The organism is Agromyces sp. Y558, from assembly GCF_059445415.1.
This window is the reverse complement of record NZ_JCAIUH010000001.1, coordinates 113,590-342,987: the sequence shown is the minus strand read 5'-3', so window position 1 is coordinate 342,987 and position 229,398 is coordinate 113,590. Positions and strand designations below refer to the sequence as shown.

The following is a 229,398-nucleotide window of genomic DNA, read 5'->3' as shown; positions in this document are numbered from 1 at the left end:
GTGAACTGACCAGAACGGCGACCGTGGCCACCGCGAGCACAACCCTCTGATTCCGAGCGCCTGGCGCTCGGACTGGGTGCTTCGGGCCAGCGACGAATCTCGACATAGGGTTCCGTTCGATCCGGCTCCGGAGCCGGACTCCCCTCAGTCTTTCACCGCCCTGAGGGCGGCACAACCGCCTCTTGGGGGTTCAGACGAGCTCGCCGGCGACGGATTCCACCGCCACCAGCATTTCTCCGCTCGCCACCATCTTCGAGATCGCCTCGATCTCGGGGGAGAGGTACCGGTCGGGCCCTGGCACAGCGCCGACCTCCGCCACGAGCGACACGACCGCGCCGGTCGCGGCGCCCGGCTCGAGCGGCGCCCGCAGCGCGAGACCTCGCGCCGCCGTCATGACCTCGATCGCGAGCACGCGCGCGAGCCCGTCGATCGCGCGGCACAGCTTGCGGCCCGCGGCCCAGCCCATCGAGACATGGTCCTCTTGCATCGCCGAGGAGGGGATCGAGTCGACCGATGCCGGCACCGCGAGTCGCTTCAGCTCGCTCACGATGCCCGCGGCCGTGTACTGCGCGATCATGAGCCCCGAGTCGACGCCCACCTCGTGGGCGAGGAACGGAGGCAGGCCTTGGTTGCGCGCACGGTCGAGGAACCGGTCGGTGCGCCGCTCGCTCATCGACGCGACATCCGCCACCGCGATCGCGAGGAAGTCGAGCACGTACCCGACGGGCGCCCCATGGAAGTTGCCGTTCGACTCGACACGCCCGTCGAGCGTGAGCACCGGGTTGTCGATCGCGCTCGCGAGTTCGGCGTGGGCGACGGATGCCGCGTGCGCGAGCGTGTCACGGGCGGCGCCGTGCACCTGTGGGGCGCAGCGCAGCGAGTACGCGTCTTGCACCCGGGTGCACTCGGGGCCTTTGTGGCTCGCGACGATCGGCGATCCGGCGAGCAGGCGTCGCAGGTTCGCAGCGGATGCCGCCTGGCCGGCGTGCGGCCGCAGCCGGTGCAGGTCTTCGGCGAACACGGCGTCGGTGCCCATGAGTCCTTCGACGCTCATCGCCGCGGCGATGTCGGCGGTGGTCAGGAGCATCCGCAGGTCGTCGATCGCGAGGGCGAGCATGCCGAGCATTCCGTCGGTGCCGTTGATGAGGGCGAGGCCCTCTTTCTCGCCGAGGCGAAGGGGCGTGATGCCGGCGGCGGCGAGGGCCTCTGCCGCGGGCATGGTGGTGGTCGGGTTGGTGGTTGGGGGCGGGGCCTGCGTTTCCGAGTCTTCCGAGGCACGCGGCTCGGCGCTGCGCGCCTCGCTCGCTCCGGCTGCCGCCTTTCGAGGGAGAAGCGCGCTGGCGCGCACTTCTCCCTCGCCCATCGCGACGAGCGCGCAGTGCGCGAGCGGCGCGAGGTCGCCGGAACAGCCGAGCGAGCCGTATTCGCGCACGACCGGGGTGATGCCCGCGTTCAGGATCGCCGCGTACGTTTCGGCGGTCTCGCGGCGCACGCCCGTGCGGCCGGTCATGAGCGTCGAGAGGCGCAGCAGCATGAGCGCGCGAACGACCTCGGTCTCGACCTCGGCGCCCGAGCCGGCGGCGTGCGAGCGCACGAGGCTCGCCTGCAGTTGAGCACGGCGGTCCTCGGCGATGAAGGTCGTGGCGAGGGCGCCGAATCCGGTCGAGATGCCGTAGTGCGGCTCGGGGTCGGCGGCGAGGCCCTCGATGATCGAGCGACTCGCGGCGACGCCGTCGAGCGCGGTGGGCTCGAGCACGACGGATGCCCCGTGGCGGGCGACGGCCGCCACCTCGTCGATGCCGAGCGGGCCGGTGCCGACGGTAACGGAGACGGCGGCGACGCCTGTGACGTCGGCGACGCCTGTGTCGGCGTTGGTGCGGCCGGTTGCGGGGTCGATGCTGCTCATGCATCCGATTCCACACCGCCGTCGCACGCGCGGGAACGCCACACGCCACGTCGCCGTCCGGTATCCCAGACCGGCGTACGCTGGGCGCATCCCCTCGTGTCCGTTGGCCCGTCCGGGTCCACCCCCGCACTCACCCATCGAAAGTGCAGCTGATGTCGGAATCCTCGTCGCGAAGCGACGTTTCGAGCACTCTGGATGCATCCGATGGCCCGTCATCGAAGACCGGCGGGGTGTCCAAGGTGCCGGCGGCCGACCAGACGCTCGCGATCCTCGCGCATCTCGCGACCCAGCGCGGGCCGGTGCCCGCCGCGACGATCGCGCACGCGCTGGAGCTTCCCCGATCGACGGTGTACCACTTGCTCGCCGTCATGCAGGAGCGCGGCTTCGTCGTGCACCTGCCAGAGGAGCGCCGGTACGGTCTCGGCATCGCCGCGTTCGAACTCTCGAGCGGGTTCTCTCGGCAGCAGCCGCTTGCCCGGCTCGGCCGTCCGCTCGTCGCGGCCCTCGTCGACCGTCTCGGAGAGAGCGGGCACCTCGCCGTGCTGCACGGACGCGACGTGCTCTACCTCGTCGAAGAACGTGCCCCGCGGCGCCCGTCGCTCGTCACCGACGTCGGCGTGCGCCTGCCCGCCCATCTCACCGCCACGGGCCGGGCCATGCTCGCCGAGCTGCCGCCCGCGCAGCTCCGCGCGCTGTATCCCGATTCGGCGGCGTTCGCGTCACGCGAGAGCGAGGGTGCTCCGGATGCCGCGGCGTGGAGCTACGGCCGGCTGAAACGCGTGCTCGCGAGCGTGCGCGAAGCGGGGTTCGCCGCCGAAGACGGCGAGGTCACCGGCGGCCTCGCCTCGGTCGGCGTCGCCGTCGTCGACCATCTCGGATGGCCCGCCGCCGCGATCGCCGTCACCTTCCCCGACGATGCGCGGCCGGAGCTCGAAGCGCAAGCGGTCACGGGAGTGCGAGAGGCGGCGGCGCTGCTGTCACGGCGCATCAGCGGCATCCGCTGAACGTGTCGTGTGCTCGTGTGCTCGTGTGCGCGCTGAGCCTGTCGAAGCGGGTGGCCCTTCGACAGGCTCAGGGCGCAGAGGGTGGCCCTTCGACAGGCTCAGGGCGCAGGGGCGGGCTCAGGGCGCAGGGGCGGGCTCAGGGCGCAGGGGCGGGCTCAGGGCGCAGGGGCGGGCTCAGGGCGCAGGGGCGGGCTCAGGGCGCAGGGGCGGGCTCAGGGCGCAGCGACGGGCTCAGGGCGCAGGGGGGTGGTCAGCGCGCGTGCGGGGCGAGCCAGCGCCGCAGCATGCGCGTGACGAAGGGCAACGCCCAGAACGTCATGACCGGTGTGAGCAGGAGCGTCGTGATGAGCACCTTCCAGACCACGGCGAGGTCATCCCAACCGGGCACGAACGAGGTGACGAGCAGGGTGAAGGCGAGGTTCACCGGGAAGAAGCCGAGCCAGATGGTCACCGCCTGCTTCCATCGCGGCGGTGCGGGCGGCAGTTCATCGAGGGCATCGGATGCCGCGGCATCCGCCACCGGAACCGAACCCGTTGCCGGATCGTCGAACCAGCCCTCGATGCCAGTGCGCCGCTTGCTGCGCTCCGAGCGCACGAAGCCCTCGCCCATCGAGAGCCACCACGTGCGCTCGGTCGAGCGTTCCCATGCTTCGAGGGTCTCTTCGCTCGCGAAGCGGTAGAGCATGTGCCACACCTGCGAGCCCTCGCCGGCGCGCACCCAGCCCGAGCCGAGGAAGCCCGGGTACTTGGCGGCGAGGTTCACGCCGGTCTGCACCCACTCGGTCGCCTCGGCGATGCGCTCGGGGTCGACCTCGCGTCGGATCGAGACGGTGATCGGTTCGCCAGTCATGACTCCATTCCCGGGGTGGGCTGCAGGATGCGTTCCAGGATCGACTTCAAGGTTTCCATGTCGTGTGGGCCGACGGCTCCGAACAGCTCATCGGCCACGCGCTGCGTGTGCTGCTGCGCCGCACGAAGGGCTCGGTCCCCATCGTCTGTCAACCCGAGAATGGTGACCCTGCGGTCGAGGGTGGATTGCGTCCGGGAGACGTATCCGAGTCGTTCGAGATCGTCGACCATGCGCACCATGCCGGTCTTGTCGGTGATCAGGCGCGCAACGAGGTCGCGCTGAGTCTGCACGCCGTCGCGGATCAGGAACATCACCGTGACGTGCCGATTCGTCAGGCTCGTCGGTCGAAGCGCGGTGTTCAACTGCTGGGTGGCCAGTGTGTAGACCCGGTGGAGCAGGAGACCCACCTCGATCGACACTCGCCCGCCGTCATCGCTCATGGTTTCCATTCTCTCGCACATTGATCCAGTTGCGATTGTTCCAAATGGATCTAATTCGATAGGCTTCCGATCATGTCTTCTCCCGATGACGCGCCCCGCAGTGGGCGCCGGTGGCCTGTGTGGTTCCTGCGTTTCACGACGGCTGTGACGGCTGTGCTGATGTTCGATCAGGCTGTGCTGGCTGGTCAGTTCATGGCGGGGGTGTACCCGGCGCTCGCGACGCATCGCGACATGGCGATCGTCACGGGAGTGGCGACGCTGGTCTGCGTCATCGCGGCCGTGCTGGTGCGCTGGCCCGGGGGCGGACCGTGGTGGCCGATTGCGGCGACGGTCGGTCTGGTCGGATTGATGTCGCTGCAGGCGTTCGCCGGGTTCCGCTCAGTGCTCGCGCTCCACATCCCGCTCGGCGTGACCGTGATCATGCTGACGGCGGCGTTGACGGTGTGGGCCTGGTGGAGGCGGTGACTCGACCGATCAACCGGCGGCTGTTCATCGGCGGCGTCTTCGGCGGGGTCGTCGCGGTCGGGGTGGGGGTGCCCATCGCACTGAGCCTCGGCGGCGCACCGACCTCGACCGGGAACCTGCTGACCAGTCAGCTGCCTCTCCCGAAGCCGTTCCAGCGCCGTCTGACGATTCCGCCGGTGCTCGCGCCGGTGCGGAGCGATGCAGACACCGACTACTACCGGGTCACGCAGCAGATCACGTCCGCGGAGATCATCCCGGGCCTGCAGACCGAGCTGTGGACCTACGGCGGTTCGTTCCCAGGGCCGACGATCGAGAGCCGTCGCGGGCGCACGGCCGTCGTGACGCACGTCAACGAACTGCCGTTGCCGACAGTCGTGCACTTGCACGGGGGTCGCACGCCGATGGCCAGCGACGGTTATCCGATCGACTTCGTCTACCCGGTCGACCGCAGCGGCTACGACCGACAGCTCGGCAGTCGTGATCACATCTCCTCCGGGCACGACTCGGCGATGACGATGGTCGGCGATACCAGCGACGGCGAGCGTGACTACACCTTTCCACTCGACCAGCGAGCGGCGACCCTCTGGTATCACGATCACCGCATGGACTTCACCGGCCCGAGCGTGTGGCGGGGCCTCACCGGGTTCCATCTCCACCGTGACGACGAGGAGGAGGCCCTCGAGCTCCCCGCGGGGGAGCGCGAGTTGCCGCTGATGATCCTCGACCGGAGCTTCTCCGCCGACGGTTCGCTGAAGTATCCGAGCAGCGACCCGACGCTCGTGCACACACCCGGCGTCGTCGGTGACTACATCGCCGGGGTGCTCGGTGACGTCATGCTCGTCAACGGCACGCCTTGGCCCGTAGCGGAAGTCGACGGCGCACACCACCGACTGCGACTACTGAACGCCTCGAACGCCCGGCGCCTCTCGCTTCGACTCGACCCGCCGCCCCCCGGCGGCTTCATCGAGATCGGTACCGACGGCGGCCTGCTGGATTCCCCGCAGGCGCACGACCACCTCGTCCTCGCGCCCGCTCAGCGCTTCGACGTGATCGTCGACTTCGGCGCCTACGCACCGGGCACCGTCGTCACTCTCCGCAACGACTTCGACAGCGGCCGCATGGGCGAGGTGATGCAGTTCGTCGTCGGTGACCGCGTCGATGACGCATTCGTCGTGCCCGACCGGCTCTCCACGATCGAGCCGTTGCGCGCTGAAGACGCGGTGGTCAGGCGCTCGTTCCAGTTCCGTGAAGGAGAGGTCGGCGACATGCACGGCTGGCTCATCGGCGGCAAGCCGTTCAGCCCCGACGACATCGCCGCGACCGCAGTGCTCGGCACCGTGGAGGTGTGGGAGTTGTTCGCCGATTTCCACCACCCCGTGCACCTGCACCTGAACCCCTTCCAGGTGCTCGAGCGCGGCGCCGAAGGGCCGGGGCAATTCGACTCCGGATGGAAGGACACGATCGACCTCAACCCGGGCGAACAGGCCAAGATCGCCATCCGATTCGACGGATACCCCGGGAAGTACGTCTTCCACTGCCACAACCTCGAGCACGAGGACATGGCCATGATGGCGAACTTCGAGGTCAGATAGCCGGTTCCGCAGCGGCGTCCCCCGAGCATCGGAGGGCGATTCAACCCGGAGATGCTGCGCCGTCGGTCGGCATCAGGGCGGTGGCGAGGATGACAGTGCGCCGGCCGTCGCCGTCGGCCGCGAGGTACGGCGAGAGCAGCTCGCCGAGCCCTGCTTGGATCACGGCGAGATCGTCGCGTGTGACGTGCAGCCGCATCTCACCGAAGCCGAGGAACTCGCGAAAGTCGGGGTCGTCGGCGACGCTCGCGCGGTCGAAGCCCTCGCCGAGGTGAGCGAGGAACGTGAGGAAGGCCTGTTGCAGCTCGCGGCTGCCCATCTCGCGCAACTCGTCGTGATCGACGTGGGCCATGCGCTCGCCCAGGGCGAAAGTGCGCTCGACGGCGCCGCGCACCCGACGCTCATCGACGACCGTGAGAATGTCGGCGTCGATGAGTGCGGCGACGTGGCGGTAGAGCGTCGCCTGCGGGATGTCGGGCAAAGCGCTGCGCAGGTCAGCGGTTGTGACCTCGCGCGCGCCGAGCTGCTGGATGATGCGCAGCCGTACGGGGTGCATGACGACGTCGGCGATCGGCGACGGTTTGCGCATCGGTCCTCCAGCTCACTATTCTCAACATGAGAACATTCTCATTCCTCTCGTTCGAGTATGCCAGTGAAGGGACCGGTTCCCATGACCGCCATCCGCGTCGACGCCTCGACTCTGTACATCGAATTCCCTGGTTGGGAGGCGATCATGACCGGCAGCAGTCGCTTCGCGGTGCACCGAGTCGCGGTCACCCACGTCGGCCTGCTCTCGGGTTGGACCTCCGAAGTTCTGGGCATCCGCTCGGGGCTCGTCGTGTCGGGCCGCAAAAGCTCGGCACGTTCCTGCACCCGACCGGCCTTCGGAGGCTCGTCGCCATGCGACGAGGCCTTCCCCTCGGCATCGTGCTCGGATACTTCTACTTCCTCGAGCACGTGCTGATGATCATCCCGGGGGTGAACATCATCCACCCGTTCCTCCCGGGCGGGGCGACCGCATCGCTGACGGACTTCACGTTCCTCAGCGACGCGATCGCCGACCAGCTCCCGATGGCGGCGACGACCACGATGTCGCCGCTCGTCGGGGCGCTCGTACTCCTTGCTTACGCTGTCGCCGGTGCCGTCGTCGCGATCGCGATTCCGCTGCGGCGCGACCTGCGCTGAACCGACGCCCGCAGCCTCGCGCTGCCGCGCAACGCGACCCCGAGCAGCGCGAGCGAGATGACGGCTTGCAGCGGGCCGAACCCGGTCACGAGCACGACGGCGACTCCCGCGCCACCGCAGACGGCATCGATCGTGGTCGACCACGCCGTCGGCGCCGTCGGCGCGGGCGTCGAAGCGGCGGATGTCCCGGCTGACGGCGCGCGCCCCGCCGCCCTCGACCGCTCGAATCGTGCGAACACCAGGGTGACGGGCACCACGACCGCCGCGGCGACGCTCAGCCAGAGCCCCCGGCTCGCCCACCACTCGAAGCTCAGCGGTTCGGGAAGGGGGAGCCCGAATCCGGCGTTCGCGACGAGCAGTGCGCCGGCGAGCAGGATGAGCACGGGCAGGTGCCAGAGGTAGACGGTCATCGCGCGCTCGCCGACGGCTGAGACGAGCCTCGAGGCATCCGCTCGCTCGACCCAGGCGCGGATGACCGGGCGTGCCATCTGGAAGAGCGCGAGTTGGGCGATACCGAGCACCACGAGGCACACGGTCGGCGGGTTGAGGTTCTCGTACATGTCGAGGGAGTAGGGCCCGGCGATGGTCAGCACGGCGAGCAGCGCGAGGGATGCCGCGGCCACGCCCCAGAGCGTGGTGCGTGCGAGCCGGTCCAGACCGCCATCGGCGAGGTGGAAGCCGAGCTGTTGCACGAGCAGCCACACCAGCAGCAGGTTGAGGAACCCGATCCCCTCGACGCCGGTCGAGATGCGCAGCACGTCGACGGCGACGACTCCTGCGAGCAGAGCGATCGGGGTGAGCACCCGTGCCCGTTCATGCGCGCGCACCATCACGGGCACGAGCGCCGAGGTGAGCACGTACACGCCGAGGAACCACAACGGCTGGCCGATGCGGAACCCTGCGGTCGCCACGAGTTCGGGCGCGAGCCCGGCGAGACTGAGGGCGACGAGCGCGCCGGCGACCACGGTGACGAGTGCGATCGCGGGCCGCACGAGCCGCTCGAGACGTGCCCGCACGTAGTCGGCTTCGCTCGCCCCTCGTGCGCGCATCGAACGCCAGTGGTGGAAGCTCGAGAACCCGCCGGCGATGAAGAAGAGCGGCATGATCTGAACCACCCAGCTCACGGGGCCGAACCACGCCTGCCCCTCGAGCGCGTTCTGCAGCACTGGGCCGTCGGGGCCGACGCTCACGCCGACCATCATCGCGTGCAGGGCGAAGACCACCACGAGCAGCATCGCCCGGATCGCGTCGACGCTCGAGTCGCGGGCGACCCCTGAAGAATGGCGGGCGGATGCTCCGGCGGGATCGACTGCACCACGGCGGGCGAGCCCGGGCGAACGTGCGAGCGTGTCGGTCATGATCAGCTCCATCCGGGCGGCCCATCCGCCCACGCAGGCAGGTTAGGAACGCGGCGGCCGGATGATCATCACCCCCTGGAGCCGTTCAGCACCCCTACCGGGGTACGGGGTGCAGGTGCCATAGTCGGATCAGTCACTGACGCTCAGGGGGAGTCCATGGACCAGAAGCCCGCATCCGCCTCGATCGAGGCTGCACATCACGCGTTGCGCAGCTCATTGCCGTTCTCGGATACGCAGGACTTCGACGACGCCGATCGCGGGTTCCTCGGCGCGCTCGATCCCGGGGTGGTGCACGCGGCCGACGGCAGGGTTGTGTGGGACAACGACAGCTACGCGTTCATCTCGGGCGACGCCCCCACAACGGTGAACCCCAGCCTCTGGCGGCAGTCGTCGCTCGTCGCCAAGCAGGGTCTCTACGAAGTCGTCGAGGGCATCTACCAGGTGCGCGGGCTCGACCTCTCGAACATCACCTTCGTCGAGGGCGACACCGGCGTCATCGTCATCGACCCGCTGATCTCCACGGAGACGGCCGCCGCTGCCCTCGGGCTCTACCGCACGCACCGGGGCGACCGGAAGGTGGTCGCGGTCATCTACTCGCACAGCCACGTCGACCACTTCGGCGGCGTCTTCGGCGTCGCGACCCAGGCGGAGGTCGACGCGGGCACGATCGCGGTGCTCGCCCCCGAGGGGTTCGTGGGGCATGCTGTGGCCGAGAACGTCTACGCAGGCACCGCCATGGCACGCCGGGCCGGATACATGTACGGCGCAGTGCTCGATCGCGGTCCGCAGGGTCAGGTCGGGGCAGGGCTCGGCCAGACCGCCTCGAGTGGAGAGGTGGGCCTGATCGTGCCGACGCTCGAGGTGACGACCACCGGCGAGACGCACACCATCGACGGCATCGAGATCGAGTTCCAGATGGCGCCCGGCACCGAGGCGCCGGCCGAGATGCACTTCTACTTCCCGCGGTACCGGGCGCTGTGCATGGCCGAGAACGCGACGCACACCCTGCACAACCTGGTGACCCTCCGCGGTGCGCTCGTGCGCGACCCGCACGTGTGGTCGGCGTATCTGACCGAGGCGATCGAGACGTTCGGCGGCAAGACCGATGCGGTCTTCGCCTCCCACCACTGGCCGACCTGGGGTGGCGAGCGCATCGTGGAGTTCATCGGCACTCAGCGCGACCTCTACGCCTACCTGCACGATCAGACCCTGCGTCTCTTGAACCAGGGATGCACCGGCGCCGAGATCGCCGAGATGTTCGAGCTGCCGCCGGCGCTCGAGAACGCGTGGAACGCTCGTGGCTATTACGGATCGGTCAGCCATAACGTCAAGGCGATCTACCAGCGCTACATGGGCTGGTTCGACGGCAACCCAGCGCGGCTCTGGGCGCACACGCCGTCGAACCTCGCGACTCGCTACGTCGACGCGATCGGCGGCATCGACCGCGTCGTCGACGTTGCGCAAGCGGCGTTCGACTCGGGCGACTTCCGATGGGCGGCCACGCTGCTCGACCACGCAGTCTTCGCCGACGAATCGCACGCGGCGGCGCGGGCGCTGTACGCCGACACGCTCGAGCAGCTCGCGTACGGCGCCGAGAACGGCACGTGGCGAAACTTCTTCCTCTCTGGTGCGACCGAGCTGCGGGTCGGCAACTTCGGAACCCCGACGGCGACGAGCGCCCCCGCGATCCTCGGGCAGTTGAGTCCCGAGCAGATCTTCGACGCGATTGCCATCTCGGTGAACGGGCCGAAAGCGTGGGAACTGACCCTCGCGTTGGACGTCACGTTCACCGACCTCGACACGAACTACCGCGCGTCGCTGCACAACGGCGTCTTCATCGCCGTCGAGAAGCCGGCCGACGCCGAGTCGGCGGATGCCACGCTCACGCTGACGAAGGCGCGCATGATCCGCCTCGTCGGCGGTGATCTGACGTCGCCGGGCCTCGAGGTCTCGGGCGACACCGGAGCGATGCCGACGCTGCTCGGCGTGCTCGATGCCGGCGACCCGTCGTTCGACATCGTGACCCCGTAGGGCGAGAGTCGTTGGTCGAGTAGCGACGAAGCTGGTGGGATCGGGCTGGCACGCAGGAGATCTCTCACGCCTACGAGACCGCGACCGTGTGGAGCTCGCACGACGAGGATGCGCGCCGCGCAAGCGACCGCATCCGCGAAGAGGTGCAGGCCCGGTACGGCATCGACGTCGGCAACCCTGGCGCCGACCCTGCGGCGGTTCGTGAAGCCCTCGCCGGCGTCGAGGCTGACCGGCAGCTCGCCGACGTCGAGCTGTCAGCGTGAGGCCGAGGAAGAGGCCGATGCACACCGGCTGCTCGAGCACGCTGATCGCGTCGACGAGCGCGCCGAGCGTGAGCACGGCGAGGCTACGCCGACCGTCGAGGCATCCGAGCTGCGCGAGGGTGGAGCGGGGGAGTGGGACTCTGCCGAGCGCCGCGAAGCGCACGCGAACTCACTCGAGGGGAACGCGACCAAGGATTGAATCGACGCATGGAAGCAGGCCGGCGTTGTCTACGTCTCCGCTGGGGTTCACCCTGCCTCAAGCGAGAGGTCAGGGTCGACGCAGCTTCGTGAGGCCGGCCGCGGTAGAGAGAACTGAGGGTGTGCAGCCGACGAGCAGCAGCGCAAAGCTCATCCCGAAGCCACCATCGTGGCTATACGTTGCAGCGGTCTGAGGTAAGCAATCATGCATGACCCTCAACTCCCTATGAATGAGAGCGACGGCTGAATGAGAGCGACGGCCATCCGAGTACGACCACCCCGCTCGACTCTCAGACCGCGTAGCCAAGAGTTCGCGCTCGGTTGACCGCGTCCATGCGAGACGTCGCGAGCAAACTGCGGAAAGCGTCGAATAGATGCCGCTTCACCGTACCTTCGGCGATGCACAGGGACGCGGCGATTTGATGGTTCGTTCTTCCTGTTGCGGCCAGGTTGAGGACTTGCACTTGCCGAGCGGACAACTCACCCGCCCGCGTCCTCGAATGTGGAGACCGATTGCCGCTACGAGCGTCGTGAAGGAGACTCTCAACGGTGTAAATCAGTTGGCGCGGGTCCGCCGAAAACGGCAACAGAACCGCCTCGTAGAAAGCGGCCCCGGCGCGTGAGTGGACGCTCGGTCGAGCCCCGCCAATCGCGATGACCGGTATACGCCGCCGTGACCCTGTCATCACGAAGAGCTCGTCGGGCAGGACCCTGTCCCCATCGGTATCCATGATCAGGTCCGTATCCAGGATCAGTAGGTCTGCCTCCGCGCCCGCAAGCGCGGATGCGGCTTGCCAGACGTTTCGCGCGGTGGCGGCGACGAGTGCGTTATCGCAACTCTGGACTGCCTGCACAACACCAGTGATGAGGAGCGGACGCGGAGACGCGACCACCACTCGATGTGGGCAGCAAGCTTGCTTAATCACCGGCACCGTCCTTCGCGATCTAGCTCGACGCTTCGATGCCCAGATGATACACAAAAAACCGGTCCACAAGTATGTTTCAACCGAAAAGCGCGGGCCGATGCTGTCGGAGCCGACTATCAACTCGAGAAATCGGGCACATTTAAGACCCCTGCTCGCCGTCAACCACTCCACCCGCAGTAGTGCCCCGAAGCGTGGTGTAGCGCTCGGCGGCCGGCCTCGTCGCTTGGACGTGGACGCGGTCGTCGGTGCCGAGTGGGGCAAGCCCAGCCCTGACCGGACGGCGCAGCCCAACGGTTACGCACCCGTGAGCTGGGCACCAAGGTCGGCACGATCGACGTCGCCATCTCGAAGCTGCGGTCCGGGACATACTTCCCGGAATGGCTCCTCCAACGCCGCAAATGCGCCGAAGCCGCCCTGATCGCAATCGTGGCGGACTGCTACCTCGCCGGGGTCAGCACCCGCGGATGGACAAGCTCGTCAAGACTTTGGGCATCCACGCTGTCCAAGTCACAGGTATCCCGCATGGCGGGCGAGCCCGACAAGCACGTCAACCAGTTTCGACACCGCCCGCTGGGCGACGCGGGCCCGTTCACGTTCGTCGCGGCCGATGCGCTCACGATGAAAGTCCGCGAAGGCGGGCGGGTCATCAATGATGTCGTCCTGGCCGCCACGGGCGCCAGCGCTGAGGGGGCGCCGTGAGGTCCTCGGCCTGCGCGTGGCCACGTCGGAAACCGGGCCAGCGTGGAACTCGTTCTTCGCTGACCTCGTCGCCCGCGGCCTCACCCGAGTCCGTTTGGTGACTTCCGACGCGCACGCCGGCCTCGTCGCGGCGATCGCAGCGAACCTGCCCGGAGCCGCCTGGCAGCGCTGCCGCACCCACTACGCCGCGAACCTCATGTCCGTGACACCGAAGAGCATGTGGCCGGCCGTGAAAGCGATGCTGCACGCCGTCTACGACCAGCCCGACGCCAAGAGCGTGCGCGCCCAGTTCGACCGGCTCTTGGACTACGTCGAGGGGGAAGCTGCCCGACGCGTTCGAGCACCTCGATGCCGCCCACGCCGACATCATCGCGAGATCCGCCGCGTACAGACAGTGTCGGGATCTTCCCCAACCGCGACGCGATCACTCGGCTCGTCGGTGCCGTCCTGGCCGTGCAGACAGGTGAATGGCCGAAGGCCGCCGCTACCTCGGACTCGACACCCTCGCCAAGAGCCGCCTCACCCTCGTCGCCGACACCGGAGCCGAGGTGACCGCCGACCCAGTCCTCGCACTCAGGGCCTGACCATCAGATCGAAGCACACCGCGCTACACCACCATCAGGGACTTGACCTCACCCGCCCAACGCGTGATCGCTTCAGTGCTGTTGTGCAGGGTGGACCTACGGGCCAAACCGCAAGCCGTCGGGCCTCCAGCGAGCGCTCAGCACCGAGCTGTTACCCGCCCGTTGTGGCAAATGTGGAAATCTCCGACAGGTTGGAGGCACAGGCTGCACGAATTGGTTCGAGGACATTTCGGTACTCCGACACGGTCGGGTCGAAGCGAGCACCGTCGGCCGACGTGGGAGCTGAACCGATGTATGCCACAACCGCTTGGACGTCTTCACGGAGTCCTCGTTGCGCTTCAGGCAGGGCGAGCAGCGAGTCGAACCCGGTGGCAGAAGCCTCTATGAGCGAGATGTATTGTTCGGGGCTGATCGCGCCCCGCTCGAGGTCCGTTCGAGCATTGTCCTCGGTCGTGCCAATGAGTGAGACGGCTGCGCACGTAGCCGCGATTGATGCGTCGACAGCCGTACCAGCGGCGGCTGCCGGTGTGTCATCTGTCGGCATCGCAGAATTCGTCGCCGTCGGCGGGTCGCCTGCACCATCGGCCTCACCGGCTGCACAGCCGGTCAACAACAGCACCCCCAACACTGCTAGAACCAAGAGCGAAGGCGCCCGACCCTGCCTAGACCTCATCATTGCGTTTCCCCTGCTCGTGTCGACAGCCATGTGTTGTCTAGTGTCAAGATCCATGCGTCTCGGCATCCACCCTCGAGATCCGAGGGCGCCGGCCTGGTGTCAACCAGGGCGCGACCCCGATTGTGGTCCAAGCACCCGGCAGTTGGATCCAATTGCTCCACATGGGGCTCCAAGCGCACCCCAGTAGACCCAGGGGAGCGCTCTCGAGCTTATGCACGGGAGCGCTCCTCAGTGTTAATTGCTCATGTCCACTTGATGTTCCACTGGAAGTTCGCTGTCCAGCCGACTAGGCCACAACCGCTACCTCCGCAGGCTCCGGTCATTTCACTGTTGATGTAGAAGGTTCCGGACGGCTGGTACGGATTGCCGTTGTCGTTGTAGATAGTGGTCCAAGCACCCGCCGACTGCCCTCGGGCGAATGTTGTACCCGAAGTGTTCCTGAGAGCGAGCCAAAGAGAGCCGGCCGCGCCGTTTCCAGTCTGTTGGAACGCGACGTAACTCTGCGCAAAGGTGTTCGTCCGCGGCGTGTCCCACGCCTTGACGACGCCGACATAGCCGTCGCCACTCAATGGGATCTGATTGGCACTGGCAGGTTGAGCAATCAGAACGGTGAGCGCTAGAGCAGCCATCCCCGAGGCTGCAACGCGCCAGATCGAACGGCGAGTAGATGTTCTTCGCATCGGCTACTTCCCCTCTTCCTGAGCGCTGTAGACACCGCACTCGATCTCGTATTCAGCCACCAGCGCTCGCTGTCCACGCGACGACGCGAGCTCAGCAAGGCCGGTTTCGTACTCCTTCACGTTGACCTTCTTTTTGACGCCCGGCAGCTCTTGATACTTTCGAAGTTGCCCCTGCGCCGCTGCCTTTGTCGCCTGAGCACTTGCGGAGGAAGCTGCGATCTCCTCGTCGATCCAGGCGCACCGCCAGTAGCGTGCAGCGATGAGGTTCGGCAGCTCTTCCTGGAAGAGGTACTCCTTGCCATCAGTCGGATGGAAGAACGCCGGAGCTTTTGTTGGAAACTCCACCTGGTCAGGAAGTGGTTCTGGCCACGCAGCCGTCACCGAGGCCCAGACCTGATCTATCTGGTCCTCGGAATAGAAGGAGCCCGTCGCATCTGTCACCGCAGGCGAAAGGTCATCGGCCGCCACCGCGGTCAGCGCTCCACCGACGACCGTTACGCCGACAGCAACCGAGGCCACACCGATTGCGGCAATCGTCTGCCAGGCCCGCTTGGGAGTTGACCGAAAGATGTTTGATCTCATTCACGCTCCTAACCCATTGCCGCTCGATGTGGGCGGCTCTTTCGCAAGGCTATGGTGGCAACGTCCGACGACGAATGTGTCGGAAGACACAACATTTGTCTCCGCCGAAGACGTGAATTGGTCTCGCCGCCGACGTAAAGTTGCCGCGCTTTGAGCCCCGATCAGAGGACGGCTTGACCCATGTCCAAAACGCTTCCCGCCGCGTCCAGCCGGCTCGGCCAGCTGGACGCGGCGGGAAGCAACGCACGGAACCCTAGATCGATGGGATTTCGAGCCACACAGGAATGATCTCTGTGGCCCCGAATGCGGGCTTGCCCATGCATTTCGAGCGGCGTACAAAACCGGTCGAACGGCATGCTATTCTTCGCGGGAGGCGAGGGGGTTTCGCTCCTGATCCGTTTGAAGGGCGGCCCAGATGCAGCGTCCCCGACTGAGTTTCGACCAACCCGTTCCTCGCGCCGAGGTGCACCGATGGTCGACCTCGGAGGTACTGCCCACCGATTTTCGCTCCGCTGAAGACGGGATCTTTTGGGCCGGTCTTCAATGGCCTCGCTCCCACTCGTTTTACACGGCTCGGCACGTGGATTCTGTGCTGGTGGCGGAAACGATTCGGCAGCTGACGATACTCACTTGCCATCGGGCATTCCAGGTCGAGTTCGGGACCCGCTTTCTCATGACGGGACTGGCGTTCGAACTCGAGACGGGTTTGCTCCCGGCCGAGGCTGAGGCCGAATCTTTGGAGCTGGTCGCTCGCATTGAGTGCCAGTCGATCCACCGAACCGGCCGCGGTGGTCTGCGGAGTCTCGAAGCGCATGTTGAGCTCAGCTGCAATGACGTCCTCATCGCAAGGGGTCGTGGCGATGCAATCCTTGCGTCGGAGAGCGCCTACGCGAGAATGAGGGCCGGGCGCGAGCGCCGCCTTGAACCCCGCACGATGGAGGACCTCGTTGAACCCCGACGGGTAGGCGAGATCGACCTGCTGCATGTGCTTCTATCGGAGATCGGCGAGGATGCTTGGTCCGTCAGCACAGATGCTCGCGACGCGGTGCTCTTCGACCATCCGCTCGATCATTTCCCGGGCATCGGTGTCGTGATCGCCGCGCGCCAGATGGTCCGGCTTCGGGCCTCCGATGCGACTGCCGAGCTAGCACGATTCGAAGGTTCGTTCACCTCCGTAATCGAGCATCAGCCCTGTGCGACACTCGAGGCCAAGGGCCCGGACACCCTGACCTTGTCACAGGCCGGCCGAGTGGCCGTCACCGCACATTATGAGATCAAGCGGGCACCGACTTTGGGTCGGCTCCAAAAACATCGTCAACCGTCGATAGGGCGGCGGGCCGCTGCTCGACAGCCACAATTGCGTGCACGAGGATCGTCCACATCCGATTCAACCGAAGATTCAAGTCATGGCGTTCGTTAAACGCATCCGAGACAAGCTGAACACCAGTGAAGGCCGGAATGATGAACTCCCCCAGCACGGTGGGCGAGATCTCCTCCGTGATGTCACCTGCCCGACGTGCCAGCTCGGCGAGCTCCGAGAACGTCTCGATCCAGTCGAGATACGGATCCCTCAGTGGGTGCTCGAACGTCGACGCATCAGTCGTCAGCCGGATACCAGCCCGAACGACTACATCGTCAATCAGACGCTCCGCAAGGTCTGCGCAAAGACGCATCATCTGCTCGAGCGGGGTTGCTGGTGCCTGCAAGATCTCCGCAGCCGCCTCACGCGTGATCCGGTGTTGCTCCTCGACAATCGCTCGGGCGACATCCTCCTTGGATTGGAAATGGAAGTACAGCGCTCCCTTCGTCACACCCGAAGCGACGGTGATCTCACCGAGCGTCGCGCTCGCATAGCCGATCTGGTAGATCACCTCCGCCGCACCGAGAATGATGCGTGCTCTCGTCGCTTTACCCCGTTCTTGTCGCGTCATGACCCTCCCGTGGCGCACATCCAGCGAATGCCGGCTCCCGCAATCGTAGTGAGGAGACCATGAAGGAAGCGCAGAAACTCACGCGCAGCCGCATCGTTCTACTCGGGGCGACGGGGTTCATCGGCACAGCAATTTACCGTCGATTGCTGCAGGACCCGGAAATCGCTGTTGCTGCAGCGTCCCGGCAAGGATCAGAGGCTGGGGTCAGCTGCGTTGATGTACGGAATCTCTCCGAAGTTTGGCGTGTCACCGAGGGTGCCGATGTCGTAATCAACGCGACGTCGTACGTGGGATCAGATGCCGGCCTCAGCGACCAGGTGAACCGGATCGGTAGCGAGAACATTGCAAAGGCCGTCGCGCATCACCGTGTCCCTCGATTGATCTATTTGAGCACTGCGGCAGTGTACGGTCCTGGGCCTCACGGCAGATCAGATGGAAAGCTCCCAACAATCAACCCGCGGTCAGCTCGAAGCACGGCTCGGGCTGCGGCCGAACGCTCGACGGTCGAGGCCGGCGGGCATGTCCTCCGACCTCACCTGGTAGTCGGCGTCGGCGACCGGTGGGTCGGACCGGGCGTCTGGGCGTTTCAGGAGGCGCTCGGCGGCGTCGTCGACGACGGGGCAGCACGGCATTCGGTCATCGATGTTGAGTCTCTCGCCGGAATCGTCGAGACGATGGCCCGTATACCCGAGCTTCGACGCCCCCACTACGACGCCGTGGCCTCGGAGCCAATCACCGTGAGAGAACTGGTGAACTGGTTGGCTTCTCGCCTTCAACGGTCTCCCGGAGATCGATCATTCAGTCGAAAAGAAGCGTTGCTTGCGTTGCATGGTGTTCCCTCTCTCGTGCATGCCGCCGAGCTCCTAATGGAGGACCATGTCTTTGATGGCAAAGAGATTCAATCGGAGCTTGGCATCAAACTTTCCGTGCGCCTCCCGCATTCGTGCGCGATATCTGCCTGGTACCGGAAGGCCATCGCTTCGTAGCGCGTGCAGCTTCCCGTCTGAGTATTGCTCACGATGTGCCGGGACTGGGTGCGGCCGTCGACAGCGCACTTCTCCGCAACTCATGTAAACGATCCGACCGTCACTATGGCGGTGAGCGGGCATGCGCGACCAGGCGTCGTCGCGTTGCAGCTCGGAGTTTCCCGGGCAGTGGCCATCCCGACTGGCTGGGAAGTCGTCCAGGATTCAATCCGTGTATCGCGCTCGCGTAGGAGCCAGACGCCGAACCGCCAGCATCACCAATTGACGTGCAACTTTGGGGGGAAGCGCTGGACTCGGGGTTCCCTTGGGCTGTTCCGCCCTTCTTGCGGAATTCGGGCGGACCAGGGGCGCCCGACGTGGTCTCTGCGAGGCTACTTCGGGGCGGATGAGAAGGACCTAACGCAGGGACTGAAGGTACCGACCGCGGCATCGTCGTGGGCGGGTACATCCGAGTGGTGATCACGGCGAACTTCGACAGTTTGATCTAGCCTGCACCGGAGCACGACGGCGTCTCATAGTGCGATTCGTCGAGACGAATGCTTGTCGCTCGTTCCTGAGGATGAGCAACGGCAGATCCGGGCTTCACTCCCACAAAGGCCCCGTTACTCACAACTTCAACACGAACCAGTTCAGGGTCATCGGTACAACCCCAATGACCAGAATCACGGCCCCGGCCACAGGAAATCGTTTGTGGGCCATCTCGAATACCGCCATGGCCGCAAGGAGCGTCACCGCCGCCGCAAGGATGAAGGCGGTCACCCACAGGGTAAGGTCCTGCGAGGGGTCGACTGGATGGGCCGGCGCCTGCCCGAAAAAGGCACTGTTCGACAATCCAATTCCGAACAAGCGGAGGGCCGCAACGACAGTGGGCAGAAGCACACCAACAACGAACACCCCGACCATCGACCGCCAGGTGAACCTGTAGCCGCCGTCGAGCACCTCGTCAGGCATATTTTGATTCTCCGTACGGGTGATCCATCGCCTCAGATCAGTACACGCCCTGCAATGCGTTCTCAACCGCATCCGAGTAGAGCGACGTGCCGAGATCGTTCGGGTGAACTGACTGTTGTGACGCAAAGGTACCGTCCCCAATGGAGAACGGCTTATCTCCAGGTGTGAACTCGAACTCGATGCCACGAAGTCCCGACGGGCCGTAGTCGTTTGCGTTCCAGTCAGAACACAGGGTGTGGTTGGCGAATGTTGATTGAGCGTCGACAAAGACGACACGTTGTCCGGGAGAATCCGCTGCGTTCGCCGCCGCCTGCATGACCGAAGCGAGCTCGTCCGCCACCTCGTTGAGCCAAGCTTGGTTGGGTTGGTCGATGTTGATGCAGTTCGTGTCAAGATCAAACAATCGCGGGTAGCCGACGAGAGCGATGGTCGCGTTCGGTGCCCGACTCTTGATCTGGGCGAGCACCGTGGTCAAGCTATCGGGGAGTTCATTGTCGAGGCGGTTCATACTTGCGGCGTGGGCACCGACCGAGTCGCCTTCGAGGACGTTGTCGTCACACATGAGCGCTCCTGGAGGGACGCATGTCGCGATGACCGGTCCGAATCGCATGTCGTTGCCCCCGATGGAAAGGGTCACGAGTGTTGTGTTCTCATCGAGGTAGCCGGCGTCAAGCTGACTCACCATGCCCCACTGCCCCTTCCCTGTCTGGCCCTCACCATTCTCGGGAAGGTTCGATGTAAGCGTCTTGTTGGGGAGCAGGTTCTCAGTTTCCGCCCCTGAGCATGCGAGGAGGTGGAAATCGAGCAAGGCGGACGCGCTGCTCTCACGAGCACCGATAGATTGCGGTTGTCCGGGCAGCGTGGTCTTGCGAATCCATGCGTTCGCTGACTGATGACAGGCGTTCTGGATTTCCGCATCATCGCCGTCGTGATCTGACCACGCTGTGTAGGCGCCAGCGCCCTCGCCGGACGAGAACGAATCGCCTAGCGCAACCACGAAGTCGGTCGGTTTTGCAGCGAGCGGCTGGAACCCAACCGCGTCCCATGCGACATCATCGGTGTCCGTGCCGCGCCCCACGGTCACCTTGTTGGAGAGCGAGACCGCTGGAGCGCCATTCATCTCGAACACCCCGAGCGGCACCCATTCGTTTTGATAGCGCCTTTGGGGAAGATAGCGCGTCTTGGTCTGCCCGTTTCCGAGTTCGACCGTATAGGCGGCTTGGTCAGTCCAGGCAGCATGGTCAGGGAGGTGCACCCAAACGCGAGTCCATTGATTCAATGGCTGCCCAAGCGCCCATCGACCAGTGATCTTCAACCGGTCATTGATATTGTCGATGCCGTCCGGGCTCGTGCGCATGTGACTCCAATAGAAATGCGCGTTGAATCCGCCACCCTGTTGATGAAGATCGACTTTGGACGAATAGCTGCCGTTGCCAAGCGGGCTGACGAACTGCAATTGGAAGGAACCCCGGGTTGCTTGCTGTGGACAATCGGACCGAACGGGAGGATGCGTGACATCGTCCACCACGAGAACCCCCGTGGGCGGCGCCTGACAGTTGGGCGGAAAGCTCAGTTGCAAGGTGGTCGCGGGCAGATGGGATCCCATCGCGGATGCTTCCGTACTATAGGAGGAGTCGAACCGTTCCTCCCCATAACCGCAAGTGCTCGGGCAGTCCGCTTTCCAAATGGCGTCCGTATGCCACCAGCACTCTGGTTCTCCCGCGAGTGTGCACGGGTAGAACGCCGTCGTGTCGCAGTCATTGACGCTCATGTTGCAGAACGTTGCGATGGGTGGTTTGACCTGGTACCTGTTTTCCTCGGCTTCAACATCATTTGCCCCTGGCCACCACGCAGTTGTGAAAGCCGTCACATACTCGGTTGGGTAGGTCCGGGTTTCCGGGTCGGCCAGCGACGTAAGGGGGAGGTCCAATGAGTGAGCAGCGAATCCGAGTACCTTCTCGGGGTAGGGCCAGGACTGAGGTGTCGCTGCATCGGAAGGATCTCCGTCGAGGAATGGGCCACGGTTCGGCGGGTAGATGGGGTTGATCGGGTTGTTGAACCAGCCCACCCCCCATGGTTCGCCGGCCCCGGCTTGTGGGTAGAACCCGCTGTTGTACGCCCACACCGCGAAGAACCAATTCTCGACATAGGCAGGATCGCCGTTGTTGATGTCCATCCCGGCTGCTTCTACTTCGTTCCATTTCTGGGCGAGCATGCGGACGGCCATGGCTACGTTTGCGGTGTAGTCGAGTGCGATCGCGCGCTGCTGCTGGTATGGCAAGGCAACCTCACCGGGACGCTCACGACCGGCCAGCCGCATTCCGTCAGTAATCTGACCGACGCCGTAGCCGCAGTCCGCGTCCGCGAAGTCAATCTCCCAGATGGCGCTCTCCGGTTCGAGGCCTTCAGGTCGCGATCCGTAGAAGTCGCCGATGAGCGGGTTCCCAGTGCTACCCGGACTCGTGTATCGGGACGCTTGCCAAAGGTTGGACTCTTGCGCAAGTACGCCAAGCACGATTTGGGGTGGGATAGTGCCGCCGCCCGCGAGGCCGACACGGGGGATCAACCCCTGTGGCGTGTAGGCCGGCATGCCGAGGCCCCGCCAATTCGAGAGGCGCTGCTCGGTGAGTTGACCGCTCACCGCCCGATCGACCGCCCACTGTACCTGCCTGGGTTTTGGTTGATACGCCTGATTGTGTGGATCGTTCCGTGGGACAGAGCACGAGCGTTCATCCTCAACTGGGTTGGTTGGTGACCCCGTGGCGACGATCGAGAACAAGGGTCGCACATTGAGGGCTGCTGGAGCCGATGGCTGTTCCGGAGGTGCGACACGGAGCTCATCCATGGATGATGTCTCCAAGTCTGCGTCAACAGATGGGTCGACGTCGAACGTAAGGCCGCGCTTCGTGGAGGGCACCCAGGCTCTGACGTGAGCTCGGACGCTCGAATCCTCAGCGCTGTCTGGCTTCCCCATGCCTGCTGGTGAGACCGAGTTGATGACAAGCGAACCGTTTACCGAGACCTTTGCATCCACAGCCGCCTCTGCGATGTAGTCGGTTCGGGACGGCTTATCCTTCGGCGGGGCCACCTCGCCCAGGACGTAGAACGTGTCACGCGTGCGTTCGAGACCGGTAGAAGTGAGATCGCCGCGAGCTAGCACCGTCTCGCGTCCCGGTCCATTCAGTTCATGCATCCGGACGGTCGAGCTTCCCCTGTCCTCCATGGTGATGAATGCAAGGCGCTCGGAGGAATCGATTTTCAACCCGAACGGAGCACCCTTAGTGTCGAACAGTCTGGTGGCTCCGGACTCATCGAGGCGGACGATGCCAGTACCGTTGGCAGCGACCACTCCGCCCTCGCGGGTGGTCACCGGTGACGTGAACGCCCCCTCCAAGGCGAGCTTGGATTTCACGGTTCCGTCGCGCATGTCGATTGACGCGACCTGAGTGTCGCCTTCGTCGGTGTAACGAACGAACGCGGCGAATCCCCCAGCACCGCATCCAGGGTTGAAGTACGAGAGTGTATGCCCACGACCGAGATCTGTGACCTCTCCCGATTCGAGTGCCACGATTGCCCCCCAGGCGCCGCCAAGATAGTTCGATTCGGAGTTTGCGAACGAACGCGGCGCGTAGACCACCGCCATATAGTCACCACCCGGATCGAGGCAACTGTTGGCCACCCAAAGGTCGGTCCCCGACGCATGCGAGGGCAGGATTGCGAGCTTCTGCCATGCGTATCCGTCAGCCGCCCGCGCCCTAAGAATCACTACCCCGTCTGGACCTCCCAATGTGGAGTACACAACGTCATCTTGGGTTCCCACGGCCTCGCCGATCAACGCAGCTCGATCTTCAGACGAGATCCCATCTGCCGGGATCTCATCGTCGCCTGCCGCGTCCTCTGCCGCACGATCTGCGGGCTTTTCCTCGGCCGACAGCGGCACTGCCTGACGCGCCAGCGAGGCTGCGTTTGCGGCAGAGGTAGTACCAGCGAGCATGCTGGACACCACCACTAACGCCGCGAGTTGAACTAGAACTTGCGATCCTGAGCGACCCATTCGTGCCACCATTTCCCCGACGATGTTCGACTACGGCGAAAGTAGCCCTTGTCTGTGGGTCCAAGGAATGTGTCGTTCGGCACAGTGCTCAGAACGGATATGGGAGCCCGTGGCACCGGGACCTTCGTGCCCGGGACAAGCCGGCTGAACTGGCAGAGCGAAGCCCACGCACATCCGCTGCTGCGCAGCGGATGCAGTAACGGATTCAGGACGGTGCGGCGGTGTCCCACAGCGGCGCCCCGCTCTTTTGGGACTGCTGAGGGTTGAGTTGACTCGTGTCCTTATGCCGCCAGAGCGACGGCCGTTCTCACTATGGTCTCGAACTCGATCGGTGTGAGCTTGCCGAGGCGACGTTGAAGCTGCAGCAGTCCCTTTTTCACACACGTATCGCCGCGAACGGGATTTCCACAGAACTTCTGGGCGGGCGCTTGAAGCGCATAGGGCTCCGTGACCGGCCAACGATCCGGCGGAGAGAGGAGGTTATTCGGGATAGATCCCGGTCAGTGGTAAATTCCGTCAGTCTCTGGTTCTTAGCGAACCTTCCCCATTCTGCAACAGGGTGATCACGCTAACGATTCGAACCCGCCGCGTTCAGTCGACCGGATCCGCGCAACGATCTTCTTCTTCGCCCACAGCGCGACTTCAAGGACCACCTTCAGCAGGATCCCCGTCAAGAGCGCCAACAGGAATGTTTCGGAGATGAGGTCGGAAACAGCTGGATAAACACTCCCAGCACCACGAGATAGGAGCGTATCGAGACCCGGTGCGTGGTCTCGATACGCTCGCTGGCGCTCGCTACTCCACCAACAGAAAAGGTGATCAGGAACCGGGCTGCACGAGCCCCGTGTCGTATGCGAACACGACCGCGTGCACGCGATCGCGGAGCCGCAGCTTCTGCAGGATCTTGCTGACGTGGGTCTTCACCGTCTGCTCGGCGATGAAGAGGGCGGCGGCGATCTCCGAGTTCGACAGCCCGCGGCCGACGAGGGTGAGCACCTCGCGCTCGCGATCGGTGAGCTCGGCGAGACGTGTGCCCGAGGGGCGGGGCGGCGGGCCCGACCGGGCGAAGTCCTCGATGAGGCGCCGGGTCACGCTCGGCGCGAGCAGCGCATCGCCTGCGGCGACGATCCGTACGGCAGCCACGAGTTCCTCAGGCGTCGCGTCCTTCAGCAGGAACCCGCTCGCCCCGGCGCGGAGCGCCTCGTAGACGTAGTCGTCGATGTCGAACGTGGTGAGCATGAGCACGCGCGGCACGTAGTCGGTGGAGCGCGGCGGAGTCTGCAGGGCCCGGGTCGCCTCGAGGCCGTTCTGGCCAGGCATCCGCACGTCCATCACGACCACATCGGGTCGCAGTTCGTGCGCCATCGCGACGGCTTCGTCGCCGTCTGACGCCTGCCCGACGACCTCGATGCCCGGTTGCGCGCCGAGCACGGCGGCGAAGCCGGCACGCACCATCGCCTGGTCGTCAGCGATCAGCACCGAGATCGTCACACCGTTTCTCCATTCGCGCCGAGTGGCAGGGTCGTCAGAACACGGTAGCCGCCGCCGGGCAGGGCCCCGTACTCGGCGCGCCCGCCGAGCAGGGCAGCGCGCTCGCCGATGCCGATGAGGCCGTGGCCGCCGCCTTTCGCATCGGGCCCCGGGGTATCCGTCGCCGCCTCGTTCTCGATGCACACGACGAGGTCGTCGGCGAGCACCTCGACCGAGACGAAAGTCGGTGCGCCCGGCGCATGCCGCACAACGTTGCTGAGCGCCTCCTGCACGATGCGGTACACGGCCGTCGAGGCGAGCCCGGCGTCGGGCAGCGTTTCGGCGACGGTGAGCGTCACCGGCACGCCGGCGCGTTCGACGGATGCCGCGAGCTCGGGCAACTCGGCGAGCCCTGGCTGCGGCGTGGTCTCCGCCGCGGCGTCGGCACTGCGCAGCACTCCGAGCAGTTGCCGCATCTCGGTCATCGCGGTGCGGGCGGAGACCGCGATCTCGGCGAACTCGGTCTTCGCTCCCTCGCTCAGGCCCTCGACACGGTACGGCGCACTGGTCGCCTGCACGTGAATGATCGAGAGCCCGTGGGCGACGACGTCGTGCAGTTCGCGGGCGATGCGGTTGCGTTCTTCGACGAGCAGGCGCCGCTGCTGCTCAGCGGCCGAGTGCTCGCGCTCGCGGAAGAGCTCGACACCGATGAGTCGCCACTGGGCGAGGAGCACGGCAACGACGAGCGCGAGCGCCGTGACGGCGGCGCCCGTCACCATGCTTGCTGCGGCGCCCGCATCGACGAACGCGAACGGCATGGTGACGACCACTCCGGCGAACCAGGTTGCGAGCCCGACCCACCACGGTCGCATGAGGCCGAGCACGATGAGCAGGGCCCCCTGCCCGATGATCGTCGTGACCGGCCACGGCCACGGGGCGCCGTCGGAACCGGCGGAGAGCAGCGCGAAGGCGAGCAGGCCGATCGTCGCGACCCCCGCGGCCACCCATGGCAGGCGCACGGCGAGCGGGATGGAACCGGCGAGCAAGAGACTCGTCGCGAACGCGGCGAGCAAGTGCACCCCGTAGACGGTCGCCGCGAGCGGAACCGCCACCGACAGGAGCAGCACGGCGAGGAGGGAGGTCGCCACCCACATCCACGCGCGGAACTGCCGCTCATCAGGGCCGGCGACGCGCGGCGGCATCGGCGGGGCGGGCGGGCGAGGGGCCGGGGCATCCGCTGGTCGAGGGCTGGTCTGGTGGATCTGGTCCATGATGCCAGTACTCTGTCACGCACCGTTCGGGCGCCGCATCCCTCTTGGGAGCCATTCGGCGCCCCTACCGCGGTAGGGTTTCCGGCCGGTCACCCGTGCGGACGACGCCCTGCAGGAGGCGTCACACCGTCTGTCACGACGTCGGGCCGCATGCCGGCGGAGGCGCGCACATCGCGTTGCCGTTGCTCGCGGTTCTTCGCGATGAGCCGGTCGTCGCGGAGCGGCAGGTGCACGTGCTCCTCTGCTGCGACGCCCGCCCGCAGCTGGCGAGCCCGCTCGACCTCGGTGTCGAGCACGGCGCCGAAGAGCATCGCGAGATTCGAGAGCCAGATCCACAGGAGGAAGACGATGACCCCACCGAGCACGCCGTAGACGCGCTGGTACGTGCCGAATCCGAGCACATACAGTGCGAAGAGGCCGGTCGTGATCACCCAGGCGAGCAGCGCGCCGACGGCGCCGACGCTCAGCCAGCGGAAGTTGCGGCGCTTCACGTTCGGCGCGGCCGAATACAGCAACGCCAACACGAGGATGCCGATCGCGGCGAGCACGGGAAGCTTGCCGAGGTCCCACCAGAACGCAGCACCCTCGTCGAGGCCGAGCACTCCCACGGCCACCTCGGCGACCGGCCCGGTCAGCGCGAGGGCGACGGCTGCGACGGCAGCGAGCACCACCAGGACCGCCGAGATAGCGAGTGTCATGGGCCGCATCGCCCAGAACGGCCGGCCCTCCTCGACCTCGTAGATGCGGTTCATGCCGCGGCCGAACGCGCTGACGAAGCCCGACGTCGCCCACAATGTGCCGAGCAGTCCGGTGGCGAAGGCGAGGCCGGCATGCGACGCGTTCAGCAACTGGTCGATGGGTTCGTCGAGTGCATCGACGACGGATGCCCCGCCGAGCTCCCGCACGACCTCGAGCACGTCGGCCACCACAGCCTCGGCGCTGCCGAAGATGCCGAGCAGCGCGAGCGTCGCGAGCAACGCGGGGAACACCGCGAGCAGCGTATAGAAGGTGAGCGCGGCGGCGATGTCCTGCACCTGGTTGATGCGGTACTCGTGAACCGTGCGCGTGAAGATGAGGCGCCAGTCGCTCCGCGAGAGCTGCGCGGGCGAATCGTCGGCGCCGTCGTGCTCGGGTGCGTCGTGCTCGGGTGAATCGTGCGCGGACATGTCATCTCCGATCGGAACGCTCCGAGCCTACGGTGGTGGCGGCGGCCGTCGGCGCAGGGGCTTGCCCAGCAATGTGCTCAGGGGTAGGCGCCGGTCGACCTCCGCCGCCTTCAACCGACAGGAGGCGCGCGGCCCCACAGGGGTCGGCCGGCTCTGACAGGATCATGGTCATGACTGACGCGAACGCCCCAGCTGGCTGGTACGACGACGGATCCGGCCGCCTGCGCTACTGGGATGGCGCAGCATGGACGGTGCACTTCGCGCCGGCCGTGGCGGCACCGGCTCCGGCACAGGCACCGGCACAGCCCGTGGCATTCGTCGAACCGGCGACCGCTGCCGTACCGCCCGCCGTCGCCGTCGCCGCGGTCCCAGCCGTTGGCTCGCCCGGTGCCACGCACGTCGGCTCGACGCTCAACGTGCTCGGCCTCATCGCGCTCGGTGCCGCCGTGCTCGGGTTCGTGGTCGCGTGCATTCCGGTCGTTCGGTTCGTGGGATGGTTCCTCCTGCTGGCCGCCGTCGCGTTGGCGATCGTCGCCCTCTTCCAGAAGGGCGCGAAGTGGCCCGCCTTGACTGCGCTCGGCGTCGCAGTGGTGGGCGGCGTCGTGAGTCTCGTCGTGTTCGTCGTGAGTGTGGCGATGGCCACCGGCGCGTTCTTCGGTGCTGTCGCCTCTTCCGCTCCCGAGACGACGCCGCCCGCGGCGACCTGGCCCTCGCCCGCGGTCCCGTCGGGTGAGACCACGGTCGCGTTCGGCGGGACCTTGGTCTGGGAGGACGGTGTCGAGTTGTCCGTGTCACCGGCCGAGCCGTACACGACGAGCGAATACGCGATAGATCTGCCGTACGCCGACAACGTCTACTTCACCGTGATCGTCGAGAACAACTCAGACGAGATCATCGAATTGTCGTACATGACCCTCTCCCTCTACTCCGCGGAGAAGGGGGCGGGCGAGATCTTCGACTTCGGTGGTGTTCCCGACGACGTCGCCACGGAGCCGACCGAGGTGCTCCCGGGGGAATCAGTGACGTGGAACTCGGCATGGTCGGTCGCCGATCCCGATTCCCTGACGCTCGCGATCTCCCGCGACTTCAACAGCGAGGAGGTCTTCTTCACCAACGAGTAGGTGCGCCAGCGCCAGCGCTACCCGAGGTGAGCGTGCAGGAACGCCGCGACCCGTGCGCGCAGAGCCTCGTCGAGGATCCCGATCGAGTGCTCGGCGCCGGCCACCACCGCGAGTTCGACGGGCACGCCCGCTGCCTCCAACGTCGAGGCGAACCGCCGCGACTGCCCGAGGGGCACGATCTCGCCCTCGGCATGGGCGATGAAGAACGGCGGATCGCTCGGGTCGGCGTGGGGGCCCGCCGAGGCATCCGTCGCCTGACTGCACTGCTCATCGCTCGCGCCGGGTTCGCAATCGAGGTATTCGCCGATGATGCGGCGAAGCCAGTCGGATGCCCCGTCGGCCTCGAGCTCGGACGCGCCGAGTCCCACCGGCCCCGAGAGCTCGGCGACCGCCGCGACCCGCGAGCCCTCGTCGAGCGGGCCGTCGCCGGTGGTGCCGAGCAGGGCGGCGAGGTTGCCGCCGGCCGAGCCGCCGAACGCGCCGAGGCGGGCGGGGTCGATGCCGAACCGTTCGGCCTGCTCGGGCGCGCGCAGCCACTCCACGGCGAGCGCGACGTCGTCGATCGCGGCTGGGAACCGGGCGTCGGGCACGAGTCGATAGTTGACGGATGCCGCGACGAAGCCCTCGCTCGCGAGCCACAGGCAGACGTTGCGCCAGTCGCTGTTGGCCTTGTCGCCCCGGGCCCAACTGCCGCCGTGGATCGCGACGACCGCCGGCAGGAGCTCGGCAGCGGGGCCGGTGCCCGTGACTTCGGTGCCCGTGACTCCGGTGTCTGCGAGGCCGGTGTCTGCGGGCACGCAGACGTCGAGCGTCAGCAGCGTGCCGTCTTCTCGGGTGCCGTATTCGAGATCGGCGTCGACCGTGATGCCCTCGGGCGCCGTGAACGTGCGGATGCCGATGATCTCGGTGCTCGTGAGCTCGCTCGCGGCATCCGATCCTTTCGGGTCGATCTCGCGCAGCTGCACGTGGAAGCCCGAGAGCGCGCTGACGCTCGCGATGGCGGCTGCAGCTGCTGTGACGGCCCACACGACCCGCCGGGCGCGGGTGCCTGAACCGCCTGTGCGTCGGGTCGAGTTCACACCGGGCTCCGGGTTCAGGGGTGCAGTGATGTTAGCTCACTTCTCCTGCGGTTGGAAACGCTTCCGGTCGCCCGATGTGCGGCCGGTCAGGCGAGCGGCTTCGCGAAGCAGACCGAGTGCGGTTCGCCGACGTACTGGCCGAACTGCGGGATCTTGCGGTAGCCGTGGCGTGTGTAGAGCGTCTGGGCGGCGTCATGCAGGTCGCCGGTCTCGAGCACGATCTCACGGATGCCGAGCGCGGACGCGTCGGCCTCGATTCGGGTCAGTAGCGCGCCCGCGACCCCGCGGCCCCGCGCCGACGGGTCGACGAACATGCGCTTGAGTTCGCCGTGCGTGGGCTCAGAGGCATCCGTCGCCGTTGCCGTGGTGTCGATGACGAGGGCGGCGATTCCGACGGCGCGTTCGCCGTCGCGCGCGACGTAGAAGGTCACCCCCGGCTGTTCGAGCGTGGCGATGTCGAGCAGGAAGTTGCTCTCGGGCGGATACAGGCTCTGCGCGTAGGCGGAGCTGCCATCGAGCAGCCGCTCGACCTCGGGCTGCCGCGGTGGCTCGACGGCGACGGTCACGGGAGGGAGTTGGTGGTCCACCCGGGGAGCGTACGTCGGCGATGTTTCGTCACGGTTTCGGCGTGTCGTGCCCCAAACGGTCGTGAATGCTCCGCGCCGGCTCAGGACGATGAGCGCGACGCAGCCCGTACAGCCGGTGGCGAACCGGAGCGCGTTACCTGGGGGTATCCATGAGCGACGACACGAATCCGCCGAGCACGACTCCAGCCGAAGCCGCCGCCACCGTTCCGCCACCGGGAGCCAGTCGCGCGATGCTGATCTGGGTGGGCGTCGCGGTCCGGATGCCGCGCAAGGCGCTTTCTCAGCCGATTTCCGGTATCGTAGCCGAGTCGGTTCTGGACACTGCGCTGTGCGCGGATGGGTTTGTGAGTCCAAAGGGCCGGTTTCGGGGCAAGGGCCTCGGATAGTCACCGTATGTGAACGGCCCCGGTCGACGATGCTCCGGGTTCTCAGACCTGCTGTGCGCCAACGCGCGCCCGGCAGGCCTGCCATGTACTTCAAGTACAACCCAGGAAGACATCAGCATGCCCAAGAACAAGAAGCCCCAAGGCGGCAGGCCCGCCAAGAACTTCGATCCCTCGTACGCGAAGGGCGGCTCGAAGGGCGGCCCGGCGCGCGCCGGATCGTCCAAGCCCGGCTCACGCAGCGAAGGCCACCGCGGCTACCGCGCCGAGCCGACCGAGGCTCCGAAGAAGGAACGCTGGTCGCGTGACGAGCGCGTCTCCACCGGCCGTGCTCCGCACCGTTCGGAGCGCGACAGCCGCGACGAGCGCCCGGCCCGTTCGTCCGACCGCAACGATCGCTCGGCTCGACCCGCGTACCGCGAGGACCGCCCCACGCGCTCGTACGATCGTGACGATCGTGCGCCCCGCTCGGGTGACCGCAATGATCGCGCCCCTCGTTCCTTCGATCGCAACGATCGCCCTGCGCGCTCGTTCGACCGTGATGACCGCGCGCCCCGTACCTCTTCCGATCGCAACGATCGCCCTGCGCGTTCGTTCGATCGCAACGATCGTGCACCTCGCTCGTACGACCGCGATGACCGTGCGCCCCGCTCGGGTGACCGCAACGATCGCGCCCCTCGTTCCTTCGATCGCAACGATCGCCCTGCGCGCTCGTACGACCGTGATGACCGCGCGCCCCGTACCTCTTCCGACCGCAGCGAGCGCCCTGCGCGTTCGTACGACCGTGATGACCGCGCGCCCCGTACCTCTTCCGACCGCAACGATCGCCCTGCGCGCTCGTTCGATCGCAACGATCGTGCACCTCGTTCGTACGACCGCAACGACCGCCCTGAGCGCCCCGCGCGTTCGTACGATCGTGACGATCGTGCGCCGCGCTCCAACGACCGCAGCGACCGCCCGGCTCGCCCTGCGTACCGCGAGGACCGCCCCGCGCGTTCGTTCGATCGCGACGATCGTGCACCCCGCAACGACCGCAACGATCGCCCCGCGCGTTCGTTCGACCGCAACGACCGCCCGGCCCGCTCGTACGACCGTGACGATGCTTCGACAGGCTCAGCACAGCGCCGGGCTCCCCACCGCGATGTCGATCGCCCCGGCTTCAAGGACTCGGGTCGACGCGAGTCGAGCTTCTACCCGGCGAAGGAGAAGGGCCACGGCTTCTCGACGAACGACGACGTCGTGCTCGAGCGCCTCGAGGCCGAGGCCATCCAGGCCACCGACACCGACGGTGTGAGCTTCGCCGACCTCGGCCTCGGCGGCAACGTCGTGCGCGCACTCAAGGAGCTCGGCGCGGACGCGCCGTTCCCGATCCAGGCCGCGACCATCCCGGTCGTGCTCGAAGGTCGCGACGTGCTCGGCCGTGGCAAGACCGGCTCGGGCAAGACCATCGCCTTCGGCGCACCCACCGTCGAGCGCCTCATGGCCATGTGGGCCGAGTCCGGCAAGTCCGGCGGCAAGCGTCAGATGGGCCGCAAGCCCCGCGCGCTCATCCTCGCGCCGACCCGTGAGCTCGCCCTGCAGATCGACCGCACGGTGCAGCCCATCGCGCAGAGCGTCGGTCTCTTCACCACGCAGATCTACGGCGGCGTGCCCCAGCAGCGTCAGGTCGGTGCGCTGCAGCGCGGCGTCGACATCGTGATCGGCACCCCCGGCCGCATCGAAGACCTCATCGAGCAGCGTCGACTCGACCTCTCCGAGGTCGTCATCACCGTCATCGACGAAGCCGACCACATGTGCGACCTCGGCTTCCTCGAGCCGGTGCAGCGGATCCTCCGCCACACCGCCGCCGGCGGCCAGAAGTTGCTCTTCTCGGCGACCCTCGACAAGGGCGTCGCCACGCTCGTCGACGAGTTCCTCGTCGAGCCGGCCGTGCACGAGGTCGCCGGTGAAGACCAGGCCTCGTCGACGATCGAGCACCGCGTGTTCGTCATCGGCAACCACGAGAAGCGCGACATCGTCGCCGAGCTCGCGAACCGCGAGGGCAAGACGCTCGTCTTCAGCCGCACCCGCGCATTCGCCGAAGACCTTGCCGGGCACCTCGAGGACTACGGCATCCGCGCCGTCGCCCTGCACGGTGACCTCAACCAGTCGCGTCGCACGCGCAACCTGCAGCAGCTGACCTCGGGCCGTGTCAATGTGCTGGTGGCAACGGATGTCGCAGCACGCGGCATCCACGTCGATGACATCGACCTCGTGATCCAGGCCGACGCGCCCGACGAGTACAAGACGTACCTGCACCGCTCGGGCCGCACCGGACGTGCGGGCAAGACCGGCCAGGTCGTCACGCTCATCCCGCGCAACCGCCAGCGTCGCATGGTCGAGCTGCTCGACCGAGCCGAGATCGATGTCGACTTCGTCGACATGCGTCTCGGCGACGACTTCGCCGGCGAGCTCGAGCGCGGCACGGCCGCTGCAGAGGCCGTCGAGTCGCTCGACGCGGCCACTGAGGCCGCCGAGGTCATCGACGCCGTCGAGACCGTCGAGACCCTCGAGACCGTCGAGACCGAGTCGGCTGCCGCCGATGAGGAACTCGCCGGCTGAAGCATCCGCCCGTGGAAAATCGGGGGCCCGCGTCCAGACGGATGCGGGCCCCTCGTGCGTTCACGCGGTCCCGATCGGGTTGCCATCGGCCACCATCGACCCGCTCCAGCGGCGCGGAAAGTGGAGCTGGAAGCGCAGTTGTTCTTCGAGCGCGTCGAGTCGGGCGAGCACGTCGAGTTCGCGCTCGTCGTGGGCGGGCGTGCTCGCCGGCCGAAGTTTCCCGGGCCGAGCCTCGTGGGCGGGTGGCGCGCAGGGGATCCGTTTGCCATACTTACTTCCTGAACGTTCGGTCGGGAAATGCGACCGGTGATGACAGTGCAGTCAGGAGTGGACCATGGCTGAGGCCTACCTCGTCGATGGCGTGCGCACGCCCGTCGGTCGTTACGGAGGCGCGCTCGCGGGAGTTCGTCCCGACGATCTCGCGGCGCTCGTCGTCGGCGAGATCGTACGGCGCACCCGGCTCGACGTCGCGGGCGAGCTCGGCGCGATCGACGAAGTCATCCTCGGCGCCGCGAACCAGGCGGGCGAAGACAACCGCAACGTCGCCCGCATGGCGGTGCTGCTCGCCGGGCTTCCCGACGAGATTCCCGGCATCACGGTCAATCGCCTCTGCGCCTCGGGCATGTCGGCGATCACGATGGCCGCGCAGGCGATCCGTGCCGGAGACTCCGACCTCATCGTCGCGGGCGGCGTCGAGTCGATGACGCGTGCGCCGTGGGTGCAGGCCAAGCCCGAGAAGGCCTGGGCGCGGCCCGGTGCGATGCACGACACGTCGATCGGCTGGCGGTTCCCGAATCCAGAGCTCTTGGCACGCGACAAGGCGACGTACTCGATGCCCGAGACGGCTGAAGAGGTCGCGCGCATCGACGGCATCACGCGCGAAGAGGCCGACGCGTTCGCCCTTCGCTCCCAGCAGCGGGCCGTGGCGGCGATCGCTGCGGGGCGCTTCGAGGCCGAGATCGTCGGTGTGCCGACCGCGCGCGGCGAGGTGCTCGTCGACGAGGGGCCACGCCCCGAGAGCACGCTCGAGGCGCTCGCCCGACTCCGGACGGTCGTGAACGGCGGCTCGGTCGTGACGGCGGGCAATTCGAGCGCGCTGAACGACGGGGCATCCGCGATTCTGGTCGCGAGCGGTGCGGCGGTCGAACGCTACGGGCTCACGCCCAGGGCGCGGGTCGTCGTCGGTGCGAGCTCGGGCATCGCCCCCGAGATCATGGGGCTCGGTCCTGTTCCCGCGACCGAGAAGGCACTCGAGCGCGCCGGCATCGATCTCGACGAGATCGGCTCGATCGAACTCAACGAGGCGTTCGCCACGCAATCGATCGCAGTCATGCGCCGCCTCGGGCTCGACGAATCGCGGGTCAACGCCGACGGTGGGGCGATCGCCCTGGGGCATCCGCTCGGCTCGTCGGGCTCGCGTCTCGTCGTGACGCTGCTCGGTCGCATGGAGCGAGAGGGCTCGCGCTACGGCCTCGCGACGATGTGCGTCGGCGTCGGCCAGGGCACGGCGCTCATCGTGGAGCGCGTCTGATGCGCGAGGGTCATGAGCTTGCCGAAGGAAGCAGCGTGCGCGGCAGGCCCGATTCGACCCTTCGACAGGCTCAGGGTGCCCCCCTTCGGCGAGCGCAGGGCACCGCAGGCTCAGCGAACGAGAGCCCGCTGCTCGTCGAACGGCTCGACGACCGCGTCGTGGCCACACTCAACCGACCCGACAAGCGCAACGCGATCGACCAGGCCACGATCGACGATCTGCACGTGCTCTGCGCCGAGCTCGAGGCGGTGCCGCGCACGCTCATCCTCACGGGCGCGCGCGGCGTCTTCGCCTCGGGCGCCGACATCGCAGAGCTCCGCGAACGGCGGGCGGATGACGCGCGCGCGGGCATCAACGCGAACGCGTTCGTTCGACTCGCGCTGCTGCCGATGCCCGTCATCGCAGCTCTCGACGGGTACGCGCTCGGCGGCGGCGCGGAGCTCGCCTACGCGGCCGACATCCGCGTCGCAACCCCCGCGCTCAAGATCGGCAACCCGGAGACCGGGCTCGGCATCATCGCCGCCGCCGGGGCGAGCTGGCGGCTGAAGGAGATCGTCGGCGACGCTCGGGCGATCGAACTGCTGCTCACAGGCCGCACCGTCGGCGCGGCCGAGGCGCTCGAGATCGGGCTCGTGAGCGAGCTGCACCCTGCCGACGAACTGCTGGCCGCTGCGCACGCGATCGCCGACCGAATCGCTCGCAACGACCGGGCTGCGACGATCGCCACGAAGCGAGTGTTCCGAGCACCGCGCGATGCGCACCCCGCCGCCGACCTCGAGGAACAGGCCGCGCTCTTCGAGAGCCCGGAGAAGCAGCGCCGCATGACCGAGTTCCTCGAGAGGAAGCGCACGTGACCGAGACCGCAACGGGGGCCCCCGAAGACGTCGGCGTACTCGGCGGCGGGCGCATGGGCGCCGGCATCGCGCACGCGTTCCTGCTCGCCGGCTCGCGAGTCACCGTCGTCGAGCGCGATGCGGATGCCGCGGGCGCGGCGTCGGCCCGTGTGCTCGAGTCCGTCGCGGCATCTGTCGCCCGAGGCACCGCCGACGATGACGAGAGCGCCATCGCCGCTCGCTTCGCCGCGTCGACCGATGTCGGGGACTTCGCCCGTTGCGACCTCGTCGTCGAGGCGGTGCCCGAAGACCTCGAACTGAAGATCGACGCGCTCACGCGCGTCGAGTCGGTGCTCGCGCCCGGCGCGGCGCTCGCGTCGAACACTTCGTCGATCTCAATCGACCAGCTCGCGGCGTTGCTCGATCGGCCCGAGCGGTTCCTCGGCCTGCACTTCTTCAACCCCGTGCCCGCGTCGACGCTCGTCGAGGTCGTGCGAGGCCGCGCAACCGAAGGGCCGCTCGTGGAGGAGGCGAGGGGTTGGGTGCACGCCATCGGCAAGACCCCGATCGTCGTCTCGGATGCCCCGGGCTTCGCCTCGTCTCGGCTGGGCGTCGCGCTGGGGCTGGAAGCGATCCGCATGCTCGAAGACGGCGTCGCGTCGGCCGAAGACATCGATGCCGCGATGAGCCTCGGCTACAAGCATCCGATCGGGCCGCTGCGGCTCACCGACATCGTGGGCCTCGACGTGCGGCTCGGCATCGCCGAGTACCTCTCGGCGACGCTCGGCGAACGCTTCGCGCCGCCCGCGCTGCTGCGCCGCATGGTCGCCGAGGGCAAGCTCGGGCGCAAGACCGGCGAGGGCTTCTACCTGTGGGACGCCCCATGATGATCAACAGTGGGTCGAGGAGGAGCGAAGCGAGGTCTCGAAACCTGCCTGCTCGATCCGTTTGGTTTCGAGACGCTCGCTTCGCTCGCTCCTCAACCCACGAGGGGGACGGCGCTGGTGCGCCTCCTCAACCCACGAGGGGGACGGCGCTGGTGCGCCTCCTCAACCCACGAGGGGGACGGCGCTGGTGCGCCTCCTCAACCCACGAGCATCAATAAGGAGAACCCCCGATGGTGACGATTCTGCCGAGCTATGTGAACGGCGAATGGTGGACGCCGCCGGCGTCGTCCGGTGGTGGCACGGCGGCGGACTCTGGTGTTGATGCGCCGGGCGCATCAACAGGTGAGGTGGCGGGTGCCGCCGGTGTTGAGGTGCGGGACGCATCAACAGGTGAGGTCGTCACACGCGTCTCGACCGAGGGACTCGACCTCGGCAGCGCGCTCGAGTACGCGCGCACCGTCGGGCAGGCCTCGCTCGGCGAGATGACCTTCCACCAGCGCGCGGTGCTGCTGAAGCAGATGGCGCTCGCGCTCACCGAGCGCAAGGGCGAGCTCTACGAGCTGTCGTCGCGAACGGGTGCGACGAAGCAGGACTCGTGGGTCGACATCGATGGTGGCATCGGCGTGCTCTTCGCGTACTCGTCGAAGGGCCGGCGCGAGATGCCGAACTCGAAGGTCTACATCGACGGTGCCGTCGAGAACCTCTCGAAAGACGGCTCATTCCTCGGACGGCATATCTACACCCGCCTGCCGGGCGTTGCCGTGCAGATCAACGCGTTCAACTTTCCGGTCTGGGGCTCGCTCGAGAAGTTCGCCCCGGCGTTCCTCGCCGGTGTGCCCACCCTCGTGAAGCCCGCGACGCCGACCGGATACCTCGCCGAGGCGTTCGTGCGCATCCTCGTCGAGTCGGGGCTGCTGCCTGAAGGGTCGCTGCAAATCGTGTCGGGCAGCGTGCCCGGGCTCTTCGATCACTTGCGGCTCGGCGACCTCGTAGCCTTCACCGGATCGGCATCGACCGCCGAGAAGCTGCGCGCGCATGACTCGGTGCAGACCGGCGGCGTGCGATTCACGAGCGAGACCGACTCGATCAACGCGAGCGTCCTCGGCACCGATGCCGTCGCCGGCACCCCCGAGTTCGACGCGTACGTCAAGCAACTCGTCGCAGAGATGACGACGAAGGCGGGTCAGAAGTGCACGGCGATCCGCCGGGCGATCGTGCCCGAGGCATCCGTCGACGCCGTCATCGACGCTGTGCGTGCGCGCATCGACGAGCGCGTCGTCGTCGGCGACCCGCGCGCTGAGGGGGTCACGATGGGGCCGCTCGCCTCGCTCGCGCAGCGCGACGAGGTGCTGCGTCAGGTCGGCAGGCTCGAAGCCGGCGGCGGCGAGCTCGTCATCGGGTCGACGGATGCTCCGAGCGTCAGCCTGTCCGACGACGTGAGCAGCGCGGCATCCGAGGGCGCTTTCGTCGCGCCGATGCTGTTGCGATTCGCGGATGCCGCGAGCCCGGCGCTGCACGAAGTGGAGGCGTTCGGTCCGGTGGCGTCGATCGTCGGCTACGACTCGGTCGCCGAGGCCGTCGCCCTCGTGGCGCGGGGCGGTGGATCGCTCGTGACGAGCGTCGCCACGCACGACCCCGAGATCGCTGTGGCGCTTGCAGGCGGCATCTCCGCGTACAACGGGCGCGTGTTGTTCCTCGACCGCGACGACGCGCGCTCGTCGACGGGCCACGGCTCGCCGCTGCCGAACCTCGTGCACGGCGGGCCCGGGCGCGCCGGCGGTGGCGAAGAGCTCGGCGGCATCCGTGCGGTGCTGCACCACATGCAGCGCACCGCAGTGCAGGGCTCACCAGCGATGCTCACCGCGCTCACCGGTGTGTGGCACGCGGGAGCCGCATCGCAGCCCGACGGCGGGCACCCGTTCCGCAAGTCGCTCGCCGAACTCCGCATCGGCGACCAGGTCGTGTCGGGTTCGCGCATGGTGACCCTCGACGACATCGAGACGTTCGCGGCGTTCACGGGCGACACGTTCTACGCGCACATGGACGAGGCCGCGGCATCCGCCAACCCGTTCTTCCCCGGCCGTGTCGCGCACGGCTACCTGCTCGTCTCCTGGGCGGCAGGCCTCTTCGTCGACGCGGCGCCGGGGCCGGTGCTCGCGAACTCGGGCCTCGAGAATCTGCGCTTCGTCACGCCGGTGTCGCCCGGCGACTCGATCCGCGTCGAGCTCACGGCGAAGCAGATCACACCGCGGGAGACAGACGAGTACGGCGAGGTGCGGTGGGACGCGGTGCTGCGCAACCAGAACGACGAGCTCGTTGCGTCGTACGACGTGCTGACCCTCGTCGCGAAGGAGCTCGCGCCGATCGCGTGACATGGCGGCTTGACGCGCGGCCGCTCGACCTCCACGCTGAACGCATGAGCGAATCGACGCAGATCGCCGCCCGCGGCGCTGCTTTCTGGATCTGTTACGCCGTGGTCATCGTCAGTGCGGGGGTCAGCGTGACCTACGCCATGCTGGCCGTGATCGACGGCGGCGTCGGCGCGGCGAACGCGAATGCGCTCTACGCCGCCGCGTGCAGCACGGCACTCGTCGTGCTCGCGCTCATCGCACCGCTGTTCCGATCGGATGACGCGCTACTCGCCATCGCTGTCGCGATGACGATCGTGCAGGGCATCGATGCGTTCATCGGGGCGATCCAGGGTGATGCGGCCAGGACGATCGTCTCCGCCGTGCTCTGCCTCGTGACGATCGTCGCGGCGACGTTCCTCGCGCGGAGCGATCACGCGCGCGGACGTGGTTGAGCCCCGCTCGTCTCAGCCGCGGAGCGCGAGCATGAACGGCAGCACCGAGGTCGCGCCCGCCTGACGGAGGACGCGAGCGGCGATCGTCAGCGTCCAGCGGCTGTCGGCCTGGTCGTCGACGAGGAGCACCCCGCCGGCCGGCACGTCGAGGCCCTCGGCGGTGAAGCGATCCCAGAGGCCGGCGAGCCGGAACGCACTGTTGCCGCCCGGCTGGCCCGTCGGACCGCCGCCCGAGTGCGCGAGCGCGCCGAGGTACGGCAACCGCCCGGCCTCGGCGATGCCTCGAGCAAGCGAGTCGACGAGGAGCGGCCGGGAGCGCGAGGGCATCGCGACGACCGCGACCGGGCGCTCGGCCCAGCCCCAGTCGGCGAGCACGCGCACACAGGCGGCGAGCACCTGCGGTGAGACGGGCTCGTCGGGAGCGCCCGCCGCGAACAGCTCGCGCAGCGTGCCGCCCCAGCCGAGGTCGGTGAGGCGGGCGAGCGCCCGGCCCTCCGCCGTCTGCTCGGCGGGCGCGATGCGGCCCTTCACGGGTACGCCGAGTCGGTCGGCGCCCGTGGGCCATGCACGTCGCGGTTCGATCGGCACGCCGACGCGGTCGAGCGATTCGGCCGCCGTCGCGCTCGCGGATGCCGCGATCTCACGTGGGAACCAGACGCCGGCGCAGTTGTCGCACCGCCCGCAGGGCGCTGCCGTGTCGTCGTCGAGGGAGCGCTGGAGGAACTCCATGCGACATCCGTCGGTCTGCTCGTACTCGATCATGTGTTGCTGCTCGGCGAGCCGCTCGGCGGCGATTCGTTCGTAGCGTTCGGCGTCGTAGACCCACGGCTCGCCGGTGGCGACCCAGCCGCCCTGCACACGGCGCACAGCACCGTCGACGTCGAGCACCTTGAGCAGCAGCTCGAGCGGCGTGCGACGGATGTCAACCATCGCCTCGAGCGCCGGCGTCGAGACCGGCACGTCGGAGAGTGCGCTGATGACGCGCTCGGCGCGATCCTGATCGGGCATCGAGGCCGTCGCGAAGTAATGCCAGATCGCCCCGTCTTCGGTGCCGGGGAGCAACAGCACGTCGGCGCTCTCGCTCGCACGGCCGGCGCGGCCGACCTGCTGGTAGTAGGCGACGGGTGACGACGGGGCGCCGAGGTGCAGCACGAAGCCGAGGTCGGGCTTGTCGAAGCCCATGCCGAGCGCGCTCGTGGCGACGAGCGCCTTCACCTCGTTGCGCTTGAGCATGCCCTCGGACTCGGTGCGCTCGTCCGTATCGGTCTGCCCGGTGTAAGCGCGCACCTCGTGCCCGCGGTCGCGCAACAGGCGCGCGGTGTCGTTGGCGGCCGCGACGGTCAGTGTGTAGATGATGCCCGAACCCGGAAGATCGTCGAGATGGCTGAGCAGCCACGCGAGCCGGCTCGGTGAATCGGGCAGCCGCAGCACCCCCAGCCGCAGGGACGCGCGGGCGAGCGGCCCACGGATCGTCAGCACCTCAGCGACTGCGCCGGTCGCGCCGGTTACCTCGGTGCCCAGTTGCTCCGCCACATCCGCCACCACTCGGCTGTTCGCCGTGGCGGTCGTGGCGAGTACCGGCACTTCAGCCGGCATCTGCCCGATGAGGTCGCGCAGCCGCCGGTAGTCGGGCCGGAAGTCATGCCCCCAGTCGCTGATGCAGTGTGCCTCGTCGACGACGAGCATGCCGATGCGCCGCACGAGTGCGGGCAGCTGCTGCTCACGGAAGGAAGGGTTGTTGAGCCGCTCGGGCGAGACCAGCAGCACGTCGACCTCGTCGCGGTCGAGTTGCGCGAGCACGTCGCTCCACTCGTGCGCGTTCGTCGAGTTGATCGCCACCGCACGCACGCCGGCGCGCTCGGCGGCGGCGATCTGGTCGCGCATGAGAGCGAGCAGCGGTGAGACGAGCACCGTCGGTCCTGCGCCCTGTCGGCGCAGCAGCAGCGTCGCGACGAAGTACACCGCCGACTTGCCCCAACCGGTGCGCTGCACGACGAGCGCTCGCCGCCGCCCCTCGACGAGCGCCTCGATCGCTTCGAACTGCCCCTCGTGGAACTCGGCGTCGGAGCGTCCCACGAGTTCGCGCAGCGCCTCGAGGGCAGCATCGCGGGTGTCGGCGGGCGATGCGGCGAGAGTCATGCCCCCACTCTGGCCCACTCGACCGACAAGCGGCTGGGCGTCGAGCTGACTCAACGCTCGGCGGGCTCCCACCCGATCGCGGGCCCCACGTGCTCGGCGATCGCCGTGAGCAGTCGCGTGTTGTAGTCGACGCCGAGCTGGTTCGGCACGGTGACGAGCAAGGTGTCGGATGCCGCGACGGCAGCGTCGTTCGCCAGGTCGGCGGCGATCTTGTCGGGCTCGCCGATGTAGCTCTTGCCGAATCGGGCGAGGCCGCCGTCGAGGAATCCGACCTGGTCTTCGGAGTCCGACGACTCGCGCTCGCCGAAGTACATCCGGTCTTCGTCGTTCATGATCGGCAGGATGCTGCGCGACACCGACACTCGCGGGGTGCGCTCCCACCCGGCATTCCCCCATGCATCGCGGAAGATCTGGATCTGCTCGGCCTGCAGCTCGTCGAACGGCACCCCGGTGTCTTCCGTGAGCAAGGTCGAGCTCATGAGGTTCATGCCCTGCTCGGCGGTCCACTTCGCCGTGGCTCGTGTACCCGAGCCCCACCAGATGCGGTCGGGCAGGCCCGGCGACTGCGGCTGAATCGGGAGCAGGCCGGTCGAGCCGGTCATCTGCGGGTTCGCCGGAGCGACGCCCGCGCCCGCGATGGCCGCTCGGAACAGCTCGGTCTTCGCGCGGGCGAGATCCGCATCGGTCTCACCCTCGGGCGGCACGAAGCCGAACGTCTGCGAGCCGTCGAGCGCCGTCTCGGGTGATCCCCGGCTGACGCCGAGCTGCAGGCGGCCCTCGCCGCCGCCGTGGGCGCTGATGAGGTCGGCCGCGGCGGCCTCCTCGGCCATGTAGAGCGGGTTCTCGTAGCGCATGTCGATGACGCCGGTGCCGATCTCGATGCGGCTCGTGCGTGCGCCGATCGCGGCGAGCAGCGGGAACGGCGAGGCGAGCTGCCGGGCGAAGTGGTGGACGCGGAAGAACGCGCCGTCGATGCCGAGCTCTTCGGCCGCGACGGCGAGTTCGATCGCCTGCACGAGTGCGTCACCGCCGGTGCGCGTGCCCGATTGCGGCGAGGGATGCCAGTGGCCGAACGAGAGGAACCCGATGCGTTGCTTCACCTTGACTACAGCGCTCCGAGGCATCCGACCATTCCCGGCTCTTCAGCCGGCTGATCTCGAGGGCGTCACCGCCAGAATTCGGTGAGCTTCCCGGCGAGGGTTCTGCCCCGGTCGTAGCCGGCCCGAGCAGCGGGCGGACGCAGCGACCCGTCCATCGCGTTGGCGCCGACCATGTGCTCGGAGTCGCTGTCGGGGAATATCGTCTCGACTCTGCACGATCGCCAAGACGGTAGCACAGCGGCCGCGCGAGTGCGCATCTGCGAGGGGCCTCAGGCCCTACCTCAGACCGGCGAGCGGGTCGTGTCGAGGAATATGGCGATCAGCGGATGCCGCGTGCCCCCCTTAGAGAGGAATCTCGAGACATACACACAGGAGTCGACATGATCATCTCGGAAATCACCTTCCCTCACCTGCAGGCAGCGAACGACGCACAGCTGACGCGTGACCTCGAGCGGCGGCGCGTGGCCGCCGAACGGCGGGAGGAGGAGCGCGCGAGCCGACTCGCCGGACCGAGCACGTCGGCCGCTGCAGCGCCCGCGCGCAAGGCGAACTTGGCCGGCACCACCGGCGCATCGGCGCTCCGCTGAACGCGCGAGCGATTCACGACCCGGACGTTTGTCGTCAATAATGTGAGCGACTAACATTATGGAATGAACATCGCGAAGAACACGCCGACGCCGCGCCCGTCGAAACGCGAGCGCACGCGCGCTGCCCTCATCGAGGCCGGACTCGAACTCTTCGAACGGCAGGGCTACGAGTCGACCACCGTCGACGAGATCGCCCGCACTGCGGGCGTGACCGAGATGACGTTCTTCCGGCATTTCCCGGCGAAGGATCACCTGCTCCTCGACGACCCGTACGACCCGCTGCTCATCGCCGCGATCGGCACGCAACCGCTGGCGGATGCCCCGTTCCTCCGCGCCGCTCGTGGGGTACGGGCGGCATGGCGCGCCGTGCCCGAGCCAGAGACGCCACTGATCCGGCGCCGGGTGCGCATCGCCGCGCAGACCTCGTCGTTGCGTGGGGCGATGTGGCGCTCGACGGGCAACACCGAGCGGGCGATCGTCGACCAGCTGGTGGCGGATGGCGCGTCGGCCGAGGTCGCGCGGGTCGCCGCGGCATCCGTGCTCGCCGCCCTCGTAGCCGGATTGTTCTCGTGGGCCGAGCGCGAGACCGACACCCTCGCAGACTCGATCGAACATGCGCTCGACGTGATCGACGTGCGCCATGACTGACCCTCGGCTCGACGCGCGAGGGCTCGTGCGCGAGTTCGCAGGCTGCGCCGGAGTGCACGGCATCGATCTGACGATCGCGCCCGGCGAGATCCACGCGATCGTCGGCCTCAACGGCGCAGGCAAGACCACCCTCATGCGACTCGTGCTCGGGATGCTTCGGCCGCAGGCGGGCACGGTGCGCATCGACGGCAGCGAGCTGAGTGATGCGCCCGCGTCCGTGTGGGCGCGAGTGGGCCAGCTGGTGGAGCATCCGCTCGCCTACGCCGAGCTCGACGGCAGGTCGAATCTGATCGCGGCTGCACGCCTTCACGGCATCGGGCGTCGGCACGCCGGTGAGCTGGTTGATCGGGCCATCGAGGAGTTCGACCTCGCGCGATACGCGAGCGTGCGGGCGAGCCGCCTGTCGCTCGGCAACCGACAGCGAGTGGGCCTCGCCGCGGCTCTGCAGCACGAGCCGAACCTCATCGTGCTCGACGAGCCGACGAACGCGCTCGACCCGCGCGGCGTGATCCTGCTCCGTGAGGCGCTGTTGCGCCGGGCGGCGGCGGGCGCCGGCGTCCTCGTGTCGAGTCACCATCTCGACGAGGTCGCTCGCATCGCCGACCGCATCACGGTCATCAACGCCGGCCGTGCGATCGGCGCGCTCGACCCGGCCGGTGTCGACCTCGAGCGGGCGTTCTTCGCGATGCTGCACGCCGACGACCTCGACCTGGAGGCCGGCGCATGAGCGCACTCTTCGGCACGGCGGTGGCGGTCGAGGCTCGCAAGGCGCGGGCGTCGCGCGTCATGAGCTCGATCACCGTCATCCTCATCGGCGGCGTCACGGTGCTCACGCTCGGCATGCTGGTCGGGGCGGCATCCGGCGACGGCCAGATCTTGGCGAAGCTCGGGCCGCTCGCCGGCGCCGGCGGCTGGGCCGGACTCGTCGGGGTCGTGGCGCAGATCACCGCCGCCGGCGGACTGCTCGCGTTCGGCGTCGCACTCAGCTGGATGTTCGGCCGCGAGTTCGCCGACGGCACCGTGGGCGGCCTCTTCGCGCTCCCCGTGCGCCGATCGACGATCGCACTCGCCAAGCTCGCCGTGTACCTCGCGTGGGCCGTCGGCGTGGCCGTGGTGCTGACCGTCGCCGTTGCTGCCGTCGGGCTGGCGCTCGACTACGGGCGCACGGATGCCGCGGGCGCCGGCGAGCTCGCGCGCGTTCCCTTGCTCGTGGTGCTCACTGCGCTCATCGCCGTGCCGGCCGCGTGGGTCGCGACCCTCGGGCGCGGGCTGTTGCCTGGCATCGCAGCGACCGTCGGTCTCATCGTCGTCGCGCAGGTCATGGCCGTGATCGGCATCGGCGAGTGGGTGCCGCTCGTGGCGCCGGCGCTCTGGGCGATCACGCCCGACTCCGTGCCGCTCGCGAGCCTCGCCATGGTGCCGTCGGTGCCGATCGTGTTCGGCGCGCTGTGCGCGCTCGCATGGACACGTCTGCAGCTCGATCGCTGAGGCGCCGCGGGTGCTGCCACTCGACTGGCGCTGCTCGTCAGCCGAGCAGCTCCTGGACGCGGTTCGAGGTGGGCATGCGCAGGCCGTCGAGCGCGACGGCGATGACGTCGTCGGCGAGCTTGTCGGCGTCTTCACGCCCGCCCGGGCGGTACCACTCGACGATCGAGTTGATCATGCCGAACAGCAGTCGTGAGACGACGCTCGCGTCGATGTCGCTGCGCAGCGTGCCCTCGGTCTGCGCCTCCTCGACGAGCGCGGTGACCGCCTTGTCGAACGCACGGCGACGTGCGAGGGCACGGCGTTCGACCTCGGTGTTGCCGCGCACCCTGAGCAGCAGCGTCACGGAGGCGAGTTTCGACACGAGCACGTGTACGGCGCCGCGCAGCACACGGTCGACACGGTCGGTCGCACGGCCGCCCGAGGCATCCGCTTCGCTCAGGACGGATTCGAGCGCGCTCAGCGCTTCATCGAGTGCCTGCTCGAGGATCTCGTCCTTCGACGCGAAATGGTGGTAGATCGCCGATTTCGAGAGGCCGAGTCGGTCGGCGAGCATGCCCATCGAGGTCGCGTCGTAGCCGTACTGGTTGAAGGCGGCGACGGCGACCTCGAGGATGCCCTGCCGGTCGTAACCGGGTCGCCCTCGTCGAAGTGATCCGTTCTCAGACATCGCCCTCATCTTCGCATCCTCTTCGCCGAGTTCTGCGGGTTGAGCCTGTCGAAACCCATTCCGGGTGAGGGTTTCGACAAGCTCAACCCGCTCGAGGGTTTCGACAAGCTCAACCCGCTCGGGGGTTTCGACAAGCTCAACCCGCAGACGCACCGCACCCTCAACTCGCAGTCGTGCGCAGGTCGTAGACGCGCTTGTATTTGCCCTCGCTGCGGGGGAGTGCCCCCGGCTCTTCGAGCTTCACGGCGACGGATGACCCGATGCCCTCCTTGATGCGCTTGGCGAGCACGATCGTGGCGGCCTGGCAGACGTCGACGTCGAGGTCGGGGTGACGTTCGATGCGCACGGTCAGGTCGTCCATCGTGCCCGTGCGGGTGAGCTCGAGGATGAAGTGCGGCGTCAGCTGCTCGATGCCGAGCACGATCTCCTCGATCTGGGTCGGGAAGAGGTTCACGCCGCGCAGGATGATCATGTCGTCGTTGCGGCCGGTGATCTTCTCGATCCGGCGCATGCCGGGCCGCGCCGTGCCGGGCAGCAGTCGGGTGAGGTCGCGCGTGCGGTACCGGATGACCGGGAACGCTTCTTTCGTGAGCGAGGTGAAGACGAGTTCGCCCATCGCGCCGTCGGCCAGCTGTGCGCCGGTCTCACCGTCGATGATCTCGGGCAGGAAGTGATCCTCCCAGAGGTGCGGCCCGTCTTTCGTCTCGAGGCACTCGCTACCGACGCCGGGCCCCATGACCTCGCTGAGCCCGTAGATGTCGAGCGCATCGATGCCGAGGCGCTGCTCGAGGTCGCGCCGCATCTCGTTCGTCCACGGCTCGGCGCCGAGCACGGCGACCTTGAGGCTCGTCGAGCGCGGGTCGATGCCCTGCTCGACCATGCAGTCGGCGATCGTGAGCAGGTAGCTCGGCGTGCAGAGGATCGCATCGGGCTCGAAATCGACGATGAGCTGCACCTGCCGTGCAGTCTGCCCACCCGACATCGGGATGACGGTCGCGCCGAGCTTCTCGATGCCGGCGTGCGCGCCGAGGCCGCCCGTGAAGAGGCCGTACCCATAGGCGTTGTGCACCTTCATGCCCGGCCGGATGCCGCTCGCCCGCAGCGACCGCGCGATGAGCGTCGCCCAGCGGTCGAGGTCGCCCTTCGTGTAGCCGACGACGGTGGGCCGGCCGGTGGTGCCGCTCGAGGCGTGGATGCGCGCGACCTGCTCCATCGGCACGGCGAACATGCCGAAGGGGTAGGTCTGGCGCAGGTCCTCCTTCGTCGTGAAGGGCAGCTTGGCGAGGTCGTCGAGCGAGCGGATGTCGCGGGGGTGCACGCCCGCATCGTCGAACTTCTTCGTATAGAGGGGCACGTGCTCGTAGGCGTGCTGCACGGTCTGCTGGAGGCGCTCGAGCTGCAGCACCTCGATCTCGGCCCGGGACATCCGCTCTTCGGGGTCGAGTTCTTGGGGCGCGGCGGGGGCGAGGCCCGAGACGCTGGGGGTGATGGTCGTCGTCGACACGGGGTGCTCCTCGGGGTCGGGTGGAATTCGGTGCCCTGAGCCGGTCGAGCTCCCTGAGCCTGTCGAGCTCCTTGAGCCTGTCGAGCTCCTTGAGCCTGTCGAAGGGCGAAGCGAACGGTGCGGCTGGCTCCCTTCGACAGGCTCAGGGAACGGGACGGGTCAGATGGTGCGATTGGTGGAGATCGAACGGCCGCGGAACTCGGCGACCGGGTCGCCGTGCTCGTCGGTGACCGAGACGTCGTAGAGGCCCGTGCGGCCGCTGCGGGTGCGGCGCACCGCGGTCGCCGTGAGCGTCTGCCCGGTGACCGTGGACTTCAGGAAGGTGATGTCGGCGCCGGCTGCGACGGTGACGGTGTCGTCTTCGTTGCAGGCGATCGCGAAGGCCGTGTCGGCCAGGGTGAAGACGAGCCCGCCGTGGGTGATGTGGAACCCGTTCGTCATGTCGTCGCGCACACGCATCGAGACGATCGCGATGCCGGGCTCATCTCGCTCGACGACCATACCGAGGGCGGCGGAGGCGCGGTCGCGCTGCATCATGGCACGGTTCGAGGCCGGGCCGGTTGTCGTGGCAGTGGTCGCGGCATCCAAATCTGAAGCTCCTCATCGAGTTCACGCGTTCACGCGTTCGCGCGCCGTTGCTGCGGCGCTCGACTTGACTATATACTAACTGAACGATCGGTTAGTAATGTCGGATGCCACGAGCGCCCGCATGCCAGGCGAAAGCCGCAGAACACACAGGAGTCGACGATGACCTCTCCCGCAGACCTCAGCGTGGTCGAACGAGACCTCTCCCCCGAGGAGGAGCAGTTCAACGACCTCATCACCGCGGACTCCCGCATCGAGCCGCGCGACTGGATGCCCGATGCGTACCGCAAGACGCTCATCCGCCAGATCAGCCAGCACGCGCACTCCGAGATCATCGGCATGCAGCCCGAGTCGAACTGGATCACGCGCGCGCCGAGCCTCAAGCGCAAGGCGATCCTGATGGCGAAGGTGCAAGACGAGGCGGGCCACGGGCTCTACCTCTACTCGGCCGCGCAGACGCTCGGCATCACCCGCGAAGAGATGATGGACCAACTCATCACCGGGCGGGCGCGCTACTCTTCGATCTTCAACTACCTCACCCCGACCTGGGCGGACATGGGCGCGATCGGCTGGCTCGTCGACGGTGCCGCGATCTGCAACCAGGTGCCGCTCTGCCGCGCGTCGTACGGCCCGTACGGACGCGCAATGGTGCGCATCTGCAAAGAGGAGTCGTTCCACCAGCGGCAGGGCTTCGAGATCCTGCTCGAACTCATGCAGGGCAGCGAGGCGCAGCGCGAGATGGCGCAAGACTCCGTGAACCGCTGGTACTGGCCCTCGCTCATGATGTTCGGGCCGCCCGACGACGAGTCGCCGAACTCGGCGCAGTCGATGGCGTGGAACATCAAGCGCTTCTCGAACGACGAACTGCGCCAGCGCTTCGTCGGCATGCTCGTACCGCAGGCAGCGGTGCTCGGCGTCACGCTGCCCGACCCGAACCTCGCGTGGAACGACGAGACCGGGCAGTACGACATGAGCGAGATCGACTGGGACGAGTTCAACGAGGTGCTCGCCGGCCGCGGACCCGCGAATGCCGAGCGCCTGCGCCGTCGGCGCGAGGCGCACGAAGACGGCGCCTGGGTGCGCGAGGCCGCGGCGGCGTACGCCGAGAAGCGCTCCCTGAGCCTGTCGAAGGGTGCAGCATGAGTGGGTTGAGGAGCGAGCGCAGCGAGCCACCGAAACCCGGGCTGTCCGAACGTGGGGTTTCGAGACGGCGCTGGCGCGCCTCCTCAACCGGCGTGAGCGAGAGGAACAGCTGATGTCGACTCCCGGCGAAATCGGCACCGAGGCCTGGCCCCTGTGGGAGGTCTTCGTGCGCGCCAATCGCGGGCTCTCCCACGTACACGTGGGCTCGCTGCACGCGCCCGACTCCGACATGGCGGTGCGCAACGCGCGCGACCTGTACACGCGCCGGGGCGAGGGCATCTCGATCTGGGTGGTACCCGCCGACGCGATCACGACGAGCGACCCCGACGCGAAGGGCGCGTTCTTCGAGAGCCCCGCCGGCAAGAACTACCGGCACGCGGTCTACTACACGAAGAGCGAAGGGGTGAAGCACCTGTGAGCGATGTGCGCCCTGAGCCAGTCGAAGGGTTTCGACAGGCTCAACCCGCAGTGGACGTCCACGGCGACGTCTCCGTCGATCGGCTCGCGCTCGCCGAAGAGCTCGCGGGCACCGCCGCCGACGGCACCATGACGGTCGCGTCGACGGATGCCGCGCAGTACGCGCTGCGCCTCGGCGACGACGCCCTCGTGCTCGCCCAGCAGCTCGGCATGTGGATCGCCAGCGCTCCCGAACTCGAAGAGGACGTCGCCCTCGGCAACATCGCCCTCGACCTCATCGGCCACGCGCGCTCCCTCCTGCACTATGCGGGCACCGCGAGCGGCCGCAGCGAAGACGACCTCGCCTACTGGCGCGACGAGCCCGAGTGGACGAACGCCTGGCTCTTCGAACAGCCGAACGGCGACTTCGCCCACACGATCGCGCGTCAGCTCGCGGCATCCGTGTACCTGTACGAGCTGTACTCGCGGCTCGTCGACTCGGCCGACCCGACGCTCGCGGCGATCGCTGCGAAGTCGGTGAAGGAGATCGACTACCACCGCGACCATGCCACCCAGTGGGTGCTGCGGCTCGCGGGCGGCACCGAGGAGTCGCGTCGCCGCATGATCGCCGCGATCACCGACACCTGGCCGTACATCGACGAGCTCTTCGTCGACGATGCGCTCGTCGAACGCCTTGCCGCCGACGGGGTTGCGGTGCTTCCCTCGACGCTGCTCGCTGCCTTCGACGCCGTCATCGACGAGGTGTTCCTCGAGGCGGGTCTCGAGCGACCGGCCGGTCGCACCGCGTTCGTCGCGTCGGGCGGCGGCCGCGAAGGCCGGCACACCGAGCACCTCGGCCCGCTGCTCGCAGAGATGCAGGTGCTCGCCCGTGCGCACCCGGGGACATCGTGGTGAGCGCGGCCGCGATCGCCCGTCGAGTAGCGCCGCCGGAGGCGACGCGTATCGAGACGCAGACGGGTCTCGATACGACGGCTGCGCCGCCTGCTCGACCAGCGGCTTCCGTCGCACGACCGGTGCCGACGAACCCGGCCGCCCGGCGCGCGTGGGAGGTCGCGGCGACCGTGACCGACCCCGAGATTCCGGTGCTCACGATCGAAGACCTCGGCGTGCTGCGCTCGGTCGACATCGGTGAGAACGGCACCGTGCGCGTCGCGTTGACGCCCACGTACAGCGGATGCCCCGCGCTCGACGCGATGCGTGACGATGTGCTGCTCGCGCTGACGCACGCCGGCTACGACGAGGTGCGGGTCGAAATCGTGCTCGCGCCCGCGTGGACCACCGACTGGATGAGCGAGGGCGGCAAGGAGAAGCTCCGCCGCTACGGCATCCAGGCGCCGACGGGCAACGCCGCCGCGCGCGGCTCCGGGCCCGTGCGGCTGCAGCTCGCCGTGAAATGCCCGCGCTGCGACTCGCTGAACACGCGCGAGCTCGCCCGCTTCGGCTCGACCTCGTGCAAAGCGCTCTACGAGTGCCGTGACTGCCTCGAGCCCTTCGACTACTTCAAGGTGCTCTGATGGCGGCGAAGAACCTGGGCTCCACCTCCTCGCGGGTTGAGGAGCGCCCGGCGCAGGAGGACGCGTCTCGAAACCCGCCCCTCGGTGGCGGAGGTTTCGAGACGGGCGCTGCGCACCCTCCTCAACCCACGGAGGCTGTCGCCTCGGCGTTCCTCGCGAGCACGGTCGGCGGCGAGACGGCGACCAACGAAGACGGTCCGAGCCCGAGCCGACGGCGAGCCCGGTTCCACGCGCTCGAGGTCGCCGAGGTGCGCCCGCTCACTGCCGACGCGGTCGAGGTCACCTTCGCCGTGCCCGATGCCCTCGCCGACGAGTACACCTACCTGCCCGGCCAGTACGTCGCCCTCCGTAAGGACTTCGACGGCCACGAGCTGCGACGCAGCTACTCGATCTGCCGGCCGCCGGAGCGGGGCAGCGTCTCGGTGGCGATCAAACGCGACCTCGGCGGACTCTTCTCGACGTGGGCGAACACCGAGCTCGCCGCGGGCGACACGCTCGAGGTGATGAGCCCGCAGGGCACGTTCACCTCGACCCTCGACGCACTCGACGGCAAGCATGTCGTCGGCATCGCCGCGGGCTCGGGCATCACCCCGCTCATGGCGCTCGCCCACACGGTGCTGGCCCGCTCCGAGACATCCGAGTTCGAACTCGTCTACACGAACCGGTCGACGCTCGACGTGATGTTCCTCGAAGAGCTCGCCGAACTGAAGGACCGCTACCCCTCGCGCCTCGCGCTGCACCACGTGCTCTCGCGCGAGCAGCGCACCGCGCCACTGCTGTCGGGGCGCATCGACGGCGAGAAGCTCGAGCGCATGCTCGACGTGCTGATCCGCCCCGAGACGATCGACGAGTGGTTCCTCTGCGGGCCGTTCGAGCTCGTGCAGCTCGCTCGCGACACGCTCGAGGCGCGCGGTGTGCCCACCAAGCATGTCCGCTACGAACTCTTCACGACGGACGCCGACCGGGTCGAACCGCGACACGGACGGCCTGTCGTCGTCGAGCGCGGCGAGCCGACCGTCGCAATCGAGTTCACCCTCGACGGGCAGTCGACGACCGTCGACAGCCCGGTGAGCGCGAACGAGTCCATCCTCAATGCGGCGCTGCGAGTGCGGCCAGACGTACCGTTCGCGTGCGCTGGCGGTGTCTGCGGTACGTGTCGCGCGCGCCTCGTCGAAGGCAGCGTGGCGATGACCGAGAACTACGCGCTCGAACCCGACGAACTCGAACGCGGCTACGTGCTCACCTGCCAGTCGCACCCGAAGTCCGACCGCGTCGTCGTCGACTACGACGTGTGATGTCCCACCGCGGCGCCACAGCCTCCCTTCTCAGGAACGACCCTCCCAAAACGTACTGTTTTCAGGAGAATCTGACGGGAATCTGCGGTATCGGGCAAGAATCTCCTGAGAAAAGCAATAGGCGAGCGGAAGAGAGAGCAGCACGATGATCGAACTGAGCGTGCACGACGGCGTTGCCGAGATCGTGCTGAACGCGCCCGAGAAGCTGAACGCGCTCGATGAGGCAGCGATCGGCGAGCTCTCGGCGGCCTACACCGAGGCCGAGCGGATGTCGCAGCTCGGTGAGGTGCGTGCACTCGTGCTGCGCGGCGAAGGGCGCGCGTTCTGCGCCGGCCGCGACATCTCGGGCGTCGACCCGCGCGACGACGACGTGCTCGGCTATCTCGGCGGACTCGTCGAGCCATTGCTGCAGCGCATGGCGGGATTCCCCGCGCCGACCTTCGCCGTCGCCCACGGCGCGTGCCTCGGCGTCGGACTCGGCCTGCTCATCGCGTCGGACATCGTCTACGTCGCCGACACCGCGAAGATCGGCTCGCCATTCGCGAACCTCGGCGCGACCCTCGACTCGGGCGGCCACGCCCTGTTCTTCGAGCGTCTCGGCGCGCACAGGACGATGGACCTCATCGTCACGGGCCGGCTCATGTCGGGGTCGGAAGCGGTCGCCGCCGGGCTGTTCTCGCAGGTCTTCGTCGCCGACGAGGTGACGGATGCCACCCGCGCCGCGGCCCGCGCCGCGGCATCCGGGGCGACCCAGGCGTTCGTCGCCTCGAAGCGACTCATCGCCGCGCTCCGCGACGACCGGCTCGGACTCTGGGCGTCGATGGCGGAGGAGAACCGTGCGCAGGCCGCGCTCTGCGACACGGTCGACTACCGTGAGGGCTTCGCCGCGTTCCAGGAGAAGCGCAAGCCGGTCTTCACCGGCTCACGTTGATCTCGAGCAGCATGCAGTGGGGACGTCGGGTCGCCCTGCCACGCACAGTGCATCGAGGATGAGCGGCGTGCCGACGAACCCGGGCACGGTGCCCGGCCGTGCAAGCCCGGCAAGCCGGCGCGGTTGAAGGCCGCGCAGCTCGCGCACTGAGACGCTCGCAGCGGTTGAGTGCCTTGCCTCACCGTCGACTACCGTGCGGGCCGGGGCAGCTTCGGCCTCCCGATCGGCTTGCCGGAACCGATTCGCTCGAGATTGTACTCGAGCCGGTTCCGAAGGCCGATACTGCCGCCTGGGATCTCGGCGACGGCGTCGAGGGCGGCGCCGAACTGTTCGATGGTGCCCGTCATCACTTGTTGAGCGCGACGGGACCCGATCGCCCCCCAGCTCGATGCTTCCTCTCGAAAGTGGTCGAGGGTGATGGAGTGGTGGCTGAATTCTCCGCCGATCGCGAGGGAGAGCTCGTCGTTGATCCTCTTCGACCCGAGGCGCGACGGGTCGTCATTGATATGCAGAATCGGGACGGCGTCGTAGAGGTCGGAGATTCGGGGTCCATCGTCGGTGTGGAGGATCGAGACATTCTTCGCGTGGGCGTCATGGTTGCCGACAAGGACGTTGTACAGCAGATACCGAAGCCAGGTTTCCACGTCGCTGCCATCGCCGAACGAGCCGAACAACTCGGCAATTCTCTTCGCGCTCGGTCGGCCGGGCATGGTTGGGGATGCAGAGTCTTGGAACTTCGCGGTGGACGCCACCCAGTCGAGTCCGAGCGCTTGGGCGGCGTCTTCCTGATGGAGGAGCTGAACATCGCCGTTCTCGATACGCCGGTCGTAGCGTTCGATTGCGAGGAATGTGTGCCCGTTGTAAGTGAGGAGGTCGCTGTCGAACGAGGAGAGTCCCATGTGGCGTGCCAGCTGGTGAGAGTAGAACTCGTCGTAGACCGTCGCAGGCCTGCGGGTCGGTGCGGGCTTCAGGATGTGCGTGGAGTGCGCCCGCCGTTCCGGCTGGTACCAAACGTCGTCGAATCGGGCGATCAGCACCTTGGGTTGGAATCCGGGCAGCATCGATCTGCCGGAGTCGGGCTCGTTCCCGAGGTCGTGGTCGCGCTGTGCCTTCTGGAGCTTCTTGATGAGGTCGCGTTCGGTGAGCTTCCGGTAGGTTCCCGGCGCATCGTCGGTGTGGCCGGAGCTTCGAACCGAGACTGCGCCTGCCATGGTCAGCCCGTAGTGTCGGAGCAATGAGTACAGATCCGACTGGTCGATACGCTTCTTCGCGGCGAGGGCGGTGCGTTGCAGACCTTCGGGGGCGTATCCACCGAGGAACGCGGAGATCTGTTTCGGGGTCGGCGGGATGGACGGCAGCAGGGCGAATCCTTCGGACATCGCGCCGGGATCACCGACGTTTCGCGGTTCCAGGCTCAGTTTGACCTGGTCGATCCGCTCGCCCCGGGTGACCGTGCCGATGAGATTGTCGTATAGGTAGACGTTCAGAGTTTCGGGGTCAGTCACGATCGTCATCCGCCTTCCCGTATGAGACGGTGACCGTGATGTTGAGCTTGCGAAGAATCCGGAACACCCGAGTGATCCACATGGGGTGTTTCCCCGCCTCGATCTCGTACAGGTACTGCGGCGTGATGCCGAGGTCGTCTGCAATGTCGGCGACGGTCACGCCGGACTGTCGCCGGGCGTCGCGGATCGCATTGGCGAGCATCTTGGGATTGCGTACGTCGTAGGTGGGCATTCGGCCTCTTTCCTGATCATCAAGAACGAGCGGGTTCAAGGATATTCTGAATGCCGGGTGTTTAAGAATATCACGAATTCAGCCAGTTCAAGAATATCCTGAAGAGCGTCACTTCAAGAATATCGTTCTCTCGGCGCCGGGCCAGGGAAGGACCGCAACCAGGACGGTTGCGAACCCGCCGCTCTGCGCGAACTCTGATGCCCAGCGGCCCTCGGTAGAGTTCGTCACATGGCAACGGACGTCACTCTCTATATCGGCAGCATCGCACCCAACTACGCGAAGTTCCGCTTCACGGATGGCCCCACGTGGGAGGGTGTTCGGTCCCAGATCATCAATGCGATGAACATGGGCAAGGGAACTATCGAGATCGACCGCAAGGGAGACAAGGTCGTCTATGTGTACAGCCCGTTCCTTCCGGTGAGTTGGGTCGAGACAGGCGTCTAGCGACAGATTCTTGCCGCGCGGATCGACCGGTCTTCGGGCAAACGATGAAAGCCGTGACATCAATCGGTGATGCTGGCAAGATGACGGCATGGCACGCGCGTGGCGAGTGATCCTCCGACACCTGAACACCACGGCATCGACATCGCCGCGTTGGACCGACACGTGGGGCCGGTGAGATGGGCGTGACGACTTCGCACGTGATCAGGCCGCTCACTCCCGAGACCTTCCCGGCGTGGCTGGCACTTGCACAGAAGCACAACGGGGTCTGGGGCGGGTGCTACTGCTCGTACTTCCACACCGACTCGGAGCACACCGTCAAGGACGAGTACGACCGGCCGACGTTCAAGCAGCGACTTGTGGCGGAGGGCATCGCCCACGCCGCGCTCGTATTCGACGGCGACGACGCGATCGCGTGGTGCGAGTATGGCAGTCCGGTCGAACTGCCGAACATCTACCACCGCAAGCAGTACGACGCGGGCGAGACCATGCCCGCACCGTGGCGCATCACCTGCTTCTTCGTCGACCGCGACCACCGACGTTCGGGAGTGGCACGGGAGGCGCTGGACGGCGCGCTGGAGCTGATCGCGCAGGCCGGCGGGGGCGAGGTGGTCTCGTTCCCCAACGAGCTCACCCCGGGCAAGAAGACGTCGTCCTCGTTCCTTCACAACGGCACGAGGGCCATGTTCGAGAAGGCGGGATTCACGTTCGAGCGGCACATCGGCAAGAGCAAGACCGTGATGCGCAAGACGGTCTCACCGACCCGCGGCTGACGCCGGGTTCGCATGGGCCGGCCTCACCGTCGACAGCGGCACGGGCAGCACCTCGGTCGGAACGGACATCCCGTTCCCCGATTGCTCGACGCACCGAAGCGGACCCTGGGCAATGCGCTCGGACCCGCTCGCGCCCCTCACTGTTGGATTCCGGCGACGGCTTCACCTTCCTCGGGTTCCGAGACGCGCCACGGCGTCCGTCGAGCCCGGAGCTGCTGCTTACTCCGCGAGAGCGGATACTTCTCTTCGAGCCGCGGTTCGAGGTAGATCCTGCGGATCGCGACCAGAATCAGATAGCCACCCGTCCAGTACGCGAGGAACAATACGAACCAGTACTGCCCGAGCGTGAAGCTGACCAGGCTCAGCACGATGCCGATCCCGATGTACAGCCATCTCCATGCGCCGGTGAGCCGGTCGCGCGCAGCCTGCTGTTCCTCCGTGCGGGCCTGCAGAGCTTCGACGCGGCTGCCGAGCTCCGCATCATCGATCGTGGCGAAGAGGTCCCGCACTGCAACTCGCAGGGCGTCGGCCACCAAGGACAGCGTCTCGAGGCTGGCGTCGTGTCCCGCTTCCAGCCGTTGAATGGTTCTGAGGCCGACTCCACTCTCGGTCGCGAGTCGCTCCTGGGTCCAGCCGTACTCCTGACGGAGGTCGACGATGCGTGTCGTATTCATGGGTCTCATGCTCGCGCCACCTCTTCCATCGGCACCACGTCAGGGCACCGCCGGTGAGCCGCCGGTGAGCCGCCACCATCCCGCCACTCCATTCTCGTCGGACTTCGGTGACGTGCTGGGTGATGCGTCACGGGGCCCCGAGCCGTCACGAAAGTGGCCGCGACGTCGACTCACCGTCGACTATCAGGCCCAGTCTGATCGTGCTCGGCGATGTCGCGGTCGAGGTCGTCCTCGATGAGGAGGTCGCGGCGAACGTGGTCGCTGCGGTAGGCCGAGCGCCCGAGCATGTGCGCGGTCATCGGCTGGGTGAGCAACTGGAACGTCATCACGAGCACGACCGTGGTGAGCACACCCCACGTCGGAACCTGCACGACGATCGCGACGAGCACGGTCGCGAGCCCGAGCACCTGCGGTTTCGTCGCGGCGTGCAGCCGGGTCAGCACGTCGGGGAACCGCACGATGCCGATGCCCGCGGCCATCGAGAGGAAGCCGCTCACGAGGATGAGCAGACCGGCGGTGATCTCGGCGGCGCTCATTGCATTCTCCCGACATGAGCAGGCAGTGACGTGAGGCGGATCTCGGCGGTGCTCATGAGGCATCCTGCTTCGCCATGAACCGTGCGATCGAGATCGAACCGACGACCGCGAACATCGCGAGCACGAGCATGACCACGAGAGTGTCGGTGTGCTTGTTGAGCGCCATCTCGGCGCCGAGCGCGCAGATCGCGATGGCGAGCAGCACGTCGGTCGCGAGCGCACGGTCGAGGATCGACGGCCCCTTGATGATGCGGTAGATCGAGGCGATCGCGCCGATGCCGAACATGACTCCGGCGATGATGCTGACGATCTCGAGGAAGGTCATGTGCCTGCTCCCTTCGTTCGTGCGGCCTGCTCGCGACGCTCACGACGGGCAGCGTGAACGGATGCCGCCTGCGCACGTGTGCCGATGGCGAGCACGATGCGCTCCTCCGTGCCGAGCACAGCGCTGCGCACCCGATCGATGTCGGCGACCGTGCGAGTGCCGAGGGCGTGCAGGTACAGCAGCCCCCGCTCGCGGTCGATATCGACGACGACGGTGCCCGGCACGACCGAGATCGCCTCGGCCGTGAGCGTGGTCACGAGGTCGGAACGGGTGAGCAGCTGCACGGCGATGATCGAGTTCAGCGGCTTCCACCGCGGATCCAGCGCCAGCCATGCGACCTGCAGTGAGGCACTCGAGACGTCGTACATCATGCGCAGACCGAGCAGCAGGCCGCGCCACACGTTGAAGCGACCACTGAGCAGCACCGGCGGCAGGTACAGCACGCGGGTCACCCCGATCGCGAGCAGCACCCCCGTGACCACCGTGAGCACGGTGACCTGGTCCCAGAGGAACACCCACACGAGCACGAGGGCGACGAGGAGCGGCAGCTGGCGCCAGACGGAACGCCAGCGCGAGACATCCGCTGCTGAATGCGTCATCGGATGCCTCCGGGGAACACGAGGGAGATGTACGCGGCGGGGTCGAGGAGGTCGGCGGCCGCGCGCCCGGCGAGGTCGAACATCGGGCCGGCGAAGACGGTGAGGCAGATCGTGACCATCACGAGAGCGCTCGTTGCGACCACCATGAGCACGGGCGTGGTGCGGGTCGCGGTGACCGTTGCTCCCTCGGGCGCCTCGAGCACCGAGCCGAGCAGCACCGACTCGTACCCGTCGAGCTCGGAGCGCCGACGCCAGAACGCCATGTTCCAGAAGCGTGTCAGGGCGTAGAGCGTGATGAGCGAGGTGAGGGCGCCGACCCCGATGACCACCCAGATGAGCCACGCCATGCCCGGGTCGACGGCGGCGCCTTCGGCGCCCGCGAGGAACAGTCCGGTCTTGCCGAGGAACCCGGAGAACGGCGGAATGCCGCCGAGGTTCAGCGCGGGAATGAAGAACAGCACGCCGAGGAGCGGCGAGGCCTTGAGCAGCCCGGCGAGCCGGTTGATCGACGTTGCACCGCCGAAGCGCTCGATGAGACCCGTCGTGAGGAACAGGGTCGTCTGCACCGTGATGTGGTGCACGACGTAGTAGATCGTCGCAGCGAGACCGAGCTGACTCGCGAGGGCGATGCCGAAGATCATGTACCCGATATGGCTCACGAGCGTGAACGAGAGCAATCGCTTGATGTCGGCTTGCGTGAGCGCGCCGAGGATGCCGATGAGCATGGTGAGACCGCCGACCACCATGAGCAGCACCGTCACATCGGTCTCGACGAACATCACCGTCTCCGTGCGGATGATCGCGTACACGCCGACCTTCGTCAGCAAGCCCGCGAACACCGCAGTGACGGGTGCGGGCGCCGTCGGGTATGAGTCGGGCAGCCAGAACGACAGCGGGAAGACCGCCGCCTTGATGCCGAAGGCGATGAGCAGGAGCAGGTGCAGCATGAGCTGCACGTCGCCGGGCAGCTCGGCGAGGCGCACCGAGAGCTGGGCGATGTTCACTGTGCCCGTCGCGCCGTAGATGAGCGCGATCGCGCTCAGGAAGAAGAGTGACGAGACGAGGCTCACGATGATGTACGTGACGCCCGCTCGGATGCGCTCGCCGGTGCCGCCGAGGGTGAGCAGCACGTAACTCGCCGACAGCAAGATCTCGAAGCCGACGTAGAGGTTGAAGAGGTCGCCCGCGATGAACGCGTTGAAGACGCCCGCCGACAGGATCAGGTAGCTCGGGTGGAAGATCGACACCGGCGTCTCGCGATGCTGGTCGGCGATGCCCTGCCCCACTGAGTACACGAGCACGACGAGCAGCATGATCGCCGAAATCACGAGCATGATCGCCGAGAGTCGGTCGACGACGAGGGTGATGCCCCACGGGGCATCCCACCCGCCGATGTAGACGACGGCCGGTCCGGTCGTGTCGACCGCGACGAGCAGCACCGCGGCGATCACGGTGACCGCGGCGAGCACGCCGAGGCTCACGGCCATCTGCGCGCGGCGGTGACGACCGAGAATCAGCGCTGTGGCCGCCCCGAGCAGGGGAAGCAGCACGACGAGGGGTACGAGTACGGCGGTCACGGCTTGGCCCCCGGGTCCGTTGGTCGAGTAGCCGACGAAGGAGGCGTATCGAGACCGCCACCATCGAGATCGTCGCGAGCGGATGCCTCGAGCTCGAGCTCATCGTCGAGCCCTTCATCGGGCTCTTCGTCGCTCGCGTCGATGAGGTCTTGGATCGCCCGGTCGTCGGCCGCGGAGCTGCGGATGAGGTCGGCCGTCTCTTCGGCGTCTTCGGCGACGTCGGCGTCATCGTCGACGAGGTCGCCCTTCGCGCCGAGCTGGGCGAGCCACCACGAGCGGTAGATCAGCGCGAGCATGAACGCCGTGATGCCGAGGTTGATGACGATCGCCGTGAGCACGAACGCCTGGGGGAGCGGATCGGAGATCTCGTCGGCATCGACGCCCTCGCCGAGGATGGGCGCGAGCCCCGGCGCCCCGCTCATGAGGAAGATCAAGATGTTCACGGCGTTGCCGACGAGCAGGAACCCGATGAGCACTCGCGTGAGGCTGCGTTCGAGCATGATCGAGACGCCCGCGCCGAAGAGTACGGCCATGAGCACGACGAGCGTGAGGGATGCGGTCATGTGCGGCGCCCCTCTTCAGTTGGTCGCGTATCGAGACCCGCTTCCGTTGGTCGAGGACCGACCGACGCAGGAGGCCGCGTATCGAGACCCCCCGTTGAGTCTCGATTCGGCGCCGGCGCGCCCACTCGACCGACGGAATCCTCGTCGTACTCGGCGCCGTCGGCGAACTCCTGTCCTTCGTTGTGCCCAGCTGAGTCGTCGCCGTCGCCCGTCGTGAATCCGCTGTCGTCGTCTGACTGACGCTCCTCTTGACGGTCGACCTCACCGCCGAGCGATCGCAGGATGTCGAGCACGAGCCCGACGACCACGAGGTACACGCCGATGTCGAAGAGCGTCGAGGTGCCGATCGAGATCGTGCCGAGCAACGGCACCGCGGTCTCGAACCAGGCGGATTCGAACACCGGGCCGCCGAAGAGCAGGGATCCCGCGGCGGTGCCGGCGGCGAGCAACAGCCCTGTGCCGAGCAGGCGCCCCGCGTCGACCGGGGCCGCTTCGCCGAGCTCGTAGCGCCCGCCCGCGAGGTAGCGCGCGACGAGGGCGAGGCCCGCGAGCAGCCCGCCGGCGAAGCCGCCGCCCGGGGCGTTGTGCCCGACGAAGAGGAGGAAGACCGACACGATGATCGCCGGGTGGAAGAGGAGCCGCACGAGCACCTCGATGAGGATCGAGCGGTTGCGCGGCGAGATCGTGCGACCCGCCAGCAGCCACGTCTGCCTCGTCTCGGCGGCCTCGCTCGCGGCATCCGTCTCGCCTTCGGTGTCGGCGAGGCTCGTGCGGGGGGCGCGGATCGACCATGCGGGCTCGGGCACCGGGCGCAGCCGGTCGCGGCGGTTCACGCCCTCGTCGCCCGCGTCGAGGCGCGGGGCGCCGCCCGTGCGACCAGACACGAAGATCAGGCTCGCGACACCCGTCGCGACCGCGACGAGCACCGAGATCTCGCCGAGGGTGTCCCACGCGCGGACGTCGACGAGCATGACGTTCACGATGTTCGTGCCGTGGGCTTCGAGCGCCAGGGCGGGCAGGCCATCGGCGATCGTCGGTCGGATGCGCGCGCCGAGGGCGACGAGTCCGAGCACGCCCATGACGGTGCCGGCGAGGGCTCCGATGATGCCGCGTGCCAGCTTGTGCACCGGAGGGTTGCGCTGCGCGATCTGCTTCGGCAGGCGCCTCAGCACGAGCACGAAGACCACGAGCACGATGGTTTCGACGAGCGCCTGCGTGAGCGCGAGGTCGGGTGCTCCCGCCATGCCGAAGAGCAGCACGAGGCCGTAGCCGGTGACGCTCACGAGCAGCACCGCGGTGACCCGCTGGCGCACCGTGGCGGCGGCGACAGCGGCGATGCCCATGACGAGGGCGAGGAACGGCTGCGCCGGATAGTCCCAAAGACGGATGTCATCGGGCCACGAGGTGTTCAGGATCGACACAGTGCCGAGGCCGCCGATGAAGACCACGATGATGATCGCGAGGTAACCCGGGAGTCCTCGATGCTGGATGGCCGTCGTGATCGATGCCGCAACGCGGTCGACGACCGACACGATGCCGAGATAACCGCGCGCCGAGTCGAGCATCGGCGCCACCGACGCCTGCACGCGCGCGACCCGCTGCCTGCCCCAGACGAGCAGGGCGCCGAGCGCGAACACGACGGCCGAGATCGCGAGGGCCGGTTCGAAGCCGTGCCAGAGTGCGAGGTGGTACTCCTGACCACCGGGCAGCTCATCGGCGTAGCCCGCGAGCAGCGGCTCGATGAACGGAATGGCGAATGCCGCTACGACGCTCGCCGCCGCGAGGATGCCGGGTGCCACGTTGATGGCACGGCTCTCGGCGTGCAGTGGTGTCGCTGCGACATCCGTCTTGGTGAAGAAGGCGCCCCAGATGAAACGCACCGTGTAGGCGACCGTCAGCACCGACCCGACGAAGGCGCCGACGAGCGCGATCCACGCCCATGGGTCGCCTGCGACGACGGAATCGAGGAACGAGGTGAACACGGCCTCTTTCGCAACGAAGCCGAGCAGCGGCGGCACTCCGGCCATCGACGCGGCCGCGATGAACGCGATCGTCGCGATGACCGGCATGCGACGGCCGAGCCCCGAGAGCTTGCGCCAGTCGCGCGTGCCCGCCGCGTGGTCGACGATGCCGACGACGAGGAACAGGGTCGCCTTGAAGAGCGCGTGTGCGAGGAGCAGGGCGACGCCGGCGAGCGCTGCGTCGCGGGTGCCGAATCCCGTGACCATGATGAGGAAGCCGAGCTGGCTCACCGTGCCGTAGGCGAGCAGCAGTTTCAGGTCGTACTGGCGGAGGGCTCGCCAACCGCCGACGAGCATGGTGAGCGCACCGAGTCCGATGACGATCGGATGCCAGACCTCGAGGTCTGCATAACCGGGCGCGAGGCGTGCGACGAGGTAGACGCCGGCCTTCACCATCGCGGCGGCGTGCAGGTATGCGCTGACGGGCGTGGGGGCGGCCATCGCGGCGGGCAGCCAGAAGTGGAACGGCACGAGCGCGCTCTTGGAGATCGCGCCGAGGAGCACGAGGGCGATCGCCCACTCGCCTGCTGCGCCAGTGACGGGGTGGGCGACGAGCTCGGCGAGCGAGGTCGTGCCACCGTCGACGGCGAGGATGACGAGGCCGACGAGCATCGCGAGCCCGCCGAACGTCGTGACGGTGAGCGCCTGCAGCGCGGCACCGCGGCTCTCTTTTCGGCCTGTGTAGTGGCCGATGAGGAGGTAGGAGAGCACGCTCGTGGCTTCCCAGAACGTGAACAGGATGAACACGTCATCGGCCGCGACGAGACCGAACATGACGCCGGCGAAGGCGAGGAGGAGGGCCGCGAAGCGCCCGAGTGCCGGCTCGTCGTCGGTGAAGTAGTGCATGCAGTAGAGCAGCACGAGGGCGCCGACGCCCGTGACGATGAGCGCGAGGAGGAGTGCGAGTGCGTCGAGCCGGAAGCTGAGCGCGATGTCGAGGGCGGGGATCCACGGCACGATCTCGACGACGGGCGTGCCCGCGAGTACGCCGGGCAGCCACGTGAGGAGCAGCACGAAGACCGCCGCGGGCAGCAGGGCGATGATCGCGAAGATGCGCCGGCCGAGCCAGCGCGTGAGCAAGGGCGTGACGAGCGCGACGGCCGCGAAGGCAGCGAGGCTGGCGATCAATTCACCCTCCTCGCGCTCGCACCGTGCTGCCATTCTATCTACAGGCTGATGACTCTTTAGCTGGTTTTATGAGTCCTCGATAAAGTTTGGTAAAGGTTCTAAGATCTGGGTCATGGACAGCATCTGCAACCCCTACACGCCGAATGCCGGTGCTGCCCCCGAGATCGTCGTCGGCCGAGACGATCAACTCGACGCGTTCCGGGTGCTCCTGCGCCGGCTGGAACGTGGGCGAACCGAGCAGTCCATGATCATCACGGGGTTGCGCGGCGTCGGCAAGACCGTCTTGCTCGGCGAGTTCATGGACATCGCGAGCGCGGCGCACTGGGAAGTCGTCGAGATCGAGGCGTCGAAGCACGACGACGCTCGTTTCCGGCAATCGATGTTCTCGCAGCTGAAGGCCGCCCTCCTGCGCCTCTCGCCGCGTGCTCGGTGGACCGAGCGGGGCCGACGCGCCGCCGAGGTGCTGAGCGCCTTCGCGGTCTCCGTCGACCAGCAGGGCGCGTTCAGCGTGTCGTGGGATATCCCGCCCGCTGAGGGCCTGGGCGATCACGGCGATCTGTCGATGGATCTCACCGACGTCTTCGTCGCACTCGGGGAAGCGGCCGCTGAGCAGGGCCGCGGCGTCGCGCTGCTCATCGACGAAGTGCAGTTCCTCGGGCGCTCGCAGCTCGAAGCGCTGATCCAGGCCGTGCACAAGACCGTGCAGCGCAAGCTCCCGATCACGTTCGTCGGGGCGGGCCTGCCGCAAATCGCCGAGCTCGCCGGTGACGCGAAGTCATACGCCGAGCGCTTGTTCAAGTTCCCCCGCATCGGGTCGCTCACGGGCGACGACGCTCGCACGGCACTCGTTGAGCCCGCTCTCGTCGAGGGCGTCGTCTACGACGCCGACGCCGTCGACCTCGCCATCGAGATCACGCAGGGCTATCCCTATTTCATCCAGGAGCTCGGCTATCAGGTCTGGGGTGTCGCCGCCGACGGGCGCGTGCACCGCGACGACGTCGAGATCGCGAAAGACGCCTACGAGGCGAAGCTCGACGGATCGTTCTTCAGGGTGCGACTCGATCGGGCGACTCCGCTGCAGACGGCGTACATGCGCGCGATGGCGGAGCTGGGTTCAGAGCCGCAGAAGGCATCGGATGTCGCGAGGGTCATGGGGCGCGAATCGACGCAGGTCGGCCCGACTCGCGCAGAGCTCATCGACATGGGCCTGCTCTACACGCCCGAGCACGGCTACGCCGCGTTCACGGTGCCCGACTTCGACCGGTTCATGCTGCGCGCGGTGCCCGAGCTGACGGTGCCCGAGGTGCAGAAGCGCAGGCTGCGCGGGTAACGAGCGCACGAACTCGTTTCTACTCGGGGCGAGAGTCGATGATGCGCTTGGGAAGGCGGCCCGCCATCGACGTTATACTTTCGCCAAGGTATAACATCGATAGGAGTGACCGTGGCATACAGTCCGTACACGCCGGGCACCGTCTCACCGACTGTGCCAGGCCGAACGGCCAAGCTGAGCGGCTTCCGGGAAGCTGCGCAGCGGATGTCCCAGCTGGATCAGTTCGTCCCCCGCATCCACGTCGACCACGGCCCTCGCGGCATCGGCAAGACCTCCCTGCTCCGCGAGGGCGAGCGAATCTTCTCGTCGCAGCACATCCGAAGCGTGTGGATCACTGCAGACAGCAACGAGTCCCTCTTGCGTTCACTCCTCAGCGAGCTCGCCAAGCAAGTGGGAATCACCGGCAAGATCCAACAAGCCGCCCGGAAACGGATCCAGGAGATCTCCCTCGAGGTCGGAGTGCCAGCCGTGGGCCATATCGCCGCCACCGTGAAGTCGGGCAAGTCTCAGATCGCGGTCGCGTCCGCGAAGAAGCTGATCGAAGCTCTCGAATTCGTGCTGAAAGCTGCGGAGTCCGACGGTGACTCCGGGCTGGTGATCCTGATCGACGAGATCCAAGAAGCCGACCAGGCGAGCCTTCGCACCATCTCGTACGCATGGCAGGAGATGGCCAGCAGCACGGTCCAGCCTCGCGCGGCACTGTTCGCCGTCGGGCTGCCCGGTGCCTCGGCACACATCAACAAGGCCGTGAGCTTCAGCGAGCGGTTCGAGTTCGAGCCACTCCCAGGCCTCGACGACGGCAGCGTGAGCGAAGCCCTCATCGAGCCGGCACGCAGTCAGGGTGTGACATGGGCGAAGGATGCACTGCGCTTGGCTGTCGAGGAGGCGGAAGGCTACCCGTACAAAGTCCAGTTGATCGGCGACTCAGCTTGGCGGGCTGGATCTGACCGGGTCGGCGGTGATGGCCTCGAGCCCGAGCATGTCATCACGAAGGACGACGTGCTGAATGGTCGAGACAGGGTGGACAAGCAGATGGATGCGCTCTTCCGTGCCAGGTGGAGCAACGCCTCTCCGAAGCAGCGCCAGATGCTCATCGCGATCGCCGAGCTCGGGGGCGAGAACGTCAAGCGATCCGACCTTGCCGACAAGATGAAGAGCGACACGCAAGCGATCTCCGTCCCCCGCCAACGGATTCTCGACAAGGGCATCGTCGACTCGAACAAGCACGGGCATCTCTCCTTCACGATCCCCGGATTCAGTGAGTTCGCCTTGGCGATGGCCGCCGACGAGTAGGCCCGTGCGAGCGAGTGTTGCATCGAGCGGACGCCGCGGGCGGGACTCTCCCGCGGCATCCGTCACTGCCCTGAGCCGGTGGTCAGGCCGCCGCACCCCCGAGGTACGCGTTGCGCACCTCGGGCAGCTCGACGAGCTCGGCAGGCGTGCCCTCGAGCACGACCCGGCCGCGTTGCATGACGACCGCACGGTCGGCGATGCCGAATGAGGCGCGCACGTTCTGCTCGACGAGGAGCACGGCCATGCCCCGGCCGCGCAGCTCGGTGAGTACCTTCATGATCTCGGCGACGACCTTCGGGGCGAGCCCGATCGAGGGCTCGTCGAGCAGAATCGCCTTGGGTGAAGCCATGAGGCCGCGGCCGATCGCCACCATCTGCTGCTCGCCGCCCGAGAGCGTGCCTGCCGCCTGGCCGAGGCGCGGCTGCAGCCGAGGGAAGAGCTCGACCACGGCAGCGAGGTCGCCCTTGCCGCCGCGGCTCCACGCGCCGAGCATGAGGTTGTCGCGCACCGAGAGCGACGGGAAGCACAACCGGTTCTCGGGCACATGGGTGAGCCCGAGCGCCGCCATCTTCTCCGTCGGCCGCCCGATGAGGTTCACCCCGTCGAGGGTGACGGTTCCGGCGGTCGGCTTGATGAGGCCGTTGAGCGCGCGCAGCAGGGTCGTCTTGCCCGCTCCGTTCGAGCCGACGACCGTCACGATCTCGCCCGGCGCGACCGCGAGGCTCACATCGTGCAGGATCGCGAGCTTTCCGTAGCCAGCATCGAGGCTAGCGACTTCGAGGGTCATGAATGCTCCTCCAGCTCTTTCAGCTCGGCCTCGGCCTCTTCGGCATCGGTGCCGAGGTAGGCGACGATGACCGCGGGGTCGTTGCGCACGGACTCTGGGTCGCCGTGCGCGATGAGCACGCCGTCGTCGAGCACCGCGACCGAGTCGGCGAGGGCCATGACCTGCGCCACATCGTGCTCGACGAGCACGATCGTGAGACCCGCGTCGCGGAGCGCCCGCAGCAGCGTCGCGAGCAGTTCGCGTTCGCTGCCCGAGAGTCCGGCCATGGGCTCGTCGAGCAGCAGCAACGCGGGCTCGGCGGCGAGCGCCCGGCACACCTCCATCATGCGCTGGCGGCCGAAGGGAAGGTCGCCCGCGGCGAGGCCTGCGACATCGCCGAGCCGCATCGAATCGAGGATGTCGCGTGCGATCTCCTCGTGCGCGTACTGCTCACGGCCCTGCAGGCCGAGCATGCCGCGGAGGATGCCTGCGCGACCCTTGCGGTACCGGCCCATGTAGACGTTGCCGACGACATCGGTCGACGAGAACACCTGCAGGTTCTGGAACGTGCGGGTGAGGCCGGCTTCGGCGCCGACGTGCGGCTTCTTGCCCTGCACCTCCTGGCCGAGGAAGCGCACGGTGCCCGAAGTCGGGGTGATCGCGCCCGTGATCATGTTGAAGCACGTCGTCTTGCCGGCGCCGTTCGGGCCGATGAGGCCCATGATGCGGCCGGCGGGCACGGTGAAGCTCACATCGTCGACGGCGACCACGCCGCCGTAGCGCTTCGTGAGCCCCGTGACCTCGAGGATCGTCTCGCCGACCGCCACCGGCGTCGAGACGGCCGGTATGCGAGGGGCGGATGCCGCGGCATCCCTCGCCTCGTCGAGACCAGCGGCACCAGCGGCACCAGTGGCACCTGACGCCGACTCGCCCGGCAGCCCGCCGAACGCGCGCGTCGGCACGTCGCCCGCGCCCGCGTCGGCGGCGCCGTCTGGCACCGGCCGCGCCGCGGCATCCGCTCGCTTCGCATTCCGCCCGCGAATCGCCGCCCACGCGGTCTTCACGACCTGGTAGAGCCCGCCCGGCAACAGGATGATCACGAGGATCAGCACGAGGCCGTAGCCGATGAGCTGCACCTCGCCCGTCGCGCCCGGGATGATCGCGGGGATGAGGTCGCGCAAGCCCTCGGAGAGGAACTCGACGATGAACGCACCGGCGATCGCGCCCCACACGGAGCCGAGGCCGCCGATGACGACCATCAGCAGCAGCTCGACCGAGACGTGGAACTCCGCGACCTGCGGCGAGACGATCTGCACCTGATAGGCGTAGAACACGCCGCCGAGCCCTGCGAAGCCCGCCGAGAGGGTGAAGACCTTCACGCGCAGGGCGTAGGTGTTCACGCCGAGCGACTCGGCCGCGAGCTCGGAGTCGTTGACCGATGAGAGCGCCCGGCCTGCCCGCGAGCGGGTGAGGTTCAGCGCGAGCACGAGGCCGATGAGCACGAACGGCGCGACGAACCAGAAGAACAGGCCGTTGTTGTCGATCGGGATGCCGAAGATCTCGGGTCGCCCGTAGCCGTAGATGCCCGTCGTGCGGCCGGTGAAGTCCCACTCGCGCACGGCGATCATGACGATGAAGCCGAGGCCGAGTGTCGCGAGGGCGAGGTAGTGGCCGCGCAGGCGCAGCATCGGCAAGCCGACGAGGAGCGCCGCGAGCATCGCCGCGACGACGCCGCCCACCGCGGCGACGAGGCCGGGCAGCTCGAACTTCTGCAACAGGATCGCGTGCGTGTACGCGCCGATCGCGAAGAACGCGGCCTGGCCGAGCGACACCTGGCCGGCGAGGCCCATGAGCAGCGACAGGCCGATCGCGGGCAGCGCGAAGATCATCGAGAAGACGGCGATGTTCATCATCGACGAGTTCGCCGTGAACGGCACGATGGCGATGATCACGGCGAACGCTGCGACGCCGATGATCGTGCCGCGGTTGTTGGGCCAGAATCCGGTCTTCGACCGGAGGGCGGCCTTGTTCAGGTAGGACATCTCAGACCCTCACGGCGTTCGGGCGCAGCACGAGGCCAGCCGGTCGGATGATGAGCACGATGATGAGGATGAAGAACGCGACGGCGTCCTTCCATCCGGATGCCACGTAGCCGGCGACGTACGACTCGATGATGCCGAGCAGCAGCGCGCCGACGATCGCCGCACGGAACGAGACGAGCCCGCCGAGCACCGCCGCCACGAACCCCTTGAGGCCGAGCAGCAGGCCGCCCGACCAGATCGAGAGGTAGATCGGCGAGCTGACGACTCCCGCCGTCGCGCCCACGAACCCGGCGATCGCGAAGGCGATGACGGATGCCACGGCCGGCGAGATACCGACGATGCGTGCTGCAACCGGCTGCTCTGCGCTCGCGCGCAGCGCCTTGCCCCAGCGGGTCTTCTCGTAGAAGAGCAGCACGCCGCCGCCGACGACGATGAGTGCACCGAGCATCCAGAGCTCCTGCGAGCGGATGCTGACACCGCCGAGGTCGAGGTCGCTGCCGGGGAAGGCAGGCAGACGTCGACCCTCTGCTCCCCAGATGAGGAGCATGATCGCCTGCAGCAACGTCGAGACGCCGAGGGTCAGGATGATCGAGACGAGCGTCGTGAGGTTCTTCACCCGTGAGATCACGAGGCGTTCGATGAGCACTGATGCGAGGGTCACCGAGACGAGCGCGATGAGGATGGCGACGGGCAGCGGCAGGCCGGCCGTGACGAGCGAGATGCTGCCAAGACCGGCCAGCGTCGCGTAGTCGCCCTGGGCGATGTTCACGACGTGCCGCACCGTGTAGGTGGCGATGAGGCCGACGGCGAGCAGGGCGTACACAGATCCCTGTGAAAGCCCTGCCACCGTCAGCTGGAGGAAATCGATCAAAACGAGTGCTGCCTACTCTTCGTAGAGGGTCCAGCGGCCGCCCTCGGCGAGCGCCATGATGAGCGCGTCGGCGGTGAGGCCGGAGTGGTTCTCGGGGGTCATCGTGAAGACGCCTGAGATGCCCACGAGGTCGGTGGTCGACTCGATCGCGTCGCGGAGGGCCTCAGGGTCCGTGCCTGCGGCCTCGATCGCCGCCGTGCCGACGAGCCAGGCGTCGTATGCGTGGCCGGCGAAGCTCGAGGGCGAGCTGCCGAAGGCCTCGGTGTAGTTCGCGATGAACTGGTCGATGACCTCTTTCTGCGGGTCGTCGGCGGCGAGCTGGTCGGCGACGAGCAGACGGCCCATGGGGGCGATGACGCCCTCGGCTGCGGGCCCGGCGGCCTCGAAGAACGCGTCGTTGGCGACACCGTGCGACTGGTAGACCGGCTTGTTCACGCCGAGCTGCACGTAGGCGGCCTGGGCGAGGCCGGCCGACGGCGTGATGCCCCAGATGATGACCGCGTCGGTGTCGGCGCTGCGGATGTTCGTCATCTGCGCGGTGAAGTCGGTCGCGCTGGGCTCGAACGACTCGGTCGCGGTGAGGGTGATGCCGCGCTCCTCGCCGAGTTCGGTGATGATCTCGGAGATGCCCTCGCCGAAGCCGGTGGCGTCGCGTGCGAGGGCGACCTTCGTGTAGCCCTTCTCCTGGGCGTCGTCGAGGATGCGTTCGAGTACGACGAGGTCGTTCTGGGCGGTCTTGAAGACCCACTCGGAACCGTCGACGATCGAGGCGTTCGCAGCGACCGAGATGGTCGGCACCTGGGCGGCCTCGACGAGCGGGCGCATTGCGAGGGACGGGCCGGTGCGCGAGGAACCGATGATGAGGTCGACGTCGTCGTTCTCGATGAGCTGCGACGTGGCCTTGGCCGCGCCGTCTTCGGTGGACTGATTGTCCTTGATGATCAGCTCGACCTCGCGGCCGTTGATGCCGCCGTCTTCGTTGAGCTGCTCGGCGAGCATGTTGAGCGTGTTCTGCTCGGGCACGCCGAGGTTCGCGCCGACACCCGTGATATCGAGCACGGCGCCGATCTTGATGGGGCCGTCTTCCGAGGCACCCTCGTCGCTGCCGCCGCCGAAGTTCGAGCTCGAGCAACCGGTGAAAGCGAGGGCGATGGATGCCGCGACCGCGGCGGGTACGAGTAGGCGGCGTTGCACACGGTGCATGGGTGAACTCTCCTTTGAGCCCTGACGGGTTCTCTTCGCTGAGTGGGGGTGATGATTCATGACCGACCATTCGGTCACTATTTCGACTCCCTCGAAGATACGGTGCGTGACGAGGCATCCGCAAGCCGCCGTTATGCAACGGAGACACGGATGTTGCGCGCAGAACGTCCGTTTACGGGTTGAGGCAGTCGAAACCCTCCCGGGTCGAGGTTTCGACAGGCTCAACCCGCAGAAGAGGGTTGGATGGAGGAATGCTGATTCTCATCGACGCCGAAGCGCTCGCTCGACGACTCTCCGACGGAGCGCGAACGGTCGTGCTCGACGTGCGCTGGACCCTCGCGCAGCCCGACGGCTCGGAGGCGTACCGCGCGGGGCACGTTCCGGGCGCCGTGTACGTCGATCTCGATCACGAGCTCGCTGATCACGCGGTGACGGGGGAGGGGCGGCATCCGCTGCCCTCCGAAGCGGCGTTCACCGCCGCGATGCGTCGCTGGGGCTTGCGCGACGGTGACACCGTCGTGGTCATGGACGACGTCGGCAACCAGTCCTCCGCACGGGCATGGTGGCTGCTGCGGCACGCCCGTGTCCACGATGTGCGCATGCTCGACGGTGGTCTCGCCGCATGGCGGGCCGCGGGGCATCCGCTCGAGACCGGCGACGTCACCCCCGAGCCCGGCGACGCGACCGCGCACTTCGGCTCGATGCCGGTGATCGACATCGACGCGGCCGCGGCATTCCCGGCCGAAGGCGTGCTGCTCGACGCACGAGCCGCACCTCGGTACCGCGGGGAGGTCGAACCGATCGACCCCCGTGCCGGGCACATCGCGGGCGCCCACTCCGCGCCGAGCGGCGACAACCTCGATGCCGACGGTCGGTTCCTGTCGCCCGAGGCGCTGCGCGAACGCTTCGCTGCAGTCGGTGCGACCGTCGGCACCCCCGTCGCCGCCTACTGCGGGTCGGGGGTGACCGCTGCGCACGAGGTCGCGGCGCTCGCCATCGCGGGCATCGGGGCGGCGCTCTACCCGGGCTCGTGGAGCCAATGGTCGAACGACGACTCACGCGCGGTCGCGGTCGGCTCCGACCCCGTTCCGTCGGTCGAGTAGGGAGCGCAGCGAGACCTGTGCGGGGTCTCGATACGCGTCCTCCTCCGTCGGGCGCTACTCGACCGGCATTTTGGGGGTGCGGGGTCTCGCGATACGCGTCCTCCTCCGTCGGGCGCTACTCGACCGGCATTTTGGGGGTGCGGGGTCTCGATACGCGTCCTCCTTCGTCGGGCGCTACTCGACCGGCGATCGAGCGTCAGACCTCGGGTCGCTCGTGCGGCACGGGGACTCCTGCGGCGCGGAGCCTGGACTCGGTGAGCGCGGTCAACCGGGCGGAGATCGGCGCCTGGCCTTCGCCGTGGTTGTTGATCAGCGTGTACTTGGCGGAGGCGTCGATCCAGGCCCGCATGATGCCGGGATCCCCCAGCAGGGCGGGGTTGGCGAGGTAGTGGTCGGCTGTGGCGGTCGCGAGTTCCTCGATGCGCGGGTCATCCGGTTCCCAGTTTTCGGCCTCCCAACTGCGCTTGGTCAGCTCGACGTACCCGGGGTCGTCGAGCCGCAGCTCGATCTGGGTCAGGAAGCCGTCGAAGCCGCCCGGCAACAGCGCCCGGGCGAGCACGAGGCCCTCGCGTTGGCCGATCACGTAGTCGAGGCTGAAGTCGAGAGCGCGCATCCGGTCGAGCACCGCGCACGCGCGGTCGGGCAGCAACGCGCGGTCGCCGTCGGCGAGCCGGTGCAGCGTGTCGCGACGCGCGATCAGGTCCGTGATCCGATCGGTCAGCCGTCGTTCGACGTCGGCGAGTGCGGCGGCGAACTGCTCGGTGCCGGCATCGAGCATGGTCCCGATCTCGGCCAGCGGGACGCCGGCGGTGGCCAAGGTTCGAACCTGGACCAGCCGCAGCAGCTCGTCCGATCCGTAGCGCCGGTACCCGGAGTTGTCGCGTCGTGGTTCGTCGACCAGACCGAGCCGGTGGTAGTGCCGTACGGTCTTCACCGTGATGCCGGCGAATTCCGCCGCCTGCCCGATCGTGAGTCCGCCGATCATGCCCTCAACGACCGCTCCGCTCGAGGGCGGCGACCTCGCGCACGACCGTGGCGACGGCCGGGGAGTCCTTGCGCAGGATGCTCCCGTGGTTGCCGGCGACCTTCGCGCTGATCTTCAGGTTCGAGTTGCGGGCCAGCACGGGGTCGATGGCCTTGCGCATCTGCTCCTGCAGGTCGTCGCGGCTGCCCACGGCCTCACCGGACGCGACGACGTACCGGACCGGCACGGTCATACCGTCGAGGATCGGTTCGAGGGCGGCGTGGAGCAGGTGGGACTCGATGGCGAGTTCCGCATGCATCTCGGCGGAGAACCGCGCCGCCAGGCCCATCGGACGAACCAGCGGCATCATGGGCTTCATGCGCCGGAACACCTTCCGGATCTCGTCGTGGCCGGCCTCGTCGGTCCAGCCGACCGGGTACGGGCCGTCGACCCCCACCACGCCCAGGGAGCGGTCCGGGTTCCGGCTGGCCCAGTGCACTCCCAGCAGGGCTCCGTAGGACCAGCCCACCAGGAGTGCCCGGTCCACGCCCCTCGCCGCGAGGACGGCGTCGATGTCTCGCATGCAGGCCTCGAACGAGTAGTCGGCCGCGAGCTTCGATTTTCCGCGGGCGCGTTCGTCGAACGTGATGTGCCGCATGGCCGGTCCGAGATCGGCGATGACGCGCCCCCAGTGCCGCTTCGAGGCGTACGCGCCGTTCAGGTACAGCACGGGGATACCGGGACCGCCCGTGTCAGTGACGGCCAAAGCCGTGTCATCGACCGACACCATGCCAGTCCAAGTCGTGTTGGCCGATTTCTTCGAATTGGTGGAGTTTGTTTTGCTCATGACGTCAGCGTGCACCATGACCTTGGGTCAAGGTCAAGCGTCGCTCTTTCGTTCGCTCCGGAGCTCGATCGCCATGATCGTGTTCGACCATTCCATGTACTTCAGGCCGGAGACGTGCTGGGTGGGACGCCTGCCCCGAGTACGGAGCACGACCCCGTCAGGGCGCACGCCGACCGACGGCGATGAGGGTCGTCAGGTCGATCGAGGCCACGTCGCGCTCTTCGAGCGAGCTCAGGAAGCGCTCCCGCACACCCGCGGTCGCCTTCTCGTCGAGTCCGTCGAGCATGAAGCGAAGCGGGGTGCCGAGCACGAGCGTCCATGAGAGCTCGGGAGTGAGGTCGAGGTGCCGCTGCACCGTCTCGGCGCGCACCCCCGCGAGCCCGAGCCCGGTGAGCCATTGCGCGAGACTTCCCGCGGTGTCGATCGAGTCGAGCCCAGCCGCGCGCGGGCCGTCGTCATCGAGCTCGGCGCCCCCATCGGGCACGGCCGCCGCGAGCAGCTCCGGCACAGGCTCGAATGCGCCCCGGGCCCAGACCGTGATCGCGACCCGGCCGCCGGGCCGGGCGCGCTCGATCAGGTGACGGGCGCCGGCATCGGGATCGGGGAAGAAGAAGACGCCCAGCACGCACTGCACGAGGTCGTACCCCGCGGGCTCCCAACTCGTGACGTCGGCGACGTGGAAGCGCAGCTGCGGCATCCGCTCGCCTGCTCGTTCTCGTGCGACCTCGACGAGCGGTTCGGCGAGCTCGACCGCATCGACCACCCCGCCGACGCCCACGAGCTCTGCCGTCGGCAACGCGGCTGCCCCGTCGCCCGAGCATGCGTCGAGCACGAGTTCGTCGAACCGCGGCCGCGCCCGCGCCACCGCCGCGGTCGAGATCGGATTCCAGAGCGCGTCATCGAGCTCGATGAACGACGCGGCCCCAGCCGCGAATCCTCCAGCGAGATCAGGTTCCCCCAACTTGTCCCCCATTCACCCATTCTGGCCCTGATCGGCCCAGAACGAGCGGATTCCGGTGGTTCGCCGTGGGATCCCGACTCCCGACTCAGGCAACAGGGAGCACGAACTCAGGCAATCGAAAGCAGAACCGTGCAGACTGGGAGCACACAGCTGACGATCGAATCGAGACTTCCTCCATGAACCGTGCCCTGCGCCGCGCCGCGCCCATCGCGCTCGCCTCCGTGGCAGCCCTGCTCCTCGCCGGTTGCGCCGGCGGCTCCCAGCCCGAGGCATCCGAAACGCCCACCGCCGCCGAGTGCATGGACGTCAAGTCGGGTTCGCTCAGCGACGGTGTCACCGTCGAGGGCGAGTTCGCCGCGTCACCGACCGCCACATTCACCACGCCGCTCGAGGCCGAAGAACTCGAGCGCACCGTTGTCATCGATGGCGACGGCGACAAGACCGCTGCCGGTGACCCGATGAACGTCGTCGTCACCGCCTTCTCGGGCACGAGCGGCGAGTCGCTGTTCTCGCAGCCCACCACGATCACCGTCGGCGACGAGAGCGTGTTCGAGTCGTTCCTCGCCGGCATCGACTGCGTGCCCGTCGGCTCGCGCACCGTGACCGTCGCGCCCGCGTCGACGCTCTACGGCGACACCGGCAACGAGACCATCGGCGTCGCCGCCGGCGAGACCGTCGTCATCGTCATCGACGTTGTCGAGGTGCAGGAGCCGCTGAAGCCCGCCGAGTGGACCGAGAACGTGCCGGAGGTCAAGTTCGGCGCCGAAGGCGAAGCGCCCACGGTGACCCTGCCCGGCACCCCGCCGTCGACCGAGCTCGAGCTGAAGGTGCTCGAAGAGGGCGACGGCGCCGAGGTGCAGGCCGGTGACAGCGTCACCGTGCAGTACCAGGGCACCAGCTGGGACACCGGCGAGATCTTCGACCAGAGCTACGGCGGCGACCCCGCGACGTTCACAACCGACGGCGTCATCCAGGGCTTCGGCGCGGCGCTCGTGGGCCAGAAGGTCGGCACGAAGCTCATCGTGACGATTCCGCCGGAGTACGCCTACGGCACGGATGCCGAAGCGCACGAGCTCGGCGGCCAGACCCTCGTGTTCCTCGTCGAGATCGAAGACACCGCGGCGGCCCAGTAGCACGCTGCTCGATGGGCCGGACGGCGTGCCGTCCGGCCCATCGTCGTTCCCGGTACGGGTGTGCGGGATGCGCGCGCTCAGCGGCCCCACGTCAGCGCAGCGATGGCCGCGCTCACGACGAGGAAGCACGCCACGAACACCGTGTCGCGCACGCGCCACGGCGAGAGGTGCCGCTCGGTGCGAGCGGGGTGCGCGCCGAAGGCGCGGGCGTCCATCGCGAGGGCGACTCGCTCGGCATGGCGGATCGCGGAGGCGAGCAACGGCACGATGTAGCCGAGTGCACGTCGCACGGCCGCGCCCGGCCCGCGCCCGACATCCGTGCCTCGAACGCGATGAGCGGCCCGGATGATCTCGAGCTCGTGCCCGAAGCGGGGCACGAATCGCAGTGCGGCCAGCGCCGTGTAGCCGATGCGGTACGGCACCCTGAGGTTCGCCACCATCGCGCGAACGAACTCGGGCCCGGTCGAGGTGACGCCGGCGATGAGCGACAGCAGCAGGATCGCGAGGATGCGCAGCCCCGTCGCAAGCCCGACGAGGTAGGCGGCGAGAGTGAAGTCCCAGTCGCCGATCGAGACGAGGGTGATGGATGCCTCCGGCTCGCCGGCCACGCTCGACGGGTCGATCCACACGCCGAACGTCACGCCGAGCACCGCAGCGGCCACGGGGGTGCCGACGAGGAGCGCGGCGACCGCGCGCCCCGGCAGCCTGGCCCCGATGAGCAGCATCGCCATCGTGAATGCGACGAACGCGAGCGGCACGGTGATGCCGCGACTGAACACGACGAACACCATCACGGGCAGCGGCGCCGCGAGCTTGGCCAACGGGTTCAGGGCGTAGAGGAAGTGCGCGGGGTGTTGGGCGCGATGCTCGGCGAACGGATCGAGGGTCGTCGGGTCGGGCACAGCCAGGTCGGGCGCCGCGGATGCTCCGGTACCGGCGAGGCGCTCACGGTCGTGCCCGGCCGCGCCGAGCGAGGCCTCGGCGCCGCGCGCGTCGGACGTGCTCACGAGTTCGCCTTCGAAGTGACCGGCAGCTGCGACATCCGCACCACCGAATGCCAGGCAGGGTGCCGCTTGAGACCGCGAGTAGCGCGGGCGAGCGGCGGGTGACGCAGTCCGGCCTGTTCGATGAGCGGCCCCGCGAGCACCTCGGCGGCCGGGCCCACGCCGAGGAGGCGCCCTTCGGCCATGACCGCGATGTGACTCGCATGGTCGGCAACGAGCTGCAGGTCGTGAGTGACGACGAGCACGGTTGCCCCGTCGTCGTTCAGGGTGCGCAGCAGGTCGAGGAGCTCGGCGGCGCGTGCACGATCCTGTCCGAATGTGGGTTCGTCGAGGGCGAGCACGGGGGCGCCGGCGATCAGGGCAGTGCCGACCGAGAGGCGGCGTTTCTGCCCCCCGGAGAGGAGGAAGGGGTGGCGGTCGCGCAGGGCTTCGAGCCCGAAGCGGCTGAGCATCGCGTCGACGCCGCGTTCGATGTCGGCGGTGCTCGCGCCCTGTTGGTGCAGGCCGTGTGCGAGCTCTTCGGCGACCGTCGGGGCGATGAACTGGTGCTCGGGGTTCTGGAACACGAAGCCGATGCGGCGGGCGCGTTCGCGGGTGTCGCAGCGGGCCGGGTCGACGCCCAGCACCTCGACCGTGCCGTGCGGTGCGGGGATCACGCCCGCGAGCGCCTGCAGCAGCGTGGTCTTACCGGCGCCGTTCGTGCCGACGATCGCGAGGAAGTCCCCGGTCACCACCTCGAGGTCGACGTCGTCGACGACGATCGGACCTCGTCGCCCGCCGCGTCGCACAGAGAGGGCGCGGGCGCGGATCGCGACGCCGGTTCCCTGATCCGCACTCGTTCCCTGAGCCTGTCGAAGGGACCCCCCGCGCTCACCGTCCCTTCCCTTCGACGGGATCAGGGAGCCGTCCGACGGGCTCAGGGGGCTCGACTGGCTCAGGGGGCGGAACTCTGGCCGGGGCGTCGACTCGCCGAGCGGGGCAGGCAGGGCGGGTTGCGCGTCGAGGGCCGCCGCGAGCTCGGCCGGGGTGAGGGGGAGCGGGTCGAGTACGACCCCGGCGTCGCGCAGGCGCATCGCCGCGAGCGTCGATACCGGCAGCCAGACGCCGAGGGCGGCGAGCTCATCCGCCCGTTCGCGAAGGGTCGCACGCGCGGGCCCGTCGATCACGAGCCGCCCATCGGCGTCGAGCACGATCACCCGGTCGACGATGTCGACGGCCGAGTCGAGGTTGTGTTCGACGAGCACGACAGCATGCTCGCGCTCGCTCGCGAGTTCGCGCAGCACCGCATAGACCTCGTCGATGCCGGCCGGGTCGAGGTTCGCCGTCGGTTCGTCGAGCACGAGCACGGGCGCCGCCATCGCCAGCGCGCAGGCGATCGCGAGACGTTGCCGACCGCCGCCCGAGAGCACGTCGGGGTTCTCGGCGCGACGATCCCAGAGGCCGACGAGCTTCAGTGCGCGCTCGGCACGCTGGCGCACTTCGGATGCCTCGACGAGCTGGTTCTCGGGCGCGAAGCACACCTCGTCGAGCACGGTGGCGGTGACGATCTGCGCGTCGGGATCCTGGAAGACCATGGCGACGTGCGCACTCAGCACGCCGACGGGATGCTCGCGGGTGTCGAGCCCCGCGACGAGCACTGTGCCGTCGAGAGCTGCGGGCACCGCGTGCGGTACGAGCCCGTCGAGGGCCAGGGTGAGCGTCGACTTGCCGCAGCCGCTCGGACCGAGGATCAGCACAACCTCGCCGCGCGCGACATCGAACGACACGTCGACCGGGGTGGGGAACTCCGCGCCCGCATGCAGGATGCTCACATGATCGAGCTCGAGAAGCGGTGCAGAGGGCATGGCTGGGCCTGGGCGAGGTGGTGGTCGGCGGACGGCCCGCGACGCGGCATCCGTAGTGCTTAGGACAGCCTAATCTTTGGAACCTGCGATCGGATGTGCGTTCCGTTCGAGCCATTCCGTCACCGCTACCAACGATTCGCTGCCGGCGGCGGCACGCCGGATGAACGGGTCCGCGTCGCCCGATGGGCTCAGGTCGTACCCGTTGAGGTCGTAGAAGACGAGCGTCACCGCCCATGACAGGCGCTTGTTCCCATCGAGCAGCGGATGGTTCCGATTGATGCCGACCATCAAGACCGCGGCCTTCAGGTGCAGGCCTTCGTAGACCTCTTCGCCGAATACCGGCAGCGGGCCCGCCAAGGCTGACAGGAAGAGCGAGCGGTCTCGGAAATGCAGGCCTCTTCGGGCGAGCCACTCCTCGATATCGAGGGGATCGACGTATTCGGTCACTTCGAGAGAGCTTCGAGCAGAGCCGCGTCGCGGATCTCCATGCGGTCGAGGGCGGCGCGCGTGCGCTCGCTCTTCGACAGTCGCTCGGCCCGATCGCGGATCGCGAGGATCGCAACCTCATTCATCGAGCGGTGCTCCTTCGCTGCCAGGGCGCGCAGCAGCGCGCTGTCGGCCTCGTCGATGCGCAGATTCATCGCCATGACTGCTTGCCTTCCGGTCGGTTGGTACCACTTTGATACTACGCGGATCTCCCCGAGCGCACCAGCTCGCGCGGTGCGGGAATTCCCCGGTCAGCTGCAGTGTTGTACCAGTGTTCGGGTGTGGAATCACCACCCCGGAAGGAGGAGAACGTGGGCATCAGTTATGTCGAGTTCGAGGACGAAGCCGGGATCACGCGTCGCTATCGCAAGCACGTGAACGGCCGGGGCCTCGTTGCCACGACCGCCAAGGTCGATCCGACTGCGTTCGTCGACCCGACGGCCTACGTCGACCCGGGCGCCGAAGTGCAGCGCGGAGCTCAGATCGGCCCGGGCGGCTGGATCGAGGGTGACGCGATCGTCGCCGAACGCGCCGTCGTGGGTGTGAACGCCCATGTCGGGCGCCGCGCCGTCGTCGGCCGCAACGCCGTGCTCGGCGCGTACGCGAGCATCGGCATCGACGCGCGGGTGCAGAACGGCGCCCGAGTTCCGCGCGAGGTCACCGTCGAAGCGGGCGACGAGTACCGCGCCTCGAGCGACGACCTGCGCCGCCTCGGCCTCGCGGCCTGACCGTGCGGGTTGAACCTGGTCTCGACCGGCTCGACCGGCAGCACCCTGCGGGTTGAGCTTGTCGAAACCGCGCCCGACCGGCAGCACCCTGCGAGTTGAACCTGGTCTCGACGGGCTCGACCGGCAGCACCCTGCGGGTTGAGCTTGGTCTCGACCGGCAGCACCCTGCGGGTTGAGCTTGTCGAAACCGCGCCCGACCGGCAACACCCTGCGGGTTGAACCTGGTCTCGACGAGCTCGACCGACAGAACCGTGCGGGTTGAGCTTGGTCTCGACCGGCAGCACCTTGCGGGTTGAGCTTGCCGAAACCGGGCTCGACCGGCAGCACCTTGCGGGTTGAGCTTGTCGAAACCGCGCTCGACGGGCAGAACCTTGCGGGTTGAGCTTGTCGAAACCGCGCCCGACCGGCAGAACCTTGCGGGTTGAGCTTGTCGAAACCGCGCGCGTCGAACCCGCAGGGCCAGTCGGGGCTACTGGCGCGCCATCGCGATGCGCATGCGCTCCTCGGGGTCGATGAAGTGGTCGTGGTCATCGTCCCCGGCGTCGATCTGCACCCAGTTGATCTTGCCCGTGAAGCGACTGGACTCCGGCGTGTAATCGGGACTGACGGTGGTGCCCGACTCGTATCCGACATCCGTGGTCTCGTCGGCCGAGAAGATCATCGGCTGCGTGGTCTCGACTCGCCCGCTGCCGACGGCATCGCCGTCGTAGTAGAGGGTCACTGCTCCGCCTTTCGCGAGACCGCCGCCGTCGTAGGCGAACTCCATGCGCACCTGGTGCGTGCCGGCCGGAATCGGCTTCTCGGCCGTGGTTGCGAACGACTGGATGCCGAGCACGTTGTAGACGAACTTCGCCGCGCCCTCTGACGCGTAGAGGGTCCACCCGCCGAAGCGGCCGCCCTGGGCGATGATCACGCCGTTCGCCCCGCCCTCGGGCGCCTCGACCTCGGCCGTCACCGAGAACGACTTGTTCTTGATGCTGACCACGCTGTTCTCCGATAGGCGCCCCATGCCCGGGTAGAGCAGCTGGCTGTTGCCGCGGATCAGCGTCGGGCGACCCGCCAACTCGGGGTTGAGTCGTTCGCCCGTGCGGTCGTCCATCGGCAGGACGTCGTACTTCGTCGCCTCGATCAGCCAGAGCCGCTGGAGGTGCGCCAGCCGCTCGGGCTGCTCCTGGGCGAGGTCGCGTGCCTGGCTGTAGTCGGAGGAGCCGTCGTAGAGTTCCCAGACGTCGTCGTCGAAGGCGTGGGCGTCGGGATCGACGAGGAGCCATGGAGTCTTGTGCTTCGTGACGGCGCTCCATCCCCGGTGGTACACGCCGCGGTTGCCGAACATCTCGAAGTACTGCAGCTCGTGGCGTTCGGCGGCGCCGGAGTCGTTGAACGAGTAGAGCATGCTCGTGCCCTCCATGGGCGACTGCAGCACGCCGTTCACCATCGTCGGCTCCGGCAGGCCGGCGGCCTCGAGGATCGTGGGGGCGACATCGATCACATGGCTGAACTGGCTCCGCAGCCCGCCCTGCTCGGCGATGCCCTTCGGCCAGTGCACGATGGTGCCGTTGCGGGTGCCGCCCCAGTGCGAGGCGACCTGCTTCGTCCACTGGAACGGCGTGTCCATCGCCCAGGCCCAGCCGACGGAGTAGTGGTTGTACGAGCTCGGCGTGCCGAACTCGTCCATCTTGGACCGCATGAACTCGGGCGTCTCGATCGCTGCCATGCCGTTGAAGTTCGCCATCTCGTTGAAGGCACCGTTCATGGTTCCCTCAGCGGATGCCCCGTTGTCGCCGATGATGTAGTAGATCAGCGTGTTCTCGAGCACTCCGAGGTCGTCGATCGCGTCGATGACGCGGCCCACATGGTGGTCGGTGTGCTCGAGGAATCCGGCATAGACCTCCATCTGCCGTTCGAGCACGGGCTTCAGGTCGTCGGGCATGTCGTCCCACGCCGTGATCAGCGGGTTGCGCGGCGTGAGCTCCGCGTCTTGGGGAATCACACCGAGCTCTTTCTGGCGTGCGAAGGTCTTCTCCCGTTGCACATCCCATCCCTCGGCGAACTTCCCTTTGTACTTGTCGGCCCAGTCCTGCGGCACGTGGTGCGGTGCGTGCGTCGCCCCTGGGGCGAAGTAGACGAAGAACGGCTTGTCGGGCATGAGCGCCTTCTGCGTGCGGATCCAGCTGACCGCGTGATCGGCGAGATCTTCGGTCAGGTGGTAGCCCTCTTCGGCCGTCGCCGGCGGCTCGACGGGGGTCGTGCCGTTGTACAGGGCAGGTTCCCACTGGTTGTTCTCACCGCCGATGAACCCGTAGAACGTCTCGAACCCGCCGCCGCCCGACGGCCACGCATCGAACGGGCCCATCGGTGAGGACTGCCACACCGGCACCTCGTGGCACTTGCCGAATTGGGCGGTCGAGTACCCGTTGAGTTTCAAGGTCATCGCTACCGGGGCCTTCGTGTTCGGTTTCAGTGAGCTGTTGCCGGGTGCCGACGTCGCGGTCTCGGTGATGCTGCCCATGCCGACCGAATGGTGGTTGCGGCCGCTCAGCATCGCCGCCCGCGTGGGCGCGCACAGGGCCGTGGTGTGGAAGCGGTTGTACTTCAGCCCGCCGGCCGCGAGCTTCTCGGCGTTCGGCGTGCTGCACGGGCCGCCGAACGCGCTCGACGCCCCGAAGCCCACATCGTCGACCAGCACGATCAGCACGTTGGGCGCGCCCTCGGGTGGCAACAGCGGTTCGATGGGCGGATACGCCGTGTCCGGATCCTTCGCGTCGTAGGTCGTCAGGCCCGGCGCCGGGCGATCCGGGATCGGCAGCATGCTGCGTGAGTGGCGGTCGAGACTCATGACGTTCCCCCAAGTCGTTGGTGCGCGGCATCCGTGCGCTCGGCACCGCGGTCGTCGCAGTGACGACGCGATCACCGTACCGAAACCGGCGCGACGCCGAATCATCCTGTTCGGGTGATGCGTCGGTGCCCGTTCGCGACGACCCTGAGGCTGGCATGCGGCGCTTGCGCTGCTGGCGGCACAGCCACGAACCGGAGGAATGAAATGACTGAACAGGCGCTGGACGACCTCGGACCGGTCGACTTCCTCGTGATCGAGTTCCCGGCAGGGCAAGCGAACTTCACGGGCGAGATCGCGGAGGAGCTCGTGCGGCTCGTCGACGCCGGCACGATCCGCCTCATCGACGCGATCGTGCTCACCAAAGACGAGAACGGGTCGATCGAGGCCACGGAACTCGCCGACCTCGGCGACCTCGGCCCGCTCGTCGACCTCGAAAGCGAACTCGCCGAGTTGCTCGCCGCCGACGACGTCGAGCAACTCGCCAACGCGATGGAGCCCGGCAGCGTCGCCGGCGTGCTCGTGTACGAGAACCTCTGGGCGGCGCCGTTCGCCGCGGCGGCTCGGCGTGCCGGTGGACAGCTGATCGCGAACGGCCGTATCCCGATCCAAGCGATCATCGCGTCACTCGATGCCGATGACGCACTCGAGAAGAGCGGAGCATGACATGCCATTGAGAGCTGCACGAATCGGACGGGTCGGCGTGGTCGGCGCACCCGTCGCCAGGGCCGCCGTCGTCGGGGCGGCGATCCGCCCTGGGCCGGCCCCGGTTGCGAAGGCCGCCGTGGTCGGTGCTGCATTGACGCCCGGGCGCCGCCGGCGCATCTAGTACAGGCTCGCGTCGTCTGGGGTTCGCGACGCGGGGGTCGCGTCGACGGGGGATCGGCGTCGACGCGACACCGAATGTGTGAGTCGTCGTCACAACGATCGGGGGGAGATCATGAGCGCCGAGACGTTCGAGATCCTCGTTCGAGGCGAGGTCGGCGCGATGATCACCGACGAGCTCGAGGGATTCGAGGTCGTCGCGAGCGGCTCGGGTTCGACCCGCTTGCGCGGGCAGGTGCCCGATCAGGCGCGGCTCCTCGGAGTGCTCGACCTGCTTCGTGGCTTCAACGTCGAGATCGAGTCGGTCATGCACGTACCGGCTCGGCCGGCGTGAGCGGCCCGAGTGGCGTGAGCAACCCGAGTCCGCGGGCTTCTGCGATCGCCGCGCTCCGCCCCGAGACCCCGAGCTTTCGATAGATGTGCGCCAGGTGCGTCTTGAGGGTGTTGATCGACACGAAGCACGCGCGCGCCAGTTCTGCTGTGGTCGAGTAGCCGGGCAGGTACGCGAGGATCTCGAGTTCACGTTCGGTCAGCGGTTCGGTCAGGCCGGCGTTCGCGTTCGGGGGCTCGAGCTCGTCTCGCCGGCGCACGATCGCGGCGGCCAGGCCGCCATGTGTCGGCGCGAGTTCGGCGACCAGGTCGAGTACGACGGGGCCCGATTCGAGGAAGACCTCGATGAGCCCTTCGGGTTCGGCACGATCCAGCGCGGTGTCCACGAGGTCGAGGGCGCCGCGATGGCCGCCATCGAGTTCCGTGATCCAGGCGAGCAGCAGGGAATGTCGGATGTCGCCGAGCGGTCGTGCTCCGGTGAAGACGTGGCCCGTGTCGGAGAGCATCCGCTCGGCCGCATCGCGTTCGCCGACGGTCAGGAGCGCGGCGATGGTCTCGAACGCGATCGCGGGCGTCGCCGGAGACGTCGCTCCGTGCACACGCAGGCACTCACGGGCCTGACCGGTGCGGCGCAACGCCATCATCTGCACCGCGACGAGCTGATCGAGGATGACGGGTGCGGGCCCCGGCCCGGCGTCGAGCATCGAATGCTCGGCCCGCTCGAGGGCTTCGGTGAACCGCCCGGCGGCCGCCGCGAGGCGGGCGTGCAGGGCGCGCGAGAGCCACATCAGTTGTGCACGATGGTTCGCCTCCGCGCGGACGGTGCCGTCCCGGAGGGGTGTTGCCGCGGCATCCGGATCACTGCGCCCGAGCGCGACCATCGCCTCGGCGAGGGAGACGTCCGCGATCACCGGGTGGGTGAGGAGGCCCGCCGTGGTCGCGATCTCGAGTGCCTCGGCCACCAGGAGACCGGCGTGGACGGTTCGCCCGCACCACGCATGGACGACCGCGAGTGAACCGAGCAACCCGACCCGGAACGGCGGGTAGAAGCTCCCGTCGGTCTCCAGCGCCCGCAGCAGCCAGCGCTCCGCATCGGCGAGGTTGCCTGCGAAGAAGAGCGATCGGCCCCCGGATCCGACGGCAAGCGTGCGCAGGAGCCGGGGACTCGTGAGGTGCATCAGATCGGGAACGGGCGTACCCGCGTCGGCATCGAGCAGGGCGATCGCCTGCTCTGCTGCGCGGAGCGACTCAGCGGGGCGGGGGTTCCACTGGGTGGTCGCCGAGATCCACGCGTGGGCGACCATGCGCTGGCCGACCGTGGCGCGCGGGTCGTTCGCCACGGCGCTCATGGTGTCGACCGCACGCACCGCATCGCCCTGCATGCCGACGAGGATGCCGAGTTCGAGTGCGACATCGAGCCGCTCGGCCCGAGCTTCCTCTGGGACGGTGGTGATCCAGCGGATGACCGTGCGCATCTCGCCGCGCTCGAACACATCGCTTCCGCGCGCCATGATGGCGTCGAGGGCAGCGTTCCACTGCCGCGCTCGCAGCAGGTACTCGATCGCCGGTGTGAGTTCCCCGCGCTGAGCATGAAACTCTGCGGCGCGACGCAGCAGTCGAGACTCCTCCTCTGCGTCATCGGCGCGAAGTCGAGAGCGGAGCAGGTCGCGGAAGAGGTGATGGAATCGGAACCGCTCACGGTGGGCGTCGAGCGCGACGAGGAAGACGGATTCGTGTTCGAGACGCTCGAGCAGCCGTTGCCCGTCAGCGCGTTCGAGGAGATGGTCGATGAGTTCGGCGGTCATCGTGTCGAGCGGGGACATCCGCAACAGCAGCTCGCGGTCGGCCTCGGGAAGCGCGTCGAGCACCTCCTCGGTGAGGTACTCAGCGATCAGCCGATCGGTGCCGCCGAACTCGGTGACGAAGTCCTCGGGTCGCTCGTGGAAGCGAAGGGTGAGTCCGGCCAGTTGCAGACCGGCGGCCCACCCTTCGGTGCGGGTCATCAACACCTCGAGCATCACCGGTGGGATGTCGCGACGGGTGACCTTGGCGAGGAGCTCAGCCGATTCCGGGCCCGTCATCGCGAGATCGGACTGCCTGATCTCGAGCAGCCGGTTCCTGAGCCGCAGCCGACTCCAGGCGATGGGCGGATCGACGCGTGTCGAGATGACGAAGTGCACGTTCGGCGGAATCGTCGATGCGAGCCTGCCGAGGTCGGCCAGCAGCGTGCCGTTGGAGAGGTGGTGCAGGTCGTCGAGCACGATGACGATCTCGGGGAACGCCTCGAGCTCGGCCGAGAGCGACCGGATCAGCGAGGCACCCAGGCCTCCCGCGTTCAGCGCGGTCTGTCGTGCGAGGTGCATCACCTCGGGGCGGACCTCGGCGAGGGCCGCGAGCAGACGTCGGGCGAACCGCACCGGGTCGTCATCGGCCGCTTCCACGTCGATCCACGCGAAGGCGACGGTCTCGTGCTCGGCGGCCCACTGGCTCAGCAGCACGGTCTTGCCGGCACCGGCCTGGGCGACGACGAGCGTCAGTGGTAGTGACAGTGCACCGGCGAGGCGGTGCTGCAGTGCCGGTCGTTGGACCAGATACTCCGAAGCGAGGTGTTCGACCACTCGTGCCCCCCAAGGACGCGCGCGGCCGTCCCATGGGTCAGTATGCACCGCCCGCGAATTCGTAGCCATGCCTTTCCGACCCCCCGAACGAGGCGCACGAACCAGGGCATCACTCGATCCGGGTGATGTGCGACCGTTCGCGGCAGATTAGCTTCGAGCCACGCGGGCGTGATCGACACACCCACGGGGGAAGGGAACGGCCGTGACTCTCTGGGACTTTCTGAGCTGGTTCTTCTGGTTCTACATCGCTGTGTCGTGCATCGCCATCTTCATCTCGCTGCTCATCGATGTGTTCCGTGACGACACGCTGGGCGGCTGGGCGAAGGCCCTCTGGGTGCTGTTCCTGCTCGCATTGCCGTTCCTCGCCGCCTTCATCTACCTGATCGCGCGCGGCAGCAGCATGTCGGCGCGCCGAGCCAGGGGGCGTGAATACATCGCGTAGTCGGGGGTTTCGGCGAGCTCAACCGGCAGGTTTCGGCGAGATCGGCCGGCAGGTTTCGGCGAGCTCAACCGGCAGTTTCGACGAGCTCAACCGGCAGGGCTCACTTCGTGAGCAGTTCGCCGGCGAGCAACTCGAGCGTCTGCTCGCGTCCGGGGGTCGCATCTGCCGGTTCGGCGTCGTAGGAGCCGCCGATCGGGGCGAGCATGACCTCGTCGATGCCGTGACGGGTGGCGAGGGTTCGCAGCTCGGCGGCGGCGCTCGCCGCGTCCGCGATGATCCAGCGTTGCTCCATCGCGGCGATGATCTCGTCGCCGATCGAGTCGGCGGGGGCGGCGAGCGCCTCCTCGATGGTCTCGAGCGGCCGCATCGGCCGGTTGGTGCGCAGCCTTGCCATCGAGTGCAGCTGCGGCAGCGCCCGTGCCCGCGCCTCTTCGACTGTCGGTGCCACCGACGCGTTCACGGTGAGGAACGTCTCGGGCACCGGGTGCGCCTCGCTCGGCTGGTACTCCGTGCGGTAGAGCTCGAGCGCCCGCTCGAGTCCCTCGCCCGAGAAGTGGTTCGCGAAGACGTAGGGCAGGCCGAGTGAGGCGGCGAGCTTCGCCGAATAGTCGCTCGATCCGAGCAGCCAGAGCGTCGGGACATCCGTCGCCGCCGGAGTCGCGGTGATCGCGTACTCGCGCCCGCTCGTGAGTCGCAGCGAGGCGCCATCTGGCGAGAGCAGCGACATGATGTCGGCGATGTGGTCGGGGAACCGGTCGACGTCGGCCGTCGGGCCCGAGATGCGCAGCAGTTGCGTGATGACGGGGTCGCTGCCGGGCGCGCGTCCGATGCCGAGGTCGATGCGGCCGGGCGCGAACGCCTCGAGCGCCGCGAACTGCTCGGCGACGACGAGCGGGGCGTGGTTGGGGAGCATGACTCCGCCCGAACCGACACGGATGCGCTCGGTCTTCGCCGCGATTGCGGCGATCAGCACGGGCGGCGTCGTCGAGGCGACCGAGGGCATGTTGTGGTGCTCGGCGAACCAGTAGCGGGTGAAGCCGAGCCGGTCGGCCAGCTGCGCCAGGCGTACGGATGCCGCGAGCGCTCCCGTACTCGTCTGGCCGCTGCGTACCGGAATCAGGTCGAGTACTGAGAGGCGGGGTGAAGAAGTCATCACCTTGGGCAACCGGAGTGCAGGGCGCGATATTCCGGGCTTCGCTCCCTGAGCTCAGGGAACGGGGAAGTGCTGACACTGAGCCGATCGGAGGGCTGACCCTGAAGCAGCGCCGCCGGTTTCGATGTTGGATGGGTAACGTCGCGAGCGCCGCCGGGGATCCGTGCGGCCGTCGGAGCGTCGCCCTCGGGGCGCGCATGGGACCGCGACCATCCCGAAAGGAACCATCCGTGAACACCCCTGTGCCCTCGGCCAGAGTGACCGACATCACCGAAGCGCCGTCGCGCCACGACGACGTCACCACGCTCTCGTTGCGTGAGGCCTTCGCACTCCTCGACGCCCGCCTCGCCGGCGACGTGCTGATCGCGGGCGACCCGCGCTGGGACGATGCCCGCGCTGCGTGGAACCTCGCCATCGACCAGCGTCCGACCGCGGTCGTCGTCGCGAGGAGCGCCGCGGACATCGTGCACACCGTGCGCACCGCGAAGGGCCTCGGCCTCGCCGTCGCTCCGCAGGGCACCGGTCACAACGCCGGCCCGCTCGCCGCTCGCGACGGGCTCGCCGACGCGATCCTGCTGCGCACGCACGAGCTTCGCGGTGTCGAGGTCGATGTCGAGGCGCGCATCGCGCGCGTCGAGGCGGGCGCCCTCTGGGGCGACGTCGTCGCCGCGGCCGCACCGCACGGGCTCACCGCGCTCGCCGGCTCCTCGCACGACGTCGGGGTCATCGGCTACACCCTCGGCGGCGGGCTCAGCTGGCTCGGCCGCTCGCACGGCCTCGCCGCGAATCACGTCGTCGCGATCGAACTCGTCACCGCAGACGGCGTGCGGCGCCGCGTCGACGCCGAGCACGACCCCGAGTTGTTCTGGGCGCTGCGCGGTGGCGGCGGCGACTTCGGCGTCGTCACCGCGCTCGAATTCCGGCTCTTCGAGGTCGCTGAGCTGAGCGCGGGCATGCTGCTCTGGCCGATCGAGCGCACCGAAGACGTGCTCGCTGCCTGGTCGGCTTGGACCGCCGAGCTGCCGGCCTCGGTCACCTCGGTCGCCCGCGTGCTGCGCCTGCCGCCGATGCCCGAGCTGCCGCCCTTCCTCTCCGGTCGTTCGCTCGTCGTCGTCGAGGTCGCGATTCAGGAGGGTGCGGCGCGAGTCGCCGAGCTGCTCGCGCCGCTGCGCGCCCTCGCGCCCGAGGTCGACACCGTGCACCCGCAGACCACGGCCGAACTGCTGCAACTGCACATGGACCCGCCCGAGCCGACTCCGGCGTACGGCGACGGAATGCTGCTCGCCGAGTTGCCGCCCGCAGCGATCCGCGCGTTCGTCGCCGCGGCGGGCCCGGATGCCTCGTCGGCGCTGCTCTCGACCGAGATCCGCCACCTCGGGGGCATGCTGTCGCCGGGGGTCGCGCGCGCCGCGGCATCCGCTCAGGCGATGCCGGAGCCCGGTGTCGTCGCCGGTCTCGGCGGCGACTACCTCGTGTACGGCGTCGGCATCGCGGTGCCGGGCGCCGACGACGCGCTCGCGGCGTCCCTCGGCCGCCTGCTCTCGCGTATCGAGCCGTGGCGTGCCGAGAGCGACTACCTGAACTTCGCCGAGCACGCGCGCCCGGCCGAGCGCCTCTTCGGAGAGGAGCTCGAACGGTTGCGCGCGGTCAAGCACGCCGTCGACCCGACGCGGGTGATCCGTTCGAATCACCCGGTCGGCTGAGCTTGGGGGTGTCGCTCGCGCCCCGGCCTTCATAGGCTGGGGTGTGAGCGACATCGCTGTCGCACGATCTTGGGGGAGAAACGATGACCGTACATTACGCATTGCCCACGGCAGCGGATTTCGTGGTGCTGGCGGGAGTGCATCACCCGGCGATCACGATCTACGCATCGACCTCGCCCGTCGTGAGCGAACGCGAGCGCGCTGAAGTCGCCGTCAAGAGTTCATTCGACGAGGCGATCGAACAGGTGAAGGCGTCGGGCGCCCCGAACGCCGAGCTCGAGGCGCTCCGCCGTGAGCGTGATGCCGTGATCGGCGACCAGCAGGTGTGGGCCGGACTCGCCCGGTCGATCGCGATCTTCGTCGCCCCCGGGTTCAGCGAGGTGTTCGTGCTGCCGAACCGCCTCGACGACGCCGTGCACGTCGGCTCGCACTTCACCCTCGGCCAGCTGCTGCGGGCGCCGAGCCAAGACCAGGAGGCATTCGCCCTCACCCTGTCGGCCAATGAGTGGTCGCTCTGGCACGCGACGCCGACCGATCGTGCGGTGCGCCTCGACGTCGATGAATCGCACGACAAGAACCTCGACGATGCCATCAACCGCGACCCCGAGAACGACGACAAGCCGCGCGGCGGTAAGCACGGCGATCGGGGGGTTCAGGGCGACGAGCGCCGAAAGGGCTTCTTCGAGCTCTATGCGAAACGGGTCGCCGATTCGACGCGCCATGAGCTCATGCGGCGCGACCCCGAGGGCACCGTGCCGCTCTTCGTATTCGCTGCCGAACCGCTGCTCAGCCTCTTCACCGACCGCATCCGCAACGGGCGCCGCATCGTCGGTGTCGCAGGCGCCCCCGACCGACTCGGCGCCTCAGAGATCGATGAAGCGCTGCGCGAGCAGCTCGGCCGGCTCAACGTCGCCGAGGCCGACGGGGCGCTGCGCGAGCTCACCGAGGGTGCCGCCGGCCGCGTCGAACGAGACCTCGCCGCGATCGCTCGTGAGGCCGCCGACGGTGCGGTCGAAGTGTTCTGGTTCGACTTCACCACTTCGGTGAACGGCACGCTCGACCGCGAGTCCGGCGCCATCGAGTTCGCGAGCGGGCAGGGCGCGGGTGAGCAGCTGGGCGATGGCACCCACGCCGGCGACCTCCTGCCGCAGCTCGCGCTGCTCGTCATGTCGAAGGGCGGCAAGGTCGTCACGGTGCGCAGCTCCGATCTCGACGGCACCGTCTGGTCGGGGCCGGCGATGGCGGAACTCAGGTTCGCGCTGGCGTAGAGCGCGGCGCACCGAGCCCGGCGCCTGGGCGTTTCGGTCGCGCCGGACGCCCGGATGCCGCGGCCTCTTCGGGTGAGGCCGCGACATCCGTGCGCTCGTCGTCGTCGCCGTCGCGAACTCAGCGCAGGGCGCCGACCCGCTCGCGCAGCGGAAGCACGAAGCCCTCGCGCCAGCGGAAGCGGATGACGATCTCCTGTGCATGCGAGTCTTCGATGATCGCCTCGACCGTCGCCTCGGTGAGCACCCGCGGGGTCCCATCGCCCGGCGGCGTCTCCCGGATCTCGAGCCACAGACTCTCAGGGTGAGGTACGACGCCGGGGTTGGCGGCGATGAGCTCGAGCTTCCAGCCCGCACTCGCGCAGAGTCCGTAGCCGGTGACGCGAATGAGGCGGATGCCGCTGCTCTCGATGACGGTCGCGTCGAAGTCGGCGGCCGTGAACTCGCAGTGCTGCTCTTCGTTCATTCGGCCGAAGCTACGCCCCGGGAGGTGAGGCTGCCTCAGTGCTAACGCTGAGATGAGTCGCGCCGATACCGTCTCGTTCCACCGGCTCACGGCGGCTCGAGGCATCCATCGAATCGTCCCTATGCTGTTGGCATGAGATTCGGAATGTTCGTTCCCCAGGGTTGGCGTCACGATCTCGTCGGCATCGAGCCGGCCCAGCACTGGCAGACGATGCGCTCGCTCGCCGAGTACGCCGATGCGCCCGGCTCGGCCTGGGAGTCGATCTGGGTCTACGACCACCTCCACACCACGCCCGTGCCCTCGGTGACCGAGGCGACGCACGAGGCGTGGAGCCTCATGGCGGCGTACGCCGCGTCGACCTCGCGCGTTCGCCTCGGCCAGATGTGCACGTGCATGAGCTACCGCAACCCCGCGTACCTCGCGAAGGTCGCGGCCACGGTCGACATCGTCTCGGGCGGGCGGGTCGAGATGGGCATCGGTGGCGGCTGGTACGAGCACGAATGGCGTGCCTACGGCTACGGCTTCCCGCCCGTGCCCGAGCGCCTCGGACGCCTGCGCGAGGGGGTCGAGATCATGCACCAGGCCTGGACCACCGGCTCCGCCACCCTCGCCGGGAAGTACTACCAGGTCGACGGGGCGATCGTGCAGCCGCAACCGCTGCAGCCGGGCGGAATCCCGCTCTGGATCGCCGGCGGCGGCGAGAAGGTCACCTTGCGCATCGCCGCGAAGTACGCGTCGTACACGAACTTCACCGGCACTCCCGAGGAGTTCGCGCACAAGAGCGAGGTGCTGCGCGCGCACTGCGAGAACCTCGGCACCGACTTCGAGGCGATCACCCGGTCGTCGAACTTCCACACCGTCGTCGGCACCGACGAAGCGGATGTCGCTCGGCGCCTCGCTGCCATCGAGGCGCGGGTCGCGCCCTTCCTCGGACCGGAGAAGACCGCGGACTACCTCGCCGACCTCCACGCGCCGAACGCCGCGGTCGGCACGCCTGCCCAAGTGGTCGCCAAGCTCGCCGAGCGCCGAGAACTCGGCCTGGAGTACTCGATCCACTACTTCCCCGAGGCGGCCTACGACCGATCGGGGCTCGAGTTGTTCGCGGCGGAGGTCATCCCCGCCCTGCGGTAGCCGGTTCGTGGGTTTCGAGACGGCGCTGGCGCCTCCTCAACCCGCAGGGAGGGTCAGCGGGTTTCGAGACGGCGCTGGCGCCTCCTCAACCCGCAGGGAGGTTCAGCGGGTTTCGAGACGGCGCTGGCGCCTCCTCAACCCGCAGGGAGGGTCAGCGCAGGCCGCGCATGAGCAGGCCGAGCAGTCGCGACAGGTCGTCGGATGCCTCGGTGCGGGCCTCTGCCCCGCCGCCCGGGCGCGACGCCGCCCACGCGAGCGAACCCGCCATCACGAAGAGGTCGCGGGCCGAGACGTCCGCCGACACCGCACCCTGCTCTCGTGCGCGCTCGAGGAGTCGGCCGGTGGCGTCGACGAGGGTGGAGCACGAGGCGCCGAGGGGAGACTTCTCGTTGTTGATCGACTGGGCGATCGAGTCGGGCAGGCCGTCCCACGTGTTCGCGTGGCGGGCGAGGGCCAGCATCCAGGCATCGAGCGCGGTGCCCGCGTCGTCGTCAGCGAGCAGGCGCTCACCGAGCTCGTTGATCTCGAGGCGACTCTCGACGAGCGCGGCCTCGAGCAGACAGTCGCGATTGGGGAAGTGCCGGTAGAGCGTGCCGGGGCCGACGCCGGCGCGACACGCGATGTCGTCGAGTGACGCCTGCGTGCCGTGCTCCGAGAATGCCTCGCCGGCGACCTTCACGATGGTGTCGTAGTTGCGGCGCGCATCAGCGCGCATGGGCCGCGACGGTGCGGCGGCTTCGATGCTCACGGTTCCTCCTGCGGGGTCCCACGACGACCCTCTTGACAAAGCGGAGACTGTCTCCGTATTGTCGATTCGACAAGGGGAGACTCTCTCCGGATACAACACTAACCCAGCGAGACCAGGAGCACCAGCAATGAGCGAAGCGCCACCCGCGACCGTCTCCGAGGAATCCGCCCGTGATGGGGCGCACGCCCGCGACGGGGCTGATGCCCGCGACGGGGCATCCGTCACCGTCGGCGCATCCGTCGACATGAAATCAGCCGGTGGCGGCCTCGCCACCCGCCTCACCGGCCGCACCCTGCTCGGCCTCATCGTCGTGTTCATCACCCAACTCATGCTCGTGGTCGACGCGAGCATCGTGAACGTCGCGCTGCCGCAGATCCGCGACGAGCTCGGCTTCAGTCCCACCAACCTGTCGTGGGTCGTCACGGCCTACGCGCTCGCGTTCGCGGGCCTCATCCTCTTGAGCGGACGCATCGGCCAGATGATCGGGGCGCGCCGTGCGCTCATCATCGGCACCGTGATCTTCATCGCGGCATCCGCGCTCGGTGGCTTCGCCGTGAATCCCGAGATGCTCGTCAGCGCCCGCGTGCTCCAGGGCGTCGGCGCCGCGCTCGCCGCGCCGAGCACGCTCGTGCTGCTCATCGAGAACACCGTGCGCGGCGGGCAGCGCAACCGCGCGATGGCGCTCTTCGTGCTCGCCGCCGGCTCGGGCGGGGCGATCGGTCTCATCCTCGGCGGGGTGCTCACCACGACCCTCGGCTGGGAATGGGTGATGTTCGTCAACGTGCCGATCGGCCTCGTGATCGTCGCCGGCGCGATCGCCTTCCTGCGCGAGACGTCGCGCACCCGGGCTCGTCTCGACGTGGGCGGCGCGTTCACGTCGACACTCGCCATGGTCGCCCTCGTCTACGGCTTCACCGTCGCCGCGGAGTCCGGCTGGCTCGACCCGCGCACGCTCGTGGCTTTCGCCGTCGCGGCGGCATCCCTCGTCGCGCTCGTGTTCATCGAGCGACGCCACTCGAGTCCGGTGGTGCAAGTCGCGTACTTCCGCACACCGCGATCCGCCGTGCCGTTCTGGGTCATGCTCTTCGTGCCGGCCGGCATGTTCGGCTTCTTCTACTTCGCGACGCTCTTCACGCAGAACGTGCTCGGCTACGACCCGCTCGGCACCGGCCTCGCACTGCTGCCGTTCGTCGGCAGCATGCTCGTCGTGAACCAGCTGACGCCCCGGTTCGTCGCGCGCCTCGGTGAGCGGGTGGTCGCCCTCGCTGGGCTCGCCGCTCTCGCCGGCGGCATGCTCTGGATGGCACAGCTCGGCACCGCGAGCACCTTCCTCAGCGGCATCCTCGGCCCGGCCATCGTGCTCGGCCTCGGTGCCGGACTCACCTTCGCACCGATCACGTCGATCGTCATGGCGCAGGCGCCTTCTGACGAGACCGGGCAGGCGTCGAGCCTGCTGCAGGGCATGCAGCAGCTCGGCGGTTCGATCGGCGTCGCGGGCCTCACGACGGTCTTCGCGGCAGTGGCGGTCAGCGGAGGTGAGGCGCGCGGTATCGCCGCGGCGCTTATCGGCGGCACGGCGTTCCTCACGGTCGCGTTCGTGCTGTTCGCGGTGTGGGGTCGGCGTGCTCCGGTCGAGGGGCCGGCCAGGCAAGCCGAGCGGCTCAACCTGCAAGCAGCTGAGCAGCTGAGCAGCTGAACAGCTGAGCAGCTGAACAGCTGAACAGCTGAACAGCGAGCAGCGGAGCAGGTCGACCGTCGCCGAACAATCGCACAGGCGACGTCAGCCGGTGGCAGTGGATGGGGCGGGCCGCTGCGGCTCCTGCCGATCAGCGGTCGTGCGCCAGCCGCTCGCCGGTCGGGCGACGCCGGCCTCGTCGGCGGCCGCGGCGTAGGGGAGCGCGAGCAGATCGCCGGCCACGAGATCGGCTGGCAGATCGGTCGGCACCGACACGGGGCATCCGTTCGCGGCGGCCCTCATCGTGGTCGGCGTGACGCGGGCCACCGAAGCTCGCCCGAGGAGCCGGACTTCGGACCACGCCGGGTCGAGTGCCGAAAGGTCGGCATCGACCGTGACCGTGACCGTGCGAGCGTTCAGGCCGGCGGATGTCTCGAGCACGCGCACCACCGCGACGCCCGTGCTGCCGACAGCGGCCGGTCGCCCATCGGTGCCCGGTACGACCGCGCGTCCGAGGTGAACGGCGGGTGTTCCGCACAGCTCGGCGAGCCGGAGCAGCGACACTCCGCCGACCTCCACATCGGTGGTCGTCGCGCTGGTCGCCGCCGGCCACCGGTCGGGGTCGATGGGGTCGGGGATGGAACGCCGAAGCGTCGGCAGCAACCGGGTGAGCGTCAACGGTCGCCCCTCGTCGTCGAGCCTGATGAGCCTCGTCGACAGCTCGCGATCGCACCGGTGGTCTGGGGCATGCCTCAGTTCTACGCCCGGCCGCGACCTGTCCGCCCGTTTGTTACGCCATCCGAACGCCGAACGCCCGTTCGCTCACGCCGTGCTCATGCGGTGTTCATGCGGTGCACACGGTGTTACGCGGCGACGGCCTCGTCGAGCTTCGCTGCGAGCTCGGCGTCGGTCGGCTCGGTGAAGTGCGTGCCGTCGGGGAAGACCACCACGGGGATCTGCGTGCGGCCGCTGATCGCCTTCGCGCGGTCGGCACCGTCGAGCACGGTCTCGAGGTCGACGTAGTCGTAGTCGACGCCGCGGCCGTCGAGGAGGGCCTTCGAGCGGCGGCAGTCGATGCACCACTCCGCGCCGTACATCGTGACGCGGGCAGGGTTCAGATCGGTAGCAGGGGAAGTCATATCAATAACCTACGTGGGTACCCTGTGCAGTATTCCCAGCATCGGAGGCCGGTGGCAGACTCGACCTCATGCGATTCGATACGGTGATGTCCCAGGTCGGCAACAACACCGGCATCGAGGTGCCGCCCGAGGTGATCGAGGAGCTCGGCGCCGGCAAGAAGCCGCCCGTTATCGTCACGGTGAACGGGTACGAGTACCGCAGCACAGTCGCGGTCATGGGCGACAGGTTCATGATCTCGTTCAGCTCCGACAAGCGGGCGGCGACGGGCATCGGCGGCGGCGATGCGATCGTCGTCGACCTCGAGGTCGACACGGCGCCGCGCACCGTCGAGGTGCCGGCCGATCTCGCGACCGCGCTCGACGCGGCGCCGGGCGCTCGAGCCGCGTTCGACACGCTCTCGCCGAGCGCAAGGAAGGCGCACGTCACCGCTGTCGAGGGTGCGAAGGCCGCCGAGACCCGGCAACGGCGCGTCGACGGCATCGTCGCCAAGCTCACCGGCGGCTGAGCCGCCGCCGCTTGGCGCGGCCGTTCCGAGAACAGGATGACGTGCCGCGGGCGTGCCGAGAACAGGATGACGCGCCGCGGGTGTGTCGAGAACAGGTGCACGCGGTCACTCGAGCGGGCGGGCGCCTGTTCTCGTGACCCGCGTCAGCGCACGCCGACGAGGCGGACGAACGCGCTGAGCTGTGCCACACCCTCGGGTGTGTACGGCAGCGCGTCGAGCAGACCCGGCGAGTAGAGCAGATAGGCCGCCCACTTCGCGCGTGAGATCGCCACGTTCAGGCGGTTCTTCAGCAGCAGGAACTCGACGCCGCGGGGCGCTGCCGCTGCCGATGACGCGGCGAGCGACACGATCGCGACGACGGCCTCTTGGCCTTGGAACTTGTCGACGGTGCCCACCGGCACTTCGGTGAGCCCGGCGGCGTCGAGCGCCGCGCGCACGACGGTGAGCTGCGCGTTGTACGGGGTCACGACGATGATGTCGAGCTGGGTGAGCGGGCGCGAACGAGCGGATGCCGCGGCATCGGTCAGCGTGATCGACTCGGCCGACCCGACTGACGCGATCGACCCGGCGGAGCCGCCCGACTCGATCGACTCGGCGGAGCCGGCCGACTCGACTGCCGCGACCGACTCGACCCACTCCCGCCCGAGCAGCGACTTCGCCAACTCGACGACCGCGAGCGCCTCTTCGGGCGAGGAGGTCGTGTTGCCGGCGTGCTCGATCGGCAGCGCGGTGAGGCCGGGCGCGACCGAGTCGAGAATGCGCTGCGAGGCGACGGGGTGCGAGTGCAGCTCGCCCTCGTACGAGAGGTGCGAGACGGGGTCGGCGACGGCGGGGTGCATGCGCCGACTCTCGGCGAGGAAGTAGCCGAACTCGGAGGGCAGCACGTCGTGGCCGTCGGTGATCCAGCCGAGCGCCGAGGTGTCGATCGGCTCGGGGTGGTTGCCCTGGCTCACTTGCGGCAACTGTTGCGGGTCGCCGAGCAGCAGCAGGTTGCGCGCCCCGACCGCTGAGGCGATGGTCGAGGCGAGCGAGAACTGGCCGGCCTCGTCGATGACGAGCAGGTCGAGCGAGCCGCGCGGCACGCGGTTGTCGTTCGAGAAGTCCCACGCGGTGCCGCCGATGACGTAGCCGGATGCCTCGTGAGCCGCCGTGTACTCGGCAACGCCGTTCTTCGCGATGAAGGTGTACTCGTGCGCGCCGGACTCTTTCGGGTCTTTCGGCGCCTTCGCGACGAGCTCGGGATCGAGGCGCGCCGCGACGACGGCGTCGAGCACGTTCTCGACGACCGCGTGCGACTGGGCGACGACGCCGATCTTCCACGCGTGCCGGCTCACGAGCTCGGCGATCACGTGCGACGCGAGATAGGTCTTGCCGGTGCCGGGCGGGCCCTGCACCGCGAGGTACGAGTCGTCGAGGTCGCGGAGCGACGCGGTGACGGCGGCGACGTAGTCGCGGTCGGGCGCGAGCGGAACGAGTCCGCGGCCGCTGCGGGTGCGCGGCGGGATGCGCCGCAGCACGTCGACGGCGGGGTTCGCCGGCCAGAGGGGGAACGCGCGGTCGACCTGCTGCGCCCACTCGAGGATCGCGCCCTGCTGTCGCCCGGCCTGCGGGGGCGTGCCGGGCGCGAGGGCGAAGGGCAGCTCGTGCCAGGCGACGCCGGCGACGGCGGTCTCTTCGATGAGCACTCCGTCGTCGAGCACGTCGAGCACCCGCACCGAATGCCACGCACGAGAGCCGGGTCGCAGCGACTGGCTCGGAAACGGCGCCGGCGGTTCGTAGAGCGCGATCGGCTCGCCGCCGACGCTGAACCGGGAGCCCGGCGCGATGCGGCCGCGCAGGAGCACGTGCCGCCGATCGACGCGGTGGTGGTCTTCGCGGTACCAGCGTTGCACCACGGCGGATGCCGCGGGGTCGACGACGAGCACGTCGCGGTGGTCTTCCCAGGCCTCGAGCGGCTGCTCGACGCGGAAGTAGTGCGACCACCAGAAGCTCTTCGCCTCGCGGTCGTGATAGTCGATCGCGGCCGCCGCGAGCGCGAGCGCGGTGTGGTCGGCGTCTCGGTCGGGGTCGTCAGGCGGGCCGGCGACGGCCTGCAGGTGCACGGCGAGCGGAGAAGGCTCGTAGACCTTGCCCGCGGCCTTCGCCGATTCGACGATGAGCGACTCGGGCACCGGTTCGACACCGGCGGCGCGCGCGAGCCCGAGCAACCAGTCGCGAAGCCGCAGGGTCGACACGCAGTCGTAGCGGTTGTAGTCGGCGAGATCGTCGAGCACGTGCTGCGCGGCAGCCGCACCGGCGAGCCCGGTGACGGGATCGATCTCGCCGGTGGCGGCCAGTTCGCGAGCCCGCACGTACTCGAGGATCGAGTCGCCGCCCGACTTCACGTCGGCCTCGCGCAGCTCGGTGCCCATGTAGAGCGGCTCGAGCTTCTTGATCGAGTACGAGCGGCTACCGACCCGCACCGCGCGTTTCACGATCGGGTAGAGATCGACGAACACGCCGTCGGCGAGCAGCTGGTCGACCGCGGCCTCGCCGACGCCATGGCGTGCGGCCATCGTGAGCAGGTGCGTGCGTTCGTAGCTCGCGTAGTGGTAGATGTGCATGTTCGGGTGCGCCGCACGGCGCAGCTTCACGAGCTCGAGGAACTGCACGAGCGCGACCCGCTCTTCGGCGAACGAGTGCGCCCAGAGCGGCGTGAACTGCTCGGCCGTGTCGACCATGCCGAAGAGGTAGTCGAGGCCCCAGTCGGCGGCCGCGCCCTCGGTGTAGAGCGGGTCGCCCTCGAAGTCGAAGAAGAGGTCGCCGGCGTCGGGCTCGGGGATCGCGGCGAGCGAGGCGGCGTCGCGCACGACGACAGGCGGGGGCAGCGGCGGATCGTCGGGGGAGCGGAGCCCTGAAGCATCTGCCGCCGCTTCGGCCGCCTCGGCCTCGAGTTGCAGCCGCGCTTGAACCCGCAGGTTCTCGATCGTCGCGTCGAGCACACCCGGCACAGGGCCGAAGGATGCCGCGAGCGCATCGATCGTCGTGATGCCCGCGCCGAACAGGGCGGCACGCTGGGTGACCCGGAGCCCCGCGACGAGCAGCACGTCGCGGTGCGCCTGCACCTCGAGGTCGCACGTCGGGCAGCGCCCGTCGAGCGCGTAACGCGGATCGCCCCATGCGACCGGGCCGGTCTCGGCGAGCCGCTCGGCGACGATCTGCTCGAGTCGCTCGCGGCGCAGCCGGTAGACCGGGGCGATGTCGGTGAGGCGGTGCACGCTCGTCGATCCGTCGCCGAGGAGCAGTTCGACGGTGTCGGCGCAGGGAACGCCCGTGCGCTCGAGTTGCTCGGCATAGGCGGCGAGCTGCAGCAGCGCCGTGACGCGGGCCCGGCGCGCGAGCTTGGAGTCTTGCACGAGGTAGCGGCCGTCGGGCTGACGCACGATGAAGTCCGCGAACCCGATGAACCCCTCGTCGGCGAAGGTCGCCTGGAAGACGATGGGCGCCCGAGCGGCGAACGCGGCCTGCGTGGCGTCGACCGCGGCGGCGACCGCGGCCGGGTCGCGCACGTCTGGCCGCTCGATCTCGACGACGCCGTCGCCGAGCTCGGCACGGTAGGCCTCGAGCACGCGGTGTTCGTGCTGGTCGCCGAGGCGGCCGGAGCGTTCGAGCATCGCGTCTTCGGGGTCGGGCACCTTCTCGATGCGGCCGAGCTTCGCGTCGAGTGCGCGCAGGAATGCGAACTCGCACTCGGACGCCTTCTTGAGATCACTCGCGCTCGTGACGACCGAACCGTCGACCAGATACATCCGGGCCCCTTCCGCCGCCAGAGTCCCACCGTAACCATGGCCGCCGACATCCGGGGCGCGCGCCGACGCATCCTCCGCGAAGTCGGTCGGATGAATCGCAGACGAACCACGGGCGATCGCGCATGATGGAACAACGGATGCCGCGGCATCCGCTGCCCTGACGACGGAGGTACCGCATGAGCTGGCGCATGCCCGCCGAGACCGCCCTGCACGAGCGCACCTGGATGGCGTTCCCCCGCGAGGGGCTGACTCTCGGCGACGGGGCCGCCGTGCGCGAGGAGGGGTACGCGACCTGGACCGCCGTCGCGCACGCCGTCGCCGAGTTCGAGCCCGTGACGATGGTCGTCGACCCCAGCGAGCTCGCGCGAGCGCGCCGCATGCTGAGCTCGGAGATCGAGTTGCTCGAGGCGCCGCTCGACGAGTTCTGGATGCGCGACTTCGGCCCCACCTTCGTCGTCGATGACGATCTGCCCGGTGTGCTCGGCGCCGTCGACTGGATCTTCAACGGCTGGGGCGCGCCCGAGTGGGCCGAATGGGAGAAGTCGGCCGAGATCGCCCGCTTCGTCGCCGGTCAGGTCGGCGCCGCGCTCGTGAGTTCAGTGCTCGTGAACGAGGGCGGCGGCATCCACGTCGACGGCGAGGGCACGGTGCTCGTCACCGAGACCGTGCAGCTCGACCCGCGTCGCAACCCCTACGCCGACAAGGCCCGCGTCGAGGCCGAGCTCGCACGCACGATCGGCGCGAAGTGCACGGTGTGGCTGCCGCGCGGACTCACTCGCGACTACGACGACTTCGGCACCAACGGGCACGTCGACATCGTCGCGACCATCCCGTCGCCGGGCACACTCCTGCTGCACGAGCAGCGCAACCCGGAGCACCCCGACCACCAGGTGACACGGATGCTTCGCGCACGGCTCTCCGACACGATGGACGCCGCGGGCCGCAGCTGGAACATCGTCGACCTGCCCGCTCCCGAGACGCTCCGCGATGAAGAGGGCTTCGTCGACTGGAGCTACGTGAACCACCTCGTCGTGAACGACGGCGTCGTCGCGTGCGGTTTCGGTGAAGAGCGAGCGGATGCCGCGGCGCGCGAGATCCTCGAGTCCGTGTATCCCGGGCGCCGGGTCGTGACGGTCGACTCGCGGCCGATCTTCGCGCGTGGCGGCGGCATCCACTGCATCACGCAGCAGCAACCGGCGGTGCCGCGATGAGCGGGGACCCCCGTCGGTCGAGTAGCGAGCGCAAAGACGCTTGTCGGTCGAGTAGCGAGCGCCAGCGAGCGTATCGAGACCCCGCGACGGGTCTCGATACGGCTGCTCCGTCGTCGCTGCCTACTCGACCAGCGAACGGGTTCGACGTCGTCGAGGCATCGATCGCACAGTTGAGGGAGGCGCTCGAGACCGGCGCCGCGACATCCGTCGGCCTCGTCGAGGCCTTCCTCGCGCGCATCGAGGCGTACGACCGGCCAGGCCCTTCGACAAGCTCAGGGACCGCGACGGCGCTGAACGCACTCGTCGTGATGAACCCCGACGCGCTCGCAGAGGCACGGGCCTCCGACGAGCGGCGCGCACGCGGCGAGACCCTCGGGCGGCTCGACGGAATCCCGTACACCGCCAAAGACAGTTACCTCGCTCGAGGCCTCACCGCGGCGGCCGGGTCACCCGCGTTCGAGCACCTCGTCGCCCAGCGCGACGCCTTCACGATCGAACGGCTGCGCGCTGCCGGTGCCGTGCTCATCGGCCTCACGAACATGCCGCCCATGGCGAACGGCGGCATGCAGCGCGGACTCTACGGCCGGGCCGAGAGCCCGTACAACGCCGAGTACCTCACGGCAGCGTTCGGTTCGGGCTCGTCGAACGGCTCGGGCACCGCGACCGCGGCCTCGTTCGCCGCATTCGGCCTCGGCGAGGAGACCTGGTCGTCGGGCCGGGCGCCCGCCTCGAACAACGCGCTCTGCGCCTACACGCCCTCGCGCGGCGTCATCTCGGTGCGCGGCAACTGGCCTCTCGTGCCCACCATGGACGTCGTCGTGCCGCACACCCGCATCATGGCCGACCTGCTCGAGGTGCTCGACGTCATCGTCGCCGACGACATCGAGACGCGCGGCGACTTCTGGCGGATGCAGCCGTGGGTCGAGCTCCCCGCGGCATCCGCCGTTCGCCCTGCTTCCTACCGCTCGCTGCTGCCGCCCGGCTCCGGCGCCGAGTCGCCCGACTCTGTACAGAGTCGGGCGAGTCGGATGCTCGCGGGCAAGCGGTTCGGGGTGCCGCGCATGTACGTGAACGCCGATCCCGACGCCGGCACCGCCGAACCCGGCCGCACGCCCGGCATCGGCGGGTCGACGGGGCAGCGCATCGAGACCCGGGCATCCATCATGGAGCTCTGGCGGGCGGCTCGACGTGACCTCGAGGCCGCGGGTGCCGAGGTCGTGTTCGTGGATTTCCCGGTCGTGTCGAACTACGAGGGCGACCGCCCCGGTGCGCCGACGATTGCGACGCGGGGGCTCGTGAGCCCCGACTACCTGCGGCGCGAGATCGTCGACCTGTCGGCATGGGCGTGGAACGACTTCCTCGAGGCGAACGGCGACCCCGCCCTGCACTCGCTCGTCGACGTCGACGGCTCGCGCATCTTCCCGCATCCAGAGGGCGCGCTGCCCGACCGCTACGCGGGCTTCGACGACGACATCGCCGAGTACCCGGCATGGGCGCGTGCACATCCGGGCGCGACGCTCGCCGACCTGTCCGAGCTCGAGCGCGGCCTGCACGGGCTCGAGCAGACCCGCCGCGTCGACCTCGAAGAGTGGATGGACGGCCTCGGTCTCGACGCCGTCGTGTTCCCCGCCGTCGCCGACGTCGGCCCCGCCGACATGGACGTGAACGAGGCATCCGCCGACGCCGGCTGGCGCAACGGGGTGTGGGTCGCGAACGGCAACCTCGTGCCGCGCCACCTCGGCATTCCGACGGTCACGGTGCCGATGGGCACGATGGCAGACATCCGGATGCCGGTAGGCCTGACCTTCGCCGGGCGTGCCTACGACGACTCGGCCCTGCTCGAGCTGGCCGCGGCGTTCGAGGCGACGGGCGACCGCCGCACGCCGCCGCCGCGTACCCCGCCGCTCCCTGCATAGCCCGCGGACGCTTGCGCAGCGCGCTGGAATGCCAATAGGATCGTCTCAACCTACTTTGAAACGATTCAACTCTGCACTCCGTCAATGACGATAGGACTGTAATGCGCGAAACTCTGGGCTCGCCCGCCCGCCCGATCGCTTCGTTCGCCCTCACGCTGGCACTCGTCGGCGGGCTCCTGGCGCTCGGGAGCGTCGTACCGGCGTCTGCCGTCGAGCGCGACGCGCCATCCGCTGCGGAGGCCGATGCACCCGCCGACGCGACTGGTGCCGCCGAGGCAGACGAACCTACTGCTGCGGTGGAGGCCAGCGTGCCTGCGGCCGCCGATGCCGACGCTGCGCAGGCCGCCGAGGCCGCGACCGGCGTTGCCCCCGCGGCGAACGACGACTGGTTCACCTCGTGGGCGCAGTCGCAGGACCGGCGGTCCGGCATCACGTTCACCAACCAGACCTTCCGCATGATCACCCACCTGAGCCAGGGCGGTGACGCGCTTCGATTCCGGTTCCAGAACCAGTATGGTGCCGCCCCGCTCACAATCGATGCTGCCGCGGTGGCGTTGAGCGCGACGGGTGCGGCGACCGTGCCCGGGACCAATCGGACCCTGGCGTTCGCCGGCCTGCCCAGCGTCACTATTCCGGTCGGCGGCGAGGTCTGGAGCGACACCGTCGAACTCGAGACGACGGCGCAGGATGACATCGCGGTGAGCATGTACGTCATTGCGCCCACGGTGCCGAGCCTGCACAGTTACCCCTACCGCGACAACTACGTCTCAGCCGCGGGGTCGGGAAACCAGGTGACGGATGCATCCGGCGCGCCGTTCGCCGAGAAGATGGCCTGGACCTACCTCGTGAGCGCCGTCGACGTGCACAACGCCGATCTGCTCGGCACGGTCGTGCCGTACGGCAGCTCGGTCGTCGACGGCGAGGGCAGCCAGAACTGCGGACCCGGATGCACCGCGACCGGCACGGATCGCCGCTGGTCGGATGAGTTGGCGCGGCGCATCAACAGCGAGCTCCCGGCCGATGCGCAGCTCGCCGTCGCCAACGCGGGCATCGCCGGCACGACCAGTGCTCCGAGCTGCGCCGGCGGCGGCAACGACGGCGTCAACCGGGTGGAGCGCGACGTGCTCGCACTGCACGGAGTGACCGCGGTCATCTTCTACTACGGCACGAACGACCTGTCGGCGAACTGCAGCAGCGCGACGATCCTCGCGAGCTATCAGAACATCTTCGCGCGGCTCAGGGACGCCGGAATCACCGTGTACGTCACGCCGATCACCCCGCGGCCCTCGTACACGCCCCAGCAGAACGTCGAGCGCAGCGCCGTCAATGCCTTCGTCAGGAACTCCGGCAACTGCTCGGGCATGTGCGACGGCGTGCTCGACTTCGATGAGGTGCTGAAGGATCCGGCGAGCCCGAACATCATCTTCCCGCCGTACGACACGGGCGACGGCACGCACGCGAACGTCGCGGGTCAGCAGGCCATCGCCAACAGCATCCCGCTGCCGCTCATCGCTTCGTCGGCCCTGCCATCGGGTGACCCGAGGCCGCTGACCAAGACGTTCTCGATCTACGACTTCGAAGACGGATTCCAGGGCTGGCGGGCCGGTGCCGGCGTCGGTGCCGTGGAGTGGGCCAGCAGCTTCGCGAACGGACCGAAGGCGCCGTTCTCGGGAAAGCGGGCGATGGATGCCACTTCGGCCGCCGTACCCGCGGACGCGATGCGATCGGTGTTCGTCGAGCCGCCGCATCCGCTCGATCTCGGTCGGGCGACCGAACTGGTGGCGCACATCGATTCGTGGGGCGGACTGGGCGGCAACACCAGCTACGAGGCGACGGTCACGCTCACCGGCGTGGATGGCGACGAGCTCACCGAGACCGTTCCGATGTCGACCGACACCTGGAACGAACTCTCACTCGACGTGTCCGACTGGGCTGGGCGCAGTGCGGTGAGCCGAATCGAGATCGGGTTCCGTGCGCTCGGCACGTCGAGGATCTGGGTGCCGCACTTCCAGATCGACGACGTCACCTGGAACGCCGGCCCCCTGATCACCTCGGACGCGCCGGTTGGGGCGACCGTGGGTTCGGCGTACTCGTTCACCGTCGTCGCCACCGGCAACCCGGCTCCGGCGTTCTCGATCGCCGAAGGGGGACTGCCCGAGGGGCTGACCCTCGATGCGACCACGGGCGTCATCTCCGGAACCCCTACCTCGGCAGGGGCCGCGACCTTCACCGTGACCGCAGGCAACGGCGTCGGAACGGATGCGACGGCCGAGTACACGATCACCGTCGATGGCGCTCCGGCCGCGCCGGCGATCACCACGACCGCGCCCGGGACGGCGACCGTCGGCACGGCCTACTCGTTCACGGTGGCGGCGACCGGCTACCCCGCGCCGACGTTCTCGGCGACGAACCGAGTCGTGGCGACGGCATCGACGGCCTCGGCGATGGCAATGCAGGCGGCCACGGCCACGGCCACGACCGCAGTCGCGGTCACGGATGCCGCATCTCTCGCAGCACCGCTTGTCGCACCGCTCGCGGCGGGCGATGAAGTGCTGCCGCCAGGGCTGAGCCTCGACGCCAGCACGGGCGTCATCTCGGGTACGCCGACGGAAGTGGGAACGACCGCGTTCACGGTGGTCGCCGGAAACGGCGTCGGCCAAGATGCGTCGGCGGACTTCGAGATCACAGTGCTCGCCGCCGCCGTGGCCGACCCGGACCCCGCAACACCGAACACCTCCGCCGACGATGCATTGACGCCTTTGGCGCAAACCGGTTTCGAGCTCGTGTCGATGGCTGCGGTCGCCGCGATCGTCATGGTGCTCGGCGCCGGACTGCTGCTCGTGCGTCGTCGCCGGAGTTCGGTGGGAACGGTCACGTCCGGCGCCCGCGATGCCGGCGAGTCCGACGAGTCCGGGCAGTGACGCTCAGCGCACCTCGACGGTGATCTCGTCGAGGCCCGTCGCGCCGTCGGGTACGACCCCTTGGCGCTTCGCGGTCTGCACCTCGCCGTCGGCGCCGAGGGCTCGTACGCGCACAGTGTGCGAGCCCGCCGCGGCATCCGGCCACTGAAAACGCCACTGCACCCACGTGTCGTCCGAGATCGCGGTGGCGAGATCGGCTGCGCGCCAGTCGCCGTCGTCGATCTGCACCTCGACGCCCTCGACACCGACGTGCTGGTACCACGCGACTCCGGCGAGCACGGCCGAGCCCGCCGACAGCGACTGCCCCGGGCGCGGCACGTCGATGCGGGACTGCAGTTTGATGGGCCCGCGCTCGCTCCAGCCGCGATCGGTCCAATAGGCGGATGCCGCGTCGAACCGCGTCACTTCGAGATCGACGACCCATTTCGTCGCCGAGACGTAGCCGTAGAGTCCGGGCACGACCATGCGCACCGGGAAGCCGTGCTCGGCGGGCAGCGGCTCGCCGTTCATGCCGACGGCGAGGATCGCGTTGCGGTCGTCGGTGAGCGCCGCGATCGGCGTCGACGCCGTGAACCCGTCGACGCTGCGCGAGAGCACCATGTCGGCATCCGCGGTCGGCGCCGCGCGCGCGAGCAGCTCGCGGATCGGGTAGCCGAGCCACACCGCGTTGCCGATGAGCCCGCCGCCGACCTCGTTGGAGACACAGGCGAGCGTCGTGATGCTCTCGTCGAGAGGCAGCGCGAGCAGCTCGTCCCACGTGATCGTGACCTCGTGCTCGACCATGCCGTGGATGCGCAGGCTCCAGTCACCCGGATCGACAGCGGGCACCGCGAGCGCGGTGTCGATGCGGTAGAACTCGGCGTTCGGCGTGATCACGGGTGCGAGGCCGTCGATGCCGAGTTCGGCGCCCGCGGGCACGGTGGCGGTGGCGACGGGCTTCGGCAGGGTGATCGCGTCGCGCACCGCGGTCACCGCGCGCGTGCCGGCCTGCAGTGCGTAGCCGCCGAGTGCCGCGAGCGCGCCGAGCGCCACGGCGCCGCCGGTCCAGGCGAGGAAGCGGCGGCGGTCGAGTTCTGAGGGTTGAGGAGCGACGAAGGAGCGTCTCGAAACCTCCTCGCTCGTATCGGGGGTTTCGAGACGGCGCTGGCGCGCCTCCTCAACCCGCGGTGTTCCGGGCAAGGCGGGCGAGGCATCGAGACGGCGCTGGCGCGCCTCCTCAACCAGCTGTGTTCCCGGGAGTCGTCGCACGAGCAGCCGTAGTGCGATCACCGCCGCGATCGCCGCGAGGGCCGACGGCGCGATCGCGAGCATCGGCGCGTTCGCGCGGGTCGAGGCTGCGGCCGCGCCGACCACGCCGATGAGTCCGACGAGCACCTGGCCCCACGGCGGCCGGCGGGCCTCGAGCACTCCCGAAGCGCCGGCGGCGGCGAGCAGCACGAGCCCGATGCCGACGAGCAGCGCTGCCTTGTCGCCCGTGCCGAACAGGCCGATCGCGGCATCCTTCGCCCAGCCGGGCGCGAGATCGATGAGGAGCGCCCCGACCACGACGAACGGACTCGAGGCCGGCGCGAGCACAGCGGCGGCGAGTTCGCCGACCCCCGCTCCGAAGGCGACGGATGCCACACCGGCCGCAGCAGGCAGCAACCAGCCGCGCGCGCGGCCGGTCGTCTCTGGCATGCGCACAGCGTACGCGCGTCATACGCGCGGCGGCTGTACGCGGCATCCGCTCGCCCGGATGTCACCGCCTCGTGTCAGAATCATGAGTCGCGGGCGCCGGCTCGCGCCGAGGGGAGCAGCCGCATGACCGCGACCGACCAGAGCGCCACTGGGGACACCGCCCATGGGCACGGCACCACCGGGCACACCGCCACTCGGCACAGCGCCGATGCCCACGACGTCATCCAGGTGCGCGGGGCGCACGAGAACAACCTCAAGGGCATCTCGCTCGACATTCCCAAGCGGCGGCTCAGCGTGTTCACGGGCGTCTCCGGATCGGGCAAGTCGAGCCTCGTGTTCGGCACCATCGCGGCCGAGTCGCAGCGCCTCATCAACGAGACGTACTCCACGTTCATCCAGGGGTTCATGACCACGCAGCCGCGGCCCGAGGTCGACAGCCTGCGCAACGTCTCTGCCGCGATCATCGTCGATCAAGAGCGCATGGGCGCGAACTCGCGGTCGACGGTCGGCACGGCGACCGACGCCTACGCGCTGCTGCGCATCCTGTTCTCCCGGCTCGGGCAGCCCTACGTCGGTCCGAGCTTCCACTTCAGCTTCAACGTGCCGGCCGGCATGTGCCCGAGGTGCGAGGGCGTCGGCGAGGTCAACGACCTCGACCTCGACGAGATCTTCGACCGCGACAAGTCGCTCGCCGAGGGCGCGATCACGATTCCGGGCTACACGGCCGACGGGTGGATGGTGCGCATCTACTCCGAGTCGGGCTTCGTCGACCCCGAGAAGAAGATCCGCGACTACTCCGAGGGCGAACTGCACGACTTCCTCTACAAGGAGTCCGTCAAGGTCAAGGTGCAGGGCATCAACATGACCTACGAGGGCCTCGTGCTCAAGCTGCAGAAGAGCCTGCTCGCGAAGGACCGCGACGCGATGCAGCCGCACATCCGTGCGTTCGTCGATCGTGCGGTGACCTACACGGCGTGCCCCGAGTGCGGTGGCGCGCGCCTCAACCAAGAGGCCCTCTCGTCGAACATCAAGGGCATCAACATCGCGGATGCCTCGTCGATGCAGATCTCGGATCTCGCCGCGTGGATCGCCGACATCGACGACCCGAGCGTGGCGCCGCTCATCGCGAACCTGCGGCAGAACGTCGACTCGTTCGTCGAGATCGGCCTCGGCTACCTGAGCCTCGATCGACCTTCCGGCACCCTCTCCGGCGGCGAGGCGCAGCGCGTCAAGATGATCCGGCACATCGGGTCGGCACTCACCGACGTCACCTACGTGTTCGACGAGCCCACGGTCGGGCTGCACCCCCACGACATCCAGCGCATGAACCGGCTGCTGCTGCAGCTGCGCGACAAGGGCAACACCGTGCTCGTCGTCGAACACAAGCCCGAGGTCATCGAGATCGCCGACCACATCGTCGACCTCGGCCCGGGCGCCGGATCCAGGGGCGGGCAGATCTGCTTCGAGGGCGACCTCGCGGGGCTGCGCGCCTCCGACACGCTCACCGGCCGGCACCTCGACCATCGGGCGAAGCTCCGCGACGAGGTGCGGGCGGCATCCGGCGCACTCGAGATCCGGGGCGCCCGCCAGCACAACCTCACCGGGGTCGACGTCGACGTGCCGCTCGGGGTGCTCACGGTCGTCACGGGCGTGGCAGGGTCGGGCAAGTCGTCGCTCATCCACGGCAACGTGCCGAGGCGCGACCAGGTCGTCGTCGTCGACCAGTCGCCGATCCGCGGCTCGATCCGCTCGAACCCGGCCACCTACACGGGGCTGCTCGACACGATCCGCAAGGCCTTCGCGAAAGAGAACGGCGTCAAGCCCGCGCTCTTCAGCGCGAACTCCGAGGGCGCTTGCCCCAACTGCAAGGGCATCGGGCTCGTGTTCGTCGAACTCGGCCCGATGTCGACCGTCTCGAGTGTGTGTGAAGAATGCGGCGGCAAGCGGTTCACCGCCGAGGTGCTCGAGTATCGCCTCAACGGCCTGAACATCGCCGAGGTGCTCGCGCTCTCGGTCGACGCGGCGCTCGAGTACCTCACCGAGAAGTCCGCGCGGGCGATCCTGCAGCGACTCTCCGACGTCGGGCTCGGCTATCTCGGGCTCGGGCAGGCGCTCAACACCCTGTCGGGCGGCGAACGTCAGCGCCTGAAGCTCGCGATCAGCATGGCGAAGTCGGGCACGGTCTACGTGCTCGACGAGCCGACGACGGGCTTGCACCTGGCCGACGTCGACCGCCTGCTCGCGCTGCTCGATCGCCTCGTCGACGACGGCAATTCGGTCATCGTCATCGAGCACCACCAGGCCGTCATGGCGCACGCCGACTGGATCATCGACCTCGGCCCCGGTGCCGGGCGCGATGGTGGGCGCATCGTCTTCGAGGGCACGCCCCGGGCGCTCGTCGAGGCCGCGGCCACCGACGCCGCGACGCTCACGGGCACACACCTGCGGGAGTACGTCGGCGCTTGAGCGCGATCCCGGCTGGTCGACCCCTGCGGGTTGAGGCGGCCGCTTGCGGCCGTCTCGAACCCCCGCGAACGAGCAAGCGGGTCTCGAGACGCGTACTCCTTTGCGGAGGCCGAAGGTGCATGAGTCTCGGCGCGGTCGTCAGCCGAGCGGCGACACCCACCGCAGGCCTGGGAACCGCGCGAAGTCGCGGTCGAGGCTCACCCAGGTGGCTCCGGCCTCGATCGCGGTCGCCGCGTGCGCAGCGTCGGCGACGAGGTCGCCCTTCGCCTGCCCGCTGCGACAGAACGTTGACATCGGGAAGGTATGTCGATATGTCGGTCGGGCGAACACGGACGACGTCGCGAAGCAGCGCGGACTTCACAGCCTGGAATCAGGTCGATCTGCTCTTCAAGCGGGCGGTGTCAGACCAGGCGTAGCGTCGAAGACATGAGCAAAAGAACCTACGTCATCACCGGAGCAGGATCCGGCATCGGGGCGGCCGCGGCCGCCCTCCTCACCGAGCGCGGCCACCGCGTGATCGGCGTCGACCTGAAGGGGGCCGACATCACTGCCGACCTCTCGAAGCCCGAGGGCAGGGCGGATGCCGCGGCGGCGGTCGTCGAGGCATCCGGCGGGCAGATCGATGCGGTCATCGCAGCGGCCGGCATCTCCGCGCCGATTCCGCTGACCGTGGCCGTCAACTTCTTCGGCGTCACCGGGTTCCTCGACGCGCTCGCGCCGACGCTCGCGAACGCCGACGCGCCGCGCATCGCGGTGGTCAGCTCGATGGCGAGCTTGCAGCCGAACTCGCCCGAGCTCGTCGACGCGTTGCTCGCGGGCGATGAGGCGAAGGCGCTCGAGATCGGCGCAGCACTCGCCGCGCAGGGGCCGGAGGCCGGCTACCTCAACTACCCCTCGTCGAAGCGTGCGCTCAGTCGTTGGGTGCGCCGCGAGTCGATCGCGCCGCGCTACGCGCGAGCCGGGATCCCGGTGAACGCCGTCGCTCCGGGCACCGTCGTGACACCGATGACGGCGTCGCTCCTCGCGACGGAGGAGGGCAGGGCGATGGTCGACGGCGCCGTGCCGATGCCGCTCAACGGGCACTCCGACGCTGTCGTGATCGCCCGATTGCTCGCGTGGCTCACGAGTGAGGAGAACACGCACGTGACCGGCCAGACGATCTACATCGACGGCGGTGCCGACGCCTCGATCCGCGGCGACGACATCTGGAGCTGGGCCGCCCCGAGCTGATCCCCGCCGCGCGGCGTCGGGCACGCGCGACGCAGCGTCGAGCTGACGGGTTCAGCCGGACTCAGCCCTCAGGCCGGACTCAGCCCTCAGGCCGGACTCAGCCCTCAGGCCGGACTCAGCCCTCAGGCTGGACTCAGCCCTCAGGCCGGACTCAGCCCTCAGGCCGGACTCAGCCCTCAGGGTGGGCGCGCACGAACGCTCGGGGCAGACGGCCGATTCGAACGGGTGACCGTGAGCGTGTATTCCTAGGCGTGCACCTTGCCGACGAGCACCTCTCCGCGCGCGATGCGCGCCTGGTCGTCATCACCGGGAACCACACCACCGCGAAGCGAGCGGCCGGCAGTCTCGTTGAACGTCAGCACCGCGAGGAACCCGATGATGCCCGCGACGGTCAGGTAGACGCCCGGTACGAGGTTCGAGCCGGTCGCATCGATGAGGGCCTGGTTGGCGAGGCCGGCTGTGCCGCCGAGGATCGACGTCGCGATGTTGTAACCGAGCGCGAACCCGGCGAAGCGCACGGGCGTCGGGAACAACGCGGGAAGTGTCGCCGAGATGTTGCAGAGCAGCATCACGAGGAACAGCCCGAAGATCGAGATGCCGACGAACTGCAGCCCGAGGTTTCCGGTGTCGAGCAGCACCACGGCCGGGATCGACAGCAGGATGAAGCCGGCAGAGGCCACGAGCAGCAACGGTCGCCGTCCGATGCGGTCGGTGAGCGCCCCGAACGGCACGATCACGGCCATCATCGCGAGTTGCACGGCGACCAGCATGAGCCCCGAGGTCGTGGCATCCATATCGAGCGAGTTGGTCAGGTAGGTCGGCATGTACGTGAGCACCGTGTAGAACGCGACGTTGATGAGCACGACGAGGCCCATGATCTTCAGCAGTTGCTTCGGCTGGGTGCGCAGCAGGTTGACGAGGGTCTGCCACGCGCTCGTGCTCGTGTCCTTCCGGTGCGCCTCCTCGAACGTCTCCGACTCGCGCAGCGACGAGCGCATGTACAACGCGATGGCGCCGAGGGGGAGACAGATGAGGAACGGGATGCGCCATCCCCAGTCCGCCATGAACTCCTCGCCGAGCGTGAACTGCATCACCGTGACGAGGATCGCCGCCGCTGAGAACCCGAGCAGCGTGCCGAACTCGAGGAACGATCCCCAGAATCCGCGTCGGTTGTCCGGCGCGTGCTCGGCCATGTAGACGGCCGCGCCCGCATACTCGCCGCCTGCCGAGAAGCCCTGGATGATGCGAAGCGTGAAGAGCAGGACGGGCGCCCACCAGCCGATCACGTCGAACGTCGGCAGCAGGCCGATGCACGCGGTCGAGATCGAGATGAGCGAGATGGTGAATACGAGCACCTTCTGCCGTCCGATCCGGTCGCCCAGCGGGCCGAGCACCGCACCGCCGATGGGCCGCACGAGGAAGGACACCGCGAAGCCGAAGAGGGTCCAGAGCAGAGCGTTCTCGGTGTCGCCGAAGATCTGGCTGCTCAGGTACCCCGTGAGGTAGCCGTAGATCCCGTAGTCGAACCATTCGATGGCGTTGCCGGCCATCGCCCCCAGGACGGCCTTCTTCACCGTCTTCTGCTGGATGGGGGTGAGATCGATCTGGCGGGTGATGGGTGGCGGATCGGCGTGCTCGCTGGGTGAAGCGCTGTGGTCGGTCATTCGGTCTCCTTGCTCGTCGATGCGTGCGTGGTGAACACCGGGGAGATGCGGTCGTCGGCGAGCGAGAGCATCAGGCGCGCATAGGCGCGGGCCGCGGTGCCGAGGTCGTGGATCGCCACGGATTCATCTGGCTGGTGCGCCTGCCCCGCGACATCCCCGGGGCCCATGATGACGGTCGGCACGCCATGGTGCGCATGGATGAAGCCGCCCTCGCAGGCAGCGGTCCACGCCTCGATGCCTGATTCGCGCCGTTCGCTCGTCAGAGACGCCACGACACTGGCGACGAGTGGGTGCTCCACCGCCGTCTCGAATCCGGGCATCTCCATAAGGGTGCGCACCACCACGGTCGAGCCGTCGACGGATGCCTCCGCTGCCAGCTGCTCGAGCAGGAGGTGGGCGTCGGCCGCCCGCTCACCGGGCATCAGCCGCCGATCCACGAGCAGGGTGCACTGGTCGGGCACGATCGACGTGCCGTGCCCGCCCTCGATCCGGCCCACGTTCCAGGTGCCCGATCCGAGGCGACCCGCGGCGGATGCGCGCATCCGCCGGTGGTCGTCGCCGATCCGTTCGACCAGGTGGGCTGCGATCGCGATGGCGCTCACCCCGTCTTCGGGCCGCCCGGCGTGGGCCGCCCGCCCGCGGATCTCGATCTCGAAGTTGGCTGCACCGCGACAGGCGACGACGACGGCGAGGTCGGTCGGCTCGGCGACGACGCAGGCCCAGTACGGTTGCGGCGCTGCGCTCTCGAGGTAGGCGAGGATTCCGGTCGCGAGGTCCTCTTCGTCGACGGTGACGATCAGCTCGACGGGGAGGTCGGGCCTCACGGATGCGACCGCCCCCATCGCCTGCAGCACGCAGGCGAGGCCGCCCTTCATGTCGGCTGCGCCTCGGCCGATGATCCTGCCGTCCGCGATTCGCGGGGTGAACGGGTAGCCGCTCCACCCGTCGCCGCCCGGCACGACATCGGAGTGACCGAGAAAGAGGATTCCCGGTTCGTCGGGGCCGATGGTGATCGAGAGGTTCGAGCGGCCGGGCGCGACCTCGGTGTGTCTCGTGCGCATTCCGAGCCGTGAAGCGATGCCCTCGAGCATCCGAACCGCCTGGATCTCGGTGCCGCCGGGGTTCTCGCTCGCCGCGACGATGAGCGAGGCGGTGTCGGCGACGATCGTCGCATCGTCGATCAGCGCCATCACGGCGTCGACCTGCGGGCTCCCGCCTGTCTCGTTGTTCATCAGGGTGCCGCCTTCACAATCAGCTTTCGCGGCGCATCCGTGAAGATCTCGATGCCGTCGCCCGTGATCGCGATGGACTCGCTGAGCTCGCAGCCGTAGTCGCGCATCCACATGCCGGCGATGACGTGGAAGCACATGCCGGCCTCGAGCACGGTGTCGTCGTCGTCGCGGATGCTCACGGTGCGCTCTCCCCAGTCGGGCGGGTAGCCGATGCCGATGGAATAGCCGAGACGTGACGCTTTCGAGAGCCCGTTCCGGGCGAGCAGGGCGGCCCAGCCGCCGACGACGTCGCGCACGCTCACACCGGGTCGCATGGCACCGAGCACGAGATCGAGCCCTTCCGCGGTGATCCCGGCCACCCGGTCGAGCTCGCGTGAGGGGCGCCCGAGGGACACGGTGCGCGCGAGCGGCGCGTGGTAGCGGCGATGCACGCCGGCGAGTTCGAGCGAGACGCCCTCGTTCGATGCGAATCGGCGCGCGCTCCAGGTGAGGTGCGGGGTGTCGGCGGATTCTCCGGTCGGAATGAGGGGGACGATCGCCGCGTAGTCGCCTTCGGCGCCTTCGACACCTCTGGCCTGTGCAGCCTGGATGGCGGCGGCGACGTCGTGCTGCGGCGCACCGACCCGCACGGCATCGATGCCGGCGGCCATCGCGGCGCTCGCGTTGCGACCTGCCGAGCGCATGAGCGCCAGCTCGGCCGGCGACTTGACGAGCCGCACCCAGCCGATCAGGTCGAGGTCGTCGTCGAAGCGCCACTCGGGAATCCGTCGCGACAGGGCCGCGAACGATCGCGGGGTGAAGAAGTGGGCCTCGCCTTCGTAGCCGACGCGCATCGGCACGGCGTGGCCGCGTTCTCGCAACCGGTCGGCCGCCCAGTCGAACGGATGCCGGTCGGGGCGATGCACGAGGTCTTCGGGGTATCCGAGGATCTGCTCGGCGGTCAGGGCGGCGGTGCGATGGGCGCCGACGGCGTCCATGTGTCGGGTGATGAGCAGCACCTCGCCGACGGCCGGCACGAACAGCAGTTGCGGCATGTAGAACGACCACGCGTCGTAGCCGGTGAGGTAGTGGATGTTGGCGGGATCCACGACGACGAGGGCGTCGAACGCGTGATCGCGCATTCGTGCCCTGGTGGCGGTGATTCGGTCGGCGAATTCTTCGATCGTAATGACTCCCCGGGTCTCGAGGCCGCCTCACATCAGCGTGCCACGACCCGATCGGTGGCCACCACTCTACGGGCCGTCGTTCGCCGCGCTGCGAGGCTCGCGCGTCATTCCCGTGCGCGCACGAACGCGGCGACCTGCACGGCGAGGGCAGCGCCGATCTCGTCGGCCGGGCGCTTGCGGCCCTTCACTTCGAACGTGTGGTTCGCGTCGTCGATCCAGTCGAGCGTCGCGTTCGGCCCGATGCGACGTACGACGTCGTCGAGCTGCTCGTTGGGCTTGGCGAACGGGTCGTTCCGCCCCTGCAGGAAGAGCATCGGCACGGTGATGCCGGGCAGGTGCTCGTCGCGCGGCTTCTCGGGCTTGCCCGGCGCGTGCAGCGGGTAGCCGAGGAAGACGAGCCCGGCCACGGCCATGCCTTCGGCGACGGCCATCGACGCCATGCGTCCGCCGAACGACTTGCCCGCCGCCCAGATCGGCTCGCCCGGTCGCCCGTCGGCGGTCGTGCGTGCGGCCGCGGCATCCGTCACCGCGCGCCACGTCGCGATCGCGACCGGCGGCCGGTCGGGGAACCGCCGCCCCGCTTCGCGGTACGGGAAGTTGAACCGCAGCGTCGCGAACCCGCTCTCGTTCAGCGCCCGCGTGAACCCGATCATGAACGGATGCTCCATGCCGGTACCCGCTCCGTGGGCGACGACGATCGTGGCCGTCGGTACCGGCGGGCGCGCCGAGACCGCCGACACGGGTGTGCCGTCGACATCGACGGTGATGGATTCGTCCGCGGCGGTCATGTCTCCATGGTGCCGCATCGGCCCGCGCCCTCGCGCTACGAACTGAGCGCTACGAACTGAGTGCTACGAACTGAGTGCTACGAACTGAGTGCTACGAACTGAGTGCTACGAACTGAGCGCTACGAACTGAACAGTTCGAACAAGTTGCCGACGCCGTCGACGACGTTGCCTGCGTCGTCGGTGAGGTCGCCGAGCGACGCGGTCAGTTCGACGACATTGCCAGCGGCTTCGATGGCGAGGGCGATGTCGCCCGTGACGTCGACGAGTCCGCCGAGCGTGTCGAAGTTGCTCGGCCCGAGCTCGGCGTACTCGAGCTTCAGCTTGGCGATCCAATCGCGTTCGAGCCCGAAGATCACGGCGTAGGGCAGCAGCCGCTCGTGGAGGTGGAAGCGGGCTGCAGCCGAGGGGCCGGCCGCAGGCGTGCCGCGTGCAGGAATCGGGGCGGCGGCCTGCGACGACCCGGGTGTCTCCGCGGCGGCCGGCGCAGCGGCATCCGTCGCCCGCAGCTCTGCACCACTCGGCGACTGCAGCACCTGCAGCCGTTTCGCCTCGACGAGCGCGATGTACTGCCGGAGCCCCGCCAAGTGCTCGCGTCGGGGAGTCGCAGCGGGGAGGAACTTGCGCCACGACGATGGGGTCACGAAGATCGTCGCGATGGTCGCGACGACGGCGACGAGCGTCGCGATGAGCGCCGGCCAGTCGCCGTCGATGATCGTGAAGACGAGGAAGAGCACCTCGACGAGCATGCCGAGATAGGCGAGAACGGTGAGCGTGACGCCCGGCCACGTGACGCGGCGTTCGGCGACGAGTCCCTCGCGGGCGAGTGCGTGCTCCGTGTTCAGCAGCAGGCTCTTCATGCGACCAGCGAGGGCACGGCGGTCGGAGGAGAAGCGGCGCACACGCGTGTGGGTGTGCTCTGGGCCGAACAGCCCTTCGAGCAGCGCCGTCTCTTCGGCGGTGAGCACGACGTTCGGCGCGAGCTCCACCCCGATGGGGTCTCGCTTTCCCTCGCCTGCGAGGAGGCGCACCTTGCGTTTCACGGCCAGGTCGATGAGGGCAGCGGATGGCGCGCGCCGATCGGCGCCGACGAGCAGCGCGTCTCGCAGCACCGTGGAGCCGCGTTCCGGGGTGTACTGCACCACCCGCTGCGTCACCCGTTGCGCGGCGACGGCGCGCGCGACGAGACCCAGCCCGAGGATGAGGAACGCGGGCACGATCCCGATCACGAAGACGGCAGTCAGCACGCGCTCAGTCTAGGGATCCGAGCGGCCTGCTCGGGAGACGCGTCGGAGCGAACCGCTCGTGGCGACGCGCGTACGCGTTCCGAGCGATGTCGGCGGCCGGGCGTACCGTGACTGCCATGACGAAGCAGATGCAGCACAACGCACCGCACCTGGTGATCGACGAGCCGTGTCCGCGCTGCGACTCCCTCGCGGTGCGCGCGATCGTCTACGGCCCGCTCGACTTCGAGGTCGAGGCGGCCGATGTCGCAGGCGCCCTCTCGCTCGTTGATTCGCCCATCTTCGACTGCCGCGAGTGCGGGTTCGAGTGGGGCGCCGCTGTGCGCGACCTGCTCGGCTGAAGTCGGCCTGGCGCCCCGGCGTGGCGAGCGTCTCCAGCGCGATGAAGGCCGCCATCGCGATGAAGAGGCGGAGCGGCCACTGCTGCGGGTCAGGCCGTGCTCGCCGCGCCGACCGCACGCGCACGTGAGTCACCGCTCGCGATGCGAGCCCACACCGTCGCGATGACGACGGCGACCACGGCGACGATCGCCGCGATGCCGGTCATCGTCGACTCCGGTTCATCGGTCAGGCGAGCGATCGCGACCCAGGAGAGCCCCCAGCCGAGCGCGAGGGTCGGGGCGATCCGGCCGCGGTCCCACACCGCGAGTGCGACGCCGATGATGCCGGCGAGTGAGATGACGGCGACCGACCAGGCTTCGGGCGCGATGCCCCAGCCGTCGAAACCGGCTGCGACGAGTGCGGCGGTGATGTTCGCGGCGGTGGCGACGCAGACCCAACCCAGGTAGAGGCCGATCGTGCCGTCGGTCACGATGCCGTCGACCGTCGAGGTCGGCGGCACGGAGCGGCAGACGCGGAAGGCGATGATCAGCACGACCAGCAGCAGGGCGATGACCGGCACGCTCAGCCACAGCAGGTCGAACTGGATGCTGAGGATCCATGCCGCGTTCAGCAGCAATGACGCGGCGATCGGGTAACCGAGGCGGCGGTGCCGCTGCGCTTCCCGCTGCGACGGGAGGAACTGCCAGACGGCATACGCGGCGAGTCCGAGGTAGATGAGCGTCCAGATCGCGAACGCGCTGCCCCCTGGCGCGATGAGTGTGGCGTCCGCCGCGAGCGCCCCGCCCGCGGCATCCTGAATGGGAGTTCCGCCGGCGGCGCCTGACCCGATGAAGGAGCCGATCACCGCCAGAACGGCGCTCACCGCCACGGTGATCTGTCGCACCAGGTCGTTGGGCGTCGCCCCCGTCGTCGCCGATGTCATCATCATCTGCTCCTCCCGTCGTCTGCTGGATCTCGGTCGAATTGGTCCCAGCATAGAACGACGGATCTCGCACCGCGTCGAACTTCCGATTGATGCGTGCAGGTTCTCGATGGGTGCGACGCCGCCGGTGCGCCGCCCCTCCGGCTACTCCTCGACGAGCGCGGCGCGGATGCGCCGCAGGTCTTCCAGGAGCGAGCCGATGAGGATCCAGTGCCCCGACCTCGGCGCGGACACCACGAGGGGTGAGGTCAGCGCGGGCACGGCCGAGGTCATCGGCGCGGGGTCGACATCGGCGAGGTGTACGGCGAGTCGCACGTCGTGAGCGGCCCGCCGCAGCTGCTCGGCGATCGCGCGCACGGTCGGCTCATCGGCCAGCGCGGCGTCGTAGTGGTCGAAGAACGCCCGCGTCATGCCGATCACCTGGGTGACGATGGGGCTCAGACGCTCGAGCAGGGCGCGCATCTCGCCGAGCTCGGTGCGATGCGCCGAGCGACGCGGATTCAGCGTGAGCGATTCCTCGCCCGTCGAGATCGAGGCATCCGCTGCATCTCGCATCGGTCGCATGAGGCGCGCTTCGACCATGAGTCCTTGCAGATCGGCCGCCGACTGCGGGCTCTCGAGGGCGCTCGCGAGGCGCTCGAGGGATGCCGCGAGCTCACCGCCGAGCAGCGACAGGTCGCGGCGCGCCGGGGCGAGTGCAATCGGCGGCACGATCAGCGCATTGACGACGATGCCGATCGCGGCGCCGATGAGCGTCTCGATGATACGAGCGCCGGCGTACTCGGGTGAGGAAGAGCCGAGGGCGAGCACGAGCATCGCGCTGATGGCGACCTGATTCGACGTGCCAGGGGTCATCTTCAGCGACCATGCGACGAGCATCGCGATCATGATCGTCACGAGGATGATCCAGCTGTTCTGCCCGAACACGAGCGAGGCGCCGGTGGCGATCAGCACGCCGAGGATCACGCCGATCGAACGCTCGATCGCCTTGCCGAGCGACTGGTTCACGCTCGGCTGCACCACGAGCAGTGCCGCGATCGCGGCGAATACCGGTAACTGCCCCGGAATCAGCCAGCCTGCGACGAGCCACGCCGCGATCGTCGCGGCCGACGCCTTGGCGACCTGCAGGATGGGCACCCGCTTCGAGGTTCGGAAGGTGCCGGTGATGCCCATGCGACAACGCTAGCCCTGCGGGTGGGGAGGCGCGCCAGCGCCGTCTCGAAACCCGGTGATCGGGCAAGGTTTCGAGACGCTCCTTCGTCGCTCCTCAACCCGCGAGGGGAGGCGCTCCTTCGTCGCTCCTCAACCCGCGAGGGAGCCTCATCGGGGCAGGGAGCGTGGATCGTCTTCCCCGTGCTCGGGCACGTCGGGGTTATCGCGGTCCGACAGCGGATCATGATCGACGACTTCGTCGACGTCGGCGATCGGCACGGAATCAGGAAGGGCGTTCTGCTCAGCGAGCGACGCGGGGGAGGCGCGTCTGAGCGCTGCCGCGGCATCCGTGCCCAGACGCAGCCGTCGCAGAAACCCGCGCACCCATCTCACCTCGCCCACGACGATGCCGCGCCGGAGCGGTTCCTCGACCTCGAGCCCGTAGTACTCGCCGATGAGGTCGACGAACTGGGCTCGTTGAGCCTTCGCGTAGGCGCGGCGCTCACGAGTGAAGGCGATGACCGTCGACCAGCAGATGAGCAGCATCACGATGCTGAACGGCAGCGCGATGATGATCGCCGCCGTCTGCAGGGCCGTGAGTCCGCCGGTCAGCAGCAGCGCGATCGCGAGCAGTGCGGTGATCATGGTGAAGAAGATGCGGATCCACCGCTTGGGGTTGAGCAGGCCGCCCGTGGCGATCATGCCCATCACGAGCGCGCCCGAGTCGGCCGAGGTGACGAAGAAGATCGTGATGAGCAGGATCACGCCGATCGTCAGCACCGGGGTGCCGGGGAGGTAGGTGAGCAGCTGGAAGAGCGCGGCCTCGACGTTCACGCTGCCGTCGGGTTGGGTCAGGGCGCCGGGGTCGGCGAGCTCGATCGCGAGCGCCGAGCCCCCGAGCACCGCGAACCAGAGGATGCCGATGAGCGTCGGCACGAGGATGACGCCGGCGACGAACTGGCGCACGGTGCGGCCCTTCGAGACGCGAGCGATGAAGATGCCGACGAACGGCGCCCACGAGATCCACCAGCCCCAGTAGAACGACGTCCACGACGCCTGCCACTCCTCGCCGGCGGTGCCCTGGAACGCGCTCACGTTGAAGGAGAGGCCGACGAAGTTCTGGATGTACGTACCCATCGACTGCACGAACTCGCGCAGCAGGAACTCGGTCGGCCCCATCACGAGCAGGTACAACACGAGGAGCCCCGCGAGCACCATGTTCGCGGTCGAGAGCCACTTCATGCCCTTCGTGACTCCGGAGAGCACCGACCAGAGCACGAACACCGAGATGACCAGGATGATGATCACTTGCGTGAGCGCGTTCGGCTCGAGGATGCCGGCGATGTCGAGCCCCGCGCTGATCTGCAGCACGCCGAGGCCGAGCGAAGTCGCCACGCCGAAGAGGGTGCCGACGAGCGCCACGACGTCGATGGCATGGCCCCAACCGCCCTCGACGCGCTTGCCGAGCAACGGTTCGAGCGTCCAGCGGATCGAGATCGGCCGGCGTCGGCGGTGGATCGCGTAGGCGAGTCCGAGCCCGACGACGACGTAGATCGACCACGCGTGCACGCCCCAGTGCAAGTAGGTCTGGGCGAGCGCCTCCTGCGCGAGCGCGTCGGGCGGGCCGGTGACCCCCGGTCGCGGCGACACGAAATGGCTGAGTGGCTCGCTCACGCCGTAGAACACGAGCCCGATGCCCATACCCGCGGCGAAGAGCAGTGAGAACCACGCAAGCAACGAGAACTCGGGCTCGTCGTCATCACGGCCGAGTTTGATGTCGCCGAAACGGCTGAATCCGACGAACAGGCTGAACGCCACGAAGAATGCGGCGATGAGCACGTAATACCAGTTGAAGGTGTTGACGATGCCGGTCTGGATCGCGCCGAACATCGCGTCCGCCGCATCCGGGGCGATCAGGACGAACGCGACGAACAGGGCGACGATGACGGCCGCGGGCCAGAACACCCAGCGCTGCACGGGTGGCAGCGACCTGCGAGGGGGCGGTGCCGCCGAGGCATCGTCCGTCGGGGCATCCGTGGTGTTCAGAGGCTGGTCGGTCGGCTCGTTCGGCGTACCGCTCATGCGCAACACGGTAGCGAGGTGGGCGCTCCGCCGCATCGTCCCGCGCCGGACCGGCGCCGGACTCGCCGGACTCGCAAGTGTCGCCGGGCGGGGCTATCGTGACGCGCATGGCCCAGATCGACGCTGACCTCGCACGCCTCGGCACCGAGTTCTGGCAGTGGCGCGCCGTGAACTCGTTCCGCACATCAGACGACATCCCGCGCATCGAGCGGCCCGGCGGCTGGGTGCCGCGGTTCGATCCGGCGACCATCGAGCTGCAGCGAGACGAACTCGCCGTCTTCGTCGAACGTTGGCAGGCGACGGATGCCGCGGGCATGCCGGTTCCCGACCAGGTCGATCACCGGCTGCTGGGCTCGGCGCTCGCACGCGTGCGCTGGGAACTCGACGTGCTCCGCAACTGGGAGCGCGATGCCGTGTTCCTCACGAGCCAGATCCTCGGCCCGTGGTTCGACCTGCTGCTCGCCCCGCCACCGTTCGACGCCGGGCGACAGGCCGATCTGGTCACGGTGCTCACCGCGATTCCACACGCCGTCGAACAGGCGATCGCGAACCTCGAGCGCGTCGGCATCGCCGCCCTCGCTCGGGTGGCCGCGGCCGAACTCGACGGCATCGGGCCGCGCCTCGCCGACTCGGTCGCGGGGCTCGCCCGACATGCCGACGCCGCGACGGCGACCGCGCTCGCCGAGGCGCAGCCTGCTGCGAGTGCAGCGCTCACCAGGTACGCGCAGTGGCTCGAGACATCCGCTGATCGCCTCGGCGCCGAGGTCATCGTGGGCCACGACGCCTTCGTCTGGTACCTGCGTCACGTCGCGCTCGTCGCGGCCGAGCCCGAAGAGCTCGTTCGTGCCGCCCTGCAGGACTACCGGCGGGCCGTGCTCGCCGAGGCGGTCACGCGCAACCGGTACCGTGACGTGCCTGTCCCGCCGCTCGCGCGCGATGTCGCCGCCGAGGTGGCCGACGAAGCCGCACGCGACGCCGAGGTGCGGGCGTTCTACGACCGAGCGGGCCTGCTGAGCCAGCCCGAGACGCTGCGCCACTACTTCTTCTCGAAGTACCCGGCATATCTCGAGCCCGTCGCCTTTCTCGGCGTGACCGACCACCTGGCGAACGAGCGCACGCGCGCCGACGACGCGGTCTCGTACGTGCCCGAACCCGCGGCTGACCTTCCGTACTTCGACGCCGCGAACGCGCGCGACCCACGGCTCGGCATCATCCACGAGGGGGCGCACAGTCAACAGCTCGCCCTTTCGTGGGGGCACCCCCGCGCCATCCGCCGTCACTACGTCGACTCGGTCGCCAACGAGGGCATCGCCCACTACAACGAAGAACTCATGCTCGATGCTGGGCTCTTCGACGATGCGCCGCACTCGCAGACGATCGTGCATAACTTCATGCGGCTGCGGGCACTGCGCGTCGTCGTCGATGTCAACCTCGCGACCGGCGTCTTCGGCCTCGAAGAGGCCATCGACTTCTTCGTGCGGCTCGTGCCGATGGACGTCGAGACAGCCACCGAAGAGACCTCCTACTACGTTGCGACCCCGGGCCTCGCGATGTCGTACCACGTGGGCAAGCTCGAGGTGAAGCGGCTGCTCGCCGACGCCGCAGTCGCCCGCGGCGACGACTTCTCGCTCGGCGAGTTCCATGATGCCGTGTGGCTGAACGGCAACGTACCGGTGTCGTTGCAGCGTTGGGAGCTGCTCGGCGATCGCGGCGACCTCGACGTGCTCGATGCCGCGGGCGACTGGCTCGAGACGTTCCCGGGGTAGGAGCGGGAGCCGCATCGTGCCATGATCGGCCTGTGGCCGACCGACTGATGCTCCTCGACACCGCTTCGCTGTACTTCCGCGCGTTCTACGGCGTGCCCGACTCGATCACCGCGCCAGACGGCACCCCCGTCAACGCCGTGCGCGGGCTGCTCGACATGATCGCGCGCCTCGTCCCCGACTTCGAGGCGACGAACCTCGTCGCATGCTGGGACGACGACTGGCGCCCGGCGTGGAGGGTCGAGCTCATTCCGAGCTACAAAGCGCACCGCGTCGCGCGTGCCGTGCCCGGCGGCGTCGACGTCGAGGAGACCCCACCGGGTCTCATCGTGCAGATTCCGCGCATCCGCGAGGTGCTGGGCCTGCTCGGCATCGCCGTTGTCGGGGCGCCTGAGCACGAGGCCGACGACGTCATCGGCACTCTCGCGACGGGCGCCGAGATGCCCGTCGACGTCGTCACGGGCGATCGCGACCTGTTCCAGCTCGTCGACGACGAGGCAGCCGTGCGGGTCATCTATACCGCTCGCGGCATGAGCAAGCTCGAGGTGCTGACCGATGCCTCGGTTGTCGCGAAGTACGCGGTGCTGCCCCAGCAGTACGTCGACTTCTCGGTCATGCGGGGCGACTCGTCAGACGGGCTGCCCGGCGTTGCGGGCGTCGGTGAGAAGACCGCTGCGTCGCTCTTGCGGGAGTTCGTCGACCTCGACGGGATCAGGGCGGCGGCAGCGGATCCCACGGCGGCGATGTCGGCGAGTGTTCGCGCGAAGTTCGCTGCCGCCTCCGACTATCTCGACGTCGCCCCGACCGTCGTCGAGGTCGTGCGCGACCTCGACCTCGGCGAGTTCGGCTCCCGGCTGCACCCGGTCACGGGAGCGCGCCGTGAAGCCCTCGAAGCGCGCGGTGCCGAGTGGAACCTCGGCGGGTCGGTGTCGCGAGTGCTCGCGGCACTCGACTCCCTGCCGCCCGCCCAGTAGGGCCGCACAGAGAACGGGCCGCCTGACGGTCGATGGTCGATCAGACGACGGATGCTTCGCGGCCGGCCCGTGCTGGCCGACCGAGCAGCATGCGCGCGACGAGTCCGATCACGGCGACGCCGATCGCCGTCGCGAGCGGCGCCACGACGAGACTCGGTTCGGTGAGTGCCATGCGGAACACTCTGACCCCGTAGTCGAGCATCTCACCGGGGTGGCCGGCGAGTACCCGCGTTCCGGCCGCGCTCGACACCGCGGTGATCAGCGCGGGGCCGACCCAGAGCATCGCGAGGCTCGCGATCGCCGCGACGATTCGGCCGACCGTTTCGACTCCGCCCCAAGCGATCGCCGCGCCGACGAGCACCGCCGGCGCCCAGCGAACGGCGTCCCAGAGCCAGGCAGGCTCGCCCGCGAACGCGGGACCCCCCGGCGAGAGGAGCGCGTGCAGCCAGCCGGCCGAGAGGATCGCCGCAACGGTGAGGCCGATGACCGCGCCTGCTCGCGGTGCTCGGGCGACGAGCGAGAGCACGCCGAGTCCGACGACGACCGCGAGGATCGCAACGGCGATGACCGCGGCGAGGTACACGAGCGACCACTGGTCGTCTCGCAGGCCTGCGGCGACGAAGCTGGTGGTCTGGAGGATCGCGACGACATCGACGAGGAGCACGCCGGCGAGCAGCATCATGAACCCGCCGCGCTGAGCACGGGCGCGCGTGGAACGCCCCACGAGCCCGGCGACCGCTGCACCGATGATGATGAGCGTGGCGATGAGCGACAGGGAGTACTGACTGAAGGGCAGCAGCACGATCGGCATCTCATCGGGCAGGGTGTCGGTCGCCCAGAGATTCTGCAGCGGCAGGCGCATGCCCGTGATCAGCCACGGCAGCAGGCCGAGCGCGGCGGAGGCCACGCCGAACAGAAGCAGGTGCCAGCCGCGCAGCGGTCGAGCCTGGCCGGCATCGGTCGCCAGGTACTCGCGGGAGGGCTGCACGTCGGGCGTCGCCTGACTCATTGCCACCTCGTCGTTGGATCGGTGCCGGCCCGGAGCCGGGCGGGTGCGACCACCCTATGCTGCGCGGAGGCCGGAGGTCTCGTTGCGATCCTCCCGGGGCCGACTCGAGATTCGAGTCTCGCTCACCCCTCGCCGAACGCCGACGCGAAGAACGCGAGCTCGTGCTCGGCCGATCGGCGGAACGCCCGACGCATCCGCTCGCGCGTCTCGGGCGTCGCACCCACCGCGAGGCGCGTGACGATGTCGATCGCCTCGCGGTTCGCGACGGCGAACGCGGGGTCGGCGTACGTCGCGAGCCACGAGGCATACGGATGCGCCGTCGTCGTCGCCGCCGTCGCCGTCGCCGCCGCACCGAAGACGCCGGCCGCGAGCCGCTCGCCGAGGTCGACGTAGATCCAGTAGCAGGGCAGTACGGCGGCGGCGAGCACCGCGTAGTCGCTGCGCGCGGCGGTGGCGAGTAGATGATCGAGGTAGGCGGTCGTCGCGGCATCGGGCTCGGCCGCGAATGTCGATGCTCCGGCCGATGCGAGCCACGTCTCGTGCAGCTCGAGCTCACCGACGAGGGAGCCGTGCGCGGCGTTCGCCCAGAACGCCTGCTCCGAGGCATCCGTCGCGAGACGCGAGGCGTCGGCCAGCACGCGTGCGTAGTCGCGCAGGTAGAGGGCGTCCTGCGCGAGATAGTGGAGGAACGCGGGTCGCTCGAGGGTGCCGTCGGCGAGCCCGCGGACGAACGCGAGCCCGTCGATCGCTGAGCGGAGGTCGCCGATCGACGCCCACCACTCCGTCTCGACCTCGGCGGGCGTGGGCGCCGTACGCACCCCGCCACGGGACCAGACCCCGGCGAAGTGGCTGATCGGCCCGTGCCCGCCGCCGACCTCGAGCGCTTCGCCGTGCCGCAGCGATTCGCGCAGCCACCGGCGGGCCTCGACGATGGCGAGGGTCCAATCTCCGAGCTCTGCGCGAAGGCTCGCGATCGCGGAGGAGAGCGAACACCCCGTGCCGTGCGTGGCTGTGGTCTCGATGCGAACGCCCGGGAACTCGACGACCGTGCCGGTCTCGGCGTCGACGAGCGCGTCGGGAGCGTCGTCGCCGTCGAGGTGGCCGCCCTTCGCGAGCACGAGTACGCCGAACTCGCGCGAGACTCGTCGGGCCTGTTCGAGCGCCGCAGGCCAGGTGAGTGCGTGCGGCTCGCCGGCGAGCACGGCGAGTTCATGCAGGTTCGGCGTGATGAGGTGCGCCCGGGGGATGAGCGCGCGGAGTGCCTGCTCGGCGGTCGGGTCGAGCAGTCGGTCGCCGCTCGTCGCGATCATCACGGGGTCGAGTACCACGATCTCGGGCCTCGTGCGCGCGAGCCAATCGTCGACCGTGCCGATGATCTCGGCGTCGGCGAGCATGCCGATCTTCACCGCGTCGATCGTCACGTCGTCGCTGACCGCGTCGAGCTGCTCGGCGAGGAACGACGCCGGCGGCAGGTGCACGCTGCGCACGCCCCGCGTGTTCTGAGCTACGAGCGCGGTCACCGCCGCCATGCCGTAGCCGCCGACGGCGGCGATCGACTTCAGGTCGGCGTGAATGCCCGCACCGCCCGTCGGGTCGGTACCGGCGATGCTGAGCACGCGCGGCACGCGCCGCTCGCTCCGTACGCTGCGGGCGCCGGGCGCGCGGTGCTCTCGCGGGGGCGTGGTGGTGTCGAGCCCGAGGCGAACGGATGTCCCGGCGCCGGCGTCGACCGCTCGGGTGATCGTTTCACTCATCGCCGGGCCGCCGAGTCGCGGCGGTCGCGGGGTGGCGCGGTGGCGCGGTGGCCGCCCAAGCGTCGACGAAGCGCAGCGCAGCGTCGCGGGGATCGGCGGCGGCGCAGATCGCGGACACGAGGGCGACCCCGGCGGCGCCGCCGTCACGGAGCGCCGCGACATCGTCGAGAGTGATGCCGCCGATCGCGACGCACGGCAGCTCGGCCTCGGCCGCGAGTCGGGCGAACCCGTCGACACCGAGTGCCGGCGGATGATCGGGCTTCGTCGCGGTGGGCCGGATCACGCCGACGCCCAGGTAGTCGACCGTGCCACGCGGCATCCGTCGTACGGAATCGAAGTGGGCCGAGGTGTTCGCGGTGAGGCCGACGACGCCGTTCGGTCCGAGCCGCTCACGCGCGATCGCCGCCGCGGCGTCGCCCTGGCCGAGATGCACGCCGTCGACGGGCAAGCCGCTCGCCCGCGCCGCGAGGGCGACGTCGAGCCGGTCGTTCACGAGCAGCGTCGCCCGCCCGTCGATCGCGGCGCACAGCTCTTCGAGCAGCATCAGCAGCTCCGTCGAGGAGCCGAGCTTGTCGCGCAGTTGCACCACTCGTACTCCACCGTCGACGGCATCGGCCACGACCGACGTCACGCCCCGCGGGCCGCAGAGTGCCGCATCGGTGACGAGGTAGACCGAGAGATCGAGCGCCGTGCGCGCCGTCACGACCGCACCGACGTCGAGGGCTCTGCCACGGACGCGAGTTCGGCCGCGACCGCGGTGTACGGGTCAGCGGTGACCTCGACGAGCCGCACCCGGCCCCGCTCGGCGACCTCATCGGCCGACACCTGCGCGAGGGCATCGAGGAACAGCGGTGCGAAGCTGCCCGGTCCGGCGGCGCGCGCTGCCGCGATCTCGGCCGCCACGGTGTAGACGAGCGTCGCTGCGACGGCGCCGGAGAACGCGTCGTCGGCGACCGCGAGAAAGGCCGCGGTGACGGCGCCGAGGGCGCAACCGCCGCCCGTGACCCGGGTGAGCAGCACGTCGCCGTTGGCGACCCGGGCAACCCGCCGGCCGTCGGCGATCAGGTCGATCGGGCCCGACACCGCAACAACGGAGCCGTGCGCCCGGGCGAGGTGAGCCGCGGCATCCGCTGCCGACTCGGTTGAATCGGAGGCGTCGACGCCACGTCCGCCACCGCCGGCGCCGGCGAGGGCGATGACCTCGCTCGCATTGCCGCGGATCACGGTGGGGCGCTGCGCGAGCAGCTCGTGGGCGAACGCGGTGCGCACGGGCAGTCCGCCGACGGCGACGGGGTCGAGCACCCAGGGCGTACCGGCCTCGGATGCCGCGGCCACCGCCTCGCGGGCGGCATCTCGCTGCTCCTCGTGCGGCGTGCCGAGGTTCACGAGCAGCCCCGACGCGATTCGCGCGAAGATCCCGGCCTCGCCACGGATGTCGACCATGGCCGGGGCCGCGTCGAGGGCGAGCAGGGTGTTGGCAGTCACGTTGGTGACGACACTGTTGGTGATGCACTGCACGAGCGGCGTCGCCGCGCGCACGAGGGTCAGGAGCTCGGCGCTGTGCCGGGCAGGGTCGGTTGGCAGACGATCGCTCATCGCGACATCCCTTCGCTAGTTCGAACTAGATCAGGTTCGACGGGTGTGTTCTCAGCCATGCCCGCTTCGTGAAGCGCTGCACGGCACCCCGTGTCACTGCGATGAAGCCTAGCGGTCACCCTGTGACGGTGGGCGACACGGGCATCTCATGCGAAGGATAATGGAGCGGTGAGTTCCGACCCCTCAGTGCCGCCGCCCGCTCCCGCCCTCGAAAGCACGGTGAAGCCGCGCCTGTTCTGGTTCATCGCACTGCTCGCCGTACTCGTGCTGCTCATCGACCAGGGCTCGAAGTGGTGGGCCGAGTCCGCACTCGAGGAGCGGGTGTCCGTTCCGCTGATCGGTGAGCTGATCCGTTTCCAGCTCGTCTACAACCCCGGTGCTGCGTTCTCGATCGGCTCCGACTTCACGTGGGTCTTCGCGATCCTGGCGGGCGTGGGCGTCATCGCCATCATCGCGTTCTCGTGGCCGGTGCGCTCTCGTGGCTGGGCGATCGCGCTCGGACTCCTCCTCGGCGGCGCCACCACCCACCTCGGCGATCGGCTGTTCCGCGAGCCGGGCTTCGGCCGCGGGCATGTCGTCGACTTCATCGGCTACGGCAACCTCTTCATCGGCAACGTGGCCGACATCGCGATCTTCGCCGGTGCCGTGATGGTGCTCGTGCTGACCTTCACGGGCGTGCGGCGCAGCGGCGCCGTCGAGCCGGCTGACGCCCCCGCCGACGCTGAGACGGCTACCGACTCCGACGCGGCTACCGACTCCGACGCGGCTACCGACTCCGACGCGGCTGCCGACTTCGACGCGGCTGCCGAGACGAACACCGGCACCGAGACATCCGCAGAACACCCCTCAGCGACGCTCGATGGTCGACCCGCGGATCACGAGCCGCACGGGCAGGTGGATTCAGACGGAGTGACCGGCCTGGGTCGGTAGCGCGGCAGACGGGGGTGAATGCCGCGTGGAATCCACCCCCGTTCGTTTCGCGCAGTGCTGCTCACTCGCTCGAAGTGCGCGAACCCGCACGACCGCGAATGCGGCGCCGCCGACGGCGATCAGCCCGAGCGCGAGCCAGCTGAGCAGATCGACGAGCGGCGCACCCGTCGAGGCGAGGCCGGCGTCGGCCGCCGATGCTCCCGCCAATCCGGCGGCCCCTGACGCGGCTGAGGCGAGCGTGATCGAGGAACGCGCGACCTCGACGCCGTTGATCGTGACCACGATCGAGTGCGCACCCGCGGGCGTCGCGGCCGGGATCGTGCCGGTGAACGTGAAGCCGCCGTCGGCGGCCGCCGTCGCGGTGCCGAGCGTCTGCGGCGTCGAGTGGAGTTCGACCGAGAAGCCGCCGACGCCCGGTGCCAGACCGGCGCCGACGACCGTGATGTCGCCACCCGGCACGAGGTCACCCGTGACCGAGACCGAGCCCCTGACCGTGGTCGGGTCGACCACGGGCGGACCTTTGACCGTCACGGCGTCCGAGGCCGCCGAGGCGGCCGAGGTGCCGACGGTGTTCCGCGCGGCGACCGTGGCGGTGAAATCGCCGCCGGGCAGCGCCGTGAAGGTGTGCTCCGTCGTGCCGGCCGGCACCGAGACGGGGGAGCCGCCGTTCAGCGCGACCCGGTAGCTCGTGACGGGCGACCCGCCGTCGGCGGGTTCGGCCCACGAGACCGTCACCGAGGTGTCGCGTACTGATGCGTCGGGCGCATCAGGTGCAGAGGGTACGGTCGCGACTGCATCCGACTCACGGGGCAGCTCGCCGAAGAACGTGTCGAGTGCCGCGATTCCCTCGTCGGCGAACGCGAGCTGCGCGGCGAGACCGGCGGGGTCGGGCCGGTCGGCGTAGCGCCCGGGCAGGTCGTTCACGTACCACCACTCGGTCATGTACTCCTTGTAGGTGCCGTCGCCGTTGTCGTGGATCCACTGCTGCACGATCGGTGCGGCCTGGCCGTCGACGGTGCGTCCGCGGTTGTACTCGAGCACGTAGGGCACCTGCAGCTTCTTCGCGGTCGCGAGCGCCTGCTCGCGGTCGCCGCCCGGGTAGAAGTCGACCTGGCCTGAGACGACGGGCACGTACTGTGTGACGAGGTTCGGCAGGTACTGCGTGACGAGGTCGCCGTAGAGGTCGGCGAACTCCGAGCCGGTGTCGCGGATGTGCAGATCGTTGCCCGAGTTGCCGTCGAGTCGCAGGTCGAAGAAGTACACCTTCTCGACGCCGTTCGCGACGGCCTGACGGTTGACTTCCTTCAGGAAGGCACGCGTGTTGTGGCACCAGGTGCCGCCGAAGAAGAGCACGTGGTCGCCGTCGCTCTCGAGGATGTTCACGAGCTCGGGGTACGTGACGGTCTGCACGCGCCAGTCGGCGTCGTCGTCGTCGAGCACCGTCGCGCCGCCGTACTCGGGCTTGCCCTGGTACGCCGTGGCGTGCTTGGCGTTGACGACCTGCTCGTTGAACGTGAACTGGTCGCTCGTGTCGAGCTCGGCCGCCGAGCCGAGCACGGCGGTGACCTCGGCGGTATAGGCGGCGAGTGCGGCGGGGTCTGCGAGCTGCTCCGCCGTGACGGGCGTGGTGATAGCCGAGACGATGCGGTCTTCCACGCCGCCCTCGGTGTGCGACGTGTCGTAGACCAAGAGCGTGGGATCGTCGGTGCCGTCGAAAGGCGTCTGCGTGTCCTTGCCGAGGTACTCGGTCACGAGGCGCGCCCAGAGCGGCGCGACGTCGGCGTTCGTCGTCGAGCGGATGTCGAGGCGGTCGCCGTCGAGTCGCGGGTCGAAGTTGTAGATGCGTTCGACGCCGGCGCCCTTCGCCACCTCGTTGATCGCGCCGATCGTCGCGGCCGTCTGCGGGTCTTCGGGTCCGCCGACGAGGAACGCGAACCGGCCGTCCTGGCCGAGCAGGAACTCGAAGCGCTCGAAGGTCACGCTCTCGTAGACGCTGTCGGGGCCGAGGCCCTCGTAGGCGTCATCGAACCAGTCGACGGTGTCGGTTGTGCCCGGCGCGGGAGCGGCCGCAGCCGGGGCAGCCGCGACTCCGCCGAGCACGGCCGTGCCGGCGATCGCGAGTGCGGTCAGCATCGCTGCCCGCCTCAGGGTGGGGCGGAGGTGGTCGGGCACGTTGCTTCCTTTCGTCGGGAGAGGGGCCGGGCTGGTCATACGGTCACGGATGTCTCGGCGGGCTCGTCGCCCTGGCGGTGGTCACCGTCGACACCGTTCGCCTTGCGGCGGCGCAGGAGCCGCTGGCCGAGCAGGGCGAGTGCGCCCACCGCGACGAGGCCGATGAGGATGCCGCCGCCGGCGAGCCAATCCGGTGCGCCGTTGCTGCTCGAAGCTGCAGCGGATACGGCCGCCTCGGTCGGGGGCTTCGCGGTCGCCGCCGTGATGGTCGCCGACTTCGATGCGCTCGACGCGGCGGACTCGCCGACCGCGTTCGTGGCGACGAGGGTCGCGGTGTAGACCCCTGCGCCCAGCACCGTGAACGTGTGCGAAGTCGCGCCGGCTGCGAGCGGAATCGCGGTGCCCTTGTTGAGCGACAGCTTGTAGCCCGTCACGGGCGAGCCGCCGTCGGCGGGTGCCGCCCAGCTCACGGTGAGCGCTGTGCCTTTGACGCTGAGGAGCGGTGCAGCCGGGGCGAGCGGCGCGGTCGCGGCGACGGCGGCGGGTGCGACGTCGGTGGCCGCTCCCGACTCCGACGGGTTCGACGTGGTGCCGCCTGAGGTACCGGTGTTCGGGTCAGGTGCGGGCGCTGGAGCAGGCGCGGGGGCCGGTGCGGGCGCCGGAGCGGGAGCAGGGGCTGGGGCTGGGGCCGGTGCGGTTCCACCGCCGATCGCGGGCGGCGGGTCTTCCTGGGTGCTGTCGTAGGGGTAGCCGCCGGCGTTCTCGCACGCGCCGAGGTCGAAGTTGATCGAGCAGAGATCGCACACGTCGCCGGCAGCGGAGGCCGGCCCGCTGCCGATGAGCACGAACGTCGGCACGGTGATCGCGAGCACGAGACTCGCGGCGAAGACACGGAGGCGGTTGAGGCCGCGGAGTCGGGGAGTCATAGGGATTCTTCCTTCTGGGAGGCCGCGTCAGCGGTGGGTGGCGAGTTCGGGCTCGTTCTCGAGCTCGTCGCGATGCGTCGCGCGACCGGCGAAGATCTCGTCGTCGAGCGCGCCGGCGCGACGGGCGACGATCGTGGCGCTCGTGGCCGCGGCCGTGACGTTGGCCATGGTGCTCGCGGTGCCGGCGATGGCGCTGATCGGAATGAGCAGCACGAGCACCTCGACGGGCAGCCCCACGGCAGTCAGCACCGCCGTGGCGGTGACGATCGCCGTGCCCGGCACTCCCGCCGTGCCGAGGGAGACGAGCAACCCCAGCACGACGAGCACGACGTAGTCGAGCGGCGTGTATTCGATGCCGAGCGCGTTCACGGTGAACACCGCGACGAGGGTCGGCCAGATGCCGGCGCATCCGGGCATGCCGATGGTCGTGCCGATCGGGGCCGTGAAACCGGCCACCTCGTCGGAGACGCCGATCTTGCGGGTGAGCGTCGAGATCGTGAGCGGCAGGGTGCCGATGCTCGACTGCGTCGTGAAGGCCGTGTACTGGGCGGGCGTGAGCAACCGGAAGAAGCGCAGCGGGTTCACGTCGGCGAACACTCGCAGCAGCACGCCGTTCACGAGGTAGGTATCGACGAAGGCGGCCACGAGCGCGATGACGAGCACCCCGACGAGCGAGAGCGCCGTCTCGATGCGGGCGACCGCTGTCGACGTGGTGACTGCGACGAGTGCGAGCACCGCGTACGGGGTGAGCGCGATGATGAAGCCGACGGCCTTGAAGAGCACGCGGCGCGTGGCATCCACGAATTCCTTGAACGACCGCACCTTCTCGGCGTTCTTGTCGGCGACGATCAGGTACGACACCGCGATGAGCAGGGTGAAGAGGATGATCGCGATGATGTTGTTCGACGAGATGTCGCCGACGACGTTGTGCGGGAAGAGTCCGACGATGACCTCGTCGAGCGGGGCGAGTAGGCCGGTGAGCGCGGAGCTGCCTTTGACGCCCGTGATGTCGAGGTTCGCGCCCTTGCCGATGCCCGTCGCCAGTGCGAGGCCGAGCGTCAGCAGGATCGCGATGAGGTTGGTCGTGAGCAGCCAGAAGACCGAGCTCAGGCCGATCGTGCGCAGCTTCGCGAGGCTGCCGAGCGAGGTGACGCTCGAGAGCACCGAGATGATGATGAGCGGCGCGACGACCGCTGTGATGACGTTGACGTAGATCGAGCCGATCGGGTCGACGTAGTCGAGGTGGCCCTGGAACGCGATGCCGACGCCGATACCGACGACGAGCGCGACGACGGTGAGCAGGGTGAACTTCGCTCCCGCGCGGCGCAGCAGGAAGAGCCCCGCGAAGAGCACGCCGATCAGGGCGAGGGCAGCGACGGAGAGCCAGTCGATGTCAGCCACGGCGCGCTCCGGTGCCGGCCTCGGCGCGGTTGGTTTCGGCGGGCGCGGGCGCAGTTCGGGTTCGGTGCATGGCACGACGCTAGTGATCGCTCGGTGCGATGGGCGGTGCGTGTCGCACTGTGAATGCTCATGACGGCATATGTCGGTCGGAGGGCGCTTTCGGCTCCCTGCCGGCCCCGAACCGGCGACGCCCGTGACGCCGCGTGACGCCGAGTGACGAGGAGTCTGGCGCTGATATGACGCACTGTGTCCTCGACCGAGGCCGGCGTGCGTCTCAGATCGTGACGCCGCTCGGGCCGGGCGTCTCGCCGAACCAGTACGAGGGCGCCGGCAGTTGCGCGCCGATGGACTGCAGGGCGATCGCGGCGAAGGCGTAGATCATGATCGCGATCGTCAGCCCGCCGAGCACCATCGTGGCCCGCACCGCGATGGAGACGGGTACGCCCTCGCGGCGGTAGCGAGGGATCGCCATGAACGCGATCCACATCGACGCGACCGCGAAACCGGTGATCCACACCGTGCGCAGCGCATCGCCCGCGAGCGGTGCGGCGACCGCGAGCACGAGGGAGGCGATCGCCATGAACAAGCCGGTGTACGCGAAGAACCGGGCGAAGCCGATGCCGCCGATGTCATCGTCGCCGGTCCACCACGGCCCGTCGGGTTCGCCCGGCTCTTGCGGTGCGTTCATCCTGCGATCGTATCGACGACGACGAAGCCGCCGGGCAGGGACTCAGCCGAGCGACTGCACGAACTGCCGCACGCGCGCCGCCATCTCGTCGGGCACCTCGGCGACCGTGAAGTGCCCGCCCTCGTCGAGGCGGTCGAATTCTCGCAGGTCGAGGTAGTGCCGACGCACGAGCGACTCGGGATAGGTTGCTTCGTGCCGCTGGATGAAGACGGCAGCGGGCACCGAGTTCGCAGGGATCGGGTCGGGGGTGTCGGCGTCCTCGTAGTACGGGCGGAACGACGAGGCGATCGTCTGGGTGACCCAGTAGATCATCGCCTCGGTGAGGATGCGGTCTCTCGAGATGCGTCGTTCGACGGCGCTCGGATCGCCGGGCGGTGTGTCGCTCCACTCGATGAGTTTCTCGGCGAGCCAGGCGAGCAGACCGGCAGGCGAGTCGTTGAGCGCGAACGCGAGCGTGTCGGGTCTGGTGGCCTGCACGTGGCCGTATGCGCCGTCGTTCTCGTGACGCGCGGCGATGTCGTCGAAGAATGCCCGCTCGGCGGGTGCGGTGAGCTCGGCGCGCTCATCGGAAGTGGGGAAATGCGCGTGCGTGGCGACGATGCCCGCGACGTGCTCGGGGTAGCGCGCCGCGATGAGGTCGCTCACGTTGGCCGTGACGTCTTCGCCGTACGTGAAGTACTGCTCGTAGCCGAGCACCTCGGTCATGAGTGCGTGCATGGTTGCGGCCAGCCGCTTCTCGGTCATCTCACCCGTCGCGTACGGCGAGGAGAATGCGAACCCCGGCAGGCTCGCGACGACGACATGGAAGTCGGGCAGTCGGTCGGCGAAATCGAGCTGCAGGGCGAAGGTGTGCGGCCAGCCGTGCATGACGAGGAGTGCAGGGGCATCCGCTCGCTCTGATCTCAAGTGCGCGAAGTGCACCGAAGCGTCGCCGACCTCGGCGATGAACTGCGGATGCCCGTTGAGCCATGCCTCGCGCGCCCGCCAGTCCCAGACGGCCCACTCGGAGATGAGCTCGCGCAGGTAGCCGGCGGACATTCCCGAAGGCGGGCGCCGCGGCGAATCATCGGGCACCCTGCTGCGCGCGAGGCGGGATCGCAGGTCGTCGATGACCTGGTCTGGGACATGAAGCTCGAAGGGTCGCAACTCGCTCATAGGCCGACGATATGCCGTGCCACCGACATCGACCTTTCGCGAGTTCGGCCCGGTTGTCGATCTCGCGCGATCTCGTTCGACGTCCAGAATGAGAGCGGAGATACCGGCTCTGGAAGGATTCCATCATGCGCACCCTCATCGTCACCGAGTTCATCAGCCTCGACGGCGTCATCGACTCACCCGGCGGCGGCTCGCACCCGCGCGCCGGCTGGACCTTCAAGGACGTACCCTTCGTCGAGGAGGCCTACGAGATCAAGGGCCGCGAGCAGCTCGAAGCGAGCGCGATGCTCATGGGGCGAGTGAGCTACGACGAGTTCGCGCCGGTCTGGCCGTCGATGGAGGACTTCGCCGAGTACAACGCGATGCCGAAGTACGTCGTGTCGTCGACGCTGTCCGACCCTGAGTGGAGCAACACGCGGGTACTGCGGTCGCTCGACGAGGTCGCGAAGCTCAAGGAGGGCGAAGGCGGCCCCATCATCGTGCACGGCAGCGCCACCCTGGCACAGGGCCTCGCCGCGGCCGGTCTCGTCGACCGGTACCACCTGCTCGTGTTTCCGATCCTGCTCGGTGCCGGCAAGCGCCTCTTCGCGAGCGACGGCGACCCCTACACGCGGCTCGACCTCGTGGAGTACGAGGCGTACTCCAACGGTGTCGTCAAGCAGGTGCTCGACGTCGTTCGCTGAGCGCCGACCGGATGTCGCGGCAGCGGGCCCGTCACGGGGCCGCGCTGGAGAGCGCACGCATCCGAGTCAACGCCTCGACCACGTCGACGGCGTCGCGGTCCATGCCCATGAGCGTCTCGGATGCTACGGAGTATTGGAACGGCATGCCCACGAACGCAAGCCCGGGGCATCCTTCGGCGAGACCCCGATGTTCGATGGGCCGACCATCGGAGTCCACGACGCCCTCGATGTCGATCCAGCCGAGGTCGGGGTGCGAGCCCGTGCACCACACGACGGTCGCCGCGTCGATGACGGTGCCGTCGGCGGTGACCGGGCGCCCCGCCTCAACGCGGTCGAGGCGGCCGACCCGCACGACGCCGGCGCGATCGAGTTGTGCGGGCTTGTTGCGCACGAGCATGACGCCGTGGCCGAGGTTCGCGGCCCGCGCCGCACGGCCTTTGGCGGTGTCGATCGTGGTGCGGCGCAGCCGGCCGATGAAGATGCCGCTCATGAGGTTGCCGATCGGGGTGTCGATGTCGACCGGCACGTGCCCCGGATGCCGCCCTGCCAGTGTCACGGCGTGGCCGGCGCGCGCGGCGTCGAGTGCGACATCCGTGCCCGAGTTCGCCGCGCCGACGACGAGCACCGCGCCGTCGGCGAGCTGCTCGGGCCCGCGGTAGCCGATGGAGTGGAGCTGCAGGATCGACGGGTCGAGCGCGCGCGCGAGGGCCGGCACGAGGGGGATGCGGTGCGCCCCCGTTGTCACGATCACCCGGTCGGCGAGCACATCGTCGTCACTGAGCGCGCCGCCGCCGAGCTCGAGGCGGAACCGCCCGTCGGGCCGTCGGGTGAGCGCGGCAACCTTCGATGAGGTGCGCACGGGCAGTTCGAAGTGCCGCGCGTACCGCTCGAGGTAGTCGCCCATCTGGGCGCCGGTCGGGTAGCCGAATCGGCCGACGTCGAGGCGCAGGCCCGGCAGGCTCGCGAAGGGGCGCGGGGTGAACAGCCGCAGCGAACGGTAGCGCTCGCGCCACGATTCCCCGATGCGCGCCTGCTCGTCGAACAGTTCGAAACGCACGCCTCGGTCGGCGAGGCGCTTGCCGACGATGAGCCCCGCGGCGCCGGCGCCGATGACCGCGGTGTCGATGACGGTGGTGGACATTGTGGCCTCCTTTTCCGCGTGACACTACGGATGCCGCGTCGCGGCCGCGTCGGCAGAAATGACCATTTTCGGGGCGGGGCGGGGCGGGGCAGGGCAGGCAGGGCGCCTCGCTCAGCGCGCCGCGTTAAGCCCGTGCTCGAACGCGAACGCCGTCGCGGCCGAGCGGCTTCCGAGCCCGAGCTTGCCGAGGATGTTGCTGACGTGCCGTGCCACCGTGCGCTCGCTGAGGAACAGCTCGTTCGCGATCTGGCGGTTCGAACGCCCGCTCGCGATGAGGCGGAGCACCTCGAGCTCCCGTCGGGTGAGACCGGCGGATGCCGCGGCGCGCTCGCCCCCGACGGCAACCCGTTCGAGTCGGTCGAGGTCGGCGACCGCGCCGAGCCCGGCGAGCACGGTGCGCGCAGCGTCGAACTCGAGTTGCGCCGCTTCCTCGTCGCCGCAGGCCCGGTTCGCGCGGCCGAGCAGCACGCGGGTGATCGCTGCGTCGTACGAAGCCTCGAGTCGTCGCCAGATCGACCAGGATCGGCGCAACAGGGGCAGGGCTCGCTCCGGGGCATCCGTGTCGATCAGGAGTCGCGCCTCGGCCCGGTCGGCCTGCGCCTGCAGGTAGATCGTGCCGAACTGCTCGGCCATGGCGCGCAATTCGGTGCAGGCGCGGCTCGCGACATCCGTCTCGCCGTGCTCGATCTCGAGCTCGACCTGCGCGGCCAGCAGCTCGGCGTGCGTGCCGGGCGCCGGCGCTGCCTCGAGCGCGCGGGCGATGCCGGCTCGCGCAGCAGCGATGCGCCCGCTGTCGCGCCGCAGCAGCGCGAGGCCGGGCTGCACCTCGCGCCCGAGCTCCGAAGCACGCCGGTAGGCCGCATCGGCCTCGGCGCGTCGGCCGACCAGCCGGCAGAGTTCGGCCAGCCCGTAGTAGGCGTGCTCGAGCGTCTCGGCGCGCCGCTCGCGAGCGCAGACGGCTTCGAGCGTGGCGGTGGCCTCGTCCCATTCGCCGAGGAGGCGCAGCACGCCGGCCCGGTGCACGGAGCATTCCCCGCGGAACGGCTCGAGTCCGCGCTGCGCATCGCACCAGTCACTGAGGTCGCGGGTCCACACGCGGGCGCGTTCGATATCCCACCGATCGAGGCAGCTCGCGATGACCGCGCAGTACGCGGGGCCCGCAGCGCGGTCGCTCACCCGGCCCGACGAGATGGCGAGCATGACGCGATCCATGCACGCGAACCCCTCGTCGACGCGGCCACTGCGCACCAGCGACCGCCCGAGTCCCATGGTGGCGAGCAACTCGGTGTCGGCGTCACGGGCGTCACGTGCTAGCGCTACCGCGCGCTCGCCGAGGGCGACGGATGCCTCGACCTCACCCGACGCGAAGGCCCCCGCCGCCCGGCAGAGCGCCGCCGTTGCGTCGCTGTTCGGCGTGTGTTCGGCGAGTTCGCACAGCTCGAACAGCCGCGCCATCCAGGCGCCCGCCCGCACGGCCTCGCCGTAGTCGGCGAGCGTGAAGCCCAGCCAGAACACGCAGCGGATCGCGGCATCCGTCTCACCCTCGTCGAGGTAGGCGAGGTGGGCCGCCCCCCAAGCCTGCTCGCATTCGGCCTCTCGGCCGAGGAACCAGGCCGCCAAGCCCAGGGCGTCGAGTTCAGCGGCGGTGAGATCGGCGCGGCGGGCCGCGAGCTCGTCGTAGTTGGCGACCCAGTCGGTGACCTCCACTGCGCCTGCCGCGGACATGGCGTCAGTATGTGCCCGCGGACGGGGTCGTGACAAGCGCGACCCCGTGAACGATCGTCTTGCCATTGACCCCGCGGCATCCGCTGCACTAACGTTCGAAGGCTGCGCACTCTGCGCGGCATCCCCGGAATCTGGAAGGAAGGTCATGACCGTGTTTCTGCAGCGCACGAACAAGCCCTCCTTCGTCGAGCCCGTGATCGAGCAGCGTGCTCTGTTCACTCAGAGCTATCTGCTCAATCGCGAACTCGACCAGGTTCTCGACCCGGCACACTGACGCCGACGCGGCATTCGCCCCGCGATTCTCGTCACCCCGTGCCGGTCGAGGCCCGGGGTGCTTCTCTGTCTGCGCGCGACGGGGAGCCTCGGGCCCCCGGATCAACGCAACGCACATGCAAGACAGGAAAGGAACATGGAGATCATCACGAAGCGGCTCGTCTCGTGGGCGAGCCTGATCGACGAGAAGACCGTCGAGCAGGCCCGAACCTCGTCGACGATGCCGTTCATCTACCCGCACCTCGCGCTCATGCCCGACGCGCACCTGGGCCTCGGCGCCACGGTGGGGTCGGTCATCCCGACGCTCGGGGCGATCATCGCCGCGGCCGTCGGAGTCGACATCGGCTGCGGCATGATCGCGGTGAAGACGCAGTTCACCGCGTCGGAGCTGCCCGCCGATCGGCGGGCTGTGCGCGAGCAGATCGAGCGCGCCATCCCGCTTTCGGCCGGCAAGCACAACCGGAAGATCGTCGCGTCGGCGGTTCCGCGCATCGCGGAGCTCGAGGCGCTCGCCGAGGCGAAGGGCTTCGACCCGGGGAGCTACGCGGGCAACTGGCGCGAGCAGCTCGGTTCCCTCGGCAGCGGCAACCACTTCATCGAGGTGTCGCTCGACGAGACCGACCGGGTGTGGTTGTTCCTGCACTCGGGAAGCCGGGGCGTGGGCAACAAGATCGCCCAGCACCACATCAGGGTCGCGCAGCGGCTCGCGAAGCAGTGGTGGATCGAGCTGCCCGACCCCGACCTCGCCTACCTCGTCGAGGGCACGCGGGAGTTCACGCGGTACATCGCCGAGCTCCGGTGGGCGCAGCACTTCGCCCTCCTCAACCGGGAGGAGATGATGGACCGCGTCATCCGGCAGGTGAGCGAGTGGGTCGGCGCGCCCGTGGTGGAGAACGAGCGGATCAACTGCCACCACAACTTCACCGAGAGCGAGGTGCACTTCGGCAAGCGCGTGTGGGTCTCCCGCAAGGGGGCGATCCAGGCGGATGCCGGTCGGCCCGGGTTGATCCCCGGTTCGATGGGCACCGCGTCGTACGTCGTCGAGGGACTCGGGCATCCGATGTCGCTGAACTCCTCGCCGCACGGTGCCGGGCGTTCGTTCTCGCGGACGAAGGCCAGGCAGACGTTCACGCACGAGCAGCTGCGTGAGGCCATGGTCGGCATCGAGTTCCGCGACACCGACGCGTTCATCGACGAGATCCCGCAGGCCTACAAGCCGATCGACCAGGTTATGGCCGACGCGGCCGAGCTGGTGACGGTGCGGCACACGCTGCGGCAGCTCGTCAACGTCAAGGGCGACTGAGCGGAGCCGAAGGCGCTGCGGTCGGTGCGAAGTCGCTCAGCGGGATCAGGATCTGTGCGTCTCCGACTCCCACGCGCCTCGAAAATTCCGCAGGCAGTTCACAAATCGCGTATGCCAGTTCCGCCTCACGCTGAGGCGGAACTGGCATACGGTCGGTGCGCCTCCTCGGCGGATCTGTCAGGAGTCGGAGGACTCGGGCGCACTCACCCGCTTCTTCTCGCGCACACAGACCTCTGACCTCTTGCGCCGGACTTCAGACCAGCTCGAGTGCGTCATGAGGAGCTTCGCGGAGGTAGCTCGGGAGCTCCGCGACGCAGCGAGCTCGCCGCGCCGCGACGGCCGAGCTGACGCGATCGATGACGATGCCGATCACCAGGGCGATGGCGATACCGACCAGCGCGGCGAGCAGCGGGTTGCCTGAGAGCCATTTGCCTGCGAACAGCCCGATCGCGACCGAGTACACGGCCCAACTGAGTCCGGCGAGGGCGGAGAGCGGCAGGAACCGCCGGCGCGGCAGGCCGGCGGCCCCGGCGGTGACATTGACGGCGACGCGGCCCACCGGGATGTAGCGAGCGGTGAGGATGAGCACGGTCGCCCGTCTGGCGAGGCCCTCTCGTGCCCACTCGATCGCGCGGCGGGCGGAATCGCGACGCATCCATCGCCAACGATCGAGTCCCACGGTTCGCCCGATCGTGAACGCGATGTTGTCGCCGAGGAACGCACCAGCGGCAGCTGCGAGCACGGCGCCGACGAGCATCGCCCAGTCACCGGTTGCCGCACCCGCGGCGGCAGCGGCGATGACGACCGTCTCGCTCGGTACCGGTGGGAAGAATCCGTCGATGACGCACACGACGAAGATCACCACGTAGACCCATGGCGACTGCACGAGCGAGAGCACGATCTCGGTGAGAAACTCCATGCCTTCGACGCTATGTACGGGGTTGTCGTGAGCGCGTCCCCCCGTCGTCGCATCCGGCCCCGTACCGCGGTATGAGGTTTCCGGCGGCGACGTCACCGTGCGGTACGGCTCGTTCGTCGGCTGAGGCCTCCGCGGGGGCATGGTCGAACCATGGCACGCGTCAACGGAAAGGTCGCACTCATCAGCGGAGGGCCCGAGGCATAGGGGCATCGCACGCCCGCCTGCTCGTCGCCGAAGGGGCGAAGGTCCTCATCGGCGACCTGCTCGACGAGGAGGGCACGGCGCTCGCGACCGAGCTCGGGGCTGACAACGCCCGCTTCGTGCACCTCGACGTCACCGACTATGCCCAGTGGGAAGCCGCAGTGCAGGCCGCAGTCGAGGCGTTCGGCGGACTCGACGTGTCAATCGCGTGTGCATGCAGAATGCATGCAGAATGCATGCACACGCAGCAACCGGCCGAGCGAATGTGCTCGCCCGGCCGATTGCATCTCAATTCACGCGGTCTCGCGTCACGCAGTCTCGCGCCTGCGATGCCTGACCCACATCAGCGCGGCCAGTCCGAACACCAGCAGCCCGAGCGCAGAGCCGACCGCAGCCGAGACCGACGTGCCGGTTGACGCGAGGCCACTTGTGCCCGTACCGCCCTCATCCGGAACGCGCACCGTCACTGCCCACTCCTGATCGATGTCCACCCCGATCGAGTTCGTCGCGAGCAACGCGAGCGCGTGATCGCCTGTCGCGAGGTCGCGAGGAACGACGACGACGAATCGCACCGTTCCATCCGCGTCGGCCACGGCAGTACCGAGCTGTTGCACCTCGGAGTGAATGCTCAGTGATGCGGCGCTCTCTGGCAGGAGACCGGTGACCTCGACGTCGATCGTGGATCCCGCGACCACGACGCCTGGCGCCTTGCCGTCGACCGTCATCACGACTGGCGATGCGGTCGTGGTGGAGGGCATGACGGTGAAGCCCACCTGCGATGAGCTCGAGCCCGACTCGAGCGTCGCGTCATCCGGCACGAAGGTCGCGCTGATACTGAGGTGCCCGACAGCCGTGTCGGACGGGACGTCGATCACGGCGGTTCCGTCGGGCTGCACAGTGGCTTCGCCGAGCTTCGCGGACTCGCTGTCGAACGTCACCTTGCCGTGCGCCACGTCACCGTTCGCGAGCTCGACCGTCGCCGTGAGGTGCGCCGGCTCATCCGTTTGGAATTCCTGAGACGATGCCGAGGCCACCAGCGTGGTCGTGGAGGACATGGCCGGCTCGACGGCGAAGGGAGGAGTCGACAGGCCATTCCCATCGAGGGCCGACGCTGTCAAGATCACCAGCGAGTCCGTCCAGGCCAACGGGTTGACCGAGGCCGGGTTGCCGTCGCGGTCGACCTGCTCCGGCAGTTCACCCAACCAGTTGCTGTTATCCAGGACCCAATTCAAAGCGCCAGTCGATCTGGGCTTGTCTCCCATCTGCGCCCACGCGAGGGCGAAGAAGGCGGTCTCGGGTGTCCACGACGGCCCCTCGAACCCGGTTCCGGGAACGACGCCGCCGTTCGGCTGCACGAGCGCATCCCAGGTCGTCGTCAGTGCAGCGGTCAGATCCGCCGGCGCAGTGTTGAACGGGGGCGCCATGAACGTGACCGCGGAATCACGGCCGTCGGGGTTCTCGGCCGTGCGGGGATAGCCGGCAGGGGCGAACGCATCGGCGATACCGCCGGACAACGCCTCGGCCGCTTGTGCCCACTCCGCCTGGTCGTCACTGTGTCCGCTGATCCTTGCCAGGTCTGCGGATGCGTTCAGCCCCGCGAGCAGAGGAGCGGCCGTGCCGATGTTGGCAGTAGCCGTACCGCTCTCCCAGTAATCGGGCGATGCCGGCGGCAGGCCGGTCTCCGGGTCCAGCGAGGCGGCCACATAGTCGGAGGCCTTCTCCAGGGTCGGGTAGAGCGCTGCAAGTTGCGCGTCACGAGTATTGTTCGGCGCCTTCTGGTACCACTGCCAAACCGACCAGGGCACCCATCCATTCGCGTCGAGTTGCCACTCGCGATTGTCCGGCGTGCCGGCACCGTCGAGTGTCGTGCGCGCCTCCCACGTGCCATCAGCTCGTTGGGTCGATGCGTTGAACTGGAAGATCCTGTACGCCTCATCCAGGTGCCCGGTTGCGACGAACGCCGACGCGATGAAGCTGGAGTCTCGTGGCCACGAATAGGCCCAGATACTGAACCACGCAGCAGCAACCGCACCATTCGCCTGTGTCAGAGCACGCATGGACAGCAGCGCCCGCGCGGACGCCTTCTTCTCGTCGGGGGTGCTTCCCGGGATGGTCCCCGATGCAAGCCAAGCCTTCGAGTCGGCGATCTGCTCGAGTGCGCCAGGATCGTCGGGGCTCACGGTGACGGGATCTGTCGCGCCTTCGGGAAGGTACCGCAACCGACCGTCTGCGAGCTCGAGCACGTTGCTGTCTTCGACGTACGTCGCGCCCCAGCCATCGCGGTTCGAGATCGCCGCCGTCGTCGTGCCGTTGTAATACAGACCCGCCGTGTACTCCTTGGTGACCCAGTCCGGGAGGCCTCGGTAGCACTCGTCCGGGTTGCCGCAGGCTTCGGTGCCGGTGGGATTGATGTGGAATGCCGGGCTGAAGTACGTGTAGATGCTCCAGCCCCCGTAGTACGGCACGTCGTAGTTCCAGCTCGGCAATGACCCTGCCGTATTGAGGCCGTACCACGACACCGACTTGCCGGCCTCGACGCTGGCCTGCAGCACGAGGTAGTACTTCACTCCGGGAGTGATCGTGACGTCGAACGGGAAGTCCACCCAGCCCGAGCCCGATCCGCCCAGATCGTTGACGATGTCCAGCGTCGACGTTGCGACGGAAGTCGTTGGATCGTCCAACGTCGTCCGCAGTTCCGCAGCGACCGATCCGGAGGGAGCACCGACCTCAAGCCAGGTGCTGATCTTCGTGATGTCGCCGTCAGTGACGACGATTTCCTGTGCTGCCGCGTGATCCGGACCGACGAGGCCGAACAGGGCCGATGTGTGCTCTGGTTGACCGGTGTAAGCAGGAAGGGGATCGGCGGACGCCGTTCCGGAGATGGCGATGACGGGAGCGGCGAGCGCAAGCGCAAGCGCGGCCGCCATGATGCGCGGTCTGCGTGCGCTGCCCTTTCCTCTGGTGGGTCGATGGACGAGGTCCAATTTCAACGTATTTCACTCCTGACGGGCTTCATTGCCCAAGCATCGTGGCGTCGGCCGCTGGGGCCGGCGCACCTGAGGCGACGGTTCATAGATGGGTGGAACTTACTTTGTTTAGCATCTGAAGTATTCGGAGCATAGCGCGCACGCAGCCCCGAGCCAGGGGTCGGCGCTGGTCGAGTGGATCGCGCTGCGCGCCGACGGCATCGTCGTTCGCGAGCGCTGACCCCGCCGAGCGCTGACCCCGCCCGCGCTGACCCCGCAGGTCGCCCGAGCCCAGTACTGTCGTGACCGTGACTCTCGTACCTGGCGCCCCGCAGCAGCCCGCCCCGTTCTTGGTTTCGCTCGGCAACATCCACGCGACGCAGCACCACGTGGTGACGCCGGCTGGCGCGTGGCCGATCGCCGAGGTCAACATCTCGACGGCCGATCAGACGCAGGTGACGACCCACACGCCGACCTGGGCGATCGTCATGGTCGTGGTGTTCATCTGGTTCTTCCTGCTGAGCCTGCTGTTCCTGCTTGCGCGCGAGAGCCGCATCTCGGGATTCATCACGGTGACCGTGTGGGGGCCGGGCGGTCAGTCGTACGTCGAGAACATCCCGGTTTTCGATGAGGTGCAGCGTGCCGACGTCTTCAATCGGGCGACGTACCTGCAGTCGCTCATCGGGCAGGAGCGGCACCGGCTCGGTCGGTAGCACGAGCGCAGCGGTTCGCACCGACCGCGCGTGCAGGTGCAGATTTTCGGGAACCCGTTTAGCATCGGAAGCGGCGAGCAGCGCCGATCCCGACCGCAGCGCCGCCTGCCCGACCACCCAGGAGCCCGAGTGACGACGCACGCCGACGACCAGCCGCTGCTCGGGTTCGGGGCGTCAGCGACCGAGCACGCGCCTCGGCCGGGCCGCCGGAGCGCCGATGTCGGAGGCGCACTGCGTCCCCGCCGGATTCCCGTGCCCGACTGGGGGAGGCATCCTTCTTCGCGCGATGTGCAGCGCTACTATCTGTGCAGCGAGGAGCCGAGCGGTGAGTTCGTCGAAGTGATCATCCCGGTCACCGATGCCGGGCGGCGCCGCTACTTCACGACGAGCGACGGCGAGCGCCTCACCGAGGTCGACGAGGACTACTTCCTGCGCCGGGGCGACGGCAACGCCCGCTCGCTGCTCGAACTCGACGCGCGCGAGATGGCTGAGCTCCAGGCCGAACTGAATTTCGTGCGCCCGGTGCTCGGGCGCGACCCGCTGGCCGAGGCTGCTGCACAGGCCGAGGCGGCAAGGGCGGCACAGACCGAGATGACGGATGTTGCGGAGTCGGCGGAAGCCGCGGCGGTGACGGATGTCGCGGAGGCGGCCGAAGCCGCAGAGCAGGCGCCACCGGACGATGCACCGGCCTCGGGCGGTGGATCGATGCCGGAAGCAGAGGTCGCAGAGCTCGAGGATACGGAGCCGGCGGAAGTCCTCGAGCTGCCGTCCCCGGTTCCGGCCCACGCCGTCGCGGAGTGGTTGGATGCCGCGACGATCCCCGAAGTGCCCGTGCTGCCGGCGCCCGAAGAGCCCGACCCGCCGACCCTCGAGGTCGAGGCGGCATCCGAGCCGGGGCTCGACTTCCGTGCGGCCGATGACGATGACGATGACGACGAGATGTACGAGGAGAACGACGTGGTGATGGGAACGAACATGTTCGAACAGGTCGAGCCCGCGGCATCCGTGATGCCCGCCAACGTCACCCCGATGCCCGTCGCGGTGTCGGCCGGCACGTATGCCGCGACACCCGTACCCGCACCTTCACCTGCCGTCGCGCCGGTGCCTGAGCCAGCGCCGGCCGTCGACGCGACCGCGCAGGTGTCGCTTGCGAAGGGCATCGCGTTCGTTGCGCATCGCGGCCAGCTCGACCGGGCCGGCGCCGAGTACATCGATCACCCGGGTCGCGTGGCCGAGCGCTTCGACCCATTCGCCGAGCCCGTGGCGGCCGCGGCGGCATGGCTGCACGATGTGCTCGAAGACACTGCGGTCACTGCGCAGGATCTGCTCGAGGCGGGCGTGCTGCCCGAGATCGTCGGGGTCGTGCAACTGCTCACGCGCACTTCGGATGTCGCGGACGACATGTACTACGCGCGGATCCGCCGCCACCCGGTGGCCCGCCGGGTGAAGCTCGCCGATGTCGACGACAACGCCGCCCCGTGGCGGGCGCGCCGCCTCGACCACGACACGCAGGTGCGCCTCGCTGAGAAGTACCGCCACGCACGCGAGATTCTCGCCGCCGAGTGACGCGGAGCCTCGCCCGCTGAACCTCGGAGGGGTCTCCATCGCAGGCAGGAGCTCTCGGATTCTGTTGCACACGGGAATCGGCAACACGTCCAACACGACGCGTGGATTCAGCGAGCGTCACGCAGCGGCTCACCCCGACGAGCCCGAGCCCCGCGAACCGTTGCGTGCCGGATCGCGCCCGTGGCGGGAGATCGCCAGGAGCAGGCCGTGTCAAGCCCGTCGTGACGCACACTGATGGGGGGTGGAATTCGCCCTCCAGCGGTACGATGTGGGGAGGGGGGAGCACCGATGTCGACACCCGAAGCCCGAGAATCGGATCAGACCCTGATCGGCTCAGTCCAACGCGCGCTGCGGCTGGTCGACATCGTCGCGAACGAGCCACGACCGATGCCTGTGAAGGCGCTCGCCACGGCGAGCGGGCTCACGCCCGGCACCACCTACAACCTGGTGCGCACCCTCGTGCACGAGGGGTATCTCGCCCGCGAACCCGACGGGCTGCTGCTCGGCGATCGGTTCCCGGCATTCCTCTCAGGGGATGCCTCGCACGGAGTGTTCCTCTCGCGCGTGCGCACGGCCCTGCGCGGCGTCACACAAGAGCTCGGCGTCACCGCCTACCTGTCACGATTCGAAGACGGCGAGGTGAACCTCGTCGATATCGTCGACGCCGTGCACAGCCCGCGCCTCGAACTCTGGGTCGGGCTGCACAGCAGTGCGCACGCCACGGCGCTCGGCAAGCAGATCCTGGCGGTGCTGCCCGAGCATGACCGACTCGACTACGTGTCGAGGCATCCGCTCGCCGAGCTCACGCCGCACACCATCAGTGACCGGCGGGTGCTGCTCGATCAGCTCGCGCGTTCGCGCGAGAGCGTCACCGACCGTGAGGAGTACGCGATCGGCTACACGTGCATCGCTGTGCCGGTGAGCGCTGCGGGCGTCACCGCGTCGCTCGCGGTGTCGCTGCCGGCCAACTCCGCCGAGGCTGTCGGCGCCGCCCTCGCGCAAGAGCTGCGCGGCGTGGCGGCCCGGCTCTCGCTGCAGCTCGGCACCGATCGCCTCGGGTAGTCGGGCGCCTGAGTCGGGACCTGGGTCGACGGTGACGATGCCGCGGCAGACGTCCGAGGCATCCGCTGTTCATCATCTGAAAATCCGGCACTGCCGTCGTGAGCCCCGCCCGCGTACTGTACAAGTACGCGCTGGGGGGCGCGTCGCTGCATCGCAGCACACGATCGCATTGCGCGGTCGGCACGGGGGGAGTTTCGGGTTCTTCCTCCGTGCGAGCGATCGGTGAGCGTGGGGGGAAGGTTCGGGTCCTTCCCCCCACGCCACCATCGCTCCTCGGCGCACCGATCGCGGTCGGCGAAGTACTCGGCTACCGTGGCGCCAGACGGATGGGCGGGTCGTGGTCGAGCTGACGTGATCGGTCGACTCAGCAGCCGGGACCGGTCGGGTTGGTGTTGCAGTCGCCGTTCGTGAGTACGGTGTCGAATTGGCCGACGAGTACGCGTTGCGGGTCGCCGGCGACGGTCAGGGTGCCGGAGATGGCCTGCCATCCGGATCCGGCGAACCGGTACTCGGCACGCAGCACGACGTCGAGGGCGACGGTGTACTGGCCGGACTCGGCGAAGACGTGGCTCGTGCCGGTCTGGCTGAACTCGCGCTGACCGAGTTGTGCCCATGTCGCACCCGGTGCGGCGCTCTCGACGGTGCCGCCGTCGCTATGGGACCACCGGTACCCGACCGGTGTGAAGCGCACATCGGCGGGCTGGCCGAGTAGCGTGCCGGGCACGATCTGCACGGATGCCCCGGCGACGAAGTTCGCCGGAAGATCCTCCACAGCCCAACCACCCGGTTCCATGCCGTTGCCCGGCTTCGCCGGCACGAACGACGCGATATCACGCAGCGTGACCGTGACGCCCGAGGCGGGAGCCTCCGGCTCAGGCTCGGTTACTGGCTCCACCCAGCAGAGCTCCACGTTCAGCGGACTGCAATTCTCCGGCATCGCCGCTTCTGGCTCGGGCTGAGTCTCCGGCTTGTGGAAGACCGGGTCCATTGCTTCAGAGTCAACCGGCGCACTAATCGGCGAACCACCTTGGTCATGTTGGCTCCCTCCGTCGATGATCACTTCGAGAATCGCCTCGCCGGGGCCGACATCGGAGTCCACCTTGCACCCAAGGGCGACCGCGACGCTTGAACAGACATCGGTCTGAGAATCCGCGGCTGCTACTCCCATCGCAGGCGGCGTGAGGAGCACCATCACAATGCTGGCCAACAAGGCCGTCAACAGAAGTCGTCGCCAGGCCACTGTTCGATCCGATCGATGAGCAATGTTGTTGGCTCCTCGCTGCTCGACACGAGAAAGGCCTGTGAGGGCACCCGGTTGTCGCGCTCGGCCGGTGTCACGTCGCTGCCGTCTGGGCCAATGATCCTGACGGCGGACACGTCACGGCAGAGGTAGATCGAAACGGACGCGACACCATCCTCCTCACCGCGTTCGACCACCGAGACGGTGTCGAAAGTGCTCTCACCTTCAGCTCGCGCGCCAGCCGTTCGGAACGCTTCGAACTCCTGATGGAGGACCGCCGCGTGCTCGGGAGTTACGTTCGAGTCAATCCGCTCGGGGCTCTGGCCTCCGTCGGCCAGAATTTCATCTGAGGTTGCACTGTAGAGCGCGTGAGCCTCAACCGCAGCGGCAAGAGCCTCCTCATCGGACGCGAAGATCGGCTCAGCGGCTTCCGCTGAAGGAGTCGATGTCGGCGTCGGGTCGCCGCCCGTGCACCCGCTCAGCAACATCGCGAGCGCGCCGATCGCGGCGAACCCGGCGACCGGGTTGCGACGGTGGCGTCGCGCAGAACGAGAGAGGGGCATGGCGAATACCCTAGGCGAGCCCGCGCGCGAGGTGGCCGGTTATCCACAGCAGAGCTCGCGCAACTGCGCGACAGCTCACTCCGGCGGCACGCCGAGGTCGCGCACGAGGTACGCCCAGGGGAACGAGCGGCTGCCCACGATCCGTCCGTCGTCTTCGTAGCGCCGCAACGGACCACGCCAGATCACGCGCTTGTGCTCCCACCAGCTCAGCCATCTCGTCGAACGCGGTGACGGGCCCGAGCCACCAGCCGTCGACCCGGCGCGTGCGATTCCGTGATGTGAGCCAGCCGAGCATCACACCCCGTTCACCATCTGCGCGATGCGTCGCAGGTACTGCTCACGGTCACGCGGGTTCTCGCCGATGCGGGCGCGTTCGGGCAGCCGGCCGTGCACGGGCTCGTCGCCGTCGTACTCCGACCGCAGCGCGCCCTCGCCGCGAGTGAGCCCCGGCAGCGCAGCGCGCAACCGGTCGAGTCGTCGCAGCGGAATTCGGCCGGAGATGACGGCCGCGAAGCGCTCCTCCTCGGTCGTGGTCGGCACGGCCTCGAGTCGGGTGATGGCCGAGAGCACCGAGCCGACGACATCGATCGGCACCTCGAGTTCGAAGCGGTGCATGGGCTCGCAGACGACGGTGCCGGCCCGGGCGAGCGCGTCCATCACCACGAGCGGGGCGAGCGCGCGAAAGTCCGCCCCCGTGCTCGACATCGCCTTCGAGAAGCGCTGGTGGGCGTGGCTCTGGCGCGGCGAGTACCCCGAGTGCGTCATCGTGACGATGCAGTCGGGCACGTCCCAGCCGACGAGTCCCTGCTCGAGCGTTGCTCGAACGGTCTGCTCGGTCGCAGCGAAGAACGCGGGCGGCATGGCCCCGGGCTCGATTCCGAGTCGGAACACGACGCCGCTGCCGGGCGGTGCGGGTTCGACGCGAAGGCCGATCGTCGCGAGAAAGGGGTTGCCCCCGGCCTTGTTGAACTCCACGGCTTCGCCGACACCGGCGAGTCGCTCGACGCACACCACCGTCGACTCGCGAAAACCGACCTCGAGTCCGTAGCGCTCGGCGAGCATCGCCTGGATCACCTCCTTCTGCACCTCGCCCGAGAGCATGACGGTGATCTCGCCGCGCGCATCATCCTGCCGCAGGTCGATGAACGGGTCCTGCTCAGCGAGATCGGCGAGCGCCGAGAACGCCGCGCCCGCGTGTGCCGGCCCGAATTCCACGACCGACTGCAGCATCGGCCGCGCGAGCCCCGCCGCGTCGGCGAGAGCGGTGTGCGATCGTACGCCGATGGCGGCGCCGATCTTCGCGTCGTCGAGTCCGCGCACGAGGGCGATACGGCCGGCAGGCGAGGCATCCGTCTCGACGACCGTGCCGTCTTCAAACGAGCGGATGCCGGTGATCTTGACGCCCTCTCGACCGGCGACGGTGACCCGGTCGCGCACCCGCAGGGTGCCGGCGCGCACGTGCACGAACACTTGCCGGTCGCCGCGATCGTCGCGTTCGATCTTGAACACGGTCGCGGCGAGTTCGGCGTCGGGGTCGCGCTCGGTGCCCGGCAGCAGCTCGCCGAGGCGCGCGAGCAGCTCGCGCACGCCGGCGCCCGTGCGAGCGGATCCGGCGAGAATGCCGTGCACGAGCGCGCGCCGGGAGAGCTCGCCGAATCGCTCGCGCAGCATCACAGGAGGAGGCGTCGCGCCGTTCGCCCATGCGTCGAGCACGCGATCGTCGCGTTCGGCGACGACCTCGAGCATGCCATCGACGGATGCCCCGTGGCGGCGTGCTGTGGCGGACGCACTCGGAGTGCCGGCATCCGTCACACTCGAAAGCATGACGGCTCGCTCGCTGAGCCGGCGGCGGATGTCGGCGACGACGCGTGTCGGGTCGGCACCGGCGCGATCGATCTTGTTGACGAAGAGGATGATGGGCAGGCCGAGCCGCTGGAGGGTGCGCATGAGCACGACGGTCTGCGCCTGCACGCCCTCGACCGCCGACACGACGAGCACCGCGCCGTCGAGCACCGCGAGCGCGCGCTCGACCTCGGCGATGAAGTCGGAGTGACCCGGGGTGTCGATCAGGTTGACGGTGAGCGCGGGGCAGGTTCGGTGCTCGCCGCTGCGGCCGTCGGAGCCTGCGTCGAAGTCGCGGTGGCGGTGGCGGTCGCCGTCGCCGGGCAGCTCGAACGACACGACCGACGAGCGGATCGTGATGCCTCGACGGCGTTCGAGGTCGAGCGAGTCGGTGACGGTCGTGCCGTCGTCGACGCTGCCGGGGTGGTCGAGCACGCCGACCTCGGCGAGGAGGCGCTCAGTAAGAGAGGTCTTGCCGGCATCGACGTGCGCGACGATGCCGAGATTGAGGGTACGCACGAGTGGTCAGGTCCGTTCGGTCGCGGAAGAGGGTGAACGAGGGCGTGACCTGAGGTCGCATTGCCTTGCCCTTTCTCTTCGACGTCTCGTGACGGACTTCGTCGCTCGTGCAGCGACGAGCATCGATGTTACTCGCGCAGCGGTGGGGATGGCAAGGGGCCCCGGGCGGTGAAAGACCTTTAGGCGGAGGTCGCCGGGCGACGCCGCGCGCTGCTCGGGCTGGGTTCGGCAGGCGCGACGCCCTGATCCCGCGCCGGCCTGCCCTCGCCTGCCTCGCGGATCAGCTCATGCAGCTGCGTGAGCGCGCCGGTCGCGGCCGCGAGCGCAGCGCGATCGCGTTCGGGCAGCGCAGCGACGGCATCCATGACGCCAGCGCTCCACGCCTCGGCGATCGCCTCGTGCTCGCGAGCGCCGTCGGGCGTCGCCCAGACGCGCACGACCCGGCGGTCCTCCTCGCTGCTCTCGCGCGTGATGAGTCCGCGGCCCTCGAGGGAGCGGAGCGCGGCCGAGGTGTTCGACTGCCGGAGACCCAGGGTGCGGGCGAGCTCGCCGACGGTGGCACCGGGACCGTCGACGACTTGCTTGAGCAACGCGACCTCGGTCGTCGGGATGGGCCCGACGTGCGCACGCTCGGGAGCCCGCCGGTGGATAGTCCAGGCGAGCTCCCTGAGCGTGGTCGCGACGCGCTGCAGCGACGCGTCCTGCTCGAGCGAGCGCGGTGCGGTTGTGTCACTGCCGTTCGATCCCATTGGGCACAGTGTAGGTCGGCGTGCGACTCGTGCGGGTCAGTACTGCTGCGCGAGGGTGTCGAGCACGACGTTCGTCGCGGTGATGTTGTCGAAGCCGGGCTTCAGGCCCTTCTCCCACTCCGCGATGGCGAGGCAGGTGTCGACGACGAGCTTGCAGCGCTCGTAGCGGCGAGCCGTGTAGGCGTCGAAGGCGTGCTCGTGGTCATCGTGACGCTGCAGTTCCTCGGCGAGCACGATGCCATCCTCGATCGCCTGCGCGGCGCCCTGGCCGAGGTGGGGCGTGACGGTGTGCACAGCGTCGCCGATCAGCACGACACGGCCCTTGTGCCACGGTGCCGGGGCGATGAGCGATTCCTCCGGCCGAAGCACGATGTCGGCATCGGGCTGCAGGAACTCGTCGCGCAGTCTGCCCGTGAGCCAGCCGAAGCCATCGAGGTGCTTCTTCAGCGCCGGGTAGATCTCGTCGCCCTTCGGTCGCTCGTCGCGTGCGTACTCGGCGTTGAAGAAGAAATAGGCGAGGTCCTTGCCGATGGGCACGAAGCCCGCCATGCCGGTCGGGCCGGGTTGCAGGATGATGCGGTCGATCTCGGGCAGCCGGGGCATGTTCAGGCGGAAGGCGCTCTGGCCGATGTAGTAGGGCCGGAGCTGCTCGTCGAGAACGTGCTCGCGCACCTGCGAGCGCACGCCGTCGGCGCCGACGACGAGGTCGTAGCGCTCCGCGGTGCCGTCCTCGTAGCGCACGGTGACGCCATCGCCATCGCCATCGCCATCGCCATCGCCATCCTGCTCGAGGGTGTCGAAGAACGTCGAGTAGCGGATGACGACGCCGACCTCGAGGGCCCGCGCTGTGAGGATCTCGTGCAGTCGCGGGCGGGTGATGCCGTTCATCGCCGGGTACTCCGCACCCTCGATCTTCGTTGCCTTCATGTCGCGGAGCTTGCCGCCGTCGGCGTCGTACATCGAGCCCCACTCGGTGGCGCCGTACCCGTCGGCCATGCACGCATCGGCGCAGCCGATCGCGTCGAGCGCGCGCATCGCGTTCGCGGGCTGGATGATGCCGACGCCGAAGACGGACGAGTGCACGTCCGCTTGCTTCTCGATGACGGTGACGTCGAGTCCTGCGTTGGCACGCAGGGCGATGGCGGTGGCGAGTCCGCCGATGCCTCCGCCGACGACAAGGATGCTGCGGTCGCTCATGTGGAGTTCCTCACATAGGCCCGCCGGCGCACCGTTGCGCCGGTCCGACGGGCTGTCGATGTTTCGATCGACATATATATGGTCACATAAGCAACCACTGCTGAGCATTGCGGACTGCGCAACGTCACGTTGCAACGTCGGGCGCTTCGCGGACTCGCAGTCAGTCGTCGAGGTCGTCGAGGTCGTGAAGGTCGTCGACCCCGTCGAGGATCGCGACGAGGTCGCAGTGCACCAGCGCGCCGCCACCCAACCGCACCGCGATCACGTGGCGGGCCGGCCGATCCTCGGCATCGGGGAACATGGCGAGCCATTCGCGGTTCAACGACTCGCGTTCGCCGGGATCGACGAGGTGCACCGTGAGTTTGATGATGTCGTCGGTGGAGCCGCCGGCGGCCGCCATCACGGCACGGACGAGCCGGAAGACGTTGGCGCATTGCGCGTCGAGGCCCGGCGGCATCGCACCGGTTTCCGGGTCGCGACCGGTCAGTGCCCCGGAATGGACGTGCGCACCGATGCGGCTCGCGGCCGGGATCGGGTTGCGGTGCGAGAAGCCGGGAACATGGATGCTGCGGCGACGGGCCATGTCAGCGCCCCTCACACCACGCGACCCTCGAGCACCACGCGGTTCTCGATCGCGCCGAGCCCCTCGATCTCGGCGCGCACGACATCGCCGTCTTTCAGGAACCGCCCGGTCGGCGCACCGATGCCCGCGGGCGTGCCCGTGGCGAGGATGTCGCCGGGCATGAGCGTCATGACCTGCGTGAGGTAGGCGATCTGCTCGTAGATGTCGTAGATCATGTCGTCGGTCTGAAAGCGCTGCCGCTCTTCACCGTTGACCGTCAGGCACATCCCGAGCGCGAGCGGGTCGCCGATCTCGTCGTCGGTCGTGAGCCAGGGCCCGATCGGACCGTGCGTGTCGAAGGACTTGCCGAGCGTGAACGTGGGGGAGCGCTTCTGCAGCCAGTCCCGCACCGACACGTCGTTGACGACGAGGTACCCTGCGATGACGGAGCGTGCGTCTTCGACCGCGACGTGGCGGCAGCGCCGGCCGATCACCACGCCGAGCTCGATCTCGTAGTCCAGCGCATCAGACACGATCGGCTTCTCGACGTCGTCGAACGGTCCGGTGATGCACGAGACCTGCTTGTTGAACCAGAGCTGGCTCGTCGGCGTCGGGATGCCGGCCGCAGCGGCCTCGATAGCGTGCTCCCGGTAGTTCATGCCGATGCCGAGGAACTTCTGCGGGTCGTCGATGGGCGCCTCGAGCCGGATGTCTGCGATCTGGTGCGTCGGCCCGTTCGCTCCTTCGATTGCGGCGCGCAGCTCGTCGAGGCGGGGCAGGATCGCGCGCAGCGAGGTCCCGACTCCGGGCACGTCGCTGATGTCGGTGACGGTGTCGCCGTTCACCCTGCCGAGCCTGATCGGGCCGTCGCCGCTGCGGTACCGTGCGAGCTTCATAGCGCCTCCTCTCGTGCAGCAGCCCGCTGAGCCGCCGCCTGCTGAGCCGCCGCCTGCTGCGGCAGCGTGTGCTGTTCGGAGGGCAGCGCCCCCCAGGCCTGCTCCGCTGTCGGTGTCAGCTGGAACAGGATGAACCGCCAGCCGAACGGGGCATCCGCCGCTCGCACGAGCACCTGGGTGGCCACGCCGCCGAGCGTGCGCTCACCGCCTTCCTTGGTGCGGAGTCGGTTCTCGAGAGCGCCCGTCATGACGGCGACGTCGCCGATGAGGCGGATGTCGAGGTCGCCCCGTGTCGTGCCGAGGTACGGCCTGCGGGTCGCGACGTGCTCGAGCAATTGCGTCTTCGAGTGCGTCAGGCCGGGGGCGTGGATGTGCACGAGCGTCTCGTCGAAGAGATCGTCGAGCGTCGCGAGGTCGCCGTCGAACAGGGCCTGCAGGCGGCGATCCTCGACCTCGCGCAGTGCCTCGGCTGTCGCGGCGTCCGGCGCGATCACGCGGGTCATCGCACGGCTTCTTCGGCGTCGGTGCTCAGAATTGCGGATGCCGCTGGGCCCGCGGACTCCCAGGTTCGGAACCCGGTCGCCTCCCCGGCCTCGATACCGGGTCGTGGCTGACCGACCAGGCGGTGGTACCCGCTGAAGATCTCGTCCGCCTCGGCCAGCGGCAGTACCTGCTCGATGTCGTCGAACGGCTCACCGTTCGTGCGCTCGGCGACCATGCGGCGAATCACCTCGTAGCCCTCCCCGCGCATCGACATGATGATGCGGTTGACGCCCTCGCGCCGTGCGGCGTCGTAGGCGACGAACGCGGTGTGGGGGTCGTCGTGGGCACTGAGCTGCTCGGCCACGACGCGCGCGTCGAGGAAGGCCTGGCACACGCCATTGCCGCCGCGAGGGTACATTGCGTGCGCGGCGTCGCCGAGGAGCACCACGCGGCCGTCGACCCAGTTGTCGAGCGGTTCGTGGCGGATGAGTGGGAAGAGGTAGACCTCGCGTGCGTCGCTGATGAGCTGCTGGACGTCGACGTAGTCGATGTCGACGCTCTCGTAGAGCGGCACGATGTCATCGACGGAGCCGAGCTGGTTCCAATCCTCGATCGTCTCCTCGCCCTCCTTCTCGACCACCCAGTTGATCAGCTGCATGCCGGTGCCCTCGAAGTCGTCGACGACCGGGTAGACGATCATCGTCGAGATGCGAGGGTCGCCGATGTGCAGGATCGTGTGGCCGTCGCGGATCGGCTCGCGGAGCGTCGTGCCGCGGTACATCGTGATGCCCGAGTAGACCGGTTCCGCCTGGTTCGGGTGCATCTGGCGGCGCACGGGCGACTTGATGCCGTCGGCCGCGATGACGCCGTCGTGCCGCACTTGCTCCGCGCGGCCGTCACGGTGCTCGATGTCGAGCGTGACGCTGGTCGCATCCTGGCGGTAGGCGACCACACGTGCGCCCAGCACGACAGCGTCATCGCCGAGGCGTTCGAGCACGGCGTCGTAGAAGAGCATCTGCAGGGAGCCGCGGTGCACGAAGCGCTGCTCGTGCTCGTAGCCCATGTGCACGCCGCACTTCTCGGCGTAGATCTCCTGGCCGTAGTGGTTGTAGAAGATCGAGTCGACGGCATCGACCGACATGGCGCGGAACTCCTCCAGCAGTCCCAGCTCCTCGATCTCCTTGGCGCCGTAGACCTTGATGTCGACGCCGACGCCGAGGGGCTGCAACTCGGTGACGCTCTCGTAGATGCGCGTGCGGATGCCCTGCTGGTGCAGCCGTAGGGCTGTGACCAGGCCGCCGGGGCCTGCGCCGATGATCGCGATGTCGTGCATGTTGGATCCTCTCTGATGCGCGCGCCTTCGCGCGCCGGTCTTGTCGCGCCGACGCTCAGGCGGCGTTGCGAGCCTCCACGGCGAAGCGCTCGGCCAAAAACTGCCGGGTCGATTGCCAGGAGCGCTCCGACGCGCGTGCGCTGTAGCCGACGCCTGGCGGCATGCCCGGCAAGTCCGATTTCGGGTTCGTGTACGCGTGCCTGGCGCCGCTGTAGAGGTCGATCTCCCAGCCGATGCCCGCGCCGTCGAGGTCCGCCTGGAGTGCTGCGCGTTGCTCGGTCGTCGCCATGGGGTCGGCCGCGCCCGTGCAGACGAGCACGCCGATGCCCGACGTCGCCTCCGACCAGTCGCGCTCGAGCAGGTCGAGACCGCCGTGGATGCTGACCGCGCCGATGATGTCGCCGCCGGTGCGCACGTACTCGAGCGCGCCCGCACCGCCGAAGCAGTAGCCGAGCGCGACGATCCGCGCGGCGTCGACCTCGGGCTGCGCCGCCGCCGTCTGGTGCGCCGCCGCCACGCGCGCCATCCATTCGCCGCGGTCGGCCACCATGGCGCCGATGAGCGGGCCGATGTCCGGGCCGCCCGCCGGAGTGTGCCGGCCGCCCCACACGTCCGCGGCGAACACGGCGTAGCCGAGTTCAGCGTAGCGGTGGGCGTGCGCGATGGCCTCCTCGCCGAGGCCGAACGCATCGTGCAGCAGCAGTACGGTCGGCAGCTCGACCGCGCCCGCGGGCGCGACGAGCAGGCCGGTCATCCCGGTGCCATCGTGGGCGTATTCGATGTCGCGAGCCTCGATGTCGCGAACGGTCAAGACCGGCATTGCGCTCCTTCCGGCGAGCGCAACGGCGGGCGCTTGTCGCGCCGGCTGGTCAGTCGGTCCGAGAGCGCTTGAACCAGTCCGTGATGAACCTGAGGAAGATCTTGACCCGCTCGGGGGTGGCGTCGCCGGGTGCGTGCAAGGCGTACAGCGAGCGCGTCGGCGGGGGCAGATGCGGCAGCACCTCGACCACCTCGGCTGCGCGCGCCGAGTGCTGCACGAGCGTTCGCGGCACATGCCCGATGCCGCATCCGAGCTCGATCATCTGCTCGATGATCGAGTAGGCGTTCGAGGTGAACGCAGGATCCTGCACGCGCAGCCGCGTCGCCTCGTCGCCCTCGCCGAGGTGCCAGACCGGGTCGCCCGTGTGCGTCAGCAGGTCGTGATCGCTGAGCTCCGTCGGCGACGCCGGCGTGCCGCGTCGTTCCAGATAGGTCGAGGATGCCGCCAGCATGAACGGCAGCTCCGTGATGCGCCGTACCTTGACCCGCGAGTCCGATGGATGCCGCGCGTGGAACGCGATGTCGAAGCCCTGGTCGAGGAAGTCGTGCGTGCGGTCGGAGATACCCCCGAGCTGCAGCTTCACGCGGATGCCGGGATGTTCGAGCCGGAACTCGCCGATCGCGAGGCCGAGTTCCTGCAGGCCGATCCACTTCGGGCTGATGATCGACAGCCGGCCCTCGCTCGAGCGTTTGGTCTGCGACAGCGCGGCATCCTGGTCGTCGATCTCCGACAGGATGCGCTCGGCGAACTCCGCGTACTGCTCCCCGTCGAGTGTGAGCGAGACCGACCTGGCCGTGCGGTTCACGAGTCGCACGCCCAATTGGCCCTCGAGGTCGGCGACATGCCGCGACACGAGCGAGGGCGAGATGCTGAGCTCGGCCGCTGCTGCGCTGAACGAGGGCGCATGTGCGACGGAGACGAGCGTCCGCATGACGGCGAACCGGTCCACCAGAACGCTCCTTCGGGTCCATGACGATGCGGATCGCGCTCCGGAGGAGGCTGCCGCACGGGTTCGAAGTATATCGACGCACAATCGCCTCCCTCTGGGTGCGGGCCGCTCCCGGTGTGGAGCGGCGCACGATGACACCCGGCGAAGTCGGGCGTGATTGCAGGCTAGCCACGGGGCGGGCGAGACGGACCCGTGATCTGTGCAAACTAAGCGTGCAGGCCGCAACCTGTCGCCCGCGGCATCCGCAACGTACATTTGCGGCCAGTGCCACTCGCACCGCAGCATCGCCCCACCGCCCCCGCACAGGAAGCCGGACCAATGACGGTCGTCGACATCAATATCCACCACCTGCCCGAGGACCTGTTCTCGAACGAGAAGATCCTGAACGGATTCCTCGGCAGCGCGCCGCGCGGCTTCGGCGAGATCGCCAGGGTCGAGACGATGGAGTCCGGCAAGCGGCACCTCATTCTCGAGAAGCCGGCCGGTCACCAGAACCTCAACTACGTCGAGGGCGACTACTCGGCCGACGCGAAGCTCGCCGCGATGGACGAGGCCGGTGTCGACTACGGCATCATGCGCGTTCCGGTGTGGCAGGAGTGGCTCGATCTCGAGACGTGCAAGGCGGTCAACGACAATGCGTTCTCGATCGCCGAGCGTTCGGGTGGCCGGCTCTTCGCTACCGTCTGCCTCCCGCCGTGGGGCCGCGCCGACATGATCGACGAGCTCAAGCGCTGCGTCGATCGCGGCGCGGTCGGGGTGCAGCTGGCCTGCCACTACGGGCAGCTCTACCTCGACGACGCGGTGTTCGAGCCTTACCTCGAGGTGCTCAACGAGCTCGGGCTGCCAGTGATCGTGCATCACACCCCGCTGCCGGTCGAGTGGCGTTCGGTCGTCGACTACACGAACCTGCGGCGCGAGTACGGCCGCATCATCGACCAGTCGACCGCGGTCGGCCGCGAACTCTTCAGCGGCATGTTCGACCGCTTCCCCAACCTGCGCTTCATCCACACGATGCTCGGGGGCAACTGGTTCGCGAACACCGCCCTGCTCACGCCCCACAAGCCGAACAAGGTCGAGGCGCTGCAGCGCCTCGACCCGACCGGTGGCGAGAAGATCCAGCAGTACCTGCGGGAGAACATCTTCTTCGACCTCACGCACCCGCACTCGTGGGGCAAGACCCAGATCGAGGCTGCACTGCAGATCAACGGCGCCGACCACTACCTCTTCGGCTCCTCGTTCCCCGTCTTCTACAGCTGGATGAGCCAGGGCGTCGAGTTCATGACGAACGAGGTCGAGATCTCTGCGGCAGACCGCGAACTCGTCATGTCGGGCAACGCGAAGCGGATGTTCGACCTGCCCATCTAGAGAGTCCCTCGGTCGTCACCGCGAGGGACGCAGCATCCCGCGGCCGAGCCGCGAACCGAACGTCGCGCGACGAAGCGCAGACAGGAGTGACCGTCCCATGGCCGGTACCACGACGAAGACCTTGCCCGAGACGGCGGTCGTGCAGCGCGTCGACCCGACGCCGCCTGCCCGCTCTTGGCTGGCGGATATTCCGCAACGGTTCGCCGTGATCGGCGTCTGGATCGCCATGGCCGTGCTGTTCGCAGTGCTCCTGCCGCAGACGTTCCTCACCTTCGGCGCATTCCGTGCGATCTTCGGCGGGCAGCAGGCGCTCGTCTTCCTCGCCGCGGCGCTGCTCGTCACGATCATCGTCGGCGAGTTCGTGGACATGTCGGTCGCTGCGAACTTCGGGTTCGCGGCGATCTTCGTGCCCGTGCTCCACACCACGTACGGCTGGAACGTGGGGCTCGCGATCGTCACCGCGATCGTCGCCTCGACACTCGTCGGGATCGTGAACGCCTGGCTCATCGTGAGGGTCGGGGTCAACACGATCGTCGTGACGCTCGGCATGGCGACCGTGCTACTCGGCGTCTCGCTCGGCATCGCGAACATGACCGCGGTGAGCGGGCTGCCCGGCTGGCTCGGCCAGGCGTTGCTCTTCAACCTCCTCGGCCTGCCGATCACGTTCTACCTGGGCCTCGTCCTCATGCTCGCGTTCGCCTACGTGCTCGCCTTCACACCGCTCGGGCGCAACATGCGATTCGTCGGCGCGAATCGCGAGGTGGCGAGGCTCGCCGGCGTGCGCGTGACGCGCATCCGCATGGGCGCATTCGTCGTCGCGGGCCTGATCGCCGGCCTCGGCGGGGTCATCGCCGCATCGGCGACTGGCGGCTTCGACCCGAACGTCGCGAACATGTACCTGTTGCCGATGTTCGCGGCCGTGTTCCTCGGCACCGCCATACTGCAGCCCGGCCGCTTCACCCCGCTCGGCGCGCTCATCGCCGTCTACTTCCTCGCGACGGGCGTGCTCGGCCTGCAGCTGCTGGGCGCCTCGTCGTGGGTCTCGAACGTCTTCTACGGCGGGGTGCTCGTCATCGCCGTCACCCTGTCGACCGTGCTCAGTCGAAGACGCTGAAACCCAGCGGCATCCGCCCTCGACGCAGCATGCCGCAGCACCAGCGATCCCGCTCCATCCGCGATCCCGCTCCCATCCGCACCATCCGCACTCCCGCACCATCCGCTCCTCGCAACGACGCCCAGGAGGCACACCATGCACAGCATCACCAGTTCCATCACCCGACGGTCGCGTCGCTCGCGCGTGCTCGTCGCAGCCGGAGTACTCGGTTCCGCCGCCGTTCTGCTCACCGCCTGTTCGAGCGGCGCGACGGCCGACCCCTCGGCCGCACCCGGCGCGAGCGACGGCTCCTCGTCGGACCTCGAGGCCGCGGTCGCCGCGCTGCTCGAGCCGCGCGACGAGTACCCCGTGCCGAGCGAGCCGACGGGCGACGTCGCCTCGCTCGCCGGCACGACCGTCTACTACGTGCCGCTCACCCAGCAGTCGCCGCAGTTCAACGTCACGGGCGAGGCCGTCACCGAGGCGTTCGCCGCCGTCGACGTCGACGTTCAGATCTGCAACGGCAACGCCACGCCGACCGAGATCGACTCGTGCATCACTCAGGCGACGCAGGCCGACGCGGCCGCGATCATCACCGACGCGATCCCGTACGGCATGGCGTCGAACGCGCTCGACGCTGCGCAGGCCGCCGGCATCCCCGTCGTGCTGAACAACAACTACGAGACGCCCGACCACCCGGCGTCGGAGACGCTGCAGTACGGCCCCGACGCCGCCGTCGACCAGCTCGTCGGCCTCTTCCAGTGGATCGCACTCGACTCGGGTGGCACCGGCACCGTGCTCTTCAACGAAGCGACCGACGGCTCGTCGGCGCTGACCGCCGAAGACGCGCTCGAGCAGGCCAACGAGGTGCTGGCCGACGGTGAGATCGTGGTCAACGAGGTCTCGAGCTCGAACTTCCCGCTCATCCCGTCGTCCACGAGCTCTGCGCTGCTGCAGCATCCCGAGATCGGCTATGTCTTCCCGCAGTTCGCGAACCACCTCCAGCCGACGCAGGGTGGTGTCGAGCAGGCCGGCCGCCTTGCCGACACCAAGGGCGCCGTGAGCGCTGCCCAGCTCGGCGCGCTGCAGCAGATCGACTCCGAGAACTTCCTCTACGCCGCGGCGGGTCAGGCCTCGGTGTTCCAGGGCTGGGTCGCCGCCGACATCGCAATGCGGATGCAGCTGGGCACGGAGCTCCCCGAGTACGAGATCCCGTTCCGGCTCTTCACCCGCGACACGATCGGCGACGTCGAGCTGACCGCCGAGGCCGAGGCATCCGGCGAATGGTTCGGGCCGGCCACGTTCCGTGACGACTTCCTCGCAATCTGGGGCGCTGAGTGACGACCCCGCACTCGCCGGTGGCACGGGCGGCGACGCCCGTGCCACCGGCACCCCGACTTGCGGTGCGGTCGCTGAGCATGACGTTCGGCTCGACCCGCGTGCTGCACGACGTCGACGTCGTCGTCGCCCCGGGCGAGATCCACGGGCTCGTGGGCCAGAACGGTTCGGGCAAGTCGACGTTCGCGAAGGTGCTCACGGGTCTCAACCGCCCCGACGACGGCGCCGTGGTCGCGATCGACGGCTCTCCGTTGCCGCTGCCGATCCAGCCCCACCAGGCGCGCGATTACGGGATGTCGGTCGTGCACCAGAACCTCGGGCTCATCCCTGACATGACCGTGCTCGAGAACATGCGGATGGGCCGCCTCGAGGGCCACGGCCTCTTCCGCCGCATCGACTGGGCGAAGGAGCGCGCCGAGGCGATGCTCGCCTTCGAACGCATCGGCCGGCTCGTGCCGCTCGATTCTCGGGTGTCATCGCTCAGCGAGGAGGACCGCACGGCGGTCGCGATCGCCCGGGTGCTGCAGGATGCCACGCCTGGCGCCGGCCTCATCATCTTCGACGAGTCGACGCGTGCGCTCGGTCGCCGCGCCCTCGAGAGCTTCTATCAAGACCTCGACGACATCGTCGCGACCGGCACCTCGGTGCTGCTCATCACGCACCGTCTCGAGGAGATCGTCGACGGCGCCGACAGCGTCACGGTGCTGCGCGACGGACGGGTCGTCGAGTCCGCACGGCCCGTCGAGGGGCTCAGCGAGGCCGAGCTCACCACGCTCATCCTCGGCCGCACGATCATCGACCTCGGGGAGCGGATCGTCCACGAGCGCCGCGACGACACCCCGGTGCTGCGCGTCGACGGCCTCACCGGGCTGCGGTTGCACGACCTCGCGTTCTCCCTGCATCAGGGCGAGGTGCTCGGCATCACCGGCATCGGCGGCTCGGCCTACGACGACGTGCCCTACCTGCTCGCGGGCGTCACGCCGGCCGAGGCGGGCACGATCCAACTGCCGGGCGAGACGATCGAGCTCTCGGGGCTCCACCCGGCCCGAGCCATCGAGCACGGCATCGCGATCGTGCCGCAGGGCCGCGAGCACGCCGGCCTCGCGATGAGCGAGACCGTGCTCGAGAATGCGGCGTTCCCACAGTCCGCTCGTCGGCGCCCGTTCTCGCGGCTGCAGCTCGCGGCGGAGCGCGCACAGGTCGACGAATGGATCGAACGGCTCGACGTGCGCCCGCCGCGCGCCGACGCGATCGTCGGCACCTTCAGCGGCGGCAACGCCCAGAAAGTCTTCATCTCGAAGTGGCTTGCCACAGACCCGCGGATGCTGCTGCTGCACGAGCCCACGCAGGCGGTCGACGTCGGTGCCCGTCAGACGATCGTCGAGGCGGTGCGCTCCGCCGCGAGAGATCGCTTCGTCATCGTCGCCGGCTCCGACGAGAATGAGCTCGCGCTCCTTTGCGATCGCGTGCTCGTGCTCGTCGACGGTCGCATCGACCAGGAGCTTACGGGCGAGCTGTCGCCCGACCGCATCGTGGAGGCGATCTACTCGGGCAGCACCCGCGCGAAGCTCCGCGACCGCACGCTCACGCACGACAAGCACGACAGGAAGGCACGATCGTGACAACACGTGACGAACAGCTCGACGGTTTCTTCTCCACCGCGCGGGTCACCGGGCGCGACGAGGCGATCGAGCTCGCGGGCACCGACTTCCGCCGGTTCCTCTACGACCACGACGACGAGACGCTCGCGCCGTGGCGGGGCATGGGCTACCAGGAGTTCTCCGACGCGCGCCGCGACGACCGGTTCCTGCAGGCGTTGCTCGACGAGTGGAACGCGCAGCTCGACGAGCCGTTCGCGGGTGTCACCTCCGATGGAGTCGTGCGCCCCGGCCTCTACGAGCTGGCCGAACGAGGCGACGACGCCGATCTCGTCGCGGTGGCCGAGCGTGCGCTCGCGACGTTGACCGACGAGCAGCGCGCGGCATTCCGGCATCCGCTCGACTCGAAGGAGTGGCGAGCCTGGAGCAATCCCGAGTTCGTCTTCCACCGTGTCGGGCTGCGACTCGAAGACCTCGGCGACGAGCAGTCGGCGGCGGTCCTCACGCTCATCGAGGCATCGCTGAGCCCCGAGGGCTACGAGCGGGTGCGCGAGGCGATGGAACTCAACGGATTCCTCGGCGAACTCGTCGACCTGCCGACGATCTTGAACGACCGCAGCTACTGGGTCGCGCTCTACGGCGATCCGGCCTCGGGCGGCGCATGGGGCTGGCAGCTGTTCGGGCACCACGTGGCCGTGCACTTCGTCACCGTCGCCGGTCGTCACGTCGTCGCACCGGTCTTCATCGGCGCAGAACCCGCGCTCTCCGACGGCGAGCGGCCGCCGATCTTCGAGGCGCGCGAAGAGATCGCCCTCGAGCTCGCGGCCTCGCTCACCGACGAGCAGCGCGCCGCGGCCGTCGTCTACGCCTCAGTGCTCGACCCCAAGATGCCGACCGACCGTCTGCACCCGGCCGACGAGCGTCACGTCGCCGGAGCGTTCCAAGACAACCGGCTCATCCCGTACGAGGGCATCTCGGCCTACGACCTCGACGACGAGCAGTGGGCACTCCTGCTCGACCTCGTCGAAGACGCCCTGCTGCTGCTTCGGACTGACCAGCGCCGGTTGACGCTCGCCGACATCGTGGAGCACCGCGACGAGACGTGGTTCGCCTGGTACGGCGGCACGGATGGCACGCAGCCGTTCTACTTCCGTATCCAGAGCCCGGTGATCGTCACCGAACTCGACCACCATGCCGGGGTATGGCTGAACAACCGGGTGCCGCAGCGCTTCCACGTGCATTCGACCCTCCGGCTGCCCAACGGCAACGACTACGGCCGCGCGTACATCGACCAGTGGCGTGCGCGACGCGGCGCCGCGCAGCCCTGACACGCTGCGCAGCCCTGAAACACCTGACCCACCTGACCCACCCTGCACCGCGCCACGAGGAGCCCACATGCTGCCCAGCACGAACTTCGATCCGCCGTTCGCGATCACACGCGCCAGCCACGTCTCGCTCGCCGTCACCGATCTCGAGGCGAGCCGGGACTTCTACCGCGACGTCATCGGGCTCGTCGTGACCGAGGAGACCGATGACACCGTGTACCTGCGCGGGCTCGAGGAGTCGTCGCATCACTCGCTCGTGCTCGAGCGCGGCGACGAGGCGAAGGCCCTGCGCGTGGGCCTGCGGGTGCGGGAGGACCGCGACATCCGCTCGGCTGAAGTCTGGTGCCGGTCGAACGGTGTCGAGCACGAACGTGTCGAACGACCGCATCAGGGGCCGACGCTGCAGTTCACCGACGCGGTCGGCACGCGCATGGAGCTCACCTCGTCGATGACGCAGGTGCCGCGCAAGATGCAGGAGTTCCACGAGTTCGTCGCGGGTGCACCGCAGCGCCTCGACCACTTCCAGTGCGTCACCTACGACGTGCAGGCGGCGACCGGCTTCTGGACCGGCCTCGGCATGCGCATGTCGGAGTACACGGCGACCGATGGCACCGACGAGCTGTGGGGCACGTGGATGGAGGTCAAGGGCAACACCCATGACCTCGTGTTCACCAACGGCCGCGGCCCGCGGCTGCACCACTTCGCCTACACGGTGCCCGATGCGACCTCACTGCTGCATGCGGCGGATGTCGCGGGCTCCCTCGGCTTCGGCGACGAGATCGACCGCGGCCCCGGCCGCCACGGCATCTCGAACGCGCTGTTCCTCTACCTGCGTGACCCAGACCAGCACCGCATCGAACTCTTCACCACGCACTACCAGTTCATCGACCTCGAGGAGGAGCCGATTCGCTGGGATGTGAGCAACCCCCGGCGCGCGCAGCTGTGGGGCATGCCGGCCTCGCGCCGCTGGTTCTTCGAGGCGAGTGAGTTCCCGGGTGCCGAGGTGTGCGAGCCGAAGCTGCAGGCGTCGCCCGCGACGCTCGAAGACGTGCTCGGCCTGCACTGAGGTCGCTTCAGCCACGGGCGAGCCCACAGCTGAGCCCGGCGGCCGATGCCCGCCTCAGAACGGCCAGATGAGCGGAACCCAGAACACCGCGACGAGCAGGTAGGCCAGCGCGAGCGGAATGCCCAGGCGCCAGTAGTCACCGAAACGGTACCCTCCGGGCTCCATCACCATGAGGTTCACGGGCGTGGCGATCGGCGTGACGAAGGCGGCCGCGCCGGCGACGGTCAGCGCCATCATGAAGGGTTGCACCGAGGCGTCCAGGGTGGCCGCGATCGAGACCGCGATGGGCAGCACGATGAGCACGGTCGCGGTGTTGCTGATCACCTGCCCGAGCACGAGCGTGAGCGCGCACAGTGCCAGTAGGGCGAAGTGCGGGCTCGTCGTTCCGACGATGCCGAGCAGCCAGCTCGCAACGAGTTCTGCGGCGCCGGTCTCGTTGAACGCGGTCGAGAGGGGGATCAGCCCGGCGACGAGCACGACCGTGTTCCACTGGATCGAGCGGTACATCTGCGGCACGGTGAGCACGCGCGAGAGCACGAGTGCACCCGCCGCGAGCAGCCCGGCGACGACCGGCGGCACCAGCCCTGTCGCGAGCAGCACCACCATGAGCCCGAGGATGACGATGGCGCGCTTGGCGCCGCGGCCGAGCGGCACGGCCCGGCGCAGCGACTGCGGCGCAGTGACCGGGATGACCCCGGGCAGTCGCACATATCGCTCGAGGGCATCCCATGGGCCGCGCACGAGCAGTGAGTCGCCGGGGCGGAGCGCCTCGGGGTCGTCATCGGGGGCCGGCACCGAAGGGCGCTCGCCCGTGCGCCGGATCGCGATGATCACGAGGTTCTCGCGCAGCGTGGTCATGCCCGGGAACACCTTGCGGCCGATGTACATCGAGCGCGGGGTGATCATCACCTCGGCGACCCCCTCGTCGGGCGTGTAGAAGGTGTCGGTCTCGAGGCTCACGTCGTAGCTGCGGCGAAGATCCTGCGCCACGGCCTCGGGATCAGTGGGAACGTTGTCGGCGAGCTGGTCGGCCTTCCGCTCGGGCAGCCGACCGCCGAACGCGACGAAGATCGCGATGCTGAGCGCGAGCAGCGGAAGCCCCGCCAACGCGAACTCGAAGTACCCGAATGTGCGGCCGCCGGCGTTGGCCGCGGCATCCGACACGATGACGTTCACGGGGGTGCCGGTCAGGGCGAGCAGTGACCCGGCGTGCGACGAGAATGCGAGCGGGATGAGCAGTCGCGACGGCGCGATGCCGGCCTTGAGAGCCACGATGACGACCACGGGCAGTAGCGCGGCGACGGCACCGTTCAGGCTGATGAACGCGGTCAGCACCGCCACCATGAGTGCGATGACGACGGTGAGCCGCCGTCGGGAGGTGCCGGCGCGGCCGATCACCTGTTGGCCCGCCCAGGCGGTCACGCCCGTGGCATCGAGCGACTCGCTCACGACGAACAGCGACGCGATGAAGATGACGGTCGAATCCCCGAAGCCGGCAAGCGCCTGCGGGAGGGTGATCACGCCCGTCGCCCACAGTGCGAGCGCGACGCCGACGGCGACGAGACCGATCGGGATGCGACCGCTCACGAATGCGACGATCGCCAGCGCCAGAATGACGAACGTCGCGACGATCGGGTCTACCATACTTCGAAGCTAGAGCATCAGGCAGCCAGACGGATGCCTCTGAGCCCGCCTCGATTCGCGGCGCGGCGACGCTGCTCGGGGATCTCAGGACCCTTCGCCGCATCGACCGTCTGACCGCCCGCGGCTCGCCCCGTCTCGAAATCTGTTGCTGCGGCGAACCGTCGTGACCGCTACCTTTGACCCTGAGACCGGCCTCCTGGGCCGCGGGGCGCACGACGTTGTGCGGCTCGCCCGTCGGAGGGCATCGATCGCCGAAGAAGCGAGAGAGGGCATTACCGATGAGAACCGCACACCGACCCGTGCGCTGGCGCCGACGCGCGCTCGCCGCAGCCGGAGCACTGCTGCTCGGCGCCTCCCTGGTGACGGCCACGGCCGCCGCCGCAGAAGACGACCCGCGCATCGACCTTCCGCCGGGCTACCTCGGCGCACAGACGGCGACCAGCAACATCGAGTTGCTCGCGAGCCTGCCACGCGTCGCTCCGTTCGACGCACCTCCCGGCAACTTCGGTTTCGTGAACTCCGATCTGGCGTTCACGGGTGACAATGCCATCGTCGGCAACTTCAACGGCTTCCAGGTCTACGACGTGTCGGATGCCGCGGCGCCGGCGTTGCGCGGTTCATTCGTGTGCCCCGGCGGCCAGGGTGACGTGTCGGTCTACGGCGACCTGCTCTTCATGTCGGTCGAGGAGACGCGCGGCCGCATCGACTGCGGAACGCAGGGTGCGCCCGGTGCGGTGAACGCCGAGCGCTTCCGCGGCGTGCGCATCTTCGACATCAGCGACATCGACAACCCGGTGCAGCTGCCGGGCGTGCAGACCTGTCGAGGGTCGCACACGCACACGCTCGTGAGCGACCCCGATGACCCCGGCAACGTCTACATCTACAACTCGGGCACCTCGGGCGTGCGCCCGGCGCTCGAACTTCCGGGTTGCGAGAACGCCGCACTGACGACCGACCCGGTGACCACGGGTAATCCGACGCAGTGGCGCATCGATGTCATCCAGGTGCCGCTCGACGAGCCTGCCTCGGCCGCGGTCGTCAACCAGCCGAGGATCTTCACCGATGAGAGCACGGGTGCGTTCAACGGCCTGCAGAACACCCTGCCCGGGTCGGCGCTGCACCCGAGCGGCACGGTGTACAGCCCCACACCCAACACCAACACGTGCCACGACATCACCGCGTTCCCCGAGATCGGGCTCGCCGCGGGCGCGTGCCAGGGCAACGGCATCTTGTTGGACATCTCCGACCCGGTGAATCCGGTTCGGCTCGATGCGGTCTCCGACGTGAACTACTCGTACTGGCACTCGGCGACGTTCAACAATGACGGCACCAAGGTCGTGTTCACCGATGAGTGGGGCGGCGGCACGGCGGCACGTTGCCGTGTGACCGACCAGCCGGAGTGGGGCGCCAATGCGCTCTTCGACATCGTCGACGGCAAGCTGGAGTTCAAGAGCTACTACAAGCTGCCCGTTCCGCAGACCGCGCAAGAGAACTGCGTGGCCCACAACGGCTCGATCATCCCCGTGCCCGGTCGCGACATCATGGTGCAGGCCTGGTACCAGGGCGGTCTGTCGATCATCGACTTCACCGATACGGCGAACCCGACCGAGATCGCCTTCCTCGATCGCGGACCGGTCAACACCCCGAACCCGGCGGGACTGAACCTCGGCGGGTACTGGTCGACCTACTGGTACAACGGCAACGTGCTCGGCAGCGAGATCGCGCGCGGCTTCGAGAGCCTCGCGCTCACGGCGAGCGGTCAGTTGTCGGCGAACGAGATCGCCGCCGCGGGCGAGATCGAGCTCGACGAGTTCAACGCGCAGTTGCAGACGATGCTCGTGCATGCGCCGAGCTTCGCCGTGGCGCGGTCGTACATCGACCAGGCCGAGCGTGACGGCAGCCTGAGCGGCAAGGCCCTGGAGCAAGTGCGCAAGCACGTCGACAAGGCCGAGAAGCTTGCTGATGGGCCTGCCAGCGGCAATGCCGTCGTCGCGCAACTCGACAACGCCGCCCGCAAGTCGGGCGCCGGGGCTGACTCGGCGGTCGTGCAGGCGCTCAACGCACTGGCCGCAACCTTCGGCTGAAGTGCGTCGGGAGGCCGCTGAGCGGTCTCCCGACGATGAGGTGCCCGGCGGTCCATGGCCGCCGGGCACCTCATCGTCGTGTGGCGATCGGCAGGCGGGGTACCTCGGGAATCAGGACGAGCGATCGGCGAGCAGCTGCTGCATCCGTGCTATCTCAACGCTCTGGTCTGATTCGACATGACGAGCGAACTGGTCGATCTGGGACTCATGCCCGCCACCGGCGGCATAGAGCTCGCCGACCATCTGCACAGCGCCCTGGTGGTGCTGGATCATGTACTCGAGGAACAGCCGCTCGAACTCCGCGCCCGTGGCCGCCTCGAGGCCGGCGAGTTGCTCGTCGGTGAGCATGCCCGGCATCGCATGAGCGTCGCCGTCGTGTCCGTCATGGCCTGCACGGGCATCGTTCAGCGGCACGACGCGATCTTGGAGCCACTGAGTGATGAGCTCCATCTCATCCTCCTGGCTGATTTTCATGCGTTCAGCGAGCAGCCGGATGTCGCGGTCGTCGGTGCGCTCGTCGACGAACCCGGTCATCGTGATGGCCTGGTTGTGGTGCTCGATCATGTCGAGCATGAACTGCGAATCGGCCTCGACGTGCTTCGGCGACTCGAGCCGCAGGGCCTCGTCGGGCCCGAGCGTCCGGTTCTCCTCGCCGGGCGCTCCGAGCTGCACGACGGGGCCGGTCGGCGTGGCGCGCTCGGGGCCCGCCGTGCATGCCGCCAGCCCGAGCGCGAGCACGACCACCGCTCCGACCCGGCAGGATCGCTCCATCGCCGTCATCCACGTACCTCGTCTTCGTCGAAGGGCACAGGGCGAGCGCCGTTATGCAGATCGATTGCGCGGCACCGCGTTCACCGTCCATCTAACTCGATGCGTTGGTCGTTGGGAACTTCGCCGACTGGTTCGCTCAGCCGGCGTCGTCGCCTGAACCGGCGTCGACCGCGTTGATCAGCGCGTCGACGGCGGTCAGCAGGTTGTGCAAGGCCTGCCGTTCAACCGAATCTTCGTGCAGCTTCTGGATGTCGAAACTCGCGAGGCTCGCTGCCTCTCGAGCCTGCGAAAGTGCTGCCTGTGCTTCGAATTCGGCCACGGTCCGTCCCCATTCGTGTCGAGACGACGGCCGAGCGTCGTCGTCCCGATCCACGGTACTCCTCGCCGCATCGGGAGTATATGGATGCCGCGTTGCCGCAACCGGCAACGCCGCATCCGCTGCCCCATCAGCAGCCTCCCCGCGCGGCCCATAAGATCGAAGACATGGCCGGATTCTGGGGCAAGCGCAAACGCGACAATGATGAACTCCAAGCCCAGGATGCCGACCTGGCGAAGCGGGCCGGCAGCGCCCTCGTCGCCGCCGACGAGCGCGTGCGCCTCACCACCGACGAACTCGTCTTCGCCGAGGCCGAGCTGGGGCACGACGCGACCACGGAGCTGAGCGAGGCGCTCGTCGCGGTGCGGCAGCACTTGGGCGAGGCGTTCCAGTTGAACCAGCTCAATCACGATGAGATTCCCGACACCGTCGAGGAGTTGCGGACCCGCAACGCACGCATCGTGCAGTTGTGCGATTGGGCAGAAAATTTGCTCGACGAGCGCACCTCGGCCCTCGCCGAGAAGATCGCGCGTGCGCGCAGGGCTCCCGAGATCATCGCCGGCGTGCGAGCGGATGCCGCGCGCCTGCGATCGCGCATCCCCCAGGCCCGCGATACCAACGAACGACTTGGCACCCGCTATTCGCGAGAGGCGCTCGCCCAGGTGGAGTCCAACCCCGCCGAGGCCGATCAGCTGCTCGGTTTCGCCGAGCACAGTGCGGGCGTGGCCGAGCGGCGGCGTGAGGCCGGTCAGCGCGAGCAGGCCAATCTCGCTCTCGAGGCGTCGACGGAATCGGTGCGCCGGGCGGCGACGCTGCTCGATGCGGTGGAGACCTTCGAGGTCGAGGCGCTGCGGGCAGAGTCGACGTTGGCGGCGATCGTCGAGGATTCCCGCGGGGACCTCGTCGTCGCGCTCAAGGAGCCGCACAGTGCCGGGGTCACGACCGCGGTCGCCGCGCTGCAGGCGGCCCTCGCCTCCCTCCCGCCGGCCGGTGTCAACACCGACCCATTCGCCCAGCTGAGTAGCCTGCGCGAGGCGAACTCGGGGCTGGATGCCGCGATCGCGGCCGCCCGTGAGCGCGCCGCGCGCCCGATTCCGCCGCTGGCGCACGTGCGCCACGCCATCGACGACGCCGACCGGCAGCTCGCGGTTGCTCGGGATGTCATCGCCGGCCATCGCGGCTGGATCGGTGCCGATGCTCGCACTCGACTCGCCGAAGCGGAGCGCATCCGGATCGACCTCGACCGTTACCTCGGCACCTCCGCGGCGGCCGTCACCATCATCGATGAGGATCACCGAGAGCAGGCAATGGCGATGGCCCGCCGCGTCGCGTACCTCGCGGGCGAGGCGCTGCAGCTCGCACAGCGCGACATCGACTCGTCACGGCCGCAGGATCCCGGGCAGTGGGGCGGTGGCTCCGACTGGGGCGGCGGCGGTCGACGCGGCAGCGGTGGAGGCGACATGATGGGCGGCATCCTCGGCGGCCTGGTCATCGGCAGCCTCCTCGACGGCATGTTCGACTGAACGATCACGAGCGCGATCGTCAGTCTCTGGGGTTTGTCTCGCAAGCATCAAGCACTGCGTCAGCTACCGATGATCCGCCCGTTGCAGCGCGAGTTTGAGTCGCTCCAAGCCGCTGGTTGCCCCTTCGATGCCTGCCACGATCCCAGGGTCGACCGCGGCGCGTCCGATGGCGTTGCGGATTCGGTCGATCTCCATCCCATTGCAGCTGGCAAAGTCGTCGTTGCGACCGATGAGTGTGGAGAGCACGGCAAGGTCTTGGACGTGGCGTTTCCATCTGGGGTCGTCGGGGATTTCCAGCGCGGCCGCTTTGCCGGTGATCGCGCCGACGAGGGTTGGCCGCGGAATCACGCCCGTGATCCCCGCTACCGTCACCTGAATGAGCTCGGTTCGGTCGAGTGCGCCCTGGGCGCCGGGAGCGGCAATAGTGGTGCTCCCCGTCACGCCCTTGCGGTTCTCGCCACGTTCCCCTAGGAAGCGCGGAATGAGCACGTCGATGACGGCGGCCCCTCGACGCCAACGGTGCTGGTGTCCGCGCCAGGTTGGCTCATCTGCGACGAACCCAATCTCTACGAGAATGGACGTGTACTTCTGGAGGATGTCGGGATCTGCCCGGACATCGAGCGCAGCATCGCCATCATCTGTCGGCCGGGTTGGGCTTGCGCCACGCTCGATGCAGTGCAGGTGGACGAGTTGTCCGCCCACGAGCGTCCAGCCATCCTGGAGTTGCTGGCCGACCTCGATGAGCGCAAGCCATGAAGCCTCTTGCGCTGCAGACAGCTTGGGAAACTCCACCGTTATCACGGGGCAGCCGCCAGCAGCTCTGCGACCTTGCCGTTCTCTCGCGGACCGTTCCAATCTGCAAGGTCAGCCAGCACAAGCCCGATCGGTGCCACGGGTTCGGGATGGTTGCCGCCACTGTGGAGTATCACTTGCCCCTTGGGGTCGGGAATCATGAGGTAGTCCCCAATTAGGTCATTCAGCCTCTCACCGTCCCGGACCCAGAGTTCTGCTTTGTCGCCGCTGGACATCCCGGAGCGCGGGTCGGAGATCCCTGAGCGCATGACCCGATTGTCTGCTTCCAGATCCTCAAGGTCTTGCGGCGCGATCGAGAATACTCTCCGGTCTCCCCGACTTTTGAGCCAGGCCGAGAGGAGCGCTGCGGGGTCATGGGAGGATTGCAGTTTCAGTAGTTTGCTGCGGAGTCTCGACTGTTCCGACGGAGCAACATTCCCGAGTGGTTCGCCGGACATCATTCGAATTAGGGCCCACGCCATCCGTTGTGACATCGGCCGGCTGCTGCGGGAGCGCGCGGCAAAGGCCGCGTCATCTACTTCCCATTGGGATTTTCCCACCCTGCGGCCGCTGAGCTCACCGGCGCGGAGAAGTTCGCGCACGCGCTGTTCGGAGATTCCCCGCCAGGCTGCGTAGGCTTTCACGGATACCACTTGCACACTTCCCTTTCGATATCGAAACCCTTGTGTAAAAGCATAATAGTGCGTTGGTGGCTTCTGTTGGCCTTCTCCGAGCCGTCAGGCTGGGAAGTCCTCAGCCTCGCGCTTCACGGCAGGATTTCGCGCCCGTTCGGCAGCCCGACGTCGGCGGCCGTCGGCCGCAACCATCAGAATGGGCGAGTGACTCGTCGCGGACTCATCCTGTTCGTCTCGCTCGGCATCGCCTGGGGCATCCCGTACCTCTTCATCAAGGTGGCGGTGAGCGAGCTGGAACCTGGCATGGTGGTGCTCGCACGGTCGGGCCTCGCGGCGATCCTGCTGATGCCGCTCGCGTTCTTCCGGCGCGAGGTGGTGACGGTGGTGCGGCGGTGGAAACCGATGCTCGCCTACACGATCGTCGAGATCGTGCTGCCGTGGTACTTCCTCAGTTCGGCCGAGCAGCGCCTGCCGAGTTCGACCGCTGGACTGCTGCTGGCCGCAGTGCCGCTCGCCGGTGTGGCCGTCGCGTTCGCGATGGGCCGGCCTGCTCGGCTCTCGCGCGTGAACTGGCTGGGCATCGGGTTCGGCATGCTCGGTGTCGCGGCCCTGGTGGGATTCGATGTCGCGGGGTCCGATCTCCTGGCGGTCGCCGAGATCGCCGTCGTGGTCGTCGGTTACGCGCTGGGTCCGGCGATCCTCGCACGATGGATGTCGGACCTCCCGGGCGTCGGGGTCGTCGCTGTGTCGCTGGCGGCCACCGCCGTCATCTACGTCCCGTTCGTGCTACTCACCGGCGGCTGGCCGACCGCCATGCCGTCCACCGCCGTGATCGTGTCGATCGTCGTGCTCGCCGTCGTCTGCAGCGCCCTCGCGTTCCTGCTCATGGTCGGGTTGATCGCTGAGATCGGGCCGGTCAAGGCAACGACGATCACCTACGTGAACCCGGCCGTGGCCGTCGCCGCCGGTGTCTTGGTGCTCGGGGAGCGCATCACCGTGTGGACGATCGTCGGGTTCGTCTTCGTGCTCCTCGGCTCCTTCCTCGTGACGCGCCGTCGACTCGAGCCGACCCCGCCACCGACGCCGTCGGCCGGCGCGGCGGCGACGACGGCACCGGGGCCGGAGGCGGCCGGCGCAGAGCAGGCCGCCGATCCGTCGGCCCATGAGCGCGCGGTCGATTAGGCGAAGATGTCACCTTGCACCACGCTGCTCGAGAAGCTCGGCGCGGCCGCCGCAGCGCGGTAGCGGTGAGCGGATGCCGCGTGCGCGCGTGCTGCCGCGCACCCGGGTCATGAATGTCGCGGAATCCCGAAAGAACTCAGACGCGCACCCCGCGTCGCACGACGTCGCCGAGCGCGTCGGCGTCGAGGGCGAACAGGTCGCGCGAGCCGGCCGTGGCGGCGCCTGCGAGGCCGGCCGCCTGCGGCAGCAGCTGCTCGGCATAGAACCGGGCCAGCGGCAGCTGCGACTCCGAGATGCCGTCGGCGTCGAGCGCGCGGGCGGCGAGCGCCGACTTCGCCATGAGCCAGCCACCCAGCACGAGCCCCCAGATGCGCTGGTACGGGGACGATCCCGACAACACGGCGTTGGGGTCGGTGGCGCCGGTGCGGAGCATCCATTCCGTCGTCTGCTCGAGGGTGTCGAGCTGCGCGTTCAGCTGCGTGCGAATCGAGGCGAACTCGTCTCCGGCCGCAGCGAGCTCGCCGTCGAGCTCGCGCATGGTGGCGATGAACTCGAGTGCGGATGCCCCGTCGCGAACCGGGAGCTTTCGGCCGACGAGGTCGGCGGCCTGAATGCCGTTGGTGCCCTCGTAGATCGCCGCGATGCGCACGTCGCGGTAGTGCTGTGCTGCGCCGGTCTCTTCGATGAACCCCATGCCGCCGTGGATCTGCAGCGCGATCGAGGTGAGCTCGTTGCCGAGGTCGGTGCCGAACGACTTGTTGATGGGCGTGAGCAGGCCGACGATCTCGTTCGCCCGAGCGCGCACGGCGGCGTCGGGGTGGTGCGTCGACACGTCGGTGTAGGTCGCGGTCAGCAGCATCATGCGGCGCATCGCGGCGATGTACGCCTTCTGCGTCATGAGCATGCGGCGCACGTCGGGGAAATCGATGATGGGGGAGTCTTGCGTCGCGCCGATCGCGCGGCCCTGGATGCGCTCGCGTGCATAGTCGAGCGACTGCTGGTACGCGCGCTCCGACACGGCGAGGCCCTGCATGCCGACCGAGAGGCGGGCGCTGTTCATCATGACGAACATGATGCGCATGCCGATGTTCTCGGCGCCGACGAGGTAGCCGGTGGCGTCCTCGTACGAGAGCACGCACGTCGGCGAACCGTGGATACCCATCTTGTGCTCGACGCCGACGGTGTGCACGCCGTTGCGTTCGCCGAGCGAGCCGTCTTCGTTCACGAGGAACTTCGGCACGATGAAGATCGAGATGCCCTTCGTGCCGGCGGGGGCATCGGGCGTGCGGGCGAGCACGAGGTGCACGATCTGCTCGCTGAGGTCGTGGTCGCCGAAGGTGATGAAGATCTTCTGGCCCGAGATGGCGTAGCTGCCGTCGTCGCGCTTCACGGCCTTGGTGGAGAGCGCGCCGACATCGGTACCGGCGTGCGGCTCGGTGAGGTTCATGGTGCCGGCCCATTCGCCGGTGACCATCTTCGGCAGCCACTGCTGCTTCTGCTCGTCGCTGCCGTAGTGGAGGAGCGCCTCGATCGCGCCCTGCGTGAGCAGCGGCGCAAGGGCGAATGCCATGTTCGCGGTCGCCATGAGTTCCTGGAGGGCGAGTCCGATCGTGCGCGGGAATCCACCGCCGCCGAACTCCTCGGGCAGGGGCACCGAGCCCCAGCCGGCATCGACGTAGGCGGCGTACGCCTCCTTGAATCCGGTCGCCGTGCTGACGGTGCCATCGGGGTTCAGCCGCGATCCCTCGAGGTCGCCGGCACGGTTGGTGGGTGCCACCGCCTCGGCCATGAAGTTGCCTGCCTCGTCGAGGATCTCGGAGACCGTCTCGAGGTCGGCGTGCTCGAACCCGGGCAGCTGCGCGACGGCGTCGTAGTCCACCACGTGCTCGAGGATGAAGGCGATATCGGCTACAGGGGATCGGAATGCGCTCATCCCTGCAGCGTAACTCCGCTTCGCGGGAGGCTCGTGTTCTCTGCGGGTTCCACGACGCGCGTCGTCGAGCCGCGGGCCGGTTTGGCAGCATCCCACAACGCGGCGTCTCGGTCGGGCCAAGCGAGCGCCTGGTGAGGAGGAGCTATGACTCGTGCGAAGGAGGACCGCACGGTACATCGCGGGTCCTGCTCGTGGAAACGTTGACGCCGCACCATCCGCATCGCTGGTGGCCGAAGGCTGCACCCGTCGGGCCTCCCTGCGTCAGCCGCCCGCACTCACCACGTGCCCCCGAGCGGATGCTCGTCATCGGTGAACATGCCGCCGATCGGCCCGGCCCGCCGCACGATTGCCGGAGCCACGTCGTCGCGCTCGATCGACGCCCGGCGCAGCGCGCTGAAGCAACGCCTCTTCGCCGCGATGCTCACGATGACCAAGCTCGAGATGCCCGTGTTCGAGGCGATCGCCGCCGAGCGCTGACGACCGTGACGGTGGTCCACGATTCGAATCGCCTCGCCAGCTTGTGCCGCTCCCACAGCTCGGTGCGCCCCGCTACGGCGCATTCGTGAAGGTCGCGCTCGGATACAGCAGACTCGGCGCCACCTCCAGCGTGAGGAAGCTCGGTTCGTCGACCGACCAGGCGGCCCGCCAGCTGACGGACTCGCCCGGCTCGATCGTGGCGGCCGGCGGGAAGCCGACGTCGTCGCCCGGTTCGAAGACATCGCTGCCGATGTCGAAGATCTGGCTCACGTCCTGATCGCCCGACGAGAGGCTCGGGAGCGGCAGTGCCTGCAGATCCGCCGTCGAGTTGTTGGTGATCGTCAGCGTGAACACGACGTTGTTCGCGTGCGTCGCGCCGACCGCGAAGTCGCTCGGGGTGTACGGCTCGGGCACAGAGACCGTGAGTGCGACGCCGTCGTCCCAGGTCATCGTCTCGCCGAACGCGAGGTCGCCAGCGACGGGCACCTCCGGTTGCTGAGGATCGGGGTCCGGCAGCGGAAGCGCCGGCACGTCGGGCATCGCCTCGTCGATGTCGTCGATCGCGTTGCCGATCGACGCGACGAGGAAGGTGACGAACATCACGAGTCCGACGATCGCGGCGACGATCGACACGATGAGCCCCATGACCGCAGGCCACTTCGCGCCGCGCAGGAACAGTCCGATGATCGAGAGCACGAACGCGACGGGCACCAGGGTCCATGCGAAGCCGCTCACGGCGGGGAAGAACACGAATACGAGCCCCACGACCGCGACAACGAGTGCGATGATGCCCACCACGTTCGGCCCGGGGTTCGATGGCTCGGTGAACGGATGCCCCGGCAGTACCGTCGTGGAAGGTGCGCCGTAACTCTCCGTCGTCGCATCGGGGCTCGCGGTGACGGCCACGTACGGCGTGGTCGGAGCGGTCGCGGCGTACGGAGCGGTCGTCGCGTACGGGGTGCTCGGGGCGTCGCGGTAGTCGTACCCCGCGGCATCCGGCCCCTGCGAACCCCAGACGAACGGAATCGTCGGGCCGTCATCACGGGTCGGCGACACCGCGGTGGTCGCCGACCCGGGCCCGAGCTGCGTCGACGGAACGGTCTCGGCGCCGGGCGCGACGTATTGCGTCCAGGCGTCGCCGTTCCAGTACCGTCGTCCGCCGGACCCGTCTTCGTACCACCCGGCGGGCGCCTTCGTCGGGTCGCTCATCTCTCGATGGTGACAGAGCCGGCGTCACGTCGCACTCGTCGAACCGGGTTCCCCGGCCCGTAGCGGGCGCTGAGCGGCGAACGTAGGATCGGAGCATGACCGGGTTCTGGGTCAGGCGCAGGGTGGGTGCGCACGAACTCGAGGTCCGCGATGGCGAGTTGGCGAAGCGGGCTGGTTCCGCCGTGCTCGCCGCCGACGATCGCATGCGCGTCACCTCCGACGAGCTCGGCTTCGCGGAAGCGGAGCTGGGTTCCGAATCGACCGCGCTGGCGGGCGCGGTGCTCGCCGCGGTTCGCAGACAGCTGAGCGACGCGTTCCGGTTGAACCGGCTCAATCACGATGCGATGCGCGGCACCGCCGACGAGGTGCGGGCGCGCTACGTGCGCATCGTGCAGCTGTGCGAAGAGATCGACGACGTGCTCGATGAGCAGACCTCCGCGCTCGCCGACAAAGTCGCTCGGGCGCGGCATGCTCCCGAGATCATCGCCGGCGTGCGGGCGGATGTCGCGCGTTTGCGCTCTCGCATCCCATACGCCCGCGACACCATCGACCTGCTCGCCGCCCGTTATACGCGCGAGGCGCTCGCCCGCGTGGAGGGCAACCCCGCGGAGGCCGAACAGCTGCTCGGATTCGCCGAGCACAGCGTGAGCGTGGCCGAGCGACGGCGTGAGGCCCGGCAGCGTGAGCAGGCCGACCTCGCGCTGGAGGCGTCCACTGCGTCGGTGCGGCGGGCTGCGACCTTGCTCTATGCGGTGGAAACCTTCGAGGTCGAGGCGTTGCGAGCGGAGTCCGTGCTGGCCGCGGTCATCGAGGAGTCCCGTCGGGACCTCGCCGTCGCGCTCGAGGAGCCCCGCGCCCGGGGCGTCGCGAACGCGATCGCCGAGCTGCGGGCGGCCCTCGCAGGCCTCCCGCCGGGTGGCGTCGACACCGACCCGCTCGCCCATCTGATCCGACTGCGTACGGCGCATGCGGCGTTGGATGCCGCGACCGCGGCGGCCCGCGAGCGCGCGGCGCGCCCGATGCCGCCCGTGAACCTCCTGCACCATGCAGTCGAAGACGCAGACCGAAAGCTCGACGTCGCGCGCGATGCCATCGCCGGCCACCCGGGGTGGATCGGCGCCGAGGCCTTGATGCGGCTGGCCGAGTCCGAGCGCATCCGGATCGACCTTGGTCACTGCCTCGGAAGCTCAGAGGCGACCGTGACCGTGATCCACGAGGATCACCGAACGCAGGCGATGACGATGGCTCGGAGTGTCGCGTCCCTCGCGGGCGAGGCGCTGCACCTCGCCCGGCGCGACATCAATGCGTCGCGACGTTCGCGAAGCGGGCGACTCGGAACATGAAGCGCGCTGAGGGATGTCACGCTGCCGAGCATTGCGGCTCGCGGTCAGGCCCGCGCGTCAGTGCTGAAGGACAGCCCAGGCGAGGAGGCTGTCGATCCGCCGGACGTCAGCGCCTTTCGTGAGCTTGACCTTGATGTGGCCTGCCCGGGTCCAGAGTTCGATCTCAGCGTCGCGATCGAGCATGCCCCTGCGTTCTCCGTAGACCACATGTTGATGGAGCTGTACGGAAGCGAGTAGATCTCGATCTTCCTTCCGGTGATTCCTTGGGCATCGCGCACGATGAGCCGCTTCGTGGTGAATGTCGCGGAATCACGGAACGACGCGACAGCCTGCTCGCCCTCGACGAGCAGTGCGTTCACGTCTGCCGGCACCGGTATCTCGTTCTGAAGCGTCCATGCAAGCATCGGTGCGGTTTCCACCAGCGGGCCATCCCCTCGATCGATTGTGCCCTTCGTCGGGGCGCAGCTTCGTCAGCGTGGCGGTTTGACGGATGCTGCTGCACCCGCCGTACGACGTGAAACGCTCCTGGCCGAGTGCCTGAAGCAGCGTGAGCTTTTCTGCGGCTTCGGTGCGCGGGGCGGCGGTCATGATCAGCAGGACCTGGGACTGGTCTTCGGTCAGCGGCGCTAGACAGTCGAACTCGATTTCGAACGTGCTCATCACGATGGCCGGCATCATGCTGGCAGAGGATGTCACGACGGCCGACTTCCTCGGCGATGCAGAGCGCACCATCGGCACCAATGTGCTCGGGCCGGTGCTTCTCATCTCCGCTTTCACCGAACATCTGCAGAGCCGGCCGGATGCCACGATCATGACGGTCTCATCGGACCTCGCCAACACGCCCTTGCGGGTCGCGCCGAGCTACAACGCCTCGAATGCGTTCATCCATCAGTTCAGCGAGAGCATCCGGCTGCAGCTCGCCGGCACCGCGGTGCAGGTCATCGAGCTCGTCCTGCCCGCGGTTCGCGCCGCGCTGATTCCGGTCGGATCTCACATCGAAGCGTTCCTCCCGCTCGACGACTACGTCTACGAGACCATGTCGCTCCTGGTCAGTCAGCTGGACGCCACGGAGATCCTCGTTGAGCGGGTCAAGCCGCTGCGCTTCTCCGAGGTGAGCGGGGCATACGAGCTGGCGGTTGCGATGGTGAACGTGCATTAACGGATGTCGCGGCACGGCAGTCACTCGGTTCGGTCGGCTCGATGGTCGTCGCAGTTCAAGCTGCCGCGTCCCTATCCATCCGACGAACCTCTCTAAATGCACCGAACTCGACGACGGAATCGACGAGACCATGTCGCTGCTTGCCAGCCGGATGCCACCGAAATCCTCATCGAGCGGGTCAAACCGCCGCGCTTCTCCGAAGTGAACGGGGCGTACGAGCTGGCGGTTGCGATGGTCGATTCGCGCTGACGTTCCCGTGTGCGCACAACGCACTGGGTCAGGCGTCGCAGGCGATGCCGTCGCCGTCGCGGTCGAGGTCGTAGACGTCTGATCCGACGATCCACACCGGTCCATCGACGTAGTCGGGTCCGTTGCCACTCCCTCCGACACAGTCGACGTCAGTTGAGACCGGCACGCACGCACCCTCGTAGTTCGGGTCGCATCCGTTGTCTGCGGGCGGCGGTGGCGGCGGAGGTGGAAGCTGTCGGGAGCCGACTGCGATGACCTCATTCACCGGCTGCACGGTCACGACTTCTTCGACCACTTCGCGCGAGATCTCGACGCCATCCACCGTGACCACGCGAATTCGAGTGACCTTCTGACCGTTCACGCCCGGCGTTGCCACCGCCGTGAGCCCGGCGTCAAGATTCGGATCGTCGACGTTCGATGTCGTGAAGACGACGGGGGCCGGCTCCTCGATGATCGTCTCTTTCTGCACGGGTGTCGGCGTCGGTGTTGAGGTTGGAGTCGCCTCGCGCGGTGAGGCCGAACCCGCATCGTGTGATGGCGGCTGACTCGCTGCGAGGGCGGCACCACCGATGCTCGAAACGAAGACGCCGGCCACGAGAACGGCCACGGCGACCCGGCGGGTCCGAATTCGCAACCGGCCGAAGGATCCCTTCAATACTGCGTAGAGGCCGACGGCACCGGCCGCGAGCCCTGTGACCAGAAGCAGCGCGGCGGGGCCCCAGAAGACAATGATCACCACAACGACGACGGCGAACGTGATGATCGCGGCCTTCAGATTGACTCCCGGAATCGCGCCAACAGTCGCAACAGGTTCGGTCGGCGCGAGCCCATGGTCGATAGCGGCTGGAGCGCTTGCATCGAGATATTGGGGCGTCCACCGCTCGCCATCCCACCAACGTTGCCGACCAGACCCGTCGTCGTACCATCCAGGGGCAGCGGTCGTCATGCGAGTCCTCCTTCGGACGGGTCGCCGGCGACGCTAGTCCGTTGATTGCCGCAATGCGCGTCCCAGTACAGGGGGTCCGCATTGGCGAACTGCAGACGGAGCCGATTCGTGCGACGGAGGTCGGAATTCATTAGGCCGTTCGACGAGCTCGTGCCGTTCGTGATGAAATACGCGGCCGGCGACAGCCCGCAGGAGCACGCGCGGACGTGACCACCGCGCGGGGCAAAGCAGATACCTCAGGAGTCGGAGTCCGCCCCGTTGCGGCCATATCGGGCTGCGCCGAGCGAGGGCGGCTCGGCTGGGTGTTTGCATGTGCGGGGTTGTGTACAGCACGGTGTGCCGACCAACACGGACATGCGAGCGCCGACGCCCTGCACGTCACGTCAGAACGTCGGCGTTCGCAACCGTTACATGGAAGCGCAGTGCTTACAGAGAGGGTGGTTGCCGGTGCCCGGGCGCTTGTTGTGAGCGGGGATTTGTTGGCCGCTCGGACAGTCGTTGTGATTGTGGTGAACGTCGGGGTCGGTCGGATTGATCGAATAGTACGGCGACACTTTCATGCGTGCTCCTTTGCGTGTATGCCAACTTGGCGGTTGAGCGTAAGTCTGTGGCTCCGGACGGAATGGGAAAAGCCCCCGCACGAGGGGCGCGACCCATGCACAGGGAGATTCGCGCTCCTCAGCCCGTACCCTAGTTTGAGGGCGGTGTTCCGCTGCAGGTGAGAATTTCGGCCGATATCCACACCGCCCCCATTCGCCCAGCTGAAGTCGGCTGCGAGGTGAACGCGGGCTCGATCCCGCCGCTGGAGCACGTACACAACGCCAGGGACGACGCCGACGGGCAGCTCCGGTCGCTCAGGATTTCATCTCCGGTCACCGAGGCTGGACCGGCGCCGATGCGTGTACCCGGCTGACTGAATCCGAGCGCACCTGGGTCGACCTCAACACCAGCGATGCGGCCGTCGTGCGATCGGCGCTAGGTAGGTTGCAACCCCGAGCGGATGGCGAAAGCTGTTCGATGCATGCTTGGGTTTAGATCATCCGGGCGGTCTGCCAGCACTCGAGTCCAGCACAACTCGGCGGCGTTGACGCAGAATCGTCGAGCGCAGCTCGGTTGCGTACTCGAGTGTGAGCTGCGTCCACTCGTCGTCGTTCGATGCACCATACGGTAGAAGCAGTTCATGAAACGGGTCGAGCGCAGGTGGATCGTCAGAGTCGGAGAGGCGAGCCGCACAGAGACCGAACACCCACTGGATCGCGGGATCTGTAGGGCGAGGTTCGCGCACTGGTGTTAGCGGTGGCAGCGGATCCGCAGCGAGGGTGTTCTCGAGCCGGAAGAGTGCATGCCGTAGGTCATCTCGGCGGCGTTGCCGCCGGGGTGCTCGGAGCACCCTGTCGGCCTCTTCCGCCACTTCCGTCGTCGCCGCGAGGACGTCTCTCAGCATCTGATTCGTGCGTTTCACGCGGGAGCTATATGCGGCGGTGGCGGCGATCGCCAGCGTGAGCAGGGTCGCGATCGGAAGGAGGTCGCTGCGGGGCGAGCCAAGCGCAAGATAGCCGGTCGTAGTGAGCGTGACAACGATCGCCGCGACGAACGCGATATCAGCCGCTCGGTTGTACCGGGCCGGATTGAGGCCATGCATTGTGCTGATCGGTGGGTCACGTTGGGAAAGTGAAAGGATGCTCATTCCAAATGCGACGAGTGCCAACTCGAGTGCCGATACTGCGAGGGAGTGTGGTGATCGCGCTGCCGCCGCTGACGCCGCAATAAAGACCGCGGCAAGGCCCGAGAGAAGGCACATCCAGGTGAGCGCGATAGACGTGATCAGCAACCACGGACTAACGATGCGTGCCCCACGGAGAATCCGACCGGCATGACGAGGGTGCAGGGTTCCCATTGTCAGTCCGATGCCGAGCGCGCAGACGAGGGCACCAAGACCGAATGGCATCTGGTCGACAAATGGGATGCCATCTCTGCTCGCCTGGATCGCAGATGCAATAACGATGAGAACACCGATGCCGGTGAGCGACAGTGCGAGGACGCGCAGTGTGCGGGAACGAGCGCGGCTCGATCTGTTTCCAGGAACTGCGGTGGCGATCTCGTCGGCGAGTTGCCATAGTGGCCGCGCCTTCCGCGCGCTTCCAGGACGAGCAGACTTGAACGGACCCGATGAAGTCATTCCATCCTCCTCTGTCGCACGCAGCATGACACGGACCACAGACAAGGTTCAGCAGTTGATGAAGTCGACGGCAGACCCCGCGCGCGACTCATCCGTATCGCGCCGTGCAGGCGCGAGCGTTGGTCGCTGATGCGCCAGTTCTCGTGTCGCCTTTCGAGGGTTCGCTCATCGCGCACTGTCGTGGAGATCCACTCGTGAACAGCACCACCAACCAGCGACTCACTCAGCTCATCTGGGACATCGCTGATGACGTACTGCGCGATCTTTACGTTCACGGCAAGTATCGCGACGTGATTCTGCCGGTTACGGTGCTACGACGATTCGATAGCGTGCTCGCATCAGAAAGCAGAACGTGCCTCGCGTCGTTTAGCGCGCTGTTCGGCAACTGCGACCCGCAGGGCGAAGAGCGGCTCCGCATGCGAGTCACCCAGGAGGTGCCGGCCTTCGTAGTCGAGGACCCCACCTATCGAACGGCGATGGCGAACAACGACAAGTCGAACGCCAGGGTCTCCGTGGTCGACGTTCGGCACGTTGATGCTCGGCCTCGTGAAAGACGAGACCCAGCTCTTCAAGGAGTACTCCGACAACACCGACTTCAAGAAGTGGTTTGAGGACGGGGTGTTCGGGCGACGTATCGCAAGAGCGCTTGACCAGGGCCGACCCATTGCCCAGCGCGATGCGGATGCGGACGCGGGTGCGGACGCGGGTGCCTGTGACTTCTACGCAGGCGCTCGGGGTCGCAATCAGCACCGGGCTGGCTGGCCCACGCACCGCGAACACGGCTGTCAGTTGGCGGAGACGCCCGGCAACTCTTGAGCCTGACTGGTCGGAGACGGATCTTCGGTGCCACGATCATTCGATGGCCACGATTTCGTAGATTTCGAATAGACTCTCGGTATGGCCGCTGATTTGGAGTCCCCGACTCGTCGCACGAAGTCTCGAACCTACCTTCCCGCGGAAGCATCGCACGAAGAACTGGTCGATTTCGCGCAGTCGATTCACGAAATCGAGCGATATCTCGATGCGCACAATTCGGAGGCGGCGCTTGTTGCTCCGGATGGAACGCATCGCTCGATTCCGGGCGAGATCTTCGAGGTGCTCGAGCAGGTTGCCACGGCACTCGCAAACGGTCGGGGCGTTACCGTCGCCCCCTACGAAGCCTTGTTGACTACGCAGGAGGCTGCAGATTACTTGAGTATTTCCAGGCCGACGCTCGTCAAGCTTCTCGAAGACGGTGCGATTCCGTTCGAGAAGCGGGGCCGCCACCGGCGTGTCACGCTGCGTGACCTGGTCGACTATCAGGAGAACTTTCGCGTCGACCGTCGGCGAGCCCTTCGCGATATCGCACGAGACGGGCAGAAATCGGGCCGAGTTCGCCCGGAAGCACCGACAGGCTGACGGACTGACGTGGCATTCCCGGCCTTCTTCGACGCGTGCGTGTTGTACGGCGCAACCCTGAACGACCTCATCTTGCGCCTCGCGGATGGCGGTGCATTTCGCCCGCTCTGGTCGGAGGGCGTGCTCGAGGAGGTTCGTCGAAACGTCATCCGCAAAGGCTACGAGGCAGACGAGATCGACCGTCGACTGAATACCATGCGGGAGTTCTTCCCCGACGCGAGCGTCGATGGATACGCCGACCTCGTCGACAGCATGACCTGCGACCCGAAGGACCGACATGTGTTGGCTGCTGCGCTTCGCGCCAATGCCGACGTACTGGTGACCTTCAACGTGAAGGACTTCCCATCGGATTCCACCGCGGCATTCGAGATCGAGGTGGTCCACCCCGACGAGTTCTTGCTCGATCAGCTCGATCTATATCCCGGGCTCGTTCTGCGCACGACGCGAGAGTTGGCGGCCGACTACGACTCGCCACCTGTAACGATCGATGAGCTGCTGAACACGTTCGGGCGGGCTGGGGTACCCCGGTTCGCTGCCGAGCTCTATCGTTTCGTCGAATAGGCCCCCGATGAGTTCATCGTTCCAGAGGTCTGCGCTCGGCAGGCAGATGGCATCCACGCCATAGACTCCGCGATATGGACGAGTCGGCCGCCCTCGAGACGACCGCGGCGCGCGCCGTTGAGGCGGCTGATCGCGATCGCGTGCTGTGGACTGACGCCGACCGCGAGTGGGCGAGCCGCGCGGCGGCGGCCGTCGTGGGGGAGCGGGCGAGCGCCGAGGAGTTCTTAGGGCGGCGCGCGCAGCTTGTGCTCGAGCGCATCGGCACGCGCCAGCCCGCGGTGACGCGCACGGTGCGCGGCATCCGGTGGCGGCCGTGGGTCGGCGTCGTGACCGTGGTCGCGGCGTTCCTGTTCGGGCTGCTCATCGACCGCATCGGCGGCGGGTCGAGCATCAACCTGCTCGCGCCGCCGGTGTTCGCGCTCGTCGCGTGGAACCTGATCGTGTACGTCTGGCTGCTCGTGCGGCCGCTGGTGCTCGGGCGTGGTGCGGCCGGGCCGGTGCGGTCCTTGTTGATTCGGGTCGCGTCGGTGCGCGCACCACTGCACGAGACCCGAGCGGATGCCGCGATCTCCGCGAGGCGAACCGTGCTCGCCACGCTGCCCCGCGACTGGGCGCGCGTCGCTGCGCCGCTCTATAGTGCGCGCGCCGCGCGCGTGCTGCACCTCGCGGCGGCGGCGACCGCGCTCGGCGTGATCGCCGGCCTCTACCTGCGCGGGCTCGCGTTCGAGTATCGCGCCTCGTGGGAGAGCACGTTCCTCGGTGCCGAGCAGGTGCGCGCGCTCCTCGCCGTGACGTTCGCGCCCGGATCGTGGATCACCGGTATCCCGGTGCCCGACGTGGCGGCGATCGAGGCGATCCGCGCGCCCGCGAGCGAGAACGCCGCGATGTGGATGCACCTCATGGCCGCCACGGTCGCCGCCGTCGTCATCGTGCCGCGGCTCGTGCTCGCCCTCGTCGCGGGGCTGGTCGAGCGGCGCCGCGCGAAGCGCGTCGCGCTACCGCTCGACGAGCCGTACTACCGCCGGCTCATCGCGGCGTGGGTGGGCGAGCCGGCGCGGGTGCGCGTCATCCCGTACAGCTACACCCTCACGCCCGAGGCGCGGGCGGGGCTCGAGGCCGTGCTCGCGCGGGCATACGGCAACGCCGCCGCGACGATTGACGCGCCCGTCGCGTGGGGCGACGACTTCGAGCAGAGCCAGGCGACGGATGCCGCGGGCACGGGGTTGACCGACGCCGGCGAGAATCGGCTGCCGCTGTTCAGCCTCACGGCCACGCCCGAGGAGGACGCGCATGGGGCGTTCCTCGCGGTACTCCGTGGCGGCGGTAGTGCCGCGGCATCCGGAACCACCGTCGTGCTCGTCGACGAGTCGGCGTTCCTCGCGCGGTGGGGTGGTGACGCCCAGCGCCGCGATGAGCGACGCGCGGCGTGGAGCGAGCTGCTCGAGGCGCACGGGAGCGTTGCGGTGTTCGTCGACCTCGCTGGCCCCGATCTGGCAGCGGCCGAGGCGGAGCTCGTTGCCGCGGCATCCGCTCGCGATGCCGGTGCCGCGAACGAGGCGAGGGGGCGGGCATGAGCGAGCACGCGGCATCCGAATTGCCCGACGCGCTTGGGGGTCTCGAGATGCCGGCTCCTCGACCCGCGGTGGTGGGGTTTCGAGACGGCGCTGGCGCGCCTCCTCAACCCGCAAGCAGCCCCGGGCTCGCTGGCGCGCCTCCTCAACCCGCGAGCATCCCGGGGCTCGACGCCGGTGCCGTGTCGCTCTCGCTCATCTCGCACACCAACGCGGGCAAGACGACGCTCGCGCGCACGCTGCTCGGGCGCGACGTCGGCGAGGTGCGCGATGCCTCGCATGTCACGGCCGAGGCGACGCCGTTCCCGCTCGTGCAGACATCCGACGGCGACCTGCTCACGCTGTGGGACACCCCGGGCTTCGGCGACAGCGTGCGGCTCGCGCGCCGGCTTCGGCAGAACCGCAACCCCATCGGCTGGTTCACGTCGCAGGTGTGGGACCGCTATCAAGACCGCGCGCTGTGGCTCAGCCAGCTCGCGGTGCGCAACGTCGCCGAGCAGGCCGACGTGGTGCTCTACCTCGTGAACGCGGCCGAGGCGCCCGCCGACGCCGGCTACCTCGCCCCCGAGCTCGAGGTGCTCGAGTGGGTAGGCAAGCCCGTGCTCGTGCTGCTCAACCAGACTGGCCAGCCGCGCGAGCGGGCCGTCGAAGAGGCGGATGCCGCGCGCTGGCGTGCCGCGCTCGGCCCCTCCACCAACGTGCGTGACGTGCTCGCCTTCGACGCGTTCGCGCGCTGCTGGGTGCAGGAGTTCACGCTGTTCGCGGCGATCGAACCGCTGGTTCCGGATGCCTCGGCGCCGGCCTTCTCCCGGTTGTCGGCGGCCTGGCGCGAGCTGCGTATGGGTGAGTTCGACGCGTCGATGGCCGCGCTCGCCGGGCCGATCGCTCGGGCTGCCGCTGATCGCGTGACCCTGTCGTCGTCATCGCAGCAGTCGCTCGCGAAGCGCGTCGGCGACTCGCTCGGCCTGCCGAATCCGGCACACGCGCAGGCCCGAACGGATGCCGCGGAGCGAATGGCCGCCCGCCTGCAGGCCGACCAGCGGCAGGGCATGGAGCGGCTCATCGCGATCCACCGGCTCGAGGGGCGAGCGACTGACGAGGTGCTCGAGCGGGTGGCGGACGACGTGCACCTCGACGCGCCGCTCGACGGTACCCGCACCGCCGCGTTGGGCGGCGTCGTCTCGGGCGCGCTCACCGGGCTCGGCGCCGACCTCATGGCGGGAGGGCTCACGTTCGGGGCGGGCATTGTCGCCGGCGCCATCATCGGTGCGCTCGGCGGTGCGGGCGTCGCGCAGGGGGTCAACGTCGTGCGCGGCCGCACCGAGTCGAGCTTGCGCTGGGAGGAGGCGTTCCTCGATGGGCTCGTGACCTCGGCGCTGCTGCGCTACCTGGCCGTGGCGCACTACGGCCGTGGGCGCGGCGCCTGGCGGGAGGGCGAGTATCCGGCGCACTGGCGTCCGATGGTCGTCGAGGCGGTGGTCGCCGAGCAGGACCGGCTGGCGGTGATCTGGGCGCGGCGCGGCGAGAACGAGGAGGCACTGCAGCGCGAGCTCGAGGAGGCGCTCGCCGACGTCGCGCGGGGGCTCCTCGACGAGCTCTACCCTGGCGCGCTCGACGCCGATCAGGGGTCGGTCGCGGCCGAGCGATGACGACGGCGTTCGCGCGGGCGTGGCGGTTCATCGACGATCCGGGCGACGCTCGGAGCTCACGGCTGCTGCGGTGCGTTCGTGTTTCCCAACACGGGATGGTGTTCGGTGCGGGTTCCGTGCTCGAACACGTCGTAGTGACCCGTGCGGATGTCGGTGATCTCGATCGTCAGCCCCGGGTGCTTCTCCGAGAACCGCAGAATCACGCCGGACGTGGCGTTCCCCGACACGCCGGCGGCGCAGACGGAGCAGACCTCCTGGTCGACGGCGATCCGCACTCGCTTGCCGTCCAGGTCCTTCGGTTTGAGGTTCAGGTTGCGGATGCGTTGGGCGAGATCGTTGAGCAGCTGTTCCTCGGCGTGGAACTGCGCCTGTCGAGGCTGGTTGCCGGTCGGCCGGTAGGTTCGCGGCGGCAGCCCCTTCGACCCTTGCGGCGCCTCGGGTGAGCCGCGCACCAGATGGGCGGCGACTCCTGGAATGTCGGTCTCGAGTGCTCCCAGCGTTCCCGCATTCTCGGCCTGGCCGCGCGCTTCAACGGCCGCTGCGATCGCCGGGTCGTCCCCGGTCGCGCGGGCCCTGGCCTCCTGTCGTTCGGCTGCCTCGATGGCGCCACGGCGGCGCTCCCAGACCGATTCGGTGAGTCGGGCTTCGGCTTTCGGATCCATCCCCGTCCGGCGCGTGGGCTGCGGGCCGGGTGGGTTCGCGGGGTCGAGCGGCCGGAACACCGTCCCCGGCGCGGGCACGATCAGGCCGACCACATACTGCGCGGTGCCATCGCCCCTGGCCGCCATGGCCTCCAGCTCGATCTGGCTGTAGTCGCGGTCGTATCGGCGGACCAGGGCCTCGGCGGCGTTCGAATCGAAACGCGCCGATTCTCGCACGACCGCGATCGGCATGCTCGTGGCCAGGTATTCCGTGATCGGCAGGGGCTTCCGCTCGCCCGCAGCCACCTGCGTGAGCATCAGGTCCGCGACGTACCAGGCCGGACGGCCGCTGCTGGCCAAGGTCTGACGGACGACGTCGGGGGTCGACATCGAGCCGTACTTGTCCCGGTACCGGCGCTGCAGTTCCGCATGCGCGTCTGGGTGCTGTGGCTTGGCAGGATCGACGACCTTCTTCAGCAATGTCGTGTCCGTGTTCGTCCTGATCTTGGACGGCCGATCCTGCGCCGTGCTGAATTCCCGTTTCGCACGAGACCGATCCTCTGCCGCCACCCAGCCCCGGCCCTGGGTCACGTTGTCCACCTGGGTCCGGTAGTACGTCAACTGCGTGTCGAGGTCCTGGATCCGTGCGTCCAGCTCCTTCACTTCGACCGCGACCTTCGTGGGGTCTGCCTCCACCCGAGCCGCCCGCGCCTCGATCGAGGCTCTCTCGCCGTTCATCTCGTCGATCATCGCGCGCAGCTTCCGGATCTCGAGTCGGGCCTCGAATGCCTTGGTTCCGTAACCGGGCTGGTCCTTCAACCAATTCGTCACCTTCTCGATCAGCAGCTTCACCTTGCCGAGCGGTGTCTGATAGCTGTACAGGATCTTCGCGGTCTCGTAGTGCCGTTCGACGTCCACCTTGCCGGCTTCCGGTCCGACCTCCAGCCGAACCTTGCCGTCGTCGTAGTGCACCCGGACCGTACGCCCCAGCCTTGGATTCGGATTCTCGACGATCGCGACCTTCCCGGTCAGATCACCGAGGCCTTCGTGCAGCGCCGCGGTCGACCGGCGCGACCGGCTCGGTTCGGCGAACGCAGTGTCCAACGGGGTCGTTCCCGGATCGGTTTTGCCGGTCAGCGGTACCTCGGTGAACGGCGGGGGGTCGCCGCGGCGATCGACTCCGTCGATCTGATTGCGGAACGCACGCCACCCCTGCAGGTCGGGACTGGGCTGACCGGACAGCTTCTCGGCGGCCTCCAGTTCGGCGATCTTCTCGTTCGCGCCGTCGATCAGTGCTTTCCGCGTGGCCGGGTCCTTCATGATCGGGGCCAGGGCGTCGGCGGTCTCCCGCGCTCCGGTCGGCGCCGCTTTCTCGGCCAGTTTCCCGATACCGATCTCGATGGGCTTGGTGAGCAAGTTCTCCATCAGCTCCGTCACGTCCCCCATGATCTTCTCGGACAACAGGGCGAAGGCCCGTGCCTCTCGGAAATCGTCGGTCGAGCTCGCCTCCCAAAGGAACGTGGCGATGCCGACCAGCGCCGCAACGTTGCTCACGCCCTGCGATCTGAGATAGATCCCGTAGGCGAACGCCGCCAGATTTCCGATCGGCCCGAGCCGCTGCAGTACGTTCATGATCACCGTGATCTTGATCGCCTCACTGATGAGCTTCTGCAGGACCTCCGGCTTCAGCAGTGCGAACAATTGGGCGCCGACGTTGCGTTCCCGCTGCGCGATCAGGAAGATCGCGGCGACACGCACGCCCTTGGACTGGTTCTCGACGAAGAACGCGTCCAGATAGCGCTCCAAGTCGTCGATCAGCATCGTCGTCGGGCCTTTGCCGGCGCCCTGTGTGATGCGCTCGTCGGCCTTCTGCATCTGGCTCCGGAGCCGGGTCGCCGCCGAGGACGCCTCGGGTTGCTCGACTCCCTCCAGATAGCGCGCCGCCGCGGTGCCCTCACCGGCTTCCACCCCTCCCTTGCGGATGGCGGCTTCGCCCAGTGCCCTGCCGTTGGCCATCGGTCGATGGGTGCTGGCCCGAGTGGCCCTGTGCTGTCCGGCGGCGACCAGGTACTCGGCGACCTCGGCCGGCATCACCTTGTGCTCGCGGGCGACGACGCGCCCGGCCACCAGGTCGTGCACGTCGATGAGGTAGCTCCAGCCATCCCGAGCCTCGCTGCTGCGCAACCCGATGATCGGCTTGGTGTCCGGGATGATGCCGGCGGCGGCGGCCGCCTTCAGCGGATTCGGATCCTTCGCCACGTCGGAGAATTCACGGGCGGTTCGCTCCGTCCCGGCCCTGACGTACTCCGACCGCGACTGTGCTTCCCCCCGCTCATCGACCGGCACGGGCGGCGTCATCACGGGCACGACCTGTCCCTGCCGATTCCGTCCCATGCGCGGCTGGATCTCGCCGAACGAGAGGTCCGGAGACGCCGCCGAACCCGTGACCGGCGGCGCCACCCGCTCCGGCGCGCGGATCTCGCCGGAGAACTGCGACGAGGCCATGCCCATCAGGTTTCCGAGGAAACCGGAGAACTGGCTCAGCATCTGGGCCCGGATGATCGCGGCCGACATCTGCGCCTGCATCGGGATGGCCGCGTTGCCAAGGGCCGTCCAGCCCTGGTCGAGCATCACCCAGGCGGTGACCAGATCCATGTACTTCTTTTCCTGCGCGGTACTGAAGAACGCGAACCATCTCGCGTGCACCTGGCTCAACTCGTCCAGTCTCCACGTCGGCGACCTGGGCACCACCTTGTCCTTCAGGCCCTCGATTTCCTTGGCCTGACCTTCCAGACGGTTGGCGAGGTCGCCCATGAATTCGTTCGACGCGGAGTCGGTGGCCTTCGGAAACGCTTCCTCCGGTTGGATCTTCGAGTCAGCGGCGAGTCCGTAGTCCGCGATCCGCACCGGCGTGACGTTCTCACCGAGCAGTGAGAGGTCGGCGTCCATCGCCTTCATGGACTCGTTCTCGGTCTGCGCCTGGCTTCGAATCGCGGCGATACGCGGACCGGCCTCTGCCAGATGGGCATCGAGCGGCGCGGTCTTGCCGACGGCGGTGAGTTGCCGGTCGAGCAGGAGGGTCCGGCGGGCCAGCCGGCCGATTTCAGCGCCCAACGCCGCGCGATCGCCACCCTCGGGGGTCTGCGTGAACTCGGCCCGGACATCGGTCAGCCGGGCGAGGGTGCCTTCGAGCTCCAGGTCGAGCATCGACGACGCGTCGGTCAATGCGGTGACCGCGACTCGCAGATCATCCGTGACGAACGACAGGGTGTCGCCAGGCATCATGGACGGCGTGACCGCCGCGATGACGTGGTCGCCGATGTGCCCGGCGAGCATGCTGGTGACGAGTCGCAGTCCATAGGAGATCCGTGCGTCCGGGGCATCCTCATCGGAATTGCCGGCGTTCTGTGCCTCGCTCAGGCCCTTGAGCGCGGAGTAGACGTCATAGGTCGTATCGCCAACGGCGATGCTCGGGCCGAGAACCGTGTATGCCTCGCGCTCGACGTCTTTCCGCTGGTCCGTGGTCAGCGCGGTACCCGCGGCGCGGACCGCCGCCGCCGCCAATGCTTCGGCGAAATCGTTCTCCTCCCGGAACGTCGGGATGCGGGCCAGCACCGGCTCGATCAGCCGGCCGACGCTCGAAGCGGTCGGCGGCCCGGTGAGTGACGGGTCCGGGTTGCGGAGCACGGTGACCACGGCGTGGTTGCCGAGCTGGCGCTGCAGGGCGTGGAGTGGTGCCACCGGGCCGGCTTCCAGGTGCCCGCCGCCGAACAGCTGGGTCATTCCGGCATTGCCAACCGAGGCGGACAGGATCCCTCCCGGAGGAATGGTGGCCGTCCCGCCCTCCGCGAGCCCGTCTTCGGCGGGCGGTCGGCGGACGTCGCGGCGTGCGGCCGCCATGGCCCCGTCCGGAAACAGGCGCTTCTCGCCCATGCTCTCATCGTGATGGCGCCGGTGGCAGGTCCGCCAGGACCGCGAGTGCAGCCTTTCGTGCAACACCCGGCCGCTCGCCCACTCCCGCCCGTTCGAGGTTGGCGCGGGCCACGTCGGCGTGCTGCTGCTCGAGCTCCAGTGTCACCACGCGAGCATCGCTCGGGATGCCGCGGGCGAGCCAGATCGTCGAGTAGCCGCCGAGCGTGCCGATCTCGAGCACGCGGCGAGTCCGCGTCATCCGGGCGAGCAGGTGGAGGAGCTTACTTCGCCCTGAGCATCGCGCGGGCGAACGCCCGGCCCTCGTCGGTCGGTCGGGCGTCGCTGCTGCGCTTGCGACGCAGCACGCCGAGCTCGTCGAGCACACGCCACGCCTCCCCGACGAGCTCATGCGCGTCGGCATCGCTGATGGCGCTGCCGTCGCTCTTCAACCAACCGAGTTCCTTCAGGCCGAGCGCGATGGCGACGTCGTACACGCGCTGCACCGCGCTGCCGCCGCACGCGATCTCGACCGCGAACAGCAGCCTCGCGTCGCGGGCTGCCTGGTGCCGCGGACGAGTGACGAGCGCCGACGCGAGGTAGCGCCACAGCCCGACCGGATCCTCCCGCAGCCGCTTACCCACCGCCGTGGCGACGAGGCGGCCCTTCAGCACCCGCACGAGGCCGAGCGTGACGGCGTGTTCACGCAGCATCCGCATCGGTGGGGTCAGTTCCTCCCGGTTCGCCTCGCCGGTCCAGCCGTCGATCCACCCGGTCTCGACCATCCCCTCGCGCACGACCACGGGAGGCATCCACCCCGCCTTCGTGAGCGTGAGCCCGTCGCCGACGCGCCGGAGCAGCCACTCATAGGGGAGGGTCATCCGCTCCGCGACATCCGCTTCGACCTCGGCCGGCTCGAACGCACCGAGCCGCCGCAATCGAAGCCGCAGTTCGCGGCCGAGCGGTTCGGGCAGTCGGGCGAGCAGCTCGGCGATAGCCGCGTCGGGCGCGATGGATGCCTCGGCGTCGTCGTCGGGGTCAGGGGCATCGCCATCGGGGTCGAACTTGAGCGCGAGCTCGCGGTCGACACCGTCTTGGTCGAACGCCTCGGCGTCGAACTCGGACTCGGGCCACGCGAGCCACTTCGCCCAACCCGCGGCGCTCGCGTGCTCGGGCGAGCTCGGGTCGGCGAGCCGCTCGAGGAGTTCGGCGTAGCCGTGCACGCCGCCCGAATCCTCGAGGGGTCCGCGGCGCTCGCCGCGCACGAGCTCGGCTCGACGGGTCCATGGCGGCACCGATGCGCCCGGGGCATCCGCTCGCTCGCGCTCGATGAGTTCGATCGAGTGGTGCCAGTCGTCGCCGAAGTCGTACCAGTAGTAGAGCGGACCGTCGAGCGAATCGAAGACGGATGCCACGCGCGCATCGTGCTCGTCGACGAACGTGTGCTCGATCGCCCCCGGAAACTGGTCGTCGGACAGCTCGGCGAGTCCCTCGGCGGGCATCCAGCGCCGGGGGGCCCTTCCGATGTCGGAGATGCCGCCGCGCGGGCTGTACGGATCGAGCTCGCCGAACTCGTGCAGGTGCGAGTCGCGCCAGCCGAACGCGATCTGGATCACGTCGTGCAGTTCGTCGAGACGAAGCTCGCCGTCGAGGTCGACGGTGCGCCAGATCTCGGGGTCGCTGTCGATCAGGCTGATGCGCAGGCGGAAGCGTTCGCTGGGCTGTTCGCTGAGCTGAGTCACGCAACGATTCTTGCCGAATCGCGAGCGCTCGGCGCGGTCAATGGCGGGCGCGCCGGGCAGAGTCGGGTGGCTCGCGATATCCGTCGCGCAACCCCGTGCGGCGGCGGGGCAGGCGGAATAGCCTGAACAGATCGACCGAGGGGACGACCATGAGCGACACCACCGACCGCAACGACCGGGAGTTGCCCGACGACCGCGACTTCGCCGACGACGCGAACGAGCAGAAGCGCTTGCAGGCCGAGCACGCCCGCGAACTCGGCGTCGATCCATTCTTCGAGGGGGCGAACATCACGGAGAGCAACGGCCCCGACCTCGAGGGCGGCGACGACCTCGACACCGGCGGCGGCCACCGCACTCCGCGCGACTGAAGCCCGAGCCGAGGCAAGGGCTCGAACTCGTCGAGCACGAGCACGAGCACGAGCACGAGCGCGAGTGCGAGCGCGGCCACGCTGGACGGCCTCGCGGCGAGCGACGCCGTAGCGCGGTATCCGATCGCTCAGATCTCCAGCACGCCCTCGGGGTCACGGATCGCGACGCGGGGGCGCCCGTCGCGCGCCGGTCCCATGAGCGCGGGCGCGGCCGCGAACACGCGCTTCGAGCCCTCGCCGACGCGGGTCACGTCGGTGAAGTCGAGCACGAGGGATCCGTCATCGCTGATGAAGGGGGTGAGGCGTGTGAGCACCTCTTCAGCACCGGCGAAGAAGATCTCGCCGCGCAGTATCGCGATGGTGTCGGCGCCGTCGCGCTCGAGCGAGGCGATCGGCGAGAGCGGGGTTCCATGGTGCTGCAGCATGTGCAGGCCGTGCCGCTCCGAAAGGAGTTCGAGGGTCGCGATGCCGCGCGCACTGTTGCCGCGGGCGTCGAGGCGCGGGCTGAAGGTGCCGATGCCGAACTGGCCGGGTTGCACCGCTGCGATGCCGCCGCCGACGCCGCTCTTCGCGGGCAGTCCCACCCGCACGAGCCAGTCGCCCGACGCGTCGTACATGCCGCAACTGGTCATGACCGACATGGTCCACCGGGCTGCGTTCTCACTGATGACGCGCTCGTCGGTCACGGGATTCACGCCGCCGGTCGCGAGCGTCGCCGCCATGATCGCGAGGTCGCGCGCGTTGACGGTGAGCGAGCACTGCCGGAAATACGCGGTCGTCGCGACATCCGCCGTCGAACCGAGCGTGCCCATCGAGCGGGTGAGATAGGCGAGCGCGCGATTGCGATCGCCGGTGGATGCCTCGGACGTGAACACGTCTTCGTCGACCGCGAGATCGTGGCCGGCGAACCGTTCGAGACCTGCCTGCACGACGGCGAACTTCTCGTCGGCCGTGTCGCCGCGCATGAGCGAGGTCGTCACGATCGCGCCGGCATTGATCATCGGATTCAGGGGGCGACCGGATGCCGCGTCGAGACTGATCGCGTTGAACGGCTCGCCGCTCGGCTCGAGGCCGACATACCGGGTCACCTCGGCGAGGCCGAGCGCGTCGACGGCGAGGGCGAATACGAAGGGCTTCGACACCGACTGGATCGTGAACTCGGCATCGCAGTCGCCCGCCTCGTGCACGATTCCGTGCGTGCTCGCGAGTGCGGCGCCGAGCTGGTCGGGCTCGACCGTCGCGAGCTCGGGGATGTACGAGGCGACGGCGCCCTCGTTGAGCGGGCGAACGTCGTCGAGCACGGTCTCGAGCATGCGTCGAACTGGATCCCGCAATTCCGCGGCCATGGGGTCAGCTTAGAAGGTCGGGGGTTGGCGAGGTAGGGGCGGGAGTGGGGCGTGGGAGATTCGGTCGCGCGGAGGGTTCGGCGTTGACGGTACGGGAGCGCGGGGCTGCGCTCGATGCGGCTGTTGCGTTGCGAGGTGTGAGGTGTGCGGCGTGCGCTGTGCGGGTGAGGTGCGCGGCGGCGTGAGGGCTGACTCGTCCTCCACAGGTGACCGTCGGCGGAAGTTATTCACAGGCTGACCGGCAGTTTCGCTGCGGTTCCGGGTCGGTTGGAATGTCGGTGGGTGCCGGCAGGATGGAAGCATGACCACCACCGCCGAAGCGTTCGAGGAGCTGCGATCCTCGCTGCTCGACGTCGCGGGGTTCGATGATGCTGCGCGGTGGTCCGATGACGAGTTGCTCGCCGTGACGGCCGCGATCGAAGCGGCCGGGCGGGTCCTCGACGCACACCGGGTGGCCTGCGCGGGTGAGATCGGGGAACGTTCCCGGGTCGAGCTCGGCAGTGAACGATTGTCGACCCGTCGTGGGTGCCGCTCGCCCGGCGAGCTGCTCGAGCGAGTCAGCCAGGTCTCGGGCGGAGAAGCGCGGCGGCGCATCGCGCTCGGCACGGCCACCCGGGCCCGCACGGGTCTGACCGGTGACCTGATGGAGGCGCAATTTCCCGAGGTCGCGGCGGCGCTGGCCGATGGCGAGTTGGGGGCAGATGCCGCGGGCACGATCGTCCGCGAGCTCGATGCCACCCGGCGGGCCGCCGACCCCGTCGCCCTCCGTACCGCCGAACACGAACTCGTCGCAGCCGCGATCGCGTCCGGTGACGCGTACCCGGTACGGTGCACAGCCGATGAGGTTCGGGTGCAAGCGCAGGCGTGGGCCGCGTTCCTCGATCAAGACGGCCCCGAACCCGACGACGAACGCGCGATGCGGCGCCGCGGGTTCCGCCTCGGACGGGCCCGCGACGGCCTCATCCCCGTCACCGGGGAACTCCTCCCCGAAATCGCAGCCGGGCTCCTACGCCTCTTCGATGCGCACCTCGCACCCCGATCAGGTGGCGGGTTCATGACCGCCGAAGAACGCGCCGACATCACCCGCAACGGCGAGCAGCGGACCGCCGACCAGCAACGCCACGACGTCATCGCCGCGATCATCGCCACCGCCGCCCGCTCCAGCGAACACCCCACCATCGGCGGCACAGCACCCACGGTACTCGTCAGCGTCCGCGCCGCCGACCTGCAGACCGGCCGCGGCAACGCCCACGCCGACGGCATCGAGATCCCCATCTCCCTCCACGCCGCCCGACAACTCATCTGCACCGGCGGAACCCAGCAAGTCACCTTCGACGGACACGGCCGCATCATCCGGCTCGGCTCACCCATGCGCTGCTTCACCCCCCACCAACGCCGAGCGATCACCCTCCGCGACGGCGGCTGCCTCATCCCCGGCTGCAACGTGCCCGCATCCTGGTGCGAGATCCACCACGTCATCCCCGACACCGACGGCGGACCCACCCACCCCGACAACGGCGTCCTCCTCTGCTGGTTCCACCACCACACAATCGACACCTCAGACTGGGGCATCCGCATGATCAAAGGTGCGCCACAAATCCGCCCGCCCACATGGCTCGACCCCAACGGCCGATGGCGCAACACCACGAAATCCCCAACCAGACTCGCCGACCAACTCGAACGAAGACCCCCCGAAGTCGCATGACGATGCCGTGCGTACGGAGGGGCCACACCGGCACCATCGAGCCAATCGACGTGATCAACGATCACGCTCGTCATGCCGCACCGATCAGTGCCGCTCGATGAGATCCGTGATCACTCTCGTCATGCCACGAACCGCTCAGCGCGCGAGCGTGACGCCGAGCATTGCCAGCACGCCGAACACCACGCCCCAGAGCACGATCGAGATGACCTGCCAGAAGATCACCGTGTTGCGGTTCGCGCCGAACGACACCATCGCGGCGGACGTGATCTGGCTCGGCAGCATCGTCTGGCCGACGATGCTCACGCCCGCGACGCCGTACTTGTCGAACGCGCGGCGCAGCTTCTCACGGCGCGGGGACTCGACGGGCTCCCCGTCGGCGCCGACCCCGCCGGCGCCGGCTTTGCCCGCGACGACCTTCGAGCGCACGCCGTGCGCGGTCAGCACGAAGATCAGCATCGAGATGATATTGCCGATGACTGCGACGCCGATCGCGAGCGCGGTCGGCAACCCGATCAACACCCCGATGACCGAGCCGAAGTACGACTCGACGAACGGGATCGCGGCCACCACCATCACACCGAACCATTGGAGGAAGGTGGGGAGAGAAGCGGCGAAGTCCTGGAGGGTATCGATCATGACGAGTCCTTTCGTAGGGGCGGGAGATTCGGTCGTAGGGGCGGCAGGTTCGGTTCAATCCTTCGCGGGCAACCGCGATGGCGGCAGTGTCGAGGTGTCAGGGGATCACGTGGGTTTCCACACCCAAGGCCGTGACAAATGTCACTGGCCTAGGCTCGAATCCATGGCTGCCGAACTGGCCCGCAGTGTGCAGACCACATGGCTGTACACGCTCGGGTCGATCGTGTTCTTCTTCGGATTCCTCGATCTCATCGTCGCGCTGACGATGTTCGAGATGTACGTGCAGTCGAGCGACCCCACGACCGCCGTGCTCATCGTGTTGATGCTCGTCGCGTCGGCGACGCAACTGCGATTCTGCTGGTTCCTCCGCGTCGGGCGCGGCGGTGGCCTGCCGCACCCCGTCTGGACGGCCGCCCTCCTGGCACCCGCTGCCGTCGTCTGGGTGCTCGGACTCTTCTCACCGGGCAGCGAACTCGCGGCTGCAGTGCCGCTGTGGGCCGCTGCGTCCCTCATCGCCTGCCTGCTGCCGAGGGCGCAACGCTGGCTCCTGCTGCTCGCCGCGCTCGTCGTGCTGATCGCGCACCCGATGCTCGCGACGATGATCACGGGCGAACCGTTCGCGTTCGTGCGCTCGTCGAGCGTGTGGATGATCGGCATCTTCGCGGTGATGCTGCCCTTCATGCTGCTCACGAGTGTGTGGTGGTGGGAGGTCGTGGCGCAGCTCGACCGGCACCGGCGCACCGCCGCCGAGCTCGCGGTGACGCAGGAGCGGCTGCGGTTCGCGTCCGACCTGCACGACATCCAGGGCCACCATCTGCAGGTCATCTCCCTGAAGTCCGAGCTCGCCGAACGCCTGCTCGAGATCGACCCGGCTGCGGCTCGCGGGCACCTGCACGAGACACGCCTGATCGCGAAGCAGGCCCTCGAAGAGACCCGCTCGCTCGTCGCCGGCTACCGGAAGGTCGCGTTCGACGACGAGCTCGAGAACGCCCGTGAGGTGCTCACGGCCTCGGGCGCCGAGTGCCGGTTGCGCCTCGGCCCGCTCCCGGCCGATGCGGCGGCGCGGAGCGCGCTCGCATCGGTGGTGCGCGAGGCGACGACGAACATCCTGAGACACAGCGAGGCGGCCATGGTGACGATAGAACTGACGACGACGGGCGAGCGCATCGAGCTCGCGATCGAGAACGACGGCGTCACGGTGGCGGATGCCTCCCGGTCGGATGCCTTGGGGGCGGATGCCGCGGGGCCGGATGCCTCGACGCCGGCCGGTGCCCGCCCCGGCGCCGCCCCGCGCGCCCAGGGCTCGGGGCTCGCGGGTCTGCGAGAGCGGCTCACCGCCGTCGGCGGCACGCTCGAGACGGCGACGGATGCCTCGGGCGGCCGCTTCGAGCTCCGCGCCGCGGTGCCCGTGGGCGAGCGGGTGGCGGCGTGAGCGGCGCAGGCGTGAGCGGCGCAGACGGGCTGGACATGGCAGGCGCAGGCGTGGGTGGCACTGCCGGGCAGGGCAAGGCGGGCGCAGGCGGGCTGAGCGGTGCCGGCGGTGTCGGCGGTGTCGGTGCGGGTGATGCACCGCGCAGCATCCGTCTGCTGATCGCCGACGACGAGCACCTCATTCGCGGCGCACTCGAGGCCCTACTGAATCTCGAGCCCGACATCGAGGTCGTCGCGAGCGCCGACAACGGCGTGACGGCCGTCGAGCAGGCGATCGCGACCGTGCCCGACGTGTGCCTGCTCGACCTCGAGATGCCCCGCGCCGACGGGCTGGAGGCGGCGGCGCGCATCCTCGCCGAGGTGCCGACGCACGTCGTGATCGTGACCCGGCACGCCCGTCCCGGCGTGCTGCGGCGCGCCCTCGCGTCGAAGATCTCGGGATTCGTGCCGAAGTCGACGCCCGCCGAAGACCTCGCGCACGTCATCCGCGACGTCGCCGCCGGCCGGCGCTACATCGACCCCGAGATCGCCGCCACCGCGCTCACCGCCGAGCGCTGCCCGCTCACCGATCGCGAGCTCGACGCGCTGCGCTACAGCCGTTCGACGACGAGCGTGCAGCAGATTGCCGAGCGACTGCACCTCGCGCAGGGCACCGTGCGCAACTACCTCTCGTCGGCGATGACCAAGCTCGACGCAGCATCGCGGCACGAGGCCGCCGAGAAGGCGTGGCTGCAAGGCTGGATCTGACACGGTACCGGCAGCCGAGCTCGCCACCGAGGAGGGGCCGCGCCGAGGCATCCGGAGTACCCTGTGACCCAATACCTGTAAAGCCCGATACCTGCAAAGGGGGAACGAGATGCCGTACTTCATCATCGAGCGCAACTACGCCGAAGACGTTCCGGTGCCGCTCGAGGCCGCTCCCGACATCAACCTCATCAACGATGAGGAAGACGTGCGATGGCTCTACTCCTTCCTCGCCGTCGATCGTCGCAGGAGCTACTGCCTGTACGAAGCGCCGTCGATGGAGGCGATCCGAGCCGCTGCTGTGCGCGCCGGGATGCCAGCCGACGTCATCACCGAGGTCGATGGCCGCATTATGCCGAGCGGCAACCTCGCGGGCGTCGCCGAGTTGGTCTGAGCCCTCAGCAGTGACGGGCACGCCCTCAGCTCGTTTCAGGATTCATATCAGCCCCCGTTCCCGCGCATACATCGCGGCCTGGGTGCGGTTGACCGCACCGATCTTCGTGAGAATGTTCCGCACGTGATTCGCTACAGTGTGCTCGCTGATCACGAGCCGTGCGGCGATGTCGCGATTGCTCCTGCCCTCGGCGATGAGCCCGATGACCTCGCGTTCGCGCGCGGTGAGTCCGCCTGAGACCTCGAGAGCGGATGCCGCGGCACCCGCGTCGAGCGACCGCAGCACTCGCACCATGCCGGCGGGTTCGGCGATCGCCCGAGCGCGCTCGGCGAGCTCGGCCGCCTCAGGTGAACCCGGGTCGGCGCGGCGCAGGTGAACGGCCCACGCGGAGAGCGTTCGCGCGACGTGAAGCGGAGCGCCGCTGCGTTCGGCGAGTTCGAGAGAACTCTCGAACCGCTCGACTGGAGACCCTGTGCCGCAGAGGGACTCGATCTCTCCCAGATAGCAGTCGGCGGCGCCGAACGGAGCGGCGAAGAGGCCCGACATGAGGTTGAGGCCCGAGTACTCCGTGAGCCACTGGTGCAGTCGTTCCGCGGCGGCGACGTCGCCGAGCCGGACTGCCCCCTCGGCCATGAAGGCGAGACGGGCCGGCCAGTCGCTGGAGTCGCTCGCGTTCGACGCGGTGTGCTCGATGAGCCAGTCGAGCATCCGCCGTGTCGGCGCTTCGAGTCCGAGTTCGGTGTAGAGGGCGAGGAGGCCCGGTGCCCAGCGTTCGGCGGGTGATTCCCCTCCGGTGACGTAGCGGCGAACGTCTTCGATCCGTCCCAACTCCCGGCGCAGCATATAGCTCTGCACGGCGTTCGTGCTCGACATCCCGTCGTCCCGGAAGTCGATTTCGTCGTACCGCAGCTGTCGGCATGCGGCCGCAGCCTCCTCGAGGCGCCCGCCGATGAGGGCCCGCCCGAACCGGACGTGTACAACCCAGTAACCCCAATGCCCGCTCGACTGCCGGCTCATGTTCACGAGGTAGCTCTCGGCCTGGTCGAGCCCGGCGCGGTCGCCGAGGAGATAGCTGTTCGCGAACACATTCATTGTTGCGGCGCCCATCCACTCGTTGCGCATCGATCGCGTAAGTCCGAGCAGCTCGATCGCGCGTTCCTGCCGCTTCGCGACCCCCCGCGGGCGGAGCGTCATGGAGACGATCGAACGGAGTACGGATGTCAGCACAACAGGATCTCCCAGCGCCCGGGCGAGACCGACCGCGCGGTCGCCGATCCGCTCCGCTTCATCGACGGCCCCGGTGAACGCCGTCGCCCGGGCGAGCGCCCCGATCGCTTCGACGTACAGGGGGTCGCCGTCGTCCTTCCGAACTTGCGCGAGCCCCGCCGAGAGCAGCTCGAGTGCTCGATGCCCGAGCAGGCCCGGCCGCCAGGAGGCATCCTCGTATCCGATCGCTGCGCGCAGCTGCAGTCGTGGATCTCCTGCGCCCGCAACAAGCTCGTACAGGATTCGCGCCCGAGACGTGTCGATAGCGACATCCCAGCTGCCCGCCGCGCGAAGCAGCAGCTCAGCCTGCTCGTCGCTGTCGGGGGAGATCTCACCCGCTTGCTCGAACAGGCGCCCGGCGTCTTCATACGCGAAGCGGGCCTCCGCGAGCTCGGCAGCGCGGATCAGGTAGGTCACTGCCCGATCGCCGAACCCGAGCGCGCGGGCGGCCGAATAGTGGTGGGCGAGCCGCTGGATGAGCCGTGGCGCCGTGGGGAAGTTCGACTCGAGCACCTGCGCGATGCGCGCGTGGGTTCGCAGCAGCTCAGTGCTCGGGATGTCGTCGATGACCGCCTGCCGCGCGATGGCGTGCGGGAAGCGGTAGCGATCGCCCGCCAGGCGCGGCGGCTCGATGAGGCCGGCGCCTACCGCGGCATCCATCGCAGAAAGCGTGACGTCGACGGATGCCTCGCTGATGCCGATCAGCTCACTGAGATCGACCTCCTGGCCGAGCACCGCGGCGAGCTCGAGCACCGAGCGCTGGGATGGTTCGAGCGTCGCGATGCGGGACCGCACGATATCGCTGACAGAGTCGGGTAGCTCGATCACGCGCTGGTCGCCTTGGTGCTCGGCCCCGACGACCGGATGCCACATGGCTCTGAGGAGGAACGGATTGCCGCCCGTGAGCTCGCCGAGCAATTCGGCCGACGCGCGGATACCGGCACGCGAGACGCCGGCGCGGGCCGCGACGTACTCGGTGATCTCTGCGGGAGTGAAGGGAGCCAGCCCGATGCGCAATACGCCGCTCAGTCGGGCGAGTGACGCGAGCGTGTCCGCGAGTGCGCCCGACCGGTCCGGCGGTGCGTTTCGAAGGGTGCCGAGCAGCAGTACCCTCGCCTCCGCTGTGCCCTCGACCACCCGGCGAAGGAGTTGAATCGCCGCAGGCCCCGCCCAGTGCAGGTCGTCGAGGGCAAGCACCACCGGGCGTATCGAAGACGCGGCGCGCAGCACGTCGATCACCGCGGAGAACACACGCTCCTGGCCCATCGACCGATCGGCGGCATCCTGGCCAGTTCGATCGAGCACGCCCTCGAGGAGCTCGGCCGAGTCGATGTCGGAGATGTCGGTCGCCACCTCCCGGTACGCCGGAATGAGCGCCCGGAGCGGCTCGTCGAAGGGCTCGAACGGTGCGCCGAGCTCTTGGATGCACGATCCGACCAGCACCGCGGCGCCGCTCGCGCGGAGCCGTATGCAGACCTCGCTCACGAGCCGAGACTTTCCCGCGCCCGGCTCGCCGCTCACGAAGACCGCGCGCCCCGCGCCGCCGATCGCGTCGGCCCACGCCGACTCGATCGCTTCGACCTCTTCGTGTCGAGCGATGAACGGCGGCTGCCCGGACGTCGTCCAGCCGGCCGGCAGCGCCGGGGCGGACCATTCCCCCATCTGCCCACGATAGTCCGCGACCGCGCTCGCGGCGATGACCCGAATTGACTACGCCGGCGTGCGCTCGAAGATGGGTCGTCCTCGTCATGTGGCGCGGCGGCATCCTTCCTACCGTGAGGCCAGCGGCGCTCTTCCAGGAGCCTGCATCATGAAAGGACAAGATCATGAACGTTCGCGCGTTCCTCATCGTCCCGGCCGTCCTGGCCGTGGGCGTGCTCGCCGGTTGCGGACTGACCGACGGCGGCGCGGGTGCCGGTGCCGGTGCCGGTGCCGGCAGCGGATCCGTCAAGGTCGAGATGCCGTCGTCGGAGGTGTGTCACATGTCTGCATTCATCCGCGAGCGGGCTCCCGAGGGGCTCTGCACCGAGACCGACGTGGTCGATGACGACCTGTCGCCGGTGACCGGCCGGTGATCGGAGTGCGGTGACCGGCTTGCGGTGACGGGCTTGCGGTGACCGGTGTGCTGTGACCGAATTGCTGTGCCCGAATTGCTGTGCCCGGCACCGGTGACGGGCCCGACGGGAGTAACCTCCGCGTATGGGTCGACCGATGATCTCGGCGCTTCAGCAGGTCACCGTCGACCTGACGAGTGCCGGTGCAGGCAATGAGTCGCTCGGGGCTTCCGCGGGCGGCAGTCTCGGCACGGCGCTGTTGCCGCTCATCGCGCTCGCCGCGTCGCTGACCGCCGCGATCTGCGTCGGGTCCCTCGTCGTGGCGTGGCTGCGCAAGCCCGAGGCCGGCAGCTCGCTCGCGCTCGTCGACCCCGAGTCGGCGGGACTGCTTCCGGTCGGGTTCGTGTCGGGTGCTGCCGCGGCGCGCTGGCTGCCGGCGACGGTCATGCTGCTCGCCGTCAACGGCGTGATCGCGATCCAGGATCGGCGCGACATACGTGACGCCGGTGACATCCATGACGTGCGTGACGTCCGTGGCACCCGCGGCGGGGAGGCCGGCTGCGCGCGGGACATCCGGCTCGTCTTCGACGGCGCGTACCCGCTCGCCGCCCGCACGGATGTCGATTCGGCGGGCGCCGACGGCACGGTGCTCGCGTTGCTCTCGCCGGGGCTCTCGGGCGGGTCGCGCACGGTCGAGCGTGGGGCGTGCGTCGACGCGGACCGTGTCGTGGTGAACAACGGGCTGCTGCTCGATGTCACCCGCGACGGCTTCCGCGACGCGGCGGACTGGTATCGCGAGCCGCGCCCGGTCCGCCGGTTCGGGGCGGCCACGATCGGCGGCGTGGTCGGGGTAGCCCTGGGATTCGTCACGCTCGGAGGCGCAGACGACTCTGCGAACTCGATCGCCTGGAGCGCGATCGTCATCGGTGCGCTGGCCCTCGGGCTACGCGCGCTCGTGCCGCGCTGGATCCCACTGAACTCGGCCGGCCTGCAGCTCCGCGAGCGGGCGAACCGGTGGCGCGAGATCGTCGCGAGTACGGATGTCCCGACCCTCGTCGCGGCCGAGCAGTTGCTGCCATGGGCGGTGCTGTTCGACGAGGCATCCGTGGTTCGGCGCCTTGCCGAGGTTGCCGAGAAGGCGGGCACCGTGCCGACCTGGTATCGCTCGGCCGCCCCGTTCTCGGCGGAGCGACTGGCATCGTGCATCACCGTCGTGGCAGCCGAGCTTTCGCAGCCGATCCGCGTCGGCGGCGGGTTGCTGCAGCGGGGCGAGGACTCCCGGTTCGGCGTGCCGATGATCGGTGACACCAAGGGGTGGGGTGGCGGATACCTCGCGGGCGGCGACGGCACGTTCGGTGATGGCGGCGGGGGTGGTTTCGGGGGCGGGGGCGAGGGCGGCTTCGGCGGATTCGGCGACGGGGGTGGCGGCGGCTTCGGCGGCGGCGGGGGCGGTGGTGACGGCGGCGGCACGTGAGCGGCGCCGCTGAAAGCGCAGCGTCGGCGCCCGCGCGAGTTGCGCCCCGTCGTGCGGTTCAGATCAGCGCTGCCGTCACCCGTCGAGCACGTCGAGGTCGACCTCGATCTCGTCGCCCTCGCCGATGCCCTCTGCCGTGAGCACGGCCTTCTTCAACGGCAGCGCGTAGGTGCCCCCGCCGGGGAAGATCGAGGTGTTCCACGTGGTGGCGCCGACGGTCGCGACGACGCGCACGGAGTCGAAGCCGCGCGGCATCCGCGGCTGGTCTGAGATGTCGGCGCTCGGCTCGGCCGGAACGTCGACGAAGAACCAGTTTCTGCGCGCCTGCCATTCGTAGATCTCGGCGGTGAAACGAATGCGCATGCCGTGATGCTACCCGGCGATGTTGAGTCGCTCGAAGTCCGTCACGGCGCGGGCGCGAGCCCCGGTACGAGCAGTTCGACGCTGCGCTCGGCGAACTCCGCGGCATCCGTCACGTCGCGCTGGCCGTCGTAGGCCGCGAGGAACGCACGGTGGAACGCGACCCCGACGAGCAGTCGCGCGGCGGACTCGAGGTCGGCATCGGGGCGGATGCGTCCGGCCGCCTGCTCCTCGCCGAGCAGACGCGCCACGAGCGTCACGGTGCCCTCGGGGCCGTAGCCGCGTGCTCGCACGCCCGCGCGATGCTCGGCGAGCAGTTCGGGCGCCCCGAAGATCGACGCCGACATCGGAAAGGTGCGCACGAAGAACGAGAGCAGCGCGGTCACGATGCTCGCGAGCGTCTCGGGCAGCGCTGAGCGAGCGGATGCCTCGGGCAGTTCGATGCGCGGCATCCGCTCGACGAGCACCGCGAGGAAGAGCTCCTGCTTGTCGGCGAAGTGCTTGTAGATGAGGGCCTCTGAGCACCCGGCGGCGCGGGCCAGCTCGCGCGTCGTCGCACCGACCACGCCGCGATCGACGAGCACGGTCGCGGCGGCATCGAGGATGCGGTCGCGGGTGGTGGGGAGCTGGGACATCCGGGCCTTCCACTTGACAGGTGAGTGTTCGCTTACCGTATCATCGAGGTAGTGAGTAAATGCTTACTAACCGCTCGAGCTCCTGAAGGACGAACCATGAGAGTCGCAGTACTGGGAGCCTCGGGTCGCACCGGCGGCCTCATCGCCAACGCGGCGCGAGCGCGAGGTCACGAGGTGATCGGGGTCGTGCGGCGCGCGGCATCCGCCCCGACCGGCGCCACAGAACGCATCGCCGACGGCCGCGACGCCGCCGCGCTCGCCGCTGCCCTCGACGGGTGCGACGCCGCGGTGTTCGCGATCGGCCCGACCTCGGCGAGCACCGACCACACCGTGATGCGCGAGAGCATGCCGGCACTCGTGGCGCATCGCCGCGGTGCGCCGCCTCGTCGTCGTGAGTGCGAGCGGCCCCTTCACCGACGGCGACGACCCATTCCTGAAGTTCGTGGCGAAACCGATCGTGCAGCGCATCCTGCGCGAGCCGTTCTCCGACTTCGTCGCGACCGAGCCCGTCGTGCGATCGAGTGCCCTCGACTGGACGATCGTGCGACCGCCGCAGCTCAAAGACGGCGACGCTCGTGGCCGCTACCGTCGTGCGAACGGCGGGGGAGTGCCGTTCGGCATCTCGATCCGCCGGGCCGACCTGGCGGCGGCGGTGCTCGACGTGCTCGAAGACGACGCGACGGTCGGGGCGACGATCACGGTGGCGGCGTAACGCCCAGAGGCCGTAGGGTCGCTCCCTCGGCTCCCTCGGCTCCCTCAGCCAGCTTTGGCCGCGCCGGACGAATCCGCCCGCGAGAGGCATCGCAGCGAATCATCCGCTCGGCCATGAAGTCCGATTCCCGCTGCTGGAAGTGGCCATCGGCGCGCGCATCGGGGTGAAGATGGAGTCATGCTCCGACGCCATGCCACGCTGACGACAGCTCTCGGGGACCTCCTGGTCGTCGCCGAGGGCGACGCGCTCTTCGGCATCTACTTTCCGGGGCACTGGCATCCGCCCGGCGGCAACGCGATCGGCGTCGAGGTCGCCGCGCACGACGATGCGCTCATCACGCGGCTCGGCATCGAGCTCGACGAATACCTCGCGGCGGAGCGAACGACGTTCGATCTGCCGATGGCGCCCGTCGGCGATGAGTTCCAGCACGCGGTGTGGGCGATGCTCCGCGACATCCCCCACGGTGCGACGACGAGCTACGGCGAGCTCGCCGCGCGCCTCGGCGATCGCAATCTGGCTCGACGAGTCGGCAACGCCGTGGGGCGCAACCCGCTCAGCATCTTGGTGCCGTGCCACCGGGTGGTCGGCGCCGACGGGTCGCTCACGGGCTACGCCGGCGGCCTCGAGCGCAAGCGATTCCTGCTCGAACTCGAGGGCGCGCCGGTCGTCGCGCAGGGGAGGCTCTTCTAGCGCCCGCGCACCATCCGTGACCTCTCTCGGTTGGCAGCGACGGAGGGGTCGCCGCTCGGAGAGAGCGGGCCGCGACGCTGCGGGATGGGGTGTTCAGTTGTGGCCGGGGTGGGAGGGTTCGTTGATCGAGTAGGCGCGCCAGCGCCGTATCGAGATCCGGGCGGGGTCTCCCGCCAGAGCGGGGGCTCGATCAGGCGCACGGCATCGAGCGCGAGCGTGGCAGAGCCCACCCGCAAGCGACCGACGATCGAAGACGTCGCACGCGAATTCGGCGTCTCGCGGGGCACCGTCTCGCGAGTGCTGAACGGCCGTTTGGGTGAGCCCGTGGGGCGCCTGCCGCTGCCGACTGAGTTGGTACTGCGGGAGTCGGCGTACGGGCGCGACTCGTCCTCCACAGGCCGGTTCGATGGCGAGTTTTACACAGGATGATCAGGTGTTTTCGCGGCATCGAATGTCAGAGGGTCGCGCAAGAATTGACACATGGACGAAACCCGCGACGCGCTCGAGCAGCTCTGCTCGGCGGTCGTCGATGCGTTCCGATCCGATGACGCAGCGCGGTGCTCCGACGACGAACTGTTGGCGACGATGGGCGCCCTCGAGCGCCTCGGGCGGCTCGTCGATTCACACCGCTCGGTGTACGCGGGCGAACTCGGTGAGCGATCGCGCCCAGAGCTCGGCAGCGAGCGGCTGTCGTGGCGCACGGGGTGCCGCTCCGCTGCAGAGCTCGTCGAGCGGGTCACCCTGGTGTCGGGTGTCGAGGCGCGGCGGCGCATCGGCCTCGGCGCGGCCACTCGGGCCCGTGTCGGGTTCACGGGCGAGGCGCTCGAGCCGCAGTTCCCACTGGTCTCCGCTGCGCTCGCGACCGGCGAGCTCGGGGTCGACGCGGCGTGCGTGATGGTGCGTGAACTCGAGCGCGCTCGCGGCGTCGCCGATCCGGTCGCATTCGAGGCTGCCGAACACGCACTCGTCGCTGAAGCGACAGGCCAGGGCGATGGGGCACCCGTGCGGTGCACGGCCGGTGAGCTTCGCGTGCAGGCCCAGGCGTGGTCGACGTTCCTCGATCAAGACGGCTCCGAGCCCGACGATGAGCGGGCGATGCGACGCCGAGGGTTGCGGCTCGGGCGTGCGCGCGACGGGCTGATCCCGATCGCGGGCGAGCTCATGCCCGAGGTCGCGGCCGGGCTCACCCGTCTCTTCGACGCGCACCTGGCGCCGCGTTCGGGCGGAGGGTTCCTCACCGCCGCCGAACGCGCCGACCTCGCCGTGCAGGCCGAGACCCGCACGAGCGACCAGCAACGCCACGACGTGCTCGCCGCCGTCATCGACACGGCTGCCCGCTCGGGGGAGCATCCGAGCATCGGGGGCGCTGCGCCGACGGTGCTCGTGAGCGTGCGGGCGAGCGATCTCGAATCGGGCCGCGGAGCCGCCCACGCCGACGGCATCGAGCTGCCCGTCTCGCTGCGTGCTGCACGGCACATGATGTGTACCGGCGGCATCCAGGCCGTGCTGGTCGACGACGCAGGGCGCATCATGCAACTCGGCTCGCAAGAACGATGCTTCACGCCGCACCAACGGCGGGCGATCACGCTGCGCGACGGCGGCTGTCTCATCCCCGGATGCTCCGTGCCTTCGGCATGGTGCGAGGTCCACCACGTCGTGCCCGACGTCGACGGCGGCCCGACCCATCCAGACAACGGCGTGCTCCTCTGCTGGTTCCACCACCGCACGATCGACACCTCGGGCTGGGGCATCCGCATGGTTCGCGGTGTGCCGCACGTGAGTCCGCCCGCGTGGCTCGATCCCGGTGGCGGATGGCGGGTCGCCACGAAGTCGCCGACCAGACTCGCCGATCGGCGTGCGCGAGGTGAGCCCGAAGGGCGACATGAGAGCGGTGGGCTTGTTGAGTCGGGTGGGTGAACGGCTGCGCCGTCGGTCGTCGCCGAGGGACGTCTTCAGCCGGGGCGCACCGCGTCGCCGACCGCGATCGACCCCGGCGACTGCGGCGCGAGGAGCACGCCGAACCAGGTCTTGCCCTCCCAACGCCGATGCTTCGCGAGCGTGCGGATCGGCTCCTTGCCGCGGGCGAGGGTCTCGGGGTCGATCGTCGTCATCACGCAGCGGTCGCACACCTTCGTGATGCGGAACCGCACGCTGCCGAGGTCGACGAACGGCCAGTCGTCTTCGGCGAACGGCTCGTCGCCGTCGCCGTCGATCACGACGTTCGGCCGGAACCGCAGCATGTCGAGCAACGGCGTCGACTCGTCGGTCCACGTGTTGAGCTGGGCGAGGGATGCCTCGCTCGTGAGCAGCAACGGGCCGGCGTCGGCCAGCGACATCCGATCGTCTGGCAGGCCGCCGTTCGCCGGGTTGACCGTGCGCTCGCGCGGATCGGGCTGCCACACGAGTCGCGCCTCGACGCCGAGCCGGGCGCTCAGCCAGGCGTCGGCCTCGGCGCCGGCGGGGAGCGCGGTGCCCTGCCGCGAATGACCGACTGGGATGGGCGGGGTGTCGGTCGGCGGGCGAACCAGAAGCGGGGCGTCGGCGTCGGCGTCGGCGCGGGCGTCGGCGCTTCGCCCGCGCTCGCCGAGGAGCAATCCGCCGTCGGCGAGCGGCTCGGCTGTGAACGCGAGCATCTCGTTGTGCTCGCGCGCGGTCACGGGCGCACCGGATGCATCGACGACACCCCAACGGCGATCGCCCGCGAGACCCCACGGCAGCACCACGGCCGAGTCGACGTCGAGTCCGGCGAAGGACTTCACCGGATGGATCCGAAGGCGTGTCACCTGCATTCGAGAACACTAACGAATGCGCGGTCGTGGTGGCCGCCACGGGTGGGCAGGCACGGTCGCGGGCGCCGCTGTCGGTGGGTGATGGGAGCGTGTCGCCATGGCAACGCATGAGCACCGCATCCCACTGAGCATCGACTACGTCGAGATCTCGATCACCGACATGGCCGCCGCGCAGGCGTTCTACGGCGCCGCGTTCGGGTGGCAGTTCACCTCGTACGGCGACGAGTACGCAGGCATCCGCACCGCCGCCGAAGCAGACGGTGACGAGGCCGGTGGGCTCGCCTTGGCCGACGAGGTCGTGCGCGGCGGGCCGCTTGTGCTGCTCTACAGCGACGACCTCGACGCCACGGTCGCTGCCGTCACGGCTGCCGGCGGCGAGGTCGTCAACGGTCCCTACGAGTTCCCCGGCGGTCGCCGCTTCCACTTCACCGACCCGAGCGGCAACGAGCTCGGCGTCTGGGCCGCGCAGTAGCCGCCCTGTAGCGGCGCGGATCAGGCAGCGGATGCACGCGCACGCGCACGGATGCCGCAAGCGGGTGGCACCCGCTTGCGGCATCCGCTCGATTGCTGCCTCCGCTACCCGTTGAAGTGCGCGAGGATGCGCCCGACAATGTCCGCCCGCTCCTCGTCGGTCGCGAGCTGCTCGAGCCCGAAGCCGAATATGAGCGTGTCGGGTGTCGCGACCGAGGCCACGAGCACTGCGAGGCCCTGCGCCCGCTCCCAATCACTGAAGTTGGCCGGGCTGCCTGCGGGAGGCCCGAGCAGCTGCCACGCACCGAGACTCTCCTCGAAGCCCTCGGCCGTGAGTTCGCTCGACGCCGTGACGATCCTGGTGTCATCGAGGATGACGCCGAGGCCGCCCGAGCCGGGGTCGGTGACGTAGCTCACCACGAGTTCGATCTGCTGATTCGCGTAAGCGGACAGGTCGAACGACACGGGGATCCACCCGCCTGAAGAGCCGGTCATCGCGTTCCACGAGCCTGTGCTGCCGGTCGTGGCGCACGGGTTTCCGAGCGTGAGGTAGTGCAGGAGCTGCGGATGCACCCCCGCGTAGAAGCCGCCCTCGCACTCGGTGGGCGGGTCGGTGGATGTCGCGCCTCCGACCTCGGGAAGCGTGGTCCACGTGTCGGTGCCGGTCGGGCGCACCTCGACGAGAACATTGTCGTAGCCCAGTTCGACGTCGAACGCGATCTGCGCCGTGAACGTCGGCGCGTCCGCGGCGGTCAGCCCGGTCAGGTCCACGTTCTGGCCGAGTCGCTGGTAGCCGTTGTCGATGTGGCCGGCCGCCGCCGCCCACTCGCCCTCGATCGCGCCGAACGGATCGGCGTAGTCGGCGACCCCCGTGCTCTCGAACTGCGGGAACTCGCCGACCGGGAGCACATCGCTCGTGTTCACGAACGCTCCTGCCTCGTCGACGGGGTTGTCGACCGTTGCCGGGCCACCGAACGTCGCTTCGAAGCCGTCGAGCGGGGGAGCGGTGCCCACGGCGCCGTCGACACCCACAGCGGTGCGTGCGTACGCGCCCATCCAGTACTGCGTGAAGTCGTCGGCGAGCAGCAGGCAGTCGGAGAAGAAGTCCCCCGTCACCGCGCAGTCCTCATCCGGCGCTCCGTCGAGCCCGTAGTAGATGCCGCCGAGCGAGGAGCCGAGCTGCCCGTAGTACCCCGCGGTCTCGCCGGCGAGCGCGAGCTTGCCGCCCTCATTGAGCCAGTCGCGGATCGACATGGTGAGGTACTGCTGGCGCTCAGCGACCGAGAGGTCTTCGAGCGGACCGAACTGGAAGGTGTCGGTCAGGAAGTCCTCGGGATCCTGGGTCAGTCGGTTGTCGCCGAGGTACCACAGCGCCGAGTCGTAGTGCGAGAGCACCCCGAGGTCGTGCGGAACACCCTGCGCGTCGACGTCCCAGACATCCGGAGTCACGCTGTTCGCCTCGAGGGCCGCGACGTGCTCGTCGACGTACTTCGGCGCGGTCGTGCCGGCCGGATACGTCGGGTTCACGCCCGTGTAGTCCTCATTCGCGATGACGAGCACGTCATTGCCGGTGTCCTGCGTGAGCTCATAGGTGAAGTGCTCGCTCTCGACCTTCTTGAAGTTCCGGTCCTTCAGGATGTCGCGGAGCGAAGGCAGCGCTGAGAACCAGACCTCCACGGTGTCGCCCGCAGCTGCACCGCGCACCGTGCCCCGGTACTCGGCGTAGTAGTCGTCGTTCTCGTCGCCGTAGCGCTCACCGCCCTGCCACTCCTTGACGGGTGCGATCCTCGTGCGCCCGTCGTTGATGCGGTAGCTCATGAACTTCGCGAGCAGGTCGCGCTTGGCCACGACCGCGACCGGCTGCGGGTCGCCGTACGAGACCGTGAAGCTGTCGACCTTGAAGTCGGGAGCCTCGAGGCCCACGGCCGACACGGGGTCGTTCGGGTCGAGCGCCGATTCGGCGGTCGCGAGGGCGAACGCGATGTTCTTCTCGAACTCGGCCTGGATCAGCGCCTCGTCGTCGGGGAAGTTGAATCCGCTCTGGCAGTCCTCTGCGAGCCACTCGTCGTCGGCGACCGAGTCGGATGCTGCCTCGCACGTCGACATCTCGGGCGTGAACCCGAGCGTGCCGTGCGCCTCCTGCATGTGCGAGTCGATGTCGCCGTTCGTGGTGTACAACTCGGCGGAGATGTCGGGGTCGTACCCCGGGATCGCCGGGTTGGCGTCGTCGCCGACCATCGCCTCGTAGATCACGTCGTCGGGCGACGGCGTCGCGACCTGCCAGCCGATGCCGTGCAGCAGCAGTTCGGCGGCCGAGTGGTAATTCACGAAGAACTCCGGCGTGATGCGGTCGAAGAGCTCGTCGAGCGCCTGCGTCTCGGGTTCGGATGCCGCGGAGGGACCGCGGTACGTCTCGCTCGCCGGGTTCGGCGATGAACCTTCGTTGTCGTAGCCCCAGCGCGTCGCGGAGTTGCGGTTCAGGTCGACGCCGTCGCCGGTGGTGATCACGCCGTCACCGTTGTTGTCGCGCAGGTTCTTGCGCCAGAGCCGGTTGCCCTCTTGGAACGTGAAGTCGTAGCCGTCGGGGTTCGCGACCGGCACGAACCACAGTTCGGTCGAATCCACGAGGTCGGTGATGCGCGGGTCGGTGCCATACGACGTGAGCACGTGGTCGAGCAGTCGACGCACCATCTCGGGCGTGATCCACTCGCGGGCGTGCTGCGCGCCGACGTAGACCGTGGTGGGGCGCTTGCCGTCCTTCGCCCGGTCGACGTTCTTGGTGACGCGCACGGCGGCGATGTCCTGCCCGTTGGTCGTCTGTCCGACCACCTGCACTTCGGCGATCTTCGGATGCGCCGCGGCCTGCGCCATGAGCTCCTCGAGCAGTCCGCCCTCGCCGCTGTAGGGGCGGAACACGCCCTCGGCCTGCAGTGAGCGGCGCTGTGCGCTCGGCGCCTTCTCCTGGAGATCAGCGCCGCTCGCTTCGAGCTGCGCGGCCTGCTCGCCCGAGATGATCACTTCGACGTCGACCTGGCCGGATGCTTCGGCGCTCGGTGACGCGACGATCTCGTGCCGGTCCACGCCGAGATCTACGATCGCGGCGAGCCCTTCGGCGTCGACGGTGCCCGTGTAGACGGCGAGCTGGTCACCTCCGCCGGGTGGTGGTGCGGGTATCGCGACACTCGGCGTGGCGCTGAGTGCGGTGATGACGAGTGCAGCCGCAGTAGCGGCGGCGAGCTGGCGGGCTGGGCTGGTGCGGAACATGGCGTACCCCCTCGTAACGCGATGACGTCCATACCGGGTGGTTCTCGAATGTTCGAACCCGACGATCGGTCGTGACATGAACGTTGCTCATCTTCGTCCCCTCTTCAAGGGCCGTCAACAGTTTCGGCAGATCACACGCATGTCGGATCGCACCGATGCCGCATCACACCCACGCCCGGCGCACGGCCTCGGCACCCAACTGGAGCCGGGTCGTGACGCCGGCGGTCTCCATGAGCTCGGCCACACGCCGCTGCACGGTGCGCACCGAGATGCCGAGCTGCGCGCCCGCCGCGGCATCCGTCAGGCCCAGCAGCAGGAGCTTGAGCAGATCGCGGTCGACCGCATCGTGCGCGCCCGGCAGCTCGCCGGCCGAGACGAACTCGGTCGACGTCGACCAGTACTCCTCGAAGATCGCGATGACAAGGTCGAGTAGGCCGCTCGGATGCACCAGCAGCGCGCCCGACGACCGGTCTTCGCCGTGCGATCGCATCGGGAGCAGCGCCAGGTCGTCGTCGGAGATGATGAGCCGGGTGGGCAGCGTCGGCATCACCCGGATCTCCTCGCCGAAGGGCGCCGACTCGCGTGCCGCGTCGATGAAGCCGGGCCATTCGAGCACCGCCTTCTCGACGATCACTCGGTAAGTCACACCGCGGTGGAGTGCGTCATCCTCGGCCGTGTTCTCCTCGGCGCCGAGAAAGGCCACGTCGCTCAACATGAACACACGCACCTGCTGCGTCGCCGAAGCCTGCAGCTGAGCGAAACGCTGGCGCACGGCATCCGCCCCCAGCACGACATCGACCACATCGGGCGCCGAGCGCTGCGCGGCCCCGCTGCGGTAGATCTCACTCAACTCCACGAGCGCCTCGTGCGCCTGGGTCAGCCGGCGTTCACGGTCGAGGAGCATCGGGCGCAGGGCCAGCGACGGCGGCGAGGCGACGACCCGGTCGGGAGCGGATGCCTGCCGCGCGAGCAACCCGAGACGCTCGAGTTCGGCCACGATCGCGCGCACGTCGCCGGGCGACTTCCCCGCGGATGCGGCGAGCTCGTCGACGCTCGCCGATGGCGACTGCAGGATGAGCCGATAGAGCGAGGTGTGCTCGTCGTCCAGTCCGATCGCCTCGAGCACGAGCGCCTTCCATTCCTCGCCGGCCACGGTCGCGTCGGTCGCCGTTCAGGTGGCGGATCACAGCCATGGCATCTCTCCGCCACCACCCTAGCCAACAGGCCGTGAGAGGTTGCTTGCCAAGCCAGTTCGTACGCGTGAGAGGTATCCCTATGCCACGAAGCATCAGACCATCCGCACCACGGCGCCGATCGATCGCCGCCGCCATCAGCGGCCTCGCGATCGGCGTCGCCGGAGTCGGCGCAGCCGCACTCCCCGCCGGTGCCGATCCGACCGGTGGCGGCACACCGCCACCGGCCGTCGCGGCCGCGGCACCCGCTCCCGCAGGCGGATCGCACACCGTCACCCTCATCACCGGCGACCGGGTCACCGTGACCGACCTCGCCGGCGGCACCCACGCGGTCGAGATCGACCCCGTGGACCCCGGCGAGGGGTTCCAGACCCTCGACGTCGACGGCGAACTGCACGTGCTGCCGCGCGGCGCGCTGCCGTTCATCACGGCCGGCGTCGTCGACCGCGACCTCTTCAACGTCACCCGGCTCATCGAGTACGGCTACGACGACGCCTCGGTCGACGCGACCCCCGTGATCCTCGAGCTCGACGACGACGGCGCGGCGGCGCGCAGCTTCGCCGCCCCCACACCGGGTGTCGAGATCGGCACCCCGCTCGCGAGCATCGGCGGCGCCGCGGCGACGGCCGACCACGCGAGCGCCGAATCGACCTGGGCGGCGCTGACGGATGTCGCGGCATCCGATGCCCGCAGCTTCAGCGCCGAAGGAGCCGACGGGGCCGTCAGCCTCGGCGGCGGCATCGAGGCGATCCACCTCGACGGCAAGGTGCAGGCGACGCTCGACTCGAGCGTGCCCTACATCGGAGCGCCCGAGGCGTGGGCGGCCGGCTACACCGGCGACGGCGTGACGGTCGCGGTGCTCGACACGGGCTACGACGACACCCACCCCGACCTCGCGGGCCGGGTGCTCGCCGACTCGACGAGCTTCGTGCCCGGCGAAGCGGTCTCCGACGACGTCAACGGCCACGGCACGCACGTCGCCTCGACGATCGCCGGCACCGGCGCCGCGAGCGGCGGCACCCACCGCGGTGTCGCCGACGGCGCCGACCTCCTCATCGGCAAGGTGCTGAGCGGCGCCGCCGGTGAAGGCCAGGACTCGTGGATCATCTCCGCCATGGAGTGGGCCGGCGAACGCGCCGACATCGTCTCGATGAGCCTCGGCACCCGCTACGGCGACGACGGCACCGACCTCATGTCCCAAGCGCTCAACGAGATCTCGGCCGAGACCGACGCGCTCTTCATCGTCGCCGCGGGCAACTCCACGGCGCCCGAGACGATCGGCTCGCCCGGCTCAGCCGCGAGCGCACTCACGATCGGCTCGGTCGACGACCCGACCGGCGCCCTGTCGTGGTTCTCGAGCCAGGGCCCGCTCGTGGGCTCCGGTGCGCTGAAGCCCGACCTCGCCGGCCCCGGCAACGACGTGACCGCCGCCCGCTCGGCCGACAGCCCCGGCGAAGGCTCCTACATCGGCATGAGCGGCACCTCGATGGCGACCCCGCACGTCGCGGGCGCTGCGGCGATCGTGAAGCAGCAGCATCCCGAGTACACGGCCGCGCAACTGCGGGCCGCGCTCGTCAGCACGGCGACGGATGTCGGGCTCACGCCCTACCAGGTCGGCGCCGGCGTGGTCGACGTGGCGACTGCGATCGAGGCCGACATCGTGGCATCTGGTTCCGGCGACTTCGGCATGCTGTCGTGGGGCGAAGACGCTGCCCCCGTGACTCGCACGATCGAGTACGCGAACCGCGGCGACGCCGAGGCGACGATCGAACTGACCGCGACGCTCACCGACACCACACCCGGCGCGGGTGGCGGTGGCCTCGAACCGGGCCGCGCGGCCGCAGCGGCATCCGACGTGCTCACGATGGACGCCGACTCGCTCACGCTCGCCGCGGGTGAGACCAAGGCGGTCACCCTCACGGCCGACCCGGCGAAGGTGCCCGCGGGAGCGCAGCTCTCGGGCGTGCTGACGGCGGCGGTCGACGGCGACGCGGTCACCCGCTCGGCGCTCGGCATCATCGCCGAAGCCGAACGCTACGACCTCACCGTCACGGCGACCGACTTCGACGGCGAACCGCTCGAGACCTACGGATGGATCTGGAACGCCGAGACCGGTTGGTACACCTCCTTCGGCGTCGCGGGCGAGACCACGCTGCGACTGCCGGCCGGGCTCTACTCGGTGATGTCGTTCATGGACGTCGCCCGTGAGGCCGACACCCAGACGATCGCGCTCGTCGGCGACCCCGACGTCGTGCTCGATGGCGCAGCGACGGTCGCGTTCGACGCCCGGGCCACGAAGCCCGTGACCGTCGATGTCGGCGAAGACGGGCTCGAGGCCACCGTGCGTCGCATGGACTACAAGGCCGACGGCTTCACCGGCAGTGTGTTGGCACCCGTGTGGGTCGACGAGCTGTACGCCCAGCCACTGGAGGCGACCGAGGCGGAGAGCTTCGACTTCACGACCCGGTGGCGGCTGCAGCAGCCGACTCTCTCGCTGAAGGCCGGCAAGGAGCGGCTCGACCTCATCCCGCAGGTCGGATCGACCCTGCTCGACGGCAAGATCCGCGCCGGTGCCATCGATGTGGGACTCGGCAGTGCCGAGGAGTTCGCCGCGGTCGACGTGACCGGCAAGGTCGCGGTCGTGACCCGCTCCGACACCGTCTCGGCCCCGGCGCGATCGGCGAACGCGGTCGCAGCGGGCGCTGCGCTGCTGCTGACCGTCAACGACGGTGACGGCGAGCTCAGCGAATGGGTCGGCTCCGAGGACTACGTCAGCGACACCGCCATCCCCGTCGCCGCGATCAGCGGCGTGCAGGGCCGCCGGGTGCTCGAAGCGATCGCACAGAAGAAGGTCACCGTCACGGGCGAAGGCATCGTGGACGCCGACGAGATCTGGGACATCGCCCGCTACAGCGCCGGCAATGTGCCCGAAGACCTCGACTACCGCCCACGCGGGCTGACCCGTATCGACACGACGTACTACGGCGAACCTTCGCTCGTCGCCGAGTTCCGGTGGGACTTCGTGCCCGGCGTGGAGTACGGATCGGGCTACCCGATGCGCACGACGCGCGGTCTCGAGCGCACCGAATGGGTGAACACCGACCAGGTCGAGTGGTATCAGGACGCCACGGTCGTCGACGCCGGATGGCAGGTGCGCGACGTCAGGCGTGCCTACGAGCCCGGCCAGAAGCTCGAGACGAGCTACTTCGGTGCGATCGTGCGGCCCTACGTCGGCCCCGGCTACTGGGCGCCGAACCGCTCGGGCGACAACGTGCAGGTGAACCTGCCGTCGTGGGCCGATGGGGCGAGCGCCGAGCGCACCGGCACGTTCGACGTGTTCTCGGGCGCCGTCGACCGTGCGCAATTCACCGAGGTGTACGTCGACGGCGAGCTTGCGGGCTCAGGGCCGTACCAGGGGGTCGGCGTCTGGGGGCTGCCCGACGGCGAGTCCGAGTGGCGCGTGGTGAACACCGCGACGCACGACGGCACATACCTCGCCTCGTCGACGTCGACCACGACCGAGTGGACCTTCCGGTCCGCCGGAACGGCGGGCGACTACACCACCCAGCTGCTGCCGATGCTGCAGGCGTTCTACGACGTCGAGCTCGACGACTCGGGCAAGGCCGGCGCCGGCCGCAAGGCGGGTGCACCGGTGAAGCTCGACCTCGAGCTCGGGCACCTGGCCGGGGCATCCGGCATCGCAGCCATGACCGACGCGACGCTCGAGGCGCGCGTCGACGGCGGCGACTGGCAGGCGGTCGAACTCGACGTCACCTCCACCGACACCACGGTCGACGAGCCGTCAGGGGAGTTCCTCTCGGTCTTCCCCGAGGGGCGTGACGTCGTCACGGCCTACGCCGCCGAGATCGACGTGCCGAACGCGGGCGCGTGGGTCGACCTGCGAGTGACGGCGACGGATGCCGCAGGCGCGACCTTCAGCCAGGAGATCGTGCGGGCGTTCGAGGCGACGGCCGCGAAGAAGGGCGGCGGCCACGGTGGCGGCGGGCACGGCGGTGGCGGCCACGGTGGTGGTGGCGGCCACGGTGGTGGCGGGCACGGCGGGGGCGGGTACGACTGGCCCGGCTGGCCGGTCGGTGGCCGTCACTGATGACGGACGCCGGATGACCCGGTGATCGTGCTGAGGCCCGAGCGACTTCCCCACCTGGGGGCGCTCGGGCCTCGGCTGATCGGGCCTCAGCCGTCGCGGCGATCGCGACGGCGCGTGCGCGGCTCGTCGAGGCCGAGGTGCACGCGGGTGCGCTTGCGCTCGAAGACGATGAAGCCCGCGCCGATCGCCCACAGCGGCAGCTGAGTGAGGAAGGCGAGACGGAACGCCTCGGGGCTGTACGTGTCGGGGGTGCCTGCGCCCTGCGCGTCCATGGCGATGCCGATGAACAGGATCGCGAGAAGGGCGGCGAGAAACCCGCCGACGTTCACGATGCCGGTGGCCGTGCTGAGTCGATGGCGCGGGTTGTAGGTGCGGGCGTGATCGAAGCCGATCATCGAAGCGGGGCCGCCCGTGCTGAGCGCCAAGGCGAGCACGAAGAGCAGCCACAACGGGACCGAGCCGGGCCAGAGGATGACGGCGAGCCACGCGACCACCTGGACGGCGATGATCGGCAGCACGAGCATCCGCGATCGCCGCATCGGATGCCGACTCGACAGCGCGCCGATCACCGGGCCGACCACCATGCCGGCGACGACGTAGACGCTGAAGATCAGCGAGGCCATCGCCGCAGAAAGGCCCTCGCCGACCGTGAGGAACGGGAAGCCCCACAGCAGGATGAACGCGGTGCCCGAGAACGGCGCCGTGAAGTGCGACCAGAACGCGAGCCGGGTCGCCGGGTGCGCCCACGATTCGCGGAAACCTTGCCGCAGGTCGGCCGACGAGGTCACCGCGTGCATGGCGCCGGTGGCGGTATCGACGCTCACGTCGGAGTCGCGGCCCGGTGGTCGGTTGCGGATGACGGCGAAGGTCAGCACGGTGAAGAGCACGCCGAGTCCGGCGAGGCTGCCGAACGCGATGGTCCAGCTCGTCGCGTGCAGCAGGGCTGCGATCGGCAGGATCGCGAGCAGCTGGCCGCTCTGGCCGACGATGCCGGTGAGCTGCACGAGGAACGGCGCCTGCCGCTCGGGGAACCACACGGCGACGACGCGCAGCACGCTCGGGAAGATCGCCGCGTCGCCCGCGCCCTGTAGCATGCGGGCGAAGATCGCCGTGCCGACGTCGGGTGCGAAGGCCATCACGAGTTGACCGGTGGCCATGACGAACATGCCGATGGTGATGATCGGTCGTGCGCCGAAGCGGTCGAGCAGCAACCCCACCGGGACCTGCATCGCGCCGTAGACGAACAGCTGCACGACGGCGAAGAGGGAGAGCACCGAGGCATCCGCGTCGAATCGGACCGCAGCGTCGACGCCGACCGCTGACAGCGAAGTGCGGTTCGTGATCGAGAGCACGTAGGCGGCGACGCCGACACCCCACACGAGCCACAGTCGCCAGGGGCGCACGGGCTGGGGCAGGATCGTCACGCATCCATCTTCTCGCGGAGCCGGCCCGCCTGCGCCCTTGAATGACGAACGAGCGGATGCCCCGAATCCGGGACATCCGCTCGTTCACCTGCGAGGCAGCGCGACTACAGTTCGAGCTCGGCCTCGGCCGCATCCTCGATGACCTCTTCGAGCGGGCGAGGTGGGGGCTGCGTCGTGTCGCCGGCCTGCAACTCGCCGAGTTCGGCGTCGAGGTCGCTCGCCGCCTGCTCGAACTGCGAGTTGTAGAGGCGGTAGTACGCACCCTTCGCCGCGATGAGCTCGTCGTGCGTGCCCTTCTCGACGATGTCACCGTGCTCCATCACGAGGATGAGGTCGGCGTCGCGGATCGTCGAGAGACGGTGCGCGATCACGAACGAGGTGCGGCCCTGGCGAAGGGCCGCCATCGCGTGCTGCACGAGCAGCTCGGTGCGGGTGTCCACCGACGAGGTTGCCTCGTCGAGGATCAGCACCGACGGCCGCGCCACGAACGCGCGCGCGATCGTGATGAGCTGCTTCTCGCCGGCTGAGACGTTCGACGCCTCCTCATCGAGCACGGTGTCGTAGCCGTCGGGCAGCGAGTGCACGAAGCGGTCGACGTACGTGGCGCGGGCCGCGTCGAGGATCTCCTCGTCGGTCGCCGTCTGGCGTCCGTACTGGATGTTCTCGCGAATGGTGCCCGCGAACAGCCACGGGTCCTGCAACACCATGCCGGTGCGTACACGCACGTCGTGCCGGGTCAGCTTGGCGATGTCTTGACCGTCGAGCAGGATGCGCCCGCTATCGAGCTCGTAGAACCGCATGATGAGGTTGACGAGCGTCGTCTTCCCTGCACCGGTCGGGCCCACGATCGCGACCGTCTGCCCGGGCTCGACCTTGAACGACAGGTCGCGGATGAGCGGCCGCTCCGGCGTGTACGAGAACGAAACGTTCTCGAACTCGATGGTGCCGTCGCCGTCGACCGGAGTCGGCGCATCGGCCGCGTCGGGCCCCTGCTCCTCAGCGTCGAGCAGTTCGAAGACCCGCTCGGCCGAGGCGGTGCCCGACTGCACGACCGCCGCCATGCCGCCGAGCTGCGAGAGCGGCTGCGTGAACTGCTGCGAGTACTGGATGAACGCCTGCACGTCACCGAGGCGCAGCTGCCCACTCGCGACCATGAGGCCGCCGAGCACTGCGATGCCGACATAGGTCAGGTTTCCGATGAACATCATGCCGGGCATGATGGTGCCCGAGAGGAACTGCGCCTTGAACGCGGCCTCGTAGAGCTCCTCGTTCTCGGCCCGGAACTTCTCACTCGCGTCGCGTTCGCGGCCGAACACCTTGACGAGCGCGTGCCCCGAGAACGACTCCTCGACGCGAGCGTTCAGACGGCCGACCTTCTTCCACTGCACACCGAACGCGGCCTGCGACTTCGGTCCGATCAAGCCGAAGATGACGGCCATGAGCGGCAGCGAGATGAGCGTCACGAGGGCGAGCTGCCACGAGATCGAGAACATCATGACGAGCACGCCGATCACGGTGAGCACGCTCGTGAGCGCGCTCGAGAGCGACTGCTGCATCGTCTGCGTGATGTTGTCGATATCGTTCGTGACTCTCGAGATGAGCTCGCCGCGCTGCGTCTTGTCGAAGTAGCTGAGCGGCAGGCGGTGCACCTTGGCCTCGACGTCTTCGCGCAGGCGCCACATCGCGCGCACCATGATGATGTTGATGACGTACCCCTGCACCCACGAGAGCACGGAGGCGACGAGATACAGCGCGAGCACGAGAATCACGATCTGGCTGAGCGCGACGAAGTCGATGCCTTCGCCCGGCGTCAGGGTTGCCGCGCCGACGATGTTGGCGAGATCCGTCTGGCCCGAGGACCGAAGCTGCTCGACGACCTGCTCCTGACTGACGCCCGCCGGCAGCTGCAGCGAGATAAAGCCATCGAAGATGATGTTCGTCGCCTCGCCGAGCAGTTTCGGTGCGATGACCGTGAGCACGACGCCGAGCGCGCCGAGCAGCGAGACGAAGGCGAACGACCACTTCCACGGGGCCAGCAGCCCCAGCAGGCGGCGGAAGCTCGCGCCGAAGTTCGCGGCCTTGCCAGGCGCGAGGCTGTCCCAGTCGCCCGAGTTCAGGCGTCCCTGCTCGGCGAGCTCGAACTCGATGCGCTCCTGTTCGGTCATCTCTTTCGGGTCGGCGGTGCGAGCGGCGCCGTGGGTGCCGCCCTTGCCGGCCCCACGGCCCGCCCCGCGTCCACGGCGGGGCTGCTGGTCATTGGTGTCGGTGCTCATGCCTGTGCCTCCACTCCGAGCTGCGATTCGACGATCTGGCGGTAGGTTCCGCACGTTTCGAGGAGTTCCTCGTGCGTGCCGATGCCGACCATGCCGCCGTCGTCGAGCACGATGATGCGGTCGGCATCGGTGATCGTCGACACGCGCTGCGCGACGACGATCTTCGTGACCTCGGGCAACTCCCGCCAGAGCGCCTGCCGCAATCTCGCATCCGTCGTGAGGTCGAGTGCCGAGAACGAGTCGTCGAAGACGAGGATGTCGGGGATGTGCACGATCGCCCGCGCGATCGCGAGGCGCTGGCGCTGGCCCCCCGAGACGTTCGTGCCGCCCTGCGCGATGCGGGCGTTGAGCCCGCCCTCCATCTCGGCGACGAAGTCGCGACCCTGCGCGATCTCGAGCGCCTTCCAGAGCTCCTCGTCTGTGGCCTCCTCGCGACCGAATCGCAGGTTGGATGCGACGGTGCCGGCGAACAGGAACGGGCGCTGCGGCACGAGACCGATCGTCGCCCACAGCCGGTCGAGGTCGGCCTCGCGCACGTCGACGCCGTTGACGAGCACTGAGCCGCCGGTCGCGTCGAAGAGCCGCGGGATGAGCGAGACGAGCGTCGTCTTGCCTGCACCGGTCGAGCCGACGACCGCCACGGTCTCACCCCGATCGGCGCGGAACGAAATGCCTTCGAGCACGGGGTGCTGAGCACCCGGGTAGGCGAACTCGACGTCGCGGTACTCCACCGAGCCCGTCTCGGGGAACTGCGTCACCGGCACGGCGGGCCGGGTGAGGGTCGATTCGCTCGCGAGCACCTCGCCGATGCGCTCGCCCGATACCGCGGCGCGCGGGATCATGATCGTCGTGAAGGCGGCCATGAGCACGCCGCCGAGGATGATGCCGACGTACTGCATGAACGCGAAGAGCGTGCCGATCTGCACGTTGCCCGCGTCGACCTCGATCGCGCCGAACCAGATCACGCCGATGACGGTGACGTTGAGCACGAGCATGAAGAACGGGAACAGCGTGATGAAGAGCGTGCCGACACGGCGGCCGACGACCATGATCTCGGTGTTCGCTCCACGGAAGCGCTCTTCTTCGATGTCCTCCCGCACGAACGCTCGCACGACGCGGATGCCGGTGAGCTGCTCGCGCAGCACCCGGTTCACGGCATCGAGCTTGGTCTGGAAGCTGCGGAACAGCGGCACCATGCGGCTGATCACAAAGACGGCGACGACGAGAATCACGAGCACCGCGGACCAGATCAGCCAACTGAGGCCGAGGTCTTGCCGCAGCGCCATGATGATGCCGCCGATCGCGAGCAGCGGCGCGCTCACGAGCATGGTCGCGCCGGTCATGGCGAGCATCTGCACCTGCTGCACATCGTTCGTGTTGCGGGTGATGAGGGAGCCGGGGCCGAACTGCGACACTTCGCGCTCCGAGAACGCGCTGACCTTGTCGAACACGTCGTTGCGGATGTCGCGACCGAGGCGCATCGCAGCCTTCGCAGCGAAGTAGGTGGCGACGATCGCCGCGATGATCTGTGCGAGCGAGATCGCGAGCATGAACGTGCCGGTCGACCAGATGTACGCGGTATCACCCGTCGAGACACCCTT

The 229,398-nt window shown here is 68.7% G+C and carries 197 protein-coding genes, 6 pseudogenes and 1 riboswitch (2 of these 204 cut by a window edge); of the genes and pseudogenes, 94 read left to right on the top strand and 109 right to left on the bottom strand.

Annotated features, from left to right (window positions below; translation table 11 throughout):
- On the top strand, positions 1-50 hold the 3' portion of the coding sequence (locus AC1C2T_RS01515; protein WP_495383991.1) for a hypothetical protein. The gene continues 364 nt to the left of window position 1, outside the view; the window shows 50 of its 414 coding nt (coding positions 365-414); its start codon lies beyond the left edge, outside the window; it ends in the stop codon at positions 48-50.
- A gap of 140 nt (positions 51-190) precedes the next feature.
- On the opposite strand, the gene hutH is transcribed toward AC1C2T_RS01515, so the two are convergent.
- Positions 191-1,906, bottom strand: a complete 1,716-nt coding sequence (gene hutH / locus AC1C2T_RS01510) for a histidine ammonia-lyase (protein ID WP_495383990.1) — start codon at positions 1,904-1,906, stop codon at positions 191-193.
- A 152-nt stretch (positions 1,907-2,058) separates the two neighbouring features.
- On the opposite strand from hutH, the gene AC1C2T_RS01505 reads away from it, so the two are divergent.
- Positions 2,059-2,910, top strand: coding sequence for an IclR family transcriptional regulator (locus AC1C2T_RS01505; RefSeq protein WP_495383989.1), 852 nt, complete (start codon positions 2,059-2,061; stop codon positions 2,908-2,910).
- 250 nt (positions 2,911-3,160) lie between these two features.
- Here AC1C2T_RS01505 and AC1C2T_RS01500 read toward each other — a convergent pair whose 3' ends face one another.
- Positions 3,161-3,760 carry an antibiotic biosynthesis monooxygenase gene (locus tag AC1C2T_RS01500; protein ID WP_495383988.1) on the bottom strand — a complete coding sequence of 200 codons (600 nt, stop codon included), beginning with the start codon at positions 3,758-3,760 and terminating at the stop codon, positions 3,161-3,163.
- A complete protein-coding gene (locus AC1C2T_RS01495; RefSeq protein WP_495383987.1) occupies positions 3,757-4,200 on the bottom strand; it encodes a MarR family winged helix-turn-helix transcriptional regulator in 444 nt (147 codons plus the stop codon). Before AC1C2T_RS01495 ends, AC1C2T_RS01500 begins: the two co-directional genes overlap by 4 nt.
- Positions 4,201-4,272: 72 nt before the next feature.
- On the opposite strand from AC1C2T_RS01495, the gene AC1C2T_RS01490 reads away from it, so the two are divergent.
- Positions 4,273-4,665, top strand: a complete 393-nt coding sequence (locus tag AC1C2T_RS01490) for a hypothetical protein (protein WP_495383986.1) — start codon at positions 4,273-4,275, stop codon at positions 4,663-4,665.
- Positions 4,662-6,257 carry a multicopper oxidase family protein gene (locus tag AC1C2T_RS01485; RefSeq protein WP_495383985.1) on the top strand — a complete coding sequence of 532 codons (1,596 nt, stop codon included), beginning with the start codon at positions 4,662-4,664 and terminating at the stop codon, positions 6,255-6,257. Before AC1C2T_RS01490 ends, AC1C2T_RS01485 begins: the two co-directional genes overlap by 4 nt.
- Positions 6,258-6,297: 40 nt before the next feature.
- Here AC1C2T_RS01485 and AC1C2T_RS01480 read toward each other — a convergent pair whose 3' ends face one another.
- Positions 6,298-6,843: a helix-turn-helix domain-containing protein gene (locus AC1C2T_RS01480; RefSeq protein WP_495383984.1), complete on the bottom strand. Its 546-nt coding sequence runs from the start codon at positions 6,841-6,843 to the stop codon at positions 6,298-6,300.
- Between the two features lie 311 nt (positions 6,844-7,154).
- Here AC1C2T_RS01480 and AC1C2T_RS01475 point away from each other — a divergent pair, with 311 nt between their 5' ends.
- Positions 7,155-7,439 (top strand): hypothetical protein, encoded by a 285-nt coding sequence (locus tag AC1C2T_RS01475; RefSeq protein WP_495383983.1) that lies wholly within the window; start codon positions 7,155-7,157, stop codon positions 7,437-7,439.
- Here AC1C2T_RS01475 and AC1C2T_RS01470 read toward each other — a convergent pair.
- Positions 7,379-8,797, bottom strand: coding sequence for an acyltransferase family protein (locus AC1C2T_RS01470; protein ID WP_495383982.1), 1,419 nt, complete (start codon positions 8,795-8,797; stop codon positions 7,379-7,381). The two genes, AC1C2T_RS01475 and AC1C2T_RS01470, sit on opposite strands and share 61 nt — an antisense overlap.
- A 156-nt stretch (positions 8,798-8,953) precedes the next feature.
- Here AC1C2T_RS01470 and AC1C2T_RS01465 point away from each other — a divergent pair, with 156 nt between their 5' ends.
- Both AC1C2T_RS01465 and AC1C2T_RS01460 read left to right on the top strand, forming a co-directional pair.
- On the top strand, positions 8,954-10,828 hold the full coding sequence (locus AC1C2T_RS01465; RefSeq protein ID WP_495383981.1) for an alkyl/aryl-sulfatase: 1,875 nt from the start codon (positions 8,954-8,956) through the stop codon (positions 10,826-10,828).
- 86 nt (positions 10,829-10,914) lie between these two features.
- On the top strand, positions 10,915-11,091 hold the full coding sequence (locus AC1C2T_RS01460; protein WP_495383980.1) for a hypothetical protein: 177 nt from the start codon (positions 10,915-10,917) through the stop codon (positions 11,089-11,091).
- 488 nt (positions 11,092-11,579) lie between these two features.
- Here the strand turns inward: AC1C2T_RS01460 and AC1C2T_RS01455 are convergent, their stop codons facing one another.
- Positions 11,580-11,975, bottom strand: coding sequence for a LuxR family transcriptional regulator (locus tag AC1C2T_RS01455; protein WP_495385380.1), 396 nt, complete (start codon positions 11,973-11,975; stop codon positions 11,580-11,582).
- A gap of 549 nt (positions 11,976-12,524) precedes the next feature.
- Here AC1C2T_RS01455 and AC1C2T_RS01450 point away from each other — a divergent pair.
- The 3 genes and pseudogenes from AC1C2T_RS01450 to AC1C2T_RS01440 all read left to right on the top strand — a co-directional run.
- Entirely contained in the window at positions 12,525-12,914 is a 390-nt protein-coding gene (locus AC1C2T_RS01450; RefSeq protein ID WP_495385379.1) for a transposase, read from the top strand.
- Positions 12,865-13,164 (top strand): annotated as a pseudogene (locus AC1C2T_RS01445) (transposase); the annotation flags it as partial. The gene AC1C2T_RS01450 and the pseudogene AC1C2T_RS01445, both read left to right, overlap by 50 nt.
- A 134-nt stretch (positions 13,165-13,298) precedes the next feature.
- Positions 13,299-13,498: pseudogene (locus AC1C2T_RS01440) on the top strand (transposase); the annotation flags it as partial.
- Positions 13,499-13,649: 151 nt separating this feature from the next.
- On the opposite strand, the gene AC1C2T_RS01435 reads toward AC1C2T_RS01440, so the two are convergent.
- The 3 genes from AC1C2T_RS01435 to AC1C2T_RS01425 form a co-directional block, all read right to left on the bottom strand.
- Positions 13,650-14,204 (bottom strand): hypothetical protein, encoded by a 555-nt coding sequence (locus tag AC1C2T_RS01435; RefSeq protein WP_495383979.1) that lies wholly within the window; start codon positions 14,202-14,204, stop codon positions 13,650-13,652.
- A gap of 212 nt (positions 14,205-14,416) precedes the next feature.
- Positions 14,417-14,803, bottom strand: coding sequence for a hypothetical protein (locus AC1C2T_RS01430; protein ID WP_495383978.1), 387 nt, complete (start codon positions 14,801-14,803; stop codon positions 14,417-14,419).
- 54 nt (positions 14,804-14,857) lie between these two features.
- Positions 14,858-15,436, bottom strand: coding sequence for a hypothetical protein (locus tag AC1C2T_RS01425; RefSeq protein WP_495383977.1), 579 nt, complete (start codon positions 15,434-15,436; stop codon positions 14,858-14,860).
- 415 nt (positions 15,437-15,851) lie between these two features.
- Here AC1C2T_RS01425 and AC1C2T_RS01420 point away from each other — a divergent pair.
- Positions 15,852-16,550: pseudogene (locus AC1C2T_RS01420) on the top strand (AfsA-related hotdog domain-containing protein); the annotation flags it as partial.
- Between the two features lie 160 nt (positions 16,551-16,710).
- Here AC1C2T_RS01420 and AC1C2T_RS01415 read toward each other — a convergent pair.
- Entirely contained in the window at positions 16,711-17,367 is a 657-nt protein-coding gene (locus tag AC1C2T_RS01415) for a ScbR family autoregulator-binding transcription factor (protein WP_495383976.1), read from the bottom strand.
- Between the two features lie 59 nt (positions 17,368-17,426).
- On the opposite strand from AC1C2T_RS01415, the gene AC1C2T_RS01410 reads away from it, so the two are divergent.
- A complete protein-coding gene (locus AC1C2T_RS01410) occupies positions 17,427-18,353 on the top strand; it encodes an NAD-dependent epimerase/dehydratase family protein (protein WP_495383975.1) in 927 nt (308 codons plus the stop codon).
- Positions 18,354-18,959: 606 nt separating this feature from the next.
- On the opposite strand, the gene AC1C2T_RS01405 is transcribed toward AC1C2T_RS01410, so the two are convergent.
- The 5 genes from AC1C2T_RS01405 to AC1C2T_RS01385 form a co-directional block, all read right to left on the bottom strand.
- Positions 18,960-19,304: a hypothetical protein gene (locus AC1C2T_RS01405; RefSeq protein WP_495383974.1), complete on the bottom strand. Its 345-nt coding sequence runs from the start codon at positions 19,302-19,304 to the stop codon at positions 18,960-18,962.
- A 37-nt stretch (positions 19,305-19,341) separates the two neighbouring features.
- Positions 19,342-23,298, bottom strand: coding sequence for a GDSL-type esterase/lipase family protein (locus AC1C2T_RS01400; RefSeq protein WP_495383973.1), 3,957 nt, complete (start codon positions 23,296-23,298; stop codon positions 19,342-19,344).
- An 879-nt stretch (positions 23,299-24,177) separates the two neighbouring features.
- Positions 24,178-24,849, bottom strand: a complete 672-nt coding sequence (locus AC1C2T_RS01395; protein ID WP_495363139.1) for a response regulator — start codon at positions 24,847-24,849, stop codon at positions 24,178-24,180.
- On the bottom strand, positions 24,846-26,099 hold the full coding sequence (locus AC1C2T_RS01390) for a sensor histidine kinase (protein ID WP_495363140.1): 1,254 nt from the start codon (positions 26,097-26,099) through the stop codon (positions 24,846-24,848). The genes AC1C2T_RS01395 and AC1C2T_RS01390 overlap by 4 nt, the downstream gene beginning before the upstream one ends.
- A gap of 89 nt (positions 26,100-26,188) precedes the next feature.
- Complete coding sequence (locus tag AC1C2T_RS01385; RefSeq protein ID WP_495363141.1) at positions 26,189-27,265, bottom strand: YihY/virulence factor BrkB family protein; 1,077 nt, start codon at positions 27,263-27,265, stop codon at positions 26,189-26,191.
- Between the two features lie 170 nt (positions 27,266-27,435).
- Here AC1C2T_RS01385 and AC1C2T_RS01380 point away from each other — a divergent pair, with 170 nt between their 5' ends.
- Positions 27,436-28,386 (top strand): DUF2510 domain-containing protein, encoded by a 951-nt coding sequence (locus AC1C2T_RS01380; protein ID WP_495383972.1) that lies wholly within the window; start codon positions 27,436-27,438, stop codon positions 28,384-28,386.
- A gap of 17 nt (positions 28,387-28,403) precedes the next feature.
- On the opposite strand, the gene AC1C2T_RS01375 is transcribed toward AC1C2T_RS01380, so the two are convergent.
- Both AC1C2T_RS01375 and AC1C2T_RS01370 read right to left on the bottom strand, forming a co-directional pair.
- On the bottom strand, positions 28,404-29,465 hold the full coding sequence (locus AC1C2T_RS01375) for an alpha/beta hydrolase (protein WP_495383971.1): 1,062 nt from the start codon (positions 29,463-29,465) through the stop codon (positions 28,404-28,406).
- Positions 29,466-29,551: 86 nt separating this feature from the next.
- Complete coding sequence (locus AC1C2T_RS01370; protein ID WP_495383970.1) at positions 29,552-30,052, bottom strand: GNAT family N-acetyltransferase; 501 nt, start codon at positions 30,050-30,052, stop codon at positions 29,552-29,554.
- Between the two features lie 149 nt (positions 30,053-30,201).
- On the opposite strand from AC1C2T_RS01370, the gene AC1C2T_RS01365 reads away from it, so the two are divergent.
- From AC1C2T_RS01365 to AC1C2T_RS01330, 8 genes are all read left to right on the top strand, one after another.
- Positions 30,202-30,438: a hypothetical protein gene (locus AC1C2T_RS01365; protein WP_495383969.1), complete on the top strand. Its 237-nt coding sequence runs from the start codon at positions 30,202-30,204 to the stop codon at positions 30,436-30,438.
- A gap of 117 nt (positions 30,439-30,555) precedes the next feature.
- Complete coding sequence (locus AC1C2T_RS01360) at positions 30,556-33,036, top strand: DEAD/DEAH box helicase (protein ID WP_495383968.1); 2,481 nt, start codon at positions 30,556-30,558, stop codon at positions 33,034-33,036.
- Positions 33,037-33,156: 120 nt separating this feature from the next.
- The gene (locus AC1C2T_RS01355) at positions 33,157-33,318 is read left to right on the top strand and encodes a hypothetical protein (protein WP_495363147.1); all 162 of its coding nucleotides are present in this window, start codon (positions 33,157-33,159) and stop codon (positions 33,316-33,318) included.
- A gap of 52 nt (positions 33,319-33,370) precedes the next feature.
- Complete coding sequence (locus AC1C2T_RS01350) at positions 33,371-34,567, top strand: acetyl-CoA C-acyltransferase (protein ID WP_495363148.1); 1,197 nt, start codon at positions 33,371-33,373, stop codon at positions 34,565-34,567.
- 35 nt (positions 34,568-34,602) lie between these two features.
- Positions 34,603-35,421, top strand: a complete 819-nt coding sequence (locus AC1C2T_RS01345) for an enoyl-CoA hydratase/isomerase family protein (protein ID WP_495383967.1) — start codon at positions 34,603-34,605, stop codon at positions 35,419-35,421.
- Entirely contained in the window at positions 35,418-36,287 is an 870-nt protein-coding gene (locus AC1C2T_RS01340) for a 3-hydroxyacyl-CoA dehydrogenase family protein (protein ID WP_495383966.1), read from the top strand. The genes AC1C2T_RS01345 and AC1C2T_RS01340 overlap by 4 nt, the downstream gene beginning before the upstream one ends.
- A 230-nt stretch (positions 36,288-36,517) precedes the next feature.
- Positions 36,518-38,659: a phenylacetic acid degradation bifunctional protein PaaZ gene (gene paaZ, locus AC1C2T_RS01335; RefSeq protein WP_495383965.1), complete on the top strand. Its 2,142-nt coding sequence runs from the start codon at positions 36,518-36,520 to the stop codon at positions 38,657-38,659.
- A 44-nt stretch (positions 38,660-38,703) separates the two neighbouring features.
- Positions 38,704-39,090, top strand: coding sequence for a hypothetical protein (locus tag AC1C2T_RS01330; RefSeq protein ID WP_495363152.1), 387 nt, complete (start codon positions 38,704-38,706; stop codon positions 39,088-39,090).
- A 12-nt stretch (positions 39,091-39,102) separates the two neighbouring features.
- Here the strand turns inward: AC1C2T_RS01330 and AC1C2T_RS01325 are convergent, their stop codons facing one another.
- Positions 39,103-41,229, bottom strand: coding sequence for a RecQ family ATP-dependent DNA helicase (locus tag AC1C2T_RS01325; protein WP_495383964.1), 2,127 nt, complete (start codon positions 41,227-41,229; stop codon positions 39,103-39,105).
- A gap of 50 nt (positions 41,230-41,279) precedes the next feature.
- Positions 41,280-42,329, bottom strand: coding sequence for an LLM class flavin-dependent oxidoreductase (locus AC1C2T_RS01320; RefSeq protein ID WP_495383963.1), 1,050 nt, complete (start codon positions 42,327-42,329; stop codon positions 41,280-41,282).
- Positions 42,330-42,709: 380 nt separating this feature from the next.
- On the opposite strand from AC1C2T_RS01320, the gene AC1C2T_RS01315 reads away from it, so the two are divergent.
- From AC1C2T_RS01315 to AC1C2T_RS01300, 4 genes are all read left to right on the top strand, one after another.
- A complete protein-coding gene (locus tag AC1C2T_RS01315) occupies positions 42,710-42,916 on the top strand; it encodes a hypothetical protein (protein WP_495383962.1) in 207 nt (68 codons plus the stop codon).
- A 63-nt stretch (positions 42,917-42,979) separates the two neighbouring features.
- On the top strand, positions 42,980-43,564 hold the full coding sequence (locus AC1C2T_RS01310) for a TetR/AcrR family transcriptional regulator (RefSeq protein ID WP_495383961.1): 585 nt from the start codon (positions 42,980-42,982) through the stop codon (positions 43,562-43,564).
- On the top strand, positions 43,557-44,291 hold the full coding sequence (locus tag AC1C2T_RS01305) for an ABC transporter ATP-binding protein (RefSeq protein WP_495383960.1): 735 nt from the start codon (positions 43,557-43,559) through the stop codon (positions 44,289-44,291). Before AC1C2T_RS01310 ends, AC1C2T_RS01305 begins: the two co-directional genes overlap by 8 nt.
- Positions 44,288-45,052, top strand: coding sequence for an ABC transporter permease (locus tag AC1C2T_RS01300; RefSeq protein ID WP_495383959.1), 765 nt, complete (start codon positions 44,288-44,290; stop codon positions 45,050-45,052). The genes AC1C2T_RS01305 and AC1C2T_RS01300 overlap by 4 nt, the downstream gene beginning before the upstream one ends.
- Positions 45,053-45,089: 37 nt before the next feature.
- On the opposite strand, the gene AC1C2T_RS01295 is transcribed toward AC1C2T_RS01300, so the two are convergent.
- From AC1C2T_RS01295 to paaI, 3 genes are all read right to left on the bottom strand, one after another.
- Positions 45,090-45,719: a TetR/AcrR family transcriptional regulator gene (locus AC1C2T_RS01295; protein ID WP_495383958.1), complete on the bottom strand. Its 630-nt coding sequence runs from the start codon at positions 45,717-45,719 to the stop codon at positions 45,090-45,092.
- 160 nt (positions 45,720-45,879) lie between these two features.
- A complete protein-coding gene (gene paaK, locus AC1C2T_RS01290; protein ID WP_495383957.1) occupies positions 45,880-47,223 on the bottom strand; it encodes a phenylacetate--CoA ligase PaaK in 1,344 nt (447 codons plus the stop codon).
- 159 nt (positions 47,224-47,382) lie between these two features.
- Positions 47,383-47,760, bottom strand: coding sequence for a hydroxyphenylacetyl-CoA thioesterase PaaI (paaI, locus tag AC1C2T_RS01285; RefSeq protein WP_495363157.1), 378 nt, complete (start codon positions 47,758-47,760; stop codon positions 47,383-47,385).
- A gap of 210 nt (positions 47,761-47,970) precedes the next feature.
- On the opposite strand from paaI, the gene paaA reads away from it, so the two are divergent.
- The 6 genes from paaA (at position 47,971) to AC1C2T_RS01255 (ending at position 53,108) form a co-directional block, all read left to right on the top strand.
- Positions 47,971-48,951, top strand: coding sequence for a 1,2-phenylacetyl-CoA epoxidase subunit PaaA (paaA, locus tag AC1C2T_RS01280; RefSeq protein WP_495383956.1), 981 nt, complete (start codon positions 47,971-47,973; stop codon positions 48,949-48,951).
- A gap of 112 nt (positions 48,952-49,063) precedes the next feature.
- On the top strand, positions 49,064-49,369 hold the full coding sequence (paaB, locus tag AC1C2T_RS01275; protein ID WP_495363159.1) for a 1,2-phenylacetyl-CoA epoxidase subunit PaaB: 306 nt from the start codon (positions 49,064-49,066) through the stop codon (positions 49,367-49,369).
- A gap of 50 nt (positions 49,370-49,419) precedes the next feature.
- Positions 49,420-50,262, top strand: a complete 843-nt coding sequence (gene paaC, locus AC1C2T_RS01270; RefSeq protein ID WP_495363160.1) for a 1,2-phenylacetyl-CoA epoxidase subunit PaaC — start codon at positions 49,420-49,422, stop codon at positions 50,260-50,262.
- 119 nt (positions 50,263-50,381) lie between these two features.
- A complete protein-coding gene (paaD, locus tag AC1C2T_RS01265) occupies positions 50,382-50,882 on the top strand; it encodes a 1,2-phenylacetyl-CoA epoxidase subunit PaaD (RefSeq protein ID WP_495385378.1) in 501 nt (166 codons plus the stop codon).
- The gene (paaE, locus tag AC1C2T_RS01260) at positions 50,882-52,177 is read left to right on the top strand and encodes a 1,2-phenylacetyl-CoA epoxidase subunit PaaE (protein WP_495383955.1); all 1,296 of its coding nucleotides are present in this window, start codon (positions 50,882-50,884) and stop codon (positions 52,175-52,177) included. Before paaD ends, paaE begins: the two co-directional genes overlap by 1 nt.
- Before the next feature lie 145 nt (positions 52,178-52,322).
- On the top strand, positions 52,323-53,108 hold the full coding sequence (locus AC1C2T_RS01255; protein WP_495383954.1) for an enoyl-CoA hydratase/isomerase family protein: 786 nt from the start codon (positions 52,323-52,325) through the stop codon (positions 53,106-53,108).
- Positions 53,109-53,296: 188 nt separating this feature from the next.
- Here the strand turns inward: AC1C2T_RS01255 and AC1C2T_RS01250 are convergent, their stop codons facing one another.
- On the bottom strand, positions 53,297-54,613 hold the full coding sequence (locus AC1C2T_RS01250) for a type II toxin-antitoxin system HipA family toxin (RefSeq protein WP_495383953.1): 1,317 nt from the start codon (positions 54,611-54,613) through the stop codon (positions 53,297-53,299).
- Positions 54,606-54,845 carry a helix-turn-helix transcriptional regulator gene (locus tag AC1C2T_RS01245; protein ID WP_495363164.1) on the bottom strand — a complete coding sequence of 80 codons (240 nt, stop codon included), beginning with the start codon at positions 54,843-54,845 and terminating at the stop codon, positions 54,606-54,608. Before AC1C2T_RS01245 ends, AC1C2T_RS01250 begins: the two co-directional genes overlap by 8 nt.
- A 228-nt stretch (positions 54,846-55,073) precedes the next feature.
- Here AC1C2T_RS01245 and AC1C2T_RS01240 point away from each other — a divergent pair, with 228 nt between their 5' ends.
- Positions 55,074-55,289, top strand: a complete 216-nt coding sequence (locus tag AC1C2T_RS01240; RefSeq protein ID WP_495363165.1) for a hypothetical protein — start codon at positions 55,074-55,076, stop codon at positions 55,287-55,289.
- A gap of 176 nt (positions 55,290-55,465) precedes the next feature.
- A complete protein-coding gene (locus tag AC1C2T_RS01235) occupies positions 55,466-56,059 on the top strand; it encodes a GNAT family N-acetyltransferase (protein ID WP_495383952.1) in 594 nt (197 codons plus the stop codon).
- A 137-nt stretch (positions 56,060-56,196) separates the two neighbouring features.
- Here AC1C2T_RS01235 and AC1C2T_RS01230 read toward each other — a convergent pair whose 3' ends face one another.
- The 7 genes from AC1C2T_RS01230 to AC1C2T_RS01200 form a co-directional block, all read right to left on the bottom strand.
- On the bottom strand, positions 56,197-56,733 hold the full coding sequence (locus tag AC1C2T_RS01230) for a helix-turn-helix domain-containing protein (protein ID WP_495383951.1): 537 nt from the start codon (positions 56,731-56,733) through the stop codon (positions 56,197-56,199).
- A 170-nt stretch (positions 56,734-56,903) separates the two neighbouring features.
- Positions 56,904-57,269: a monovalent cation/H(+) antiporter subunit G gene (gene mnhG, locus AC1C2T_RS01225; RefSeq protein ID WP_495383950.1), complete on the bottom strand. Its 366-nt coding sequence runs from the start codon at positions 57,267-57,269 to the stop codon at positions 56,904-56,906.
- A gap of 52 nt (positions 57,270-57,321) precedes the next feature.
- Positions 57,322-57,594: a monovalent cation/H+ antiporter complex subunit F gene (locus tag AC1C2T_RS01220; protein ID WP_495363169.1), complete on the bottom strand. Its 273-nt coding sequence runs from the start codon at positions 57,592-57,594 to the stop codon at positions 57,322-57,324.
- Entirely contained in the window at positions 57,591-58,193 is a 603-nt protein-coding gene (locus AC1C2T_RS01215; protein ID WP_495363170.1) for a Na+/H+ antiporter subunit E, read from the bottom strand. The genes AC1C2T_RS01220 and AC1C2T_RS01215 overlap by 4 nt, the downstream gene beginning before the upstream one ends.
- Positions 58,190-59,770 carry a Na+/H+ antiporter subunit D gene (locus AC1C2T_RS01210; protein WP_495383949.1) on the bottom strand — a complete coding sequence of 527 codons (1,581 nt, stop codon included), beginning with the start codon at positions 59,768-59,770 and terminating at the stop codon, positions 58,190-58,192. Before AC1C2T_RS01210 ends, AC1C2T_RS01215 begins: the two co-directional genes overlap by 4 nt.
- A complete protein-coding gene (locus AC1C2T_RS01205; RefSeq protein ID WP_495383948.1) occupies positions 59,767-60,333 on the bottom strand; it encodes a Na(+)/H(+) antiporter subunit C in 567 nt (188 codons plus the stop codon). The genes AC1C2T_RS01210 and AC1C2T_RS01205 overlap by 4 nt, the downstream gene beginning before the upstream one ends.
- Positions 60,330-63,482, bottom strand: coding sequence for a Na+/H+ antiporter subunit A (locus tag AC1C2T_RS01200; RefSeq protein WP_495383947.1), 3,153 nt, complete (start codon positions 63,480-63,482; stop codon positions 60,330-60,332). Before AC1C2T_RS01200 ends, AC1C2T_RS01205 begins: the two co-directional genes overlap by 4 nt.
- Before the next feature lie 112 nt (positions 63,483-63,594).
- Here AC1C2T_RS01200 and AC1C2T_RS01195 point away from each other — a divergent pair, with 112 nt between their 5' ends.
- On the top strand, positions 63,595-64,812 hold the full coding sequence (locus tag AC1C2T_RS01195) for an ATP-binding protein (protein WP_495363174.1): 1,218 nt from the start codon (positions 63,595-63,597) through the stop codon (positions 64,810-64,812).
- 111 nt (positions 64,813-64,923) lie between these two features.
- Positions 64,924-66,105, top strand: coding sequence for a DUF8462 domain-containing protein (locus AC1C2T_RS01190; RefSeq protein WP_495383946.1), 1,182 nt, complete (start codon positions 64,924-64,926; stop codon positions 66,103-66,105).
- An 82-nt stretch (positions 66,106-66,187) separates the two neighbouring features.
- On the opposite strand, the gene AC1C2T_RS01185 is transcribed toward AC1C2T_RS01190, so the two are convergent.
- From AC1C2T_RS01185 to AC1C2T_RS01170, 4 genes are read right to left on the bottom strand one after another with little or no spacing between them, the layout of a single operon-like run.
- Positions 66,188-66,892, bottom strand: coding sequence for an ABC transporter ATP-binding protein (locus AC1C2T_RS01185; RefSeq protein ID WP_495383945.1), 705 nt, complete (start codon positions 66,890-66,892; stop codon positions 66,188-66,190).
- Entirely contained in the window at positions 66,889-68,913 is a 2,025-nt protein-coding gene (locus AC1C2T_RS01180; RefSeq protein WP_495383944.1) for a branched-chain amino acid ABC transporter ATP-binding protein/permease, read from the bottom strand. The genes AC1C2T_RS01185 and AC1C2T_RS01180 overlap by 4 nt, the downstream gene beginning before the upstream one ends.
- A gap of 1 nt (position 68,914) precedes the next feature.
- On the bottom strand, positions 68,915-69,760 hold the full coding sequence (locus tag AC1C2T_RS01175; RefSeq protein WP_495363282.1) for a branched-chain amino acid ABC transporter permease: 846 nt from the start codon (positions 69,758-69,760) through the stop codon (positions 68,915-68,917).
- Between the two features lie 36 nt (positions 69,761-69,796).
- Positions 69,797-70,987, bottom strand: a complete 1,191-nt coding sequence (locus AC1C2T_RS01170) for an ABC transporter substrate-binding protein (protein WP_495383943.1) — start codon at positions 70,985-70,987, stop codon at positions 69,797-69,799.
- A gap of 251 nt (positions 70,988-71,238) precedes the next feature.
- On the opposite strand from AC1C2T_RS01170, the gene AC1C2T_RS01165 reads away from it, so the two are divergent.
- The gene (locus tag AC1C2T_RS01165) at positions 71,239-72,090 is read left to right on the top strand and encodes a sulfurtransferase (RefSeq protein ID WP_495363178.1); all 852 of its coding nucleotides are present in this window, start codon (positions 71,239-71,241) and stop codon (positions 72,088-72,090) included.
- A gap of 196 nt (positions 72,091-72,286) precedes the next feature.
- Here AC1C2T_RS01165 and AC1C2T_RS01160 read toward each other — a convergent pair whose 3' ends face one another.
- The 3 genes from AC1C2T_RS01160 to AC1C2T_RS01150 all read right to left on the bottom strand — a co-directional run bounded on the left by AC1C2T_RS01160 (position 72,287) and on the right by AC1C2T_RS01150 (position 74,874).
- Entirely contained in the window at positions 72,287-73,075 is a 789-nt protein-coding gene (locus AC1C2T_RS01160) for a MerR family transcriptional regulator (RefSeq protein ID WP_495383942.1), read from the bottom strand.
- Between the two features lie 4 nt (positions 73,076-73,079).
- A complete protein-coding gene (locus tag AC1C2T_RS01155) occupies positions 73,080-73,901 on the bottom strand; it encodes an alpha/beta fold hydrolase (protein ID WP_495383941.1) in 822 nt (273 codons plus the stop codon).
- Positions 73,902-74,058: 157 nt separating this feature from the next.
- Positions 74,059-74,874 (bottom strand): class I SAM-dependent methyltransferase, encoded by an 816-nt coding sequence (locus tag AC1C2T_RS01150; RefSeq protein WP_495383940.1) that lies wholly within the window; start codon positions 74,872-74,874, stop codon positions 74,059-74,061.
- A gap of 164 nt (positions 74,875-75,038) precedes the next feature.
- On the opposite strand from AC1C2T_RS01150, the gene AC1C2T_RS01145 reads away from it, so the two are divergent.
- Complete coding sequence (locus tag AC1C2T_RS01145; protein WP_495383939.1) at positions 75,039-75,995, top strand: FKBP-type peptidyl-prolyl cis-trans isomerase; 957 nt, start codon at positions 75,039-75,041, stop codon at positions 75,993-75,995.
- A 77-nt stretch (positions 75,996-76,072) separates the two neighbouring features.
- Here AC1C2T_RS01145 and AC1C2T_RS01140 read toward each other — a convergent pair whose 3' ends face one another.
- The 4 genes from AC1C2T_RS01140 to AC1C2T_RS01125 form a co-directional block, all read right to left on the bottom strand.
- A complete protein-coding gene (locus AC1C2T_RS01140) occupies positions 76,073-77,002 on the bottom strand; it encodes an energy-coupling factor transporter transmembrane component T (RefSeq protein ID WP_495383938.1) in 930 nt (309 codons plus the stop codon).
- A complete protein-coding gene (locus AC1C2T_RS01135) occupies positions 76,999-78,843 on the bottom strand; it encodes an ABC transporter ATP-binding protein (protein ID WP_495383937.1) in 1,845 nt (614 codons plus the stop codon). The genes AC1C2T_RS01140 and AC1C2T_RS01135 overlap by 4 nt, the downstream gene beginning before the upstream one ends.
- Positions 78,844-78,912: 69 nt before the next feature.
- On the bottom strand, positions 78,913-79,290 hold the full coding sequence (locus AC1C2T_RS01130) for a type II toxin-antitoxin system death-on-curing family toxin (protein ID WP_495383936.1): 378 nt from the start codon (positions 79,288-79,290) through the stop codon (positions 78,913-78,915).
- Positions 79,287-79,484, bottom strand: a complete 198-nt coding sequence (locus tag AC1C2T_RS01125; RefSeq protein ID WP_495383935.1) for a hypothetical protein — start codon at positions 79,482-79,484, stop codon at positions 79,287-79,289. Before AC1C2T_RS01125 ends, AC1C2T_RS01130 begins: the two co-directional genes overlap by 4 nt.
- 156 nt (positions 79,485-79,640) lie before the next feature.
- On the opposite strand from AC1C2T_RS01125, the gene AC1C2T_RS01120 reads away from it, so the two are divergent.
- A complete protein-coding gene (locus AC1C2T_RS01120; protein ID WP_495363186.1) occupies positions 79,641-80,057 on the top strand; it encodes a transferase in 417 nt (138 codons plus the stop codon).
- 469 nt (positions 80,058-80,526) lie between these two features.
- On the opposite strand, the gene AC1C2T_RS01115 is transcribed toward AC1C2T_RS01120, so the two are convergent.
- Positions 80,527-82,893: an arylsulfatase gene (locus tag AC1C2T_RS01115; protein ID WP_495383934.1), complete on the bottom strand. Its 2,367-nt coding sequence runs from the start codon at positions 82,891-82,893 to the stop codon at positions 80,527-80,529.
- Between the two features lie 204 nt (positions 82,894-83,097).
- Between AC1C2T_RS01115 and AC1C2T_RS01110 the strand changes: the two genes are divergently transcribed.
- The 3 genes from AC1C2T_RS01110 (at position 83,098) to AC1C2T_RS01100 (ending at position 84,049) form a co-directional block, all read left to right on the top strand.
- Positions 83,098-83,556: a DUF6325 family protein gene (locus AC1C2T_RS01110; protein ID WP_495363188.1), complete on the top strand. Its 459-nt coding sequence runs from the start codon at positions 83,098-83,100 to the stop codon at positions 83,554-83,556.
- A gap of 1 nt (position 83,557) precedes the next feature.
- Positions 83,558-83,719 (top strand): hypothetical protein, encoded by a 162-nt coding sequence (locus AC1C2T_RS01105; protein ID WP_495363189.1) that lies wholly within the window; start codon positions 83,558-83,560, stop codon positions 83,717-83,719.
- Between the two features lie 111 nt (positions 83,720-83,830).
- Positions 83,831-84,049 carry a DUF8691 family protein gene (locus AC1C2T_RS01100; protein ID WP_495363190.1) on the top strand — a complete coding sequence of 73 codons (219 nt, stop codon included), beginning with the start codon at positions 83,831-83,833 and terminating at the stop codon, positions 84,047-84,049.
- Here AC1C2T_RS01100 and AC1C2T_RS01095 read toward each other — a convergent pair.
- On the bottom strand, positions 84,021-86,663 hold the full coding sequence (locus tag AC1C2T_RS01095; RefSeq protein ID WP_495383933.1) for a winged helix-turn-helix domain-containing protein: 2,643 nt from the start codon (positions 86,661-86,663) through the stop codon (positions 84,021-84,023). The two genes, AC1C2T_RS01100 and AC1C2T_RS01095, sit on opposite strands and share 29 nt — an antisense overlap.
- A gap of 202 nt (positions 86,664-86,865) precedes the next feature.
- On the opposite strand from AC1C2T_RS01095, the gene AC1C2T_RS01090 reads away from it, so the two are divergent.
- Positions 86,866-87,105 (top strand): PLDc N-terminal domain-containing protein, encoded by a 240-nt coding sequence (locus AC1C2T_RS01090; RefSeq protein WP_495363192.1) that lies wholly within the window; start codon positions 86,866-86,868, stop codon positions 87,103-87,105.
- 100 nt (positions 87,106-87,205) lie between these two features.
- Here AC1C2T_RS01090 and AC1C2T_RS01085 read toward each other — a convergent pair whose 3' ends face one another.
- The gene (locus AC1C2T_RS01085; protein WP_495383932.1) at positions 87,206-88,258 is read right to left on the bottom strand and encodes an LLM class flavin-dependent oxidoreductase; all 1,053 of its coding nucleotides are present in this window, start codon (positions 88,256-88,258) and stop codon (positions 87,206-87,208) included.
- A 230-nt stretch (positions 88,259-88,488) separates the two neighbouring features.
- Here AC1C2T_RS01085 and AC1C2T_RS01080 point away from each other — a divergent pair, with 230 nt between their 5' ends.
- Positions 88,489-89,961, top strand: a complete 1,473-nt coding sequence (locus tag AC1C2T_RS01080; protein ID WP_495383931.1) for an FAD-binding oxidoreductase — start codon at positions 88,489-88,491, stop codon at positions 89,959-89,961.
- Between the two features lie 83 nt (positions 89,962-90,044).
- Positions 90,045-91,229 carry a baeRF3 domain-containing protein gene (locus tag AC1C2T_RS01075; protein ID WP_495383930.1) on the top strand — a complete coding sequence of 395 codons (1,185 nt, stop codon included), beginning with the start codon at positions 90,045-90,047 and terminating at the stop codon, positions 91,227-91,229.
- Positions 91,230-91,347: 118 nt separating this feature from the next.
- Here the strand turns inward: AC1C2T_RS01075 and AC1C2T_RS01070 are convergent, their stop codons facing one another.
- Positions 91,348-91,692, bottom strand: coding sequence for a hypothetical protein (locus AC1C2T_RS01070; RefSeq protein ID WP_495383929.1), 345 nt, complete (start codon positions 91,690-91,692; stop codon positions 91,348-91,350).
- A 132-nt stretch (positions 91,693-91,824) separates the two neighbouring features.
- Here AC1C2T_RS01070 and AC1C2T_RS01065 point away from each other — a divergent pair, with 132 nt between their 5' ends.
- Positions 91,825-92,823 (top strand): LLM class F420-dependent oxidoreductase, encoded by a 999-nt coding sequence (locus AC1C2T_RS01065; protein ID WP_495383928.1) that lies wholly within the window; start codon positions 91,825-91,827, stop codon positions 92,821-92,823.
- Between the two features lie 151 nt (positions 92,824-92,974).
- Here the strand turns inward: AC1C2T_RS01065 and AC1C2T_RS01060 are convergent, their stop codons facing one another.
- Positions 92,975-93,571: a TetR/AcrR family transcriptional regulator gene (locus tag AC1C2T_RS01060; protein ID WP_495383927.1), complete on the bottom strand. Its 597-nt coding sequence runs from the start codon at positions 93,569-93,571 to the stop codon at positions 92,975-92,977.
- A gap of 127 nt (positions 93,572-93,698) precedes the next feature.
- On the opposite strand from AC1C2T_RS01060, the gene AC1C2T_RS01055 reads away from it, so the two are divergent.
- A complete protein-coding gene (locus AC1C2T_RS01055) occupies positions 93,699-95,267 on the top strand; it encodes an MFS transporter (RefSeq protein ID WP_495383926.1) in 1,569 nt (522 codons plus the stop codon).
- Positions 95,268-95,351: 84 nt separating this feature from the next.
- Here the strand turns inward: AC1C2T_RS01055 and AC1C2T_RS01050 are convergent, their stop codons facing one another.
- Together AC1C2T_RS01050 and AC1C2T_RS01045 are read right to left on the bottom strand one after the other, a co-directional pair.
- The gene (locus tag AC1C2T_RS01050) at positions 95,352-95,924 is read right to left on the bottom strand and encodes a hypothetical protein (protein ID WP_495363200.1); all 573 of its coding nucleotides are present in this window, start codon (positions 95,922-95,924) and stop codon (positions 95,352-95,354) included.
- Positions 95,925-96,109: 185 nt separating this feature from the next.
- Positions 96,110-96,385 (bottom strand): glutaredoxin family protein, encoded by a 276-nt coding sequence (locus AC1C2T_RS01045; RefSeq protein WP_495363201.1) that lies wholly within the window; start codon positions 96,383-96,385, stop codon positions 96,110-96,112.
- 68 nt (positions 96,386-96,453) lie between these two features.
- Between AC1C2T_RS01045 and AC1C2T_RS01040 the strand changes: the two genes are divergently transcribed.
- Positions 96,454-96,891, top strand: a complete 438-nt coding sequence (locus AC1C2T_RS01040) for a YdeI/OmpD-associated family protein (protein WP_495383925.1) — start codon at positions 96,454-96,456, stop codon at positions 96,889-96,891.
- A gap of 143 nt (positions 96,892-97,034) precedes the next feature.
- Here AC1C2T_RS01040 and AC1C2T_RS01035 read toward each other — a convergent pair whose 3' ends face one another.
- Positions 97,035-100,679, bottom strand: a complete 3,645-nt coding sequence (locus tag AC1C2T_RS01035; RefSeq protein WP_495383924.1) for a TM0106 family RecB-like putative nuclease — start codon at positions 100,677-100,679, stop codon at positions 97,035-97,037.
- Between the two features lie 176 nt (positions 100,680-100,855).
- Between AC1C2T_RS01035 and AC1C2T_RS01030 the strand changes: the two genes are divergently transcribed.
- The 3 genes from AC1C2T_RS01030 to AC1C2T_RS01020 all read left to right on the top strand — a co-directional run bounded on the left by AC1C2T_RS01030 (position 100,856) and on the right by AC1C2T_RS01020 (position 106,727).
- Positions 100,856-101,890, top strand: a complete 1,035-nt coding sequence (locus AC1C2T_RS01030) for an agmatine deiminase family protein (RefSeq protein WP_495363205.1) — start codon at positions 100,856-100,858, stop codon at positions 101,888-101,890.
- Between the two features lie 116 nt (positions 101,891-102,006).
- Positions 102,007-103,806, top strand: coding sequence for an amidase (locus AC1C2T_RS01025; RefSeq protein WP_495385377.1), 1,800 nt, complete (start codon positions 102,007-102,009; stop codon positions 103,804-103,806).
- Positions 103,807-103,907: 101 nt separating this feature from the next.
- The gene (locus AC1C2T_RS01020) at positions 103,908-106,727 is read left to right on the top strand and encodes a putative Ig domain-containing protein (RefSeq protein ID WP_495383923.1); all 2,820 of its coding nucleotides are present in this window, start codon (positions 103,908-103,910) and stop codon (positions 106,725-106,727) included.
- A 3-nt stretch (positions 106,728-106,730) separates the two neighbouring features.
- On the opposite strand, the gene AC1C2T_RS01015 is transcribed toward AC1C2T_RS01020, so the two are convergent.
- Positions 106,731-108,404: a molybdopterin-dependent oxidoreductase gene (locus tag AC1C2T_RS01015; protein ID WP_495383922.1), complete on the bottom strand. Its 1,674-nt coding sequence runs from the start codon at positions 108,402-108,404 to the stop codon at positions 106,731-106,733.
- A gap of 123 nt (positions 108,405-108,527) precedes the next feature.
- Between AC1C2T_RS01015 and AC1C2T_RS01010 the strand changes: the two genes are divergently transcribed.
- Entirely contained in the window at positions 108,528-110,870 is a 2,343-nt protein-coding gene (locus AC1C2T_RS01010) for an ATP-binding cassette domain-containing protein (RefSeq protein WP_495383921.1), read from the top strand.
- A 138-nt stretch (positions 110,871-111,008) separates the two neighbouring features.
- Here AC1C2T_RS01010 and AC1C2T_RS01005 read toward each other — a convergent pair whose 3' ends face one another.
- On the bottom strand, positions 111,009-111,164 hold the full coding sequence (locus tag AC1C2T_RS01005) for a PIN domain-containing protein (RefSeq protein WP_495383920.1): 156 nt from the start codon (positions 111,162-111,164) through the stop codon (positions 111,009-111,011).
- A 132-nt stretch (positions 111,165-111,296) separates the two neighbouring features.
- Here AC1C2T_RS01005 and AC1C2T_RS01000 point away from each other — a divergent pair, with 132 nt between their 5' ends.
- A complete protein-coding gene (locus AC1C2T_RS01000; protein WP_495363211.1) occupies positions 111,297-112,100 on the top strand; it encodes an SDR family oxidoreductase in 804 nt (267 codons plus the stop codon).
- Positions 112,101-112,345: 245 nt separating this feature from the next.
- Here AC1C2T_RS01000 and AC1C2T_RS00995 read toward each other — a convergent pair whose 3' ends face one another.
- The 5 genes from AC1C2T_RS00995 to AC1C2T_RS00975 all read right to left on the bottom strand — a co-directional run bounded on the left by AC1C2T_RS00995 (position 112,346) and on the right by AC1C2T_RS00975 (position 118,194).
- The gene (locus AC1C2T_RS00995) at positions 112,346-113,764 is read right to left on the bottom strand and encodes an MFS transporter (protein ID WP_495363212.1); all 1,419 of its coding nucleotides are present in this window, start codon (positions 113,762-113,764) and stop codon (positions 112,346-112,348) included.
- The gene (locus AC1C2T_RS00990) at positions 113,761-114,996 is read right to left on the bottom strand and encodes a M20 family metallopeptidase (protein ID WP_495383919.1); all 1,236 of its coding nucleotides are present in this window, start codon (positions 114,994-114,996) and stop codon (positions 113,761-113,763) included. Before AC1C2T_RS00990 ends, AC1C2T_RS00995 begins: the two co-directional genes overlap by 4 nt.
- Positions 114,996-116,138 (bottom strand): M24 family metallopeptidase, encoded by a 1,143-nt coding sequence (locus tag AC1C2T_RS00985; RefSeq protein WP_495385376.1) that lies wholly within the window; start codon positions 116,136-116,138, stop codon positions 114,996-114,998. The genes AC1C2T_RS00990 and AC1C2T_RS00985 overlap by 1 nt, the downstream gene beginning before the upstream one ends.
- A 128-nt stretch (positions 116,139-116,266) precedes the next feature.
- On the bottom strand, positions 116,267-116,950 hold the full coding sequence (locus AC1C2T_RS00980; protein ID WP_495383918.1) for an alpha/beta hydrolase family protein: 684 nt from the start codon (positions 116,948-116,950) through the stop codon (positions 116,267-116,269).
- A gap of 119 nt (positions 116,951-117,069) precedes the next feature.
- Complete coding sequence (locus AC1C2T_RS00975) at positions 117,070-118,194, bottom strand: DUF2207 domain-containing protein (RefSeq protein WP_495383917.1); 1,125 nt, start codon at positions 118,192-118,194, stop codon at positions 117,070-117,072.
- Between the two features lie 116 nt (positions 118,195-118,310).
- Between AC1C2T_RS00975 and AC1C2T_RS00970 the strand changes: the two genes are divergently transcribed.
- Positions 118,311-118,532: a hypothetical protein gene (locus AC1C2T_RS00970; RefSeq protein ID WP_495383916.1), complete on the top strand. Its 222-nt coding sequence runs from the start codon at positions 118,311-118,313 to the stop codon at positions 118,530-118,532.
- Between the two features lie 89 nt (positions 118,533-118,621).
- Here AC1C2T_RS00970 and AC1C2T_RS00965 read toward each other — a convergent pair whose 3' ends face one another.
- From AC1C2T_RS00965 to AC1C2T_RS00955, 3 genes are all read right to left on the bottom strand, one after another.
- A complete protein-coding gene (locus AC1C2T_RS00965) occupies positions 118,622-119,458 on the bottom strand; it encodes a TspO/MBR family protein (protein WP_495363217.1) in 837 nt (278 codons plus the stop codon).
- A gap of 141 nt (positions 119,459-119,599) precedes the next feature.
- A complete protein-coding gene (locus tag AC1C2T_RS00960; protein WP_495383915.1) occupies positions 119,600-120,628 on the bottom strand; it encodes an FUSC family protein in 1,029 nt (342 codons plus the stop codon).
- Positions 120,629-120,775: 147 nt separating this feature from the next.
- Positions 120,776-122,689, bottom strand: a complete 1,914-nt coding sequence (locus tag AC1C2T_RS00955) for a BCCT family transporter (protein WP_495363219.1) — start codon at positions 122,687-122,689, stop codon at positions 120,776-120,778.
- Between the two features lie 107 nt (positions 122,690-122,796).
- Here AC1C2T_RS00955 and AC1C2T_RS00950 point away from each other — a divergent pair, with 107 nt between their 5' ends.
- The gene (locus tag AC1C2T_RS00950) at positions 122,797-124,455 is read left to right on the top strand and encodes a DUF885 family protein (protein WP_495383914.1); all 1,659 of its coding nucleotides are present in this window, start codon (positions 122,797-122,799) and stop codon (positions 124,453-124,455) included.
- Between the two features lie 32 nt (positions 124,456-124,487).
- Entirely contained in the window at positions 124,488-125,426 is a 939-nt protein-coding gene (locus AC1C2T_RS00945) for a 5'-3' exonuclease (protein ID WP_495383913.1), read from the top strand.
- Between the two features lie 40 nt (positions 125,427-125,466).
- Here the strand turns inward: AC1C2T_RS00945 and AC1C2T_RS00940 are convergent, their stop codons facing one another.
- From AC1C2T_RS00940 to thiM, 4 genes are all read right to left on the bottom strand, one after another.
- The gene (locus tag AC1C2T_RS00940; RefSeq protein ID WP_495383912.1) at positions 125,467-126,435 is read right to left on the bottom strand and encodes a hypothetical protein; all 969 of its coding nucleotides are present in this window, start codon (positions 126,433-126,435) and stop codon (positions 125,467-125,469) included.
- Positions 126,436-126,557: 122 nt separating this feature from the next.
- Positions 126,558-128,189, bottom strand: a complete 1,632-nt coding sequence (gene thiD / locus AC1C2T_RS00935; RefSeq protein ID WP_495383911.1) for a bifunctional hydroxymethylpyrimidine kinase/phosphomethylpyrimidine kinase — start codon at positions 128,187-128,189, stop codon at positions 126,558-126,560.
- Complete coding sequence (gene thiE, locus AC1C2T_RS00930; RefSeq protein ID WP_495383910.1) at positions 128,182-128,892, bottom strand: thiamine phosphate synthase; 711 nt, start codon at positions 128,890-128,892, stop codon at positions 128,182-128,184. Before thiE ends, thiD begins: the two co-directional genes overlap by 8 nt.
- Positions 128,889-129,785 (bottom strand): hydroxyethylthiazole kinase, encoded by an 897-nt coding sequence (gene thiM / locus AC1C2T_RS00925; protein ID WP_495383909.1) that lies wholly within the window; start codon positions 129,783-129,785, stop codon positions 128,889-128,891. Before thiM ends, thiE begins: the two co-directional genes overlap by 4 nt.
- Positions 129,776-129,886, bottom strand: a riboswitch (TPP riboswitch). It overlaps the preceding gene by 10 nt.
- 67 nt (positions 129,887-129,953) lie before the next feature.
- Here thiM and AC1C2T_RS00920 point away from each other — a divergent pair.
- On the top strand, positions 129,954-130,715 hold the full coding sequence (locus tag AC1C2T_RS00920; protein ID WP_495383908.1) for a signal peptidase II: 762 nt from the start codon (positions 129,954-129,956) through the stop codon (positions 130,713-130,715).
- Here the strand turns inward: AC1C2T_RS00920 and AC1C2T_RS00915 are convergent.
- The 5 genes from AC1C2T_RS00915 to AC1C2T_RS00895 form a co-directional block, all read right to left on the bottom strand.
- The gene (locus tag AC1C2T_RS00915) at positions 130,686-132,887 is read right to left on the bottom strand and encodes a fibronectin type III domain-containing protein (RefSeq protein ID WP_495383907.1); all 2,202 of its coding nucleotides are present in this window, start codon (positions 132,885-132,887) and stop codon (positions 130,686-130,688) included. The two genes, AC1C2T_RS00920 and AC1C2T_RS00915, sit on opposite strands and share 30 nt — an antisense overlap.
- Before the next feature lie 35 nt (positions 132,888-132,922).
- Positions 132,923-133,813 (bottom strand): fibronectin type III domain-containing protein, encoded by an 891-nt coding sequence (locus AC1C2T_RS00910; RefSeq protein ID WP_495363228.1) that lies wholly within the window; start codon positions 133,811-133,813, stop codon positions 132,923-132,925.
- A gap of 27 nt (positions 133,814-133,840) precedes the next feature.
- Positions 133,841-135,214: a dicarboxylate/amino acid:cation symporter gene (locus AC1C2T_RS00905; protein ID WP_495383906.1), complete on the bottom strand. Its 1,374-nt coding sequence runs from the start codon at positions 135,212-135,214 to the stop codon at positions 133,841-133,843.
- Between the two features lie 274 nt (positions 135,215-135,488).
- Complete coding sequence (locus AC1C2T_RS00900) at positions 135,489-135,902, bottom strand: hypothetical protein (protein WP_495383905.1); 414 nt, start codon at positions 135,900-135,902, stop codon at positions 135,489-135,491.
- 42 nt (positions 135,903-135,944) lie between these two features.
- Positions 135,945-137,057 (bottom strand): epoxide hydrolase family protein, encoded by a 1,113-nt coding sequence (locus AC1C2T_RS00895; protein ID WP_495383904.1) that lies wholly within the window; start codon positions 137,055-137,057, stop codon positions 135,945-135,947.
- A gap of 125 nt (positions 137,058-137,182) precedes the next feature.
- Between AC1C2T_RS00895 and AC1C2T_RS00890 the strand changes: the two genes are divergently transcribed.
- The gene (locus AC1C2T_RS00890) at positions 137,183-137,740 is read left to right on the top strand and encodes a dihydrofolate reductase family protein (protein WP_495383903.1); all 558 of its coding nucleotides are present in this window, start codon (positions 137,183-137,185) and stop codon (positions 137,738-137,740) included.
- Positions 137,741-137,771: 31 nt separating this feature from the next.
- Here AC1C2T_RS00890 and AC1C2T_RS00885 read toward each other — a convergent pair whose 3' ends face one another.
- Both AC1C2T_RS00885 and AC1C2T_RS00880 read right to left on the bottom strand, forming a co-directional pair.
- Positions 137,772-138,881: a flavin-containing monooxygenase gene (locus tag AC1C2T_RS00885; protein ID WP_495383902.1), complete on the bottom strand. Its 1,110-nt coding sequence runs from the start codon at positions 138,879-138,881 to the stop codon at positions 137,772-137,774.
- 111 nt (positions 138,882-138,992) lie between these two features.
- On the bottom strand, positions 138,993-140,606 hold the full coding sequence (locus AC1C2T_RS00880) for a LuxR C-terminal-related transcriptional regulator (RefSeq protein ID WP_495383901.1): 1,614 nt from the start codon (positions 140,604-140,606) through the stop codon (positions 138,993-138,995).
- 145 nt (positions 140,607-140,751) lie between these two features.
- Between AC1C2T_RS00880 and AC1C2T_RS00875 the strand changes: the two genes are divergently transcribed.
- Together AC1C2T_RS00875 and AC1C2T_RS00870 are read left to right on the top strand one after the other, a co-directional pair.
- On the top strand, positions 140,752-140,880 hold the full coding sequence (locus tag AC1C2T_RS00875; protein ID WP_495383900.1) for a hypothetical protein: 129 nt from the start codon (positions 140,752-140,754) through the stop codon (positions 140,878-140,880).
- Between the two features lie 135 nt (positions 140,881-141,015).
- Positions 141,016-142,182, top strand: coding sequence for an RtcB family protein (locus tag AC1C2T_RS00870; protein WP_495383899.1), 1,167 nt, complete (start codon positions 141,016-141,018; stop codon positions 142,180-142,182).
- Between the two features lie 253 nt (positions 142,183-142,435).
- Here AC1C2T_RS00870 and AC1C2T_RS00865 read toward each other — a convergent pair whose 3' ends face one another.
- Entirely contained in the window at positions 142,436-143,101 is a 666-nt protein-coding gene (locus tag AC1C2T_RS00865; protein WP_495383898.1) for a DedA family protein, read from the bottom strand.
- Between the two features lie 71 nt (positions 143,102-143,172).
- Between AC1C2T_RS00865 and AC1C2T_RS00860 the strand changes: the two genes are divergently transcribed.
- The gene (locus AC1C2T_RS00860) at positions 143,173-143,718 is read left to right on the top strand and encodes an SDR family NAD(P)-dependent oxidoreductase (RefSeq protein WP_495383897.1); all 546 of its coding nucleotides are present in this window, start codon (positions 143,173-143,175) and stop codon (positions 143,716-143,718) included.
- Here the strand turns inward: AC1C2T_RS00860 and AC1C2T_RS00855 are convergent.
- Positions 143,611-146,229 carry an Ig-like domain repeat protein gene (locus AC1C2T_RS00855; RefSeq protein ID WP_495383896.1) on the bottom strand — a complete coding sequence of 873 codons (2,619 nt, stop codon included), beginning with the start codon at positions 146,227-146,229 and terminating at the stop codon, positions 143,611-143,613. The genes AC1C2T_RS00860 and AC1C2T_RS00855 overlap by 108 nt on opposite strands.
- 347 nt (positions 146,230-146,576) lie before the next feature.
- On the opposite strand from AC1C2T_RS00855, the gene AC1C2T_RS00850 reads away from it, so the two are divergent.
- The 3 genes from AC1C2T_RS00850 (at position 146,577) to AC1C2T_RS00840 (ending at position 149,609) form a co-directional block, all read left to right on the top strand.
- Positions 146,577-146,981: a hypothetical protein gene (locus tag AC1C2T_RS00850; protein ID WP_495383895.1), complete on the top strand. Its 405-nt coding sequence runs from the start codon at positions 146,577-146,579 to the stop codon at positions 146,979-146,981.
- A gap of 129 nt (positions 146,982-147,110) precedes the next feature.
- Positions 147,111-148,547, top strand: a complete 1,437-nt coding sequence (locus AC1C2T_RS00845) for a hypothetical protein (RefSeq protein ID WP_495383894.1) — start codon at positions 147,111-147,113, stop codon at positions 148,545-148,547.
- A 288-nt stretch (positions 148,548-148,835) separates the two neighbouring features.
- Entirely contained in the window at positions 148,836-149,609 is a 774-nt protein-coding gene (locus tag AC1C2T_RS00840; protein ID WP_495363244.1) for an IclR family transcriptional regulator, read from the top strand.
- Between the two features lie 364 nt (positions 149,610-149,973).
- On the opposite strand, the gene AC1C2T_RS00835 is transcribed toward AC1C2T_RS00840, so the two are convergent.
- The 11 genes from AC1C2T_RS00835 to AC1C2T_RS00785 all read right to left on the bottom strand — a co-directional run bounded on the left by AC1C2T_RS00835 (position 149,974) and on the right by AC1C2T_RS00785 (position 160,762).
- Positions 149,974-150,504, bottom strand: coding sequence for a PKD domain-containing protein (locus tag AC1C2T_RS00835; RefSeq protein ID WP_495383893.1), 531 nt, complete (start codon positions 150,502-150,504; stop codon positions 149,974-149,976).
- 320 nt (positions 150,505-150,824) lie between these two features.
- The gene (locus AC1C2T_RS00830) at positions 150,825-151,412 is read right to left on the bottom strand and encodes a hypothetical protein (RefSeq protein ID WP_495383892.1); all 588 of its coding nucleotides are present in this window, start codon (positions 151,410-151,412) and stop codon (positions 150,825-150,827) included.
- Positions 151,413-151,706: 294 nt separating this feature from the next.
- Positions 151,707-153,773 carry a GTP-binding protein gene (locus AC1C2T_RS00825; RefSeq protein ID WP_495383891.1) on the bottom strand — a complete coding sequence of 689 codons (2,067 nt, stop codon included), beginning with the start codon at positions 153,771-153,773 and terminating at the stop codon, positions 151,707-151,709.
- A gap of 179 nt (positions 153,774-153,952) precedes the next feature.
- Complete coding sequence (locus AC1C2T_RS00820; protein WP_495383890.1) at positions 153,953-154,522, bottom strand: MarR family winged helix-turn-helix transcriptional regulator; 570 nt, start codon at positions 154,520-154,522, stop codon at positions 153,953-153,955.
- A 36-nt stretch (positions 154,523-154,558) separates the two neighbouring features.
- Positions 154,559-155,719, bottom strand: coding sequence for an FAD-dependent oxidoreductase (locus tag AC1C2T_RS00815; RefSeq protein WP_495383889.1), 1,161 nt, complete (start codon positions 155,717-155,719; stop codon positions 154,559-154,561).
- Between the two features lie 160 nt (positions 155,720-155,879).
- The gene (locus AC1C2T_RS00810; protein ID WP_495383888.1) at positions 155,880-156,302 is read right to left on the bottom strand and encodes a RidA family protein; all 423 of its coding nucleotides are present in this window, start codon (positions 156,300-156,302) and stop codon (positions 155,880-155,882) included.
- Positions 156,303-156,313: 11 nt separating this feature from the next.
- The gene (locus AC1C2T_RS00805) at positions 156,314-157,177 is read right to left on the bottom strand and encodes a fumarylacetoacetate hydrolase family protein (protein WP_495383887.1); all 864 of its coding nucleotides are present in this window, start codon (positions 157,175-157,177) and stop codon (positions 156,314-156,316) included.
- Positions 157,174-157,680 carry a nuclear transport factor 2 family protein gene (locus AC1C2T_RS00800; protein ID WP_495383886.1) on the bottom strand — a complete coding sequence of 169 codons (507 nt, stop codon included), beginning with the start codon at positions 157,678-157,680 and terminating at the stop codon, positions 157,174-157,176. Before AC1C2T_RS00800 ends, AC1C2T_RS00805 begins: the two co-directional genes overlap by 4 nt.
- A complete protein-coding gene (locus AC1C2T_RS00795; RefSeq protein ID WP_495383885.1) occupies positions 157,677-158,993 on the bottom strand; it encodes an FAD-dependent monooxygenase in 1,317 nt (438 codons plus the stop codon). Before AC1C2T_RS00795 ends, AC1C2T_RS00800 begins: the two co-directional genes overlap by 4 nt.
- 55 nt (positions 158,994-159,048) lie before the next feature.
- Positions 159,049-159,813, bottom strand: coding sequence for a dienelactone hydrolase family protein (locus AC1C2T_RS00790; RefSeq protein WP_495383884.1), 765 nt, complete (start codon positions 159,811-159,813; stop codon positions 159,049-159,051).
- A gap of 49 nt (positions 159,814-159,862) precedes the next feature.
- Positions 159,863-160,762: a LysR family transcriptional regulator gene (locus AC1C2T_RS00785; RefSeq protein WP_495383883.1), complete on the bottom strand. Its 900-nt coding sequence runs from the start codon at positions 160,760-160,762 to the stop codon at positions 159,863-159,865.
- Between the two features lie 318 nt (positions 160,763-161,080).
- Between AC1C2T_RS00785 and AC1C2T_RS00780 the strand changes: the two genes are divergently transcribed.
- The 6 genes from AC1C2T_RS00780 to hpaD all read left to right on the top strand — a co-directional run bounded on the left by AC1C2T_RS00780 (position 161,081) and on the right by hpaD (position 168,547).
- Complete coding sequence (locus tag AC1C2T_RS00780) at positions 161,081-162,127, top strand: amidohydrolase family protein (RefSeq protein ID WP_495383882.1); 1,047 nt, start codon at positions 161,081-161,083, stop codon at positions 162,125-162,127.
- A 97-nt stretch (positions 162,128-162,224) separates the two neighbouring features.
- Entirely contained in the window at positions 162,225-163,241 is a 1,017-nt protein-coding gene (locus AC1C2T_RS00775; RefSeq protein WP_495383881.1) for an ABC transporter permease, read from the top strand.
- A 135-nt stretch (positions 163,242-163,376) separates the two neighbouring features.
- The gene (locus AC1C2T_RS00770) at positions 163,377-164,561 is read left to right on the top strand and encodes a sugar ABC transporter substrate-binding protein (RefSeq protein WP_495383880.1); all 1,185 of its coding nucleotides are present in this window, start codon (positions 163,377-163,379) and stop codon (positions 164,559-164,561) included.
- Positions 164,558-166,180, top strand: a complete 1,623-nt coding sequence (locus AC1C2T_RS00765) for a sugar ABC transporter ATP-binding protein (protein WP_495383879.1) — start codon at positions 164,558-164,560, stop codon at positions 166,178-166,180. Before AC1C2T_RS00770 ends, AC1C2T_RS00765 begins: the two co-directional genes overlap by 4 nt.
- The gene (locus tag AC1C2T_RS00760) at positions 166,177-167,484 is read left to right on the top strand and encodes a DUF3500 domain-containing protein (protein WP_495383878.1); all 1,308 of its coding nucleotides are present in this window, start codon (positions 166,177-166,179) and stop codon (positions 167,482-167,484) included. Before AC1C2T_RS00765 ends, AC1C2T_RS00760 begins: the two co-directional genes overlap by 4 nt.
- Before the next feature lie 67 nt (positions 167,485-167,551).
- Entirely contained in the window at positions 167,552-168,547 is a 996-nt protein-coding gene (gene hpaD / locus AC1C2T_RS00755; RefSeq protein WP_495383877.1) for a 3,4-dihydroxyphenylacetate 2,3-dioxygenase, read from the top strand.
- 54 nt (positions 168,548-168,601) lie between these two features.
- On the opposite strand, the gene AC1C2T_RS00750 is transcribed toward hpaD, so the two are convergent.
- Positions 168,602-170,191 (bottom strand): SLC13 family permease, encoded by a 1,590-nt coding sequence (locus tag AC1C2T_RS00750; protein ID WP_495383876.1) that lies wholly within the window; start codon positions 170,189-170,191, stop codon positions 168,602-168,604.
- Positions 170,192-170,469: 278 nt separating this feature from the next.
- Here AC1C2T_RS00750 and AC1C2T_RS00745 point away from each other — a divergent pair, with 278 nt between their 5' ends.
- On the top strand, positions 170,470-172,275 hold the full coding sequence (locus AC1C2T_RS00745; protein WP_495383875.1) for an LVIVD repeat-containing protein: 1,806 nt from the start codon (positions 170,470-170,472) through the stop codon (positions 172,273-172,275).
- Between the two features lie 111 nt (positions 172,276-172,386).
- Here AC1C2T_RS00745 and AC1C2T_RS00740 read toward each other — a convergent pair whose 3' ends face one another.
- On the bottom strand, positions 172,387-173,055 hold the full coding sequence (locus AC1C2T_RS00740) for a DUF305 domain-containing protein (RefSeq protein WP_495383874.1): 669 nt from the start codon (positions 173,053-173,055) through the stop codon (positions 172,387-172,389).
- 127 nt (positions 173,056-173,182) lie between these two features.
- Positions 173,183-173,365, bottom strand: a complete 183-nt coding sequence (locus AC1C2T_RS00735) for a hypothetical protein (RefSeq protein ID WP_495383873.1) — start codon at positions 173,363-173,365, stop codon at positions 173,183-173,185.
- A 164-nt stretch (positions 173,366-173,529) separates the two neighbouring features.
- Between AC1C2T_RS00735 and AC1C2T_RS00730 the strand changes: the two genes are divergently transcribed.
- The gene (locus AC1C2T_RS00730; protein WP_495383872.1) at positions 173,530-174,885 is read left to right on the top strand and encodes a hypothetical protein; all 1,356 of its coding nucleotides are present in this window, start codon (positions 173,530-173,532) and stop codon (positions 174,883-174,885) included.
- A 63-nt stretch (positions 174,886-174,948) separates the two neighbouring features.
- Here AC1C2T_RS00730 and AC1C2T_RS00725 read toward each other — a convergent pair whose 3' ends face one another.
- On the bottom strand, positions 174,949-175,677 hold the full coding sequence (locus AC1C2T_RS00725; protein WP_495363254.1) for a hypothetical protein: 729 nt from the start codon (positions 175,675-175,677) through the stop codon (positions 174,949-174,951).
- Positions 175,678-175,682: 5 nt separating this feature from the next.
- Positions 175,683-176,330 (bottom strand): hypothetical protein, encoded by a 648-nt coding sequence (locus tag AC1C2T_RS00720; protein WP_495383871.1) that lies wholly within the window; start codon positions 176,328-176,330, stop codon positions 175,683-175,685.
- 186 nt (positions 176,331-176,516) lie between these two features.
- Between AC1C2T_RS00720 and AC1C2T_RS00715 the strand changes: the two genes are divergently transcribed.
- On the top strand, positions 176,517-177,494 hold the full coding sequence (locus tag AC1C2T_RS00715) for a DMT family transporter (RefSeq protein ID WP_495383870.1): 978 nt from the start codon (positions 176,517-176,519) through the stop codon (positions 177,492-177,494).
- Positions 177,495-177,630: 136 nt separating this feature from the next.
- Here the strand turns inward: AC1C2T_RS00715 and AC1C2T_RS00710 are convergent, their stop codons facing one another.
- A complete protein-coding gene (locus tag AC1C2T_RS00710) occupies positions 177,631-179,427 on the bottom strand; it encodes an acyl-CoA dehydrogenase (RefSeq protein ID WP_495383869.1) in 1,797 nt (598 codons plus the stop codon).
- A gap of 309 nt (positions 179,428-179,736) precedes the next feature.
- On the opposite strand from AC1C2T_RS00710, the gene AC1C2T_RS00705 reads away from it, so the two are divergent.
- A complete protein-coding gene (locus tag AC1C2T_RS00705; protein WP_495383868.1) occupies positions 179,737-179,904 on the top strand; it encodes a hypothetical protein in 168 nt (55 codons plus the stop codon).
- A 72-nt stretch (positions 179,905-179,976) separates the two neighbouring features.
- Here AC1C2T_RS00705 and AC1C2T_RS00700 read toward each other — a convergent pair whose 3' ends face one another.
- Complete coding sequence (locus tag AC1C2T_RS00700; protein ID WP_495383867.1) at positions 179,977-181,113, bottom strand: DUF2510 domain-containing protein; 1,137 nt, start codon at positions 181,111-181,113, stop codon at positions 179,977-179,979.
- 95 nt (positions 181,114-181,208) lie between these two features.
- On the opposite strand from AC1C2T_RS00700, the gene AC1C2T_RS00695 reads away from it, so the two are divergent.
- Complete coding sequence (locus AC1C2T_RS00695; protein WP_495383866.1) at positions 181,209-182,456, top strand: hypothetical protein; 1,248 nt, start codon at positions 181,209-181,211, stop codon at positions 182,454-182,456.
- A gap of 57 nt (positions 182,457-182,513) precedes the next feature.
- On the opposite strand, the pseudogene AC1C2T_RS00690 reads toward AC1C2T_RS00695, so the two are convergent.
- Both AC1C2T_RS00690 and AC1C2T_RS00685 read right to left on the bottom strand, forming a co-directional pair.
- A pseudogene (locus tag AC1C2T_RS00690) lies at positions 182,514-182,860 on the bottom strand (PH domain-containing protein).
- Complete coding sequence (locus AC1C2T_RS00685) at positions 182,766-183,134, bottom strand: hypothetical protein (RefSeq protein ID WP_495385423.1); 369 nt, start codon at positions 183,132-183,134, stop codon at positions 182,766-182,768. Before AC1C2T_RS00685 ends, AC1C2T_RS00690 begins: the two are co-directional and overlap by 95 nt.
- Here AC1C2T_RS00685 and AC1C2T_RS00680 point away from each other — a divergent pair.
- Complete coding sequence (locus tag AC1C2T_RS00680) at positions 183,109-183,615, top strand: SDR family NAD(P)-dependent oxidoreductase (protein WP_495383865.1); 507 nt, start codon at positions 183,109-183,111, stop codon at positions 183,613-183,615. The two genes, AC1C2T_RS00685 and AC1C2T_RS00680, sit on opposite strands and share 26 nt — an antisense overlap.
- A gap of 277 nt (positions 183,616-183,892) precedes the next feature.
- Here the strand turns inward: AC1C2T_RS00680 and AC1C2T_RS00675 are convergent, their stop codons facing one another.
- Complete coding sequence (locus tag AC1C2T_RS00675) at positions 183,893-184,810, bottom strand: G5 domain-containing protein (RefSeq protein ID WP_495383864.1); 918 nt, start codon at positions 184,808-184,810, stop codon at positions 183,893-183,895.
- 1,036 nt (positions 184,811-185,846) lie between these two features.
- Positions 185,847-186,989 (bottom strand): hypothetical protein, encoded by a 1,143-nt coding sequence (locus tag AC1C2T_RS00670; RefSeq protein ID WP_495383863.1) that lies wholly within the window; start codon positions 186,987-186,989, stop codon positions 185,847-185,849.
- A gap of 194 nt (positions 186,990-187,183) precedes the next feature.
- Between AC1C2T_RS00670 and AC1C2T_RS00665 the strand changes: the two genes are divergently transcribed.
- The 5 genes from AC1C2T_RS00665 to AC1C2T_RS00645 all read left to right on the top strand — a co-directional run bounded on the left by AC1C2T_RS00665 (position 187,184) and on the right by AC1C2T_RS00645 (position 192,168).
- A complete protein-coding gene (locus AC1C2T_RS00665) occupies positions 187,184-187,600 on the top strand; it encodes a type I restriction-modification system subunit M N-terminal domain-containing protein (RefSeq protein WP_495383862.1) in 417 nt (138 codons plus the stop codon).
- Between the two features lie 286 nt (positions 187,601-187,886).
- Positions 187,887-188,387: a helix-turn-helix domain-containing protein gene (locus tag AC1C2T_RS00660; protein WP_495383861.1), complete on the top strand. Its 501-nt coding sequence runs from the start codon at positions 187,887-187,889 to the stop codon at positions 188,385-188,387.
- A 9-nt stretch (positions 188,388-188,396) separates the two neighbouring features.
- Positions 188,397-188,948, top strand: a complete 552-nt coding sequence (locus AC1C2T_RS00655; protein WP_495383860.1) for a PIN domain-containing protein — start codon at positions 188,397-188,399, stop codon at positions 188,946-188,948.
- 74 nt (positions 188,949-189,022) lie between these two features.
- Positions 189,023-190,522 carry a DUF2868 domain-containing protein gene (locus AC1C2T_RS00650; protein WP_495383859.1) on the top strand — a complete coding sequence of 500 codons (1,500 nt, stop codon included), beginning with the start codon at positions 189,023-189,025 and terminating at the stop codon, positions 190,520-190,522.
- Positions 190,519-192,168, top strand: coding sequence for a DUF3482 domain-containing protein (locus tag AC1C2T_RS00645; protein WP_495383858.1), 1,650 nt, complete (start codon positions 190,519-190,521; stop codon positions 192,166-192,168). The genes AC1C2T_RS00650 and AC1C2T_RS00645 overlap by 4 nt, the downstream gene beginning before the upstream one ends.
- A gap of 56 nt (positions 192,169-192,224) precedes the next feature.
- Here AC1C2T_RS00645 and AC1C2T_RS00640 read toward each other — a convergent pair whose 3' ends face one another.
- Genes AC1C2T_RS00640 through AC1C2T_RS00630 form a run of 3 tightly spaced genes read right to left on the bottom strand, consistent with a single transcriptional unit; the run spans position 192,225 to position 198,460 of the window.
- Positions 192,225-196,742, bottom strand: coding sequence for a hypothetical protein (locus AC1C2T_RS00640; RefSeq protein ID WP_495363273.1), 4,518 nt, complete (start codon positions 196,740-196,742; stop codon positions 192,225-192,227).
- A 4-nt stretch (positions 196,743-196,746) separates the two neighbouring features.
- The gene (locus tag AC1C2T_RS00635; protein ID WP_495363274.1) at positions 196,747-197,106 is read right to left on the bottom strand and encodes an O-methyltransferase; all 360 of its coding nucleotides are present in this window, start codon (positions 197,104-197,106) and stop codon (positions 196,747-196,749) included.
- Positions 197,003-198,460: a plasmid pRiA4b ORF-3 family protein gene (locus tag AC1C2T_RS00630; RefSeq protein WP_495363275.1), complete on the bottom strand. Its 1,458-nt coding sequence runs from the start codon at positions 198,458-198,460 to the stop codon at positions 197,003-197,005. Before AC1C2T_RS00630 ends, AC1C2T_RS00635 begins: the two co-directional genes overlap by 104 nt.
- Before the next feature lie 149 nt (positions 198,461-198,609).
- Here AC1C2T_RS00630 and AC1C2T_RS00625 point away from each other — a divergent pair, with 149 nt between their 5' ends.
- Positions 198,610-198,828 (top strand): hypothetical protein, encoded by a 219-nt coding sequence (locus AC1C2T_RS00625; protein WP_495363276.1) that lies wholly within the window; start codon positions 198,610-198,612, stop codon positions 198,826-198,828.
- A 128-nt stretch (positions 198,829-198,956) separates the two neighbouring features.
- Here the strand turns inward: AC1C2T_RS00625 and glsA are convergent, their stop codons facing one another.
- Positions 198,957-200,174: a glutaminase A gene (gene glsA / locus AC1C2T_RS00620; RefSeq protein WP_495363277.1), complete on the bottom strand. Its 1,218-nt coding sequence runs from the start codon at positions 200,172-200,174 to the stop codon at positions 198,957-198,959.
- Positions 200,175-200,475: 301 nt separating this feature from the next.
- Here glsA and AC1C2T_RS00615 point away from each other — a divergent pair, with 301 nt between their 5' ends.
- Positions 200,476-201,879 carry an HNH endonuclease signature motif containing protein gene (locus AC1C2T_RS00615; RefSeq protein WP_495383857.1) on the top strand — a complete coding sequence of 468 codons (1,404 nt, stop codon included), beginning with the start codon at positions 200,476-200,478 and terminating at the stop codon, positions 201,877-201,879.
- Positions 201,880-202,014: 135 nt separating this feature from the next.
- On the opposite strand, the gene AC1C2T_RS00610 is transcribed toward AC1C2T_RS00615, so the two are convergent.
- Complete coding sequence (locus tag AC1C2T_RS00610) at positions 202,015-202,515, bottom strand: hypothetical protein (protein ID WP_495383856.1); 501 nt, start codon at positions 202,513-202,515, stop codon at positions 202,015-202,017.
- A gap of 163 nt (positions 202,516-202,678) precedes the next feature.
- Here AC1C2T_RS00610 and AC1C2T_RS00605 point away from each other — a divergent pair, with 163 nt between their 5' ends.
- The 3 genes from AC1C2T_RS00605 to AC1C2T_RS00595 all read left to right on the top strand — a co-directional run bounded on the left by AC1C2T_RS00605 (position 202,679) and on the right by AC1C2T_RS00595 (position 205,084).
- Entirely contained in the window at positions 202,679-203,947 is a 1,269-nt protein-coding gene (locus AC1C2T_RS00605; RefSeq protein ID WP_495383855.1) for a sensor histidine kinase, read from the top strand.
- Complete coding sequence (locus AC1C2T_RS00600) at positions 203,944-204,693, top strand: response regulator transcription factor (RefSeq protein ID WP_495383854.1); 750 nt, start codon at positions 203,944-203,946, stop codon at positions 204,691-204,693. Before AC1C2T_RS00605 ends, AC1C2T_RS00600 begins: the two co-directional genes overlap by 4 nt.
- Positions 204,694-204,802: 109 nt before the next feature.
- Entirely contained in the window at positions 204,803-205,084 is a 282-nt protein-coding gene (locus AC1C2T_RS00595; protein ID WP_495363400.1) for a DUF4242 domain-containing protein, read from the top strand.
- A gap of 42 nt (positions 205,085-205,126) precedes the next feature.
- Here the strand turns inward: AC1C2T_RS00595 and AC1C2T_RS00590 are convergent, their stop codons facing one another.
- Complete coding sequence (locus tag AC1C2T_RS00590; RefSeq protein ID WP_495383853.1) at positions 205,127-208,012, bottom strand: helix-turn-helix transcriptional regulator; 2,886 nt, start codon at positions 208,010-208,012, stop codon at positions 205,127-205,129.
- A gap of 164 nt (positions 208,013-208,176) precedes the next feature.
- On the opposite strand from AC1C2T_RS00590, the gene AC1C2T_RS00585 reads away from it, so the two are divergent.
- Positions 208,177-208,425, top strand: coding sequence for a hypothetical protein (locus tag AC1C2T_RS00585; protein ID WP_495383852.1), 249 nt, complete (start codon positions 208,177-208,179; stop codon positions 208,423-208,425).
- A 124-nt stretch (positions 208,426-208,549) separates the two neighbouring features.
- A complete protein-coding gene (locus tag AC1C2T_RS00580) occupies positions 208,550-209,878 on the top strand; it encodes a hypothetical protein (RefSeq protein WP_495383851.1) in 1,329 nt (442 codons plus the stop codon).
- Positions 209,879-209,953: 75 nt separating this feature from the next.
- Here AC1C2T_RS00580 and AC1C2T_RS00575 read toward each other — a convergent pair whose 3' ends face one another.
- Complete coding sequence (locus AC1C2T_RS00575; protein WP_495352654.1) at positions 209,954-210,241, bottom strand: DUF1905 domain-containing protein; 288 nt, start codon at positions 210,239-210,241, stop codon at positions 209,954-209,956.
- Positions 210,242-210,282: 41 nt separating this feature from the next.
- Positions 210,283-210,873, bottom strand: coding sequence for a TetR/AcrR family transcriptional regulator (locus AC1C2T_RS00570; RefSeq protein WP_495363396.1), 591 nt, complete (start codon positions 210,871-210,873; stop codon positions 210,283-210,285).
- 96 nt (positions 210,874-210,969) lie between these two features.
- Here AC1C2T_RS00570 and AC1C2T_RS00565 point away from each other — a divergent pair.
- The 5 genes and pseudogenes from AC1C2T_RS00565 to AC1C2T_RS00545 all read left to right on the top strand — a co-directional run.
- Positions 210,970-211,167, top strand: a pseudogene (locus AC1C2T_RS00565) (NAD(P)H-binding protein); the annotation flags it as partial.
- 79 nt (positions 211,168-211,246) lie between these two features.
- Positions 211,247-211,585, top strand: coding sequence for an NAD(P)-dependent oxidoreductase (locus AC1C2T_RS00560; RefSeq protein WP_495383850.1), 339 nt, complete (start codon positions 211,247-211,249; stop codon positions 211,583-211,585).
- Between the two features lie 177 nt (positions 211,586-211,762).
- Complete coding sequence (locus AC1C2T_RS00555) at positions 211,763-212,275, top strand: methylated-DNA--[protein]-cysteine S-methyltransferase (protein WP_495383849.1); 513 nt, start codon at positions 211,763-211,765, stop codon at positions 212,273-212,275.
- 216 nt (positions 212,276-212,491) lie between these two features.
- A pseudogene (locus AC1C2T_RS00550) lies at positions 212,492-212,600 on the top strand (LacI family DNA-binding transcriptional regulator); the annotation flags it as partial.
- A gap of 155 nt (positions 212,601-212,755) precedes the next feature.
- A complete protein-coding gene (locus AC1C2T_RS00545; RefSeq protein ID WP_495383848.1) occupies positions 212,756-214,192 on the top strand; it encodes an HNH endonuclease signature motif containing protein in 1,437 nt (478 codons plus the stop codon).
- Between the two features lie 35 nt (positions 214,193-214,227).
- Here AC1C2T_RS00545 and AC1C2T_RS00540 read toward each other — a convergent pair whose 3' ends face one another.
- Positions 214,228-215,064 (bottom strand): MOSC domain-containing protein, encoded by an 837-nt coding sequence (locus tag AC1C2T_RS00540; protein WP_495383847.1) that lies wholly within the window; start codon positions 215,062-215,064, stop codon positions 214,228-214,230.
- 97 nt (positions 215,065-215,161) lie between these two features.
- Between AC1C2T_RS00540 and AC1C2T_RS00535 the strand changes: the two genes are divergently transcribed.
- Complete coding sequence (locus AC1C2T_RS00535) at positions 215,162-215,536, top strand: VOC family protein (RefSeq protein ID WP_495363390.1); 375 nt, start codon at positions 215,162-215,164, stop codon at positions 215,534-215,536.
- Between the two features lie 104 nt (positions 215,537-215,640).
- Here the strand turns inward: AC1C2T_RS00535 and AC1C2T_RS00530 are convergent, their stop codons facing one another.
- Positions 215,641-218,799, bottom strand: a complete 3,159-nt coding sequence (locus AC1C2T_RS00530) for a M14 family metallopeptidase (RefSeq protein WP_495383846.1) — start codon at positions 218,797-218,799, stop codon at positions 215,641-215,643.
- Positions 218,800-218,962: 163 nt separating this feature from the next.
- Entirely contained in the window at positions 218,963-219,952 is a 990-nt protein-coding gene (locus AC1C2T_RS00525; protein WP_495363388.1) for a TrmB family transcriptional regulator, read from the bottom strand.
- Between the two features lie 122 nt (positions 219,953-220,074).
- On the opposite strand from AC1C2T_RS00525, the gene AC1C2T_RS00520 reads away from it, so the two are divergent.
- Positions 220,075-224,100, top strand: a complete 4,026-nt coding sequence (locus AC1C2T_RS00520) for a S8 family peptidase (RefSeq protein ID WP_495383845.1) — start codon at positions 220,075-220,077, stop codon at positions 224,098-224,100.
- An 86-nt stretch (positions 224,101-224,186) separates the two neighbouring features.
- On the opposite strand, the gene AC1C2T_RS00515 is transcribed toward AC1C2T_RS00520, so the two are convergent.
- The 3 genes from AC1C2T_RS00515 to AC1C2T_RS00505 form a co-directional block, all read right to left on the bottom strand.
- Entirely contained in the window at positions 224,187-225,524 is a 1,338-nt protein-coding gene (locus tag AC1C2T_RS00515; protein WP_495383844.1) for an MFS transporter, read from the bottom strand.
- 104 nt (positions 225,525-225,628) lie between these two features.
- Positions 225,629-227,689, bottom strand: coding sequence for an ABC transporter ATP-binding protein (locus tag AC1C2T_RS00510; protein WP_495385375.1), 2,061 nt, complete (start codon positions 227,687-227,689; stop codon positions 225,629-225,631).
- A gap of 104 nt (positions 227,690-227,793) precedes the next feature.
- Positions 227,794-229,398, bottom strand: the 3' portion of a protein-coding gene (locus tag AC1C2T_RS00505; protein WP_495383843.1) for an ABC transporter ATP-binding protein. It continues 129 nt past the right edge of the window; the window shows 1,605 of its 1,734 coding nt (coding positions 130-1,734); the start codon falls outside the window, past its right edge; it ends in the stop codon at positions 227,794-227,796.

Excerpts from the sequence above, each read along its gene's own strand:
- AC1C2T_RS01040 (WP_495383925.1), top strand. The coding sequence starts at position 96,454 with ATGCGATTCGATACGGTGATGTCCCAGGTCGGCAACAACACCGGCATC.
- paaI (WP_495363157.1), bottom strand. The coding sequence starts at position 47,760 with ATGATGCAGCGCGACCGCGCCTCCGCCGCCCTCGGTATGGTCGTCGAG.
- AC1C2T_RS01055 (WP_495383926.1), top strand. The coding sequence starts at position 93,699 with ATGAGCGAAGCGCCACCCGCGACCGTCTCCGAGGAATCCGCCCGTGAT.
- AC1C2T_RS01410 (WP_495383975.1), top strand. The coding sequence starts at position 17,427 with ATGAAGGAAGCGCAGAAACTCACGCGCAGCCGCATCGTTCTACTCGGG.
- AC1C2T_RS00650 (WP_495383859.1), top strand. The coding sequence starts at position 189,023 with ATGGACGAGTCGGCCGCCCTCGAGACGACCGCGGCGCGCGCCGTTGAG.
- AC1C2T_RS00815 (WP_495383889.1), bottom strand. The coding sequence starts at position 155,719 with ATGAGCGACCGCAGCATCCTTGTCGTCGGCGGAGGCATCGGCGGACTC.
- AC1C2T_RS01010 (WP_495383921.1), top strand. The coding sequence starts at position 108,528 with ATGACCGCGACCGACCAGAGCGCCACTGGGGACACCGCCCATGGGCAC.
- AC1C2T_RS00530 (WP_495383846.1), bottom strand. The coding sequence starts at position 218,799 with ATGTTCCGCACCAGCCCAGCCCGCCAGCTCGCCGCCGCTACTGCGGCT.
- AC1C2T_RS00950 (WP_495383914.1), top strand. The coding sequence starts at position 122,797 with ATGGCCCAGATCGACGCTGACCTCGCACGCCTCGGCACCGAGTTCTGG.
- AC1C2T_RS01215 (WP_495363170.1), bottom strand. The coding sequence starts at position 58,193 with ATGACGCATTCAGCAGCGGATGTCTCGCGCTGGCGTTCCGTCTGGCGC.
- AC1C2T_RS00855 (WP_495383896.1), bottom strand. The coding sequence starts at position 146,229 with ATGGCGGCCGCGCTTGCGCTTGCGCTCGCCGCTCCCGTCATCGCCATC.
- AC1C2T_RS01455 (WP_495385380.1), bottom strand. The coding sequence starts at position 11,975 with ATGACAGGGTCACGGCGGCGTATACCGGTCATCGCGATTGGCGGGGCT.
- AC1C2T_RS00520 (WP_495383845.1), top strand. The coding sequence starts at position 220,075 with ATGCCACGAAGCATCAGACCATCCGCACCACGGCGCCGATCGATCGCC.
- AC1C2T_RS00595 (WP_495363400.1), top strand. The coding sequence starts at position 204,803 with ATGCCGTACTTCATCATCGAGCGCAACTACGCCGAAGACGTTCCGGTG.
- AC1C2T_RS00780 (WP_495383882.1), top strand. The coding sequence starts at position 161,081 with ATGACGGTCGTCGACATCAATATCCACCACCTGCCCGAGGACCTGTTC.
- AC1C2T_RS01505 (WP_495383989.1), top strand. The coding sequence starts at position 2,059 with ATGTCGGAATCCTCGTCGCGAAGCGACGTTTCGAGCACTCTGGATGCA.
- AC1C2T_RS00575 (WP_495352654.1), bottom strand. The coding sequence starts at position 210,241 with ATGCGCATTCGTTTCACCGCCGAGATCTACGAATGGCAGGCGCGCAGA.
- thiM (WP_495383909.1), bottom strand. The coding sequence starts at position 129,785 with ATGAGCGATCGTCTGCCAACCGACCCTGCCCGGCACAGCGCCGAGCTC.
- AC1C2T_RS00770 (WP_495383880.1), top strand. The coding sequence starts at position 163,377 with ATGCACAGCATCACCAGTTCCATCACCCGACGGTCGCGTCGCTCGCGC.
- AC1C2T_RS01035 (WP_495383924.1), bottom strand. The coding sequence starts at position 100,679 with ATGTATCTGGTCGACGGTTCGGTCGTCACGAGCGCGAGTGATCTCAAG.
- AC1C2T_RS01390 (WP_495363140.1), bottom strand. The coding sequence starts at position 26,099 with ATGGACCAGATCCACCAGACCAGCCCTCGACCAGCGGATGCCCCGGCC.
- AC1C2T_RS01380 (WP_495383972.1), top strand. The coding sequence starts at position 27,436 with ATGACTGACGCGAACGCCCCAGCTGGCTGGTACGACGACGGATCCGGC.
- AC1C2T_RS01020 (WP_495383923.1), top strand. The coding sequence starts at position 103,908 with ATGCGCGAAACTCTGGGCTCGCCCGCCCGCCCGATCGCTTCGTTCGCC.
- hutH (WP_495383990.1), bottom strand. The coding sequence starts at position 1,906 with ATGAGCAGCATCGACCCCGCAACCGGCCGCACCAACGCCGACACAGGC.
- AC1C2T_RS00570 (WP_495363396.1), bottom strand. The coding sequence starts at position 210,873 with ATGTCCCAGCTCCCCACCACCCGCGACCGCATCCTCGATGCCGCCGCG.
- AC1C2T_RS00675 (WP_495383864.1), bottom strand. The coding sequence starts at position 184,810 with ATGACGACCGCTGCCCCTGGATGGTACGACGACGGGTCTGGTCGGCAA.
- AC1C2T_RS01475 (WP_495383983.1), top strand. The coding sequence starts at position 7,155 with ATGCGACGAGGCCTTCCCCTCGGCATCGTGCTCGGATACTTCTACTTC.
- AC1C2T_RS00545 (WP_495383848.1), top strand. The coding sequence starts at position 212,756 with ATGGACGAAACCCGCGACGCGCTCGAGCAGCTCTGCTCGGCGGTCGTC.
- AC1C2T_RS01465 (WP_495383981.1), top strand. The coding sequence starts at position 8,954 with ATGGACCAGAAGCCCGCATCCGCCTCGATCGAGGCTGCACATCACGCG.
- AC1C2T_RS00840 (WP_495363244.1), top strand. The coding sequence starts at position 148,836 with ATGTCGACACCCGAAGCCCGAGAATCGGATCAGACCCTGATCGGCTCA.
- AC1C2T_RS01315 (WP_495383962.1), top strand. The coding sequence starts at position 42,710 with ATGATCATCTCGGAAATCACCTTCCCTCACCTGCAGGCAGCGAACGAC.
- AC1C2T_RS00800 (WP_495383886.1), bottom strand. The coding sequence starts at position 157,680 with ATGACCCGCGTGATCGCGCCGGACGCCGCGACAGCCGAGGCACTGCGC.
- AC1C2T_RS01430 (WP_495383978.1), bottom strand. The coding sequence starts at position 14,803 with ATGGCTGCTCTAGCGCTCACCGTTCTGATTGCTCAACCTGCCAGTGCC.
- AC1C2T_RS01125 (WP_495383935.1), bottom strand. The coding sequence starts at position 79,484 with ATGAATCTGCGCATCGACGAGGCCGACAGCGCGCTGCTGCGCGCCCTG.
- hpaD (WP_495383877.1), top strand. The coding sequence starts at position 167,552 with ATGCTGCCCAGCACGAACTTCGATCCGCCGTTCGCGATCACACGCGCC.
- AC1C2T_RS00995 (WP_495363212.1), bottom strand. The coding sequence starts at position 113,764 with ATGACCGACCACAGCGCTTCACCCAGCGAGCACGCCGATCCGCCACCC.
- AC1C2T_RS01360 (WP_495383968.1), top strand. The coding sequence starts at position 30,556 with ATGCCCAAGAACAAGAAGCCCCAAGGCGGCAGGCCCGCCAAGAACTTC.
- AC1C2T_RS00605 (WP_495383855.1), top strand. The coding sequence starts at position 202,679 with ATGGCTGCCGAACTGGCCCGCAGTGTGCAGACCACATGGCTGTACACG.
- AC1C2T_RS01220 (WP_495363169.1), bottom strand. The coding sequence starts at position 57,594 with ATGACCTTCCTCGAGATCGTCAGCATCATCGCCGGAGTCATGTTCGGC.
- AC1C2T_RS01295 (WP_495383958.1), bottom strand. The coding sequence starts at position 45,719 with ATGTCTGAGAACGGATCACTTCGACGAGGGCGACCCGGTTACGACCGG.
- AC1C2T_RS00940 (WP_495383912.1), bottom strand. The coding sequence starts at position 126,435 with ATGAGTCAGGCGACGCCCGACGTGCAGCCCTCCCGCGAGTACCTGGCG.
- AC1C2T_RS00610 (WP_495383856.1), bottom strand. The coding sequence starts at position 202,515 with ATGATCGATACCCTCCAGGACTTCGCCGCTTCTCTCCCCACCTTCCTC.
- AC1C2T_RS00670 (WP_495383863.1), bottom strand. The coding sequence starts at position 186,989 with ATGACTTCATCGGGTCCGTTCAAGTCTGCTCGTCCTGGAAGCGCGCGG.
- paaA (WP_495383956.1), top strand. The coding sequence starts at position 47,971 with ATGACCTCTCCCGCAGACCTCAGCGTGGTCGAACGAGACCTCTCCCCC.
- AC1C2T_RS00980 (WP_495383918.1), bottom strand. The coding sequence starts at position 116,950 with ATGACCGCCGCGGACGAATCCATCACCGTCGATGTCGACGGCACACCC.
- AC1C2T_RS00960 (WP_495383915.1), bottom strand. The coding sequence starts at position 120,628 with ATGGGCATCACCGGCACCTTCCGAACCTCGAAGCGGGTGCCCATCCTG.
- AC1C2T_RS01435 (WP_495383979.1), bottom strand. The coding sequence starts at position 14,204 with ATGGCTGTCGACACGAGCAGGGGAAACGCAATGATGAGGTCTAGGCAG.
- AC1C2T_RS00535 (WP_495363390.1), top strand. The coding sequence starts at position 215,162 with ATGGCAACGCATGAGCACCGCATCCCACTGAGCATCGACTACGTCGAG.
- AC1C2T_RS00900 (WP_495383905.1), bottom strand. The coding sequence starts at position 135,902 with ATGAACGCACCGCAAGAGCCGGGCGAACCCGACGGGCCGTGGTGGACC.
- AC1C2T_RS00880 (WP_495383901.1), bottom strand. The coding sequence starts at position 140,606 with ATGTCCGCGGCAGGCGCAGTGGAGGTCACCGACTGGGTCGCCAACTAC.
- AC1C2T_RS00865 (WP_495383898.1), bottom strand. The coding sequence starts at position 143,101 with ATGGAGTTTCTCACCGAGATCGTGCTCTCGCTCGTGCAGTCGCCATGG.
- AC1C2T_RS01305 (WP_495383960.1), top strand. The coding sequence starts at position 43,557 with ATGACTGACCCTCGGCTCGACGCGCGAGGGCTCGTGCGCGAGTTCGCA.
- AC1C2T_RS01180 (WP_495383944.1), bottom strand. The coding sequence starts at position 68,913 with ATGTCCTACCTGAACAAGGCCGCCCTCCGGTCGAAGACCGGATTCTGG.
- AC1C2T_RS00790 (WP_495383884.1), bottom strand. The coding sequence starts at position 159,813 with ATGCCGGTCTTGACCGTTCGCGACATCGAGGCTCGCGACATCGAATAC.
- AC1C2T_RS01105 (WP_495363189.1), top strand. The coding sequence starts at position 83,558 with ATGCCATTGAGAGCTGCACGAATCGGACGGGTCGGCGTGGTCGGCGCA.
- AC1C2T_RS00890 (WP_495383903.1), top strand. The coding sequence starts at position 137,183 with ATGCGCACCCTCATCGTCACCGAGTTCATCAGCCTCGACGGCGTCATC.
- AC1C2T_RS01070 (WP_495383929.1), bottom strand. The coding sequence starts at position 91,692 with ATGAACGAAGAGCAGCACTGCGAGTTCACGGCCGCCGACTTCGACGCG.
- AC1C2T_RS01470 (WP_495383982.1), bottom strand. The coding sequence starts at position 8,797 with ATGACCGACACGCTCGCACGTTCGCCCGGGCTCGCCCGCCGTGGTGCA.
- AC1C2T_RS01165 (WP_495363178.1), top strand. The coding sequence starts at position 71,239 with ATGCTGATTCTCATCGACGCCGAAGCGCTCGCTCGACGACTCTCCGAC.
- AC1C2T_RS01240 (WP_495363165.1), top strand. The coding sequence starts at position 55,074 with ATGGCAACGGACGTCACTCTCTATATCGGCAGCATCGCACCCAACTAC.
- AC1C2T_RS00695 (WP_495383866.1), top strand. The coding sequence starts at position 181,209 with ATGACCGGGTTCTGGGTCAGGCGCAGGGTGGGTGCGCACGAACTCGAG.
- AC1C2T_RS01235 (WP_495383952.1), top strand. The coding sequence starts at position 55,466 with ATGGGCGTGACGACTTCGCACGTGATCAGGCCGCTCACTCCCGAGACC.
- AC1C2T_RS00660 (WP_495383861.1), top strand. The coding sequence starts at position 187,887 with ATGGCCGCTGATTTGGAGTCCCCGACTCGTCGCACGAAGTCTCGAACC.
- AC1C2T_RS01400 (WP_495383973.1), bottom strand. The coding sequence starts at position 23,298 with ATGCTCGCTGGTACTACCTCTGCCGCAAACGCAGCCTCGCTGGCGCGT.
- AC1C2T_RS01030 (WP_495363205.1), top strand. The coding sequence starts at position 100,856 with ATGAGCTGGCGCATGCCCGCCGAGACCGCCCTGCACGAGCGCACCTGG.
- AC1C2T_RS00810 (WP_495383888.1), bottom strand. The coding sequence starts at position 156,302 with ATGGCCCGTCGCCGCAGCATCCATGTTCCCGGCTTCTCGCACCGCAAC.
- AC1C2T_RS00640 (WP_495363273.1), bottom strand. The coding sequence starts at position 196,742 with ATGGGCGAGAAGCGCCTGTTTCCGGACGGGGCCATGGCGGCCGCACGC.
- AC1C2T_RS00795 (WP_495383885.1), bottom strand. The coding sequence starts at position 158,993 with ATGCACGACATCGCGATCATCGGCGCAGGCCCCGGCGGCCTGGTCACA.
- AC1C2T_RS01245 (WP_495363164.1), bottom strand. The coding sequence starts at position 54,845 with ATGCCCACCTACGACGTACGCAATCCCAAGATGCTCGCCAATGCGATC.
- AC1C2T_RS01000 (WP_495363211.1), top strand. The coding sequence starts at position 111,297 with ATGAGCAAAAGAACCTACGTCATCACCGGAGCAGGATCCGGCATCGGG.
- AC1C2T_RS00775 (WP_495383881.1), top strand. The coding sequence starts at position 162,225 with ATGGCCGGTACCACGACGAAGACCTTGCCCGAGACGGCGGTCGTGCAG.
- AC1C2T_RS01495 (WP_495383987.1), bottom strand. The coding sequence starts at position 4,200 with ATGAGCGATGACGGCGGGCGAGTGTCGATCGAGGTGGGTCTCCTGCTC.
- AC1C2T_RS01155 (WP_495383941.1), bottom strand. The coding sequence starts at position 73,901 with ATGAGCAAAACAAACTCCACCAATTCGAAGAAATCGGCCAACACGACT.
- AC1C2T_RS01150 (WP_495383940.1), bottom strand. The coding sequence starts at position 74,874 with ATGGGGGACAAGTTGGGGGAACCTGATCTCGCTGGAGGATTCGCGGCT.
- AC1C2T_RS01110 (WP_495363188.1), top strand. The coding sequence starts at position 83,098 with ATGACTGAACAGGCGCTGGACGACCTCGGACCGGTCGACTTCCTCGTG.
- AC1C2T_RS01205 (WP_495383948.1), bottom strand. The coding sequence starts at position 60,333 with ATGACCGCATCCCTCACGCTCGTCGTGCTCATGGCCGTACTCTTCGGC.
- AC1C2T_RS01145 (WP_495383939.1), top strand. The coding sequence starts at position 75,039 with ATGAACCGTGCCCTGCGCCGCGCCGCGCCCATCGCGCTCGCCTCCGTG.
- AC1C2T_RS00830 (WP_495383892.1), bottom strand. The coding sequence starts at position 151,412 with ATGCCCCTCTCTCGTTCTGCGCGACGCCACCGTCGCAACCCGGTCGCC.
- AC1C2T_RS01135 (WP_495383937.1), bottom strand. The coding sequence starts at position 78,843 with ATGCCCTCTGCACCGCTTCTCGAGCTCGATCATGTGAGCATCCTGCAT.
- AC1C2T_RS00860 (WP_495383897.1), top strand. The coding sequence starts at position 143,173 with ATGAGGTTTCCGGCGGCGACGTCACCGTGCGGTACGGCTCGTTCGTCG.
- AC1C2T_RS01195 (WP_495363174.1), top strand. The coding sequence starts at position 63,595 with ATGGACAGCATCTGCAACCCCTACACGCCGAATGCCGGTGCTGCCCCC.
- AC1C2T_RS00645 (WP_495383858.1), top strand. The coding sequence starts at position 190,519 with ATGAGCGAGCACGCGGCATCCGAATTGCCCGACGCGCTTGGGGGTCTC.
- paaZ (WP_495383965.1), top strand. The coding sequence starts at position 36,518 with ATGGTGACGATTCTGCCGAGCTATGTGAACGGCGAATGGTGGACGCCG.
- AC1C2T_RS01365 (WP_495383969.1), top strand. The coding sequence starts at position 30,202 with ATGAGCGACGACACGAATCCGCCGAGCACGACTCCAGCCGAAGCCGCC.
- AC1C2T_RS00970 (WP_495383916.1), top strand. The coding sequence starts at position 118,311 with ATGACGAAGCAGATGCAGCACAACGCACCGCACCTGGTGATCGACGAG.
- AC1C2T_RS01500 (WP_495383988.1), bottom strand. The coding sequence starts at position 3,760 with ATGACTGGCGAACCGATCACCGTCTCGATCCGACGCGAGGTCGACCCC.
- AC1C2T_RS01490 (WP_495383986.1), top strand. The coding sequence starts at position 4,273 with ATGTCTTCTCCCGATGACGCGCCCCGCAGTGGGCGCCGGTGGCCTGTG.
- glsA (WP_495363277.1), bottom strand. The coding sequence starts at position 200,174 with ATGGCCGCGGAATTGCGGGATCCAGTTCGACGCATGCTCGAGACCGTG.
- AC1C2T_RS00580 (WP_495383851.1), top strand. The coding sequence starts at position 208,550 with ATGGGTCGACCGATGATCTCGGCGCTTCAGCAGGTCACCGTCGACCTG.
- AC1C2T_RS01310 (WP_495383961.1), top strand. The coding sequence starts at position 42,980 with ATGAACATCGCGAAGAACACGCCGACGCCGCGCCCGTCGAAACGCGAG.
- AC1C2T_RS00990 (WP_495383919.1), bottom strand. The coding sequence starts at position 114,996 with ATGAACAACGAGACAGGCGGGAGCCCGCAGGTCGACGCCGTGATGGCG.
- AC1C2T_RS01115 (WP_495383934.1), bottom strand. The coding sequence starts at position 82,893 with ATGAGTCTCGACCGCCACTCACGCAGCATGCTGCCGATCCCGGATCGC.
- AC1C2T_RS01385 (WP_495363141.1), bottom strand. The coding sequence starts at position 27,265 with ATGTCCGCGCACGATTCACCCGAGCACGACGCACCCGAGCACGACGGC.
- AC1C2T_RS00805 (WP_495383887.1), bottom strand. The coding sequence starts at position 157,177 with ATGAAGCTCGCACGGTACCGCAGCGGCGACGGCCCGATCAGGCTCGGC.
- AC1C2T_RS00895 (WP_495383904.1), bottom strand. The coding sequence starts at position 137,057 with ATGAGCGAGTTGCGACCCTTCGAGCTTCATGTCCCAGACCAGGTCATC.
- AC1C2T_RS01065 (WP_495383928.1), top strand. The coding sequence starts at position 91,825 with ATGAGATTCGGAATGTTCGTTCCCCAGGGTTGGCGTCACGATCTCGTC.
- AC1C2T_RS00875 (WP_495383900.1), top strand. The coding sequence starts at position 140,752 with ATGACCGTGTTTCTGCAGCGCACGAACAAGCCCTCCTTCGTCGAGCCC.
- AC1C2T_RS01415 (WP_495383976.1), bottom strand. The coding sequence starts at position 17,367 with ATGACGCGACAAGAACGGGGTAAAGCGACGAGAGCACGCATCATTCTC.
- AC1C2T_RS01045 (WP_495363201.1), bottom strand. The coding sequence starts at position 96,385 with ATGACTTCCCCTGCTACCGATCTGAACCCTGCCCGCGTCACGATGTAC.
- AC1C2T_RS00685 (WP_495385423.1), bottom strand. The coding sequence starts at position 183,134 with ATGATGCCGGCCATCGTGATGAGCACGTTCGAAATCGAGTTCGACTGT.
- AC1C2T_RS01405 (WP_495383974.1), bottom strand. The coding sequence starts at position 19,304 with ATGCCTGACGAGGTGCTCGACGGCGGCTACAGGTTCACCTGGCGGTCG.
- AC1C2T_RS01160 (WP_495383942.1), bottom strand. The coding sequence starts at position 73,075 with ATGATCGGCGGACTCACGATCGGGCAGGCGGCGGAATTCGCCGGCATC.
- AC1C2T_RS00730 (WP_495383872.1), top strand. The coding sequence starts at position 173,530 with ATGGCCGGATTCTGGGGCAAGCGCAAACGCGACAATGATGAACTCCAA.
- AC1C2T_RS01480 (WP_495383984.1), bottom strand. The coding sequence starts at position 6,843 with ATGCGCAAACCGTCGCCGATCGCCGACGTCGTCATGCACCCCGTACGG.
- AC1C2T_RS00955 (WP_495363219.1), bottom strand. The coding sequence starts at position 122,689 with ATGAGCGGTACGCCGAACGAGCCGACCGACCAGCCTCTGAACACCACG.
- AC1C2T_RS01005 (WP_495383920.1), bottom strand. The coding sequence starts at position 111,164 with ATGTCAACGTTCTGTCGCAGCGGGCAGGCGAAGGGCGACCTCGTCGCC.
- AC1C2T_RS00820 (WP_495383890.1), bottom strand. The coding sequence starts at position 154,522 with ATGGGATCGAACGGCAGTGACACAACCGCACCGCGCTCGCTCGAGCAG.
- AC1C2T_RS00555 (WP_495383849.1), top strand. The coding sequence starts at position 211,763 with ATGCTCCGACGCCATGCCACGCTGACGACAGCTCTCGGGGACCTCCTG.
- paaE (WP_495383955.1), top strand. The coding sequence starts at position 50,882 with ATGGCGGCGAAGAACCTGGGCTCCACCTCCTCGCGGGTTGAGGAGCGC.
- AC1C2T_RS00700 (WP_495383867.1), bottom strand. The coding sequence starts at position 181,113 with ATGAGCGACCCGACGAAGGCGCCCGCCGGGTGGTACGAAGACGGGTCC.
- AC1C2T_RS01255 (WP_495383954.1), top strand. The coding sequence starts at position 52,323 with ATGATCGAACTGAGCGTGCACGACGGCGTTGCCGAGATCGTGCTGAAC.
- AC1C2T_RS00590 (WP_495383853.1), bottom strand. The coding sequence starts at position 208,012 with ATGGGGGAATGGTCCGCCCCGGCGCTGCCGGCCGGCTGGACGACGTCC.
- AC1C2T_RS01350 (WP_495363148.1), top strand. The coding sequence starts at position 33,371 with ATGGCTGAGGCCTACCTCGTCGATGGCGTGCGCACGCCCGTCGGTCGT.
- AC1C2T_RS01325 (WP_495383964.1), bottom strand. The coding sequence starts at position 41,229 with ATGACTCTCGCCGCATCGCCCGCCGACACCCGCGATGCTGCCCTCGAG.
- AC1C2T_RS00740 (WP_495383874.1), bottom strand. The coding sequence starts at position 173,055 with ATGACGGCGATGGAGCGATCCTGCCGGGTCGGAGCGGTGGTCGTGCTC.
- AC1C2T_RS01300 (WP_495383959.1), top strand. The coding sequence starts at position 44,288 with ATGAGCGCACTCTTCGGCACGGCGGTGGCGGTCGAGGCTCGCAAGGCG.
- AC1C2T_RS00625 (WP_495363276.1), top strand. The coding sequence starts at position 198,610 with ATGAGCGACACCACCGACCGCAACGACCGGGAGTTGCCCGACGACCGC.
- AC1C2T_RS01330 (WP_495363152.1), top strand. The coding sequence starts at position 38,704 with ATGAGCGAATCGACGCAGATCGCCGCCCGCGGCGCTGCTTTCTGGATC.
- AC1C2T_RS01185 (WP_495383945.1), bottom strand. The coding sequence starts at position 66,892 with ATGACCCTCGAAGTCGCTAGCCTCGATGCTGGCTACGGAAAGCTCGCG.
- mnhG (WP_495383950.1), bottom strand. The coding sequence starts at position 57,269 with ATGAGCGCCGCCGAGATCACCGCCGGTCTGCTCATCCTCGTGAGCGGC.
- AC1C2T_RS00510 (WP_495385375.1), bottom strand. The coding sequence starts at position 227,689 with ATGACCGAACAGGAGCGCATCGAGTTCGAGCTCGCCGAGCAGGGACGC.
- AC1C2T_RS01100 (WP_495363190.1), top strand. The coding sequence starts at position 83,831 with ATGAGCGCCGAGACGTTCGAGATCCTCGTTCGAGGCGAGGTCGGCGCG.
- AC1C2T_RS00615 (WP_495383857.1), top strand. The coding sequence starts at position 200,476 with ATGACCACCACCGCCGAAGCGTTCGAGGAGCTGCGATCCTCGCTGCTC.
- AC1C2T_RS00885 (WP_495383902.1), bottom strand. The coding sequence starts at position 138,881 with ATGTCCACCACCGTCATCGACACCGCGGTCATCGGCGCCGGCGCCGCG.
- AC1C2T_RS00540 (WP_495383847.1), bottom strand. The coding sequence starts at position 215,064 with ATGCAGGTGACACGCCTTCGGATCCATCCGGTGAAGTCCTTCGCCGGA.
- AC1C2T_RS00710 (WP_495383869.1), bottom strand. The coding sequence starts at position 179,427 with ATGAGCGCATTCCGATCCCCTGTAGCCGATATCGCCTTCATCCTCGAG.
- AC1C2T_RS00585 (WP_495383852.1), top strand. The coding sequence starts at position 208,177 with ATGAACGTTCGCGCGTTCCTCATCGTCCCGGCCGTCCTGGCCGTGGGC.
- AC1C2T_RS00910 (WP_495363228.1), bottom strand. The coding sequence starts at position 133,813 with ATGACTCCCCGACTCCGCGGCCTCAACCGCCTCCGTGTCTTCGCCGCG.
- thiD (WP_495383911.1), bottom strand. The coding sequence starts at position 128,189 with ATGAGTGAAACGATCACCCGAGCGGTCGACGCCGGCGCCGGGACATCC.
- AC1C2T_RS00750 (WP_495383876.1), bottom strand. The coding sequence starts at position 170,191 with ATGGTAGACCCGATCGTCGCGACGTTCGTCATTCTGGCGCTGGCGATC.
- AC1C2T_RS00870 (WP_495383899.1), top strand. The coding sequence starts at position 141,016 with ATGGAGATCATCACGAAGCGGCTCGTCTCGTGGGCGAGCCTGATCGAC.
- AC1C2T_RS01230 (WP_495383951.1), bottom strand. The coding sequence starts at position 56,733 with ATGAATACGACACGCATCGTCGACCTCCGTCAGGAGTACGGCTGGACC.
- AC1C2T_RS01425 (WP_495383977.1), bottom strand. The coding sequence starts at position 15,436 with ATGAGATCAAACATCTTTCGGTCAACTCCCAAGCGGGCCTGGCAGACG.
- AC1C2T_RS00745 (WP_495383875.1), top strand. The coding sequence starts at position 170,470 with ATGAGAACCGCACACCGACCCGTGCGCTGGCGCCGACGCGCGCTCGCC.
- AC1C2T_RS01170 (WP_495383943.1), bottom strand. The coding sequence starts at position 70,987 with ATGCACCGTGTGCAACGCCGCCTACTCGTACCCGCCGCGGTCGCGGCA.
- AC1C2T_RS01085 (WP_495383932.1), bottom strand. The coding sequence starts at position 88,258 with ATGACTTCTTCACCCCGCCTCTCAGTACTCGACCTGATTCCGGTACGC.
- AC1C2T_RS01075 (WP_495383930.1), top strand. The coding sequence starts at position 90,045 with ATGACCGTACATTACGCATTGCCCACGGCAGCGGATTTCGTGGTGCTG.
- AC1C2T_RS01015 (WP_495383922.1), bottom strand. The coding sequence starts at position 108,404 with ATGCCAGAGACGACCGGCCGCGCGCGCGGCTGGTTGCTGCCTGCTGCG.
- AC1C2T_RS00965 (WP_495363217.1), bottom strand. The coding sequence starts at position 119,458 with ATGATGACATCGGCGACGACGGGGGCGACGCCCAACGACCTGGTGCGA.
- paaB (WP_495363159.1), top strand. The coding sequence starts at position 49,064 with ATGTCGACTCCCGGCGAAATCGGCACCGAGGCCTGGCCCCTGTGGGAG.